Raw genomic sequence first — 230,686 nt, 5'->3', positions numbered from 1 at the left:
AGTCATTCACAATGGTCAAACCAGGGGTATGTTGCGGAACCAATGCTGCAAATACTTTGCCCTCGTCACTGACCGCAACCACAGGAATCCAATGTGCCAATAAAGCACCTGTGGCAAAGAATTTCTGACCACTAATCACAGCATAATCATCTTTAAATTCAATTTTAGTAGTCAAATCCGCGACTGTTTTCGAGTTTTTTTCTGAGAATGCATTGCCTAAACGCTTGCCTTGCAGCACTTGTTCGAAGAAGAACTGCTGCTGTTCCAATGACGCATCCAAACGGATATGTTCTAAAAAGGCCCAATGATTTTGTGCAATCTGACCTAAAGATGAATCTGCGCTGGAAATAATGGTCACCACCTCAGCAAGGGTTTTATAACTCACCCCTGCACCACCGAACTGTTTTGGAATATTGATCCCCCACAGACCCGAGGCGGAATATTGCTGGATTTCCTGCAGTGGCAACTTGCGCTCATGGTCACGCTTTGCCGCCTCTTTGGCAAAAGCAGTCGCTATGCGATGCGCCACAGCAATGGCTTCTTGATCCGAAGTAATCACATGTGCTGGCGTATTATTCAAGTAAAAATCTTGCGGAATACTTTGTGCATCTTCCAATTTTATTTCTATTTTTGAGGTCATTATAAATACTCATTTTTCCAGTTATAAAAATAAACTAGCACTATTTTTGTTGCATATTTATAAGTTAAATTTAGAACCTAATCTTTTTATTTAAAATAAACCCAGACCATTACTTATTTATTTAAAAAATAATTTAAAATCAACAACAAATAACCCAACAAGACAAACTAGCGCGTCAACATACTTTGCTCGATCAAAAACAAAATAACATTTTGAATTTAATAAAAAATAAATTTTAAAAATACAGATCAAAACTCTATTAAATAGATTCATGATAAACATTTATTTTTTATGATTAATCAATTCAATCTTTTTTAATTAATATCAATAAAAATCTTTAATTTAGTAAAGAGCAATGAGCAAGCAAATTAGATTTAATGCCTTTGAAATGAACTGTATTGCGCATCAATCGCCTGGATTGTGGCGTCACCCTCAGGATCGCTCGACTGAATATAAAGACCTCGAATATTGGACCGATTTGGCCAAGATCTTAGAGCGTGGCAAGTTTGATGGGGTTTTTATTGCCGATGTGTTAGGCATTTATGATGTTTATCATCAATCAGCACAACATGCGCTCACAGGTGCAGTACAAGTTCCCGTGAATGATCCCTTGCAAATCGTACCTGCTATGGCAGCAGTCACCAAACACTTAGGCTTCGGTCTGACCACCTCAATTTCGTTTGAACATCCTTATCCCTTTGCACGGCGTATGAGCACCTTGGATCATCTGACCAAAGGCCGCATTGGTTGGAACATCGTCACCTCATACTTGGAAAGTGGCTCAAAAAATTTAGGCCTTAAAACCCAAGTCAGTCATGATCAACGTTATGATATTGCTGACGAGTATTTAGAGGTTCTCTACAAGCTTTGGGAAGGTTCTTGGGAACAAGATGCTGTATTACGTGATAAAGAAAAAGGTATTTTTGCAGACCATCGCAAAGTTCACCCAATCAATCATCAAGGTCAATATTTTAGCGTTCCCGGCATTCATATTTGCGAACCTTCACCACAACGTACCCCTGTGCTCTATCAAGCAGGTGCATCTAGTCGTGGACAACTGTTTGCCAGCCAAAATGCTGAATGTGTGTTTATTTCTGCGCCAACTAAAGCCGCGGTGAAAAAACTGGTACAAGGCATTCGTTCTAACCTAGTTGAACAAGGCAAATATCCTCATTCAATTTTGATCTATACCATGCTGTCGATTGTGGTGGATGAAACCGATGCAAAAGCCCAAGCAAAATTCAAAGAATATCAAAACTATGCCAGTTATCATGGCGGCTTAACCTTGGCATCGGGTTGGTCAGGTGTCGACTTCTCACAATTCCATGCAGAAGACAAAGTTGAATATATTCATACCGATGCGATTCAATCAATGCTCGACTCTTATGTAAAAGCCGATCCGAATCGAATCTGGACTATTGAAGAGATTGCCAAATTTATTAGTATCGGTGGAAATGGCCCCATCTTGGTGGGCTCAGCTGCAACTGTGGCTGATCAACTACAGGCATGGACGGAAGAAACCGATATTGACGGCTTTAACTTGGCCTATATTTTGGCGCATCAAAGCTTTGAAGATGTGGTGGAATATCTGGTGCCAGAACTACAGCAACGTGGCGTGTATCCAACTGAATATACCGAAGGGACGTTGCGTGAGAAACTATTTGGACAAGGTCCATTGCTGACAGAACAGCATCGAGGGGCAAGCTATCGCTATCATGCAACAGCGAAAACCAACAACAATAGAGAACTCGCTTAGGTTAACACACCACCCAGCGAGTTCTGGCCGACCTTAGTCTTGATACATCGGCTTATTGTCATTTAAGGCAATCAGACCACGGATGGCACGATAAACAATCCAGATCCATGCACCAAAAATTACCGCAAAGGCAAAAGTGGTTGCAGAAACCGCAACGCCTGCAAAGGCCGTGCCGTTATCACCAGTAAAGAACAGGAATGAGAACGGAATAAAGGCAATAATATTCCAAGCCAAATACCACCAGAAGGTGCGGATTTGCCAAGTAAAGTGGCTTTCAAAAATCGAACCCTGTACATCACTGCGTTTTACATAGTTGATGATCAAGGCAATGATTGCCAATAGACCACCAGTAAAAATCGCAATGATATAAAGTACATACAGCACCAAAGTCAAAGTACGATTTGGATCTTGATCAACGGAATAATTCATTTTTATTTATCTCCAGAAACAAACTCCCTCAATCAATAGAACACATTGAGCGGAGAAATTAACCAACATATCAATAGTATATGGAAGACTATGGTACAGAAATAAATCTTACGAAACGGTTGTTTTTGTGTTTTATGTCTCAGTTTTTGCTGAGCAAGCCAACCACCGCACCATCCACCCAAAGAATCCACGATATGCAAAGTCTGCTCTGGAATACGTCGATTGCCCAACTGAGCGGCTTCTTTATCTTGTGCATACAACCAATAACTCAATACATTCATCAAGCTAACAAATAATAAAGTATACGGCGGCAGCAATTTACTAAAGCTTGCGATCAGCATAAAGACAATATAAATCACGATACCAATCTGCATCGCAGACCAGCGTTTCGACGGTTGAGGCTGACTCGGACGAGCACGATGTTCAATCACCTGCGATGCTTTCAAATACGTCGCCTGTTGAGCGCGATAACGGCCGCGCTCATCCAGAATCACAACATATTCCAAGGCACAACCGACCAAGGGTCGCGGCCCTGTGCGAGCAAAGTCTTTGATATGGATAAAGACACGATCTTTTGCTGTGTCATTGGGTTGGATAAAGCCATAGCCTTTATCATCAAACCACTCAACTAAACGACCTTGATCTCGCATGTCTGTTTCCTAAGCTGTGATTCGTTGTAAACGGTCTTGTAACATCATGCGCATTTCCAGCGGATCTTTTTGCAAAATATCATCACCTGTGCGCCCTTGCTCGGCATTTTTCTGCGCCACTTGTAAACGCATACTCCAGAAACGGCACGCCGCCATCGCCAAGAAAATATTTAAACAAGCTAACTCATCAACGGTCAGTTGACGAATGCTTTGATAAGCTGCAAGAAAGGCATCGGCCTTGGCTGAATCTAAATGCGCTTGTGGATAGGCAGTACAGAAATCATTGATACTAATCGCAATATCAAATAACCATTCATCTTGATTCAATTCATAAAAATCAAGAATACCCTGTAATTGATCGCCTTCAAACAAGGTGTTATCTCTGAATAAATCTGAATGAATAAAGCCCGTAGGACGGTCTGGATGCTGTTGGGTAATTGCCGCAAACTGCTGAAACACCTGAGCTAATAATTCCTGATCTTGCGCATTCATTTGTGGCTTAAGTTGCTCAGCGACATCTGACCAATATTGATGATTACGATTAAAATCACGTTCTAAAGGAAAGCCGTGTAAGGCCAAATGCAATTTTGCCTGTGCTTGTGCAATCGCCTGAATTTGGATAATGCTGGCATCTTCTGGATGCTCACCCATCAAGCGTGGCGCAATTTGTGCAGGTTTATCTGCAATAGTATGAATGGCCTGCCCACTATGCTTTAAAGGCACTGCCACAGGCACACCTGCCTCACCCAAACAATCCAGTACAGGTACCAACTCACCTGCACCTTCAGCATCTAATTCTTCAAAAACCGTTAAAACATAGTGTTTCTGTGATTGATCCACCAAAAAATAATTGGTGTTTTGAATACCGCCTTGGATTGGAATCAGGTCAATCACCGCTAAACCATAAGGCTCAGCAAAGGCTTGAACTTCTTCTAAACTCAACGGGGTATAAACCGACATGGAAAACCTGCAAAAAATAGCTGTGAAGTTTGATAGAATACCTGTTCCCTCCATGAAGGTGTAGCACCCCTTTCTTTATTGGCGATTTTTTGGAAAATTTTATGCTCGCAAAACGTATTATCCCTTGCTTAGATGTTGATAATGGTCGAGTCGTCAAAGGCGTTCAATTCCTTGATATTCGTGACGCAGGTGACCCTGTTGAAGTCGCCCGTCGTTATAACGAACAAGGTGCCGATGAAATTACCTTTTTAGATATTACTGCTACCCATCATGGACGCGACACCACTTACCGTACCGTAGAACGCATGGCAGAAAGCGTTTTTGTACCCTTAACTGTGGGTGGTGGTGTCCGTAAAGTTGAAGATATCCGTTTATTGTTAAATGCAGGTGCCGATAAAGTCAGTATCAACTCGGCTGCCGTGTTTACTCCTGAGTTTGTCCAAGAAGCTTCACAACGCTTTGGTGCGCAATGCATCGTGGTCGCGATTGATGCGAAAAAAACCGGCGAGAACAAGTGGGAAATTTTTACCCACGGCGGTCGTAAGCCAACAGGCATCGATGCGATTGAATGGGCGGTGAAAATGGCCGACTTCGGTGCAGGCGAACTGCTGATTACCAGTATGGATGCCGATGGCACCAAAGCAGGTTATGACATTGCCTTGATGCGTCAGATCAATGATCGCGTCAATATCCCGACCATCGCTTCAGGTGGTGTAGGCAACTTACAGCATTTGGCCGATGGCATCTTAAAAGGCGGTGCAGATGCTGTACTTGCTGCTTCTATTTTCCACTTTGGCCAACACACCATTCCAGAAGCAAAACAATATCTTGCCGCACAAGGCATTGAGATGCGTCTTTAATTAGATGAGCCATAAAAAACCTCTCGGGCGAAAGGTTTTTTTATTTAAAAATAGCTGTATACAGATAAAAAAATACCTTGCTGAGCAAGGTATGGAAACTGCGTTATACAACGCTAGAGGGTAAGCACAATATCATTATTTTGAACAAATTCTGAGCATTTAAAATGCTTGAGCTAAATTAGCGAGAAAAAGAGTAAAGATATTGACATTAAAAACCAATTTTATTGACAATTCACGACATACCTCTATTTTTATCGTCATGATTTGTCAATAAAAGCCTGCTCAGCCCACTAGATCAATCGAATTTAGGCCACCGATTCTTGCGATTGTTTTTGCGGTTGCTCAGCTACAGGTGCTTCCACCAATTTTGGTTTTTGCTCGACCCATTTTGCAGGAAAAACGGATTCAATCGCTTGCGTCAATGCTTTAGACAAAGCTGCTGGCAATGCAATACCTAATGGATTAGCCTCTTTTAAATCCGCAGAAGACACCACACGGGTACCCATCACATAATCAAACCATGGACGCGTCACACACCAGTTGGCATCTTGGTTTGAATTCATATGATGATCATAATGCCAAGGAATGGTTCGTTTTGCCCAATCTGGCTCTAAGTGTGCACGACGATGTACATAATAATAGTTGCCTGCACTATACAGTGCTGCCAAAGACATGCCTTTTGAAATTGGATAAAACGCCACACTGGCAACGCCTGCCACGACAGCCAATGACATGATTTCATTACGGGTACGCCAATGCTCCACGCCCTCAACATAGCAATCATCCGAAAACTGCTGTTTACGTACTTCACGATGATGCGCCCAGTGCGATTCCATGCTTTTCGGTACAGGGCTATAACGTGGCTGCCCCGGACGATGTACCCCATGCAAAATGTATTTATGTGCAAACCATTCAAAGGCATTTGCAACAGCCAAACCTGCGATAAAACCCTTAATCATGGTTTTCTCCAAATGTTTCCTTATTTTTATTAAAGATATAAATTTTTGTAGGCGAAGTATTGACGATACGATATATTTATATTGACAAAACACGACAAGATAAGGAGTGGACAGGATGTCTCAACTCAAGAACTATACAGGCTCTGTTTTTGGTGGTTTGGGGCATTTATTAAAAGCATATTGCGAAGCAGAGAACATCCATATTCCTGAACAATTACAACAGGTTCAAAACCTAGAGCGCTTTGATTATGTGATTTGGCGAGATTTGCTAGAAGATCTAAACCGACTGCATCCGAAGAGTGGTCTAGGCTTGGAAATCGCAGCATATGTACAACCCAAACACTTAGGTATCATTGCCTATCTGGCTTTATCCTGTGAAAACCTCGGTGAAGCTTTGGCACGCTATCATGATTTTCATCGCCTGATTTATGATGGCAGCCCCTTAGTGGTTGAATTTAATCCTCCCTATGCGTCAATTCGTTGGGAAGCTCCTGAACCACATCCGACCCAACTGACCGATGAAATTGCAATTGCCCTGATGGTACAGTTCCTTAAACTGTTTATGTCGGGTGACACGATTCATTTGCATGAAGTGCATTTCGTTAACGCCGCGCCAAAAAACATCAGCATTTATGAGCAGTATTTTCATTGTAAAGTCCGTTTTGAACAACCCAAAACCCAACTGTTATTACCAGTCAGCGAAGCTTTTAAGCCACTGCGAACAGGTGATCACACCCTACAGCAATTGCTGTTACAGCAAGCCCAAGCCTTGCTAGATAAACTGCCTAATTCGACTCAACTGGATCAACGGCTACAACATGCCATTTTGACAGGTCTACAAAAAAACCAATATCAAATCGATTTTATCGCCGAAAAACTTGGCCTTTCTGTGCGTCAATTACAGCGTCATTTACAACAACAGAACACCACCTTTCAGGAGCGGGTGCAGCAAGTACGTTTTATGCTGGCGACCGAATATTTAAAAGATCCTCATCTGAGTTTGCAAGAAATCGCACTGCTACTCTGTTATTCTGAACAAAGTGCTTTTCAGCGAGCTTTTAAGATTTGGACGGGGCAAACCCCGCAACAGTGGCGAAACAACAACATAACTTACAATTCGTAATAAAAATACTGACGAACTAACGGTTTCGCAACTGATCGATTTTTTTGCCCGTTTTATATAAGAGCCTATATACCTATGTGAATTAGTTCACAATTTTTTCACGCAGGTTAAACATATCCATAATAAATTTTGGATGCTTGCTTTTTTATTTTTTATAACTGATGTGGTGATAACAATGAACAAATATTTAGCAGAATTTTTGGGAACCTTTTGGCTTGTTTTTGGTGGTTGTGGTAGTGCTGTGCTTGCAGCTGCATTTCCAGAACTTGGCATTGGCTTCTTAGGTGTTGCATTAGCGTTTGGTTTAACTGTTTTGACAGGTGCTTACGCTTTCGGTCATATTTCTGGTGGTCACTTTAACCCAGCTGTCAGTGTTGGTTTATGGGTAGGTGGACGTTTTGACTCTAAAGATTTAGTCCCTTATATCGTGTCTCAAGTGATTGGTGGTGCGCTTGCAGCATTCGTGCTGTACATCATCGTACAAGGTCAAGCTGGTTTTGCTGGTACTGGCGGTTTCGCAAGCAATGGTTATGGTGAACTCTCTCCAAACCATTTCTCTGTTGCGTCAGCATTCTTGATTGAAGTTGTTTTAACTGCATTCTTCTTAATCGTGATTATGGGAGCAACGGATCGTCGTGCACCTGCTGGTTTTGCGCCAATTGCAATCGGTTTAGCTTTAACATTGATCCACTTGATCAGTATTCCAGTCACCAACACATCTGTTAACCCTGCACGTAGTACGGCAGTTGCGTTATTTGCTGAGACCGCAGCAATCAGCCAACTTTGGTTGTTCTGGGTTGCACCAATCATCGGTGCCATCATTGGTGCAGTGATCTACAAATTCGTGGGCAGCGAGAAAGACTAAGCACGATACATCCCATAAAAAACCAGCCGTTAGAGGCTGGTTTTTATTTATAAGAATGGATTCTCAATGTCCTGCTCAGGCTTTCTATCAATCTGTTCAGGAAGTTGTTCTTTCTCCAAAGCGGCAACCACATCATTAATAAAGCTTTGCAATGCCTTTGCCGTTTTCAGCCCTGCCTGATCTTTGGTAATCTGTAAATTGCCATATAAGCTCACGCAATCGACCTGATTTTCCAAAGTCAGATCATAAATTGCTGAAGATTCATCACCCTGTTCAAAAGGCTTAAACATCTTTTTTCTCTCATTGTTGTTGTCTATCCCACAACATGATCCATGCAGGATGACTTTGCAAGATGTTCTACATTATCTCAACATTTGTAAGAAATACTGCAGCAATGCATTTACCAATTGATTGATCAAGGCTTGTTTGGTCTCTTCATCAATTTGTGGGAATTTGCTTTCTGCGGCCTCGGTTTGCTGTGAAGTAAATTCACGTTGCTGCACTTGAATGGCATCCGTTTTAGCTTCTTCTGCACACTGACTCTGTCCATCCCAATGCGAATAACTGATGTCTTTATTCGGCTTTACTTGTACTGCAGAAAGTGGCAATTGATAAACATTACGCTTCTGTTGTTCCGTCAATTGAGGGAACAAGTTGATGCCAAGTTTCTCTTCCAAATAGCAAACACTGACCACTTTGACCTGCTGAGAATTATTATTTGGCGCATAGTAAGCACCAATAATCCCTTGCTTGGGTAAATACACCGCTTTATATACCGCAGTCGGCACAATCACGCCCTTACCAATGGTTTTCAGGCGTTTACCTTCAAATACTGGCCCTGTCAGTACATAGGCATCTTTATGTTGTTTGGTCACAACTGAACGTACCGCTTCTTCTAACTTACGCCAAACTTCCTGATTATTTTTAGGTGCTTGCGGAACCATATTGGCTAAAGAAAAGCTGTCATACTGTGCCGCAGTATTATTCATATCACCATTGGGTGCCATATGCCCACGGTCATAGCCCGAGCCACGATAGTCAGATAACAACGCACGATGTGCAAGTTTGACCCGTGTTTCTTCGTGGAAATTATCTTCACGTTTAATTTTGATGCTTAAGCGTTCAGGCGTCAGATATTCTGCTGTCCATAATGGGGTCTTGGAAATACCTGAATACATCACATTAAAATCATTAAAGCACAAGGCATAGCTGTCTTTTTTCAGACTGTCTTTGCTTAATAACGGTGGAACATCACGATAAAATTGCTTTAAACAAGCACCATTACTGGATTGAAATGGCATCAACTTCGAAATTTTTTCACTACCAAATGCGATCGCAAAACTTCCTGTCGCGACCAAAGCCAACACCATCTTTCCAATATTTTGGCTCAAAAAAGCAAATGGTGTTTTACTCTTTCGAGTTGGTCTCTTTGCCATAACTACATCAAAATCAATATGAACGCGCAGCTTAACAACTCAAAAGCCCTGTGTATATTGAGTTTCAGCCCAGAGCGACACTTTATGTCGCAAATCTGTACACTTGATCTACAGACAATAAAAAAGGCACGCTCAGGTGCCTTTTTTATACGTTTTTCTTAAATTTCGATCTGACTGCCTAACTCCACCACACGGTTGGTTGGAATCTGATAGAAGTCACTGACAGGACTGGTATTACGCTGCATCGAGATGAATAACTTTTCACGCCATGGTGACATGCCATCACCCACGGTATGCACGATACGATCACGTGAAATGAAGAAACTCATTTGCATCATATCGAATTCAAAACCAAGCTCCTTATAGGCTTGTTCTAATGCATTTGGTACATTCGGCTGATCTTTAAATCCGTAGTACATATAAATTCGATAAAAATGCTCATCCAGTTTTTCAACTTTTAAGCGATCTGCTTCAGCTACATACGGAATATCTTGAGTATAGACCGTGACCATCACATTACGTTCATGCAGCACTTTATTGTGCTTGATGTTGTGTAACATCGCATGCGGCACAATATTCGGTGTACCTGTTAAGAAAATCGCTTCGCCTGGTACGAAATGGGTTTCTTTGCTCATACCAATACTTTTGATAAACAATTCAATTGGCAAAGCATTGGTTTCCATACGATTATAGACAATTTCTCGACCACGCTTCCACGTCATCAAAATGGTATATACCACCACACCAATCAAGATCGGCACCCAACCGCCTGAGAGGATTTTCAATGAGGTTGAACCCACAAAAATTAAATCAATAATCAGGAATGGCACCGCAAATAACGCCACTTTCCACAATGGCCAACGCCACACCCCATAGGCCAAAGTCGAGATTAAAATCGTTCCGCAGAGCATGGTCATCGTTACCGCTACACCGTAAGCACTTGCCAATTCTGCACTGCTTTCAAACAGTAAAATCAAGATCACTACCGAGATAAACAGCACCCAGTTAATAAAAGGCAAATAAATCTGACCTTGTTCTACATCCGAGGTATGGTGCACGGTTAAGCGCGGTAAATAGCGTAATTGAATGGCTTGATTCGCCATCGAAAATACACCTGTGATTACTGCTTGCGAGGCAATCACTGCTGCTGCAGTTGCCAAGCCAATCATTGGGAATAAAGCCCAATCTGGTACTAATAAATAGAACGGGTTTTCAATGGCTTTGGCATCGCGTAATAGCAATGCACCTTGACCTGCATAATTCAGCAATAAACATGGTAACACCACCAAGAACCACGCCAGTTTAATTGGCACGCGCCCAAAATGTCCCATGTCTGCATACAACGCCTCACCACCGGTCATGGTCAGAATCACCGCACCCATCGTGATAAAAGCAACTGTCGGTTGATCAAAGACAAAATGGAACGCCCAATACGGATTGACCATCATCAAGACATAAGGCGTCTGGATAATGCTCCAGAGGCCAATCAGACCAATAGATGCAAACCATAACAGTGTAATCGGACCAAAGAATTTCCCCATAGTGGCGGTACCATGCCGCTGCACCATAAATAATGCCGTGAGGATACCTAAAGCAATCGGAACCAACCAACGATCTAAAGCAGGCGTCACCAGACTCAAACCTTCAATCGCAGACAGTACTGAAATTGCGGGGGTAATGATCCCATCACCAAAGAACAGTGATGCTCCGATAAAGCCCAATGCAATCAGAAAGATTTTATTTTTATTACTAAAAACCGAGGAACGCAGGTTGAGTGCGAGCAGTGACATGATCCCACCTTCGCCATTGTTGTCCGCACGCATGATCATTGAGACATACTTAAAACTAATCGTTAGGTTCATACACCAGAAGATCAGCGAGAGAATACCTAAAATCGAACCTTCACTGATATCAACATGTCCTGTGACAAAGCATTGCCGTATTGCATAGAGTGGGCTGGTTCCAATGTCTCCAAATACCACCCCTAATGCTGCCAGCGTCATCGCGGGCAATGCGGCTTTTTTTGCAGTACTTTGCATATGATGTTGTCTTCAAAATTGAACGTTATATGGCGCAATATTATCACTAGCCAAAAAGTTTTTCTGCAAATCTGTTCGACTACAACTTGGCAGCGTGCATTTTTTTGGGTACTATCGCACACCTTGGTGAGGTGTCCGAGTGGCTGAAGGAGCACGCCTGGAAAGTGTGTATACGTTTGCGCGTATCGAGGGTTCGAATCCCTCTCTCACCGCCAAGTTTACTTTCTATAATATCTCATATAGTCCTAAAAGCTTAAATCCAAAGGGTTTAGGCTTTTTTTATTGCCTTATGTTTTCCAACTGACCCTATTGAATCCTGAGATAGTTGGGGGTATAACTGGGGGTATAATAAATTATCCCCATTTTTATACCCCCAAATTTCTACGGGAAGCGTTGCAATGCTTACAGATGCTCAGGTCAGAAAGATCAAACCTGCTGAAAAGAAAACCAAATATTCTGATGAAAAAGGCATGTATCTGGAAGTCACACCGTCAGGTGGTATGCATTGGCGTATGAAATTTCGCTTTCAGGGCAAAGAAAATATTTTCAGTATTGGTACATACCCTGATACTACACTTGCCCAAGCGAGAAGAATCCGTGATGAAGCTCGTTTAAAATTAAAAGATGGCATTAATCCCAATGAAGCAAAAAAACAAAAAAAATTGCAGGTCGATGAAAGCACGCTTTTCAGAGCGCTTGCAATGGAATGGATGAGAGACCGTAAAGCAGTCATTAAAGAAACGACTTATTTACGTGATTTGTCGGTATTTGAAAAAGATCTCTTCCCTGCTCTAGGCGATATGCCTATTGACCAAATTAAAGGGAAAGACGTTCTTGCCTGTGCAAAAAAAATTGAAGAACGTGGTGCGCTGGAAATGGCAAAACGTTCTATCCCTTTAGCTGGTCGTATTTTCCGCTTTGCGATTCGTAAAGGTATTATTGAGAATGATCCTACCCCACACTTAGGAGAAGCGCTTAAACCACGTAAAGTCAAGAATATGGCTCGTTTGGATATTTCAGAGTTTCCTGCCTTTCTTGAACGTATGGATCGCTACCACGGCAACCTTATCATTCGATCTGCCTTACAGCTCATGACTCTGACTTTTGTTAGAACGGCAGAGCTGAGAATGATGGAGTGGAATGAGATTGATTATGAGAATCGTTTATGGCGTATTCCAGCACACAAAATGAAAATGGCTATGCCTCATATAGTGCCTTTATCAAAACAAGCTTTGGAGATGCTAGAAAGGGTTCAACCGATTACAGGTATAAAACAGTATGTTTTTTATAACTACAGTACCGCGAAGCCAATCAGTAGTAATGCCCTTTTATGCGCGATTCGCACAATGGGTTATAACGGCAAAATGACTGGTCATGGATTTCGTGGGCTAGCATCTACTACCTTACATGAGCAAGGCTATATGCATGATGCGATTGAAATTCAATTGGCACATCGGGTTGGGAATGCCGTTTCTCAGGCTTATAACCATGCTCAACACTTAGACTATCGCATCAAAATGATGCAAGAATGGTCTGATTTCATTGATGGGTTGAGGGATAAGAAATCGTAGTCTATGAACTATTCAAAAAATAAAAAACTTCTTCACTCGCCAGCAATATTAATGCAAAATAGGATGCAACATTGATTCTAAATATCTTTTAAATTTCATATTCTAGGATTAAACTATTTTCAAATTCATCTTTACTTATTACCATTTTTTATCTTTGATCAAAGATACTAAAACCTCATTATTAATAAATTTCATTGCTGCAACCACAGCTACTCCAACCCCAATAATTAATGAAGCCCATTGTGCAAACAGATATGTATTTGCATCAACCAATATTAAATTCCAGCTTAATTTATTAAACAACAGCACTAGTAAGCTATTAGAAATAATAATTGGTACTGAAGAAAAATACAAAATAAAGTACCAGAATGGTCTAAATTTTACTGTCTTCAAAGTTTTTTTAGCTACAAAGACCTCTTCACCATTCAATACTTCAATAGAAACTTTTTTTCTAATCTTTTGCAGATTGTTTATCATAACAAAGAGAGCATCAGGAAATTTTGATTTAATAATATCTATATCTCTAAATCCTAACTTATCTGTGCCAGCCAAAGCTTGTGCAAAGGCACTTTTTTCATGGTCTTTAATTCCTTTTCGACTACATTCTTCTTCATATCTTTTTACAGATACAGCCCTATCAGAATAAAATTTTGCATTATGAGTAAAACGTTTTCTACTATCCAACCAAGATAAAATCGGATAAATAAAGATAATCAGTGGCAAATATTTTAAGACCAAATCCAATTGAATCCCCCTAAACTAAATTGAAAAATAATAGTTTGAGAAACATCCTTGCTTCCCATATAGCTTAAGTTATCCATTTTTAATATTACTAGCTATTTCCAAACCTTTTGACTGAATCAAAGTTGATTGATTCATTAAATCAGGATCGTATTGCACTCTTTCAATCAAAGGATAAGATACAGCTGTACTTTTGTCTTCGATAAGCTCCTCTTCATTTTCAACTTTATACTCTACAACCCCATATTCCGTTGCAATTTTGACTAAATCTTTTACTCTTTGATTTAAAGATAAAAAGCCATTTTTACTAGCAACAAATGTCTGCATATATACATCAACGTTTTGCTCTTCCATTTCGGAAAGAATCTGTCTTTCTAAGTCTGTAAGATTCTCTACATATGGTTTTTCAATGCTCAGATGAATCTTCTTAAGCTGTTTACACTGAATTATTTTTTCAGCCGTAATTAGCTCTGGGATAGTACTTACTACAATTCGCCCAAATTTAGCCTGTAATTTTTCAGTGACTAATAGACTTCTTAAAAAATCTTCAAGAATTCCAACGCTAATTTCATTTTCTGGGTCTTTTACTTCACACACTAATTTTTGATGTAAAGGATAAAAAACAAATTTGAAAAACCGTGGATTAGCTTTTAGATTTGGTGGAATATAGCTTTCACCAACATTCTGATTTTTATGCCTTTCATCCTTTTCCTCATCATACCAGTCACTTGTTAGACCATTACTTCTAAAAATTTCACCAGTAAACCCATTCACTGAATTGTCTTCATTAATTGGTTTTATTGAACGAAGTTTTAGATAGTTATTCCGTGTTAAAGGAATCTCTCGATAGTTCTTCTTAAGCTCTTCAAAAAGAGCTACATAGGTTTCAGGTGTTACCCCTTCTTTCAGTAGTTTGATATCTACAACAGCATAGTTAACCGTTCGCTTACGGGCCATTTCAAGAACCTCTAAATAAAAAATTAATTGATTTAGTCAATGGCTTCGGAAAACCATTGACCACAAACGGACTGTTTACTTTTCCTTCCGAACACCTTTAAAAGGTGTTTTTTCAGATGTTTTAACATCCATAAAGCGTCCAGTATCGGTGTCTCGTTTAACCCAATGACCACTTGGAGTTTGTGTTTGAGAACGGTCACGAACCATTCCATTACGATGCCCATCACCTGATGGAGAATTTGTAGCCATAGTTTAATCCTATTTTCTGGTTAAATTAATCTGATTAATCAGGTTATTTCAAAAAGGGCTTATCGCCCTTTTGAGTAATATAACCCAATAAATCTGATTAAGTCAATCAGTTTAATCAGATTATTTAATCTTTTATTGCTCGATAAACGAACTCATGGCCTCCAGAGGAAGCTGTTTCTTTTTCACCTAAAATATAACCTTGATTAAAAAGCTTTTTTAGCTTCATGCTTGCATTAGGAATGGAAACGTCAAAATGATTTGCAATTAAAGAAGTAGTGACTCTAGGCTGTTCATAGATAAAGTCTAACAATTCTTGTGTTGATGAATTAACTTTTGGCCCTATCCAAAACTTCTTACTTTCATGGTGGATTAATAAAGGTTGCTCTTTAGCCTCTGCACCATATTGCCAATTATCTATCAAATCCTTATTCTTAAAATTTGTTAAATAAAAGGCTTTTTCCCCACGTAAATTTTTTGCTAAAGATACAATGCTTTCTCTTGGGAAAGAAGCATCCGTAGCATCAACACCAGCTAGAGATATTTCAAATATTGATATTTGAGGATTGTTATCAATATCATTCAACAGGGCTTGGTAAACTTCTCGACCTTCTTGATTACCTATAGCTATAGGCTCTTCAAGAAAATCTCTGAGTTTAATTAAATTGGATTTCTTCATCTGTTAAATTTAACCTAATTAATCAGAATCAGTCAATAAAAAAATCGAAGCATATATGTGTCCCTTGCACAAGGGTTAAGCCTTTAGAAATCGTATAATTTACGAGCAAACCATTTCTGTACATTAACTGAATATTAAATGTTTCTAAACGAATACTTAAATCTGCATCAAATTTTGCTGCTTGCTCTCTACTACTCTTAAACCCCAATCCTCTACCACTTTCCTTACCATGCCTTGTAATATTTCCTTTCGAAAACACTTCAAAGACTAAGCCAATATCGCTCTCTTCACCATCGTCTGGAAATTTTGCATACAGATCAGGGTAATTATTTTCCAGTGTTTGTCTTAATGTTTTTACAACACCGAGACCGCTATCTGAAATGACTGTTTGAATATGTTTTGGTTTATGGGTTGGCATATAAGTTTGAAGAGCTGCAAAACCATCTAAATTTGATTCACTGTGCTCACTAATATTACCAATAAACTCAGAAAAAATTGTTAGAGCAACTAAATCATATTCATTAGAAGTCTTACTAACGAAACTTGAATGAAGATTTAATATTAAAGGCTTATTTTTACTTACTGGAGAAATAGAGCCGAATTCTACTAGCGAAACAGTATTACCTTTAAATAAAGTAGCAGTTGAAGACTTTGGTTTTTTGGGTAAAACTTTTACTCCATCTAATAGTAGGTCAAAAAAACCTGCTCTATTCAAGTAACCAATTGAAGCTTTGCAATTCCCAAGATCAATAACTACCCTAACCCCATGATTATAAAGTTGATTAGATAATGCAAGAAATCTTGCTATTGATTCTAACAAGAATTTAGTTTCTGGCTCAAATACAAATTGAACTATGTTCTTTGCATTAAATAGATTGGAATACCCTTTGAGAATGAGCTCATATTTTTCAGCATTAATCCAACCTGATGGAAATATAATTACTGTATTTTGTTCTTTATTTTTCCATTTGTAATTTTCATCTTGCTGAAATTTATCTCTATTTCTATCAAGAAATGCATTTACTACTTGTCTATCCTTACTAATTTTTTTAGCAATTTCTCGACCTTTTAAATTCGGATATTTTGACAAAACATTAAAAATTAAATTTTGTAAATCATCCAAACCTTTCTCTCCCTATTCATGTGCTGAGTGCAAAAAATAATATTTACAGAATAAGTTATTAATAATAAAAGGACTCTATAAGATTTACAACCTATAGAGTCCTTTATATGAGACTAAATGGAATTAAATATTTCCACCTACACCTTTAAATTTTTCAACTAATATGGCAATTTTTTGAAAAACACTTTGTTTCTTTGTCAAATACTGCGGATTTAATGGACTCATCTTTGGCAGAACTGCATTAAGCTCAGTACCATTTTCACTAGCAAACTCCCTCTTCAATGAACTCATGATGTAACGTTTTGCTGCATCCTCATTCAAATTTTCATCAGTTATTAATTCCTGCACTTCACGCTGTTGTTCTAATTGCGCAAAAATGAAAAAGGCATCTATCACACTAGCTTTATCATCAATCGTGTCTAAATCAGTATGATTAATAAAATCGACTATTAAGCTTTCTTTAGCTCGATTGCCTAAGCTAGCACGAATCACTCTTCGCATATCTTCAACCAAGGTTGCCTTATCTTTCACTTTCTTATTATTCTCAAAGATTAGCTCTAAAATGTAATCTAGGTTAATTTCTTGCGACTTCAATAAGTCAACTTCAAAAACTACATCCCCCCAATCAATATTCGATTTTTCTTTTTGCTCAGCTGATTTTTCTCTACGTAACCAATCACGAATATCATTATAACTAGATCGATAATCTTGAATTTTTCGCTCAGCTGGCATATGAATCGTTTGCAGTTTGGCTAAGTCTTCATCACTTAAGTAATGCTTATTCTTGAATGTTTCTACTGCCTCAGAATCACTCAATTCCAAGTTTTGCAAATCTTTTAAACTCGCGAATTCATCATAGTTTTGCAGAACATTTTCTACACGTAAATATTCACCAAATAATTTAGCAAAAGCTTTTTTATCCGATTCTTTAAAAATTTCATCAGGATGTGGAAACCGTTGCTCTAGCTCCCTCACAACATCGACAAAACCACGCCGTGCCTCACCAGTCAATATATCAGTAAAGCCCTCCATATATTCTTTATAGCTTTTTTCTAAAACTACATTCTTAGTATTACTATTACCAAATAAAGTAATAGCATCGATCGTCACTCGCTCTAAATCACGGAAAGTAACGATATTACCAAATGTTTTGGTTCCATCATAAATACGATTAGTACGAGAATAAGCCTGTATCAAACCGTGATAGCGTAAGTTTTTATCTACAAATAAAGTGTTGAGTGTAGGTGCATCAAAACCAGTAAGAAACATACCCACCACGATTAGGAGATCAACTGTTTCATCCGCAGATAGTTTTTTCCCGTAGGAATCTTCACCTTTTACACGCATAGCTAAATCACGGTAATAGTTTTGAAATCCTTTACTATCAACACTAAAATTCGTTTTAAATAATACGTTATAATCTGCAACAGCCGAACTTAAAAATTCTTTAGCACTGCTATTCATTGCTGAAACATCAAAACTTTCGTCCTGAATATCACCAACTGCATCTTGTTCCTCATTGGCAGCAAATGAAAAAATAGTTGCTATCTTTAAAGACTTATCACTACTTTCCTGCAAATGTTTAAGTGCTTCATAATACAATTTTGCAGCATCGACACTACTCACAGCAAACATGGCATTGAAGCCCTTACTACTCGCTTGTAAACGATGCGTTTTTTGACGAAAATTATTTAAGATGTACTGACTAATCTCTCGAATACGATCTGGATGTAATAAAGCTTGTTTATTCTCATACGCACTCAGCTTTCTCTCATCTTGCTCGGTTTCTATGGGTTTAAATTGTGGACGTACATCATTATAGTCCACCTTAAACTTTAATACTTTCTCATCACGAATTGCATCTGTAATCACATACGAATGCAACTCCCGACCAAAAACGCTTGCTGTATCTTCCGCCCCCAAGGCATTCTTTCCAGCAAAAATAGGCGTACCTGTGAAGCCAAATTGATAAAACTTTTTGAATTTTTTCTTTAAGTTTTTCTGTGCCTCACCAAACTGACTACGATGACATTCATCAAAAATAAAGACTACTTGCTTGTAATAGATAGGCAAGTCACTTTCGGTTTTCATTAAGTTGTTTAGTTTTTGGATAGTGGTAACAATAATTTTATTATCATCTTTATCTAAATTTCGTTTTAAGCCTGCGGTGCTATCAGAACCATTAACACTATCAGGCGAAAAACGTTGATACTCCTTCATCGTCTGATAATCGAGATCTTTACGATCCACCACAAAGAATACTTTATCAATATAATCCAGCTCAGTCGCCAAACGTGCGGCTTTGAAGCTGGTCAATGTTTTACCTGAACCGGTGGTATGCCAAATAAAGCCACCACTTTCCGTTTTGCTCCAGTTTTTAGTTTCAAACGAACTTTTGACTTTCCACAAGATACGTTCAGTTGCTGCGATCTGATAAGGACGCATTACGAGTAAAGTATCGCTTACATCAAATACAGAATAATTGAGCAGCACATTGAGCAATGTGTTTTTTTGGAAAAAAGTTGCTGCAAAGTCCTTTAAATCTTTGATTAGGTTGTTATCTGACTTCGCCCAATTCATTGTAAAATCAAAGGTATTTTTATTACGTGCAGTTGTATTGGCAAAATATCGTGTATCTGTACCATTAGAAATGACAAACAACTGTAAGTACTTATAAAGAGAGTTTTCGCTATTGAAGCTTTCTTTGCTGTAACGATGTACTTGATTAAAGGCTTCTCTTATAGCAATACCACGTTTTTTTAGCTCAATCTGCACTAAGGGTAAGCCATTGACCAAAATAGTCACATCGTAACGATTAGCATGACTGCCCTTTTGCTCAAACTGTTTGATCACCTGTACTTTATTACGAGCAATATTCTTTTTATCTAATAAATAGATATTTTGAATACGACCATCGTCAAAGACGAAATCATGAATATAGTTATCGTGAATTTTTCTTGTTTTATCTACAATGCTGTCGCTTGGTTTATCTAAATAAGTTTCTACAAAACGTGACCATTCATCATCAGAAAACTTTACATTATTGAGAGCCTGTAACTGTACTCGCACATTTGCAAACATGGCTTTAGCACTGTTTAATGCGTGCAGAAATTCATAGCCTTGATTAACTAAATCCTGTATAAGTTCACGCTCTAGATCACTTTCGCTTTGATAACTATCTGTGACTTGCCAATCTTTGCTGTATTTATCTAAGACAATAAAATTGTTTGATTCAACGATGGGTTTAGTATTATCAACCATTTGTTTCCCCTTGTTGCCAATAGCCATATTCATTTAAATTTCGCAGCAGAAGACCTACCATTTCTTTCTCAGGTGGTGTTGGCTCCGCAATTTCTTCATTGGATAATGTATTGTGAGGATAAAAATTCATAATACGACTAGCATAAGCTTTCTTATCTCCAGGCAATAAATCAGACCATCCTTGATACCCTAAAAAATTGGCAGTTTTTTCATATAAATTACGGAGCAGTGCAAAGTGATAACGCTGTACATTATTGCTTTCTATCGCTTGCTCAATGATTTTTTTAATATGCAAATGATAGGAAAAGCTTTTATTTGAATCACCTTTTTTCTCTTCAATTTCAAATGTTCCATCGTCAAAACGGCTTAGAACATATCCACTCTTAGCGCTAACTTCATTATAAATAACATTATAAAATAATGGATTATGCGTAGAAATAATGAATTTAACATTAGAAGAACTCGACTTAATTAATTGTCCTAGATTTACAGCTAATTGTATAAGATGATTTTCATCCAAAGAGCTTACAGGATCATCAATGAAAATATATTCAAGTTGATCAAATTTATCAGTTTCTCTATCTGTAATTTCAACAACATTTAGAATTGTAATGACTTGATCTAAAAGTGTATAAAAAACACTCCAAATAAAATTACTTTCTTCCCCTTTAGATATTTTCAAATTGCCTAATTGTTCATCATCACCACGCTCAAGAGAAAAAGTAACTTCAGTAAAATCCGCACTGAAATTTGGTGTCAATTTATCGTTTGTATAATGCTGAAAATATCTAATAATATTCCCATCTTGTCCTAAATCTTTCAGCAGTGTAAGTAACCATCCTGTATACGTATTCGGCTGTATTTTGAGTTTAGGCTCCAAATCCTCTTCTAAATCATTATTCCAATAAAACAAATCTTCAGTAAAAGCGTTGTAGTACAAAACTTTTTGACGTGGAAGATTATTTTCATCACCGTCTTGATTTTTAGGAGCAATTAAATTTTTGAACTCTCTCGATAGACGTGTTTTACCCGTGCCATTAAAGGCATAAATCAATTGTACTTTCTTTTGAGAATCTTTAAGTTGTTGGGCTATTTCAGATAGTGTCTTACTCATTCTAAGCCTCTACATTTTCAGGCTTAGGAAAACTTAATAATAAATCACGGTAATACTCATACTGCTTTTGACGAAGTTCAATTTCGCAAGACAAATTGTCGCAAATAGCACCAGTAAAAGAATTAAATTTATCGAGGATCGAAACAATGTGCTTTTGTTTAGGAATAGATAACATTGGAACTTGAACACTTAATATTTGATCTTTGCGTAAATTTGTTTGATCAACACCATTATCACATTTTAGTAATTGAGGGTTACGATTTAAGAAGTAGTACAAAAACTCTGGGAGTAGTTCACTTTTGTTTTTAACACTAATTCCAGCAATTCGCTGATTCAATGTATATCTATCATCAGCATCAACAATGAAAGTTTTTGCCAGTGCTTTGCCATTTGGCAAATCACTCATTACCAATAAAATATCATTGATAAAAAGAGGACAAATCTGCTTGTTTGAATATTTCGCAACTCGTCCATTTGTAGATATAAATTTTGAGTTTACAACTATATATTCGCCATCTTCTGCAATATCTTTTTCATGTCCTTTGCCATTAGTAAAGTTAGCGACCTCCCCCAACACCTTCCACTCAATCATTTCATCTTCAAAACCCAACAACTGCTCACAATAATACTTGTGTTGATTTTTCCACATACTAACTTCGATGGTTAGATCAGCGATCAGATCAGCTGTCTTGGCGCTAAATGCATCTAAAATACGAACGATTTCAGCTTGAATCTCAAGTGATTTTGTGGGGTTTTCTGGGCATGGAAGCGGAAACTTATAGTTCGAAATCATCTGTAAATTAAGACCACCACGAGTACCGCTCCCTGATGATATTTGTCTCAAATTTTCATATTGAGTTTTAAGGAAATGATACAAATAATCATGATTTACAATATCATCTTTAACAATGATTGATGCAAGAGATTGATTAGTAGTCAAATCAATTCTGGTTCTTGCGACTTTTCCTCGAGTTTTCCCTTGCCCCGCCAAAGCAATTACGAGTGAGTTTTTTGGAACAAATTTTGCACTGGAATTTTGTAGCCCACTTTCAGTAATGAAATTCTCAGTTTCATATATAGTTTCAAGATTAACCTCACCCGAACTCATCCAAGGAATTGTCCCTCCTTCCCAATATTCTGCGACACCTGTTTGAGGAGTTCCACCAGACGTAATTTTTTTTGAAACATCCCTCAGAGTTTTCCATTCCACCTTTGCGCCGTTTAATAACTTTTCTAAAAAACTCATGCCTCGCCCCCAATCTCTGCCACAATCGCATCAATCTCTTTACGAAGCTGATCAATTTTGGCTACGGTAGTTTTAAGCTCGGCATTCAACTGCGTAATATCAACCTGTTCACGAGTATCCTTTGCTTCAACATAACTACTTACAGACAAATTGTAGTCATTTTCTTGAATCACTTCAGAAGCTACAGACTTGGCAAAATGATCTATATCAGCTTTACAGTCAAACACCTGCATGATCTGTTCAATATGTTTTTCGGTCAAAATGTTATTGTTGGTTTCTTTCTTAAATAAACCACTAGCATCAATAAATTGAGTTGTATTGTCAGTTTTACGTTTTGATAACACCAAAATATTCACAGCAATCGTTGTGCCGTAAAATAAGTTAGGTGCAAGTGAAATTACTGTTTCAACATAATTATTTTTCACTAAATATTGGCGAATTTTTTGCTCAGCGCCGCCACGGTAAAAAATCCCTGGGAAACAAACAATCGCAGCACGTCCCTTGCTAGAAAGGTAACTCAGTGCATGCAAGACAAAAGCAAAGTCAGCTTTTGACTTCGGTGCCAGCACACCTGCTGGCGCAAAACGATCATCATTGATTAAAGTTGGATCATCCGAACCTATCCATTTCACTGAATAAGGTGGATTAGAGACAATCGCATCAAAAGGCTTGTCCTCACCAAAGTGTGGAGAAGTTAAAGTATTACCCAGTTGTATATTGAATTTGTCGTAGTTAATGTTGTGCAAGAACATATTCATACGCGCCAAGTTATAGGTCGTATGGTTGATCTCCTGACCAAAAAACCCGTCTTCAATAATATGTTGGTCAAAATGCTTCTTGGCTTGGAGAAGTAAAGACCCTGAACCACATGCGGGGTCATAAATTTTGTTTACTTGAGTTTGTTTATGCATCGCAAGTTGTGCAATCAGTTTGGATACATGTTGTGGTGTAAAGAACTCACCACCTGATTTGCCTGCGTTTGCAGCATAGTTAGAGATTAAATATTCATAAGCATCACCGAACAAATCAATTTGGCTATCTTGAAAATCATTACCAAAATCTAATTCAGCCACACCTTTCAGCACGGCAGCTAAACGTATATTTTTATCTTTAACTGTATTACCTAAACGGTTACTGGTGGTATCAAAGTCAGCAAATAAACCTTTGATATCTTTCTCAGATGGATAGCCATTTGCTGAACTTTCAATAGCAGAAAAAATAGCTGCCAAATCCATATTTAGGTTATCATTGTTATTTGCATTTTTTTCAATATTAGCAAATAGTTGGCTGGGAGATATAAAGTAACCTTTTGTTTTTATTGCATCATCTTTAATTTCAGCTGTGATAACACTATCAGGTAACTCAGCATATTTAATACTATCGTCGCCACCTTCAATATAATTAGCAAAGTTTTCGCTAATAAAACGGTAGAACAATGTACCCAGTACATATTGTTTAAAATCCCAGCCATCAACTGCGCCACGAACATCGTTGGCGATCTGCCAGATCTGGCGCTGTAATAATGCACGTTGTTGGGTACTGGTCATTTTAAATCCAAAAAAATAAGCATCAAAGTTAAAACGAATATTAACCTATAGTGAGTGTACAAATACAAAAAGTATTTGAGATTAGCACTTATTATCCAAAAAATAAGGGAGCAAATGCTCCCATTACTCTCGCTCTTCCAACTTAGACTCAATCCACTGATGGATTTCCCAAGCGGACCAGCCTATACGCATCTCTGTTAAGCGTATAGGCTGAGGAAATGTCGGATCATAATACTTTGATTTCTTATTGATCATCTCATAGATTTTTGATCGACTAAGGGCAGTAAACTCAACTACATGCTTGATGTTAATAATTTGATTCATTTGAAAAGTTTGACCTGTGAACGCATTCATGATGTTTTCTCCTAATCTATGATGCGAGCGGTAATTCGCTCATACGATAGGCCAATCCAATAAAATTTTACGCAGTCCAAGGTTGTCCAAGCTCATCTAATTCAAAGCCTATACCTACTGCTGCAATCCCTTCTGGATATCCTGAATATTTGTTAGTCCATGAGTCTGCTATTGCTGCTCTTGTTATGATTCATCCGCATAAACTGTAAGAGCTGAATTTCAGGCATAAAAAAGCCACATATGGAAATGTGGCGAAAGGTATGACTACGCTGTTACGTCTATAGCGTATGCTTAGGCTAATAGAGCAGGCTTAACTAAAACTAAATTTAAGCAATCATTCTTGAAGCCTGTTCCAGCCCACGTTGTTTAATAGATGCTCCTGCTCCAAACCATGCAGAGTCCAGGCGATGATCCGTACTCATGGCTCGACGTTCATGATCACAGAATTCAGAGATTGAGCAAAGTAAACCATAAGCCGTATCTTTGGCTGAACTCAGCTCTGCCCCTCGTCCATGTCCGTTAAACATGGTCATCACCTTAGACATCGCACGTCCATTCGGCTCAGTCTTATTGTCTGATCGAGTTGAGTGAGTTTGGTTCGGCATCGCCACATTTCGGTAAAACTGAATGATACTCTCATCCTGTTCTGCAATACTCATGTTTGTATTGTTAAACACTGCATCAAAGTACGCCGCGGCTTCTTGTTGAGTGACCTTACGTTGGCTCAATTGCTTCATTTCATACATATGTTCATCCCATACCCGTACTGAAATTCCCAGTTGCTGCTTAACTTTTTCTGCATCGAATCGCGTGCTATGCGGTACTTTCACTACTCCGGCACTGCTTTGCTGTCCTTTTAGTGCAATCGCCAGAGTGTTATTGCATACCACACGGATACTGGTGAACTGCGCCGTAGTTGCCAGAGTTCCATCACAGGCCGTTGCCAAGAGAATGTAGCCATTACTGACATCCTTACCCTTGAGTACTGCACTTTGTCCGGTCTTCGCCAATGCCCAGAACTTCTTGCCACCTTTGAGCACGCCAGCAGTTTCCAGTTCAAAACCAGATTGCTCGGTCAGGTCACGATAGAACTCTAAAATCTCCATCGGCTGAACTTCCTGAAAGCGCTGACTGACCACTGATAAAGGTGCATGCGTATCTGAACGGTATAAAACGCGCTGTTCTTCATAAGGCATGATAATGTTCTGCCCTCGCTGGTTTTGAGCCATATAGCTGACATTGGAAGATTCGATCCGCCAATCCATACCTGCCTGCTGTGCCCAGACTTCAATGGGTTGATTATGGGTTAATTGATTGCCCAAGCCATGCCAAGGGGTTTGTCCGACATACGCCATTTGTTCAAGTTGATGTGACATGATGTTTTCCTTTTAGATATATAAATAAAGTGGGAATGTAATAAGGGTTATGTTCTATTCAGGTCGCTTGATTTCGAACTGTTCCAGACATTGTTCGCACTGGTAATGCCAGATCACGAGGTTGTCCTGTTGCTGGATGTAAAGTAGAAACATCCCACCTGCGGTCAGACCAATAAAGCCGCCAAGCAGTGGATTTATTCCCAGCCTTTTTGAGAGTTCCATGCCTGCACTTGCCAGTGTCATTGGTGAAAAAGAAGAGAATGAAATCTTGGTTCGGGCTTGGGTTTCCTGGGTACGCCGTAGTAATTGCACATGGGTTGAGTGGCAATAGGGACATTGCTGCATCATGTACTCCTGATTTAGATATTGAGAAGTTGAGGAATAGGCATAAAAAAACCACGAGCATCAGCTCGTGGTTTTTTAGGGTTTATGCGATTTGGGAAATTTGGGTGATGATTGTTTTGATTAACGGTTCGTTGTCTTTGTAGTCGTCGGGTTGGGTTTCTTACATGGACGGATACTCTGAATATAGGCACCATCGCCCGTATCTTTAAAGAAACCATACTTGGACTGAATTTCCAGACATTGTCCTTTTTTATACGTTTTGAGTTGCTTGGCAACCTGAATCGGTAGGGCAAAACTATTCAGGATCACTTCCCCTTTGGTAGTGGGGAAAACCACCGCTTCTTCGCCGTAATGAACATTGGCTTTTAAGGTAATCTGTTCGGTTTTGGCAAAGACCATTGAACTCGCTGCCATTGTTAAAAGGCCGCAGCCGAGGAGTTGAATCAGTTTCATAAGCTTATCTCGTATTTATTAATGAAAGTTATGGTGTATTGAAGAATCTGTTGTTGCTGGGCTTAGCGACCAAAGCAAGGCTTGTAGCCTTCGTTGATGACTTCATCTGTGCTTTTGTTCCACTGCACGACATACCAGGTACATTGATAACGATCTGAATCCCATGCCGTACGGTAAGTGATGGTATTGCCCTGTTCGCTCCACCCTTCTAAACGTTTGGCAACCTGATCTGGAGCAGAACGCCCCCAAACTTCCATGAGGTGGGAAGCCAGCATGAGATCTATATCAGCAACTGTAGTGCGCAAGTCGGCTGGTGCAGACTGGATTGGATTTAAGCCATAGCGGGAAAGTTTTGTACTTAGGGTTTTCCCTTCATGATATTCACCATCAACGTCATAACTTAAACGTTCAGTTGCTGCTGCTTTTTGGCTGGCTTTGGCACTATCGACTGCCGCAAGTGCCCCTGCAACATCATCCGCACTGACTTGAAGATGCGCTGTTTGCGTCTCTGGATCTTCGGTTAGACCTTCAATCCCTGACAACTTAGGTTCAGTCGGTTCAGATGCTGCCTTGACCTGATCAGTCGTTTGGTGTTGCACTTTACTTTGCTCTAGTGCAAGTTGTGCCAACTCAATATCAGTTTTACGTTGTTGCTGCTGGTTAAATAAAACAGCTGCTACAACAACTATCACCGCAATACATAGCCCAAGGATCATCAACTTGGATGTTTGAAGTTTTTGCATCATCTATCCCCCTTAATGCGGCCATAGGCCCTGTTCTTTGAGTGCCTTGATTTGAGGATCAATTGTTACCTCACCTGTTCGGCAGTTGGTCAGCTCACCCGTCTTTTGGTTAAAGCTTTCTGAGACGTTTGGGTTATCACATAAGCGTTTGTATTTACTGACTGGCGCTGGTGCTGCCTGTGAAGCTTTGGCTGGTGCACGGTAACCAACGCGTCGAACAAATAAACTATTACGTGTGCCGAGTACTCTTAAAATGCCCCCACCTGCCCAGGTTGCGGTATAGGCGAGTTGTTGTTCACAACCATCGAACATTGAGGCTTTAACTTCATGTACACCATAGTGAAGTGTTGCGGAGCGGTAGGTACAAATAGCTTGATAACCACTGCCTTTCTGTACATTGACTAAATGCGCCATGGTTTCTGCTGAACCTAATCCATAAGAAGATGCTGCATGGCTGAGGACACTAAAACCGCTGGCGAAGATTGCCACGGCAATTAATTTTTTCATCATTTTTACCTATTCATTTTTATCGTGTTGCTTGAGATGATTGCTTAGACTATCTACGAGAATAGCCATTCCAGAAAGGTAAAGGGCCAGACAAAGGCACGGCCTAAGAGATAGGATTTGGAATAACCAGCAGGAAGACTCCAAATCAATTTGATCCAGTAACCCACCATAATCAGTAAATAAGTAAGGAAAACATTCTTCATACTCAGCCCCCTATTTCAATTCAGCCATACAAGCAAAGCCTGCACGCTGTACTTGGTTTGCCCAATCATCGGGAAATTGCCAAGGCTCTTTAATCTGTTCTAACCGATCTTTGCCGTAGTGCTTCTCAACATTGTTATAACTACAGGAACAGAAACTGCGATTAGCTCCCCAATTTCTGCATCCATCCTTAAACTTAGATTCAAATGAACTGCTACAAGCTGTGAGTAAGGCACAGCCGAATAATAAAAATAATCGTGTTAATCCCATCTCTTCTTCCCATCAATACATATGCGTGCCAGTCCTATCTGGATATGGCTTCAATGAGGTAATGTGTAAGTGAAATTGCTTTAATTAAGATCAGAACGAAATCAATGAAGTTGTTTTTATAAAGCCCAGATGTGACTTATCCTGGGTAAATCCCAAGTTCATTATGAATATTGATCGTCATAAAGGTTTCAGTGAAATTAGCAGAAGCTATGTCCTGCAACAACGCCTAGACAAATAGTGAGAAGAAGATAGTTTAAGAGTTGAAATAGTACGCATGGCGGACTCCTTTGTTTATTAAGAAGCTCTACCAGATTACTGCTAAATAATGGTGGTAGAACGAAAGAGGGTTAGCAGACTGGTAAACAAAGAAACCAGCACACACAAAGGTGTCCCCCTTCCGCCCTACCATAGAGAAAAGGGGGGACGAACGGGTCCACGACATACAAAATTATCTTTTGTACATCGTCTTTGTTTAATGGGTCTGCTAAAACCCGCTGGCAATGTAGGCCAGCAGGCAAAGGATAAGCGCTGTGATTTAGAGTGTCAATCTCAACTCATGCGATGTCTCATCAGTTTGTTATTGTTTTCATCTAATTCTCTTAAACAAAAAACTTAGTGAATATTAAGCAATCATTCACTTTCTCTACAGCCTCTCAATAGGGCTTAGAACCATGATTTAAGTTTTGATCTGACTTATAATTTAGAGGGAGAAGTAGTTTAACAAAGTGTTCCGAACCTCTAAAAACTGGCCTGAATAAACCTTCTAATGGAAGAAGAGGCTTGCCTCAAACCATTATCACTTACCAATCAACAGAGCCGAATCGGCTCCAGATTTGTTCAGAAATTTGAAGTAACCTAATTGAAACCGACCAATTCAACTAACTCCAATCCCTTCTAATAAAATGGAAATAACTTAAAAACACTAATTAGAGTTGTAACCAAACCTTCTGGTTAATAACGTATCTTTCCACCAGCTTTCTCTACTTAATATCACCCTATCATCGGTAGTAGACTTAAAAATATCTAATATTGAGTATCTAAAATTATCTTCAATATGCTTCTTTGTGAGCTGCTTTAGCTGAACATTTCCACCATGCCTACTTTTGACATAACTCTGCCATCGATTGAGCAACATATTTTCAGCATAGGCAGAGCCAACATATTTTTTACCATTTGAAATATCAGTAATTAAGTACACAGCTTTTTGGTTTTGTAAGGCTGTTTTCCAAGAGTCTTTATCGATCACTCGTTGCAGTTCCTGCCAAGATATATTCACATTCTCATATCCTGGGAAAATATCATTATCAAAAACATCTGGAAGTATTTGATGAATTTCACAATCATGGATAATCGTATGAGCATTCCGAATCAGAGCCTGTGATGAATTTTTATACCTTACTATGACTCGACCAAAATATTTACGGTACTGCTCTAGAACCTTAAACTCATAACCAACATCATTGAACTTATTAAGATCCTTAGTAACTTTTCCTATATGAACTAATAGCCATAAATCTTCATTTGGTTTTATTCGTATCAATCCGATAGTTGTTTGCGCATCTTTATAAGATTTTTTAGAGGTATAGTTCCAGTAATGACCTCTAAGAATCTCGGTCATATTCCCATCTTTGAATACCTCAATTGGATTCCAGTTACCGGCAAACATAACATTTAAACGTATTTTTGTATTATTTAAATCTTTAATTTGCAAGATGTCATTCAACATAACTTTATGTTCAAGATTGTCGAACGTAGCTAAATGTTCTAATGCTTTCAACACCAAACCTGAACGTAGATTATAAGAAATAGTGCCTTCTGCAAACCTCTCCATACGAATAACCGAAGTAAGAAAGGCTAAGGTCGTATTCTCATCAAAACTAGCAATTATTTTTTCATCTATCTTTGTGTATCTAAACAAAACCTCTTGATAGTTGAAAACCATGCTATCTTTCATGGCTTCTATAAAACGTTCTTCAATTTCACCCAAAGAGGAAAATAGATCTTGCTCAGATTTGTCTAAATCAGTCCTGAGCTGTAATAAAGTTTCATATTTATTCATCAGTAGTTTCTAATACATTTAAACTTATAATTATTCTACAATAAAAGAGATTTATATCTGATCAAAAATAGGCCGAACCATAATCCCCCTATTTAATCATTGAAAAATTTACTCCTTTCTTACCTTAGATTCTATAAATGTCCCCTATCTTTCATTACACTTGTTATTTCGATCAATGAACATTTATATCTTTGCCCAGTTGCTATCCATTTCCTTATTCTATTTTAAAACCCTTAACCATCCATATACAGCTCGATCTTTTTTAAGCAAGTTTTCAATCATCTCAGAACGTTTACGTTGGTCAAGCTTAAATAAAATACTTTTCAACTCAGCATTTATCGAATTTTCCGGCGCACCACGCTCACGGGCCTTTTCATACCACTCATGTCCAAGTGTGTAGTTATGAGTTTCCATGTATATAGCGCCAAGTAATGTACAAGGCCTATAATCTTTAGGTTTAATTTCATGCGCTCTTATGCCATGCTCTATCGCTAGATCTGATTTTTTTAGATCTCTTTTGACACCTCCTAGTGTCGTAAAATAGGCAGATAGTACTTTTTTATCCTCATTCACAGATATCTTAGTATTTTCTAAAAAAGCTTCGGCTTCTTTACTCGCCTGACATTTTCTTAAATGACTAGATGCGTTGATTGCAGACCAATTACTTTTCTTTACTTTATATTCCTGAAGGTAGACCTCGGCTTCAAAGCGATGAAATTTATTCTTTAGCTTCCCTGTAAAAAACTCATAGCCTTCTGAAGTTAGCCATATACGATCGTTGTCTGATAAACGTTGCTCTCTTTCTAAGAGACTTAATATTCTTAACAATCTACTTCTTAATTCATTTGGAATATGAAATGGCTCTAACTCATATTTCTTAAACAGAGCCTTCTCTTTTTGCCTTGCGATAAACTTGGGATCAGACTCTCTGATTCTTTGCTTCTCACGTTCAACTTGATCCTTAAGCTTCCTTTCTCTAGATAGCTTTTCCTGTTTCTTCTTCTCTTCAATGAGTTCTAACTCCTTGAGATGATATAATCTTAATTTTTCTTCTTGCCCAACCTCTATTCGTTTTATCTTTTCAAGAGCCGCTTCTTTCCTATATTGATTAAATGAAATTTCACTATCAATAAACCTTTTTAGGGCTAACAAATCTTGACGATTTAAATATGACTTTTCAGGTAACGTAAAACCACCATTACGTGTTTTCAGTTTCTGAATAATGCGATGCAACATGCTGTATGGAACAGTAGCTCCATCTAGATCATCTAAATGATAAAATACCGCATCTTTTTTCATATCATCAATAAATGCTTGGTGTTTCAGAGCATCTTCGACTGATACTTTTCCCCGATAATTACGTTTTAAAAATATATTTTTCATAGTTTCTAGTATGTGTAAAATTTGGTGAAATAGTCTCAACTTTGAACTCTATCTTAGCAAGCTTTCAAATATTCAAAAACCCAAATAGGTAGATCACATAAATAATTTATGTGCTATTAGTTTAGAACGCAAGTTACTAGTAAACTTAGGAATATTTAAGTTAGATAACTGATCCCCTCCCCCATAGATTTTTATAAACTAGACACTTAAGCTATAAAACCACATACTCAGATAAGACCAGCATAATAAATTTGCCATTTGCAGAAAAAAAAATTATCCAATAATATATTTATACTTATCAATACTCCATCATCAATATGAGCTATATCATTGCCTTTGTAAGCTATACTGACTTTAATGACAAACAATACCCAGTTCAGTGCTTTCGTACAGATCTTAAAGAAAATGATTTAGTCGTGATTCGTAGAGCTGATGGTAAATTAAGAAATGCAAAGATTATAAGGTTAGAATATTTAAATTGGGATTGTAATAGCTCTATATTGTGCAAAAAATCGGAATGTACTATAGATATCAATGGAACTTTATCCCCTCCGACTAATTCTCCAATAATTGTAGGTCTTTCAACATCTGAAGTTTTTATACAGGAATTAAAAAAACTAGGTTGGATGCCCTTAATATCTCATAGTGCAACTTATAGAAGTGTTTTTGCTCAAACGAATAATGCCCAAATTGCTTATTTTTTTATAAGAAAAAATGGAATAGATCTTCAACTTCTACCTATCAAAGATGTTAGTCTACCGATAAAACCCAATAGCTTATATACAGCATCTCTTAGCCATGGAAAAGTCGTTAGACATACCCTCTCTCATACAACATTTAATCTCTTTGAGGGACTTATTAGATTTACTACTAGTTTTATGAATAATGAAAAAAATCTGGATCGCTACTTTGTGCCTCAAGGTGAAAAAGATAAAAGAACTGAACACCTAAAACAACAAAGAAAGCAAACTGAATCTAGCCTCTCAGACATTTACAGTGCTTGTAGTGATGGGAGTGGTGGACCTGTATATCTAAGTGACGGTGTTTGGATAACTTCTAATGGAGGTCTGCACGATTGGGGAAGATAGAATAAATTAAATTTTAAATGAAGCTTTTAAATCCAGTATTTCCTATATTTTTCAATACTCTGTGACTAAACCCGTACATAATTCACATTCAGTTTTTACAGCTCAACCATCTTTCTTTCAATGAAAAATCAATCTACTTCTGTCGACCGTCGCCAAAACAATAAACGCTTTTTTAAAGAGTATGTTTCATGTAAGAGCAAATTAACAGAATTTATTAGATCAATGCCTCTTTCAAAGGAAGAGAAAGTTAAGCTACATAAAGCATTGGTTAAGTAATTCGCATCTATAAAATAGATGCGAATTCTTTCATCATCTCAGATATATTTTCCTGTTGTTCCAATGGTGTGTTTAAAGCCTATAGGCCAGACTCGAACCACCATTGAATCCTTACCGCTATTCACAATATCCCGTTTGAGTAAGCCATCTAAGTCATCCCGATCATCAAATTCACAAAACATTTGGCTGACTAACTCGTGGCTATAGTTACTCTCATCCTGCACATCAATCACCATTCCCCTATACTCCGTTGCAAAGCTCCATAGTTGCTGCAATCTGCTTAGGTAAAAAGGGGTTTCTGCATAGATACGAGCATTCACTGTCAAAGATAAGACCATGACATATTGATTCTTTTCTGGGATACGAACAACACGTCTATACCAATATAAATAACTGACTGGGAAATATTCCAGCTGCTTAAGATATTTATTGAAGGTCTGAATATGCTTGTTCATTTGCAGAATAGAGATGTTCTCCGCAAACTCTGGTTGATAGGCACAAATCACATTTATCTTATTGAGATCAAAACAGTATTGAGAGACTTTGTCATAATCATCTTGATATCGTTGAATCTGTTTGACGTGTCTTTCATTTTGTTCTTTTAACTCTTCTAAAATATTAGCACTTAAGAAAGTACGTTCTAATTTAGCCAAGGTCAAAGCAACAAGTTTTTTAGCTTGTTCAGGGTTCCGAATATCTCGTATTCCCGATTCAACTTGGCTTGCTCGATAACACTGCATCATGGTCTCTAACCAAAAACCATAACGATAGTCATTGGTTGCAAAGAGTAAATGCCAGACATTGATATAGCTCAGCAGTCGTTCACACCAATCATGGGCTTGATATTTACCACTTTGTTTATTTCGGACATTCAAGAATAGTTCGTGAATATCCTGCTCTAAGCGTGGGGCAATTTGATGTTCGAGAGAGGTTAAAGTTATTGCTTGCATGGTGATCTTCCTATTTTGTTCATAGGAAGACCAACGCGATTATTTTTAATTTTTTGTAGAAAAAAATAATAGTTTCATCACACATAGACTTAAATCGAATATTCATCCCACCATTGTGAGATGAATATTTTAAACTAATGAACAACTACCCAATAAATTATTGCCCCGTACCAAAGCTACGGGAACATTGAGAAGGCTTAACACGTAGATGCTGACCAAGTTTTTCAGGTTGTGCCAAATAAGAAGCATATGCAATAACACTTTGGCAATGCTGAACATTGGCTCTGTTCTTACGTCCTAATGCCCACGTCCCTTCCATTTCGAAACGAGCTTTAGATGTAGGATTATTAGGCGTATAAAAGGCACCTAAGCCATGTGTAATTTCCTTCCAGCATTCACCTATTGCTAAAGCAAGCCCAAAATCATTCTGTCGTTTATGCCCATCATAGATCAGCATTAAATGGCAATGGAAACCACTAGATTCACCCCCTTGCTCTAAAGCCCAGACAAATCCCTCTAAATCAGAAAAATAGCGATCCCCATTAGAAACCCGATTGCGAAGTACTTTCATGTGCTGATTAAATAAATGAATATTGACCTGATCTTGTACATTTGGGTGATACTTCAAATCGACACGAACAATTAATGAACGGGATTTCTGATTGAGAACACGTGCAACATATTCCCTAAGCTTATTTTGATTGCTCAGTTCTTGTAATTGAAATGCATGACGTTCAATAAGGATATCCTGATAATAAGCATTAACTAATGCTCGTAGAGGTTCAATTTGATGATCTAAGAGCATATCTAAAGAACAATAATTTTGACCATGTAAATAGCTTTCAACAGTATCTATGATCCTCATAAAGATCTGAATGTGCTTGCTGTACCACACATTCTGACAGTGCTGAAGATAAAAAGCTGGAATTAACTCCTGCAATTCATACAACAATTTTCCATTATCAATTAGACCGCATTGAACTCTTTCAATGAAAGATTCTATTGCCAATAGCGTTTTTGATTGATTTGACATCATGCTTACCTATGTTGAGTTTAAATCATAGCTAAGTCATTTAAATTATTTTTTAAGGTATTCCATCACTCAATAACTATAATCCTTAAGCTAAGATACACTCACCAACAATTAGCAACCTATAAACATCATTACATCAACACCAGATTAGATTAGATTAGAATAATTAATATACCTGAAATAAAATAAAAAATACATCATAGCTTTTTTAACACACTATTAACACATAAGCCCAAAAACCTTTACACAACCCAAAATACTTAAAAGCTAAAGTTAACCAATAAAAATATCTCAAAAATAAGATTAATTAATTCACACCAAAAAAAATTAAAATTAAAATTAAAAATCAAACCCACACCAATTACTACAATACAATCTATATTAACTCTCACCCTCAATACGGAAGATGAATAGCATATAATTCCTCTCTATGGTAATCCTACACTAGAAAATTTATGTATATTTAGCATTATAGAACATGATTTTTTCACTTATGGTTTAAGCAAATAGACTTACTAACTATAAGTAACGTAATAAAGAGAGAACTATTTTTTCATCTATTGCTTATTTTATCATGCAAACTTATATTTTTTCACTATTTTGGATACAAACACTCCCTACTAATCACCACTATTAAATTCACACAAATCACAATAAACTATTGATTTAAAATATACCAAATCAAATAAACACCTCTAATCAAGTATGAAAATATTGATATAATTAATAAAAAACCCTACACTATATCTACAACAATACTACATGTAGACTTTTCAAATGAACGAAAAATCATCCAATATGTTTACTGATTTGATAGAAAATTTCAACACAAGAGAACTACTATTTACATGGTATATTTTTGGAGAACCTACAATATCTGGATTACAACCTCATGATATTGACTCTGTTAAAAAGTCATTAATTAACTTTTGCAAATCAAACTTTTTAGACATAAGTTTATTTAATAAACTTAAAAATGATATTGAAAATAATTTTATTGAAGAAAAAAACTTTAATTGGATCGACATAAAAGACACACGTTTACTTAGCTATTTATTAGAGTCAATTTACCATCTAAAATTGATGACTATTTCTATCTACAATAAGAACATCCGCACAGAATTAATAAACGATAAAATAAAAACCTCCTCATACACCCCATTAATTAACAATACAATAAATTTAGGTTACGGTCGCAACCAATTAAATATACTTGGTTTCTACAGCCCTCCTTATCAGAATATATCATTCTTTTCAAATGATTTATATTTAGCTTTTATATATCATATTGATGTATTAAGTTTAGCTCCAGCAGAAAAAATAAAACTTATAGATACTATAAGAAAAAACTGGGAACAAACAATAAATAATCTCAATCTAAAAAAATGGCTTCAAAAAGAAGATGAAATGCAAATAGAATGGTGTTGGCATTATCTCCATAAGCATAATAAAAATATGTCTATTTTTCTGCCATATTTTGAAAGCGATTTATATAATAAGGTTTTAATATTAATAGATAAATTAAATTTTTCTCACCCTAGCGAAAAGAAGATTTTCTTAGACACCATGCGTAAGACTTGGAGTCAGAAAAAATTTAGAGAGTCAAACAAAACCAAGAAACCCTACCACCTCCCCCTTACTAAAATGACTCATAGTAAGCTAGAGGATCTAGCAAAACTGAAAAATATAAGCAAGGAAGAAGTAATTGAGCAATTAGTAATGAAAGAATACTCAAACTTCACAGATCAGAATGGTAAATTTAAATATTAAATGACAAGACTTTATAACGTCTATTTCTAGCAATAAGAGTCTTCTTACTAACGGCACGTAGCCTTTGATTACGTGCCTTACACATACTCAAAAGAGAGCATCAGAATTAGTGCAAGCCAACTTAGGTTAACAGTTGACCCACATCAACAATGGGAATATATTCCCATTTATTCTATAGAATCCAGTAATATAGGCCAAGTTCAGGAACAGGCGAAAAGAGATCCATATAAACGCAACCATACGTTTGCAGTCTACTCATCGCTATTAATTAGTTCAAAAAACTTTACTTACTTAGTTCGACTTCGCCTACCCTCATGCAGTTGGGGGTAAAATTGGGGGTAAAATAAAAAATATTATTTTTAATAAATATTAATTTTCATAATGTTAAGTTAATAATTTTACTCCCTCTCTCGCCAAATTTATTTTCTATGATATCTCATAGATTCCTAAAAGCTTAAATCTAAAGGGTTTAGGCTTTTTTCTTTTAAGAAAATAGTGTTTCTTCGTACCCAAATCTTTCATTAAAATAATCAATTAAATAAATAACGATATTCACATCTCAGCAAACAGCATTTTCGATTAGCTAATTGTTGCACCACCCGTCATATTCACCACTGTTGCTGTCATTGCTCCAGCCTGATCAGATGCTAAAAATGCAGCCATTTCTGCAACTTGCTCAAGTGTTGGTAATCGCTTTAACATAGTACTTTGTGCAGCTCCCTCTAACCACTGTTCTACTGTGAGTCCCATTGCTTGGGCTTTTGCAGCAAATACCTCACGAGTATATGAACCAGCCTGAATTGCATCAGAAATTGCATGTGATCTTATACAAACAGCCCGAATATTCTTAGGTCCAAGTTCACTTGCCAACGCTTTGACAAAAGCCTCTATAGCAGCGCATCCTACAATGTGACCCAAATGTCCAGGCACAGCCATTGAAGCTGCAGGCGCAACAACACTAATGATGACTCCTGCACGATCATGCCCTCCCATAAAGGGAAGCACTGCTTTGCATAGATTAAATTGTGCGCTAAGAAAAGGGGTGACCCCCAACAAAAATTCATTCAGATTCAATTCTTCAATGACTTTACCTTGGTCATGTATAAAACCCATCGCATTGACCACAATATCAATGCCACCTGTTTTTTCTGCTAAATTAATGAGTTGTTGATTCACCTGCACGTCATCAAAGACATCAACAATAAACGTATCAACACGCCCCCCAGCATTACGTATCTTCTCTCTCACCAGATCTAATCTGTTTTGATTACGTGCACCTAGACAAACATGAGCGCCTTCTCGCGCTAAAACAGCTGCAATTGCGCCACCAATTGCACCACTTCCACCAAAGATCACCGCAACTTTATCTTTAACGAACATGTCGGTACTATCCTTTTTAGCCCATATCACTCAAGTTATTACACAAAATTTAAACACACACAATTTTAGGCGATCAGTTGCGTTTCGATTGGAAAATCTTGAGTTATCTCTGCTACTCTATTCGTTTTACTTTTCTACCTTTCACTATGTTCAATTTATTTGTTTACGGGACTCTAGGGCCCAACCGCCCCAATGCCCATATCATGGAAAATATTGGTGGTACATGGGCAGAAGCACATGTATTTGGCACACTCAAACAACAAGGTTGGGGAGCTGAATTGGGCTTTCCTGGTATTGTTTTAGATCAAACAGATCAAAAGGTATCTGGCTTTGTGTTTTTCTCAGACAATTTAGAACAACACTGGCAAGCACTAGATGAATTCGAAGGTGCAGGCTATCAACGTGTCCCTGTCAAAGCCCATTTAAACACAGGTGAAGTGATTGATTCCTTTGTCTATGCACTCAATAGCTAAGCTGAAATTGGCGAAAATTCGACAATCCAATTAAATTTATCTGATTGCTCATTTTTTCGCTTGTTTTTTTAATTAGATTCTGTAGAATTCTCGCCACGTTGCCGGCATAGCTCAGTTGGTAGAGCAACTGACTTGTAATCAGTAGGTCCACAGTTCGAATCCGTGTGCCGGCACCATTTCTCGCTTTACTCTCGTTTCTTCCCCATCATTTTCTCAAAATGCGAAATATTCGGATTTAATAAATCCCATTCATTTGCATGACTCACAAAACATTCTGCTTGCGGTTGATACAAATTTGGATCATCCAATGTTCCTGCACGTATCGAAATCATCTCAGGTACGAGTTCTGGTAGGCCAAACATTTGCGAACCACAGTTCGGACAAAAAGCGCGGCGGATCGGCTTCCCAGATAATCCCAAAGATTCAAAATATCTGAGTTCACCATTAATCTTCAGTTCTGATTGATGAAAGAAAGCAATCGGTGCATAAGCACTGCCTGTAGCTTTCTGACAATCACGACAATGACAATTAAAACGATAACGTGGCGCAACCTCCGCCTGATAGCTCACTGCCCCACACAGGCATGAACCTTTATATTCATTTGGCATCTTGTTCTCACTTTTTTACTGCACTGATTTGAATATAACGTACTAATCCATCTTGGTAGAGTTTTCGGCACAACTTGGCAGTCATGTTTATTTTGAGTTGGGCAAAATCAAATGCTGATTTTTCAATTTTCCGTGTTTCGATATATTCCGCAAAACCATTCAATACGGGTTCGGAAAAATCCTGAATTTGAATATCAGTAAAACCTTGCTGCGCTAAAGTCTGCGCAAGCTGCTGCCGATCCATCAAATGCTGCCAATTCACATCGGCACTTTTTAATAGATAACGATATTTTTGTTTTTGTAGAGCAGAACACTTTAGCCAATTTTCCGACCACATTAATGTGTGAAACGCGATTCGTCCTTTTGAATTCAAAACTGAAGATGCTGAATTGAGAAATGAATTCAAATCACTGTGATAAACCGCATCTATACATAGCACCACATCAAATGAATTCAAAAGTTGCAGTGCTTTTAAATTCAAAAAAGATCCACAATGAATTTGGACCTGCGGTAATTGTTTTTGAATTCGTTTGACACAATCAGGCTGCAACTCAACTGCACTGAGTTGTTGAATGTGATAATGCTGGAGCCAGTGCAATAGACTAGCACCTTGTCCACAGCCTAGATCTAAAACACGATCTGTGGATTTAAGTTGACTCGATTGCGCAATTTGATCGGCTAGACTTTGGCAGGCCTGTGGATAATGATTATGTTGGCCTTGCCAAAAACCTAAATTACTCCAAGCAAGCAATGCATCATCACCGAGTCGTTTGGCATCAATCGCATATTTATGCCCTATGACTTTTTCGATCAGCGCTTGCTTGAAGGTGGTCATGCTTAATAACCGAGTTCAGGCGCAACTTTGACTTTTGGTTTTAATCCAACAAATGGAACGGCTGCACCTAAGATTTCAGAAATATGCATCGCAGAGGTCACAGCAGATTCTAAGATCGGCAAACCATCGCAAGACCATGAACCGCAATAAAACACTTTACGGTTTAAATCCAAATGACGTTGCTGAATTTGTTTATTCAGGGCAACAGTTTCTGAATCGACCACCGCACGGGTGAGTTTGACTTTAGAAATGATTTTCTTCGGATCGATATCAATCACCGGACACCACGTTTGGAACACGGCATTTTTACCCACCAAGCTTGGTTCAATCGCATTGATCCACACGGTAAATTGCTGACGGGTAAATTTACGATCCATCATATAGCTCAATACCGCCCAATCTTTACGGCGTTGTGGCATTACAATTGGATCAGTATGAATCACCAAATCGCCCTGCTCAAAGCGGAATTTTTTCAGTAAGGCAATATCATCGGCAAATTGTGGCTGCTTGAGAAAATCTTCAATCACTGGGGTTGGTGTCGCAATCACCACGCGGTCAAATAATTGGCTTTCACCCTGTGCATTCTCCACCAAAACTTTTTCGCCCTGCTCTTCAACTTTTTGAACAGGCGAACCACTATGAATTTCAATGCCTTCAATCAAGCGATTGACCAATGCAGGCGTTCCGCCTTTCATCCGTAATAAGGCTTCACCTTCCGTCAACTGACGAATAAATTCCAATAAAGGTTTGGCTGGCCATTCCCCAATGGTTTTAGGATGGCAAGTACAAATGGTATACAGCACAGGCATCACCGTACCATGCCAGAACACTTCCTCAATATGATATTGATTCATGAATTCAGCTAAGGTGATATCTTGATTATCCGATTTAAAGAATTGGTGTACCGCTGTTTTCAGTTGCAACATACCTTTGACCAAGCGCCAACCATATTGCTGAATCCCTTTGCGGTTATTAATAATTGGAAAATTGCCAATTCGGCTGCGCGACGTCGTCAACCATGTATCAGTTTTATCTTCAAACAACCAACTGCAAGCCATAAAGGTACGGACAGGGAAAGTTTCTATGCCCAAGTAGCTTGCCAAACTGAGCGTATTTTGCCAAAGCTTTGGATTCATTACCCGTAGCGGGGCATCAATAATACCACCATCAAAATCAATACTATGACTATCCATGCCTCGCCCTGCGAGTGCTTCGAATATCGTGACCTTATGCCCTGCATCATGTAGGATTCTGGCTGAGGCAAGTCCTGCCATTCCACTGCCAATAATTGCAATATCCAAAATTATGTCCCATCAGTTGATGATTTTTCTTGATTATGACTGATAGTTAAGCGAAACGCGGTATTAAAAAATACCAGATTGAAGGCTTCTGCCAGACTTTTGTCGTAATATCGTTGTTGGATTCTTGTTACATTTTATCACAATTTGCATTTCGATCTTAACATGATGAAAAAATTAAATTTATTACACTTTAGGACACAAAAACATACAGAACATTCTATATTTTTTCATTTTCAATGCTTTATAGCCTTTGCAAAGCCCAATATTAGTGCTATTTTTATTAAACAATAACGAGAACAAAGTCACATAACAAGCTGAATAATTATAAGTGACATAATATTAAAAAAATCAATAGAGGACCCTTACAGCGAAAGCCTATCACTCTAAAGGAGTGATAGGCTTTCTTATATAAGCAACTGATTTAATTTACAATTAAGCTTCCATCGAACCAAATTTACCACTATTGAAATCACGAACTGCTTCAACGATTTCTGCTTTGCTATTCATGACAAAAGGTCCATAGCCTTCAATCGGTTCATTCAGTGGTTGGCCTGTCAAAATCAGGAATTTACTGTCTTGTTCGGCCTTGATGCTAAAGTCGATTTCTTCACGGCTCAGCACCACCAAACTTGGTGCCTCTATGCTTTGGCTTTCATTTAAGATCACCTGCCCTGAGAGCAATACTAATAATGCAGTATGACCTTCAGTTGCATAAAAGGTATGTTCTTGACCTTGTACAATCGTACCATCCCAAACATTGACTGGGCTAAACGTCGTCGCAGCACCTGTAGTATCTTGGTATTGACCCGCAATAATACGCATTTCACTACCTGCATCATCCAGTGCAATATGCTGAATTTGATCTGCTTCAATGGCTTGGTATTTTGCTGGCGTCATTTTTGAATGCGCTGGCAAATTGACCCACAACTGAACCATTTCAAACAAACCACCTTGATGGGCGAACTCAGGAGAATGGAACTCTTGATGTAAAATACCACCACCAGCAGTCATCCATTGCACATCGCCTGCTTTGATCGTTCCACCACCGCCACTTGAGTCTTTATGCGTCACTTCACCTTTATAGGCAATGGTGACGGTCTCAAAGCCACGATGAGGATGTGAACCTACACCATGCTGTGCTGTGGTTGGATCAAAACGATACGGTGCTGCATAGTCCAATAACAGGAATGGGCTGAGGCTTTGGCCTAAACGGTCATAGGAAAACAAGTTATAAACTGGGAAACCATCACCGACCCAGTGCATGTGTTTGTTCTGATACACACCCAGAATTCTTTTCATTTGGTTTCTCCTATAGAGTAGAAGTTCTGTTCTTGGTATCTATTTTACGCCTCAAGCCGGTGTGCTTATAGCCTCAGAATGGCAACACATTATTCTACATATAGGACAATTAAAAATTAAAAAGCGAATCAATCCCTAAACATTATCAATCATCCTATTTTTGATATTGTTTATCTCATTTTTTGCGCTTCATCTACATGAAAAATTTAACTAGCATAATTTCAAGCAGTACGGAAATTCACTTTCTTTTCCGTGTTCTTTTTACAAAAACATGAGGATACAACAATGGCTAAAGACTATATTCGCCTAGACAAAGACAACGCAGCCGTACTTTTGGTCGATCACCAAGCTGGCCTACTTTCATTGGTTCGGGATATTGATCCAGATAAATTCAAAAACAATGTCTTGGCATTGGCAGATGCCGCAAAATACTTCAACTTACCAACAATTCTCACCACTAGCTTTGAAAATGGTCCAAATGGTCCACTGGTCCCTGAACTGAAAGAACTGTTCCCAGATGCCCCTTATATTGCTCGTCCAGGCCAAATCAATGCTTGGGACAATGAAGACTTTGTCAAAGCGGTGAAAGCAACTGGAAAAAAACAATTGATTATTGCCGGTGTGGTCACCGAAGTCTGTGTCGCATTCCCAGCCTTATCTGCACTGGCAGAAGATTTTGAAGTATTTGTGATTACCGATGCTTCAGGAACCTTTAATGCGCTCACTCGCGATGCAGCATGGGATCGTATGTCACAAGCAGGCGCACAACTGATGACATGGTTTGGTATGGCCTGTGAACTACACCGTGATTGGCGCAATGATATCGAAGGCTTAGGCGCTTTATTCTCGAATCATATTCCTGATTATCGCAACTTGATGACCAGTTATTTCACCAATACTGCAGAAAAATAAACCGTCATATCAAGATTAGGATAGTTAATGCTATTCTAATCTTGTCATATTTATCGGATTCGCTTTGCCTTGATCAACTCATTTGATGACTTTCATTATTTCTATTTGGTGGTGAAACACGGCGGATTTAGCGCGGCCAGCGAAGCTGAGAATATCAGTAAATCCAAGCTCAGCCGTCGCATCATTGAACTTGAACATAAATTTAATGTCAGCTTGATTCAACGCACTACCCGTCATTTTAAAGTCACGGATTTAGGTCAAGAATTTTATGAAGAATGCTGCAAAGTGATTGCACAAGTCGAGTGTGCCGAGAATGTCCTGCTCAAGCAGAAAAATGAGCCACAAGGCATGGTCAAAATCAGTTGCCCACCCTTGATGATGCATTTTCAGATTCGTAAATTACTCAATCAATTTTTAAAAACCTATCCCAAAGTTGAAATCTCTTTAGAACTCACCAGCCGTCGCGTCGATGTACTTCACGATGACATTGATATTGCGATCCGAACCAGTTTTGAACCCAATCAAGATTCCAGTTTAATCGTCCGTGATGTGATTCGAACTGAGCATTGTCTGGTCGCTGCACCCGAATTACTGCAAGGCAAAAGCATTAATCATTACTCAGACTTACAGCACTATCCGAGCGTAGCCTTGGGCATTCAAAAGCATCAATATTATTGGCACTTATGTCACGTTGATAGTGATGAAAGCGTGGATGTACCTTATCAGCCACGAGTGAAAAGTAATGATTTGGCAGGGGTTTATTATGCGGTCAATGATGGTTTGGGCATCGCTGATCTGCCTTATCTCACCGTTCAAGCTGATATTCAGAAAGGTAAATTGATTCATTTGTTACCCGAATGGAAATCTAATCGAGGTACAGTTCAGTTGGTCTATGCTTCACGCAAGGGACAACGCTTGGTGGTGGAAAAGCTGATCGAAACCCTCATGGAAGGTCTGAGAGAATTGGCAAAAACTGACAGTGGCTATTCTTTATAGTGCATTTTTAGTATAAAACTGAGTTCTGCAATTTTTTCACCATCAATCCAAGTAATTAGCCTTTGTATAATCGAGCCTTGATCCATTGAGAAAACATCACGCCTTGGCTTAATCCTACTACCCAAAGCTAAACAAGGACAAAACTAAATTTATTCTGATACAGCTATTCAACGCTTTTTAATGATCAAATCTCTCTTTTGTTTGTCTCTACGTATGCTCACGGACTTCGTACAAGGTCTAATTAATCTGTGTAGTTTGAATTGGACTACTCCAGACTACATGACGATTTGTAGGAGACAAAAGATCAAAAAATTGATTTCGTCTATACGGATGGAGCTTATGATACAAAACACTGTCGATAGATGATCTCAGATGGACATGCAAATGCTGTCATTCCGCCGAGAAAGAATGTGAAGTCTTGGAAGAATACAAGGATTCATTTACCACAAAGAAATGAGCTGCTTAGGACGGTTAAATATTTGTGCAACAGAGCACATTATAATTATAAAAAATCATTGGAAAAATTACTCCTTAATATGATTACACCTAATCATTATAAGCACTAAAGAGCAGATAAACAGACATTAAAAGCTGACTAGACGAACATAATAAAGCACGGTAGGATAAACTGACACAGAGTAAATATTTATCATTTACAAATTAGTCGAATTTATTAAATCAAAGTGTGCCAACCTTGGGGATAAAATCAATTTTTCAATATTTCCCCATACACAATATTATGAGTGAAAAATGACTAGTAAACTTTGGAATAAGTTCTTTCAAATTATTATTCTAATAATTTTAAGTTCTGGATATTCAAACTTATATGCAGCGGATAAAAGAGGATTAATCGCATCCACTGCATTCAATAACCAACCGATGAAAGGAGTTTTTTTCTTTCCTGGTAACGGTAAGCAAGACAATTTAAAATACTACACTATAAACCCTTTAGATCAAAGGCACTTACTCTGGGATAGTGATGCGAATACCCGCAGTTGGATCTTAGATCAAATTGTTGCCACGAATGCAAACACACTCATCGTAAGCTATTGGGGGAAAATGGTCTATTGGTCTCCTATGAAAGTAAAGGAAGATAGCTTTAAGGATGTAGTAGAAGCAGCCAAAAGTAAGCCTTTACTATTGATGCCTGCAATAGAGAGTGGATATGACCCTAACTGGCTGGCAGAAAGAGCAAATCAATGGTCATTTTCACAAGACTTTAACCCAACAGCCACCAACCCTACCCTCATAGCTCCTAAGTTAGTAAATCATGTCGGAATATTAAAAAACTTTTTTGAAGCAGATATGAATAAGTGGCTTAAACTATATGATAAAGATGGAAACCCACGTTATATAATACAGCTTCTTCACGTAGCCTCAAACAATACCCGAGGCCTAAGTAGAAAAGAATATAGCAAAAAATTCATCCAATCTTTTGACTTAGTGGCCGAAGAAATATATATCAAACATGGAATTAAAGTTGGTTTTACTTTAGATGCTATTGGCAATCAACCATTTTCACTTGATCCTTTAAACTTAGATGATAGCAACAATTTAAAAGGTTCCTCATCCATCATTGCTATACAAGGGTTTGTTTCCGAGGTATACGGAAGCCCGTCCATAAAATGGAGCGCTCCAAATCAAGAAGCAATCAATAACAATATATTAATAACCTCGTCGTCTAATCGCATCAAATATGCTGTAGAGAATATTTTTGACTGGAAAAATAAATATATATCAGATTGGGCAAAAACTGAATTACCCATTTTTTTAGATATTTCCAATGGCTTTGATGGCCGTATAGTCTGGAAGGAAAAAGGAACTGCTTATTGGGGAGATAATCAAGACGGTATATATGATAATTGGCGTAATTGGATGAATCAATTAAGAAACAACAAAGTCAAAGGGATTGTCTACAATACTTGGAATGGCTATACCGAAGGCTTTGTAGCAGTTCCATCCATTCAACATGGTAATACACCTTATCAATGGTTAACTAACGCCTTTCAATTTCCCCCTGGAGAGTGTAACCATCAATTTTTTATCAATGGTCGTCCTACATACGATATATATGGTGCTATCTGTCAAAAATGGCTCTCCTTAGGCGCAGATAGAATGTTCGGCGCACCTTCTTCTAGAGAGTTAGCCTCGGCCTCAAAACGTGGTCGAGTACAATATTTTGGCCCTGACAAGGCTATTTTTTGGGGCCAGAATACAGGTGCATATCTTGTTAAGGGAATCATTTTCAGCCGCTATAAAGATATTGATACAGATTCAAGTTGTTTGGGTTTACCCATCTCTGATGAAATGATCATCAATAATAGTTATATTTCTAATTTCGAAAATGGACAGATAAAACTCATTTTTGGAGAAAAAATCCCCCAAATAACATGTAGATAACACCATTGCATAGACGTAGTGTGTTTATTTGATTCTTTCTAACCCCTGAACGGCTGCGGATCCCCTCGTTTTGCGGTCTGTTCTGCTACGTGGCTGGCGGCTGCCTGTACAGCGGCTGCCAATCTTAACTTCTCTGTTTTGGCTAGATGCTGTTATTGCGCCAGTTCGCGTTGTTGTCGCTTATACAGCTCAAATCGATTGGAGCTGGTAGAACGGATGCGGCTCTACAGCGCGATGCTGTGTGTTTCTATGGCTATTCCTGAAAGCCATCAACGCTTCTCTCTTTTCAGGGTCACGCAGCTCCCTAGGCAGCTGCTTCCGCTCCGCAGCAGAGTTGAAATAATATTTATGCAGTAAACATAGTTTAGAAAATGCCATATTGAGTAATAGCGACTCCCTCTAGGTATCAAATATGTTTATTTGAGCAGAAAAAAAGTTTACAGAATTACTTGTAATTGCTGTAAACTTATTTCCAATAACACATTGTTTATTAAAATTAATTTTATAAAATTTAACAAACCATGGTCTCTAGGGTGTACTAGAACGGTAAATCGTCATCTAAATCCGCAGGTGCTGCTGCAGCTGGTTGTGGTGCAGCTTTTGGTGTATTAAAACCATTACCTGCTTGAGGGCTACCCGCATAATTGCCTTGATTGCCACCGCCTTGACCATAACCACCTTGATTGTTGTTATTGTTATAGCCTGTATTTTGGTAACCGCCACCTTGGTTATTATTGTTATTAAAACGAGGTTGGTTAAAGTCACCACCGCTCTGCTCGCCTTGTTGACGGCTATCGAGCATTTGCATTTGATCGCCACGAATTTCAGTGCTGTAGCGCTCTTGACCATTTTGGTCTGTCCATTGACGGGTACGCAATGAACCTTCGATATACACTTTTGAGCCTTTACGCAGATATTGCTGCGCAATTTCACCTAAACGGTTATGTAACACGATACGGTGCCATTCTGTTTGCTCTTTACGCTCACCTGTACTTTTGTCCATCCACGATTCACTTGTCGCAATCGAGAATTGAGTTAATGATCCACCATTTGGAAAAGTTTTTGTTTCCGGATCTTTACCTAAAGTACCTACTAAAATAACTTTATTCACACCACGCATTAGCTGTCTTCATCCTATATATTTCTACGTTTTACTTTATAAGAGTTATGATTAAATGGCTACCTCTTTGCCAATCAAGTGCGTTAAATCTTGTCGCCCGGCATCATCAATGCTCTGTTTATCGACTTTAATATACGCAACTTGCTGTTCTGGCATCACCACGACTTCTTCAATACCACGAATCGCCAACAGTTTTGAAGTCCATTCATCTGTTTGTATCGCCTGAGGTAAAGGCAACACAATAGAAGACAAATATCTCGGCTGAGCCAGACCAAAACTAATCAGCAGCCATATTATAGCAATCCCCGTAAGCACACTCCACCCGAGCGCAGTATTCTGTAGCATCAAAAGCTGCCCACCCAAGGTCCCGCCAAAGAACGCACCCAAAAACTGGCTGCTAGCATTGACACCCATTGCTGTGGCTTTAGATTGGATCGGTGCTGCTTTCGATAACCAAGATGGCAATAAGGCTTCCATCACATTAAATGCGATAAAGAACAGGCCTAATCCAGCTAATAAAACATATTTTGATTCATAGCCAAAAATCAGGATCAGTAAGCCACCGATAATCCCTGCAATTGCTGTGAGAAAAATGCCGCGCATTTTGCGATATTTTTCCGCGATGATAATGCTTGGAAAAGCAAAAAACAGGCTGATTACCAATAATGGTAAATAGACTAAACCATGCTTTGCCAATGGAATGCCTGCATATTCAATGAGCTGTGAAGGCACATAAATAAACATCGCAGTCAGCAATAAATGCAGCGCAAAGACAGAGACATGCAGACGATTTAACTCGCCCATTTGGATGACTTGCTTGAGCTGATTCAGATAACCTTGCTGATAATTTCGATGGTGTCGCGTGACTTTAGGTACCAACAATAGCATTGCAATCGCAGCCAAGCCCATAATCGTTGTCACAAAAAATAAGCCCGAAATGCCGACTAAACTGGTTAGCCATGGTCCTAAACTGAATGCCACCACGAAAGATAAGCCAATACTCATGCCCATCGCTGCCATAGCTTTGGTACGCTGTTCTTCGCGGGTCACATCGGCCAGTAAAGCCATTACCACAGCCGATACCGCACCAGCACCAGCAATCGCACGACCAATAATCACGCCATAAATCGTGTCAGATAAACCTGCGATTGCACCACCAATTGCAAATAACAATAAGCCCAAAACCACCAAAGGCTTACGACTAAACCGATCAGCCAATAAGCTAAACGGAATCTGTAAAATTGCTTGGGTTAAGCCATATACCCCAACCGCAAGACCAATTAAGGCTGGCGTCGCGTATTGATAGGATTGCCCTGCGACTGAAAACACAGGAATAATCATGAACAAGCCCAACATGCGCAAGGCAAAAATGCTACTTAAAGCAAAGGTTGAACGGCGTTCTAAAGCATTCATTGTTGATAAGACACTATAACTGGCTCAGCGAATTATAAGCCATTCGCCTGCAAAGGTTGTAAGTTAGATCATGAAAAACACAATCTTTCTTCGGAGAAAAAATAAAGGAGCGATAATCGCTCCTTTATTTACACTAGCTGACCAAGCTGAAAACAAGCTTAAGAGCTGTGTTGTTCACGCTTGCTATATTGGATTGAGGCAATCACAGCCCAAACAATAAAGGCCACACCGATCAGACCCGTCACAATTTCTGGTACGTGTAAGCCTGTACCACTGGCAATCATGATGAATGCCAAGGCACCAATCGCATAATGCGCACCATGTTCTAAGAAGATATAGGCATCCAAAGTGCCTTTCTCAACCAAATAAATGGTCATCGAACGAACGAAGATCGCACCAATTGCCAGACCTAGCATGATGATCACGACATCACTAGTAATAGCAAAGGCACCGATCACACCATCAAAACTGAAGGATGCATCAAGTACTTCAAGGTAAAGGAAACCACCAAAACCTGCTTTCACCACGCCTGTAGCTGCACCATTGGAGTCATGGGTCACTGCATTGCCATTCTCATCAACCTCAGGTTCACCACCTAACAAATGACTCAGCACTTGTACACCGATATACACTACGATGCCCCAGATTCCTGCCATAGTTACGGCCAAACGAGCTGATTCCTCTACGTTTGCAGCCATAATAATCATCGCGATCAAGGCAAGGAAAACAGACATTGCAGGCACGCTAGCCAAATGCGCCAGTTTCGCTTCTAACCATTTAAACCAATGGGTTTCTTTACCATCATCAAAGAAGAAGTTCAGGAATACCAACAACAAGAAAGTTCCACCAAATGCTGCAATTTCAGCATGATGTGCCATTAACCGCTCTGAATAGGTTTTCGGATCATTCAGTGCCAATTTAGCCACTTCAATCATGCCCATATCCGCGGTCACAGCCACAATCACCACAGGGAAGATTAAACGCATGCCAAATACGGCTATCAAGATACCAACCGTTAAGAAGATCATCTTCCAGAAATGATCCCAACCACGTAGTACCGACGCATTTACAACCGCATTATCAAATGATAAAGAAACTTCCATCACTGCTAAAATTGCTGTAATCGTCAATGCTTTCAGCATGGTTGCTACGCCTGCTTCAGGACCATGTGTATAGCCCCAGTAGGCAGATAGTGCTAAGCACACTACCGTAAAAAATATTGAGAAACGGAAATGCTTCATGAGCAACCTTTTATTCAAATCGTAGGGTTATAAAAATGCGTCTATTGTAGGCGAGTTTTAGTTGAAATAGACAAAAGATTGTTGCACTTATTTTGAAGAAAAAATTATCACTGCAAGACTCTGTTATAGTGCTGACAGATTTCTTTTCGGCTTGCTTTAATAGGTTTAATCCATGACGTTTTCTCAAGATGTTTGGCAACGTAATCAAGATTTATATCAAAAAATATTAGCACTCCCATTTAATCAAGAACTTGCAGCGGGCACATTAGACCGTGAAGCCTTTTGTCATTATGTGATTCAAGATGCGCATTACTTATTGGCTTATGGTCGTGCCCTTGCTGTGGCTGCGGCAAAAGCTTATGAAGCTGATGATGTGATTCAATTTTCCGAAGCAGCAAAAATCGCCATTATTGTGGAACGCAGTTTGCACAGTGACTTTATGCAGGAATTTGAGATCAGCAAAACTGAGTTTGAAAGCACGCCACTCACCCTTGCCTGCCATCATTACACCTCTTTTCTGACAGCAACTGCTTGGTCAGAAAGCTACCCTGTCATTCTGGCAGCATTACTGCCATGTTTCTGGATTTATGCCGAAGTGGGTAAAGATATTGTCAGCCAATCCGTTGCTAACAATCCTTACCAAGCATGGATCGATACTTATGCAGGTGAGGAGTTTAATACAGCAGTGCGTAATGTGATTGCGACGGTTGATAAAGTGGCTGCGCGCTGTGATGAAGATACTTTAGCCAAAATGCATGCGGCTTATACCATGGGTGCAAAACTAGAATGGTTATTCTGGGACAGCGCTTATCAACAACGCCAATGGTTAGGCTTAGATTAAATTATCCTGATCCATTCGCTTGTAAAAAAGGAGGGAAAAGCCCTCCTTTTACATCACACATAAAAGCTGATGCAAATATTTAATTCCTACGCCATTTCCCCCAATTGAGAAAAATGGTTGCCGCGATAATCACTAAAAAAATAAGAAACTTAGCCTCGAAACGGGCAAAACTCAATTCATGACTACGACTTTTCTCTTGGAAAGAATTCTGCACTTGTTCAGCATCCATTTTTTGATGAATATTCAGTGCTATTATTTGTGGTGTTTTTTCCCCTTCCCCTATCACCAAATAAGCAGCCTTGATTTCAAAATCTTGCTGGTTTGCAATGCCAAAACTAATTTTAGCGGGCTTTTGTAAATTATATTCAGGAATCCAATCAATAATCTGACCATAAACACGAACATTACTCGCGTCACCCAATACTGGGTCTTGTATTTTCTTTCCCGTTTGATCTTCGATTTCTTCAACCAAATCATCAAACTCTTTAAAAGAATAGTTTTGTCGTGCTGGTAAATTATTGGCGACTAAACTTACAACCTCTGTTGGATTAGCAGGATGATCTTTATTAATAACGCCCTCACCACTAATTACAAAATCAGCTTTAGTATTCATTGCTGCAGATTTTGGAACACCAATTAAATAAAAAGCAGTCCACAATTGAGAGCTTGGATTTAGATTTTGCAGCTCTAATTCATAAAGCTCATCATGATTTAAATTAAAAACCTGATCAAATCCAAGAATTTTTGTCTCTTGTGCTGCCACCCCAAAACAAAAAAACAATCCACATCCGAATAACATGATTTTTCTTAACATTATTATTGCTCATTTTCTTTATCTTATTAATTTTAATCTTTTTATTTTAAATTCCAGAAGATGTTTTTTGATTTTATTCACACATGATGACCAAAAATGGCAACTTGTGGCAGTCCTTTATCCATAATTCCCAGTCTTGCTCTCTATCAAGATGTGGGCAGCACAAGAGATTTTCCTTGAGACATAAAAAAGCCCCATATAGGGGCTTAGTCGTATATCGTATCGTTCGATATACTGTATGAGGCTCATCTCAAACTGAGCGCATTAAAGCATAAATCAGATTAAATGCCTACTTTTATTGCTCGCTTAAAAAACATTCACCACGATTAAAGCAATCAATGCAGGCACAGCCTGAATATAGATAATCTTTTTACTCGCAGTGAGTCCACCGTAAATCCCTGCAATCAATACACAGCCCAAAAAGAAATTGGCAATCGCAATAGCATATGTTGCAGGTGCTAATAATGACCAGAATAGACCCGCTGCAAGAAAACCATTATACAGCCCCTGATTTTGTGCCAACACTTTGGTCAGTTGTGCTTTTTCCAGACTATTACCAAAGGCCTTTAAACCATAGGGCTTGTCCCATAAAAACATTTCCAGCACCAAAATATAAACATGCAATACTGCAATCAAACCGATCAGTACTTGTCCTAACATACGATTTTTTCCTTTTTATTGTGTTTGAATTTGATTGGATCAGTCGCAAAACTGACCCAGTATGCTTACAGTTATGGCTTTAACAACACTTTACCTTGACGCGCGCCTTGAGTTGCTTTCAATGCCGCGGCTTCGATCTGATCAAAACCAAAAACACCTTCAACAGGTAGAACCAGTTTTTTCTGCGTCGCAAGTGTTAGTAATTCCACAAACAAAGCCTTTTTACGTTCCGCTGGCATTTCCTTATTGACCACACTGGCCCAGAAACCTTTAACCGTGGCTTGTTTAAAAATCAGATCACCCGATGAGATCTGCATAGTCTCGCCAGTCATACTACCAAACGAAACCAATAGACTATTTTCACTGAGTAGATTCAACATTTCCCCGCTAGCACTGCCACCAATTGAATCTACCCCAGCAATTAATGGCTGATCGGCATGTATCGCTTTAACTTGTTGCTTCCAATCTGGCTGATCCGTCGCGACCACATGCTGAATCCCCAATGCCTGCATTTCCGTAATTGCATCACTACGGCGCACCAGATTAATCACTTGCAGTCCGCGCGCTTGGGCAATCATGGCAACCGTTTTTCCTACCGCGCCATTTGCCGTATTTTGAATCAGCCATTGACCTGCTTGTACGTTTACAAAATCGAGTAACATCAAAGCACTGATCGGCATCCCGATCAGCTGCGCTGCGGTCTGATCATCAATCGCATCATTTAAAGGAATGATACTTGCTGCTGGCGCGATAAAATATTCTGCCCAACTGCCATGTACCCCTGCGACCGCAACGCGCTGTCCTAATTTACTTGTATCAACACCGTCACCCACTGCATCGACGATACCCACCGCTTCGCTACCACCAATCGCAGGCAAGGTTGGTTTATAACCATAGCTACCACGTACGGTCCAAACATCATGATTATGGATTGGAGACATAATCATCTTGATACGAACTTCACCTGCTTTCGGCTCAGGCTGAGGCATATCACCCAACTGCAACACATCGACGGGTTCACCAAAACTATGATGGATAATACTTTGCATGTTTTATTCCTTAATCGGTTGGAGCAGTTGTTGAGTGGTTTCTAAAGCTAAATGTAGTGGTGCTTTGTCTTGAGCCAACTTGGTCATCAAGGCGGCACCCAACCACAATTGATACATCACCTGAGCTGTTTTGAGTGGGTCAAGATGGGTAGGAATCGAGCCTTGTCGTTGCCCTTCTTCCAGTAACAACGCCACGCGTTGAGTCAATCGATGCACACCTAAGTTGAGAATTTGGCGCATGTCTTCAGATAAATCCGAAACCTCAGCGGCCAATTTCACAATCAGACAACTCTCCGCCCAACTGCCATACACAGGATCATCAATCCATGCCTGCCATAACGCCATCAAACGCGCATAAGCATTTTGTTCGGTCTGCTGCCAAAGCCGCTCAACACGGATTTTATAATCCGCCATGTACTGTTCAAGTAAGGCACAACCAAATGCCTCTTTAGAAGCAAAATAATGGTAGAACGACCCTTTCGGGACATCACAAGCCTTAAGAATCTCTTGCAAGCCAACACCAACAAAACCTTTACGTAATACCAATTCAAAGCTGGTATCGAGAATGTGCTGTCGAGTGGCTTCACTTTTATTTGATCGTTTCATAGCCACACTATAAATCAATATTAGACCAGTCGTCTAGTAAAATATCTATTTTAATAAGTGATCAATTTTTACATGGTAATCTGAGGCATTGAATGCTAAAAATACTAGGCGCTTAGCGTGAGATAAATGTGAACCAGTTCATTAACCGTCACAATTTGTCGTTTTAATTATTTTTATACCACTTGAACGATTTTAAATCGCTATCATATACACGTTTTCATATTCAGCTTATTGAGATGTATTTATGAGTCAAAGTCATATCCGTATTCGAGGCGCACGTACCCATAATTTAAAAAATGTGTCACTCGATATTCCACGTGACAAGTTTGTGGTGATTACGGGACTTTCTGGCTCTGGTAAATCATCACTGGCTTTTGATACCTTGTATGCCGAAGGTCAACGTCGCTATGTCGAATCACTTTCGGCCTATGCTCGTCAATTCCTGTCACAAATGGAAAAACCAGAAGTCGATTCAATTGAAGGTCTCTCCCCTGCAATTGCGATTGAGCAAAAGTCGACCAGTCATAACCCTCGTTCAACCGTCGGTACCATTACTGAAATTTACGACTATTTACGTTTGCTCTATGCCCGTGTCGGTACACCTTACTGCCCTGAACATGATCTGCCGATGGTGGCACAAACCATTTCAGAAATGGTTGATGCAGTAAAAAGCCTTGAAGAAGGCACTGCACTGATGTTGCTCGCTCCTGTAGTCCGTGAGCGTAAAGGTGAATACACTCAACTGTTTGAACAGCTGCAAGGCCAAGGCTTTGTGCGTGCGCGTGTCGATGGTGAAATCATTGATATCGATACTCCACCTGAGCTAGACAAAAAGAAGAAACATACCATTGAAGTCGTCGTCGATCGTTTTAAAGTGCGTGATGATCTCGGTAACCGTATCGCAGAATCGTTTGAAACTGCATTACGTCTAGGCGGTGATATTGCAGTGCTATCGTGGATGAATGGCGAACATCCTGAACGTGTTTTTTCAGCAAAACATTCTTGCCCAGAATGTGATCGTGCCGTGGCTGAACTTGAACCACGTCTATTCTCATTCAATAACCCGTTTGGTGCCTGCCCAGTCTGTGATGGTTTAGGAACACGTAGCCATTTCAGTTCCGATAAACTGATTCCAAATCCTGAAATTTCAATCAGCCAAGGTGCAATTCGTGGTTGGGATCGACAACGTCCGTATTACTACACCATGCTGCAAAAAGTCGCGGATCATTTCAGTATTGATCTCGATCAACCTTGGAATAGTCTAGATAAAGACACTCAGAAAAAATTCTTGCAAGGCACAGGTAAAGAGAAAATTGATCTGAGCTATATCGATGAACGTGGTCGTAAACACAGTCGTGTGCAAGCCTTTGAAGGGATTTTGCCGCATTTAGAACGTCGCTACCGCGAAACAGAATCGAATTATGTGCGTGATGATTTAGCGCAATACTTATCCAATGCAGCATGTGATGCTTGCGGTGGCTCACGTCTCAATGAAATCTCACGCCATGTGCGGGTCAAAGACAAGACCATTGCACAAATCACTAAAATGTCGATTGGTGATGCTGAACACTATTATCAAGACCTAAATCTTGAAGGTGCCAAAGGTGAAATCGCCGATAAAATCTTTAAAGAGATTCGTGAGCGCTTACACTTTCTGGTCAGCGTTGGCCTGAACTATCTCAGCTTGGCACGTTCAGCCGAAACCCTTTCAGGCGGTGAAGCGCAACGTATTCGTCTGGCCTCACAAATTGGTGCAGGTTTAATGGGCGTAATGTATGTACTGGATGAACCTTCGATTGGTCTACATCAACGTGATAATGATCGCTTATTACAAACTCTGATTCGCCTACGTGATCTAGGTAATACCGTATTGGTCGTTGAGCATGATGAAGATGCAATTCGTGCCGCTGACCATATTATTGATATCGGGCCAGGTGCGGGTATTCATGGCGGTGCGGTGATTGCTGAAGGTACTTATGATGAGTTGGCCAATCATCCTGACTCCCTCACAGGTCAATATCTGTCAGGTAAATTGAAGATTGAAGTGCCGAAACAGCGTACTCAATCGCCACGTCCAGATGAAGTCATCAAGTTGTCTGGCGCAAGCGGGCATAACTTACAGAATGTGGATTTAACCATTCCATTGGGCATCATGACCTGTGTCACAGGGGTTTCAGGTTCAGGTAAATCAACCTTGATTAACCGCACTTTATTGCCTTTAGCTGCGACTCAACTGAATGGTGCAACCACGCTGACTGCGGAAAAATTTGATTCAATTGATGGCTTACAGCATTTGGATAAAGTGGTCGATATTGACCAAAGTCCAATTGGTCGTACTCCACGTTCAAACCCTGCAACCTATACAGGTTTATTCACCCCGATTCGTGAATTGTTTGCGCAAACACCTGAAGCCAAAGCGCGTGGTTATAGTGCAGGCCGTTTCTCGTTTAACGTGAAAGGTGGACGTTGTGAAGCCTGTGAAGGCGATGGCATGATCAAGGTGGCGATGCACTTCCTTCCAGATATGTATGTGCCATGCGATGCCTGCCATGGTAAGCGTTATAACCGTGAAACCTTAGAAGTCGGTTATAAAGGCAAAAATATTTCTGATGTACTGGAAATGACGGTGGAAGATGCCGCTGAGTTCTTTAGTGCAATACCTGTGATTCATCGTCGTTTAGATACTTTAACCCAAGTCGGGCTTGGTTATATTCGTTTAGGACAAGCAGCGACGACTCTTTCGGGTGGTGAAGCCCAACGTGTGAAACTGGCACGTGAGTTGGCAAAACGTGATACAGGTCGAACCTTATATATCTTGGATGAACCGACTACAGGTCTGCATTTCCATGATATTGCCAAATTACTCGACATTTTGTATGAGCTACGCAATAAGGGGAATACCATCGTAGTGATCGAGCATAATCTAGATGTGATCAAGACCGCGGATTGGGTGATTGATCTAGGCCCTGAAGGTGGTTCGGGTGGTGGTCAAATTATTGCCGAAGGAACACCTGAGCAAGTGGTGAAATCTAAAATTTCACATACAGCGAAGTTCTTAAAACCTTTATTGAAGTGATACTTCTTATAAAGGATTAGAGTTCTCTAACAGGATTAAGTACACAAACTTAATCCTGTTTTTGATTCAATATTTCAAGATACCTAAAGCAAAATAAGCATCACACCTTCCGCACAAGCGTTAAGTCTCTACAATATTCTTCCCTTTCGCCTTCGCTTTGAGCAATGACTGATCCGCTTTTTCTAACAACTCTAACCAGCTATTTGCCCCAATCGCAACACCAATACTGACAGACACCTGAATCGACTCAGCCACATTCGGAATAACGATTTTTTCTTTTAAAATTGCGGAACGAATACTCTCTGCCACTACTTTTGCAGCCGTCATCTGAATATTTTCAATCACCACCAAGAACTCATCACCGCCATAACGCACGATTAAATCAGATCCACGAACGTTATACTTGAGCTGATCCGCAATCATGGTAATCACCTGATCACCAACAATATGCCCATATTGATCATTTACAAACTTAAAATTATCAATATCAATCGCAATCACACACGTCTGAGACAACCCCTCGGGCTTGGATTCAAGAGCCTGAATATACTCATCCAAAGCCAAACGGTTTGCCACGCCTGTTAACGCATCTGAATTTGCAATCTGCTTGAGTTGCAATTCCATGGTATCGCGCTGCTTTAACATCCCATTTAGTTTATCAATCGCTTCAAATAGCGAGACAAATTCTTCCCTATTATTTTTACCTGAAGGAAGTTCATCCGAGGTTTCTGATAAACGCAAAATCATATCACGGGCATGGATCAGAGGACTGAACACCTTGCGCTTGGCATAAATCATGGTGAAAATTGCAATCAATAAAGACAGGCTAGAAATAACTAAAGTAAAAATGAACTGTCGCTTTGCGAATTTATTTTCATTCACTGCAACTCGAATGCTGTAATCCAGAATATAGCTTTGCAAATCCATCACTGGAGTAAATTTTCCCACCATACGTTCTGTCAATTGTGTCCCAGACAGAAAGTACGCCTTATTATTTTTACTTTCATCCAATAAGCGCGCAACAATAGGTAATCCTTTATCTAAAAATTCCGTTTTAACACGACGATATAAATCTACATATTCAGGTGTCTTCGATTGTTCAGGCTGGATCGTATCAATTAACTCCCAAAGATAGATCGCTTGATGCTGTGTCTGTAATGATCGTGCTCGATTTTCATCTGAAATTTTTTCACCAAATGTCACTGGTGCCATGACATTGGACGCAACTCGCCCTGCTTGATCACGCATATCAGTGAGCACCAAAATCGAAGTGAAGTAATTCGACATCTTGCTGTTCTTACTATTGGAACGAACCAATAACCAGGTTAAGAACTCACGGCTTTCATCCCAAACACTAAACATTGATAAAATCGCATGATCATATTGCTTCGACGTGCGCTCAGCATGCGGTGTACTGGCATAGGCATCAACAATGGCCCGTGCTGCAGCCAATTTAACTTTTAAATCTGTTTCCAATTCATAAGCAATCAGCCTAAAACCGTTTTGTTTTAAAACTTCAATGGTGTTATCAATTTCTGCATCAACAATCTTTCGATACTCGAATAATTCTTTTTGATTTTCCAATAACACATCTGGTTGACTCGACATCACTTTATTGGAAGGTGCCCGTTCTCTAGAAATTTTATTGGCTGTTTTGACTAATGTACGGAGGCAGGTAATTTCAGTGAGTGTTTGTTCTGATTTTATATATTCTTGATAACTATTAATAATTAAAGGAATGGAGAGATAAAAAATCGAAAAGATAATGACTATCATGCAGAAAAAGAGGCGACGGCTAATCTGCTCAGAACGTAATTTTGAGCTTTTTAATTCACGCTCCATTCAGGCACCTTGTACTTTTCAAAAACGATCTCTATTGATTTTTAAACAGAACTTAATTTTACCCGAATTCTAAATGACACGACCACGCATTAACTAAGTTTTTTGGTTACATTAATCTTTATTGTCATTATTAAGTAGAGAATTCATCATTTAATACATTTATTGAGAATGATTTTTATTTAAATAAATCTTTTTTATTTATTAAACTACTGAATAATATATCTTTTTACTACAGCAACATCCTTGCAAAAGATTGAAATTAAGATATTTTTTGAATAGATTTAGTTTTTAATTCTCTTAGAACTAATATTCATAATGATATTAACCTTATACGATTTATGAATAACAAATAACTTTCAGCTCTGTTACACAATATATATTCCCCTCATTCACATCAATAATTTTTAACATCCTAAGCAGCCATGGTTAGTTTATTTTTCTTTATATTTTTCAATCATATTATTTAGTTTCAAAACTCGACCTATCATTGATAAACAAACTACGAAAGATTCACCTTAAGCATTCATTACCCTGATTCCTCAGACATAGATCAAAATCGAGCTAATCACTCATACAAATATAAATCAGCATGAAAAAATAGTTAAAATGCACCTTTTTCTATTAAAATCAATATCATCTGCTTTTCAAACAAAGTTTCTTTTTTTGAATATTTCATCTAGCCATTAATCGAGTAACCCTATCCTAAGTATAAAAATTATCAATTTCACAAATTACGTTCCAGAGAACATAATTCAAGCATAGAAAGATTCCAGAATTTATACCAGTAACCCTCTAGGATGTTTTCTCCCCCAAGTTAAACATCCTTTCTCAGCCCAGCTTTCCCAAAAGCTGGGTCTTTTTTTGAGACTTTAGAAAGAATCTAATTCGCCAATAAATCTAGCTGCTGCAAAGCTTGATAAACAATCGCCTTCCGTGCCTCAGTATGCTCAGGTCGACTCATTTCCATATTTAATGAAAATGCGGTGATCTTGCCATTTGCTTGCTCTATCCAACCTGTCCACCATCCCACTTGTGGGCTAACGTCCATCCCCCAACCACTTTTAGCGTAGATCTTAGTGCCTTGAACCTCATCTACCAATAACATGCCTTTTACTTGTTGCTGAGTTGACTGATCAAATGGCAGCTTTTGCTTCGCCAATGCGTAGGCAAAACGTACTTCCTCCACAGGCGTAATTTTTAATGGACCAACCAACCAAAAGTTATCGACTTGTGTCCCAATATTCTTATTTCCATAGCCCACTCGCTTAACTTCACGAGTCATCAGCTCCAGACCAATACGTCGTGCCAGCTCTTGATACACAGGCACAGCCGATGCCTGCATTGCCTCAGCTAATGTGAGATCTTTTTCCCAACTACTGAATGCGCGTTTCTGTCCATCCCATTTAAAGACTTCTTTTGGCGTAGTTTTATGATGCTGTATACCAATTAACGCATTCAGCATTTTAAAGGTCGAGGCTGGGATATAGCGCTGATCTGCACGATGTACATCATTGCCAAATTTTTGAATTTTCTTTCCATCATAAATGACCAAAACACCACTAGTTTGAGCATTTTGGAATAAACTCGCAATCTGCTGTTGTTCACGTTCCTGTGTCATTATTTGCTGCTTTTGTTGACTAAAGCTCTGGCAAGCCATCAAGGGTAAGCCCAGCATCATTGAAATAGATAAAGTGAGCATTTTTAGTTTTTTCGACATAAGCATAAAAGGTGGAAAAGTAGAATAAACAGCCACTATAAGTCTTTTATTACATGTCTTCTGTAGTGTTATTTCATCTAAAACTGAGAAAAACGATAAAAAAAAGCTCGACCTTGGGGAAAGCCGAGCTAGTAAAACAGTGATGTAAAAACATCAAAATACTTCAAAGAAAATGTTACGAGACACTTAAATGCAAATTAGATATCTCTTGCTTTGTATTATGTGAATTAATTCTCATAAAGTAAAGTTGATTAAATAGATCGGGTTTATTGTTACAATCGATTTTGCTAATTGATCATTAAAGATGCGATTTTTACATGATTTTTAGTTTATATTAACTGAGAATGAATATCATAATTTTGCAAAGTCTATCGCAAAAAAATTACGGAATATTATTTTAACTCACACTTTTGAACTCAGATTTATTACAGAAATAAGAACTCAATAAACGAAAAAAACGATCAACACAATCGAACAAACCAATTAAAATATTTATTGATGTGAACGCTATAAGCCCCCTTATCTCGTTAAAAAATAAACATATCTATTTGTTAGATATATACTTTATAAAAGGTTGACAATATTTTTTTCAATCGCTCACTTTTCACACACAGTCTGTTCAGCATTTGTTCGTTTATCGGAAGCCCAAATTTATTACATTGACTTCATACTTTGTTACAATACAATGGCTCCAACTTTACTCTTTAATTGTTTTAAAGCTGGAAATCATTATGAAAAAACTCGGTTTAGCCACTGCTTTAGTTTTAGCCATGACCGGTGCTCACGCATACCAAGTAGAAGTTCAAGGTCAATCTGAATTCATCAATGCAACTGATGCAAATGACAAAGACTTTACTGGTGCTGCTCAAGGTACTTACTACTTCAAAAATGTAGATTCTTCTAAAGGTCCTTTAGCTGAAGCTGCATTCTTAAACCAAGCATCTAATGTTTCTGTAGCTTACAGCTTTGCAGAATTAAGCGGTGACGAAGTTCCAACAAAGAAGACAAACGCTTTTGGTGCAAAAGGTGAAGCTTACCTTCCAACACCTTACTTACCAGTATATACAAGCGCTTCTTATAGCCATACTCAAACTAAAACTGATGGCAAAAAAGATAATGGCGACCGTTTCGCATTAGAAGTCGGTACTATGCTTACTCCTAACTTCTTAGTAGCTGTTGGTTATACTAACATTGCTGATCAAGTTGCTTTAGACGCAAACAGCGTACTTTCAAATGGGATTTTTAAATCAGCTGCTCAAGCTAAAATTATTGGTCAAGACCAAGATGCGATCACTGCACGTACTAAATACGTAGGTAACATCGATGGTACAAACATGGCTGTAGGCTTCGAAGCTGGTCTTGTTTACGGTGACTTCCAAGCATACGAATTGAAAACTGACGTATATGTAACTCCTAAGTTAAGCGTTGGTGCTTCTTATGCTGAAGCAAATTACAGCTCAAACCCAGCAAATGTAGACAAGTTCTATGCTATCAACTCTGCTTGGGGTGCGAACGTAAACTACTTCATCACTCCAGCGATTGCTGTAGGCGCAACTTATGTTAACGCAGATGCGAAACATGCAAGCACTGATACGCAAACTATCGGCTTAAACGCGAAGTTCCGTTTCTAATATTGGATTTGGGTTCTACATAGAACACTAAATTCAAAACAAAAAACCAGTTCTTATGAACTGGTTTTTTGTTTTCTGATCTTCAATAAAATTAAAAATCGAATTTGTCATTTAATCTCTTACATCTTCTTATCTTCAATATTTAAAGCACTAATTGCCAATACCGCTTGGGTACGATTTTGTACGCCCAACTTACGGAAAATTGCGGTGACATGTGCTTTGATTGTGGCTTCGGAAACTTCTAATTCATAAGCAATTTGTTTATTCAATAAACCTTCTGCCACCATCATCAATACACGGAACTGCTGTGGAGTGAGTGATTGTAAACGTTCAGCTAAAGCGGTTTCATCTGCCGCACGAGGATCAAAGCCCGCATGTGTTGGTAAGTTTGGTGGTAACCAAATCTCACCTTCTAAAACATGTTTAATGGCTTCCCCAATATGACTTGGATGTGAAGATTTCGGAATATAGCCCATTGCACCATGCGCAATCGCACGCTGAATAATCGACACCTCTTCATGTGCTGAAACCACAATAATCGGAATCGCAGGATATTGGGCCCTGACATAGACTAAGGCAGAGAAACCAGAAGCACCAGGTAGATTTAGGTCCAAAAGGACCAAATCAGGCTCTGCACCATGTTCTAAACGTGCATAAAATTCATCTACATCTGCAGTCTCTTGGATCTGCGCCTGAGGCAAACTATAACGAACCGCTTGAATCAAAGCATGTCTAAATAAAGGATGGTCGTCTACAATTAAAATATTCATAAGCGCTTAAGCTATCTGCAAGTACGTCACTGTACGATGTTTATTTAAATTCAATCCGCTTAAGCCTATTTTCAATTCAAGGCTAGGTCAAGCACAAGACATGATTTATTTCCTTTTCCCGCAAAATAAATCAAATATTGATATAACTTGATTAAAATCATCTTTGCATAAAACAGATTCAAAAATATTGAATAGAAACAGAAAATTAACGACCTAAAATTTGATATTTATTGTGATTTATCGACATATCTTTAAAAAAGATAAGCTTGCAGCATTTCCTTATTTTACAGCTTGGCATGCGGTGTAGATAAATAAATAGCAATTCGAAATGATCTTTTAGGCCGTTATTATGTCCAATCACAATACCCTCTCAACTCCCCTTAATATCGTTGCAGTATCTGGTGGTTTAAATAGCCCATCAAAAACAGAAAGCTTAGTTCAGGCGATTCTGGATGAGTTGTCTGAAGCAATTAATATTAAAGTACATTTTGTCAAACTCAGTGAAATTGGACCTTTATTGGGTGGTGCAATTTATCGTAATCAACTGCCTCAACGCGTACAAGATGATTTGGCTGCAGTTGAAGCCGCAGATGCATTGATTGTGGGTACACCTGTTTATCGTGCTTCGTTTACAGGTTTATTTAAACATTTCTTCGACTTTGTTGAGCAAACAGCTTTGGTTGATGTACCTGTGTTACTTGCCGCTTCAGGTGGCAGTGACCGTCATGCACTGGTGTTAGAACATCAATTACGCCCTTTATTCAGTTTCTTCCAAGCACAAACCTTACCGATTGGGGTCTATGCCACTGATCGTGACTTTACGCCTGAATACACGGTAAAAAGCGAACAATTGTCTGATCGCGTCACCCTTGCTGTGGCACGTGCCTTACCAATTTTAGAATGGGCACCAGCCAAAGGCCAACGTGCAGCGGCTATCAAAGCCAAAACTGAACAAGCGAATCAAAACCTCGGCATCAACAAACAAATCGAACAAGCCGAAGTCTTACCATCTGCAGCAGTACCAAATCTGGATGCAGCTGAATCTCGCTTACACCCGAAGTCAACCAAGAATCTAACCCACGTCGCATAAACCATATTTGTTATGGAGGATACAACGATGACAACAACAGCATCCGCAATTAAATTTGCCTACTGGGTTCCCAATGTGAGTGGCGGTCTCGTTGTAAGCAACATTGAACAACGTACTGACTGGAGCTATGACTATAATGTACGCTTAGCACAAGCAGCGGAACGAAGCGGCTTTGAATATGCCCTCACCCAAATCCGTTTTACCGCTGGCTATGGCGCAGAAAACCAACATGAATCCGTAAGTTTTAGTCATGCTTTATTAGCAAAGACTGAAAAACTCAAAGTAATTGCAGCGATCCTGCCCGGCCCTTGGAAGCCTGTACTCGCGGCTAAACAGCTGGCCACTATTGACTACCTCACCCAAGGGCGTATTGCGATTAATGTCGTCAGCGGCTGGTTCCGTGGCGAATTTGATGCGATTGGCGAACCTTGGCCTGAGCATGATCAACGTTATGTTCGTTCGGAAGAATTTATTCGTACCCTCAAAGGCATCTGGACAACAGACAATTACAGCTTTGATGGCAAGTATTACCAATTCCAAAATTACACGCTTAAACCGAAACCTTTGCAAAAACCTTATATCGAAGTATTTCAAGGCGGCAGTTCCCGTGCCGCACGTGATATGGCCGCGCGTGTATCAGACTGGTATTTTACCAACGGCAATAGCGTTGAAGAAATCAAGAAGCAAGTTGATGATGTCCGTAGCAAAGCAAAGTTAGCCAACAGACAAGTCAAGATTGGGGTCAATGCTTTTATTATCGCACGTGATACTGAGGAAGAAGCCAAAGCAGTATTGAATGAAATCATTGCTCAAGCCAATGTCGAAGCGGTGAATGCCTTCGGTGATGCGACTCGTGAAGCAGGTGCAGCAGCCCCTGAGCGTGAGGGCAATTGGGCAAAATCGACCTTTGATGATTTAGTGCAATATAACGATGGCTTTAAAACCAATCTGATTGGCACACCACAGCAAATTGCGGAACGCATTGTGGCCCTAAAAAATGTGGGCGTTGATCTGGTTCTTTCTGGGTTTCTGCATTTCATTGAGGAAGTTGAATATTTTGGAGAAAAAGTTCTCCCCCTCGTCCGTCAACTTGAACAACAACAGGAGCAGCATCTCGCAGCAAAATCAGCGTAGTTTTCAACATTAAATAAGAAGAAAAACAAAAGAAATGGCAAATACTCCCCAAGGCTCGGCTTGGGGTTTTTTTATTTTAACGAGTCTCAATTTCTCGCATGACAGTTTCAACCGAATAACGGCACCATTTCGACAGCTGCTCAATAAATTCATTTAATTGTGGCGGATTAAAATGGCTGACAATCATATAGCAGGCGTTGCCGAGAATTTTAAAACACTCATCCACTTGCTCATATTGTTTGACCAAACGCTCAACCTCAATAAAAGCTTGCTGATCATTCATAAACAATTGGATGAATTGTTGATGTTCATATTTTATCGCGACAGTGTAATTTTTGATAATGCCTGCATCCATTAACTGTGCAATACGAGCGCCAACTGCCTGCCCAGTACGATGCACTCGCTGTCCAATTTCTTTATGGCTTAAACGCGAGTCTTGCTTCAGCAATTCAATAATTTTTAAGTCGATGGGATCAAGTTCAATATTCATTTTTCATTACGAAAGAAAACCAGCAACAATGCTTTCATTTGAATATAGCTGATTTCTCAGTTTCACCCTACTCTTGTTTTATCTTAATGTTGGACGTAAAAACAATGAAACAAGCCTTACTGATTATTGATGTTCAAAACGACTATTTTAAAAATGGCAAAATGGAATTGGTCAATCCAGACCTTGCTCTGGCGAAAACCAACCAATTAGAAGATCATTTTATTCAAAATAATTTACCGATTATTTATATTCAGCATATTAATCCTGCCTCAGCTAGTTTTTTTCAGGAAAATACCGTGGGTGTTGAATTACATCCTCAACTTAAAGTCACAGATCAATCAGTGATTGTCGAAAAGCATTTTCCCAATAGCTTTCTGGAAACCAATCTTCAAGCCATCCTTGAACAGCATCAAGTTGAACAGTTAGTAATTACTGGCATGATGACCCATGTCTGTGTTGACTCAGGGACACGTGCGGCCAAAGAGCTTGGCTACCAACCCATCGTCATCGCAGACGCCACTGCAACCCGTGATCTGGAACATGCGGGTAAAAGCGTCAAAGCGGCAGATGTACAAACGGCGTTCTTATCTGCACTGGGTTTCTTTGCCACGGTACAAAACACCGCAGATTTTTTAGGAAACCATTAAATAATGCAGATAAAAAAAAGAGCGTTCAATCGAACGCTCTTTTCACATTTGAATCGGGTTTATCGGTTTGGATAAACCGTCGCAATCAAATGATCAACCACAGCGGGTTCAGCAAGGGTCGAGGTATCACCTAAACTATCCAATTCATTGGCAGCAATCTTTCTCAAGATACGACGCATGATTTTACCTGAACGGGTTTTTGGCAAAGCTGGCGCCCAATGCAGTGCATCAGGGGTTGCTACAGGCCCAAGTACTTTACGTACCCAATTCACCAACTCTTTACGGAGTTCCTCAGATTCAGCCACATCGGCTTGTAAAGTGACAAAAGTACAAATCCCCTGTCCTTTAATATCATGCGGCATACCCACCACCGCAGCCTCTGCAACTGCTACATGCGAGACCAAGGCACTTTCAATCTCGGCTGTACCTAAACGATGCCCCGATACGTTAAGTACATCATCGACACGTCCCGTAATCCAGTAGTAGCCATCAGCATCACGACGTGCGCCATCACCTGTGAAATAGTAGTTTTTAAAGGTCGAGAAATAAGCCTCGATAAAACGTTGTGGATCACCCCAAATGGTTCGCATTTGACCAGGCCAAGAATCCTTAATCACTAGATTGCCTTCAGTTGCTCCTTCTAGCTCATTACCCTCTCCATCCACCAGTGCAGGTTGAACTCCAAAGAATGGACGTGTCGCAGATCCTGGTTTTAAGGCAGTTGCACCCGGCAAAGGTGAAATTAAAATGCCACCTGTTTCTGTTTGCCACCATGTATCGACGATTGGACAACGGCCTTCACCAACCACTTCATGATACCAATTCCACGCTTCTGGATTGATCGGCTCACCCACCGAACCGAGTAAACGTAAGCTACTGCGGTTACTTTCACGTACATAGGCATCACCTTCACGCATCATGGCGCGAATCGCAGTCGGTGCCGTATATAGAATGGTGACGTTATGCTTATCAATCACATGACCAATACGTGCCCAAGTTGGATATTGTGGAATCCCCTCAAACATCACCGTGGTGGTGGCATTACTCAGCGGACCGTAAAGCAAATAACTATGTCCTGTAATCCAGCCGACATCGGCAGTACACCAATACACATCATCTTCACGTAGATCGAAGACTTCTCTAAATGTGGTATTTACATAGACCAGATAACCGCCTGTGGTATGCAATACACCTTTCGGTTTCCCTGTTGAACCGGAGGTGTACAGAATAAATAGAGGATCTTCTGCTTTCATTGGTTCTGGTGGACAGTGTTCGTCTACCTCCATGATGGCTAGGTGATACCAAACATCACGTTCCGCATTAAACTGAATTGGATTGCCCGTGCGATGTACCACGATGACGTTTTCAACACTGCTGGTACCATCAATTTCTAATGCGGCATCCACATTTTCTTTTAGTGGTAGTAACTTGCCACCGCGCATACCAGCATCCGCAGTAATCACCAGTTTTGCTTGGCAGTCTTCAATTCGGCTTGCCAATGAATCTGGCGAGAAACCACCAAACACCACACAATGCACTGCACCAATACGCGCACAAGCGAGCATGGCAATTGCCGCCTCAGGCACCATTGGCATATACAGCACAACCCGATCACCTTTGCGAATACCTTGTTTCTTTAACACATTGGCAAAACGACAGACTTCATCATGCAATTCAGAAAATGAGATGATTTTATGACGCGAAGGGTGATCACCTTCCCAAATAATGGCAGGTTTTAATGGATTATCTTTAAGATGACGATCTAAGCAATTGACTGAGACATTCAACTCACCATCAGCAAACCATTCGATTTTAAAATTATCTTGATTAAAACTGGTATTTTTGACCTGTGTAAATGGTTTGATCCATTCAATCTTGCTGGCTTCCTCTGCCCAAAATGCTTCTGGTTGCTCAATCGAATGCTGGTAACGTTTGAAATAGTCTGCTTCAGAGATTCTTGCCGTTTCTTTGAATTTATCAGGCACTGGGTAGATTTCTTTCATAGCTCACTTCCTTGGTTTTTTATCTCATACCTTAGATGTTCTCATCTATTACACGGGTATGTTTTGTTCTCACTTGCAGTATTGACACCATTTACAAGTGCAAACAATGCGGCTTTGGTCGTAGAAATGTCTGGGCTTTTAATCTTTCGACCTTGACTAAGTTATAGGCTAAAATAGCAAAGCCGACGCTTTTACGATCAATTTATTTTCAAAAATTTACTCAAAATAATTTAAATTTGAACTGCTTGTCTATGCTTTTTGTTTTTAAAATAAGTGATTATTTTGATCATTGCCAAGACCACAAAAGATTTAATAAGCAGAAAAATAGGAACGCTCTATGTTTGATCCCGCAACAACTGCTCAAGTGCAGCCCATGAGTGACTATCCGCTCTCCCCCAATGGTCGCTTCAACCGCCTCAGCTATATCGCTTGGTATGGTTTACTCAGCTTCATATGTATGGCTGCTTTTTTCGGTATTTTTGCCTTCGCTGGCCTTTTTAGTCTCAGTCATATCGATGAAACCTTCTTCTCTACATTTTCAGGTATTACCATCTTTGCTTTAATCGCACTGTGGTTAGTCGCATTTTATTTCCAAATCGTATTTCTTATCCGTCGCCTGCATGACTTGAATAAAACAGGTTGGCTATGTTTACTGCTCTTGGTTCCTGTGCTGCAATTTTTATTTACTTTATATGCCTTATTGGCGCCTGGAACTCCGCATCGCAATGATTATGGTGATGTTCGCCCATCGAGTGCGTGGGAAAAAATTCTCGCTTGGATCATGATTCTGTTTAGTCTATTCATGATGTTTGGTGTCTTTATTTTTGCGTATTATTTTGCCAGCCCAGATGTATGGGATGCACCAACCCAGATTATTCAAAATACGACTGAATATTTTTAAGCGACTGCATTCAGCGAATTGATTTGATCATCATGGGAAACAAAGACTGAATTTTGCATGCGTGTTGGCAATAAATTCATTATGATTGCTTCCCTTATTTACTCCTTCCTTTGCGAAATAGAGATCTTGCTGTGGCAAACGAACAAACAACATTGACTGAAGTGGCGAAAGATACAGGTGCGCTGATTCATCAAGCCAGCACCAAGACCACTGAAACGGTTTTGGCCCATACTGAAAAGTACCACGATGCCTATACCACGATTGATAAAATCATGGACAGCTTTTGGGAGCGTATTCCCTATATCGGTATCGCAATTACAGTTTTCATTATCTTTTGGTTACTCACCAAGTTGTTTAAACTTTTTATTCGCAAGACTCTAGAAAATCGCAGCTATACCCGCCAAAACCTAGTATTGGTACTAAATCGGGTCGGTAGTACTTTTATTATCTTCTTTGGCTTCTTGATCGCGCTGGTGATTGCCATCCCGGGCTTCACACCAAGTCAGTTGATTGGTGCACTCGGTATTGGTTCGGTTGCGATCGGTTTTGCTTTCAAAGATATTTTTCAAAACTTATTGTCAGGGATTCTGATTCTGATCAGCGAACCGTTTCGTATCGGTGATGATATTGTCGTCAATGGCTTGGAAGGAAACGTCGAGGATATTCAAATCCGAGCAACCTTCTTACGCTCTCCAGATGGCCGCCGTATCGTAATTCCTAATGCCACGGTGTATACCAGTGCTGTTACGGTTAACAATGCCTATCAACGTCGTCGTTGTGAGTTTGTGGTCGGTATTGGCTATGAAGATGACATGCAAAAAGCCAAGAAGATTATTCTTGATATTTTGGACCGTAATTTGAATGTACTGAGCCAACCAGGTTTCTCGGTCAATGTTACCGCACTGGCAGATTTCTCGATTAATTTAACGGTACGATGGTGGGTCAATACCACTGAAACCAGCACATCAGCCTCTATCAGTGAAATTCAAGAATTGGTCGTCACTGCTTTTGATGAGAAAGGCATTTCAATTCCTTACCCAGTACAGGAAGTCAAAGTCTATCGTGGTGATCAATCTGAACAAAGCGATGCTTTAGACAAATAATCGCCCTAAAATATTCGATACTGCTGTTTCAGTTCGCAAAATTCGGTTGCCTAGGCTCATCGCTTGGCAGCCGTTTTTTATGAGTAGATCGACCTCATAGGGAATAAATCCGCCCTCTGGGCCAATGATCAAACTACAAGGCTGTTGAATTGCATACGGCATTTGCTGTTCTGCATAGGGATGCGCAACATAAGCTGGCTGTTCTGCGCTGATCAACGTCGGTAGAACATCTTCAACAAAAGGTTTAAAGCGTTTATAGAGTTGGATTTCGGGTGCAATGGTATCGCCCGCCTGTTCTAAACCCAAAGTTATATAATCATTGAGTTGCTGTAAAAACGGCGTTTGCCAATAGCTTTTATCCACTCGATAACTATGAATCAGGCTAATCCGTTCCACACCTAAGGTCACCGCATCCATAATGATGCGACGCAATACTTTTGGACGTGGCAAGGCAAGAATCAGATGCACGGGAAGCTTTGCAGGAACCGCTTCAGTTTGAACTGGCCGAACTGTAATGCATTTTTCGCTGATAGCGATCACCTCAGTTAAGTATCGCTGACCTGCACGAATCCCAACCTTTAAGGTATCACCAACATTGAGCTGTAAGTGCTGAGCTAAATGCTGCAATTGTCTGGGCTGGCTGATCTGCCATACATCCGCTGAAACACACTGATCTGGCTCGAGTAAAACAATATTCATGATAATGCTGTTTGCTGTAAATAGTGATCAAGACACTGAATATGCTGTTGTAGTGAGCCTTTATTTGCTTGTAGAACCCGCTGAGCCTGCATAACCAGTTGCTGAGTCTGTGCATCATCCTCTAAACAGGCTAATAATTGCTGCCCCACCTGTGCTGCGTCCTCTCCGATCAGAATCCCTTGCTGAGCCACAAACTCATCCACAATGGTTTGAAAATTGAAATAACGCGGACCAATCACTGTCGGTACATTCAGCACCATCGGCTCTAAAATATTGTGCCCGCCACCCGGTTCATTCAATGAACCACCGACAAAACAGACTTGACTTAAGGCATACCAGAGCCACATTTCACCCATACTATCGGCAAGGAAGACTTGAGTATCCGCTTGAATCGATTGTTGCAGACTACGGCGTTGGGTTTTTAAATTTAAACTTTGGCAAACTTGGTACACCTCATCAAAACGTTCTGGATGACGCGGCACTACAATACACAGCAAAGCTGGATTTGAATTTAAATGTGACTGCAATTGTTTGAGTAAACTTTGTTCTTCGGGCGCATGCGTACTGGCTAAAGTAATAATCTGACGATCCGCCAATTGCCAATCTTGTTTCAACTGCTGTGCTTGTTGCAGATACTGTTCTGGTGCTGAGATATCAAATTTAATATTTCCAACCACCTGACTTTTAGCCTGTTCTAAACCTAATTCAACATAACGCTGTTGCGTTGCCACATCTTGTGCCAGCATCCAAGTGAGCTGTTGCAACATCGGTTGGGTCAAACGACGAACCCTGCCATAACCTTTGGCTGATTTCTCTGACAGACGCGCATTCAATAAAATACAGGGAATCTGTTGCTGTTTTGCTTGGGCAATAAGATTTGGCCAGATCTCTGTTTCAACCAATGCCAATAGTCGCGGTTGATACAGATTAAAAAATTGTTTTAATAATGCTTTTTGATCGACAGGCAAATAGACCGCCTGAAATAAATCGAGATAAGGGGCTTTTAAAAACAGGGATTTGGCACGCGCTTGCCCTGTCTTGGTAGTATTGGTCACTAAAACCGGATGACCTAATTTTAAATAATGTTCTATTAAAGGTTGAGCCGCGTTGGTTTCACCGACTGATACCGCATGGAACCAAATTGCCCCCAAATTTTTAGGGGGTTGGAATGACCCAAAACGCTCAATACATTCCTGTTGAAACAGCGCATCACTTTCAGCCCGTTGTTTGATTTTCCAGCGGTACAACGGCTTGATACAAGCCAGTAAAAAGTTATACCAAAACGGTGTTTGCTGTGCTGCTGTATTCTGCGCCATCCGAGACCATAATTTACAATGTGATTCCTGCTCATTATGCGGAATTTAAAACAAAAACTCATGCAATTTTGGTAAATCACATGAGTCATTTTTTAAAGTTTTAAAGCAAATTAAGCTTCTAACTGTTCAAAGGCAGGATAATCGGTATAACCCTCAGCACCATCACCGTATAAGGTTTGTGGTTGAAGTGGGTTTAAAGGTAAATCATGTTGTAAACGTTCAAATAAATCAGGGTTCGCGATATATTGTTTACCAAATGAGACCGCATCCGCTTGGCCTGTCGCCAAAATGCGTTTCGCAGAATCCGCGGTTAAACCTTCATTGGCAATCCACACGCCTTTAAATTTCGGGCGTAATTTTGGTAACACACTATCCTCAGCTTCATATTCACGCGTGAAAATAAAACCAATATTGCGTTGATCTAATTGCTCAACCACATAACCAAACGTTGCCAATGGATTTTCATCACCCATATCATGCGAATCACCACGTGGAGCAAGATGTACACCCACTCGACCAGCACCCCATACTTCGATGAAGGTATCTACGACTTGGAGTAATAAACGCGCACGGTTTTCAATTACACCGCCATATTCATCATCACGATGATTAGTGCTGCTTTGCAGGAATTGATCAATCAGATAACCATTGGCAGCATGCAATTCGACACCATCAAAACCAGCGGCTTTGGCCTGTTCAGCTGCATTTTTATATTGTGCAACAACTTCCTGGATTTCTTCATGCGATAAGGCACGCGGTGTCACAAAAGGACGCTTTGGACGGAGTAAACTCACTTCGCCTGCAGGTTGAATTGCACTTGGCGCCACAGGTGTATCACCATCCAATAAGTCTGGATGTGAAATACGACCGACATGCCACAGCTGAACCACAATTTTTGAACCTTGTGCGTGCACGGCTTCAACAATTTTATGCCATGCCTGCGCTTGTTCTTGCGACCATAGGCCTGGTGTATTGGCATATCCCGCTGCTTTAGGGCTAATCACCGTTGCTTCGGTAATAATAAGGCCAGCATTGGCGCGTTGTTGGTAATATTCCACCATCAAATCATTTGGAATACGCTGTGCACCACTACGCGCTCTCGTTAAAGGAGCTAAAACCAAGCGGTTTTTAATCGTGAAATCACCTACTTGCAAAGTAGAATTTAGTTCAGCCATGATCGCCTCAACTTACACTTCTTCGATTTAAAGTGCTTGTTTTAAATGTTCGATATATTGCTGAATCAAAGCTTCATTGCGCGTGAAATAAGACCACTGCCCATATTTCTCAACCTTAATCAAACCCGCCTGTTGTAGTACAGACAAATGATTCGACATAGTCGATTGTGCAACTTTTCCTAAACGTTCGATGTGCCCTGCACATACACCACGTTCAAAACTACCACCACATTGCTCAACGGGTAGAAATTGCTCAGGCTCTTTTAGCCATTGCAAAATCTGTCGACGTAATGGATTGGCTAAGGCTTTGCTTATAACATCAATATCCATAGACTCACCACGTTTCTCAAGCGGCAACGCTTTGTTCAGCACCTAAATCCAGTATATCGAAATTTTAAAATATTAATATCCATTTTTTCGATATTAATATCATATTTTTTCGATTAACTAGCAGATGCTGAACGAGATTGCCGTTTTAATTGGATTAAAACTTATAAACCTTGTTTCAAACTTGCTTCGATGAACTTATCCAAGTCACCATCTAACACTGCTTTGGTATTGGAATTTTCCACACCAGTACGCAAGTCTTTAATACGTGAATCATCGAGGACATACGAGCGAATTTGACTTCCCCAACCAATATCTGACTTCGAGTCTTCCAAAGCTTGAGCAGCTTCATTACGTTTGCTCATCTCTAATTCATACAGTTTGGCACGTAATTGCTTCCACGCATGGTCACGGTTGGCATGTTGTGAACGTTGGTTCTGACACGCCACTACAATACCTGTCGGTGCGTGAGTTAAACGAACTGCAGAATCGGTTTTGTTAATATGCTGACCACCCGCACCCGAAGCACGGTAAGTATCGGTACGAACATCAGATGGATTGATATCAATTTCGATATTGTCATCAATCTCAGGTGAAATAAACACGGCTGAGAATGAAGTATGACGGTTGTTGTTACTGTCAAATGGTGACTTACGGACTAAACGGTGTACGCCACTTTCAGTACGTAACCAACCATAGGCAAATTCACCATCTACACGGATGGTTGCTGATTTAATTCCAGCCACATCACCATCTGACACTTCCATCAATTCAGCTTTAAAGCCATGACGTTCGATCCAGCGTAGATACATACGCAATAACATCGACGCCCAATCTTGTGCTTCTGTACCACCCGAACCTGATTGAATTTCAAGGAAGCATGGGTTTGGATCCATCGGATTACTGAACATACGGCGGAATTCAAGATTACCTAATGCCTGTTCAGCACTGTCTAATTCTGCCTGAACATCCAACAATAAACTTTCATCATCCGCTTCAACCGCAAGGTCAAGCATGGCTTTGGCATCATCTAACTGTTCAGCAAGACGATCAAATACACCTAATGTGTTTTCTAAACTGCCCTTTTCTTTTGCGATGGCCTGAGCACGGCTTTGATCATTCCAAATCGCAGGGTCTTCTAATTCTCTTAAAACTTCTTCTAAACGCTCAGCTTTTAGATCGTAGTCAAAGATACCCCCGTAGTGTTTGGCTACGATCAGATAAATCTTTCAATTGGACTAAATACGGATTAATTTCCACGCGTGTTTTCTCACAACTTTTTCACTTAATCCGCTATTTTAACATAACTGTTTTGGTCGACACAGCCATGTCATTTTGAATACCTTTATTTATTAAAATTGATTTTTTTAATTACTTAATCTTATGCCTGAAATGTTTAGTCAGATGTATTAGATTCAAGTTTTTGTATAAAAACTAGACCATTTACACTAAAACACACAATCTCTCCTAAGTTTTAATAAATCAAAACAATGATTTTTTATTAAATAATATCAATTAGATAAAATGTCAAAATTACAAGTCAATTACATTCGTACACTCTAATTACGTTCTTACGATTGACGCACCTATTATTTCAACTAGACTGGAAGTTGTAACAAAACATGTAATCAACATTCATTTGGTTCATTATCTCAAAAGGGGCATAACCATGAAAAAATTAGCAATCGCATCAGCACTATTATCTGCAATTGCAGTAACAGGCACTGCTCATGCTTATCAAGCTGAAGTCGGTGGTGCATACACTTATACTGATTGGGATGATTTTGATGGAACTCATAGTTTTGGTGTAGATGGTAAATATTATTTCAACCCAGTACAAACACGTAATGCACCTCTTGCTGAAGCAGCATTTTTAAATCGTGCAAGTAATGTTAACGCAAAAGTGAATTACGCTAATAATAATGGTGTAAAAGATTCACAATACGGCGTCGGTGTAGAATACTTCGTACCAAACAGTGATTTCTATTTAAGTGGTAATATTGGCCGTAATGAATTTGAAGTCGATAACACACCTGTAGATCAAAAAGTAACAACATATGGTGCGGAAATTGGTTATTTACCAGCACCAGGTTTATTACTTGCATTAGGTGTTAAAGGTTACGACGAGAAAAATGGTAAAGACGGTGCAGATCCAACCGTTCGTGCTAAATACGTCACTCAGGTTGGTGGCAATGACATTAACCTAGAAGCATATGGTGCCTTTGGTGATCTTGATGAATACCGCGTAAAAGGCGATTACTACCTTGATAAAACATTAAGTGTTGGTGCAGATTACTACAACAATGACTTAACTAACCGTGATGAATGGGGTATTTCTGCGAAGAAATTCCTTAATCAACAAGTGAGCTTAGAAGGTCGTGTAGGCTTCGGTGATGACTATAATACCTATGGTATCCGTGGTGCATACCGCTTCTAAGACTTGAACAGAAGTTTGTAATATTGAAAACGCTCTGAATGATTCAGGGCGTTTTTTATTGTTTTAAATAAGCAATTTGCAATTGTAGACTGGTGTTACCATTAAAGACATTTCGTTCCAAGGTGTAGACTAAATCGACATAACCCAACATTGGATTAAATTCAAAACGGTCCATTGCATTAAATGCAATCGCATCTACAGAATGTGACCCGACTGCCAATTTGAGTTTTAAATGTTGCTCTTTGAGCCAACGATAATCGATCACTTTGAATCGCCCCTCAAATTGAGGCAGGGGAAACTTCTGCCCCCAGGGCCCAAGCTGCTCAATCCAATCCAAAGTCCCTAAATGTAAATCTGCATCGCCCAGCTCTCCATCAGTCCATAAGGTCGCCGTAAACAAGTCATCGTCCATTTCGGCAATAGATTGGGTGAAAGCGACTTTGAATGCATCAAAATTTTCTTTTTTAAGGGTTAGGCCAGCTGCAGCGGCATGCCCACCGAAATGACTGACCAAATGAGGATATTGTTCTGCAACTTGCTCAATGGTATCGCGAATATGAATACCATCAATCGACCGTGCGGAACCTTTGATATGAATGCCATCCTCATCAGGAGCAAACACTAAACTTGGACGATGGAATTGCTCTTTTAAACGTCCAGCCACAATGCCAATCACACCTTGGTGCCATTGCTCATCAAACATTACCAGTGCAGCAGGTAAGTGCTCTGTTTCTACCTGAATATGTTGCAAAGCACTTAACGCTTGCTGCTTCATTTCAGTTTCAACTTGACGGCGTTCAATATTCAGCTGATTCAACTGCTGTGCAATCGGATAAGCAGTTGCCATATCAGCCGCAAGTAAACACTCAATTCCGATCCGCATGCTTTCCATACGGCCTGCCGCATTGATTCGCGGGCCGACCACAAAGCCTAAATCTTGTGCCCGCAAACTGGCTGCATCGCGTCCTGCAATATCCAGTAAGGCTAAAATACCCGCACGACATTGATGTTGCTGAATCCGCTTTAATCCAGCATCAATCAAGATACGGTTGTTATAATCCAAACTGGCAACATCGGCATAGGTCCCCAAAGCCACAAGATCAAGGTATTGGGTCACTTTACTGCTGCTTTTGCCTTGCTGGCTGCGTGAACTGGCCAATTTCGCCAAGACATAAAAAGCCACCCCAACCCCAGCCAAAGCCTTACTTGGAAACGCGCAACCGAGTTGGTTCGGATTAACTACAGCCTCAGCACAAGGTGTCGGCTTGGTGGTTAAATGGTGATCGGTAATGATCACCTGCATACCTAAAGCTTGAGCAGTGTCTACACCCGCATGGCTCGATATACCATTATCCACCGTAATCAAAAGATCTGGCTGATAGCTTTGTTTTGCCAATTCAGCAATTGCAGGCGTGAGTCCATAACCATACTTAAAACGATCAGGAACCAGATATTCAACTCTGGCACCCATATCTTGCAAGACAAGAACCATTAAAGCGGTACTGGTCGCGCCATCGGCATCATAGTCACCCACAATCACGATCTGCTTTTGCTGATCAATGGCTTGATCAATCAATGCAACTGCCTGCTCCAACCCCTTAAGCTCAGGAGATAGCAAGTGTTTAAGCTTCAGTTCCAGCTCTTGCTCAGACTGCACGCCTCGTCTTGCTAAAATTTCAGCAATAAAAGTAGGCACGCCCTGAAACTGTTCAGGGCGTGTAAGCAATGGTCTTTTTTGAATTTGAATCTGCGTCATTTATGGCATCAAACGTTGTATAATCCAAAGACCGTTTTGTTTTTCATAACTTAAACGATCATGTAAGCGATTTGGTCGCCCCTGCCAGAACTCATAATAATCTGCTTCTAAGCGATAACCGCCCCAAAATTCAGGCTTATCCAGTTCATCTTGAGCCTGAATTTGCAGCGCTTGAAAGCGTTGTTGCAATAGTTCACGGCTTTCAATCACCCCACTTTGTGGGGTACTGATATGCGCAGCAATCTGACTGTCACGTGGACGTTTATGGTAGTAATCCGTCGATTCTTGTTCAGAAATCTTCACGACTTTGCCACCAATGCGGATCTGACGTTCCAGACTAGGCCAGTAAAATAACAATTCAGCATAAGGGTTCTCTGCTAAGTCCAACCCTTTTTGACTGTCGTAATTGGTATAGAAATCATAGCCCGCTTCTGTCGCACCACGTAATAATACGGTACGTACGTGCGGACGTCCTTGAGCATTTGCTGTCGCTAATGACATTGCATAGGGTTCATGTAAATTGGCAGCTAATGCATGATTAAACCAATTCAGGAATTGTGTATGCGGCTGTATGCTGATCTGGGCTTCATGTAATTCGCCCTGCTCATAGCTCAAACGCAATTCACTCAGATCTTTAATGACATCACTCATGATTGCATTTCCTTAAGCAGCTTGGGCGTGAGCTCGTACCGCTTCTGCCAAATGATTCGCTAAAGCCTCGACTTCTTGCTGTTGATCACCTTCCACCATGACGCGAATCACAGGCTCGGTACCTGATTTACGAATCAACAAACGTCCACGACCTTTCAATTGTTGTTCAGCTTTTTCAAATTCAGCCACCAAAGCAGGAATTGAATACGGATCAATCATATCTTGTAAACGTACATTCACCAGCACTTGAGGGAATAACACAAAGCCTTCAATCAACTCATGCAATGCTTTGCCTTGTTCCACCATCACGGTGAGCACTTGTAATGCTGCAATAATTGCATCACCTGTGGTGCTCTTATCTAAAGTCAGAATATGACCTGAAGGCTCACCCCCTGTCATCCAAGCATTTTCTTCAAGTGCTTGTAATACATAGCGGTCACCAACACTCGCACGTACGAAATCAACATTCGCTTTTTGTAATGCCAGCTCGAGTGCCATATTACTCATCACAGTTCCCACGACACCTGCTGGCTTATTTTTTGCCTGTGTTGCAAGGATATAAAGGATATGGTCACCATCAATCAACTGACCATTTTTATCCACCATTACCACACGGTCTGCATCGCCATCAAAAGCAATACCAAGATCGGCTTTCTGCTCAATCACTGCTTTTTGTAATAGCTCAGGATGAGTCGAGCCGCAGTTTTCATTAATATTTAAACCATCTGGCTCATTAAACAATGGAATGACTTTGGCACCTAATTCACGGAATACCGACGGCCCTACGCTATAGGCTGCACCATTGGCACAATCCACCACGATTTTTAAATTACGCAAGTCAAAATGGTACGGAAAAGTCGATTTACAAAATTCGATATAACGGCCATTGGCATCTTTCACACGGACACTCTTGCCCAGATTTGCTGTGTCCTCAATCACTAGATCTTTCTCTAGCTCTTGATTGATTTGGTCTTGGATTGCATCTGGAAGTTTTTTGCCTTCGCTCGAGAAAAACTTAATCCCATTATCAAAATAAGGATTATGAGAAGCCGAAATAACGATTCCCGCATGCGCATGTAGTGCACGGGTTAAATGTGCAATGGCAGGGGTCGGTAATGGCCCCAATAAGTGGACATAAACACCTGCAGCATTCAAACCTGCTTGCAATGCTGCTTCTAGGATATAACCCGATAAGCGTGTGTCTTTCCCCAGTACCACAATCGGTTTATTTTTAGGACTATTTCTCTTTAATACTTTTCCTGCTGCGAAACCCAATTTTAATGCAAACTCTGGGGTAATTGGCATTTGTCCAAATTTGCCGCGAATTCCATCAGTACCAAAATAGCTCATCTTTTACTCACTTTCTTATCTTTATATGGTGTCTAACCATATCCTTCTTCATCTAATTCACTTTACACCAAAACAAAAAAAACCGTCAGTGTCCTGACGGTTTTTCAATCAGCAAAGTTACCAAAAATCAACCAACGCGATAGTTTGGTGCTTCCTTAGTAATCGTCACGTCATGAACATGTGATTCTGACATGCCTGCTGAAGTAATTTTCACAAATTTCGCATTTTGACGAAGGTCTTCAATCACAGATGAACCTGTATAACCCATTGATGAGCGTAAACCACCCATCATTTGGTGCACGATGTTACCCATTGGCCCTTTATATGGAACTCGACCTTCGATGCCTTCTGGTACTAACTTTTCAGCACCTGCTTTAGCATCTTGGAAATAACGGTCAGCAGAACCAGATACACCCGCCATTGCACCCAATGAACCCATGCCACGGTATGCTTTGTAGTAACGGCCTTGGAAGAATTCAACTTCGCCAGGTGCTTCCTCTGTCCCAGCAAGTAGAGAACCCACCATAATCGTGCTTGCACCAGCACCAATCGCTTTCGCCATATCACCAGAGAAACGAATACCACCATCTGCAATCAAAGGAATTTGATCTTTCAATGCGTTGGCAACACTATCAATTGCAGAAATCTGTGGCATACCAATACCAGCCACAATACGTGTCGTACAGATTGAACCAGGGCCGATACCGACTTTCACAGCATCTGCACCTGCATCAAGCAATGCCAATGCTGCATCGCCCGTTGCAATATTTCCACCAATGACTTGAACTTGCGGGTAGTTTGCTTTAACCCAGCGTACACGCTCAATTACACCCGCTGAGTGACCATGGGCAGTATCCACCACAATCGCATCTACACCAGCATCAACCAACGCTTCTACACGGCTTGGTGTTTCTGCACCAGTACCAACCGCAGCACCAACACGTAAACGACCCAAATCATCTTTACAACTGTTTGGGTAGCTTTCAGCTTTACGGAAGTCAGTTACGGTAATTAAGCCTTTAAGCTCATTGTTCTCGCCAACAACCAAAACTTTTTCAATGCGATGCTTTTGTAGCAATGCTTGGATATTTTCTTTCGACTCGCCTTCACGAACAGTCACGAGACGATCTTGACCTGTCATGATGTTGCTTACAGGCTGCTCAAGATTGGTTTCAAAGCGTGTATCACGACCTGTGACAATCCCCACGACTTTGCCATCTTTTACAACAGGCACACCGCTAATGTTATTCGCTTGGGTAATCGCAATCAGCTCACGCACTGTTGTTTCAGGGCCAACAGTGATTGGGTCTTTCACCATACCAGCTTCAAATTTTTTCACACGGCGAACTTCAGCGGCTTGCGCTGCGATATCCATGTTTTTGTGCAAAATACCAATACCGCCATTTTGCGCCATCGCAATTGCCATACGTGATTCAGTCACTGTATCCATTGCAGCAGAAACGAGAGGGATATTAAGTTGAATTCCGCGAGTTAAACGTGTCTTTAAGGAGACATCTTTTGGGAGAACAGTTGAGTAGGCAGGAAGTAATAAGACATCATCGAAGGTTAGCGCTTCTTGAACGATGGTCAGCATAACAATCTCACTGGTAATTTCCGTGAGCTATTATAAACAAATTTCGATGTGATTTTCATTTTCTATGATGAAAATAATTTCAAGCATTGCTTAAAAAGCTGTCTGATCGACGCTTATTGCTTCCAAACCCGATAAATCCAGTTAGCAAACCTGATCATAATTGTCATTATTTTCAGAGGACTGCTGCTCAATCGTGACCAACGGAATCAGTTTGTGCGCCAACCGTGCCTTGTTACAATGTGAATCGGCAATCTGCACTTCCTTGCAACTTGAACTCCGAAATGGGTAGATGGAACAGCTCACTTGCTGTCCCACCTCTCCTTGCAAAGCCACACATTTGACTTGTGCTTGATTGGTTCCCTTCATACAGGAATAGACGGCTGTAAGTGGTTCAACCATGTGCTCAGGGAGCTGTTCTGCCTCAGCCCAATAGAAAGAAACACGGTAATTTGCACAACAGGCACCACAACTAACACACGCATCTGGTGTCGCAATTTGAGACAACATTTTCTTAAAATTCTCGTTATCAAATTTAATCCTTTATCTGATGAATCCTAAGAAAATTTATTGGTGGCGACAAGAGTGCTCAATCAGCGATTTATGTATTTTCCAGTCATTTTCCTGACTCAGAAATTTAGCTCATTTCAGTCGGTAAACTAAAAACATATTCATTCATCAAATCAACACCACATTCCAGCGTTTCGATCCAGTCCAGAAATTGATTGATCATCTCTTTGCCAATAAATGCTGTGCCATGTTGCGGCACAATCATGTCGATATCCATTTGGCGAACCATATTGACCCACAAACGAATCACCTTATTGGAACACATATAACGCTGATGGAAACCTTTCATTTTTTTAATATGTGCCTCAAAATCGGTAATTGGTAAGCTAGCATCGTCAACAATCGAAGCACCCATATCCCCTGAAAATAAAATTTTTGCAGTAGGATCATAGAACTGAAAGTTGCCAACTGAATGCAGGAAATGTGCAGGCACGGCAACAATGGCAGATTCGCCCAAAGGAATAATTTGCCCCGTATCTGACAGTTCGATCAGGCGCTCTTCCCAATTCCCCTTCATACGCTCACTCATAAAAGCTGAATTCAAATGCGGTAAAAAGCGCGCCCATAGTTTTGATGCCACCACTTTGGCATCGGTATAGACCAACCAGCGTGGCATTGAGGTAATAATGTCAGGGTCTTGATGCGAAGCCATCACATAATCCAGATTTTTCAGTTTGGTATAGCGATTAAGCTCCATGGTTAAAGGCACATAAGTCAGATCTCCACCAGGATCTAAAACAGCCGCCCGATCATGATCAATAATTAAAAACTGATTGGCCTGAATACCTTCCCCTTTAACCAAACTGGTAAAACTAATGCATTTATGTGTGCCATTATCAAATAAGATTTGCGATGTTGTCCGCTCGAAACTCATAACTTCCCCAGAAAAATTCTTTAAATATGAAATATTTTTAATTCCATAATAAAATAATGGGATTTAGTTCATGTTTCAATCAGATCTTGGACTTTTATCATAATTTATAGCAAAAAGACCCATCACTATTGGATGGGTCTTTACTGATTTAATATTCGATTAGATTAGAAGAAATAATGCTGCACTAAAGTAGAGACACCAACAACCAAGAAAATTGCAGCGCCAATTTTATGAATCAGGGAAATCGGCAACTTATCTGCCAGCTTATCACCAATAAACACTGCAGGTGCATTAGCAAGCATCATCCCAAATGTGGTACCCAGCATCACCCAAAAAATACTGTCAAAACGTGCTGCCAAAGCCACGGTTGCGATTTGAGTTTTATCTCCTATTTCAGCTAGGAAGAATAAGATAAAGGTTGCGCCAAATACCCCAAATTTTTGCCATTTATTGATATTTTCAGTTTCATCTCCCAATTCATCAGGGATTAACATCCAGATCGCCATACCAATGAAACCAAGCGCAAGAATCCACAATAAAATATCCGGACTCAGTACCGTGGTGATCCATTGTCCCAAAACAGCAGAAATACCATGGTTAATGGTAGTGGCTAATAAAATAGCAATTAGAATCGGAATCGGTTTACGAAAACGTGCAGCAAGTAATAATGCGAGCAGTTGTGTTTTATCACCCATTTCAGCAAGGGCAACAATTGATGTGGAGATGAGAAATTCATACATAGTTGAATGCTCTGGCTAGCAAAATATACCGATGACCTACCCCTCCTGCTAGCCAAAATCAAATAGATTGATGCAGAGTGGTAAATCAAAGGTCTTGCCAACAAAAGCACAGCTGAAAAGCTGTTCTTGGTTCTTTGCTATGATGACCATGTTCTGTTGAACAATTATGTTGATCATCACCTCTTTACTTTGCGTAAAGAGCGGCTACTCCCCAATGAAGTAACGCCATTCTATCAAACAATAAAATGCTTTTGAATGGTTAAGCCCAAAATTTTTGGTAACTCCAGACCAATATACGGACAAGCCCCAAAAATAATGCCAGATAGGTACTGAGACCGAGAAAACCAAAACTGCCCCAGCCACTTGCACCACCGACATGCTGTGCCTGATACTCCATTGCCATCACCACTGTCGCCACCAGCACTTCGACGCCCATTACGGCGTACATGACCCAGTCCCAAGGAAAATGCAGGAAACTCACCCACAATCCCATTAATACAAAAACGATGAGTAATAAGGGTAGCATCACCCGATAAATCACTAACATCCTTGCTCCTTGATCCAAAAAATCGTTATCAATACGAATTTATTTTAGGCAAAAGTATTCTCAAATAAAGCCATATTTTTGTCATCCTAAAAATAGAAAACCCCGCCAAAGCGAGGTTTTCTAAATTCAAACAGTCATTAGAGCAATAAGCTACGAATGTCTTTGAGTAACTTGGTCAGCTTATTGGTAAAGCGTGCTGCATCCGCACCATTAATGACACGATGGTCATAAGACAATGACAATGGCAACATCAAACGTGGATCAAAGTCTTTACCATTCCATACAGGCTGCATGGTTGCTGGTGAAATACCTAAAATCGCAACTTGTGGCCAGTTCACCAATGGGGTAAATGCTGTTCCACCAATACTGCCTAGGCTGGTAATGGTAAAGTTAGCCCCTTGTAAATCTTTCGGTGACAATTTGCGATCACGTGCCTTTTGGCTGAGTTCGGCCAATTCTGTTGCAATCTGCTTAATTGATTTTTGATCAGGGTTACGTAATACCGGAACAGTTAAGCCATCTGGAGTCGCAACTGCAATACCCATATGAATTTCGCTACGTAACAACACTGACTTCTGATCATCGGCCAAATGCCCAGCAAAATACGGCTCTTCTTTCAGCAAGTGCGCAACCGCCTTAGCAATAAAGGCCAAGATGGTTAAGCTCAGACCCTGTTTTTTAAAGCCATCTTTCAGTTCGCCACGCCATGCTTCAAGCTCGGTGATATCCGCCAAGTCAAACTGTGTCACTTGCGGAATAAAGTTATTCAATGATAATTGCGGTACAGACACTTGCTGTAAACGCGTCATTGTTTTTACTTCACCGCCACCAAATGCACTAAAGTCTGGTAACTTCGGCAAGCCTGAAGCAACTGCTGCCGCTTGGGTTACTGCAGCTGGTTGTGGTGCAGTCAGACGTGTTTTCACATAAGCAAAGACATCGTCCTTCATCACACGACCGTGCTCACCTGATGCTTTCACCTGTCCAAGAACCACACCTAACTCACGTGCCAGTTTACGCACGGCTGGACCCGCATAGACTTTCGCATTGTCAGCTTCTTGCTGTTTAGTCAACTTCTCAGCTTGTGCAGGCGCACTTGGGGCTGCTGTCGCTGCCACCTGTGATTTTGCTGGCGCTGTCGTTGCTGCTGGTGCAGAAGGAGCTTGAGCTTTTGGTACAGATGCTGGTGCAGCGGCCTGACCACTGACCTCAATCGTTGCCAAAGCCACACCTTGACGCACTTCTTGATTCGCAGACACATGGATCGCTTTCACAATCCCTGCTACTGAACTTGGCACTTCAACAGAAGCCTTATCTGACTCAACCACGCATAGGCTTTGTTGAGCTTCAACGCGATCACCAACGTTGACTAGAATTTCTGAAACAAGAGCTTTTTCTACACCTAGATCAGGTACTTCAATTTCAACATTACCTGTTGAGGTATTTGTTGCAGCTGGTGCTTCAGTCGTTGCGACTGGCGCTTCTGTTTGAGCTGGGGCTGCTTGTGGTTCAGATGACGTTGCAGCACTCGCAGTCTTGACCTGAATCAATACAACGCCTTCTTTGATGCTGTCGCCTTCTTTAATCTGGATCGCTTCCACAATCCCCGCAACCGAGCTTGGTACTTCTACAGTCGCTTTGTCCGATTCAACCACCACAATGCTTTGTTCAGGTTCAATCTGATCACCCACTTTCACCAGTACTTCTGCAACCAACGCTTTTTCTACACCAATATCAGGGACTTTTACATCCACAATCTGGCTAGCTGTCGCTGCTGGAGCGGTAGCTGGTTGTGCTTTTGTTTCAGCTTCGACAGGTTTTGCTTCTGCTTTTGGCGCTTCTGACTTCGGTGCTTCTTTCGCAGGTGCTTCAGTAGCAGACTCAGACTCTAATTCGATCAATGCGACGCCTTCAGTGACTTCATCGCCTTGTTGAACCAGAATACTTTTCACGATACCTGCCGCCGTGCTTGGGACTTCTACCGTTGCCTTATCTGACTCTAACACCAGAAGGCTATCGTCAACTGCAACATGGTCGCCTACTTTGACCAAGATTTCTGCAACGAGCGCTTTATCTACGCCAATATCAGGTGCTTGGATTTGCATGATTATTTCCCCTCACCTGTTTGCGCTTCATTGTATTCAGCAACTGCCTGAACTTCTGGATGCGCTTGTGGCGCCCATGCAACTGGACGGTCCGTATCTAACTCAAAGTTAGAAATTGCATCTTTGACCAAACGATTTTCAACTTCGCCTTCATCCGCTAATTTTTTCAATGTCGCAACCACGATATGTGCAGCATCAACACCAAAGAAACTACGTAAGTTCGCACGAGTATCTGAACGACCGTAACCATCAGTACCTAATGCAACAAATGGACGACCATCTGGAAGATATGCGCGAATTTGTTCGCTATACGCACGCATATGGTCTGTCGCAGAAACGACAATACCTTCAGTTCCACGTAACTGTTTAGATACCCAAGATTCTTTCACGTCTTCAGTAAGCGGGTGTAAACGGTTGTATTCTTCACATGCCATACCATCACGCGACAATTCATTGAAGCTTGTTACGCTCCAAACGTTTGAGTGGATCTGGTATTCATCACGTAAGATTTTCGCAGCTTTAATCACTTCACGCAGAATGACGCCTGAACCAAGTAATTGAACCGTTGCTTTTTCATCTTTTTCGAACAAGTACATACCACGTTTAATGCCTTCCTCAGCGCCTTCTGGCATTGCAGGATGCTCGTAGTTTTCGTTCATTACAGTGAGGTAATAGAACACACGCTCTTGGTTCACATACATACGTTGTAAACCGTCGTGTACGATCACAGCCAATTCATAACCAAAACATGGATCATAAGATACACAGTTTGGAATTGTGTTCGCCAAGATATGTGAATGACCATCTTGGTGCTGTAAACCTTCACCGTTCAATGTAGTACGGCCAGCAGTCGCACCGAGTAAGAAACCTTGTGCCTGTGCATCACCAGCAGCCCATGCAATGTCGCCAATACGTTGGAAACCAAACATTGAGTAGTACATGTACATTGGAATCATTGGCAAGTTATTGGTTGAATAACTGGTTGCCAACGCAGCCCAAGCACTCATCGCACCCGCTTCGTTAATTCCTTCTTGCAACATGTGACCGTCACTTGCTTCACGGTAATGCATTAACTGTTCTTGGTCTTCTGGGGTATATTTTTGACCGTGAGCCGCATAAATACCAAGCTGACGGAACATCCCTTCTAAACCAAAAGTACGTGCTTCGTCTGGAACGATAGGAACTACGCGGTCTTTAATTGCTTTTTCTTTCAGTAAAGCAGCAATTAAACGCACCATCAGCATCGTGGTCGATTGCTCTTTACCACCCGAACCATTTAATACCGCATCAAATACTGATAATTCAGGAATCGCTAAAGTTTCACTCTCACGACGACGTGCAGGCAGGTAGCCACCTAATGCCTCACGACGCGCCTTCATATACTTCATTTCTGGAGAGTTTTCACTTGGGCGGTAGAATGGAAGTTCTTCTAATTTATCATCTGTAAATGGCAGGTTAAAACGGTCACGTACATATTTCAAAGAGTCGATCTGCATTTTTTTGATTTGGTGAGTTTTGTTCACCGCTTCAATTTCTTCAGATAAACCATAACCTTTAACTGTTTTCGCAAGAATAACGGTTGGTTGACCTTTGGCTTTCATTGCTTCTGCATAGGCAGCAAAAACTTTGTACGGGTCATGACCACCACGGTTAAGATTGTCGATGTCTTCATCGCTTAAATCTTTTACAAGTTCCGCAGCTTCTGGGTACTTGCCAAAGAATTTCTCACGTGTATATGCGCCGCCTTTCACTTGATAGCGTTGGTACTCACCATCAACTGTTTCTTCCATTACTGCTTTTAAAGCGCCCGAACTATCTTGCGCAAGTAGTGGGTCCCAATGACGACCCCACACCACTTTAATGACACGCCAGCCCGCACCACGGAATAAAGATTCTAATTCTTGAATAATTTTACCGTTACCACGTACAGGACCATCGAGGCGCTGTAAGTTACAGTTCACAACCCAAATCAGGTTATCAAGCTTTTCACGACCAGCAAGTGAAATTGCACCCGTACTTTCTGGCTCATCCATTTCACCATCGCCCAGATAAGCCCAGACTTTACGATCTTCTTCTTTGATCAAGCCACGATTCATCAAATATTTTTGAATGTGCGCTTGATAAATCGACATGATTGGACCAAGCCCCATCGATACGGTAGGGAACTGCCAATAGTCAGGCATTAAATAGGGATGTGGATAGCTTGGTAAACCATTACCGCCAACTTCGCGGCGGAAATTACTTAATTGCTCTTCATTTAAACGTCCTTCAAGGAAAGAACGCGCATAAATACCAGGCGCACAGTGGCCTTGGTAATAAATCATGTCACCGCCAAAGTTATTGCTGTTTGCGCGGAAGAAATGGTTAAAACCAACGTCGTACAATGTTGCAGACGATGCGAAACTTGCAAGGTGACCACCAAGATCGTCACCCGTTTTATTGGCACGTAATACCATCGCCAATGCATTCCAGCGGATCAAGGCACGGATACGGCGTTCCATATCCTGATCGCCAGGCATTGCTGGTTGTTCTTCAACTGAAATGGTGTTGAGGTAAGGTGTATTTAAGCGCTGGATTGGCACATGTTTCGCAATTGCCCGTTGATAGAGTTTTTCTAGTAAGAAGGCAGCACGTTCCGTGCCCATATGTTGTAATACTGAATCAAATGCTTCTTGCCATTCTTGGGTTTCTTGCGCGTCAGAGTCGCCATAAAACGCCATACAATTCACCTTTTCCCTTAAGTTATTTGTCGACCCTATTTTTATCATGTTTTGCTGTGATAGAACTATTGCCCCAGATGAATGCAAAACGCCTTATTATTTTCTGACAAAATAGTCATTGACCTAAATGAAACAAAACACATAAAAAATCGCCAATAAAGGCGATTTTTTGAATATTTATATACAACTGTTAACAAATTACATTAAGGCAACATTGCTAAATAAGTTGATGGATTTTTACGTTGACCATCTTTTACAACTTCAAAGTGTAAATGTGGTCCAGTACAACGACCTGTACAACCCACATTTGCAATATGTTCACCTGCACCAACACGGTCACCTGCACTCACGATTAAACGTGAAGCATGTGCATAACGGGTGATATAACCATTGCCATGATCAATTTCAACATATTGACCATAACCCGTACCCCAACCTGACTTTGTTACAACGCCAGGGCCTGTTGCATAAATTGGTGTACCTGATGGTGCAGCAAGATCAACACCTGAATGGTGGCGAGTAGAGCCAAGTAGCGTACGATTCCCCCAAGAAGAACTTACACGACCTTCTTGTAGCGGATGGCTAACGAGCCAAGAATAACCTGTGTTTGCAGAGAATGAAGGTGCGTTGTCTTGAGATGAAATCGCTGAACGACCATATTTCTTCTCGATCGTCGCATTATTCAATTCAATGGTTTTTTCGCGTAATTTAACTGACACATTCGATACAGCTGGCAAATCCATATCAGCTGAATGAGTATAAGAACCTTGAGCTAAGGTTTTTGATAATTGCTCTAAGCGGTCATCGCCTGTCGTCTGACCAATGTTCTGATAATCTGCGAAAGCAACCGAAGCAGCTGAAGCAGCTAATGAAAATGCGAGTAAAATACGACGCGTATGATGCATAAAAACCTCTTGAAACCGTCCTTCAAACGTTCCTTTATCATCTGTTCCTTGATAACAGCTGAACCAAACGCTTAAGATGGACACATTACCTCCGAGGAAGCCACATGTCTGAACCTAACAACGTTTTCCAACAGAAAGGACAACATATAAAAACTGGAAACTTAACGCTTCTGACGACGCAAGTGACACAATGGAAACAACTTACGAAAATTATTCAACCGTTATTGCCCCAACCAGAGCAATGGCAAGTTGTTTGTTATCAACAGGGTGTTTTGATCCTAACGGGTGAAAATCAAGCAATGATTAGTCAACTCAGTTACTTACAAAGCCACTATGTTGCGCAGTTAGCTCAGCTCGAAGGACTCAAGGAATTACGAAAAATCCAAGTTCGCTTAAGAAACAAAAATGTTGTCTCTCGTGAACCCTCTCCCCCAACAAAAACACTGACATCAGAGACCCAAGAGCTATTACGCAGCGCCGCTGAATATGTGAGCGACCCTAAGCTTAGCCAAGCTTTACTACGTTTGGCAAGCAATAAAAAGTAAACTGCATAGATTAAGTGTTGGAATACACACTATTTTTATGTGACAGAAATCTCAGATTCAATTGTTATAACATAACATAGGCAATAAAAGACAATGACTTATGTCACACTTACATAAGGAATTGGACAATCACTCTCGTTATTAAATGTTACAATTTCATAGCTGCTTGGATCATTTTGAACATTGCGTAATAACTGATTATTCAGCGCATGCCCTGATTTATAACCATCAAACTTGGCAATAACTTGATGTCCAAGCAAATACAAGTCACCCACAGCATCTAGAATTTTGTGGCGCACAAACTCATCAGCAAAGCGCAAACCTTCCTCATTCACCACACCTGTGTCATCGACACCAATCGCATTTTCCAGACTCGCACCTAGCGCCAAATTATTGGCTTTCAAATAGTCCAAATCTTTCATAAAGCCAAAGGTTCTTGCTTCACTGACTTCATAGACGAAGGTTTCTGTAGAAAAATCGATGGTTGCTGACTGGTATTCTTTGGCAAATGCAGGGTGGTCAAAGTCGATGGTAAAGTTGAGTTGGAAGCCAGAATGTGGAGAGAAAATTGCTTTTTTGTCGTCAATTAAAGCCTCTACAGGCTTTAAAATACGAATAAACTTCTTTGGCGCATCTTGCTCCGCCAGTTCACCTTGCATCAGTAAATAGATAAAAGGCCCTGCACTACCATCCATGATCGGCACTTCAGAGGCAGACACTTCAACAATCAGATTGTCGATGCCTAATCCCGCAATCGCACTCATCACGTGCTCAATGGTACCAACCTTGATATCTTCACGAACCAAGTTCGAGCACATAAAGGCTTCTTGGATCAACAAAGCATTGGCAAGGATGTCAACAGGCGGATTTAAATCGATACGGCGAAAGACAATACCTCCATCAATATGATGTGGAACAAAATTAATCAACACCTTCTGACCACTGTGCAGACCAATCCCGCTCGCTTTCACCACACGTTTGAGAGTACGTTGTTTCAACATGCCATACCAACTTCATTTGCAAAAACCGATATAACTTAGCATATTTTGCCATTTTAAAAAAATAAAAAAGGGGGCAATTCATTGCCCCCTTTCTCTAAATATATGATTTTATTATTTACGCTGTTGATTTTTCAGATAGTCTTGAATGCTCATTGGCGATGAACGTGGCGTAGAATTCGCTGCTGCACTCGCTGGAGCATCAACATTTGCACGTTTGCTGATCGCTGGAACATCATCTTCATCAACTGATTGTTGCGCAGATTGAGAAACTGGTGCATGCGAAGTCACGGCACGACGTTTTTGATCAACTTCACTCGCATTACGCGTTAAACCTGTAGCAATCACAGTGACACGAAGTTCATCACGTGCATCTGGATCGAATACCGTACCATAGAAGATTTCACCTTCATCCAAATCAACGATTTGGTTAACGACATCGGTAATAATTTCAGTTTCACGTAGGGTAATGTCATCACCACCCGTGATGTTGATCAACACACCTTTTGCATTGATAATATTTACATTATCAAGCAATGGGCTACGGATCGCCTGTTCAGCGGCTTGACGAGCACGATCTTCACCGCGACCCAAGCCAGCACCCATCATCGCATAACCACGCGTACTCATTGCAGTTTTCAAGTCAGCAAAGTCGAGGTTAATGTGACCACGATTGACCACAAGATCAAAAATACTGCGCACTGCGTTCAACAATACATCATCTGCCTTTTTATAGGCATCTTTCATTGAAATATCGCCATAAACACTAAGTAAGCGTTGGTTTGGAATGATGATTAATGAATCAACGTGTGCTTCTAAAGCATCAATCCCTTTTTCAGCAGACTTTTGACGACGACGGCCTTCAAAGTTGAATGGTGTAGTCACCACACCTACAGTCAAGATGCCCATTTCTTTGGCAACTTCAGCCACCACTGGTGCAGCACCGGTACCTGTACCACCGCCCATGCCGGCAGTAACGAATACCATATCAGTACCTTCAAGGTGCTGACGGATCACGTCACGGCTTTCTTCCGCTGCGATTTGGCCTACTTCTGGATTCGCACCTGCGCCTAAACCACGCGTACTTTGTTCACCCAATTGAATTTTGAATGGAGCATTCATGCTATCCAATGCTTGTTTGTCTGTATTTGCACAAACGAACTTTACGCCTTGAATATCAGATTGCGCCATATGCTGCACGGCATTACCGCCACCACCACCAACACCAAATACTGTGAAACGGGCTTGACCGTTGCCATTGTCTAGTTCATCTTCTATAAATTCAAATGAGGCCATGACCTTTAGATTTCCTAATATTAATGGCAGTTACTTCAGCCCGTTACTGCCCTGATTTTTAAACAACTGATGTGTAGGATGCTGTTCAATAATCGCTAGCTTGTCAAGTACAGTGGCGGATTTAGAACAACTTCCTAACAAATTTTCCCAAAAATAACTACAACTTAAAAAATGGCCTTTAATTTGCTATTTAATGCATTCCAACCATTGGCAACACGATCAACAAAACTACGATCACTTGCTTCTTCTGGTTCTTCAACGGTATCTTGCAAATCACTTTGGCTAAACATCAACAAGCCCGATACTGTGGCATACATCGAACGACGCAAAGCTGGTAAATGTTGATCATCCGCATACACCTGTAATGGTGGATTGCCCAAATGTGCAGACACACCCAACATACGACGCGCCAAATTCACCATACCTTCAATTTGACAAGAATCGCCAGTGAGTACCACCCCATGATAGAGACCATGAATCGCACCGCTATGTTCCAATTCTTCACGAATTAAAGTGAAGATTTCTTCATAACGCGCAATGATGATTTCTGCAAGTTCAATACGACTGATGGTTTGTGTTCCATCAATCGCTTGTACTTGAATCATGTGATCTGGCTTAACGACGCTTAAATCAACACAACCATGTAAAATCTTGATGCGTTCAGCTTCTTCTGTTGTAGTCTGCAAAACAGCAGCAATATCACGAGTGACATTTTCACCACCACGTGGCAAAGTTCGCGCCAAAGCCAAACGGCCATCTAAATACACCGCAATATTGGTAATGCCTGCGCCAATATCAACTAAACACACGCCATATTCTTTTTCATCTTTGAGTAGACTGGCTTCAGCAGTTGCCAAGCAAGACACCACCATTTTTTCTACCCCGATATTTGCCCCTTTCATGGCACGATCAAGGTTTTGCATGGTGCTGATCGGCATCATCATCAGCTGATAATGCCCTGTCATACTATGTGCTGACATATTGACTGGGTTTTGCACCCATTCAGCCGAATCACCTAACTCAAAGCCTAAAGGTACAGCACTGGCCAGATAATAGTCTGGCGATACATGACTGGCTTTGGCTAACTCTAAAGCACGTACCACTTCATTTGTCGTAATAATATGATCGTGGTTAGCGACAGGCGTACGACCTGATGCATAAAAGCTTTGTAACTCTGTACTTGGAATCGACACCCACGCACTATGAATACGACATTCCGCCATATCCTCAGCTTCGGATACCGCATTTTTAATCGCCGCAATCACCTTGTCTAAGCTAACAATCTTGCCTTTAACCATACCTCGGTTGCGAGCAGTTGCCATGCCAATGACTTGGATCTTATCTGGTGCATGGATCTTACCAATCAAAACTGAGACTTTATGGGTCCCAATATCAATCGCAACAACTGAGGGAACAGCTTCACTCATTACTTCAATACCATATCTTTAGTGTTGTTTAGGACAACTGTCCTTTATTTTCAAGCCACGTATTATGGCTTTGCCTGAATTGCCCCTGCAAGGCTTGTGTCATCAATCGTTACAACTAACTGACCGTTGACAATCTTTGGCGGAGCTGCATTTTTCCACTGAATAGCCAAGCCATTCCGATAACGCAAATCAATCGCCGTGATTTTTGACCATACAGGTTTTAAATCCGTTTGTGCCAAATGGCTTAAACGTTGCAACTTATTCATGGTTTGATCTTGGTCCACAATAATCCGTAGGCCTGAATCAAACTGCATGAACCAAGTCATACGCTCGGTTAAATACAATTCTTTTAATCTCAAATTCGCTGGATGAAATAATTGATTAATTTCATTATAGCGACGCATCATCATTTTGGATTGGCTGCCTGGCCCATGTAAAAGCGGCAAGTTTGGATGTGCTGTTGGCACTGCCTCACTAAATACATCGCCATTGTCACTGAGCAAGCGCCCTGTTCCCCAACGCGCAATTGCATGTCGCGGCATCACCCGCACCCGAATTGCATTTGGCCAAGCCCGTGACACCACCACTCGATCAACCCAAGACACTTTTAATGCTTGATCTCGAATCTGTTCTAAATCAGAAGTGAAATAATTATCTTTAACAATTGGATTGAGAAATTTGATCAACTGTTGATTTTCAACATCTGAATTGGTCCCAACCACCTGCAACTGCGCTACACGTGCATCCGTCATGACTTTATATAAGCCAAACAAACCCAGCGCCAATACAGCAAATGCAATCACCAGCAAGACCCAACCGCCCGCATTCACCATTTTTTGTTTAGGCGAAGGCGGTTTCTCGTGAATCGAGCTAATGGCTGGGCGCGTTTTACGGCGCATAGAGGCAGGAAGCTGAGCCATAAATCTTAAGCCGACGTTGCTAAGGTTTGCTCTAAAATCGCAACACAGAGCTGATCAAAGTTATAACCCACTGCTTGCGCCGCTTTTGGCACCAACGAGTGACTGGTCATTCCTGGAACGGTATTCACTTCCAATAACCAGAAGTTGCCCTGCTCATCCTGCATCGCATCAATACGCCCCCAACCTTCTGCACCAACGGCTTGGAATGCACGTAAACACAATGCTTGTAAGCTTTTCTCTTCTGATTCGCTTAGACCGCAAGGAATCCCATATTCCACATCATTACGCTGATACTTTGCTTCATAGTCGTAGAACGCCACATCTGCGGGTGGCTGTAAACGAATCACCGGTAATGGCTGACCATTCAAGAATGAAATGGTGAATTCACGACCTGTAATCCATTTTTCTGCCATGACTACCGCATCATGCTGAGTCGCTTTTTCAATTGCCGCAGCAAAATCTTCCGCTTTCTCAACCTTACTCATGCCGACACTTGAGCCTTCATGTACAGGTTTGATAATCACTGGCAAGCCCAATTCAGCAATTACTGCATCAAGATCGGTATCTTTAGTGACAATACGGTAAGGTGCGGTAGGTAAATCGCTGCCTTGCCAGATTTGCTTGGTTTTAACTTTATCCATACCAATCGCTGAGCCTTGTACGCCCGTACCAGTATAAGGAAGGTTTAACCACTCCAATACACCTTGGATCTGGCCATCTTCACCGCCACGACCATGCAATACGATAAAAGCACGATCATAACCAACCAATTCAGTCACACTACGATCTTGTGGGTCAAATGCTTCTGCCTGAACGCCCGAACGTAATAACGCCTCTAAAACAGCTTGACCGCTGTCCAATGACACAGCACGCTCAGCCGACTTCCCACCAAACAACACAGCAACTTTGCCGAATTTTGCAGCATTTGACACGTTTATATCCTTAAAACTTTTCTAAATTCTCTAAATCTCCCCTGCCCCCTCTTTCATAAAGAGGGGAACTCCTCCCTTTAACAAAGGGAGGCTGGGAGGGATTTTCTAAAACTATTTGGCATACAAGCGATGCTGAGCCAATTCTACCGAAATTGCGCCAACGTTACCCGCGCCTTGTGTTAATAACAGGTCATTTGCTTGTAACACTTTTTGTAAAACGTTCGGTAAATTGCCTTCCACTGGATCAACCAAAATTGGTTCAACATCACCACGTAGACGAATACTACGCGCTAAAGCACGACTATCAGCGCCCACAATCGGCTTTTCACCTGCTGGATAAACTTCCAGTAATAACAACTGATCCACTTGCGATAACACATCAACAAAGTCATCAAAACAATCACGGGTACGGCTAAAACGGTGCGGCTGGAACAACATTACCAAACGACGGTCTGGATGGCTGGCACGTGCTGCCTTAATGGTTGCTTCAACTTCTTTTGGATGGTGACCATAGTCATCCACCAATTTTACCAATCCTTCATCAACCTCAAATTCGCCCTGAACTTGGAAGCGACGACCAACACCACTAAAGCCTTCTAAGGCACGGCAAATCGCGCCATCAGACACGCCTTCATCAGTCGCTACACCAATCGCAGCCAATGCATTCAAGACATTATGCAAACCTGGTTGATTGATAGTGACACGCAATGGCTCACGGTCTTTACGCAATACAGTAAAATGCGACTGCATGCCTTCTTGCACCACATCCACCGCACGGATGTCATTGTCTTCAGCAAAACCATAGGTCAACACTGGACGACCCACGCGTGGAAGAATTTCACGGATGTTAGCATCATCGCCACAGACCACAGCCAAACCATAGAATGGCAGGTTATGTAAGAACTGAATAAAGGTATCTTTTAACTTATCAAAGCTACCTTCATAGGTATCCATGTGATCTGCATCGATATTGGTCACGATCGCAGCCATTGGTTGCAAATACAAGAAAGATGCATCTGACTCATCCGCTTCCGCCACGATAAAACGGCTTTCGCCTAATGCAGCATTTACACCTGTGCTATTCAGCAAACCGCCAATCACATAAGTCGGATCAAGGTTTTCTTCTGCCAACATGGTGGTTAATAAGCTTGTCGTTGTGGTTTTACCATGCGTCCCCGCAACCGCAATCCCGTGACGGTAACGCATCAACTCACCCAGCATTTCCGCACGACGCACGATTGGCGTACGTTGTTCGATAGCTGCTTTAATTTCTGGGTTTTCAGGATCAATCGCAGTCGATACCACCAGTACATTGGCATTTTTAATATTGTCAGCTGAATGACCAATAAATACTTTAATACCATTCGCTTCGAGTTGAGCCGTGGTTTTCGACGCTTTAATGTCTGAGCCTGAAATTTTATAACCTTGGTTACTCAATACTTCGGCAATACCGCACATCCCCGCACCACCAATACCAACAAAGTGGATATTTTTAATACGGCGCATTTCTGGCACTTTAATCAGCTTTTTGGCTTGGTTTGGATTTGTAGGAGACATAAATAAACTCGAATTACAATTTTTTAATCAGATCAACCACATGCTGAGTTGCATTCGGTTGCGCTTGTTGACGTGCTTTTACAGCCATTTCAGAGAGTAGCTGACGATTTAATAAGGTCGCTAATAACTCATCTAAAACAGCAGGTGTCATGTCTGCTTGCTGGCAAATCTTGGCTGCGCCAGCATTCGCCAAGAATTTCGCATTTGCCGTTTGGTGGTCATCTACCGCAATCGGTAAAGGCACAAAAATCGCCGCCAAACCTGCGGTTGCGACTTCCGTCACTGTTAAAGCGCCAGCACGGCAGATAATCAAATCTGCTTCACTATAGGCTTTTGCCATATCGTGAATAAAGGGTTCCACTTGAATATCCAAACTCGCAGGTGCACCTTGATACAATGCACGCGTGGCATCTTGCTTGTTTTGACCACACTGATGGAAGACCTTGAGCGGAACATTGACCTTTTTCAAAGCTTCAGGCAAACGCTCATTCAATGCTTGTGCACCCAGTGAACCGCCAACAATCAGAAGATTGATAGGCAATTGTTCCTGTTCACGGGTTTGATAGCGCCATGATGGATTTAAAATCGCAGTAATCTCCGCACGCACAGGATTACCTGTGGTCACGACTTTATCACTGTTTGCAAATGTATTTGGAAAAGCCTGACACACGGTCTTGGCAATACGTGCCAATTGGGTGTTGGTAAACCCTGCAATCGCATTTTGCTCATGAATCAGCACAGGAATACCGAGCAAACGTGCAGCCAAACCACCTGGGCCTGCCACATAACCACCAAAACCCGCCACAGCATCAATCTTGAGCTGTTTCATATAGCGCATGGCGCTGAGCGTGGCTTTTAAAATTTTAAACGGTGCACTGAGTTTACGAACTAAACCATTGCCGCGTACACCTTGAATATCAATTTGATAAATTGGAATATTTTGATCTTTGAGCAACCGATTTTCCATTCCCGTAGGCGTCGCTAACCAAGAGACTTGGCAGCCTTCCTGTTGCAGCTGTTTGGCAACAGCAAGCGCGGGAAACACATGCCCACCAGTACCTGCGGCCATCATCAAGACATGTTTGGGTTTGTTCTGCGGTGAATTGGTCACGGTCTAATTCTTCAACTCAAAAAAAGAAAGTTATCGTCTATTGTTTTCGAGCGTTATTTTAATCCTAAAGCTTCATTCACGAAAAGCGAATTTCACTTGTTTACAACAGAAAGCTATGCTTTTTTCGATTCTTTGTTAAAAACAAGGTACTGCCGATATGTAAATGCCCATTTGCATCCAAATTTTCATTCAATACAAACGGGCAATTCGGTCAAAAATGCAACTTTTTATTTTTTACGACCTGCTTCTAAAACATCGAAAAGATCGTCGGCAATCGAGGTGCCAAATTGTGCATCAATCTCACGGATACAGGTTGGACTGGTCACGTTAATTTCAGTCACATAGTTACCAATCACATCCAAACCAACAAATACCAGACCTTTTTCACGCAGGAATGGGCCGACTTTTGCCGCAATCAATTTATCATTTTCAGTCAGTGGACGGGCTTGACCTAAACCACCTGCCGCCAAGTTACCACGCACTTCGCCATTTTGCGGAATACGTGCCAAGCAATACGGAATCGGCTCGCCATTGACCATCAAGATGCGTTTATCACCTTCGACAATTTCAGGGATATAACGTTGCGCCATAATTGGACGTGTACCCATTTCCGTGAGCATTTCCAAAGTTGAACCAATGTTTACCCCATCTTGATACAGACGAAAAATCCCCATCCCACCCATACCATCTAATGGTTTTACAATCACATCGCCATGTTCTTTGATAAATTCACGAATCAGGCTTTGTTGTGAGGTTACCAAAGTGGGTACTTGTAATTCAGGGAATTGGGTCGCGAACAGCTTTTCATTACAGTCACGTAGCGATTGTGGTTTGTTAATAATCCATACGCCTTCACGCTCTGCCTGCTCCAAAATATAGGTGGTATAGACAAAATTCATATCAAATGGCGGGTCTTTACGCATCAACACCACATCGTAATCCGCCAAAGATTCTTTTCTTTTTTCACCCAACTCATAATAATGGTTATAGTCTTCAAATACTTTCAGTGGTGAGATCAGGCCAAAGGCTTTGCCTTGGTCGATATATAAATCGTGTTGTAATGCATAACCCAATTCATGTCCGCGACGGCTTGCCGCCCATAACATCGCCATAGTTGAATCTTTTTTAAGATTCACAGTTTCAATCGGGTCCATCACGACCAGTACACGCATAATCTGACGCTCGTATTTTTAATCTTGGCAAAAAGTATAGCGAAGTTTGCGGTCAATCGTGAAACAAGTTGTATAAATCTTAAAGATTAAAAAATCTATTTTGTTCAATTAATTACAACATATTAAAAATGTTCAGCTTTATGATTCAATTTGCTTCGGATGAGGAAATCACCAGTGGATGCACCGTAGACCAGTCATTTCCATCTTCCTCATTTTTAGCCTATTTATCCCAATAGCTTTTGAATATCTTTTGCAATTTTTTCAGGTTTGGTAATCGGGGCATAGCGTTTGACCACGTCACCGTTTTGATTGATCAGGAATTTAGTGAAGTTCCATTTAATGCTGCTACCTAACAGACCCTTGGCTTCAGAGGTGAGGTATTGATATAAAGGATGTGCGGTTGGGCCATTTACATCAACCTTGGCAAACATGGGGAACGATACGCCATAATTGCGCTGACAGAAGCTGCCGATTTCTTCATTGCTCGATGGATCTTGGTTGGCAAATTGATTACATGGAAAACCGAGAATCACCAACCCTTGTTGTTGATAGTCCTGATATAACTTCTCCAAACCCTCAAATTGTGGTGTTAGACCACACTGGCTTGCGGTATTCACCACCAATAACACTTTGCCTTGGTAATCCGCGAAGTTCTTTTGTTCGCCTTCTAACAATTCAGCCTGAAAATCATAAATCTTGCTCATAGGTGTTCTCTCTTCTATCCAATAATGGATGTACTCAAAATAGTTTGCTGAATCATTCAGCTTGCCTATTTAATATTTCACACAATTATATTGCGTGCAAGTTAATTATGCACAATGTACTTTTAAAGCAATCCAATTTATACTGAATGTTCAACAATCGAGTCGAGGAAAAACCATCATGGCTGAAGTTTCATTTTTGGATAACCAAGTGTGTTTTGCCATGTATTCCGCGACCAATGCGATGATTCGCCAATATCGCCCTTTGCTTCAGGAATATGATCTGACCTATCCGCAATTTATTGTATTGCTGGCTTTGTATGAGCAGGACAATGTGATGTTGTCTGAGATTGGACAAAAGACTTTTTTTGATTCTGGAACGCTGACACCGATTATTAAAAAACTCGAAGAAAAGCAGTTTTTAAAGCGTGTTGCGGTCAAAGAAGATGAGCGGATGAAGAAAGTAATCTTGCTGAAAAAAGCACTGGCTGCAAAAGATGAAATTACCCTCATTCCCTTTAAGCTTGCCTGTTCGTTGGGAATGGACCCGAATGATCTAGTGGCGATTCATAACTTATGTCACCGTTTTTTAAAGGGTTTGGAACAATCTAAACTCGAAAGTCTGGAAAATTAAATGCAGCAAGCGATTGTCGGTTTTCATCTCGATGAAGAAGGACATTATGTTGCTGATCTCGCCTGTGGGCATGGGCAGCACGTCCGTCATGATCCACCGTGGCAAAATCGTCCTTGGGTGTTAACCAAACAAGGGCGGAAAGAGAAATTAGGGGTAATGTTGGAATGTAAGAAGTGTGAGGAAAAATAAAACCTAATACTGCATCAAAATTTAAGAGAAACATCAACTAAAAAGCCCAATAGATGATTGGGCTTTTTAGTTGATACATATTATTTATATATCCATTTTCTTAAATAAAAAGAACGGTAAATTTCGAATAATCATCATAATGATTGCCCATTTACCTGGTGTATAAATGGTTAATTTACCTTTCTCTATTCCTTGCACAATATCACTCGCAACTTGCTCAGGTGAAGCAAGCTTGCCTTTACCAGACATTCCAGCCGTCATAGGGGTCGCTGTCGGACCAGGCTTGATTAAAGTCGCTGTAACTTGAGAACCTGTTAAGGCTAAGCGATGTTGTAATCCTTGTAGATATTTATCAAGCAACGCTTTTGATGCACCGTATACATAATTCGATTTACGACCACGATCACCCGCTACGGAACCAATCACTGCCAATTTCCCATGATTATGTTCAATCATATGCTTGGCAATAACTTCAGTAAATAACGCAGGTGACAACGCATTGACTTCAATTGCCTGTTGACATTGAACTAGATCATTTTGACATTGATCTTGATCAGGTAAATTGCCATGCGCAATCAGGGCAATATCAATTTTTCCCTGTTGATTGATGGTATCAATACAATCTTGAATTGCCGCAGCATTTAAAAAATCGACGGTCTGTAATTGGATATTGGCCTGCGGGGTACGGACTTTAAGATCATTCGCAACACGCTGTAATTTGTCTTGGTCTCGACCCAACAGAATAACTTCACAAGGCTGCTGCTTAAGCCAGAGTCTGGCGCAGTGTTCAGCAATAGCGGAGGTTCCACCTACAATTAAGATTTTTGGTTGATTTGACATTTAACCCCCTAATAGACGACGAGACATTTCCGAGCTGATGCCTGGGTCCCGATATTTTAAAAATTCATTCAAGTGCGGATAACCCGCTTCAAATAATGACCTTGGCATACGAGCATCTTTGGCTAAATAAAGGCGGCCTTGTGCTTGCTGCACAATATGATCCAATTCATTTAACAGTTTTAAGGTTTTTTCACCACGATTAGGGAAATCCAACGCCAAAGTAACACCAGATTTTGGAAAGCTCAGTAACCCCCCAGACTCACGATCACCAAATGTTTTTAATACCGCTAAAAATGAGCCTTCGCCTGATTTTTTAATGGCGTTTAACATATCTTGAGTGACTTCTTTGCCAATCTCGTTCGGCACCACACTTTGATATTGATAAAAACCTTTCGGTCCGTACATTTTGTTCCATTCATGCATGGCATCTAATGGATAAAAGAATGGCTCGTAATGTACTTTTTGCGGTTGGCTTTTGAGCGAGTTCCCGTGAAAGTAGGCAAAATTAAAGACCGGTAAACTGAGTTTATTCACCAAGGAAATCGGAGGAGTAATCGGAAATGTTTTATCGTTTATTTTAGGTTCCGCTTGCGTAGATGCACTCGCCAAATTTCCCCGTGAAAAAAGACCTTTGGCATTCGCACCATTCATACAATCAATCCAGGACACAGTATATTCCCAGTCTGCTTCAGATGAGTCAGAGAGTGCAAAGAACTCATCTAAATTGTGATAAGGAATGGTTTCTGAATCAATCCATGAACTTTGCACGGGACGTAATTGCATTTTTGCTTCTAAAATTATACCTGTTAGGCCAATCCCGCCTACAGTTGCATAGAACCAATCAGCCCTTTCAGTCTTTGAACATTCAATAATTTCACCATCAGTCCGCATCAGCTTAATCTGCAGAAGGTGGTCACCAAAAGACCCAAAAGCATGGTGGTTTTTGCCATGTACATCATTTGCAATGGCCCCGCCGACAGTAATCATCTGCGTGCCTGGGGTTACAGGTAACATCCAGCCTTGTGGGATGAGTGTTCGGTGAATATCTTGTAAGGTAGCACCTGCTTCGCAGTGCAAAATTCCAGTATTTAAATCAAAAGAAATCAAATGATTCATGGCTGTGGTCAGCCATAAAAGGCCATTGCCATTTAATGCCACATCACCATAACTACGTCCCATACCATGAGCGATACCTGGGAACGTGCCATGTTTTATTTGTTTGGATGCTTGTGAAGGTGTTATTAAAGGGATAACGTGATGTTCAGCGTCAGAAAGTCGACCCCAAGCCTGTATTGTTTTCATTTATGCCTCAACTTTACGAAACACAAAATGTTTATCTAAATAATATTTGCAAATATAGCCAATCAGTAGACCGATTATTCCACCCACGTAACGCATCTCTTTGGTTCCAAAAGCTGCATGAAAGCCAAACTCAAAACCCCAGAAAATAATCGTAGTAAAGATACCCATAATGGTATACAGCATAAAAACCTTTCCATCATGTTTAGTATTCTGTGTTTTATATTTAAAAATATACTTTTTATCTAAGATATACTTAACAATTAAACCGACACCTGTGCCGACAAAAATTGAAATAAAAATATAAAAATTTCCAACATAAATATAACTGGAAATATCTTGTGCTATAATATTGCAAAACGTAGCAACTATAGCAAATGCTGTATAAAGCAGCGCGAGCTTAATCGAGTCCATCATTTATATTTAATAGCGCTGAAAAAAAAATGTATGATATAGCAGAAAATCGGTCTTTTCTAGCGGAAATCCCAGGACTGATAAAACTAATAAGACCTAAACAATGGCTTAAGAATAGCTTTGTTTTCGCACCTCTGATCTTTGCAGGCGAATTCCTAAATTTAGACTCTATTTATTCCGTATTATTTGCGGCATTTTTATTTTGTCTAGCGGCCTCAGCGGTCTATATTGTTAATGACTTAAAAGATATAGAAAAAGATCGGGCACATCCTGAGAAGTCATTGAAACGACCTTTAGCTTCGGGGCAAGTGAGTCCCCAAAGTGCAATTATTTTATTAACCTTGATTTATATTGCTTTAGGGTTCGCTTGGTTAGTTGCGCCAAAGCTCATCTACGTGATCGTGGTATATTTACTGCTGAATTGGGCCTACACCTTTAAACTAAAACATGAACCCGTTATTGAAATTTTCATTGTAGCCTTTGGTTTTGTATTACGAGTGTATGCAGGCGCTGTAGCTCTTGCCGTGCCAGTTTCTCACTGGATGTTTATTACGACATTAAGTATTTCACTGTATCTCGCTTCAATTAAACGTCGTCAGGAACTAATACAAAGTGGCTCGCAAGGGCGTGGTGTACTTGAACACTATTCAGTCAGTCTGATTGACCGCTTTGCAGGCATCTCTGCCGTTACAGCCATTGTTTTTTATAGCTTGTACACGATGGAAGTACAACCACAACTGATTATCACTATTCCATTTGTGATGTTCGGCTTATTCCGTTACTGGTTTATTGTTGAAACATTAAAAGGTGGAGAATCTCCAACTGACGTGATCGCTCAGGACTGGCAAATATTATTAACCGTTGTTTTATGGGTCGCATGTTGTATCTGGACATTATTGCCAGCCTAATTTTATTTTGGATTGTTTTGTGACGTATTATATTTACCTTATTACCCCATTTTTAGCTTGGCTAGTTGCTGGCTGTCTAAAATTTCTTATTAATTCAATTAAAGCCAAGAAATTGGCTTTTGGATTAATTGGCTATGGTGGATTACCAAGTAATCATAGTGCCATTGTAAGCAGTATGGCTGCGCTTATTGCCATTAAGGAAGGGATTGATACACCTGCTTTTGGTGTTGCGCTTACCCTCTCATTTATTGTGCTTTTAGATGCGAATAGCTTAAGACGTGCTGTTGGCAAACATGCTGCAGCCATCAATCTTTTAGCTAAAAATATGCCTGAGTATCAGCATTTAAGAGAGCGTATGGGACATACAAAGATTGAGATCTTAGCTGGTATCGTTGTAGGTGTTTTCGTTGCTTATTTAGCAAGCATGTTATAAGTCAAATATTACCTTGGGACTAATAACTTATTAAACGTTAATTTAGTCACCAATCTAATCTTTGCCTACCCTCCCAGTATTAGCTAGCCAATAGTTATTTCATAATTAAGTTTTAGTAGCGCGTTTATGAACATGTTCATTAAAAGCAATAAAGAAAATATTAAATTTATTTTATATTCTTTATTAATCCTCATTGTTATTATTTTCATCCACAGCAACATATATTCTTTTAACTTTACAATAAGGTTGCATGACTATTTATACTCACAATGGGTATTTAGCTATGACTATGGTTTTGTTAGAAGAGCTTTGCCTGGTGAAATATTAAACATTTTCGGGGTGGATCCAACTTATAGACATGTTCGCCTAGTATCCATTATTTTATTACTTATACTATTCTATCTTTTTTCTAGAATTACATTTGTTTTCTTCAAAAAATTAAAACTTGAAAACAAAGATGTTATCATTTTTTCATTATGTATTTTTAGTTTATCTTTTCTAACCTCTCAATGGGTAAGAGAATTATCTCGTTTTGATCATGTCGGTCAAATTATTCTGCTCACCTCTATTTTACTCATATTAAAAAATTCAAAAAATTTCATTGTTCTAGCTTTTATATTATTATCATTACCCGTAATGGCATTGACGCATGAAGCGATGCTAATATTCTTTGTTCCAACTTTGGCATTTATATATTATCAGAAATATAGAAAAATAAGTCACATTTTCCTTATTGGGATAGAGTCTGCTTTACTATTAGTAGCAGTAGTGATCTATGGAAAGATGTCTCCATTCCAAGTTAACTCTATCATTAAAACCTTTATGTATTACGACCATTTTCAATCTTATGCTGTCAGCACGTCGCTACTGACTTTAAAAGAAAATTTCGTAACAAACTATCAAACATTTTTTGAAACCAAAGCATATTTAAAAATATTTTTTACATTCCTATTTTGCTCACCTGTACTTTTATTTATTAAAAAATGCACAGACAAAAAAACGTTTATTCTCATCTTGTTTTTTTCAGCATCTCCGTTGGCGCTAACCTTAATAGCATTTGATTATATTAGATGGATTGCACTATTCTTATTTAACTTGTCTGTAATATTCATGTCATTAGCAATAATGAATAAAATTGACAGAAATTTAATTACATCAAACTTCATGAGTTTTAAAAAGCTCATATACTCTTATGCTCTTGTTTGCTTATTACTTGGCCCTTTAGGGATAGGCAATACCTTTATCAACTTCTATGAAGTAAACTTCCCTTGGGAAAAAAGAGAACAATGGGACCAAGACTTACTTGTTAAATTGAATGATCCAATCCCCTTATCTAATATTAGGTTAAGTATTGATGATGTTAACTCAATTACACAACTTTACTTTTTAAACCAAGAAAAAGTTAAGCAAGAGAAGATAAACAAAGCTGTTATTCGTTACTATATCAAAGCTTCAAATGAAGGAAATAGTGACGCCCAAAATACTCTCGGTTTTTTCTATTTCTATGGGATACATACATCTATAAACTATTGCTCGGCTTTAGAAATGTTTAAAATGGCTGCCCAAAATCAAAACAAGCATGCCTTATATAACTTATCTACTTTATATAGAAATGGAATTTGTGTCGAAAAAAACATTAAAAAGGCGAATAATTTATTAGCACAGGCCTCTTTACATGGAAATGACTTAGCTAAATTCATGTTAGCTATTAATTATTTACATGGTAAAAATGGGTTTGTTAAGAATAAAAAAGAAGCCTTGAAAATATTAGCTGAATTAAAAGGTAAAGGAAATTTACCAGCAGAAATTTCGTTGGAAGTACTTAAACTAAAATAACATCCAATATCTAAGTTTAACAGCAAGCCGTTCTAGAGTTCAGTACACTGGAGCGGCTCGCTGGTAATTTTTATTTTTTAAACCATTATCAGCCAGAACCAATCAAATAAATTAAATAAGCAAGCCTCAGATATTTTTATAGCCCAAACTTAGCTCTTGACCTCAATCTAAGTTGAGTTTTTATAGTTGTCCCTTAATCTACAAAATACGGATAGATAAATGGATAACTTGAATAAAACATTTCTCATATACGGCGTCAGTAAGGGACTAGGGAAAGCCATTGTTCAAGCTGTGCCAAAGCCAACAGATACCATCTATGGTGTATCTCGCACCCAACCACAAGAAATGCCGAATTTAAACTGGATTCGTGCTGATCTTTCTAAATCTGAACAAGCTGTAAGTGATATAAAGACGACAATTAGGCAGCAAAAAATTGATGTGCTGATTTACAATGTCGGCATTTGGGAACAACAAGCTTTTAGCAATGATTATAATTTCGAAGATGTTTCTGCTGCTGAAATCAACCAAATCATCAATACCAATATCACCACCTGTATACTGTCGGTTCAATCATTGATCGAAAATCTCAAACTCTCCGACAATGCCAAAATTATTCTCATCGGTTCCACTTGGGCTGTTGATAATCATAACGGTAAAGAGCTTGTTTTCTCCGCAACTAAATTTGCGTTAAGAGGCATTGCGCAATCCCTTCGAGAAATCTTGCGTGAACACCTGATTGGGGTCAGTGTACTGAACTTAGGCTACCTTGCCAGCGGATATGAAATAGATAAACCCACTAAAGACGTTTTAGAACAAACCGAATATTCCCTTATCCCTTTAGCCGATGTGATTCAGGCAATTCATTTTATTATTTCAACCAGTAAAGCAAGCTGTGTTAAAGAAATTTTGATGCCTGCAATGTTGGACACAAATGTTTAGCTGTTTATGAATACCCTAAATAGCCGACATAAGATGAGCCAATGTCTTCAAAGCCCATTTGGTGATAGAGTTTTATTGCTGGGAAATTATCGATGTCGACAATCAAATGTGCGATGCGTCCACTCTCAACGATTTGGTTGATTGCAAACGCTAATACACGCTCAGCATAACCCTGCCGTCGATATTCAGAAAAGGTGTAAGTTCCGCCTATACTGACCAGACGATGAGTTTCAATCCCGAATCGGACGATAGAGACAATTTGACCATCAACTTCATGCACAACAACCTTAGCCTGCTGAATAAGCACATTCCAATCAGATCTTTCATCTACCGAACGTTCTTGATTGTATAAGTATTGATATTCAATTAGGCGAGGAATATCTGATGTCATGGCAAAACGGCCACTCGCCTGTGGGAGGCGATGCGAACAGACCATGACTGATTGATCATACTCTCGCAATATGCTCATTTGATGCCCCATCATAGAACGCAGTATATCTCGCCCAAAAGACGTAGTAATAATACGATGGGGTTGAAGTTTAACAATCGTTGAACAAAGTAATCCAGCGGAGGAGCTTGCCTCTGGCAACCAAAAACAAGCACCACCAGCCAAGACCACAGCAACACCCAACAAGACATTAGGCTGATTTGAATCATATAGTCTTAACAGTTGCCACTGTGCATCAATGCCTTGTGTACGATCAAGAAATACAGTGATCCCAAGAGAGTGATAAAATTGAGCATCCAGCCATTGAAAAATGAGTAGGCGCTCACTTTGAGATGTAAAAGATCCTCTTATAATTTTCACATCAGGATTTGCCTGCTCAATCTTGTTTTTCACTTTTCTTTTCTCTAACTCTGGTTATATCAATTTGAAACAAATGAAAATATCTGTGATATCCAAGCTAAGTTAATTTTCAACAATATGCTAAATATTTTAATTCTTTATTTTATTAAAAGATTATTGAGCTTTAGCTAACCTAGAAATGAAGAAAAATATGTCGTAACCATTAGTAATCAATCATTCTGTAATGGCTTCCCTTCTCCCTTGATATTCAGATAAATTTAGCTAAGTGTCACAAATATTAATCATGATGTTACATCATTCAGAGGTACATTAAGGTTTGGTTTTTAGCTGAAAATTTAGTAAATATTTAAGGAAATATAGGAATGCAGAAGAAAAATATTGGCATTATATTTGGGGGGAAATCTACCGAGCACGAGGTTTCGCTTCAGTCTGCAAGAAATATTGTTGATGCGATAGATCGAGAAAAATTTGATGTGACATTAATCGGTATCGATAAAAATGGAATATGGCATCTGAATGAAAGTACTCATTTTTTATTAAATTCAGACAATCCATCTCTCATTTCACTGCATCAATCAGGACGAAATATTGCGCTCATTCCAGGGAAAAATGAAAAACAAATCATAGAGTTTCAAAACAAAACGCTATCGCAATTGGATGTGATCTTTCCGATCGTTCACGGAACACTTGGAGAAGATGGCTCATTGCAAGGATTGCTAAGAATGGTGAACCTTCCATTTGTTGGTTCTCAAGTCCTCAGTTCTGCCATGTGTATGGATAAAGATATAACCAAAAGATTATTAAGAGATGCTGGCTTAAATATTACCCCCTTCATAAAGCTAACGAAGAAAAATAGAAAAGATATAAGCTTCGAAATTGCAAGTTCACAATTAGGCTGCCCATTATTCGTTAAACCCGCTAATCAGGGTTCATCAGTAGGTGTGAGTAAAGTCAGCACTCAAGATGAATTTGAAACAGCTCTAGATACTGCATTCATTTACGACAATAAAGTTTTGATTGAGCAAGGAATTGATGGCAGAGAAATAGAATGTGCCGTTATCGGCAACAGTGAACCTTTGGCGAGTGTTTGCGGAGAAATTGAACTGGAAGATAGCTTCTATTCTTACGACACAAAATATATTAATGATAAGGGTGCAACAGTAACGATACCTGCAAATATATCGGATGAAATCAGTCAAAAAATTAGAGAGATCTCCATCAAAGCCTATGAAGTTTTGGAATGCACTGGACTCGCAAGGGTTGATGTTTTTTTAACAAAAAATGGAGAAGTTTTTATTAATGAAATAAATACCTTACCGGGCTTTACCAATATAAGTATGTTTCCAAAGCTATGGGAAGCGAGTGGGTTAAATTACTCTGACCTCATTACCCGTTTAATAGAATTAGCGATTGAACATCATGAAAATAATGCTCAGCTACAAAATACAGTTTCTTTAAACAAGAAAGAGTAATCGTATTTTCCCGCTCAAAACCAAAGAATAAAAAAGGAAGCCTTCGCTTCCTTTTCGTTTACATCTAAAACTTAGATGCCATATTTTTCACGATAAGCCTGCATATTGGCTAAAGCGTCTTTTTCGCCTTTTGCATCCAAATAATCCATCAAATCTTTCATGGTGATCAATGCATGAACTGGAATTTCGAGTTCTTTTTGCACTTCCTGAATCGCAGAAAGCTGACCTTGACCACGTTCTTGACGATCTAACGCCACCAATACACCTGCAATTTCAGCACCTGCATTTTTTAAGATGGTCACAACTTCACGAATCGCAGTGCCCGCAGTGATCACATCGTCAATGATCCAGACTTTTTGACCTGCAACCGATGCACCTACCAACACACCGCCTTCACCGTGATCTTTGGCTTCTTTACGGTTAAAGCCCCAAGGTACACTTTTGCCATGCACTTGAGACAATGCCACAGCTGTTGCTGCGACAAAAGGAATCCCTTTATACGCTGGGCCAAAAATCACACCGACATTGTCACACTGTACCAGTTTGTCGGCATAGCCTTGCGCTAACAAAGACAGTGCTTCACCATCGTTTAACAAACCTGCGTTAAAGAAATAAGGACTGACACGGCCTGATTTTAAGGTAAACTCACCAAATTTAAGCACTCCACGTGATAATGCGAGTTCGATAAAAGCTTGCGGATGAAATGACACAGGCGTTGTCATATAAAGTGCTCCAAATTCTTCAATTGAGGTTAAACAGACGTATGATACCAAAGGATAGCTATCCAAGTGATGTAAAAATTCTTCGAGTCGTTTCAATTAACGTAAATGGCTTGCGCTCATCAGTTACCAAAGGTCTACTCGAATGGCTAGAACAGTCGGGTGCTGATGTGGTTTGTATGCAAGAAAGTCGCATTACCCATGAACAATGGACCGATAAATTTAAACCTGAAGGTTGGTATACCCACCTGTTCCCTGCTGAACGTGCGGGCTATGCAGGTACGGCGATTTATAGCCGTCTGCCATTCGTTTCAGTGAAAGATGGTTTAGGCTTTGAACTGGCTGATTCTCAAGGACGTTTTACGACTGCTGAATTTGATTTAGGGCTGTCACAAACTGTTCATATTGCCTCGCTATACTTGCCATCAGGATCAAGCGGTGACGAAGCGCAAGCACGCAAAGACGTGTTTTTACAAGAATACGCCAAAATACTCAAACAGTGGCGAGATGAAAATAAATCAATCATCGTCTGTGGGGATTACAATATCGTGCATAAACGCATCGATATTAAAAACTGGTCAGGTAACCAGAAATCTTCTGGGGTACTGCCACATGAACGTGCTTGGCTCGATCATATGTATGATGAGTTAGGTTATGTGGATACTTTCCGCGAAGTTCGCCCTGAAGCAGAATTGTATTCGTGGTGGTCAAATCGTGGTCAAGCACGTGCGAAAAATGTTGGGTGGCGTATTGACTACCATTCATGCTCTCCAGACTGGAAAGCACGTACAACAAATGCATGGGTCTATAAAGAACAATGGTTTAGTGACCATGCACCCGTGATTATCGACTATAAAATACACGAATAAGTGAACACATGTTCACTTTGATCGCTTCTTTAGCTTACATAACTTGTCGCTTTTGTGTATTTTTATTTCGCATCTAGAACGGCATTATAGCTTCACGGCACAGGGAAGCGGTCAGGATGACCAAAAAAGGATAGGAAGCCGTAGGAAGATAAAATAAACTTAGATTAAGTTTATTTGCAAGGATGAGACATTGGACGTTGAAATGAGACCCGCATAATCAGGAAGATTATATGCGGGTTTTCTCTTTTCTAGATATTAGATTTTCTTTCTTGGCTTTGTCTTTAGCCCTTATGCTCAAATCACATGATCATTTTTGTCATTAAATTTCTGCTTCACATATTCTACCGATCAACTTGATAAAAAATTTCAACTGGTACACCACCCTTCTTTTGCGTTAGGCTTTGGCCCATATCTTTTATTCTTTTTATGGTTTTCGGTATGTTTAAAATTTACGGCATTAAAAATTGTAATTCGATGAAAAAAGCTTTTGATGCTTTACAAGCCAAAGGCATCAATTACGAATTTCATGATTATAAAAAACAAGGTATTGATGCAGATACTTTAGCGATCTGGTTAAAAGAGATTGGCGCAGATAAAGTGCTCAATAAAAAAGGCACCACATGGCGCAAATTAAGCGCGGATGAGCAAACACACGCGACCAGTAATGAACAGAACCTGATTGAAGCCCTAATTGCTCAGCCAAGCCTGATTAAGCGTCCTGTACTGCAAACCCCACAAGGTTTTGTGATTGGCTTTGATGAAGCCACTTATCAAGCTTTATCTGCTTAAATTCTAAAAAATAAGCGGTAATAAAAAACCGAGTCTTAAGTTAAGACTCGGTTTTTTATTATTTAAATCTGGCTTAGTTGGTACGAATCCAAGTTTGGTTACGACCTAAAGCAGCGACACCGATATAACCACGTAATTTCAGCTTTTTACCACCTTCGATAATTTCAGCTTTCAATTTATAGGTTTTACCATTTTTAGGATCGATAATTGAACCACCATCGTAGTTCACACCACCGACATTTTTCAGGCCATTTACAATAGTCACGCCCTTCAGTGGTTTGTTATGGTACGTTCCTTCACATTTAGAACAAGCATTTTCCTGGCCTGCTACTAAATATTTTTGAATCGACGCCGTTAACGTTCCATCCTTTTGCTCCGTGAACTTCACGATCGCCTTTGGCTGTTTTGTTTCATCATCAATGGTCTGCCAAACACTGCCATTCAGCGCATCCGCTGCATTGGCAAAAGTTGTCAAACCGAGCAATCCAAATGCTAAAGCAATTTTCTTCATTTTTGTAATATCCTTAAGGGGTCTTTCAAACTGAAAGTATTGAGAACTTCAATCAATATTGCAATTCTTGATTATGACTATTTGGTATAACCTGAGTAAGAGTGTCGTAGTGCACATTTTTTCAGATTTTATCGTCGTGCTCAGACATAGCTTATTTTCAAGAACTTTCTTATTGCTATACTGATCTAACAATATGGAAAAATTATGAAATTTGCTACTGTTTGGAAATATTATTTTACTGAATCCTTACTTAAAGCGACGATTCGGACACCTAGTCAATTTAACTTGGCTCCAAATGCATTACGTCCGTTGCTCGATCAACTGTGCCGTCTATTTCCACAAGATTCAACAGTACAAGTCCGTCCAATACGTCTAGCTGGTGTGCGTGGTGAAGAAATCAAAGCGCAAGCAGCTGCTACACAACTGATTTTCCACATTCACGGTGGTGCTTTTTTCCTTGGCAGTTTAAATACTCATCGTGCATTGATGACAGATATTGCTGCACGTACTCAAATGCAAGTGATTCATGTCGATTATCCACTTGCGCCTGAGTATCCATATCCTGAAGCCATCGATGCAATTTTCGATGTTTACCAAGCACTATTGGTACAAGGGATTAAACCGAAAGATATTATTATCTCAGGTGATTCTTGTGGCGCAAACCTTGCCTTGGCGCTGTGTTTGCGTCTCAAACAACAGCCTGAACTGATGCCAAGTGGCTTGATTCTGATGTCGCCTTATCTTGATCTCACCTTAACCAGTGAATCACTACGCTTTAATCAAAAACATGATGCCTTATTGTCGATTGAGGCCTTACAGGCAGGTATCAATCATTATCTGACCGATAATATTCAAGCCGATGATCCACGTGTTTCACCATTGTTTGATGATTTAAAAGGGCTACCACCCACCTTGGTGCAAGTGGGTTCGAAAGAAATTTTACTGGATGACTCAAAACGCTTTAGAGAAAAAGCAGAACAGGCTGATGTTAAAGTTCAGTTCAAACTGTATACTGGTATGTGGCATAACTTCCAAATGTTTAATGCTTGGTTCCCTGAAGCCAAACAAGCATTAGCAGATATTGCTGAATTTGCACATGCGCTCGATCGTGACTAAGCAAAATAAGATCGTGTAAAAAATGGTCAGCTATGTCTGACCATTGTCACTCTTAATTCCCTTTGGTCATCATAAAATAAAATTGATTGGATATTTAGATAACAGCTGATTTTTCAAAGAATTTTTCCCGTCCTATTTTGCACTAAAAAGCCCAGAACTAGACTTTTTTCTCATTCTAAAGATGCTATTGTTATTTTAATTATCGTTCCTCAATATTTTGACGACAGATATACAGTTCCTAGGAATCTCATTGCATAAAAGGATGCATGCCAATGGTGAAGATTCGTTTTAATAGGTCAACTGACACAAAAGGATGGGGCTTTAGGCTTTCTTGGGAACATCACATTGTAGTCAATTGGACCATACTCAAAAAAAGTATTTTATTGCTGATCCTTGCAGCATTTATGAATCTGTTTTGGATCAGCTGGGATATTTTTGTCTTAATCAACCCACAGTACAATCAATGGGTGCATTTGAATCTGGTACGTTCACAATTATGGACCAGTTTGATCATGCTGGTCGTTTTATTATTGCTGATTATCCCTTGTCACCTATTTAGAGAACAGCTTTGGGCACAAAGTATTTTGCCCATTCTGAGCGTTCAGGTTTTTACTGCAATGCTGTGTCATAACAGCTATTTGGTTGGAAGTTTCAGTCCTGCCACTATGGTGGGTTATGTCAGCGTAGTCGGTGTAGGTTTGGTGCTGTTTGATCGTAGGATGGTCTACTGCGCACTCATTCCTGCAACATTTGCCTTATTGCTATGCAACTACCTCAGTATGGTTGGGGTACTGACTTATGCACCATTGTTTAATATGCAGCGGCTGAATGAAGTATCGATGCACCCATTTTGGGTCGGCAGTATGATGTTTTTCTTATTGCCGATCATGTTGGCCTGTTTATTTCTGTTTGAAATTCTGCTGACCCAATGGCGGACTCGGGAGATGACCATTCAAATCCTGAGTCGACTGGATCCACTGACCAATGTACTGAATCGACGCAGTATCGGCAGTTACTTAGAAAAGTTACATCAACAACCGGACCAGCTTTATTCGATTGTTCTGCTTGATCTCGATCATTTTAAAAGTATTAATGATCATTTTGGACATAGCATGGGCGACCAGGTGTTGGTCACTGTGGCAAAATGCTTGGCAAAAAATTTACGTGACCAAGATATTATTGGTCGTTTTGGTGGTGAAGAATTTATTTTATTACTTCCCAACACCACCACAGTACAAGCAAGGAATGTAGCTGAACGCTGCCGCCTTGCGGTATCACAACTACAGTTTATTAGCGAAGATAAGCAAGAGTTTGTAGTAAGTGCCAGTTTTGGAATCAGTAGCTCACTCAGTGCCGATGAACCGCATCTCATCATTAGCCAAGCAGATCAGGCACTGTATGCGGTCAAAGCTGCGGGACGTAATCAAGTTAAAATTTTTACCGAACTTACTGCGAGTTAGAACAATGAAGGTACAATCTGCCTTCATTGCAATATTGATTAATCTTTCAAAAACTCTTCGCGATGTTGACGATAAGGCTCATCAAAAGGTACGAACATCTGCTCTTGTCTAGCTTCGGTAATCCATTGCTGTACCGATGCCAAAGACAAGATCTTTTGTGCATAGGCTTGGCCTGATGCTGAAAGCGGTAGTTTAAAACATTCGAAGCGCATTACCACGGGTGCATAGAACGCATCCGCAATACTAAATTCACCACATAAAAAACTGTCTTCACTCGGACGTTCTGACCAGATCTGATCAATTCGAGCAACATCGGCACGCAATTGCGCATGCTCTGACCATAACTGCTTACCAATATGTGTCAGGTCAGCTTCGACATTCATGGGGCAAAGATTTCGTAAGCTTTGAAAGCCACTGTGCATTTCTGCACTAATACAACGCGCTCTGGCACGTAATGTCTTCTCTTCTGTCCACAATCTCAGTTCAGGATGCTGTTCGGCAATATATTCACAAATCGCCAAGCTATCCCAGACCACCAAATCACCATTCACAAGTGCAGGGACTTTACCCGTTGGATTCAGTTTTAGAATCTCTGTTTTAAATTCACTTTCAGGTTCAAAACTATCAAACTGAATCACATGCTCCTGAAAGGAAATCCCTACCTGTGTAAGTAAAATCCATGGACGCATCGACCACGTGGAGTAATTTTTATTGCCAATAAAGAGTTGATACATTGTTATTGTTTTCCTTTAAATAAAGCGAGTTGTTGTAATAGCTCAGCTTTTTGGAATGCACCAGTTAAACGCAGTGAGCGAATTTCTTGTTGTTGCTGATCTAGGAACAAATAAGTCGGTGGTCCTAAAATATCCCACTGTGCTAACAATGCTTGGTGTGACGCATCATAATGGCTTAAATCCATTTTAATTAAATAATAACCCGATAAAGCCTGCTGGACTTCGACATCTTTTAGAATGCGATGCTCAATCGGCTGACAAGCCACACACCAATCCGCATAGACATCAATCACAATGCCACGGTCTTTGGGTGCATTGGCTAAAATCTGCTGAAATTCATCTGCTGTTCTTGCCACATGCCATTCGGCCAATTTATCTGCCTGGACTGAACTGAGACTTTGAAAATGCTGATATTGATTAAAGGTCAATGCTGGAATCGCTAAAATCAGTAATATCGCATAGAGCCATTGCAGCTTGCTTTTCTGTGCAAACAGGCGATATGCCGCATAAATAATAAAGGCTAAACCAAGAGTTAAGCTGAGAATTTGAATCGCTAACTCTGGCAGCAAAGGGCGGATAAAGTAAATGCTCAATGCCAGCATTAAAAAGGCAAAAATCACCTTGATTTGGTTCATCCAGTCGCCTGCTTTGGGTAAAGCTTTTGCCCCCAAAACACTGGCCAACAGCAATGGTATGCCCATCCCAAAACCCAGTGTAAACAGTAACAACCCACCTTGCCATTGACTCTGTGTTTGCGAAATAAACAGTAATACCCCTGCCAGAGGTGCCGTCATACAAGGCCCAACCAACAGTGCAGAGATCATCCCCATGACGCTGGCACCAACCAGTGTGCCGCCTTTTTGATTGGACTGCATTTGATCCAGTCGATTGACCCAGTTCTGTGGCAGTTTTAACTCAAATAGACCAAATAGATTGAGGGCAAACACCACGAACAATAAGCTAAATGCAATCAGTGTCGCGGGCTGTTGTAACCAGCGTTGGAAATTCAGCCCTGCCGCTGAAGCAATCAGACCTAACACCGCATAGACCAAAGCCATACTCACGACAAACGTGAGTGCAATCGACCAAGCTTTAACACCTTTATTGTCACGCACAATCAATGAAGTCAGAATTGGTAACATCGGTAAGGAACACGGCGTAAATGCCAGTAATATCCCTAAACCCAAGAACAATAAAATGCTATAAGCCAAGGAATGCTGCTCAAGCGCACTTGACCATTTTTGGTCTTGTGCCATTACACCTGAATTATTTGAATTTGTCGTTTTTGCTGTAGGCTCAGTTTGTACTTCATCACTTGCTGCCATTTGAGCATTTAAGGTGTTAGATGAACGCGCCACATCCAAAAAGCTTTTTTGTGAATTTGCACTGACATTCTGAGCACTGACCAGACCATCGGCATCGGTCTGAAATTCAATATTTTGTGGAGGATAACAAATTCGGTCTTTGGCGCAGCCCTGCCAAGTGACACGATAATGCTGCGAGGCTTGAGTTGGAATACTAAATTCAGCTTGTTGATAATAAACTTGGCTGTGACCATAGTTCTCATCATACTGTTCTACCGCTTTCGGTAAAGTTAGTGCGACGGGCTGATTGCCCTGCTGCACTTCAAACTTATGCTGATAGAGATAATAATTTGGCTGGATCGACCAATGCAAACGTGCCTGATTCTGTGCAGTCGATTCAACCGTAAATGCAAAAGCCTGTTCAGGACTAAGCAATGGTGCGGATGAATTCTCTTGGGCGTAAGTCAAAGACCCACATAACAGCAATAAAGTCCCAAGAAAGTAACTCATCAGCGGGAAAGATTTCCCAGCCTGAACAGACATTTTCATGATTATCTCACTATCACTCTCCTGAGCCTCCCTCCCACTTATGCAGAAGTAAATTTAAGAGAATTCAGGAGCATTCATTATTGTTAGAATAAAACCGATACGCCAAAGCCACCGTTATAACTTTTTTGATCACCATTGAGATCAACGCCAATGCTTGCATCTAATTGCGTGCGATTATTCAAGGCATAAATCAGACCTGTACCGAGACCATACTCATAGTCTTGGCTCTCTGCTTTACGATAAACAAACTCTGAATAGCCTGATAATTTTCCTGCAATTTTATAATCAATCGTTGGAATGGCAGTCACTGCCCAATCACTATTCTGCGCTTCATAACGCATAGTGATCGACGTACCGATCAAATCGCTAAATTCGTAAGCAACTGCCGAAGTTAAGCTATAGATATCATCATGGTTGGTGAATTCATCATTTCCCGTTGCAATGATGGCTTCAGCCAACAATGCCATTGATAAACGATCATCTTTCAGATCAATGGCTTTTTTCAAACCAATGCTCATATCGCCTAGACCATTACTTTCTTTTTTAGTGCCTGCACGTTTGTATTGCTGCCATACTGGACCTTGCCAGCCCAATTGCAATTCCAGTCCATCGGCCAAACCAGTACGCAATAACATGTCACCATTCAGCGTCAAGGTCTTGTCTTTGACACCATCAACCTTGCCTTCTTGGTAGCTCACGCTCGGTAAACTTTGCTCCCATGCTAACTTTCCAACAGGGGTGATCCCTGTGCCCATACCCGCACCTGGGCGGTCAAAGGAAAAATCAGCCGCGAAAGCACTCGTGGTTATCATTGATGCAGCAATTAAGCTCAATGTTTGCAATGTTTTCATTCTATTCCTCGTTCTATTTCTAATGGCTTGGCTTATGCACCTAGCTCTTTTGACATTTTTGCGCCATGCTGACGTAACAATTCCAGTGTTGCACGTTCTTCTGGCAATGATTCTGACCAGTCAATTTCATCAAATTCACAGTCAAAGAAAAGCTGGCTAATAGATGATAAAACGGTTAAACCTTCTTCATCACGGGTATTTGTATCTACTTTTTCATCCAGTAAGCGTTGCACTACAGGCACGCAAGCAGAACTCGCCGCATCCCAAAGCGGACCATAGAACTCTTCTGAATCCCATAAATGTAAATTTGCTTTGGCTTGAATCAAAGCTTCTAAAATATCGATATAAACTTTGAGCTGTTGTTGCTTTTCTTCTTCAGTGAAAGGCTTGCCTGCTTCATAAGCTTCACAAATTTGTTCCCACCAAGCGAATAAACCATCGCAAACCACGGATACAGGCGGTCCTTGCTCAGGGTCAATAAAATTCGGGTCGAGTCCTTCAGCAAGTAAAGATTGCACTTGGTCCAAATCGAGTTGTTGTATGGCTTGCACCAAGGCCTGCTGTTGCTTATTTAACATGACCAGTTCTCACAATATTTTTTAATGGCTCTATTATGCCGAATATCCTGACAGGATTTTATAAAACCATCTAAAAAATCATGTAGAAATTTGATACAGGCATAAAAAAAGCCCAACAACTGGGCTTTTTCTTTAGGTTTGTGGCTATGCTTCATCATCCACTTTTACGTCATCATCGACATCAACATATTCGGGTAAACCACCACGATGGTGCTCTTTTTTCTCATAAAGATGCTCCAGACTACGTTTCAATTTATCAATCGCACCATGAATCGAGTTATCAATATTTGCTGCTTTATGTGTCACTGCGACAGGTTTCATTCCTGCTGGGCGAGCTTCAATCATACAACGTTTGTCATGATCGCCCGTTTTGTCCCCGTTTTCATCACTAATATGAACCGAAAAATGTGTAATACGCTCGCTATAACGTTGGAATTCTTGTGTAAGTTCTGCACGAACATAACTGTTTAAGCGTTCACTACCTTGAATGTTTTTATCTGTACGGATTTCAATATTCATAAATATCTTCCTCTCTTTTCTGTGAGACAGTGCTACAAAACTTTTTTCTTTGCACACTTTGAGCATGCAGTCATTCAGTGCAGTTGTATATTTTGATTATGTAAATGCTTGTTGTCTCCTCGCTTTGCATCTGTTGCTTTTCAGTATGTAAGAAGATCTTCTATAATTCCAATATCTGTCTTTCCTCGAAAATATGCAAGCTGATTTTTGACATTTTCATTAAAACTTAAAACAAAAATATTTTTAACTTTAGGGGCCATTTTATTTTGGCCTGCTATATACAATTCTTTTGTTCATTTGGTCAAATTTGGCTTTATTTTTGCTTAATACCTTGTATCCTTTACACGCCTTTTGGGGGGAGATTTTTTAAATGCAATTGAAGCAACTTGCAGCAACATGTTTATTGGTATCTACAGCAGCTTTCGCTCAGGCGAAGCCGATTTGGCAAGATTTCAGCTTGACGGGTTTGTATGGTGAAAACTACGAAGTTGTTGATGAAAAACAAACAACTATAACGGTTGAATATGCGGCAAAAGTCAAATATGCCGATGTATTTTTCTTTATGGACCGTATGCGTGGCAGCGATGACCATAAAAGCACCTATTTCGAACTTTCTCCACGTTTAAGCTTGGGTGAAATTTCAGGTCAAAAACTTGCGTTTGGTCCAATTAAAGATGTGTTGATCTCAACCACTTGGGAAAGCAACAATGATGACTTCGCTAGCTTTGACAACTTCTTGTATGGTGTAGGTTTTGATCTTGCCATTCCATATTTCCAATATGCGAATGTGAACTTCTACCGCGCCAACAATGAAAATACGGCTGATGACTATCAAATGACCATTGCTTATGCTTTGCCATTTAAAGTATCAAACGAAGATTTCTTGGTGGATGGTTTCCTTGACTGGTCAACTGGCGAAAAAGATCACGCAAGTGAACTCAACTGGACCACACAATACAAGTGGAACTTGGGTAAACACATTTCACCAGACACTCGCCTTTATTTAGGTGTTGAGCATTCTGTTTGGAATAACAAATTTGGTATGAAAAACCGTGACGAAAACAACGTCAGTGCTTTGATCAAATACCACTTCTAAGCCTTTTAGAATGTGAAAAACAGCAAGGATTTCCTTGCTGTTTTTGTTTGTATCACCGAATATAAATGTGAGCTGACCTTTGGCTCTATCCACATCATATCTGTTTATTTTGTCTAATTTGATGACCTTTGCTTATGGTTGAAAATATTGCACTTGCCCCATCTACTTTAGCTGCACATTTCCACATGCGTTTTGCCACAGCAGAAGACCTAGAACAAATCCTCGCGATCTATAATCACGAGATTTTAAATGGCACAGCCAACTGGAATGATCAGGCGGTTTCCTTAGCAGATTATCAGCAACGTTTTCAAAGCATGCAGCAACAGCACTTCCCCATGATCGTGGTTGAAGACTTGAATAGCCATCAAGTGGCTGGTTATGCCTATTACACTGCATTTCGAACCATCAGTGGTTATCGCCAAAGCATGGAACATTCTGTTTTTGTAGATCCCAGCTATGCTCGCCAAGGGCTGGGCAAAGCCCTGATGCAGCAACTGATTCATCTTGCCAAACAGCAAAACATGCACATCATGGTTGCCGCGATTGATAGTGAAAATAAAGGCTCGATTGTCCTACATGAACAATTGGGCTTTGTGCAAACAGGCTATATGCCACAAGTGGGGCAAAAGTTTGGGACATGGCGGGATTTGGTCTGGATGCAACTGCAACTCACAGAATCTCAATAAAAACCTCACTTTTACCCTACTGTCTTACGACTGAATTGTGGCTTAGAATGAAAGCAATACTTGATTTCAAAAATAGCCAAAATGATTAAAACATCTCAACTCGGTCTGTGCCTTTCCATCGCAATCGCTTCAAGCGCGAGCTTTGCAGAACTTTCTTTCGAGCAAGAATTGCAACAGGGCTGTGCCAAAGTAAAACAATATGCACAAGCAGGTAAAAAGTTTTACGATCAAAAGCAATATCTCAAAGCAGCTAAGCAATTTGAAGACCAAGCCGCATGGGCACATTTCTGTCAGCTTAATGCAGATGAAAGCGGCATTCAGATCAGTGACCGAGACATCGAAATCGCCAACAACAATGTCGGCTTGAGTTATGCCAAACTCGGCAAACCGCAATGGGCCAGAGTTTGGTTTCTCAGAGATAAAGAATCGAAAACCAGTCAATACAATTTAAAACAATTGCCCAAGCCAAAACTACCTTCTGATCTACAAGGGACTTATGTCCGAGCCAATGGTTTTGGGCAATGGGATTACATCAAGGTCAGTAAAAAGCAGAATAAATATGCGATTGCATTTGATGGCTATTACTTTGGCCTACGCGGTTTGATCTATGGCCCCAATATGGGGCAGTTTGAAACCAGCATGCCAATCAAGTCAAAACAAACCAGCTATCGCTATGAAGATTGCCAAATCAAACTTCAATTCGCCAATGATGCGAATCTTGGACAAAAAATTGAGGTTGAGCAAAGCAATGGTGAATCTTCATGCGGCTTTGGACATAATGTCTATGCAGGCGGAACATTTTATAAGGTTGAAGACAAATAAATCTAGGCTAACCATTTAATGTTCTAAATTGCATTTTCCCAACGTTCACTATCGTGATAGGCGACATGGATGTCGCCATGTTCGACTGCCTTGCGCTGCTTCCAAAGCCATGCTTTGGAATTGCTCAGGATGTAACGTCAGTCGAACAAAAGATTTTTGCTTACTTTTGATCTCTCAAAAGTAAGGTCCATCATAAAGATACATTCCTTAGAACAAGGATAAAGTAACTGTTAGCCAAGAAATACTAAATCGCCACCAACTCCCGAATCCCCTTCTCAGGCATATCCACACCCCGCCCTTGTGCAATCACCTGCCCACGCGCCATCACGGTATAAGCATCCGCCAACTCTTCAGCAAAATCATAAAACTGCTCCACCAAAATAATCGCCATCTCGCCTTGATCCGCCAATTTACGAATCACCCGACCAATATCTTTAATAATTGAAGGCTGAATCCCTTCAGTCGGTTCATCTAAAATCAAAACGCTCGGCTCTGAAGCCAACGCTCGGGCAATCGCAAGCTGTTGTTGCTGACCACCCGATAAATCTCCGCCACGGCGATGTTTCATTTCATCCAGTACAGGGAAAATTTCATATAAATGGCTTGGCACCTTACGCGTCTTAGCACCTGAAAATTTAGCCATGCCAATTAGAATATTTTCTTCTACCGTTAAAGTCGAAAAGATATCGCGACCTTGCGGCACATAAGCCAACCCCGCACGCACCCGTTGCTCAGGGGACATTTTGGCAATGTCTTTGCCATCTAACAGAATCTGCCCTGACTTAATTGGTAGAATCCCCATCAGACATTTCAACAAGGTGGTTTTGCCCACGCCATTACGCCCCAGCACCACACTACATTCACCCACAGGCGCATTAAAAGACACATCACGCAGGATATGACTGCCACCATAGAACTGATTAATTTGTTTCACTTCTAGCATGTGTCTCTCCTAACGCCCTAAATACTTTTCAATCACATCTTCATTGGCCTGAACCTCTGCCAATGTGCCTTCTGCTAAAATCGCCCCTTGCGCCAATACCGTGACTTTTTCACTGATGGTGTCAATAAAACTCATGTCATGTTCGACCACCACAAGGGTGTGATTTTTTTTCAGCTCCAGACACAGTTCAGCCGTGCGTTCGGTTTCAGCATCAGTCATGCCTGCAACAGGCTCATCCAATAAAATCAACTTCGGTCGTTGCATCAGCAACATACCGATTTCTAACCACTGCTTTTGCCCATGCGACAGTAAGCCCGCTGGCTTGTGTACAAACTCCTTTAAACGAATCTGTTCCAGACTTTCATCCAAAGCCAATTGCGCTTCTGGGTCTAAACGAGAAAAAAAGCTTTTCTTCACCCGTTTATCTCGAGGTGCTGCCAACAGTAGATTTTCCATGACAGTAAAGTTTTCAAATACCGTTGGTTTTTGGAATTTTCGACCGATGCCCGCTTCGGCAATTTGCTCGGTACTCATTTTGGCAAGATCATAGTTTTGCCCAAAAAATGCCGTGCCTGTGGTTGGACGCGTTTTACCTGTAATCACATCCATCAAGGTGGTTTTACCCGCCCCATTCGGCCCAATGATGCAGCGTAACTCGCCTTCGGCAATGTAAAGCGACAAATCATTCAGTGCCCGAAATGAGTCAAACCAGACACTGACTTTTTCCAGATACAAGGCAATACCATGGCTAAAATCCGCACCTTGCGGCTTGGCACGACCATAGCCCTCGCCAAGTTGACCGCCATGTTGAGCAGAGTCTATTAATACATCACTCATTTAATCACGCTCCTTTTTAAAACGGTCAAATACGCCAATCACACCCTTAGGCAAGAATAAGGTCACCACGATGAACAGCGCACCCAAGATCAATAACCATGCTTCTGGCGCAGCCACAGTGAAATAAGTTTTCACTGCATTGATTAAACCTGCCCCTAAAATCGGACCAATCAAAGTGCCACGGCCACCCGCAGCCACCCACACCGCCATTTCAATTGAGTTGACTGGGTTCATTTCACTTGGATTGATGATGCCTGCCTGTGGCACATACAACGCCCCTGCAATACCTGCAATCACCGCAGACAATACCCATGCCGACAGTTTGTACCACAGCGTGCGATAACCGAGATATTGCAGGCGGTTTTCACTGTCACGAATCGCGCCCAATACTCTCCCATAAGGACGATTCATCAGTTGACGCAAGCCAAGGAAGCACAACATCAACATCAACGCAGTGACAAAGCATAAGGTTGCACGCATTGGTGCAGAGGTAATATCAAAACCGAGAATGGTCTTAAAACCAGTAAAACCATTATTGCCCCCAAAGCCTGTTTCATTACGGAAAAACAGTAACGCTGCTGCAAAGGTCATGGCTTGGGTAATAATCGAGAAATACACGCCTTTGATTTTGGAACGAAAGGCGAAGAATCCAAAAATAAACGCGATCAAACCTGGTACCAGCACCACCAGTGCCAGCGCCCAAGCAATATGCTCGGTACCGATCCAATACCAAGGCAACTCAGTCCAACTCAGGAAACGCATAAAATCAGGCAGTCCGTCACCTGCGGATTGGCGCATGAGATACATGCCAAAGGCATAACCGCCCAAGGCAAAATACAAACCATGTCCCAAGCTTAGAATCCCGGCATAGCCCCAGACCAGATCCAGTGCAAGAGCCACCAAAGCCAAACACATGATCTTGCCAATCAAGGTGATCCAGTAAGCAGATAGGTAAAAGGCCGAGTCAGGAGACAACAAGTGTAGCCACGGCAACAGCAATAACACGCCAAAACACAGTGCAATCGCCACCGCGCTATAGGGCTTGTCGGCAAATAAAGAAGTGATTTTCATTGGCTTACTCCACAAAACGGCCTTTGATGGCAAACAAACCTTGTGGACGCTTTTGGATAAACAAAATCACAAGAACCAAGAGAATAATTTTTGCGAGCACTGCACCTAAACCAATTTCTAAAACCGTACCGCTAATCCCCAGTCCAAGCGCTGCCAATACCGCACCCCACACTTGCCCCACACCACCGACAACAACGACAAGGAAGGCATCAATAATGTAGTTTTGTCCAAGGTCAGGTCCAACATTACCGACCTGCGCCAAGGCACAACCTGCCAAACCCGCCAAGCCTGAACCCAGACCAAAAGCCATCATGTCAATCCGTGCAGAACGGATACCGACAGCACGTGCCATTTGACGGTTTTGTGTCACGGCTCGAACGAATAAGCCAAAACGGGTTTTATTGAGTAGGAACAGCAACAGTAATAACACTGCGACGGTAAAACCAATAATGGCGATCCGGTTATAAGGCAGCATTAAGCTTGGCGTCACCGCGATGCCACCACTCAACCATGCTACGTTGGAAACCTCGACATTTTGAGCACCGAACACCATACGCACCAATTGCATCAGAATCAGACTCACCCCAAAGGTGGCAAGCAAGGTTTCCAATTGACGGCCATACAGCGGGCGAATCACGGTGCGTTCAATCAACATGCCCATCAAGGCACTGACCAGAAATGCCGCAGGAATTGCTGCCAACAGATACCAATCGACTAATCCAGCAAAATGGGTTTTAAAAAAGCTTTGAATCACGTAGGTGGTATAAGCGCCAATCATGATGAGCTCACCATGTGCCATGTTAATTACCCCAAGCAGACCATAGGTAATGGCTAAGCCAAGTGCTGCGAGCAGTAAAATGCTGGCGGTACTTAGGCCTGAAAAGACATGGCCTGACCACTCACTGATTTGTAGTCGGGTTTTAATTTGATTGTGTGCGTCCAGCAACGCTGCCTTCAATGCAGGATTGTTTTGTGGTTGCTCTAAAGTTTGGTTGATTAAAGCGAATACGTCAGGGCGATTTGAATCGGCCAAGACTTTCACTGCTTCAAGCTTGGTAAACTCATCAGCACTGTTAAAATCCAGACGAGCTTTGAGCTGTGCTAAACGCGCTTTGACCTGATCATTTTTTTCATTCAGATAAAGCTGCTTCACCATCGCGACATCAAGTTCAGCCAAGTTATTTTCTAAAATATCAACTGCAGCTAAACGTTGAGAAGCATCTGTAGAATCGAGTTTGGCTTTGGCTTGACCAAAATTCAGCGCCTTGCGTAAGGTATTCACCAAAGTCACTTGGGATAAATCTGCTGGCCATTGTTCCAGCGCTTGCTGCTCAGGATAACTAAACAGCTTGTCATCATTTTTCAGCAAATAAGTATTGCCTGAACTATCGGTATACAGCTCATTTTGATCAATATATGCCACCAGTTGATCCAGTTGTTCAATACTGGCAGGCCATTGATTGAGCATGGCACGACGCGTCGCAAAATCGGACTTCACAAAGGTCTGAATGGCATCTTGAGAAGCTGTAGACGTCACGGTTGTTGCGGATGTGGCTTCTGCCCATGCTGGACTAAAAATCATCTGTGCCATGATGCAGAGCAGTGCCAAAACATAGTGTTTCGCCATAGAACTCCCCTTATTATTACGGTTTTAAATAGATCAAAAAAATCAGAATAGAAAAGCCTGCTGTGAATACAGCAGGCTAAAAGTCAATTATTTCGGGATATACGGGCTCCAAGGCTCTGCCTTGATGGTTTGTGCAGTTTTATAAACCACGTCGAATTGACCATCGCCGCGGATCTGTCCAATCATCACAGGTTTATGCAGATGGTGATTAGTTTCATCCATTTTTAAGGTATAGCCTGATGGGGCAGCAAAAGTCTGACCTGCCATCGCATCACGGACTTTATCCACCTCGGTAGAGCCAGCTTTCTCAACCGCTTGCTTCCACATATTGATACCGACATAGGTTGCTTCCATCGGATCATTAGTCACCACTTTGTCAGCATTTGGCAGTTTGTATTGCACCGCATATTGTTTGAATTTATTCACAAACTCAGTGTTTTTAGGATTTTTCACCGACATGAAGTAGTTCCACGCCGCTAAATGACCCACCAATGGTTTGGTGTCGATCCCACGTAATTCTTCTTCACCCACCGAGAAGGCCATGACAGGAATATCAGATGCTTTGATGCCTTGGTTACCTAGCTCACGATAGAACGGCACATTGGAGTCGCCATTGATGGTCGAGATCACCGCAGTCTTTTTACCTGCAGAGAACTTCTTAATATTGGAAACAATGGTTTGATAATTGCTGTGACCAAATGGCGTGTATTCTTCCATGATATCGGCATCAGCCACGCCTTTCGACTTCAAGAAAGCACGCAGAATTTTATTGGTAGTCCGTGGATAGACATAATCTGTACCGAGTAACACAAAACGTTCTGCTTTACCGCCCTCATCCCCCATCAGATATTCAACTGCAGGAATCGCTTGTTGATTTGGCGCTGCGCCTGTGTAGAAGATATTTTTAGACTGTTCCTGACCTTCATATTGCACTGGATAGAACAATAAGCCATTCAGCTCTTCCACCACAGGCAACACTGATTTACGAGAAACGGATGTCCAACAGCCAAAAATTACTGCGACCTTATCTTGGGTAATCAACTGACGGGCTTTTTCTGCAAATAATGGCCAATCCGATGCAGGGTCAACAATTACAGGTTCTAATTTTTTACCTAGTACCCCACCATTGGCATTGATCTCATTAATGGTCATCAAGGCGGTGTCTTTCAGTGAGGTTTCAGAAATCGCCATGGTGCCTGAAAGCGAATGTAGAATCCCCACTTTAATGGTATCGCCACTGGCTGCGGGTGCAGTTTTAGCTTCTGTTTTGGTCTGTTCTGTTTTTTCTGCTGGTTTTGAACAGCCAACCAGACCAATCCCCATCATGGCTGCCATGAGCACTGACATCGACATCAATTTGTTTTGCATCTTGTTTCTCCACCCATCAATAATTGTGATTTTTACTGGGTGGAGTTATTCAATTTCTGTGCCAACACAGCAAGCTATTGTTTTTAATTAATTTAAATAAAATTTAAGCTTTAATTCTCTCATCTTGTATACAACATTGCATACAAAAAATACGTGCTGACCTAAAATGATGCAAATTTGTTCAGCGTAGATATCCAAACTTCAAGCAAAGAAAAAGCCAAGCGAATGCTTGGCTTTAATCCAACAATGAGACAAAGGACTTAAACAGTAATATCCGCTAAATTACCCTTTTGTTCTAACCAGTGCTTACGGTCGGCTGAACGCTTTTTCGCCAGTAATTTATCCAATAAACCTGCGGTTAAATGTGCATCATCCAAGTCCAATTGCACCAAACGACGTGTATTCGGATCCATGGTGGTTTCACGCAATTGACTGGCATTCATCTCACCCAAACCTTTAAATCGAGTGATCTGAGGATTTTTATTGCCTTTGACCTTTTTCAGAATGCTTTCAAGCTCATCATCATCCAAGGCATAGTACACCTCTTTACCAATATCAATACGATAAAGTGGTGGCATAGCTACGAATAGATGACCTTCCTCAACCAAAGTCGGGAAATGTTTCACGAATAAAGCGCATAATAAGGTTGCGATATGCAGACCATCCGAATCCGCATCGGCAAGGATACAGATCTTGCCATAACGCAGTTCAGACAGATCATCACTGCCTGGATCGACCCCAATTGCGATGGCAATATCATGCACTTCTTGAGAAGCCAAAACTTCGTCCGAAGAGACTTCCCAAGTATTCAGGATTTTTCCACGAATCGGCATAATCGCTTGGAAATTCTTGTCACGCGCCTGTTTGGCACTACCGCCCGCAGAATCCCCTTCGACAATAAACAGCTCACTGTCCTCACGGGTTAAACCGACACAGTCTGCCAGTTTTCCAGGCAGTGCTGGACCTGCGACAATCTTTTTACGTTCTACTTTTTTTGCTGCTTTAAGACGACGTCCTGCTTTCGCAATCGCCATTTCAGCCAGTTGTGTCGCAATCTCCGCATGCTGATTCAGCCATAAAGCAAACGCATCTTTGGCGATGTTCAGCACAATATTAGAGGCTTCACGACTGGATAAACGTTCTTTGGTTTGCCCAGAAAATTGTGGCTCTTGGAATTTCAACGATAGAATAAAGTTTACGCCATCCCAAACATCTTCCGCAGAGAGCTTCATATTACGCGGCAATAAATTGCGTAATTCACAAAATTCGCGTAAAGCCTCAGTCACACCTGAACGCAGACCATTGACATGGGTACCGCCTTGCGCGGTTGGAATCAAGTTGACATAGCTTTCCTGAATTTGCTCGCCACCTTCAACATTCCAGCAAATCGCAAATTCACACGCTGCGCGGTCCGCTTGTCCGCTACTGACAAAAGCAGGATCTGGCAAGATTTCTCGATCTTGCAGTTCATCCATTAAATAGTCGACCAGACCATTTTCAAACTGCCATTCAATCTTTTCGTTATTGATTTTATCGTCATAAATAATTTTTAAGCCCGCCGCTAAAACAGCCTTGGCTTTTAAATTATGTTTTAGCGCCTTAAGTGCAAATTTAGGACTATCAAAATATTTAGTTTCAGGCCAGAAACGTACTGTGGTGCCTGTTGCGCGCTTAGCGACCTTACCTTCTAAAACCGACAAAGGTGCAACTGGCTCGCCTTGTTCAAAGGCCATTTGATACAGATTACCTTGACGCTGTACTGCCACTTCAACACGGGTCGATAAGGCATTGACCACCGAAATCCCAACGCCATGCAAACCACCAGAGAACTGATAGTTATCGGTACTGAATTTTCCCCCTGCGTGCAGCTTGGTCAAAATAATTTCAATACCACTTTGTCCATATTCTGGGTGAATATCGACTGGCATTCCGCGTCCATTATCTTCGACTGACAATGAACCATCTTCATACACCGTGACACAAATCTGGTTGGCGTGACCTGCAAGCGCTTCATCGACTGCATTATCAATCACCTCTTGCGCCAAATGGTTTGGACGTGAAGTGTCGGTATACATACCCGGTCGACGACGCACTGGATCTAAACCAGAAAGAACTTCAAGAGATTGTGCCGTGTATTGTGTCACTTGGTCTGACTTCCTTATTGGATGGCTGCCGATAAAAATTCGAGAACTAAAGGTAATTTTTCTTCAAAATCATCCATTGCATGATTACCATCTGCGTCGGTTAAAATCAATGAGGATGGATGAACTGCACTATAATAGCGTTGAGCTTCACGATAATCCAAAACTTCGTCGCCTTGTTGCAAAAGCACTAGAATTTTATCAGCATGAACGAGCTTCGTGTCAGCAATCGATTGTAATTGCTGCAGTTGATTGGCATCAAGTGTCCATGATGCAGTGACTTTGAGTGGAATTTGTTCAACCCCAAATAAATCTTCGAATAATTGCCATGGTCGCATAGCAGGGTTAATCAATACAGCAGCACAGCCATATTTTGCGACAAGATATGTCGCATAGAAACCACCAAGGCTGCTGCCAACCAAAACCACTTTCTCCTGTGATAAATTTTCGATAAGCTGAGAGAGTTGTTCGAGTACTTGATTGGGTGATTGGTTTAAATCGGGTAAATGCACCTGTATCGCATCATGCTGTGCACAATATTGTTGCAACTGCTGCCCTTTTATCGACATCTGACTGCTTCGAAAACCATGTAAGTAGATAATTTGCATACGCACCAAAATAGGCAATGACTTGACATAAAGTGAAATAAATCACATTATTTTGATTAATAGTTAAACAAATAACAATATAAATTACATTTAAGCTGGATATTGTCGGACACAAAAAACGATACTGTACTCCGTTCATCAGTATTCTAAAAAAATTACGTATGAAAGACATAAGATGTAAGCGTTTGTTGTAGTTTATCTAAACAATATTCAGAAAAAATACTTCAAACCTTCGGTATATATCAAGGATGGGGAAATCAAAATGCCAAGTTTAACACCTCTGCATGAAACCTATTGTAAGTGGGATCGCACGCCCCCGAGTCAGGCAGATGTTTTGGAAGGTTTGGCACAGCTGGTCAGTACCAGCCTTAGTGGCGTACATGAGCTGATCCAAGTGGTACAAACTGAGGTATTAAGGACAACGCTCGGTTTAAGTGCACAAAAAGCCAAACAATTACAAAAGCACCCACAACTGCAAAAGTTTTATCAGTTTTCTTATGTCGCCCTACAAAAATATGGCAGTCATTTTCTTGCGCCCAATTTACGTCGCATTATTGAAAAATTTCCAGTTTTGCATGACAAGCCTTTAACGCCAACCCTACATTTTGTGGTCGGTGCGTTGAATGGAATTTTCGGTGATTTCTTTTTAAAGCAACACAATCCAATGGCTTTGCCAATGGTTCTTTATGATCACTACGGTTCTTTACAGCAAGGCGAACTAACAGGCCGTGTGGTGATTCTTGCCCATGGTTTATGTATGAACCATTTGACCTGGTCTAATCATCGTTATGGTGGTATTGGTGAGCGTTTGCTCGCGCAACGTGATAACAACACCATGCTGTATTTGAACTACAACACTGGACGCCGAATTTCAGCGAATGGTCGTAGTTTTGCCAATACCTTAGAGGATTTGGTGCAACGTAATCCGCGTATCACCAGTATCGATCTGATCGGACACAGTATGGGTGGTTTGGTTTCGCGTAGTGCCCTGTTTTATGGCAAACAAAATCTGTATCAATGGGTGCATATGGTCGAGAATCTGGTTTGTATCGGTTCGCCACATCATGGTGCAGTACTTGAACGTTTTGGTTTTGTCTTACAGGACAAACTCGGTGGATTTCCATTTATCAACCTACTTGGTCAGTTGGTGAATGTTCGCAGTAACGGCATACTCGATCTACGTTATGGCAGTGTCCGTGATGATGACTGGGAACATAATGATGCGCGTATTGGTTTTGCCGACGACAATCGTAAACCTGCACCACTACCGTCCCATATCAATACCTTTTTGATCGCAGGAACCTTAGAGTTCGAGAAATTGCGTAATAAAGCCCTGTCTGTGATTGGGGATTATCTGGTCAGTGTGAAGAGTGCTTTAGGTGAACATCAAAATCCACGTTTTCAGCTGAAATTGCCAGACACCCATAAAGCAGTTTTCTATGGGCTGAATCATTTTGAAATTCAGTATCACTCCAGTGTCGCTGAGCAGATTACGCGCTGGTTATATCCAGATGCTAAAGAAAAAGTTGAAGCTGGTGTACAAACCCATATGATCAATGTACCCCATAACTATACCTTTGATGATTTAGAAGGCATTGTTGAGACCTAAACGATAAAAGCTCAGTTAGGTTCTAGCTGAGCTTTTTAGTCAAAGGCTGCAACAAGCTCAAAAATCTATAAATATCTTTATTTAACAAAGTCACCCTGTTCATTTAACTTCAGTTTTAAATCTTTCTCATTTTCTTTATATAAAATCTCATAGTATTGATTAATTTCAATATTTTTAGATGCATCTAAGGTAATGGCTTTAACCGAACCCAATTTATTCACAGAAGTCAGATTGATTTCTAGGTGCCCACTTTCACTTGAAAAAGGTGAGGCAATTAATAGAACACCATCGCTTGTTTTTGGAAAAATGACTGAATCAACATAGCTTGGGTTAATAAACTTATAAACTTTAATCAGACTCGTGCTATCGATTAAATTGATTGGACCACAATTCAGTTTTTGTGCCGACAAAATACAGTTGAGATGTGCATTTGAGTTATAAGGAAGCGAAGTGATCAAGAAACCATCATAATTTTTTAACTTTTCAGAATTTGATGAAGCTTTTTGTGTTTGGCTTTGATGAGAAATTTCATGTTTCTTTTCTGAAGTAGCGCTACAGGAAGACGTTAAGATGCTTAGGCAAACTAAGCTTAGAATATAAGTATATTTATAGGGTGAAATCATAATAAATCCCATTAAAATCAACCACAATGGCCATAATTTAATCTTTTTCTTGGTTAAGCAATTCACCGGCTTAGGTACGTAATCATCAGGTGTCTCAACTTGAGGATAAATTAAATAGTTATAATAATTTATTCATGATACACATTTAAAAAATTGACTTTAAAAAAACACGATAAACACATAGTTTCATCCTTACTATTTATATTAATTATCATTCTAGGGTTTAGGTATTAAATAAAACCCTAGAATCCAATTTTAGTTATTTAATTTCTTTTTCAGCTGCTAAAACACCTGTAGTTTCGCAACCTAAGATTGATGAAATACATTTTAGATTAACATTAAGAGTAATTTTGAATGGGGAGGTTTTTCCATCTTTATAAGTTTTAACATTTGCAAGATACGTATACTGCCCTTTCTTAGCATCATATGTTACCTGATCACCAATTAGTAGATCTGTTTTCTCATTACCATCGTCACTGTTAGAGAGTATTACTGGTATTTCGGTAAAATTATTATTTCTTATATTATATAAGTAAGTTGTGACCTGAAATTTTTTAAAAGGAACTCTAACGTAATCAACAGTACTAATTTCTTTCATTCTAAAAGCAACAATATCTTTATCATGATATAGCAAAGTAAAATCAACATTAGACTTCAAAGGGGCTGTTGTTTCAAATACATTATATACATCTTTTCCATTTAAAACTTGAACCCCATATTTCTTTAATGTGTAGTTAATATTTTTCTTTGTTTTATCAACATTACCAAAATCTGTTAGTTTTATTTTCAAACTAGGACTAATAACAGAATATTTATTATATGTGTCTATATATTCCACAGGTGATTTTACTTGGGTAGAATCTTGTAAATAATCACTCCAAGAAGAATTTTCTTTTGCATAACAAACATTAAAAGAAAAACCACAGGCGATTATCATTGCAAAAGTGTTCATAAATTTCATAAAAACCTCAAAATCAATACGGTAAATTCGCATTTATAAATGGTATAGGGTCAATCCTGCCATCCAATCCAACGCCTAATAAAGGAGCGCTCCTTGCTTCAAAATGAAGATGAGCACCATTGGAAATTGCCGTCATCTTATTCGCATTGCCAGTTGAACCTGTCTTTCCAATTTCCTCTCCAGTATCCACTGGATCATCTTTATCCACATTAATATCTGACAAATGAGCGTAAAAAAAGTAGACATATTGATTTTTTGTAAGTTTACTTTGAGCATATTTTTTTTGTTTTTCCGCTAAATCATTTATATCAACCCTTAAAACAATAACTTTACCATACGCACCACCAGAGTCCTTAGCAAAAACAATCACCCCTCCACAGACAGCATATATTTTTGTGCCGGGATTAGCCTGTAAGTCAACGCCTTGGTGATTTTTGGTTCCATTATTTCTTACTTTACCAAAGGTTGCGCCTTTTGCGTTAGCTAAGCCAGCTGTCCGCAACTTACAATCAAGTAAAGGATTATGCCAGCCTTCATCCCCTCCCACAGTTTTCTCATCACTTTGAACTTGAGGTTTATTGCTCTCACTCTTTGGTGCTGATTGTTGAGTATTAGTAGTTTGTGTCGCTACTGGTGAGGTTACTTTTTGCTCTTTAGAAATAGGGGATGGTACTGATTGTCCTTTTAATAGCTTAATTGTTTCCTCCATGCTTAGGTTTATTCCCGAAGTTTTACTCTTATCAACGACATACTGATAAATATTGATGTGCCCATCAATATAATTTCTTAGCCACGCTCCATAAGCTGCTTTCGCATCACCTTTATACCTTTTTAAGAATTCTTCAGCCTGTTTAGTGCCATTTTTACCAAATTGAATAAACAATAGTTTCTTAGCTCGTTCTGAGCTTAAAGTATTTAAGACAAAATTCTTTCCTCCTGAAGCCCCCTCATGGTGTAACAAATAAGCAAACTTTGCCATTGAACTTGGCTCACTTAAATTCTGATAAGGAAGACCAGAAGTTTTAAAATTACTAACAGCATACGCAGCGGCAGCATCAATTGCCATTTCTGCATTGAACCTCAAATCTAATTTTTGCTCTTTAGTTAATTTTGGATTATTTTTTACATATTGCCCAACTAATGAACTCCTATCATTACACATAGCGAGCCATGTTCCATCTAAGAATTGAGTCAACCCAGCAGCAGAACTAGAATTCGCTTTACTATTAACATTCCACTCCCCTGTTTTTTTTATTTTTGCTGCTTCGGCATCGATAACAGCTGCTAATGAATGTGCAGTAAAACCATGTCGCTTAGCAGCGCTCACAATATAAGCTCTATATTTATTATTAACTGGCTTTAATAAAAAATTATCTTCTGTAAATTGTGCAGCAATTATATGTGTACTATTACCAGCATCAGTTCGTTTCTGCTCTTGTCTTTCTTCAGGTAATTGATTTTTTTCTTTAGATGCTGCTCTTTGGGGCTGATGAGGTTTTTTTGTACTCGATAGACTTTCCAGTGCTGAAGAAACTCCATCGATTATCGGCTTTCCGGCCCTTTTTAAATTATTTTTAATTTCAGATACAGTCTCGTTAAGTAAGCCTTCTTTTACATAATGTGATCCTTCGACTTTAATTTTTCTTGAAGTTAGTTTTAATACTTTCCGGCCTAAGGGAAGCGTTTTATGGTCAGCAATTAAATCAAAGCTGCCATTTATATTTTTGAAGAATACTTTTATCCCCTTAGAATGGTCTTCTATTCCTATATCATCAAATATGCCATTAGTTGTATTCTTTATAATTTTCTTGCCATCAAAATCCAATTGAATTGTAGCTTTTAAGATTGGTTTAAAAGAAAGATCCATTAAAACTATTTTTAATTGGGTTTCATATTTATGGCCGCTACTAGATTCATCTTTTAAATGAATTTTCTGCCCTATTTTTAAGTTATGAATCATTCTGCCTGATAATGAGTTAATTCTCGCAAGCTCTTTTACTGTAATACGATGTTTTCTTGAGATTCCCCAAAGAGTATCACCAGATTTAACTATATAAACATTTGACATATAGACTTACCTATTGTTCCAAATCTTTTTTTTCAGCTTGCAAACCATGCTCACCAATTTCAAATTCATCGTCATTTTCTTCTTGGTATTTATCCTCATCATCAAAGATACTTGACCATTCATCAAAACCAATCAATGCTTCGTATCGTTTTGATTCTTCTTGCATTGATAAATTGCTTTTTCCTGTTGAATTCGTCACCCCTTCCCAAATAATTTCTTTTTTATCTGGCTCATACATCTGTATTTTTGCATTTTCTATCCCCGTACCGGCTAAACTTGAGAATAAGAAATCAACAGCATACGGTCCTATTTTGGGTAATTCAGGAACCTCATATGAAACTTTAGCCCCACTCACAAACAAATGCTGACCAGCCTTACTCTCAAACTTACCACCTGTGGTTGAAAACACCCCGTTGGCATTGATCTTCAACTGAGAACCACCCGCTGTTAGTACAATCTCTTTAGGACTGGTGATTTCAATCTTATCTTCAGTTGAAATCAGTTTAATCACCTTCTTGGCAATCGCTTCAATCGCATCATCCTGCGCCTGCAGCTCCAATTTCCCTTTTGCTGCATACGCCCTAAAGCCCTTTTGTGCAGCAAACAAACTGATCTTGCCCTGTGCATGCCCAATAATATTCTTCTGTGCACTCAAATTAATTGAACCACTGGCACTCTCGGCAATATCCTGAGAGGCCTGTAAGATAATATTTTCAGGCGTGGTTAATGCAATCCCATTCGGCGATGCCAACAACATCAGCGCCTGTCTGAAAATCTTGCCTTGCTCTTGCTGTTTGGCATTCGAACTGCTTTCCAAACCTTGGGTATAGCCCTCCATAAAGCCCTGTAACGAACTCAATGCTTTGGACGGGGTAATTTCTAACTTGCTGCCTTTACTATAGGTTCCGCAGGCACTCATCAGCTCAAAATCTTTAATATTGACATTGGCCAAAACGTTGCCGACTTCTTTAATACTTTCGAACGGGTTTTGCTGAATCTGATCTTTAATACTGGCAAGCTTGCCTTTGACAATATCAGCGCTATGCTGTTCTACGTTTTCAATGAACTCTTTCAGATTTTCAACCGCATCTTTGGCATCACTAAAGAACGCATTAAACTCATCTACCGCACCTTTGGCATTGCCGCCGAGGGCACCAATATCCTCAATAAAACCACCACAATCCTTTAAAGCATGAATCGGATCATTACTCATCCCTTCTTTAAATAGATTTAAAGTGCTATCCAGTGCTTGTCCCGTGGTTTTAAGCTCCAATGACTGAATAAACTTCGGTAAACGGTTAATCACATTCAGCGCATCTGTCTGTTGCTTTGCAGCCACTTCACTGAGCATTTTCATGCTGTCATAGCCCTGTGACAACAATGATTGCGCTTGCGCAGCTTCCAGATGATCAGCAATCGCCTGTTCTTGGGCATAGGTACTGATCAGCATACCTTTGCCTGCCCGCACAGCACCCCAAGCATCCGTTCTGAGCTCGAAGCCCTCACCACGACCGTTGCTGGTTTCCTGCACTTTAGGGTGACTTAAATTACCTAAATTCAGCTGTGTTGCAGCATGACTACTTTGCAACTGAGTACTGATTTGCCCTGTTGTATCATCGAAGCGTAACTGGTTAAAACCACTCCCATTGACCTCCTGACTGCGGATACCACTGAGTTTTTTAGTGTCGGGAAGCTGCCCTTTGACATCGAACTTGGCTGGAGAACGTTGTGCTTCATGGATTCGCCCTATCACAAAAGGACGGTCGATATTGCCATCAAAGAAGTCGATAACGACGACTTCGCCAATACGTGGTAAGAAACGTGCACCATAACCTTCCCCCGCCCAAGGCGTGAGGACATCCACCCATGCTGAATCGGTGTCATTGTCATTGCTGCCTGCACCGCCATCATGTGCATGATCATCACTACGGGTAAACAGAAAACGGACCTTGATCCGTCCCCACTCATCCACATAAATATTTTCCCCTTCGGGCCCCACTACTTTGGCGCGTTGCGGATAGGCAATCGGACGATGCAACTCTGGATCATATTCAGGGGTGATCTTGATCTGACGGCGAATCAAGGTCAGTTCATTACCCTGACGCTCTGCATCGTCATAGCCGTGTTGATCCCAGCGGCTCTGGCTGAGCAGTTGACTTACCTGTTGCTGTAAATCTTTCGGTAAATTATTTTGATTATAGAAATTCTTGGCAATAATCAGGAACTCTTGATCGGCCCCTGCATGCTGATCAATTTCAGGATGTTCCCTGAGATTAAACCAATAACCAACTTGGCTATCGCGCACGGTACTGTACGCCTTAAAATACTTGGCTTGACTGGCATACATGTCATTGAATTGCTGATTCAGTTTTTCTAACTGACTGCCGCCTGAAACCGTGGCTTGGTCTTCACCCTTTAAGTCTTGCATCCAAGCTGGACTGATATGCCATGCCTGCTCAAGGCTTAAACTGGCAGAGTCGAAACTGTCCGAATGGTTATGGCTGGTAACGACTGAACCTGCACCTTCTTCTTGTGCCAAGGCATCGGGCTGCCAACGTTGCAGATGCACCGCAGTCGGCTGCAAGCTACGCACCGCCACAAAACTGGTCATGCTGTCTTGGAATTCAGTGGCACTGCTACGATGATAACGAATACTCCGTCGAGCCAAAGCTTGATATTGACTATTATCATCAATCAATCTTAGCTTCTGTGCTTTGACAGGGGTACTTGAATGCGGCACAAAAAGCTCAGCTTCATCAATCAGCCAGCTAATGCCTTCACTCCGCCATAAACGTGTGAGAAAAGAATAGTCAGATTCATTATGCCCCATCACAAATGGGCGTATATCATAATGCTGACTTAAGCCATTCAGATCAAGACTCAAACTTGCTGCAAAAAGTGGACTTCTCTCTTGCCATTCTTTGAACAAAACTTCGGTGATTTCCACAATAGTTTTATTCATAAAAACACGGCTATTACGGCGCTTCTGCCATAAATAGGTCGCATCGTTTACAGTCAGCTTATATAGAGTTAATGCACCATCACTTTGTCCATAACTGGCCTCAGTCACAATCCCTGTGGTGCGAAACAGTTGCCCTGAATCGGTGATCTGATCAACTGCAACCTGAGTCCCAATAAATTGTTTTAAGGGAATTTGGGCATTGGTCGAAAGACAAATCAGCTCTGCTTCCAAACCCACATTGAGTTGATGCTGGCCTTGTATGCGTTGTAAAAAAACTTGATTATTCAGTAGATTATTAGAAAATTGTACGTGGATGGCACGTTTGTGTGCATTTAGCCCTATTTTTTCTAATACATTAAATATATTAAAAAGCATTTTTTATAATCAGATTGTACGGGGAATCGGCTGAACTTTACAAAAAACAGACCTATCTGTCCACAAAAAAAGCCTTTAAGCAACAAAATGGCACAACTTGTTTAGTTATTGAGAATAATAAAACCCGAAACATGCATTCACATTTCGGGTTTTAAAATATTATGAAAACTGTTCTATTATTTTGGAGAAATACTATAGTTTCTAAACAGCTGCCATAAGCAAATTAATAAAATCAAACTAAAATAAACAAGGGACCACACTGGCAATGATTGTCCGAGGAAAGTCCAATCAACCGCGGCACATTCACCTGAACCCGAAAGCACTTCTTGCAATACGGTTTTCATCGGTAAAGCATCAACCAAATAATCTAAACCGGGTCCACAACTCGGCACTTTATCAGGCGGTAGGCTTTGCAACCAAACATGGCGGGCAGCAACACCAACAGACCAGCCAATTGATAAAGTTGCCAAAAATGCATAAAAGCGTTTGAAACCACTTGAAACTGGATTATGGATAAATGCGACAAGTGCAATTAAACCCATTCCAATCAAGCCAAGGCGTTGGAAAATACAGAGTGGACAAGGATCCAAACCCTGCACATGTTCTAAATACAACGCAAATGAGATACCAATAATGCTGGTCAGTACAAGCAATGCACTAACTAAGCGGTAATTCCATCGCATGGGAAGTCCTCTAAAATTTTAACGATATTGTGCAAGATATTGTTCAAAACTCATGTCGTTATCTTGTTCAAGTTGCGCCTGTTTTTGCAACGAAGTTTGCGCCAATTGTTCAAAATAGTGTTTGCGTTCTTCACTCAATGGATGCTGGTTATAATGATCAATATGTTGCTGTGCCATGACACTACCAAAATTCCATGTACCACCATGTTGCAAAGTGTCTGCAATCACATGTGCTGAAGGCGTGTTTTCGACATGATCTAAGCGTTGTTGCATCACCTGAATCGCATCACGATACAGCTGAGTATCATCCATTTGATCGAGGATATTGGCACAGGCTTGAATTGCAGTTAAATGGTTTTGTGCCCAGTCTTTCAACGAAACCGAGCGATCTCCCTCTTCGATCTTGGCATCAGCTGCACGACCACGATTGACCACTTCAGTTTGGTTCCGATCAATCTGTTCTTGTTCTTCAGCAAAGAGATCTGGACTGTCTTTGAGTAGGCAGTACAAGGCTAAACTCTCAAGGAAACCTGCCGAAATTTCATCAATCCCGATTGCGCTATACGGATTCACATCCACTGCACGCAATTCGACATAACCAACGCCACGATTTTTTAAGGCTTGTGACGGTGTTTCACCCGCTTGTGGGACCTGTTTCGGACGCACCAGACTGTAATATTCATTTTCAATCTGTAGCACATGATCATTAATCTGAATTGGCTCGCCCTGTTCATCATTTAAACCGAGCTGAGTGAATTCTGGATATGGGGTATGCACAGCTTTTTGTAAGCCATCGAGATAATCATGCAGGTCGTTATAATGAATTCCTAACTCTTTTTGTGCTGAGTTTTGATAGCCCAAACGCCCCATCCGCAGTGCAGTCGCTTCAGGTAAATATAAAGTGCCTTTGACTAGTGGTTGTAAATGATGCTGACGACCTGTCAGGAAGCAACGACACACCGATGGACTCGCGCCCAACATATACATCACCAAAGGAATCAGACGAATAAAATTACGGATCAAGCCAAAATAACGGTGACTACGATAATCTTGCAGACTGAGCTGCTTTAACTCTGGATTGCTTTCATGCTGCTGCAAAACAGCAAACAGTTGTTCTGGAAAAGATAAATTATAATGAACGCCTGAAATAGTTTGCATACGGCGACCATAACGTACGCCTAAACCACGACGGTATAAGGTTTTAAAGCGACCAATATTGGAACTACCATATTGCGCCAGTTTAATATTTTCTTCGTTATCATCCAGCATACATGGCATCGACAAAGGCCAGAGTTTCTCACCCTCTTCAAGCTGCTGATGCACGACACTATGGATATCACTCAACTCATTTAAAGCGGCAGCAATAGTCGTTTGTGGCGTGGTAATAAACTCCATCAATGCTTCTGAATAATCGGTGGTGATATGCGGATGTGTGAGTGCTGAACCTAAAGCAATTGGGTGATTTTGTTGTGATAAGAATCCATTGCTTTGCATGCGTAGGCTTTCACGCTCAATACCGCGTAACATCCCCTTTAATAGCGAGGCATCTACCCAAGTTGGTATCACAGAGGAAGTAAGGCTGGGTTGATTCATATTCTATGCTCGCTTATTCAAGATCAGTCGACCAAATTCATGGTAGCGACTTCGTCGACTCTACAGACATAATGAAAATGCCAATCCCTTCGACTCAGCCAATTATAACGACAATTACGATCTAGTCATCTGATTTAGTTTGGCAATTTTTATCACAATCTTGTTACATAAGACACGCTGAAATTGTGATTTTATTGAAAAATAAATCTTCCAATGGATACTCGCCCATGCAAGCGCAGGACATTCTTAATTTTTGGTTTGACCCCGATCATCGTGCACTTTGGTTTGCCAAAAGTGATGATTTTGATGCGAAAATTCGCGCATCATTTGCAGATATTCATCATCAGGCAGCTCAGGCAGAGCTGTGGTCATGGCGTCAAACACCTGAAGGTCGTTTGGCTGAAATCATTGTCCTCGATCAGTTCTCACGAAATTTATATCGAGATCAGGCACAGGCCTTTGCCTATGACAGTTTAGCTTTGACCCTGTCGCAAGAGGCGATTAGCTTACAACTGGATGCACAACTCAGTCCAGAACAGCGTTCATTCTTATATATGCCTTTTATGCATAGTGAATCTAAGCTCATACATGAGTTTGCACTAAAACTGTTCCAACGTTTAGGCAATGAAATTAACCTAAACTTTGAGAAAAAGCATAAAGTGATCATTGATCGTTTTGGGCGTTATCCGCATCGCAATGCAATTTTAGGCCGTAGCTCAAGCGCAGAAGAACTGGAATTTTTAACTCAACCCAATAGCAGTTTCTAAGTCGATCTCCCTCGACACTGAATAAAGGAATGGCATATGAAAGCTTTATTAATATGCACCCCGCTCCTTGTCGCATTGACATTTGCAGGATGTGCAACGGTTCCTTCCAAACCCAGAACCTTTGACCAACTCGGTCAGTTCACCGCTTATCCGTTAAATAACAAAACTTACCGCGTTGGTTTCCAAGCAGATAACAATTTGAGTTATGGTACGGCTGAGGAAATCACTCTACTTAAAGCAGCGCAAACCACGGTCAAAAATGGGTTCCGTTATTTTAGTGTGGTGGACGATCCAAGCAATGCCCGTCATAAAGCACCTCGTCAGGCGGTAATTTATCCGACACCATCTTATTATCCTTATGGTTATTATCGTCGTCATCCTGCCTTTTGGCCGGATCCATTCTACGATACTCCACAAGTGGTCAATATTGATCCAATTCAAGTGTCGTATACTATCGAGTGCTTTAAGACGCAACAGCAATCACCAGATGCCTTTGATGCACAGCTGATTTTACAATCCTTAGGGCCTAAATATGGCTTGAGTCCAACAGGAGAAGTGTTGCAGCCACCTGCACCGCCTCAAAACAAAAAGTAAATTAAAAGGATGGCTCAATGAGTTCAGTCGAAGAAATCCACGTCCCAAGCTTACAGAGAAGTAAATACTTCGCCACCATGGCACTGATTATTGCAGTGGTGTCATGGGTCGCTTTAATGGTCGCGGCACATTTTCTCCCTGAATATAAATGGCTTATCCATATTTTTATGCTCGGTGCAGAAGCTGGTGTAGTCGGTGGCTTAGCCGATTGGTATGCGGTCACAGTCTTATTCCGCAATCCTTTCGGTAGAATGCCACTGCCCAAACTGTTGCGTGATCACACTGAAATTATTCCACGCAATAAGGCCCGCATTGCCGAATCAATGGGACGCTTTGTACAGGAAAATTTCTTATCACCACAAATTGTGGAACGTAGCTTACAAAATGCCGATATCAGTTTGGCGGTAGGTCAGTGGCTGGCTAATCCTAAGAACAATCAGCATGTGGTGCAGATGATCCAGCACACTGTGCCGAGAATTTTTGAATTTGTCAGCCAAGATCAGATTGCCCACTTTGTGCAAAATAATAGTGTGCAATGGGTCAGAAGTACCAAGGTCAATAAACTGGCCAGTGAAATGCTGCGTGCCGTGCTGGAAAATGATTTCCATCAAGATGTGTTGCAGCGTGGACTAGATCTCGCACATGAATGGATGGTGTCTCATCCTGAAGAAGCACGTGATTTGTCACGTAAATTATTCCAAGAATTAGGCGTTTGGAAACTGGCTAAAGGTGCAAGCTGGATCGGTATTGATGTACAACAAAGGACTATTGATTCCTTAATCGAAAAAGTTGAATCGATGCTAGCCAATCCTGACCATCCTTGGCGACAGGACATTGAAGCGACCACGCATTCACTGATGCTACAACTGGCAGAAACAGACAGTGAAGCCAGCCAACGTTTAAATCGTGGTAAAGATGCCTTGCTCGATAGCCCACAAGTGCTGAACTTTATCAGTGGTGCTGTGGCGATTTTATGTGATGCCATCAAAACTGATTTAATGCAGGAAGATTCAGGCATTGCCACCAATTTACAAGCAGCGATACAGCAGCTCGGTGAAAGCCTGATTCAGAATGAAAAAGTCCGTCAGGTACTGAATGAAAAAATGGTCGGTTTAGCCACCAACTTCAGTGAGCAATATAGCGACAAGATCATTCGTTATATCAGTGAGCGTATTCATGAATGGGATTCGCGTGAAATGATTGCCAAAATCGAAAGTGAAGTTGGCGGTGATTTGCATATGATCCGCGTCAACGGTGTGATTGTCGGTGCGTTTATTGGTTTAGCACTCGGTGTGATTCGTGCCATTGTTGAAAATGTTTTGTAAATAAATCAAATCGTAAAGTTCTCTAGCTCAATTTAAGTTGGAATCAACTATCGTGACGGCGGCATGGATGCCGCCCGTAGTGCTGCGGCCTCAAGGATGGGCCGTCAGCACTACAAAGGATTTTGTTACTTTTCATCCTTGAAAAGTAAAACATGCCTATGCAAATTACATATAATTTCTCACAGCATGCGAGGCTATGCAGAGTCATCGTAAAAAAGAAATTAGATATTAAAAAGGACATCCGATGTTGCAACTTCAGTCAAAACTCCCAAGCCAAGGTATCACCATTTTTAGTGTCATGACTGAACTCGCACAACGACTCAATGCCCTGAACCTGTCTCAAGGTTTCCCCGATTTTCCTGCGCCACCAGTATTGCTCGAAGCCCTCAGCCAAGCCACACTTTCAGGCTATAACCAATATCCTGCGGGTGATGGTGTACTAGCCTTAAGACAACAACTGGCGACGCAATTCTTAGCACGCGATCAACTGCAACTCGATCCAGTCACTGAAATCACCATTACCCCTGGTGCAACTATTGCAATTTTCTGCGCCATTCAAGCCTGTATCCATGCAGGCGATGAAGTGATTATTTTCGATCCAAGCTATGACAGCTATGCCCCTGCGGTTCAGTTAGCAGGTGGAAAATCAGTACATATCCATTTAGATGCACCAAGTTTTCAGGTGAATTGGCAAAAGGTCAAAGACAGTATCAATGCCAACACTCGCATGATTATTGTCAACACCCCACACAATCCAACAGGGGCAATTTGGTCAGAACAGGATTGGCGTCAGTTGATTGATTTGATTCAAGATAAAAATATCGTGGTACTCTCCGATGAAGTCTATGAACATCTGATTTTTGATGGGCACAAACACCATAGTGCACTGCAATTCCCAGAATTACGTGAACGCAGTTTCGTGATTGGTTCTTTCGGCAAAACCTATCATGTCACAGGCTGGAAAACCGGCTATTGTGTTGCTGCGCCACAACTTATGCGCCTGTTCCGCCAGATCTATCAATTTGCCAATTTCTGTGGCACCACCCCGTGCCAGATTGCACTTGCCAACTATATGCAACAACACCCTGAGCATATTCAAGAATTGCCAAGTTTTTATCAGGCGAAACGTGATCTGTTCAATGCCCAAATTCAAAATTCACGTTTCGACTTCATCCCATCTCAAGGCACTTATTTCCAAAATCTGGATTACAGTGCTATTCGTCCTGATCTTAATGATATCGAGATGTGCCAATTCCTTGCGGAGCAACATAAAATTGTGGCCATTCCAATTTCGGTGTTCTACCAACAAGCACCAGCATCATTACGCTTAATTCGTTTTTGCTTTGCCAAAACCGATCAAACACTGCAACGCGCAGGTGAAATCCTCGTACAATGTTGATCAACAAAAAGAAACTGAACCCTCATCTTCAACACAATTGATCATGTTATGTTGAAAAAAATACAATCGTTTCAGGATGAAGCGTGAAGGAAACTGAATGACACCACGCCAACCCTTGGTCATGCAACCGAACCTCTGGAAAACCTTTTTTGTGTTTCTAGTGCCGCTGATTGCCACCAATATTTTACAAAATCTGTCAGGAACCATTAATACCATCTTTGTCGGTCAAATGATGGGTGTGAATGCAATTGCCGCTGTATCGGTATTCTTCCCCATCCTGTTCTTTTTACTGGCTTTTGTGATCGGGATTTCCGCAGGCTCCACGGTGCTGATTGGGCAGGCATGGGGTGCGCAGAATCTGGAAAAAGTCCGTTCCGTGATTGGCTCCACCGTATTTATGACCTTGATCGGCGGCAGCATTATTGCGATCTTGGGTCTGATCTTCGCCAAACATATTTTGGAGTTGCTGGGTACTGATCCTAAAGTGATGCACCTGTCCTTGCCTTATGTGCAATGGATGTTGGTGGGCAGCCCCTTACTGTTCGTCTATATAATTTATACCTCGATCTTGCGTGGGGTCGGTGATAGTGTGACACCACTGATTGCACTGAGCCTCACTAGCTTGATTGGTTTGGGCGTAACCCCCGTTTTACTGAAAGGTTATTTTGGTTTTCCGGCTTTAGGTATTGTTGCCCCTGCGATTGCAACCATTATCGGTTATGCCGCGGTGCTGATTTTCTTAGCAATTTATCTAAACTATAAAAATCACCCACTGAAAATTGATGGGCTATTGCTGCAACATATTCGCCATGATGCTGAGCTGAGTAAATTAATTTTAAAACTCGGTATTCCAACAGGGATTCAAATGGTCACCACTTCCTTAGCGGGTTTGGTGATTATTGGCTTGATTAACCATTATGGTGCACATGCCACCGCAGCTTATGGCGCAGTCAATCAGGTACTGAATTATATTCAATTTCCAGCCTTGTCGATTTCGATTGCCGCTTCAATTTTTGCTGCACAAGCGATTGGTGCAGGTAAGCCTGATTTATTGGCCAAAGTCACCCGTACCGCTTTAGGTATGAATTTCTTATTTACCGGTAGTTTGATTGCCTTGGCTTATTTGTTCTCAAAATATCTGATGGCACTGTTTATTACCGATCACAGCGTAATTGAGCTGGGTCAGCAACTGTTATTTATCGTGTTATGGTCGATTCTATTCTTTGGTGCCAGTGCTATTTTTGCATCGATTATGCGTGCCAGTGGTGCGGTCAATATCCCAATGCTCATCAATATTTTCACAATTGTTCTGATCGAAGTGCCATGCGCGTATTGGTTTAGTTCATTGTGGGGTTTAACCGGCATCTGGATTGCCTATGCGCTATCCTTTGTTTGTCTATGTCTGTTCCAAGCCTTTTATTATCAATTCTTTTGGAAAAAGACCAAGATTAAAGTCCTTATTTAACCTGAGCGCGAGGCTAAATATGGTACTCGGAAACGTCATCTACAACCTGCGAGGTGTAAACAAAATAATGTTTTTGCGATATATTTTAATAAATCCAAGAATAGAACAGGTTTTGTAGATGACCATGGTTTTGCCTACTTTTGCCAAAACAAAAGTAGGGCGAGCCGCAGGCTGATCCTAAAATTGGGTGAGAACATGGCAAGATTCCACCAAGCTAATCATTTTCAATAGGTTAGAGAGGAATTCAACCGAACTCAGATTGTTTAAAATCTGCTTGTTCTGACAGATATAAAAAAGCCATTCACAGAGAATGGCTTTTTTTATGCTGATGACTTACATCATCTTGGTTGCAAGCGCTGCAATACGTTGATAACCCGTCGGGAATAAACGCTGGAACGAATCCACGATACGTGCATCAGTACCAATCAATAAACGGCGTTTATCTTTCAATACTGCATTTAAAATTTGACGAGCTGCTTCTTCTGGTGGGGTGCGCAGGAACTTGTCAAATTGCTTGATTGATTTGTTTGGGTCCATGCCCAAGCTCTTCAAACTGTCATTCATTTTCGCTGCTTTGGCGATATTGGTACGAATCCCGCCTGGATGTACGCAGAGTGAGCTGACACCGCCCTTCTCGATATCCAATTCCTGACGTAATGATTCAGTAAAACCGCGTACCGCAAATTTAGTTGCGTTATACGCCGATTGCGTTGGTTGCGAGGTTAAACCAAAAATACTGGAGATATTGATGATATGACCATCTTTGGTTTGTTTGATGAATGGCAGGAATTCTTTGGTGCCATAGACCACACCCCAGAAATTAATCCCAACGATCCACTCTAAATCTTCATAGCTTGCGCCTTCGACAGTTGAGCCAAGTGCTACGCCTGCGTTATTAAAGATCAAATTGACTGAACCATGATCCTGTACAGTCTCTTGCGCCCACTGTTTCACCGCATCACGGTTTGAAACATCGAGGACTTTGGTGGTCACTGTTACCGGATACTGTTTCACTAATTCAACAGTTTGCGTCAGGCCTTTTTCATTGATATCACTCAACGATAAATGACAGCCTTGTTTCGCCAATAAAACTGCCAATTGTTGTCCAATCCCAGAACCTGCACCGGTGATCGCTGCGACTTTATTTTTAAAATTTTTCATTGCCTATCCTTTGTACTGCGAATGATACGCACATATTCGCTCAGACCATGTGCTGTTTAACCTGTAACCAATATAATTTTGACAATACGTGTTGTCAATATAGTACACTCTAGCTTTAAGACAAATGGCAATAACCAACATCCTACATGTCATAATAGGCCTATTTACATTTCATGACTGATGATGTTTAAAAGAGACAAGGCATATTTTCAAAATTTGGTTATGCTAGTCAGCACAACATAGTTGAAATGCAAATATTAGACACACGATTTAAAGACTTTTTAGGGAACGGTTTTCTCAATGGCAACTCAAGATCAAGCGACAAGCAAGAAAAAGAATACAGAAGCGAAAGAACGACAATTTAAAGGTCTTTCTTTAACCGAGCGCAAAGAAGCACGTCGTGAAAAATTGATTGAAGCAGGTATTGCAACCTACGGCACACAAGGCTTTTTCTCGGTTACCGTCAAAGATGTCTGTAATGAAGCCAAGCTGACTGAACGCTATTTTTATGAATCTTTTAAGAAAAGCGAAGAACTGTTTCAAACCGTGTTCTTAAAAATGATTGAAAAAATGCAAACCGGCTTAACCCAAGCTGTTCTGATGGCTGCGCCAGAACCGAAGAATATGGTGAATGCTGGCCTCTCTGCATTACTGAATGCCATTAAAGATGATCCTCGTATGGCACGAATTATTTATATTGATGCGATGCTGGTGCAAGATCTGCATAATCAAGCCACCATTCAAGAGACTTTGACCCAGTTCGATCGTATCATTCAAGGCTTTGTGATGATCACCATGCCGAATGCGCCACAAAGTGCTGAAGAAGTCTCGCTCATGGCAACGGGCTTAAATGGTTATGTCACGCATATTATTATTCGTTGGGTCTCGGAAGGCTTCAAACAGCCTTTGGAAGATGTTTTGTCAGCCTGCTGTGCTGTCTTTTTGTCTTTTATCGAAACCACCTCGCAAAAAAATTAAAATCGTTTTACAGTTTTGTGACACGCAAAGCTGTTAAACTACACATTAGTTAAGCAAATGAATTTATTTGCTTTATTGCTAAGCAGATTGTCATAAATTCGTCACCATGCTGCCCTACGATTGTCACAATTTATTGCTAAATTCGACTTTATTAATTCTTTTGCAATGATATTGTCATAATTAATCTTTGTAATAAGCCTGTCATAACAACAAAACGGTTAAACCGTTACAGATTTTAAGGGTATTGCGCTGTGAAAGATGACTATATTTTAATTGTCGATGATGAGCTACCGATCCGCGAAATGATCCATACCTCTTTAGATATGGCAGGCTTCCAATGTTTACAAGCAGAGGATGCCAAACAAGCGCATCAGATTATCGTTGATCAGCGTCCTGCGCTTATTTTGCTGGATTGGATGCTACCGGGTGGTGTGAGTGGTGTAGATTTATGCCGCCGCCTCAAACGCGATGAAAACTTGGCCGAGATTCCTGTAATCATGCTGACTGCACGTGGCGAAGAAGACCATAAAGTACAAGGTCTTGATGCGGGTGCAGACGATTATATGACCAAGCCATTTTCAACCCGTGAACTGGTGTCGCGTATCAAAGCGGTATTACGTCGTGCCAATGCATTGAGCGGTGAGAAAGTGATTGATGCCAATGGCTTATTACTTGATCCTGTCAGCCAGCGCGTGAGTTTCGGCAACAGTATTTTAGAGATGGGTCCAACTGAATATCGTTTATTGGCCTTCTTTATGACCCATCCCGAGCGCGCCTATACGCGTGCTCAACTCCTAGATCAAGTCTGGGGTGGCAATGTCTATATCGAAGACCGTACCATTGATGTGCATATTCGTCGTTTACGCAAAGTGTTAGAGCCTTTTGGTGTCGACCGTTTTGTACAAACCGTTCGTGGCACAGGTTATCGCTTCTCGACACGAGCAGATTTAGCAGTAGGTTAAAAATCCTTTATGTATGAACCTTATCCCGTCCCTGAACTGGCACGTGAACACCAACGTTTTCGCTACAGCAGTTTGTGGACCTTTGCAAAGCAAGATTTAAGACTGTTACTTTTTTTCTTATTGATTGCGAGCTTAGTCGGATTCGGGGTGGGATACTTCTGGAGCTGTATTTTTGTCGCCTTTGTGCTGTTTTTCATGCTACAGCTCCGCTCGCTTTATCTGGTCAATGAATGGATTTCCAATCGCCCTTATGATGTCCCCCCAAATCTGAATGGGATCTGGGGTGCATTACTGTTCAATGTCTACCGTGCACAACGCCAAGAACGGATTGTTCAAGCCGAAATGGTGGGTTTAATTGATCGCGCGCAATCCTCTTTGGTGGCATTGGCCGAAGCCGTAGTCTTAATTGATGATCAACATCAAATCGAATGGTGGAACCCTGCTGCTGAAAAGCTGTTAGGGATCAGCCCCTTGGATCGTGGTCGCAATTTATTGTCGATTTTGCGCCAACCCAGTTTTATTGAATATTTTAACCACAGTGATCAATCTCCTGATGGTATCCGCCTGCAAGCACAGATGGATGAAGAACGTTATGTGCAAGTCAAACTGACCCGCTTCGGCGGCGAAAGTCGTCTATTGGTCGCTTATGACACCACGCGAGTACACAACCTCGAGCAAATGCGTAAAGACTTTGTTGATAATATTTCACATGAATTACGTACACCGCTTACCGTACTCAGTGGTTATATCGAAACCTTTATTGATCAAGATGACATTACCCCGCGCTGGAAACGTGCTTTCACGCAAATGCAGTCGCAAACCAAGCGTATGAATGCTTTGGTTAATGATTTATTGTTGCTATCTAATTTAGAAAATAATAAAAAAGTCGCGAAAAATCAGATTATTGATATGGCCAATCTGATGAATCAAATCTTTGATGATGCTCGCGCCTACAATCTCGATTATGGTCATACCTTGAATCTGGATATTGATAGCCATTGCGACCTGATCGGTTCCGATATCGAAATTGCCAGTGCATTCAGCAACTTAATCACCAATGCGATTAAATACACCCCTGCTGGCGGTATTATCACCATTGGCTGGCATGAAGATGGTGATCATGCGTACTTCACCGTACAGGATAATGGGATCGGGATTAACCCAAAACATTTGCCGCGTCTAACAGAACGTTTCTACCGTGTCGATAGCGCACGTAGCCGTCAAACAGGTGGAACTGGACTTGGATTGGCAATTGTGAAACACGTGTTAATGCAACACGGAGCGCATTTGGAAATTACCTCTAAAGAAAATGAAGGCTCGACCTTTACCGCAGTGTTCCCGAAAGAACGCTTATATCGCATGATTTAAACCTGAAGGGAACTGCCAAGTTCCCTTAAATATGATGTGATCATTCCACTAAAACAATATAATAAATTGTTGTTTCATTTCATTATTTCTATTTTTTGATGCCATGCTCATGCTAAATACTTCTTTTCTTCGCACTTGTGTTCTATTACTTGGGCTCAATACGCCTTTGGCGATTCACGCTGCTCCGACAGATCCACTGATTGGTACTTGGAAAGTCGTGGATGAGCGTACGGGGTCGTACCTGTCTGATATCGTGATTCGCAAACATTCTGCAATCGAGCAATACAGTGCGGTGATTGTCAAAATGTATCCTTCTGCCAAGGAGGCTGCGCCAACCTTATGTACAGCATGTACGGGTGCTTTAAAAAATCAGCAGATTATCGGCATGGAAGTCCTAACCGGTCTAAAGATGTTGAATCAAAATGAGGAATTTGGACAAGGCGTTTGGCTCAATCCTTATGATGGCCATAAATACAACCTGAGTGCACGTTTAAGCAAAACAGGCAAAATGCTGAGTATCAATGCCAAAAACCCAAGCAATAATAGTTTCCGTAATATGACCTGGATTCGACTTTAATGATTTAAATTCAGTCACAGTAATAATTTATATTTCACATAAAAAAGAGTGCAATTTATGCACTCTTTTTTATAAATTTAACCATAAAACTGTAGATTAAGAGCTGGTTTTGGCACTCAGCGCTGCTGGCTCAACCAAATGGCTGGGTAAACCAAAAATATGATCAAAAAAGTAATTATAAACAAAGGTATAACATGGAATCAGCACCATCAAACTAAAATCGAGCAAGAAGGCTTTGACTAAGCTGATCTGCATCCACCAGGCAATCAGGGGAATCAAAATCATCACCAAGACAATTTGAAAGCCAATGGCATGTGCCAAACGTCTGAGTACCGTACGTTTTTTTGATGTCTGCTTCTTTTCCCACATCTCAAATACATAGTTATAAAAGAAATTGACCGTCACTGCGATCACAGCAATCAAGATCGACAAAGGCCCTGTATGGCTGATGGTCGTGCCTGAAAGCACCGCCAATACCATCGCACAGATAAAAAAGCTCAAAACTTCATAGAAAAATACGTAAGTGACTCTTCTCTTGGTTCCTTGCATGACCACACCTTAAAATCAATAATGAGTGGATTTTACGCTTTAAATTTGATAAAAAAAGTCAATCGTCATCAGATTTACTGACAAGGGAATGACCATGAAACTCAATAGCGAACAGCTTGAACTGATTCTTGAAATTATTGATCGTGGTAATTTTTCCGCAGCGGCGCGCGCCCTAAATCGAGTCCCTTCCGCGGTCAGCATGGCGATTGCCAACCTAGAAGCAGAGTTAAATTTAAAATTATTTGAACGTAGTAAAAATCATCTCGCCCCGACAGAAGTCGCGCTTTCAATCGAACCACATGCCCGACTGATTGTGACCAAATTACGTCAGCTCGACCTGCATCTGACTGAACTTTCAACGGGACTCGAGACCAGTCTCTGTATTGGTATCGCCGCAGATGTGAATCAAAAGTTTTTATTGGCAGGGATTGAACAGTTGATTCAACGCTATCCTTTGTTAAATATTGAAATAGTCAGTGCACCACAACAAGAGCTCAAAACACGGCTACACCGTAACGAGATCGATCTGTATATCGCGTATAGCTCATCACAACTCGATAACAATGAACGCTTCCGCTTGCTTGGGATGGAACAATTCGTTGCTGCGGTTTCCCCTACAGATGCGAAACAGCTCAAAGCACATAATAAAAATGAACTCACCATGTTATCTGAACTCAGACAGATTATTGTTGCAAGCAAACATTACCCTCTACCTGATAGTCGAGTATTGGTCTCAGATTCTTATTGGTACAGCGATAATTTATCCATGGCAATTGATATGGTGGAACAAGGTCTCGGTTGGGGTAATTTTCCGCTTTCCGTAGTGCAAACACATTTTGCCAAACACAGTTTGGTGCGCTTAGCCTTTCTCGATACCACCAATGGGCTGGATATGCCGATTCATGCGATTTGGCCGGCTTATAAGCCGCTGAGTAAGTCGATGCAGCTTTTGATTGAACTGTGGGAAAAACAAATCCATCGCGCATAAAAAAAGCCCAACATCCAAGTCGGGCTTTTTCGTATTCCTTTCACTAGATATAACTCCTGTCATATCTCACGTCCTGATGCGCAAACTTATCATTCTTGTTTTATGTTTTGGAACTTCCTGTTCCTGATGAACTCATATTAGGCAATTCAGCCTTGGTAGAAAATGGGACATTGCCCCTAATCAATGTAAGAAAAAGCGTACACTGCTGAGCTTTCTCATCCTTTAAAAAGTCAGTTATTATATGGAACTGGGTACGGAAAACTTATCAATCTCCCAATAAATCAATAGTCTGCTCTGTCTTCATCACACCCATATACTGATCGTAGCTTTGCGCCAGTAAACAAATCACTACAGCAGCAATCAAGGTCAACATCTTGTTTTTCATTGTCATGTTCAGCTACCTAAATTAAGGATCTATAAAAAAGGTATAAGATTTCTTCCATCTAATCTAATATAGAAAAAACAAGCAATGATCTAATTTTGAGATATGTGGACATTCAAACAATTCAATTATCTAATCACGATTGTTGAAACTGGCGGCTTTATTGCTGCCTCGGAAAAGCTATTTATTGCTCAATCGGCCCTAAGCAGACAAATTAAAAATTTAGAAGAAGAAATCGGTTTTGAAATTTTTGATCGATCTGAGAAGAAAATTAGACTCACACCTGCAGGTGAAGCACTATATAAAAGTTTAAAAACCAATATCGATCATTTAAAAAGTTCCATTGTTAGTGCCCAAAGTATCAGCCGTGGTGAAGGTCGAATCATTAAAATTGCCCATTCCAGTAGTATTGTGTTGGATCAAAACAAGTTGGAAATCTTTGAGCAGCTCTGTGATATCCATAACATTGATATCGAAATGAACACCCTATCCTCTGAATTACAGCTCGAATATTTGTTGAATGGGACAATTGATCTGGGTTTTATTCGTCCCCCGATTTATCATAATTTAAATGATATCAATTCGATCAGTTTATACATGGCCCCCTTATATGTTGCTGCCCATATCGCAGACCCTTTATTAAGTGAAAAAGAAAGTATATCGATCCGTGAATTAGAGCCATTAAATTTTGTTTCTGTACCGCATAAAGCCCGTGGTGGCTTAAGCTATTTGGCAGCCAATTTATGTTTGGTTAATGGTTTTAGTCCCAAAAGAACCAGAATCTATTCGAGGAAAAGGTCTCAACTGGAACTGGTAGCCAATGGTTTTGGCGTGTGTATTGTACCCGAAGAATTTAAAGTGATTTTGCCTAGCAATGTCAGACTGATTCCAATTCAGGACGAGAATACCCTCAGTGAAGTGAAGCTCATCTGGAAAAAGGATGATGATCTAATCGTTGAGCGTTGTGCAGCATCGATTCATGCCTATTACAGTGCCAAACAAATAAACTAAAGAATTGACTGTGTTTCAGCTCAAATGAAAAAAAGCCCGACATCCTGTCGGGCTTTTTCGTATTCCTTTCACTAGATACAACTCCTGTCATATCTCACGTCCTGATGCACAAACTTATCATTCTTGTTTTATGTTTTGGAACTTCCTGTTCCTCATGAGTCAATATTAGGCAATTCAGCCTTGGCTGAAAATGGGACATTGCCCCTAATCGATGTAAGCAAAAACGTACATGGTTTTTAGTTTATTAATTAAATGAAAATTTCACCTTCTAGATATAAGCGACACTCGCCTGCGATTTCAATTCGATCATTTTCAAGTAACTTACAATGCAGCACACCACCTCGTTTTGAAGCCTGATAAGCGACAATATTTTCTTTTTTAAGTAATGGCTGCCACAGTGGTATCAGTGACGTATGTAATGAACCTGTGACAGGATCTTCATCAATTCCCATAGATGGCGTAAAGTAACGGGAAATGATATCAAACCGAGCAAGTCTTTCATTTATAGCATCATTTAGTGTGGTGATTGCAACACGACGCCCACCGAGTTTTTTAATCAAATCAAAATTAGGACATTCATTTAAAACAGCCTGCGTATTGGGATAGACCACAATATAGGCCTGTGGATTGATATACACTTCAGTAATTTCTTGAGACAGGCTGTCTTTTAATGTTTTGGGAATCGTCTCCAAGCGATCTGGCGTTTGTATCGGAAAGTTCATTTTGATCTGGTCCTTTTCACCACGAGTAATAAAAAACTCACCTAAATGCGCAACATGAAAGACCAATGACTCAATTTCAGGCTGATTTCTAAAAATAATAAAACTGGTCGCTAATGTGCCATAACCACAAAACTGTACTTCTTTTACGGGTGAAAACCATTTAATTTCATAATTTTGATCATCAATTTTTCTAGCAAAACTGGTTTCAGACAAATTATTTTCTAATGCAATATTCTGCATAATATGATCATCTAACCACTGCTCTAGTAAGACAACTGCAGCAGGATTTCCTTTAAATAATTGATTACTGAATGCATCTACTTGGTAAATTTTCATTATTTCTAACAGCTATAATTTTTAGATAAGATACTCAATTGATTAGCCAAATAATGTTTATTTTTTGATAAATAAAATGCATTACCTTTTAGCTTTAAACCTCCAAAAAATCAAAATCTGCTTTTGATAAAACCAGACTAATCTTATTTAAACCACGCTGTATCATCTGCTTTTAAGATTGATCTCAAAAGACCATAACAATGCAGTTTTCCATTCTTTTAAGTATGTTTATTTTCTCATTCACGATGTCCATCTCACCGGGACCCATCAATATTTCCATTCTCTCATCCAGCTTAATGCATGGATTTAAAAAAACACTGCCCTTTATTTCAGGTGCAAGCATTGGTTTTAGTTTACTGCTTATATTTTTAGGTTTTGGGATATCTAAAACCATCATGCATTACCCTACATTTTTCATGATCATTGAAATTTTAGGCAGCTTATTTATTTTTTATATCGGGCAAAAAATAATATGTTCAAAAGCAGAAGTTGAAATATCAAACAATATTGCAGCAGCCAATTTTATAGATGGGTTTCTCTTACAGTGGCTCAATCCCAAAGCATGGATTGCCTGCCTCTCTGGTATCTCATTATTTTCTTCCCACGTGAGTTATCATCCCTTGATTCTGTTTACTCTCATCTATTTCATTACCTGCTATATCTGTTTAATGCTTTGGGGAATTTCTGGGCATAAACTCGCTAAAATATTAACCAACTCACGCCAGCTCAAAATCCTGAATACCATAATGGGTGGGTCGTTAATCATTCTATCAAGCTACATGCTCATTAAACTATTTTGGAGTTAAATGATTGATAAATTCGCTCAATCAAAGCATGTGCAATACTATTGATTGGAATATTGGCAGGCCAAACCGCATACACACTCAATGGCTCAAGTGTCCAATTCGGTAGAACTTTCACAATATTTTGCTGTTCAAGATCAGCTTGGATTAATTCATCAGGAGGCGCTGCCAACCCTGCATTTAATTTTGCCAATCGATACGCGGCTTCAACATTATTCACATAAATATGAGGCTGATAGGAAATTTCGACTTCCTCACCTGTGTGTTGATGCCGCAATATTCTTTTATTTTTTCTCATACTCAAACCAATCCATTTCATATTGATCAGCTCTTTAGGATGAGTAATGGATTGCTGTTGGCTTAAAAATTCAGGTGTTGCAACAATACTTCGGGCTAAAGGAAATAAATAGCGAGCTTTAAATGAACTATCTGGAAGCTCACCAATTCGAACAGCAATATCCACATTCTCAGCGATCAAATCTGTCCGACTATCATCACAAGTAATATGCACAGTTAAGTCCTGATATGCCTCACAAAATGTCGTGATACAGCGCATCAACTCACTGTGAATAAAAACCGCAGGAATAGAAATATGCAGCTGTGTCTTTCTAAGAATAGAACGTTGCTTAAAATCTAAAATACCTGATTCATAGGTTTCCAACATGACTTGGGCGGTATCTAAAAGTTTTTGACCATCATGAGTTAAGGTCATTTTCCGTGTATTTCGATAAAATAAGGCACATTCCAAATTCTTTTCTAACTTGGCTAAATGCATACTCACTGTCGTGGTAGATAAGCCTAATGCTTTAGCACCTTTTGAAATTGAACCAAACTCTGCAATTTTTGCAAAAATAATTAAATATCTTATATCTTCAATCATATGTTTGATCTACCGAAGATGAGTCCATACACAGCAATCGTAATTAATCAGAAATAGCGGTATTTCTTTTATAACGGATATACAGATTTAAACTGGATAATATCCCTGCAAAAATACAATACAGTATAAAAATAGTCATATTGATCAATGGTCGATCCAAAAAATAATTACTGAATATCGTTGCAAAAGTAAGCATTCCTAAAAATTCAAAAAATGAGAGTTGTGGTATTAAAAATTTCATCATTATTTGCCTTTATTTTAAATTATCTAAGACTATTTCACGTCATACAAAATATATAAGAATTAAACTCTAAATAAAAAGCCCCAATTTTGGAGCTTTTTAAAATCACATCTAAATTAAACCGAATGACCTAAACGCTCACCCATCACCACCGTCGAATTGGCTTTAAACTGCTCTTCCCAAACCATTTTATCTTTTTCAAATAAAACCACAGCGGTTGAACCTAAATAGAAACGACCTAACTCTGCACCTTTATCCAATTTCATTTGGTGATGCTGCAATTCAACTTTGCCAGATGGTTTTACCTTGCCTGTGGCAACCGTTTCAATCCCAGCCACAATCATGGCACCAATTAGAACGACCGCCATACGCCCCAGTTCGGTATCAAACAAGCACACCATACGTTCATTACGTGCAAACAAGCCCGGTACATTTTCAGCCGTGGTTTGATTGACTGAGAACAACTCACCTGGAATATATAAGGTTTCGGTCAATGTCCCCGCCAATGGCATATGGACGCGGTGATAATCTTTCGGCGATAAATACACGGTAGCGAATTGACCATCAATAAATGGTTTCGCCAGCTGCGGATCACCAATCAATTTTTCAGCAGAAAAGCTTTGGCCTTTGGCTTGAAAAATATCACCCGCTTCGATTTTACCCAGTTGCGAAATCGCACCATCCGCAGGACAAACAATGCTATCCGCTTGCTCATCAATACCACGGACACCATCTTTCAATGCACGGGTAAAAAATTCGTTGAAAGATTTATAGTGTTGCGCATTGCTTTGTTCAGCAATGCTCATATCAATTCCGTATTTTGCTTTGAACGCTTGAATCACAGCAGTTTTTACCAAAAGATTTTCACTTGCGGCAACCTTACCCACAACACGGCTGAGTTGATGTTGCGGCACAAGATTCTGTGCTTTGATAAATAATTGTTTTTTTAAATCTGCTGCAAAACTCAAGACGGTGACTCCCCTGAAATAATAGGACTATCGAGGCGATTGCCCCATTCACTCCACGCACCATCGTAGGCCCTAACTTGCCAGTTGAGCAATCTTGCCAAAATATACGCCAAGCCAGAACGGTGATGAGACTGACAGTACACCACCACAGGTTGTTGTAAATTAAAGCCTAATTGTTCTAAACGTTGTTGTGTGCGTTCAAGCGGGTGTAATTTTAGATGATTTTCACGGTTTAGGGCAGTACTCCATTCAAAATGCAGTGCATTTGGGATGTGACCGCCGCGTCGCGCAGCAAGGCGTAAGCCTGTATATTCCTCGTTGGTACGGCAATCCCAGAGCTGAATATTGTCTTGTTCGACCTGTTGTAACAATTCGTGATATTCAATTCGATGCTGTTGTACCGTGTCTAAATCGATCTGGAATAGATCCGCAACAGGCTTTACGGGATCAACTTCAGCTGTGGTCGGCAAACCTGCCCCCAACCAGCCATGAATGCCACCATTAATCAAACTGGTGCGGTTAAAACCAAGGCAATGTAAATTCCAGATTAAACGCCCTGCCCAAGCCCCACCTTCATCATCATAAACCACGACATGATGCTGAGGTGAAATATTTAATTTTTCGATTAAGGCTTGTAAACCTGCTAAATCAGGTAGTACCCCATTGGCTTGTTCTTGTTGTGCAACCAAGTATTTAGGTTGTAAATGAATCGCATGAGGAATATGCAATTGTTCATATACCGAAGCTCGGCTTAAATCGACAATACGAATCAACTCGCTGCCTAAATAAGGCACCAGTTGTTCAGGTTCAATCAGTAAACCCAGTTTAAAATCTACGTCAGTCATGGTTATGCTGTTTTATCATCCGCATTGGGGATGATATTAACATAGCCGACTTTTTATCTTTGTCTGATTTTTTGCATTCATTTAGCAGAAAAGTAGATATACCGTCTGACGAATATGCATAATGCTTTTGAGATTTAATATAAGCTATCCCATGAAATTGGATACTCGAAAACGTCATCCACAACCTGCGAAATATCTACAAGATATTGTTTCTGCGAAATATAAAATAGAAGAAGGAAATGAACAGGTTTTGTGGATGACAATGGTTTTGCCTACTTTTCCCGAAAGAAAAGTAGGTCGAACCGAAGGTTGAACTTAATATTTAAAAAATGCCCAGTAAGATACCGCCATCACCATCCTCTAAACTTGTTTGCTTAGACGCTAACTTCGTTCTCTTCAATATCAAACACCTGACGCAAGTACGCTAAGAAGGTATCATTATCCGTCATGGTCTTACCCGGACTATCTGAAATCTTCGCCACCGACTGACGATTACACTCCACCAATTTCAACACAATATTCAACGGCTTCTGCCCCATATCATTGGTCAAATTGGTGCCAATCCCAAAACTTACTTGGAAACGATCTTTAAAATACTGATGCAATGACCATGCTTTTTCTAAATTCAAACCATCACTAAAAGTTAACATCTTGGTCTTGGTATCAATCTTGAGTTTGCGATAATGTGCGAAAGCCTTATCACCCCATTCATACGGGTCACCACTATCATGACGCAAACCATCAAATAACTTGGCAAAATACAAATCGAAATCACGCAAAAAGGCATCCATTCCCACCACATCGGTCAAAGCAATACCTAAATCACCACGATACTCTTGTACCCATGCTTCCAAAGCAGCTTTCTGAAAATTACGCAAACGCACATCAAGTGCTTGAAAAGCCTGTAAGAATTCATGTGCCATGGTACCAATCGGGCTAATCCCTAATTGCTTTGCCAACAGCACATTACTGGTGCCTCGGAATACTTTAGGTGCAGCGGCCTGAAAGGCTTGCACCACATGTTTTTGCCACTCAAAACTATAGCGACGACGAGTGCCAAAATCAGACACTAAAAATGGTGGGTCATTTTCTTGTTGTTCTTGCTCATATTGTTGCAACTGTACCAGCTTTTGCTGCAATCGTCGCTCACCTTCAACCCAAACCTCATCATTACGGATACGGCTGAAATACAACTCATTGACGATCGCCAAGACAAAAATCTCAAACATCATCGCCTGAACCATCGGGCCTTCAATGCGAATATCTAAACGCCCAGCCTCATCAATACTGGCTTGAATAAAACGACGTTTAAGTTGGAACAATTCCAGATAATCAACAAAATCACTTTTAATAAAACGCAATGAACGCAAATACTGCAATTCATCTTCTGCAAAACGCAGTTCACACAGCAAATCCAGCTGCTGATTCAAATCATCCAAAATTTCAACCAATGGATAAGCCGTATCTTCTAAATTACGACAGCGGAATAAATAAACACTATGCGTTTGCGGAAACTGATGTAACACCACCTGTAGCATGGTGAATTTATATAAGTCGGTATCCAGTAAAGATTGAATAATTGGTGTAGACATGACTGAATTAGGATCTATTCTATTTCAAGCATTAAAGCATACTTTTACGCAGAAATGAGTCTGTCTACGACGATGGATATTGTTCTCGAAATCATTTGATTCAGCGTCTTTTAGAATTCAATAGCTTAGAGTAATAGCAAAGCTTAGTTGGATAGCTCAGCCTGAATCTGTTTTAAACGTTGCTGTTGTCCAAATTGAATCGCGAACTGTTCAGCAGTGAGCTGTCCAGTTTTCTCTGCATTAATGTCACAGTCGACCTGACGTAATTGTTTAGCAATACTCCATTCAGCTTTGACAATCGCCCCCATTAAAGCGGTATGTCCACGTTTGTCTCGTAGACAACGATTGGCATTGTGTTGCAACAATGTTTTTACTGCATCTTTCTGCCCATAATAACTCGCCATCATCAATGCGCTATAACCAGAATGATCTTGAATATCAACGGGGAACCCGTGCTTTAAAAACTCTTGCAAGACCTCGATATTGCCGACTTTGGCTGCGGAGAAAAATAGCTCAACCACCTCCTCTGATCCTTTGTCTGTGACAGACGGTGTGTCTGTATTGGCAGAAACAGAGAAACTGCCACAAAGTAAGCTGATCGTAAATAATAAAGACCGAAAATGAAGCATTATTCACATCCAATTAAAAGCCTAAAAAGGAATGCCTGTAACACTCGCCCTAGGTGCAGGAAAGGCTATTGAGGTTACAGGACTTTCTGGGGGTAACATTCAGGCACCTGTTACCACATCATGAAAACGTTTATTCGTCTTTTAGTTGAGATGCTTTGGCCTGTACATTTTTTAGATTCACATTTAGCACTTTGGCAAGACGTGTCCCATAATCGGCATCGGCCTTATAAAAGTAAGACAGCATAATGGTCTTGGTTTCGATGTCTTTTACTGCTCCTAAATCTGCAGCAAGATTACGAATCAAGTCATTCTTTTCAACAGCTGAATAGCTACGGTATAACTCTCCCGCTTGCTTGAAGGGTTGTTGTTTCTGAATCGCATGCTGCATCACTGTTCCTTGTAAAGGCGTAGCAACTGCACGTGCAATCTCAGTGGATGGTTTAGGCTCAATCGTACTTGGCTCATAATTGACATGTGACTCAGTTTGTCCCATGTTCATAAAGCCTTCTTGGTTGTTGTTATTCACCGCGACATGTGGACGATTTACTGGAATCTGCTGATGGTTCGCACCTAGACGGTATAACTGTGTATCCGAATAGGAGAAGATACGACCTTGCAATAAACGGTCTTCCGATGGCTCAATCCCAGGAATTAAGTTACCTGGAGCAAATGCCGATTGTTCTGTTTCCTGAAAGAAGTTTTTCGGCATACGATTCAGGGTCAAGGTTCCGACTTTCACTTCAGGAACTAGATCATTTGGCCATATTTTGGTTGCATCTAATGGATTAAAATCAAATTTGTCCAGATCTTTTGGATCAAGTACCTGAATGTATAAGTCCCATTTCGGATAGTTTCCGGCATAGACATTTTTATACATATCATTGGTCAAGTGGCTCCAGTCACGGCCTTGTACTTCTCGTACCTGATCCAGATTCAGACCTTTCACGCCTTGTTTCGAACGCCAGTTAAATTTGACGTACTTATACTCACCTTTGTCGTTGTATAACTTGAATGCATGCACGCCAAAGCCATCCAGTGTACGGTAGCTTTCAGGTGTGCCTAAATTTGAATAGACATAGGTCAACATATTGATTGACCAAGGTTGAGTCTTCAAAAAGTCAAAAATACGGTTCGGATCTTGGACATTGGTGACTGGATCTGGCTTCATTGCGTGGACAAAATCAGGAAACTTGATCGCGTCTCGGATAAAGAATACGGGTAGGTTATTGCCGACCAAATCCCAATTCCCTTGCTGCGTATAGAATTTCACTGCAAAACCATGTGGATCACGTGCGGTTTCTGGTGAACCTTTAGGATGAATTACCGTTGAAAAGCGAACAAAAACAGGGGTTGTGGTACCTGCCTTAAACATAGAAGCGACTGTTAAATCAGACAAATCTTTTGTTGCGACGAAATCACCGTATACGCCTGTACCACGTGCATGTACTACACGCTCAGGAATACGTTCACGGCCAAAGCGTTGTAATTTTTGAATCAGTTGTACATCTTGCAGTAGCGTTGCGCCATTCGCACCGGCTGTCATGGAGTTTTGATTGTCACCTACAGGTGCACCGTTGTCTTTTGTTAAAGGTGCTGCATACGCGGTGCCAAGCGTTGCGGCCATTATCGTAAATAAAAAAGTTCGCTTAAACATGCTATTAAATCCAAAATCTAAATACCTTTCCTGCACGGGGACTATACAAAGATTTAAACAATAGATAAAAAAGATAATTTTAATGAAGTAAATCGAAAAATAAGATTAAGGCCAACCAATCATCTTGCTGGGGTCGGTGTAGAACAACCAAATCTGTTAGACTGTTGCGCTGATTCAATACCGATCTTCATTTTTATGCGCGCATTAATTCAACGTGTCCTCGAAGCCAAAGTTGTGGTTGAGGGCGAAACTACAGGTGAGATTCAACACGGTTTACTGGTATTTTTAGGTCTAGGCAAAGAAGATACATTAGAAAAAGGCCAAAAGCTGATTGATAAGATTTTGAAGTATCGTATTTTTGATGATGAGCAAGGCAAAATGGGCTGGAATGTTAGCCAAGCCAATGGTGGGGTTTTATTGGTTTCACAATTTACCTTGATGGCACAAACTCAAAAAGGCCTACGTCCTGACTTTGGACCCGCCATGCCTCCAGCAGAAGCCAAAGCCCTATATGAACAATTGGTTGAATATGCACAACAACAATTCGACCATGTGCAAACAGGTATTTTTGCAGCGGATATGAAAGTTCATTTAATCAATGATGGACCAGTCACTTTCAATTTAGAGATTGAATAATTCTAGGCAATAAAAAACTCCCGATTTGGGAGTTTTTTATGTCAGCTTATTTGCCAGTTTTTTCTTTAATAAAGGCACGTGCTTGACGAATTTTTTCTTTGACTGGTTTTGGTACTTTAGGTGGGATCAACTTCGCCGCTTGGTTAAACCAAACTAGCAGGCTAAAGTCACCTTCCATTTTGATGCTGCCATCTTGCATACCGGTCATAAATGCAGTTGGGTCGCCTTTTAGCAACGTTTTTACACCTTGCTCACTCGATGCAAATTGTAAAATAAAATCAGCTTTTTCTGGGCTACCAGCCACTGTCTCGATCTTGCCACGGTTCACAATGATCTGACGTGCCAAACCTAAATCTGTACCAATCTGAATACGAAATTCACGGTCATGAACCAATTCAATAAACTTTGGGCTCGTACGTGCCAATTGCTTCATACGTAACGCCAAACCTGCCACTAATAAATCAAGTGGATCAGTGCTTACATCAACGATAGGTAACTTAACCACAGGTAAAGAAGAAAGCTTCATGACATTTATGCCTACAGTATTATGATGAAAATTAAGACAACCGTATCCTAGCACAATTGTATATGGGTCTGTAAAAGCTTTGTTGCAGAAAATTAGTACAAAAAAGGCATGCTGAGCATGCCTTTGATGTTATTCAAATTATTATAATTTATCTGCTAGAACATTGCTGCTGGTCGTCCTTATATACAGGTGTATGTTCAATATACTGACGATTTGCCAGCTGTTTTTGTGCTTGTTTGTCTTCACGTAAAAGGATAAATGTAACCGTTATCATCGCAAGGCTTAACGCAGTCAAATAACTATAGGCGACTGACATCTCGAATATGGTTTGAGCGCCAAAGCGCACCACTTCTAACAGTCCCCAGCACAGCATACCCGCCAACATAAAACCTAACCAACGACGATAAGGAGAAAAGAAAACAGCAATAACTGCGACAGCGATTAAGCCAAATCCAACCCACATGGTGAAATTCGCTGCTTCCATAGAAACCTCCGTCTTAAAAGGGGTGGCCTGTATTTAATTCAGACCTCTATATTGTTCTGTAATCTCTAACAGTACTTCGTATTGCATTAACGTCTTTATGCATTATGGAGCGTTTTTTTTAGAAAAAAAGAGCCTGAAATTAACCTTACGACACAAGCTGTCGCAATATGCTTTTGTCATTACATTTTTAAAACATATAAAAGTCTTGAATGTCCATATAGCATCAATTACAGCGTGTCATTACAAAAAACTATGCCTCTTTTTTGCTGCAAAAAAACTTTTTTCGGAATTTTTTTATCGTTGTTTTTCTATACATTTAGACATAATTATGACGAATAAATGACGTACAAAAAATGAATAAGGCCGCAGTAAAAGCGACCTTATTAAAACGCGATAAATGTTACTCTAAGCGCGGTTTAAATCCTTATCATGCATACCTAATAGGTACAGCACGCCATCTAAACCCACACTTGAAATTGCCTGATTGGCATTTTGACGGACCAAAGGTTTAGCACGGAATGCAACGCCTAGACCTGCAATTGAAAGCATCGGTAAGTCATTGGCACCATCACCAACGGCCATCGCCTGCTCTAGCGAAATCCCCATTTTTTCGGCCAGCTGACGCAGTAACTCCGCTTTACGAGCACCATCAACAATCGCACCTTTCACTTCACCTGTCACAAAACCATCTTCTACATCAAGAATATTGGCATGTACTTCATCAATCCCAAGTTTTGCTTGTAAGTACTCAGCAAAGTACTGGAAACCACCTGATAAAATTGCAGTCTTATAACCCAAGGCTTTCAAGGTAGAGATCAAACGCTCTGCCCCTTCAGTCACCGTCAAACGTTCTGCAATTTTCGGCAATACCGAAGCATCTAAACCTTTTAATAAGGCAACACGGGCACGGAAACTTTGTTGAAAATCAAGTTCACCCAACATGGCACGCTCAGTAATTTCAGCAACTTGGGCGCCAACGCCTGCTTCTAATGCCAGTTCATCAATTACTTCTTGCTCAATCAAGGTGGAGTCCATATCAAAGCAAACTAAACGACGATTACGGCGATAGGCATTGTCTTCTTGCACAGCGACATCAATATTTAACTCACCAGATAGGCTTAAACATGCTGCACGCATCGCTTGTGCATCCAACATCTGTCCGCTGAGGCCAAACTGCACACAGGCACGACGTGGAAATTGGCTTTCTGCATCCAGATCTAAACGCCCCGATAAACGAGTGACCGTTTCAATATTAAAGCCTTGACTTGATACAATTTTAGTCACGGCTTGTAGATGTGCAGCGGTAAGTTCAGGTGCAAGCGCAGTCACGATATAGCGAGTTCGACCACCTTCACTTACCCATTGATCATATTCTGCGTTGGAGATTGGTTTAAATCGCACAGTTAAGCCAATATCATGTGCTAAAATCAAAATCTCTTTCATTGCTAATGCAGTTGCAGTCTCATTATCCGATGCAACAACGATCCCAAGGGTCAGTTGATTATGGATAACTGCCTGCCCCACATCGAGTATTTGCAAAGAATGTACGGATAGTACCTGCATTAATCGAGTAAACTGATTCGGTTGATCTGGTCCTAGAAAGGATATAAGAATGATTTCTCGCATGAATTGACTCGTGGTTGAGCGACAACTATTGTAAGAATCATAACATAACCCATGAATCTATTTGCCTTGGAAATTTAACTTGAATGCGCCTCGCCAAGGGCTATTTGCTAGCCTACTGATCGTAAGTTTTGCATTGCATACCTTTTTATTGGTGATTGCAACGACACATCAACTCAATGAAAATCGCGCTAGCCAAGGACAACTGATGACCAGTCAGTTAGTGGCAGATAGTCTTGCTGAGTTGGAACCAGCCAATACCGTTTCGCTGGCATTGGTGGCGAATCGTTATGCAACCAACCCAAGTGTTGCATCCATTCGTATTTTAGACGCCAATAAACAAGTGCTTGCAACCAGTGGTATGGCTAAAACCCGCCAAGGTGAAGTGTTTGTTCGCGATGCGCTACAAAATGAAAAGAAAGTCGGTACCGTTGAAATTACCTTAATCCAACCGAGTATCGGTGAGATTTTGCGGACTCAATGGTTAGCGATTTTAGTTTCACTGTTCATTCATGGCTTGATTTGGTTGGCATATCGCGCCATCGCACGCCCAACACGTAGCGAATACTTAGCACGTATCAATCAAGAGAATCATCTCAAGCATGAGATTCAACGTTTAACCCAAGCTCTTGCCCTTGAAAAACAAAATGCCGTGACTTTGGTTGCTCAGGCACAACAGCAGGCAAAAGCTCAAACCAAACCGCGTGTTGAAAAAAATCCAGTGGAATCTGTATCACTGGATCATCAAGCTTTAGCGCTCAATATTCAATTTTATGATCCTAAACAATTATTGAGTAGTGTGAACCAATCTGTTTCGGTCCCGTATTTCAAACTATGCCAATTATTTTTAGATAAAAGTATTGCGCTTTGTGCCAAGCATTACCAGATTGATGCGGCTCAAATTCAGGTGGTTCAAGAATTCAATGCAGATGGTGCAAGCTTAGCCACGACGTCTGAAAACAGTCATGCCCTTGAATGTCTGATGATGGTCGGAGCTGTTTTCCAATTATTGGCCGATGTACTGTATAAACGTTATCGTGAAGATAAACGTTTTGCCTTACAAACTCGCGGTGCAGTTGCAAGTGCAGTCGATGCAATGCAGCTAGATGCAGTTGAAGCAGCGAAACGATTGGCACAACATTTACATGCCAAAGAAGCAGCTTTGCATTTAAATCATGAGCAGCTCAAAACCATTCAAAACAGTTATGAATTGGTGGCAATGCCAAACCCAAGTAATATCATGACCCGCCATGCCTTTATGATTAATGGTATGAATGAACAATGTGCGACCGTTGCTCAAACGTTACGTACAGAAATTTTAATGGGTAAAAAAGCCAAAGCATCGACAGAGCTTGAATAAATAGCACAAAGGCTCCGCGAATAGAGTCATTCTAAACACAAGGCTTTGTCTAGATACAAAGCCTTGTGTTTTTTTGTTTAGTCCATACATATAAAGCTTACAATCGCATCACACCGCTTTGTAAAGTGGCAAAATTGGGCAGGATAAAGTGTTGCAAGATAATTTGTTTAGTCTGACTTTTTATTGATAAAGAAGCACAGGCGAAATTTTTTAAAATGCGGTAAACTATGCCAGATTTATCGAATACTAGTGCCTAAAAAGGCAAGATAAAAGGTGAAAGCGAATGCCGCTGAGTCATGTTGAAGAGCTTGTTGCAGATATTCGTGCAGGCAAAATGGTCATCCTAATGGATGATGAAGATCGTGAAAATGAAGGTGACTTAGTCATCGCCGCAACGCATGTTCGCCCTGAAGATATTAACTTCATGATTACCCATGCACGTGGTTTGGTTTGCTTAACACTCAGTCGCGACCGCTGTAAACAACTCAACCTTCCATTGATGGTTGATCAGAACGGCGCGCAACACGCAACCAACTTCACGCTTTCGATTGAAGCTGCAGAAGGCATCAGTACAGGTATTTCAGCTGCAGAACGTGCCCATACTATTCGTACTGCAGTTGCGGCACATGCTAAACCAAGTGATATTGTTCAACCAGGTCATATTTTCCCGTTAATGGCACAACCAGGTGGTGTTTTACACCGCGCAGGTCATACCGAAGCAGGTTGTGACCTCACCCGCTTAGCAGGTCTAGAGCCAGCTTCTGTGATCTGTGAAATTATCAATGATGACGGTACAATGGCGCGTCGTCCTGATTTAGAAGTGTTTGCAGAAAAACACGGCTTAAAAATTGGAACCATCGCGGACCTGATCCATTACCGCATGACCAATGAACAAACCGTTGAACGTTTGTCTCAAGAAACCATTGATACCGAATACGGAACGTTTGAGCTGTATAAGTATCGTGAAATCGGCAATCCTGATATTCATGTTGCCTTAGTTAAAGGTGAACCAAAACAAGGCGTCACTACGGTACGTGTCCATGGTTTCAGCCCGATTCGTGATTTATTAAAACTTAATAAAGCCGATGGTTCTCCTGCGTGGAACTTAGATCTTGCAATGAAAACCATTGCTGCAAGTGATCGCGGTGTACTGGTATGGATTGGTCAGGGTCAATTAGAAGACCTAGGTCCTGCATTGCAGAATTTAAATCAGCCAAAACCACTCAAATCCAATGCAGCACTTTCTCATCAATATCAAACCATTGGTGTGGGTGCACAGATTTTACGTGATTTAGGTGTTGAGAAAATGAAGTTGTTGAGTTCTCCACTTCGTTTCAATGCTTTATCCGGATTTAATTTAGAGGTAGTGGAATACATCACTGCCGATCAAATCACAGCAAAATAATCGAGGTTGCTATGGCAATTCGCCGAATTGAAGGTTTATTACATCTCGCAAGCGAAGGTCGTTATGCGATCTTAGTCGGTCGTTTCAACAGCTTCGTTGTTGAACATTTACTTGAAGGCGCAATCGACACTCTAAAACGTCATGGCGTTGCAGAAGAAGCGATTACTGTTATTCATGCACCAGGTGCATGGGAACTGCCGATTGTTGCGAAAAAATTAGCAGCTTCAAATAAATTTGATGCCATCATTGCATTAGGTGCAGTGATTCGTGGCAGCACACCTCACTTTGACTTTGTTGCAGGTGAATGTGCAAAAGGCTTAGGCGTGATTGCTCTTGAAAGCACAATGCCTGTAATCAATGGTGTATTGACTACAGACAGCATTGAGCAAGCAATCGAGCGTTCTGGTACGAAAGCAGGAAACAAAGGTAGCGAAGCTGCATTGACTGCAATCGAAATGGTTAACTTATTAAAGGCAATTTAAAGCATGTCGCAAACACTTCAGGCCGCTTATGCAGCGAAACGCAAAGCACGTCGTTTTGCTGTACAAGGGATTTATGAATGGCAAATGAGTCAGAACCCAGTACATGAAATTGAAGCACGCACGCGTGTAGAAAATGCCATGCACAAAGTTGACCTTAACTATTACCATGAATTACTCACTCAAGTGATTGCTCAACATGAAGCTTTAGATGAGTTGCTCATTCCAGTGCTTGATCGTGAATTAAGCGCATTGGATGGTGTCGAGCTTGCAACCCTACGACTCGGTGCGTATGAATTACGAGATCATCTCGAAGTTCCATACCGTGTTGTACTTGATGAAGCAATTGAGCTAGCTAAACACTTTGGTGGCGCAGATAGTCATAAATACATCAACGGTGTATTAGACCGTCTTTCCTCAAAGCTTCGTGAAGCTGAAAAACAACAAGCAAAATAATAGGCTTGATGTTGTATGGCTGAGTTTTCCATTATTGAACGTTACTTTAAACGTGCATCCAAATCTGATGTCAGTTTAGGTATCGGAGATGACTCAGCCATCGTTACCCCCCCTCCTTCACAACAATTGGTGATCTGTGCAGATACACTGGTTGCTGGTCGTCATTTCCCCTTAGATACTGCTGCTCACGCCATCGGCTGGAAAAGTGTCGCTGTCAATTTATCGGACTTGGCGGCAATGGGAGCAAAACCCCATAGTATTTTACTCGCACTGAGTCTCCCGACTGTTGATCATGACTGGCTGGCTGGCTTTAGTCAGGGCTTGTTTGATTGCTGCGATCAGTTTGGTGTCAGTCTGATTGGTGGTGATACCACTCAAAGTGCTCAACTGACCATTAGTGTGACCGCCTTAGGCTGGATTGAACAGGGTCAGGCCATTACTCGCGCAGGCGCTCAAATCGGCGACTATATTTGTGTCAGTGGGCAAATTGGCGATGCCGCGTTTGGATTACAGCATCTAGGCCATACACTACAACAACGCTTAGATTATCCAACCCCACGTTGTCATTTGGGTCAACAACTCAAAGGGTTGGCATCGAGTATGATTGATATCTCAGATGGATTGGCTCAAGACTTAGGTCATATTTTAAAAGCATCCGATGTCGGTGCAAAATTACAGCTAGATCAGCTTCCGATAGATGCATCACTCAAACAGCTTGATTTGCAACAGGCTTGGCATTATGCACTTGCAGGTGGTGATGATTACGAATTATGCTTTACAATATCACCGCAAAACTTCAAAGAACTGTCGCGACAACAATTAGATGTTCCGCTTACAATAATCGGCGAAATTACCCAACAAACTGGATTGTTATTTGAGTATATGGGCAAAGCACACCCATTACATGTTCATGGATACCAACACTTTGCATAAGCCTCCCATTCACTTTAACCAAATGACTTGGTTTGACCGCTTCATCGTATTCTGCGGTGTCGGTTTTGGCTCTGGTTTAGCACCTAAAGCACCTGGAACTTTTGGTTCTGCCTTTGCGCTGTTATTTGTCCCACTGTGGTTATATTTGGGTTTATCAGCAAGCCTGATTGCAATCATATTCATGTCCTTAATTGGCATTTATATCTGTGGACATACCGCAAAAGTCATCAATGTTCATGATGACGGACGTATTGTTTGGGATGAATTTGCAGGTCAATCAATCACCCTGTTACCTTTGCTGTATTTACAGCAAATGAATTGGCTGTGGGTCATTGTTGGATTCGTATTATTCCGTATATTTGATGTCTGGAAACCTTTTCCAATTAGTTGGGCAGATCAAAAAGTGTCTGGCGGCTTCGGAATTATGCTGGATGACATTATTGCGGGAATTTGGGCAGCGCTCTGTATTTTTATTCTTCATTTTTATATTTTGACTTAAGCCATTGAATTAGAGTTAGTTATGTCAACGACTGTTATTATTCTTGCAGCAGGGAAAGGAACGCGAATGCGTTCACAACTACCAAAAGTATTACAACCACTTGCAGGTCGTCCACTGCTTGGACACGTGATTCAAACGGCAAAAAAACTCCATGCCCAAAATATTATTACCATTTATGGACATGGCGGTGAACTGGTTAAACAAAACTTTGCTGCCGAACAAATCGAATGGGTTGAACAAGCAGAACAACTGGGAACAGGTCATGCCGTGCAAATGACTTTGCCTGTGCTACCGCAAGAAGGTGTCTCACTGATTTTATCAGGCGATGTGCCCTGTATTCAGGCAGATACCCTACAAAAATTATTGGATGCATCAACCCAAACAGGCATTGGCTTAGTCACACTCATTGTCGATGATGCAACAGGTTATGGTCGTATTGTTCGCAAAGATGGTAAAATTCAAGCCATTGTTGAACATAAAGATGCCAACGAAGAACAACGCCAAATTAAAGAATTTAATACAGGCATTTATTGTGTCAGTAATGCAAAACTGCATGAGTGGTTGCCTCAACTTTCCAATGAAAATGCACAAGGCGAATATTACCTCACCGATATTGTCGCAATGGCAATTGCAGATGGCTTAGAAGTTGCCTCAGTTGAACCAGAGCTTGCGTTTGAGGTTGAAGGTGTGAATAACCGCTTACAACTTGCTACCTTGGAGCGTCAGTTCCAGCAGCAGCAAGCCAAAGAATTGATGCTGCAAGGCGTTCACCTGATTGACCCAAATCGTTTTGATTTACGCGGCAGTTTAAAATGTGGACAAGACGTACAAATTGATGTCAATGTCATCATCGAAGGCGACTGTGAACTGGGCGATAACGTACAACTCGGTGCAGGATGTATTTTAAAAAATACCCGTATTGCTGCGGGCACCAAAGTTCAAGCCTATAGCATTTTTGAAAATGCAGTGGTTGGTGAAAGTGCTCAAATTGGTCCTTTCGCGCGTTTACGTCCAGGTGCAAACCTTGCCAATGACGTACATATCGGTAACTTCGTAGAAGTGAAAAATTCAAATATCGGACTTGGCTCCAAAGCCAACCATTTCACCTATTTAGGTGATGCTGATATTGGTGCGGGTTGTAATATTGGTGCAGGCACCATTACCTGTAATTATGATGGTGCGAACAAACATCGTACTATTATCGAAGACAATGTATTTATTGGTACCAATAACTCATTGGTTGCACCAATCAAAATTGGTCAAGGCGCAACAACAGGTGCAGGATCAACCCTCACCCGAGATGTGGCTGAGCATAGTTTAGCTGTCGAACGATCAAAACAGTTTGAAAAAGCAAATTATCAACGTCCCCAAAAGCTGAAAAAATAAGAGGATAAAATTATGTGTGGTATTGTTGGTGGCGTTGCTGAACGTTGTGTAACCGATATTCTTATTGAAGGCCTTAAACGTCTTGAATACCGTGGCTATGACTCTGCAGGCTTAGCTTTATTAAATAATCAAAAAATCTTACGTGAACGTCGCGTTGGTAAAGTTGCCAACTTGGCTGAAGCCGTGTCAGAACAGCACTTAACTGGAAATGTCGGGATTGCACACACACGTTGGGCAACTCATGGTAAACCGACTGAAAATAATGCACATCCGCACGTTTCAGGCAACGTGGCTGTGGTTCATAACGGTATCATTGAAAACTATCAAGAGCTGAAAGATGAATTACAAGCGCTAGGCTATGTATTTACTTCACAAACCGATACCGAAGTTGTTGCGCATCTCGTTAACGATGCATTGAAGCAAACAGACAGTCTGTTAGAAGCTGTACAAAAGATTACACCGCGCCTGAAGGGAGCTTATGCACTTGGGATTGTGCATACGGCACATCCAAACGAGCTAATCACTGTTCGTGAAGGCTCACCTTTAGTGATTGGTGTTGGTATTGGTGAAAACTTTATCAGCTCAGACCAATTGGCTTTATTGCCTGTGACCAATCGTTTCGTGTATTTAGAGGAAGGTGATATTGCTCGCCTTACACGTACTAGCATCGAAGTTTTTGCAAAGGGTCAACGTGTTGAACGCCCAGTCAAAGAGTTGGATGCAACGGTTAGCAATGTATCTAAGGGTGAATATAAGCACTTCATGCTCAAAGAAATTTATGAGCAACCAGAAGCAATTCAACAAACCATTTCTCAAGCATTAAATGGCAACAGCTTACGTGAAGATTTCCTCAGCCATGCCAATGCTGATTTTGACAAGATTCAGCAAGTGCAAATCATTGCCTGTGGTACCAGTTACCATGCAGGGATGATTGCTAAATATTGGTTTGAACAGCTGATTGGCGTACCTTGCCAAGTTGAGATTGCAAGTGAGTTCCGTTACCGTACACCAGTGATTGTGGCAAATACACTATATATCTGTATTTCACAATCTGGTGAAACAGCCGATACTTTAGCAGCGTTACGTGAAACACAAAAACGTGCCAAAGCAAGCAACATTGACATCAGCACCATGACGATTTGTAACGTCGCAACCTCATCTATGGTACGCGAAACAGATCATCATTTACTGACGCTTGCTGGTCCTGAAATTGGGGTGGCATCAACCAAAGCCTTTACTACTCAGCTTGCAGCGTTGATGCTGTTAATCTTGAAAGTTGGTCAAGTCAAAAATCGCCTGTCTGATGCCCAACTGAATGAAATCACCACTGCCTTATGGCATTGCCCGAAAGTAATTTTAGATACCTTACAAGGTGATACTGAGATTCTACGTTTATCGGCATTGTTCGTTGAGAAAAATCACTGCTTATTCTTGGGTCGTGGAACACACTTCCCAATCGCACTTGAAGGCGCATTGAAGTTGAAAGAAATTTCATATATTCATGCGGAAGGTTATGCTGCAGGCGAGCTTAAACATGGTCCACTAGCTTTGGTGGATAATGAAATGCCTGTCGTGATTTTAGCGCCTCAAGATGACATGCTTGATAAACTCAAATCAAATATGGAAGAAGTACAAGCACGTGGTGGTGAACTGTTTGTCTTTGCAGATGAAAACAGCGGTATTCATGGTAAAGACCGTCAACATGTTGTACACATCCCTGCGGTAAATGAATGGTTAGCACCGATTGTTTATAGCGTACCTGTGCAGTTGTTGTCTTACCATGTCGCAGTGTTACGCGGTACAGATGTCGATCAGCCACGTAACCTCGCGAAGAGTGTCACTGTAGAATAATATTTTACCTCGAAGGAGGGTTTACCCTCCTTCGAGTTTTCTTTATATTTTTTAGTTAATTAGAATAAAAATCTTAAGTTTAAGCCACGTATCTTGTGGTTTTATGATTCAGTAAAACAATCGAATTAAGAATAATCACGCCTAAAATTGAAATTAGAATTAATTTCCAATCCACAAAGAACAATGAAGCCAACAAGATAATCAGATCAATGCCCAACTGTACTTTTCCTGCGGCAATATTAAAGCGCTCCTGTAAATACAGCGCCAGTAAATTGATACCACCTAGGCTAGAACGATGTCTAAAGAGAATCAAAAAACTCACCCCCATTAAGACATTGGCAAAAATCGTTGCGTAAATCGGATTAACATCCGAAAGGTGAAAAAATTGTGGGATCATTTCAGTAAACCCCGCTAATAATGCAACGGCAATAAAGGTTTTCACTACCAACGCGATACCCATTTTTTTATAGGCAAAATAATAAAATGGGATATTGATCAGGAAAAACAAAACACCAAATTTGATGTCGGTAATGTAGTGGAGCAATAAAGATAAACCTGCTGTACCACCTGTCATGATCCCTGCTTGCTGTAATAACGTCATGGCAAACGAAAGAATGAATGTTCCGATCAACATCGCCAATGCATCTTCAATTTTAGAGTGCTGGTCAATCACAGGCATGACTGGACTTACCAGAGATACATTTTGCTCGGTATTCATAATGGTACAACTCAATAGGAGAACAGCTAAAGGGAGAGACGTCTTTCACGGAAAGACATGACATATTTGATCATTTTTATTAAAATTTCGCAATTTATTCTTATCTTTTTGCCATAAATGCAATTTATATTCAAAATCATCCATTTTGAATATTGTATAGTTGTCAATCTCTCAGCCTGTTATTTTGTATCGAATGAAGCGACAACCAGCTTAGCCTTTATTTAATCGCGATCCCATTTTCTTTTAATTTTTCAAGCACAATAGAGGTATTCAGATTACTGACGCCAAAGTTTTGTGAAGATAGAATACCGATCAACTTGACCATTTCATCCAAGTTCTTAACCGCAACTTTCAGTGCAAAATCATAACTGCCTGTCAGTTTATGAATATCTTTAACCGCAGGCTCATGCATCAGAAATTCAACAAAACGATCATGGGTAGCATCATGATAATTCTGCAGTTTCACTTCAATAATGCCCATGATCGGCGCAGGATCAGCACTCAACGCAATTTGTGCATAATAGCCTGTGATGATTTTTTTCTGCTCCAGTTGAACACGACGGCGTGAACATTGCGAGGTCGACAAACCCACCAATTCAGCGAGCTCCTGATTGGCCAAACGTCCATTCATTTGTAAATGATGAATAATTTTCTGATCAAAATCATCGAGTTCGACTGTCATAAAACGCTCAATTCTGCCTTAAGTCATGATTTAACTGATATTGATTCATCAGTTTTAGAAGTTTAACGCCTTTAGATCAATCAGCTCAAGCTTGTGGCAAAATTGTAGCTGACTGAATACGTTGAACGCCTTGTTCTAACATGTTGTGCCATGCGTTTTGCAATGAACCATTTAAATCAATGGCTTTACAGGCATCTTCAATCACAAAAGTTTTAAAACCCATTTGTGCAGCATCCAATGCCGTCCACGCCACACAAAAATCGGTGGCAATCCCCACAATATAGACCGTATCTATTTGGTGTTCTTTTAAATAGCCCTTGAGACCTGTCGGGGTTTTTCGATCCGCCTCCATAAAGGCAGAATAGCTATCAATATTGACGTGAAAGCCTTTGCGAATAATCAGTTGCGCGGTTGGAATATCAAGATCGGGGTGGAATTCAGCATCGTGTGTGCCTTGTACACAATGTCTTGGCCATAACACTTGAGTTCCATAGGACAATTCAATGGTTTCAAATGGCGCTTTATTTTCGTGATTGTCAGCAAAAGAAATATGCTGATCAGGATGCCAGTCTTGTGTCAGCACCACCGTTTCAAACTGACGCGCCAGTTGATTAATCACAGGGATAATCTGATCAGCATCAGTGACTGCCAAGTTTCCACCCGGGGTAAATCCATTTTGCACATCAACAACAATTAAGGCACTGTGTTTAGAGTCTGTACGCATCTCATTATTCAATCTAGATCACTTCTTGCTATACCATACGCTGCCAGCCTTCGCCTGACTAGCCATGCATCAACATTTCATAAGATGAAAATCATTCAGGACAAAGATGAATGAAAGTTTTCAGCTGTTTGACTAAAGCATATTGTTCTTATGCCGCTGATCAGTCATAATTTGCATAATTGTCATTCAATCGAATTCATTATTGAACGGCGAATCAAAATACTGCAACCATCCAATATTTCGTTTCAACTAATTCAATCTCGGATGGGAAAATAGGATAGTTTTTTAAAATGACTCAGCTAGCACAGAATATTCAAGGTTCAATTGTCGCACTCGTCACCCCTATGTTTGAAGATGGTCGCGTAGATTGGAAGAGCCTTGAGAAGCTCGTTGAGTGGCATGTCCAACAAGGTACACATAGTATTGTTGCTGTTGGCACAACGGGCGAAGCGTCTACATTAAGCATGGAAGAACACACACAAGTCATCAAAGAAGTGATTCGTGTAGCCAATAAACGCATCCCAATTATCGCGGGCACAGGTGCAAACTCAACTCACGAAGCAATCGAACTCACTAAAGCAGCGAAAGAGCTCGGTGCCGATGCGGCATTGCTCGTTACGCCATATTATAATAAACCAACACAAGAAGGCTTATATCAACACTATAAAGCAATTGCTGAAGCAGTTGATATTCCACAAATTCTTTATAATGTTCCAGGTCGTACTGGCGTTGATATGCAAAATGAAACTGTCATTCGTTTAGCCGATGTTAAAAACATTGTTGGGATTAAAGATGCAACAGGCGATGTACCACGTGGTCAAGCCCTCATCGAAGGTTTAAATGGTAAAATCGCAGTTTACTCAGGCGATGACGAAACTGCTTGGGAACTGATTTTATTAGGTGCTAAAGGTAATATTTCTGTAACAGCCAATGTTGCACCAAAACAAATGAGCGAAGTTTGTGAAGCTGCCTTGGCGGGTGATAAAGCAAAAGCGCAAAATCTGAATCAACAAATTGCAAATCTACACAATATTTTGTTTTGCGAATCAAACCCAATTCCTGTGAAATGGGCGTTGCATGAGATGGGATACATTAGTACAGGTTTACGCCTGCCACTAACCGCTCTAGCAGAACAATATCGTGAACCGCTCCGCACAGATTTAAAAACTGCGGGCATTATTTAATACGAGCAATTTATGATGCAATTACGTCTTGGTGTTGTCCTAGTCATTTCAGCTTTAAGTTTGGCTGGTTGTGGTCGTTTTGCCCTCAATAATCATTCTTTAGATTATAAAAAAGCGCAAGCGCTTGAACCACTCAAGTTCCCTGAGAATGCAACGGTAAGACCATTCACGCCATTGTATCCAGCACCGACGGTTGATCCACTAGCGATTCAACATGCGCCAACATTTGAAAGCAAGACTGGCAACCGTTATGCATTACCTCGCCCAGAGTCAATGCAAACTACAAGCAATACCACTGAAGCGACAGCAACCAGCTTGGGTCGTCCACAACTGGTGATGGATGGTAATAAAAACCCATTACTGAAAGTGGAAGGTCCAACAGCAAGTGCTTGGCAATATGCCTTTGCAACGGTCAGCAGCCTCAACTACAAAGTCATCTCTCAAGCAGATCATGGTTATGAAGCAACCATTCAGGTTGACAATCAAAACTACGTATTGAAGCTTTCTGCTGTTGGTTCAAGCAATACCATTGCCCTCTTCAAACCTGACACCACCTTTGCCGACCCTAAAGTTGCAACTGAAGTGTTAGCCCAGATTTACCAAAATTGGCCAGCCTAGTCGTTTACTAGGCATATTTTTCAAAAGGTTCCTCCATGTTAAAACAAACCTTGCTCTATACTGGTAAAGCAAAATCTGTATACGAGACAGATAACGCTGATCACCTGATTTTGGTCTTTCGTGATGATGCCTCGGCATTTAATGGCGAAAAAATTGAGCAACTCGATCGTAAGGGCAAGGTCAACAACCGTTTTAACGCCTTCATCATGGAAAAACTGGCTGAAGCAGGTATCGAAACGCATTTTGAAAAATTGCTTTCTCCAACTGAAGTACTGGTTAAAAAACTTCAGATGATTCCAGTTGAATGTGTCATTCGTAACTATGCTGCTGGTTCACTTTGCCGTCGTTTAGGCGTTGAAGAAGGCAAAGAATTAACACCGCCAACATTTGAATTATTCTTTAAAGATGATGCACTTGGCGATCCAATGGTGAACGAATCTCAAGCGATTGCTTTAGGTTGGGCAACGGCGGAACAACTTGAAAAAATGAAAGAACTCACTTACCAAGTGAATGATGTACTGAAAGCATTATTCGATGCAGGTAATATGATTCTGGTTGATTTCAAACTTGAATTCGGTGTATTCCATGACCGTATCGTTTTGGGTGATGAATTCTCTCCAGACGGTTGTCGTTTATGGGACAAAGACACCAAGAAAAAACTGGATAAAGACCGTTTCCGCCAAGGTTTAGGTGGTGTGGTTGAAGCGTATGAAGAAGTTGCTGCACGTTTAGGCATTAACTTAGACAATATCTAAGTCTGGCTAAACCTCTAGCACACATAAAAACCAGCTCAATGGGGCTGGTTTTTTATTGCCTATTCAAAAATGAGCAACTTCATTTTAAATATCAATACTATATAAATCATCAACTTAAATTTCATAGATATAGCTTTGCGAGTTTTGTTCTAACCTTATGTTTTTATATTGTTTTTGAATTTTTTTTGATGCTCCTACCATGTTCACAAATGTTTACAGAACTTGAGTTAGAAGATCAAAATGAATACTCCTATTTTAAGAAATTTTCCTTTAAGTCTGAGTGCTAGCCTGATTTTGCTTGCTCTATACAGCAATGTGCACGCAGCTGAAAACAATTCAAACGAACCAGAACAAGTCAAAACACTCGCGACCATTGTCGTCACAGGAACCCGTGCCAACAATCGTTCACAAACAGAGTCCTTACAGCCAATTGATGTGATTAGTGCCAAAGAGCTGACCGAACGAACGGGCTCCAATGAACTCGGCACGGCGCTATCTCGAATTATTCCTTCAATTAATTTTCCACGTCCAACTGTGGTGGATGGAACTGAACTGGTTCGACCTGCTCAACTGAAAGGACTTGCACCTGATCAAGTACTGGTTCTGGTTAATGGTAAGCGTCGCCACACAGGTGCCTTTATTAACCTTGGCGGAACCATTGGCCGTGGCTCTGCCCCAACCGATTTAAATGCGATCCCGATCTCAGCGATTAGCCGTGTCGAAGTACTGCGTGAAGGCGCATCGGCTCGCTATGGTTCCGATGCAATTGCAGGCGTGATTAATATTATTTTGAAATCCAACCCTACACATGGCGAAGCAGGTATTAAATACGGGGTTTATAACAAAGGAGATGGTGAACAGAAGCAATCCTTTGTTTCAGGTGGCACCAAACTGAATAATTATGGTTACGCGATCTTTTCAGGGGAATGGCAGGATAGCCAAGCCACCAATCGTGCTGGCCCTGACCTGCGTGATCCCAAATCAAGTACCTATGGACAGCGTACGTTCCGTTTTGGTGATCCAGATTCCGATGAGGTAAAAGCAGCCTTGAATTTAGGTTATGACCTCAGTGATCATGCCGAGCTGTATTCTTTTGCGACCTATAGCCATCGTAATGCAGAAACTGCTGGATTCTATCGTTTAAGCAACGCCTCCAATAATATTCCTGCCTTGTTTCCCAATGGCTATCTACCCATCATTCAAGGCCAACTCGATGATTTTGGTGCAGTTGCAGGGATCAAAGGCGATTGGTCAGATTGGCATTATGATGCCTCGGTGAATTATGGTTTAAATCGTTATGATGTCGATACCAAGACCATTAATGTCGATCTCTATAAAGACACCGCTACCACGCCTTTTGGATTCCAAAATGGCACACTGAAAAATGCACAAACGGTAGTGAATTTTGATCTTTCTCGAGAGTTTAATCTTACAGCACTCGCCAGCCCACTGAATGTTGCCTTTGGTACGCAATATTTAAATCAGAAGTATCAAATCCAAGCGGGTGATCCAGCATCTTATTATAAAAGTGGTTCTTCTGGATTAGCAGGCTTTCGCTCTGCCGATGCTGGTGAATGGTCACGCGACAGTTATGCGGCTTATCTGGATTTAGAGGCCAATTTAACTGAAAAACTCTCAGCATCTACAGCCTATCGCCATGAATATTACAATGATTTTGGTCACACCGATAATGCATCATTATCTTTACGTTATGCCATTCACCCAGCGATTGCGGTACGTGGTAGTGCCTCTACTGGTTTCCGCGCCCCAAGTCTTGCCCAACAATATTTCACCCAAACCTCTTCACAGCTGATCAATGGTCAATTTGCTGAAGCAGGTACCTTTCCCACCACGTCATACGTTGCTCAACTGCTTGGTGCCGAACAACTTAAACCAGAGAAATCTAAAAACTATAGTGTGGGTTTAGTCTTGACACCTACAGATCAACTATATGTGACTTTGGATGCTTATCAAATCGACATTGATAATCGGATTAGCCTGTCCTCAAATATCAATGCCAGCAGTGCGACCGTTCGCCAATACCTGAATTCAAAAGGGATCACCGACACCAACTTCAACACGATTCGTTATTTCAACAATGCCAGCGATACCCGCACGCGCGGTGTTGACTTAGTTGCGACCTATAAATGGACTAATTTGCCTTATGGCGAACTGAATACCTCACTGGCCTACAACTACAATAAAAATAAAGTGACCCATGTGGATGGCAATCCAGCCATCTTAGATGCGCTGGGCATTAACCTCACGCGTCTGGATCGTCGAGAGCAATACGGTTTATTGGCTGGCAGTACTCCTGAACATAAATTCAGTTTAGCGAATGACTATAAGCTTGGAAACTTCACTGTGAATACCAATCTCACACGTTATGGCAGCTTTAAAACCTTTAGTAATTCTGGCGAAGCCAAAGACCAAAAATTCTCAGCCAAATGGTTACTCGATTTAGCGTTGTCTTATCAATATCAAAACTGGAACTTCACGGTTGGTGGCGACAATATTACCGATGTATATCCTGATAAAGATGTCTACGATATCAACCAACCCACAGGCGGCAGCTTGCCTTATAGCCAGTTCTCGCCTTTTGGCTTTAATGGTGCGTTCTATTACGGCAAGATCAATTATCGTTGGTAGTAATCAAAAACCGAGCCTTCTTGCTCGGTTTTCAGTTTAATTCTGCGCGTTCTGATAAATCAGTTTGCCTTCTTTATAGGTTGCCAGCACTTTAATGTTTTTAATCTCACGACTCGGTACAGTCAGCGGGTTCTGATTCAGAATCACCAAATCAGCCAATTTACCTTGGCTTAAAGTACCCTTGTTTTGATCTTCAAAGTACTGATACGCAGCCCAATCTGTCATCGACTTTAATGCCAGATATGGGCTAATACGCTCCTCTGCCCCCAAAACATAATTGCTCCGCGTTACTCGGTTCACGGTCGCATCCAGCATCATCATGCTACTCGGTGGGACCACAGGAGCATCATGATGCTCCGTAAAGATCAGATGCTTTTTTAAAGCCGTTGCAGTTGGAGAAATATGTGCAGCTCGAGTTTCGCCTAAGGTTTGTTGACGATGCCAATCCCCCCAATAGAAGGTATGCAACGAGAAGAACGAAGGAATAATATCTAAGGCCTTAAGCTGATCCAGCTGATCATCGCGAATCGTTTGTGAATGGATCAATACGCTACGACGATCTGCTAGTCCTTGTTTTGCTGTGGCATCTTTCACTGCCCCAATAAACTGATCAATCGCTGCATCCCCATTGGCATGGGCAAGCACCTGCCAACCATGCTTAAAGGCTAAATTGATATAGTCCTTGACCTGCTGATCATTACTCATGGCAGGATAGCCCTTATACGTCTTATCTTTACCCTCAGGCGGTACCAGATAAGGCTGGGTCAGCCAAGCTGTTTTCCCTTGAGGTGAACCATCCAGACTGATTTTCACTCCACCAATACGAAAATGATGATCATACTCTCGCTGGCTGCCTTGCTTAAGCATATAGTCTTGGCTGGTGGTGATATCTGGATAAGAAACGACATCAATTGGCAGTCGATTTTGCTTGGCTAAAGCGTGCCACATTTCCGTGGTCCCTTGATCCGCCCGTCCTTCTTGTACTGTGGTAAAGCCATTTTTTACGTAAGCATCAATGCCTTTTTCTGCAATTTGGAACATCACCGCAGGGGGTACATCTTTAAAAATTGAGCCAATTGCGGTAAATAAAGCGGACTCTTCTAACACGCCATTTGGAACATTTGAATTGGCTTCACGGCGAATCACGCCACCTGCTGGGTTTGGGGTATTTTGATTGATCTTCAGCAGTTCCAGTGCTTTATGATTCACAGAGGCCAAATGCCCCGATTGATGCAAAATCATCACCGGTTGGTCTTGGGACACCCGATCTAGATCGGTTGCCGTCGGATGACGCTGCTCATTGAGTTGTGCGTCATCATAGCCATTTCCCAAAATCCAGCCTCCCATAGTTTTAATCACGGATGGATTTTGGACTTTCCAGCTATTCAGCACATTCACCAAAGAGTTGATATCTGAGACCTGACCATCAGGCATTGGGTAGAGATTGGCCACCATTTGATGGAAACCGACCATATTCACATGACTATGCGCGTCAATAAAACTTGGCAATAAGGTTTTATTTTTTAGATCAATAGATTGAACTTTTTTATCTGCCAAGCGTTCAGCCTGCTGCTTTGAGCCCACAAAAACAATTTTTCCATCCTTTACCAACAGGGCTTCTGCATATTCAGGACTGTTGCCTGACATGGTCAGAATGGGGCCCCATAAAACAGTTGTTCTGTTGCAATGACAGGCACTGCCGTGGTTGCACAGCCCGCAACAGCCAGTGATATAGAAGTGAATAAGGCGCAACGTTTGAGATAAGTACGGTTCATGAATTAAAATCCATATTTTTATTATGTCTTTTTTGATTAAAGCGGATTCCGCTTGTAATAGAAAGCGTTCACTGATTATTTTTGTAATGTTTGGTCAAGTTCCGAGCAGCCCTACATAGGCTCTGCACACGACTTAGTGTGCGGTTCAAAACATTTTTGCCAGTTTATTCGAGACTTTAATCGCAAGATCATCGACATAATGACTATACGGCTGTGCCAACACAATGCTCAATAACACACTTAATAGGCTTGCCAATAATCCTGCATTTAAATAGGAGAAACCCCATTGCACATGCAATAGATTAAACAATGGAATCCCCAAAGCATAAAGTACAGCAAGATGAATTAAATAAATCGAAAATGAGATTTTGCCTAGAAATACCAAAACAGACCGATCAAAAAACTGTGCTAACCACTTACCTTTCAGCACCGCATAAACAATACAAAAGCCGCCAATAAAGTTGAGGTAGTCATATGTTTGTTCACCGAGGAACTGGCTAAAAATCTGATAGCTTGAGCTACTGTTATGGGCGCCACAAAAATACAATCCCAACAAAAATAGCAGTACTGAAACTGCTGTACTCAGTTCTGCGGCATAGAGAAACAGTGCCATCCCCAAAACAAAACTGAGAAGACCCAGCAACACGGTTTGCGAGATCATATACGCGGTCACAATGCTGATGATGAGAAATAGACCGCATAGAATTGGCAGCTTGCCATAGAGATAGCAAGCCAGATAAATCACCAGTGACCCAAGCAACTCAATTTGCATAGTCCACAGCACCCAGTTATAACTGGAATCGCCAAATAAGAATGCGCCAATACTGCCTTCATATAAGGCGGTACCCAGTTGCGGATGTGGGTTGGCGAGTGCTGCTCCCCATTCAGAAACATGCGACACATCCACAGGCACAAAACACACCAGATAAGCAATAATACAAGAGACGAAGGCTGGAATTGCCAAGCGTGGGTAACGTTTGACCAAGGAATTTTTCAATTGTGCTGCGGTATTGTGCTTTTTAAAACTGGATAATGTCAGTACAAAGCCACTTAAAACAAAGAACACAAAAACCGCGCCTGTACCTGAATAAAAGAAGGCCAAGGGCGAGTGATGTAACTGCGCAAAAAAATCATATTGCGGTACAGCACTGACATCAAAATTATGCAGTTGCGGAAAAAAGGTCAGTGATAGATGTGACAACACAACGGCGAGACATGCCAAGCCTCGGATACTTTCCGCAGCATTAATTTTGTTTGTGGTCATGGTGGAGCTTGATCATCCGTGATAAGCGGGATGATGCGACCTTTTATCTGTAGTGTCTAGAGGTCGCTTACAAAAATACAGTGACTGTTCAGCGCAGCAGCAACACCCAGCTAAACCAGAGAATATTTTAGCGTTTTTTCTGTGTTGCTAGCCAGCATAGAATCGAGCCTAAACATACCATAAATGCGCCATACCAGAAAGAAAGACCTAATGGCGTACTGAGTAAAATTGCCGAGAAAAAGGCGGATAAAACTGGAATAAAATAGGATGCACCAGCCAATAACGTCACATTGCCATGCAAAATCCCAACATTCCAAGCGGCATAGCCAAAGCCCATCGCCGCTGCCGCAAAAAATAAGGAAATTGAAGAAGACCCATCAAAATCAAAGCTGCCGCCCCCCATCAATGCATATTTAATCCACAGCACCGCCGAGACGAGGATAAAAAATAGGGTGATGCCATTGGTTCCTTGCGCAATTCTCGCTGTGAGCGTGCAATAGGCAGCCCAGAGTAATGTTCCAATAAAGGCAAGCCCATAACTAAATGGATTGTGCTGAATATTTTGCAACATACTAGCCAAATCAAAACCCTGCTCTCCTCCAAGCACCCAACAGATCCCCAATATTGAAAGAATAAAACCAGGAATAATCAAAAAATTGGCTTTTTGCTGATTAAAAACAATGGCAGCGACCATGGTAAAGGTTGGCCATAAATAATTGACCATCCCCACCTCGATCGCCTGTCGATTATTACTGCTATAGCCAATCGAAAGAGACAAACAAATTTCATAGGCAACAAATAGAATACTGCCCCAGATCAAATAGGTTTTGGGAAAGCGTTTGAGGCTGGTCCAACCAACCGAGAAAAACAGGAAAATTGAGGCTAGCGTATAAATCAGTGCTGCACCGCCCACTGCGCCAAAATGACTACTCACATCCTTAATCAAGGCAACGATCAAACTCCAGAGCAAGATCGCGACCAATCCAATCAATGTTGCTTTTTTTGCGTTCATTTTTATACAAATAGAATATTGAGGCCAAAGCAAAATCTATCGATGCGATTCGGAATCTTGCTTTGGACAATTTTAAAATGATCGGTGAATTTCACCGAGTTTTGATTACTGCTGCTGTTGTTCCTGCTGCCAACGACGTTGCTGCAAACGTTCGCCTTCGACTTCACGTTTATTTAAGGCTCGTTCGTACAGTTTGGTACCACGTAATTCTGGAGGCAAATAGTCCTGTAACACAAAGTGTTCAGGATAGTTATGCGGATACAGATAATCCACGCCATAGCCTTGCTGCTTCATCAGCTTGGTTGGCGCATTGCGTAAGTGCAAAGGCACTGGCAGGTTTGCGGTTTTTTCTGCCAGTTCCAAGGCTTTGTTAATCGCGAGATAGGTGCTATTACTTTTCGGACTAGTGGCCAGATACACGGCACATTGTCCAAGAATAATGCGCGCCTCAGGCATCCCCACCGCTTGGACTGAACGGAAACACTCTCCCGCCAGCAACAAAGCATTTGGATTGGAATTGCCAATGTCTTCTGATGCCGCAATCAGCATACGACGCGCAATAAAGACTGGATCTTCACCACCTTTCAGCATGCGTGCCATCCAGTACAGGGTTGCATCTGGATCACTACCGCGAATCGATTTAATAAAAGCCGAAACCAGATCGTAATGCTGCTCACCCGATTTGTCATAACGCGCAATATTTTGCTGCGCGACTTTAACGACGATGGCATTGGTTACGATATTCTCAATGTCAGGTTCAAAGGTACTGGCAATCAAATCAATCAGGTTGAGTGCCTTACGTGCATCACCTGCCGCAAACTGAATCAGCGCATCATATTCTTCAATCTGGATAAAGCGTTCTTTTAAGAACTTGTCCGTTTGAATCGCTTTATTCAGTAAGGTTTGAATCGCCTCAGCACTCAGATTATTCAGGGTATACACCTGACAGCGAGACAGCAAGGCACTATTCACTTCAAAAGAAGGATTCTCTGTGGTTGCCCCGATCAAGGTAATTTTGCCTTTCTCGACCGCATTGAGTAAGGCATCTTGCTGCGATTTATTGAAGCGATGAATCTCGTCAATAAACACCACAGGGGTCAACAAGTCCCCACTTTCCGCTATCACCTCACGGAGTTCTTTCACGCCTGTATTGAGTGCAGATAGGCTGATAAAAGGACGATCCACAGCCTGAGCCAATAACAATGCAATCGTGGTTTTCCCAACCCCTGGAGGCCCCCAGAAGATAATCGAAGGCAGATGCCCTTGATCAATCATCTGACGTAAAGGGGCATTTTCACCCAGCAAATGATCTTGTCCGATAATTTCGGACAAGTCACGAGGGCGTAAACGTTCAGGTAAAGGAATATGCGTATCTGACATCATCACTGGCTTTATGATCTTTTACCCTAGTCTATTGTGTCTGGCTCAAATCTACAATTTGAATCTGCACTCACGCGACATTCTATTGCGCGCTGTTGCTCTGCACCAACTGTTGCATCACGCGATAGCTAGCTTTGATCCGCTCTTCATTGGGAAAATTGGTATTGGCTAACATGACAATTCCAATTTTTTGCTGCGGAATAAAGGCGGCATAAGCACCAAAACCATTACTTGAGCCTGTTTTATTAAAATAGGTCGCGGGTGTGGCGAGCTTCGGTTGTTTAATCGCTGTGATTGCATGACTTTCTAAAGCCATTTTGCTCGAGTTACCCTGTAAAAGTGTTTCAAGTGATACTGGATAAGCATACTGTTCCCAGCCCAAACCTTGGGTCATTGCACCCACTTTAAAATAGCCCACATGAGTATTTTCAATCGCCTTGCGAAGCGGTTGTTTAAACTGCTGCGGATTGATTTGTGCATCGAGGAATTTCAGCATATCCGCACTGCTACTTTTCAGACCATAAGCTTCTGCATCAAACATACCTGGTGAAACACGTATGGCTTGATCGGCTTTGTATCCCCATGCATATTGCGGCATGTGCTGCTCAGGTACTCGAATAAAACTTTGTGTCATTCCCAATTGCGGCAGCAAGGTTTTTTCAATCAGTTCGTTATATGGTTTTTTCATTGCCAAGGCGGTGACATAGCCCATCAAACCGATACTTGGATTGGAATATTGACGGGCAGCGCCGATTTTGGTTTTTGCCTGCCAAGTCTGAAAATATTTTACCATATCCTGTTGCTGCACTACCTCATCAGGGAATTGCAACGGAAAGCCACCTGCACTATAAGTTCCGAGATTTAATAATGTCGCACGATTGACCGCAGTATTTTTCAGTTCAGGGAAATATTTGGCAGGATGATCCGACAAAGACAGTTGCCCTTGTGTCTGTGCATAACCTGCTAAAGTCGCATTAAAGGTCTTACTGACCGAACCAAGTTCAAATAAAGTACTGTTGCTCACTGCTTGCTGGTTTTGCTTAGAAGCAAGCCCATAATTCACGAAGTAATGTTGACCATTCAAGGTCACAGCAACAGCCATACCTGGAATTTTATATTGTGCCAATAAAGGCTTAAATTGCTGATCAACAATGGTTTGAACTTGTTGCTCGGTCAAATTTCCAGCCCAAAGCGCTGAACTGCAGGACAACAGTCCTGTAAGTACAAATAGTTTTTTTAAAGTCATAGAAAAGGCTTTCGGCTGATTCATTATGTGTATCACTTGAAGTTAAAATTTAATTGGCATGAAGTTTAAGTAGCTTGGCTTTCGGTCCATCTTCGATCACCCAGATTGAACCATCTTGCGCCTGATGTAGACCACGAATTCGTTGTTTCATTTCTAGCCTTTGCACTTCTTGGACAGGTTTTGCAGCTAAATCCACCACGATAATTGCTTTGGATGATAAGCCACCAATCAACGCTTTGTGTTGCCACAAAGGAAACTGCTGACCTGAATAAATAATCAAGCTAGATGGTGAAATCACAGGTGTCCAATCGATTTCAGGGGCTTTAAACTCTGGACGGGTATGATGATCAGGAATAGGCAAGCCTGAATAATGGTCGCCATTCGAAACTGTTGGATAGCCATAGTTTTCCCCTTTCACAATACGGTTTAATTCATCACCGCCTTTGGGGCCCATTTCAACCACCCACAGTTGCCCTTGCTGATCGAAAGCCATTCCCAATGGATTACGATGACCCAGCGACCAAATCTCTGCCGTTACACCACCCTGCTGATAAAATGGATTATCTTCCGCAGCAGTTCCATCTGCATTTAAACGTAAAACCTTACCTAAATTACTGTTTGAATCTTGAGCAGGATCAAACTTTTGGCGCTCACCCGAACTGACCCAAAGTTTGCCATCGGGACCAAACTGCATACGATGACCATAATGACCTTGCCCTGACACTTTCGGTACTTGTTGCCAGATGGTTTTTAAATCTGTGAGCTTGGGTTGCTTGGGATCAGATAAATCCAGTTTTGCATGTGCAATCTCTGCACCATAGCCACCTTGACCTTTGCTGGCATAGCTTAAATATAATTCATGATTCTGATGAAAATCAGGATGCAAAATGACATCACCTAAACCACCTTGCCCGCCATAACTGACGGTTGGAACGCCAGCAACATTGATACTGCTCTTGGTTTGGGGATCAAATAATTTTAATTGGCCTTTGCGCTCAGTGATCAATAAAAGTTGGTCTGGCAAACTTGCAATCGCCCATGGCTCATCAAATTCAGTAACGCTCTCAATCCGATACTTTTGTGCAATGCGCTGGCTTGATGCTTGTTGCGCTGTATTCTGTTCTGGCGTTTTAGAGTTGCTTTCGTTGGCACCACACGCAGCCAAAAATAAAATGCCACTGTAGAGCAAAGGTGTCATCAACAGTTTGTTCATGGCTTATCTCCCTCGTTTATTCTTCATCTTAGGGAACATCGCCAATAAAAATACTGCAAAAGTGTTGTTTTTATGATCATCATGTCTTATTGATTTGCTAAACGCGATTAACGAATCCAACGCACAATATAATCTTCAATTTGTTCTTCATCGATTTCAGTTTCTGAAATACAACGCCCTGCAGCAGACTTTTTCGCCTTGATCACACTTTGACGTGAACCTGTATTGAGGTAATGCCAAGAAGGTAAATTCTTGCCTTCACTTAGCGACGGTACGCACAGCTCGGTGGCAACCAAGAAATGGTGCTGAGCCGCTCAGGCGTCAGCTGGATACAATCAGGCACTTGCTGCTGACGGTTAGGGTAATCGGAACAACGCGCGGTTTTACAGTCCAGTAATTTACATGCCACTTTGGTATACGCAACCTCGGCTGTCTCTTCATCTTCTAACTTGATCAAACAACATAAACCACAGCCGTCACACAATGCCTCCCACTCCGCATTGCTGAGCTGATCAAGCGGATAGTGTTTCCAAAAGTTGGGGCGCAGTTCGACGGACATACAGAGCTTTCAATATTAAAAAATGAGCTTCTTATTATAGCATTCATCTTTGCTTTGCTGACTTCAATCTCTTTTATTTAATTGATTTAACACTTCTTTAAGTATTAAACATTTAAACCACATAAACACCACATTTCGTTCAAAAAACACACGCTATAGTGAACGCATAACGAAAAATTAGGAGGACACGACATGTTCCGTTGGGCCATTATTTTTGCAGTCATCGCACTCATTGCCAGTTTATTAGGTTTTGGTGGCGTGGCAGGTTTATCCAAAGATTTCGCGGTAATCTTATTGGTTGTTGCCGTCATCTTAGCAATCGTCGGCTTCTTATCCAGAGGCAAAGTCTAGTAATTTCGACCTACGCAAAACATAAAAAGAAGAATCTTGGTATTCTTCTTTTTTCATTTTTGATCATCGTTAAAACAAGCGTATTTATTATGTTTTTACGATGCCATCCATTTTCCTTTTTATGTTTTAATCAATGCATTCTAAAAATACAGATCAGGATTATAGAATGAGCTTCCCGATTAACACACGTGAAATTGAATATACCGCTCCCGATGGTCAACGCCTAATTGGTTATTTCGCTGCACCTGCAATTGATATGCCCGTTGCAGGTGTGATTGTGGCCCCTGAATGGTGGGGTCGTAATGCTTATACCGAGCAACGTGCTCGTGAACTTGCAGAACATGGCTTTGCCGCTTTAGCCATTGATATGTATGGTGATAAGAAAGTTACAACCAATGTGCCACAAGCCTCTGAATGGATGAATCAAACTTTTGAGCATGCTGATACTATTGTTGACCGCGCTCAAGCTGGCTTAAATGCTTTAGCGGCTCAAGCAGAAGTGAATGCCGAAAAATTAGCAGCGATTGGTTTCTGCTATGGCGGTAAAGTCGTGCTAGATTTGGCGCGTTCAGGTGCAGATATCAAAGCCGTTGCCACGTTCCATGCGATATTAAGTCCGAAAGCCCCTGCTGAGAAAGGCAAAGTTAAAGCCGAGATTTTAGTCCTACATGGTGAACTCGATAGCATGGTGACCTTGGATAATGTGGCAAGCTTCCGTCAGGAAATGCATGATGCTGCTGTGGATCACGATGTAATTATTTTTGAAGATGCCAAGCATGGTTTTAGTAACCCGCTTGCAGATGAGCGTGCCAAGGCCAACAATGTTGACTTAGGCTATAACGCCGAAGCAGAACGTCAAAGTCTTGAAGCAATGTATGAGCTGTTAGATAAACATTTAAAGTGATTTGAAAAGACGATCTCTAAAGATCCCATCAACACGGAATTGAGCGAATATATCATTTGTTTAAATCCTAGATTTTTCTACTCGTGCAAGGCGACATGGATGTCGCCTTTGCAAAAGCCAATCTTAATCAGCATTTAATAACGAATTTGTTTGTATACAACAACTCCTCTCCCTATTTCCGCTATACTACGCCTCTGCTTTTTACTGTTCTGATTCATGTCTGACTTATCATTTTCTGATGCACTACTTACATGGTTCGACCAACACGGTCGTCACGATCTACCATGGCAAGTGGCCGATGATCCCTACAAAGTTTGGGTCTCAGAAATCATGCTGCAACAGACGCAAGTCAAAACTGTACTGCAATATTTCGACCGTTTTATTGAACGCTTCCCGACCGTAGAAACCCTAGGAACAGCCAGTTGGGATGATGTCGCTCCTTATTGGGCAGGCCTCGGCTACTATGCCCGCGCACGCAATCTGCATAAAGCGGCAGGCATCGTCAGTCAACAAGGGAAATTTCCAGAAACACTCGAACAATGGATTGAGCTGCCAGGCATTGGCCGCTCCACCGCTGGTGCGCTCATGTCACTCGGCTTACGTCAGTATGGCGTGATTATGGATGGTAACGTAAAACGTGTACTGGCACGTTTCCTCGCCATCGAAGATGATCTGTCCAAGCCGCAACATGAACGGGCACTCTGGCAAATTGCGGAACAGCTCTGCCCAGAAGAACGCAATCATGATTATACCCAAGCGATCATGGATTTAGGTGCAACCGTTTGTACTCCGAAAAAACCGCTGTGTTTATACTGCCCAATGCAGCAACACTGTCAGGCCTATCAACAAGGCTTAGAACAGGAATTGCCCTTTAAAAAGGCCAAGAAACCTGTTCCCGTCAGAACAGCCAATGTGTTATTGATCCAATCTGGAGATGAATGGCTGTGGCAACAACGTGAAGCGCATGGCCTCTGGGGTGGATTGTATTGTCTTCCAATCATTGAACAAGCAACCGAATTACAACAGATTGAGCAATACTTCAAACTACAAGCTCAAGTATCATCATTGCAGATTAGCCATAGCTTTACTCACTTTACTTGGTTACTGCATGAAAAACTGTTCCACGTGGAACACGATCAAAAAGAACAGTTGAGTATCGAATTAAATGGCATATGGCTAAGTCCAGAAAATGCGATTGCCAAAGGCATTCCAACAGCCATGAAAAAACTGATTACAGCCAAACAAAAGGCTTAATGCCTAAAATGCTGTAGATCAAACGCAAGGAGTTTATGTGCGTCATTCGATTTCCTATACCGTTGTTGGCGTGTTGATGATTCTACTTTCAGCATGTACAACTGCCCCAAAAAACCAACGCCCTTGCCCAATGCACAGGTCAATAAACTTAAAATGATGCGTTTAGACAGTCGCCTGCCAGTCCCAGTTAAAGGTGTAAGTCGAAACGAATTACGGGATACTTGGGGTGCGGCACGTAGTCAAGGTCGTAGCCATGAAGGCATCGATATCATGGCAGAGCGTGGTACGAAAGTGTATAGTGCGACCGAAGGCTTAGTTGCTGATTTACGTAATAATAATTTAGGCGGCAAAGTGATCTGGATTATTGGGCCAGCAGGCTCTTGGCACTATTATGCGCATCTGGATGGTCATAAGCGTGGCCTCAATGTTGGCGACTATGTGCGTAAGGGTGACCTGATCGGTTATGTAGGAAATACCGGCAATGCTCGTTATACCTCTCCGCATTTACACTACGGAATTTATTTAAATGGCAAAGGGCGTGGTGCAGTCAATCCATACCCGTATTTACGTTAGGAATCTACAATGTCAGAAGCATTGATTGAACGTCTGGTTGAATTTGCAGAGTCTGGAAATCAACAGAAAATCATCATGGGTGGTACCAGCTATCAAGGTTGGATCATGGAAATTACCGAAGATGCTTTGTTGATTAGTACAGGCTTTGCCGATAAATCAGGTAAAGACTTTTGGCTTAAGTTTACTGATTTAAATAGCGCAGAACTGTATTATTGGGATACTCGCCCAAATGAATGGGTGGCATTCAAACTTTAAATTATACTGTTCAAATAACAACAAGGAGCATCAAATATGTCAACTCAACGCTGTGGCTGGTGCTCCGATGATCCCCTCTATATTGACTACCATGATCAGGAATGGGGCAAGCCGCAACATGATGAACCCCACCTATTTGAAATGCTCTGTCTGGAAGGACAGCAAGCAGGACTTTCTTGGATCACGGTACTGAAAAAACGCGAACACTACCGCTCACATTTCTTTCAACATTCCATCACAGACGTTGCAGCACTCACCGATGATCAACTCGAACTCAAACTCAGTGATGCAGGTTTAATTCGTCATATCGGCAAACTGAAAGCCATCCGCGACAATGCTATTGCTTGGCTCAAGCTTAAGGATGAAGTCGAAGATGTCTCTGCTTGGTTATGGAGTTTTGTCGATCATCAAACCGAAAATAATGATGTGGCGAATTACCGCGAAGCACCCGCACAAACTGAACTTAGCCAAAAACTATCCAAAACCCTAAAAAAGCGTGGCTTTAAATTTGTGGGCCCGACCACCTGTTATGCTTTTATGCAAGCGGTTGGTATGGTCAATGACCACGAAAATCATTGCCAATTTAAATAACAAATCATCATCGATTTTCCTTGAATGGGAGTTCCAATGAGCAATAATCAAATTCGCGCTTATGCTGCAATGCAAGCAGGCGAGCAAGTGGTGCCGTACCAATTTGATGCGGGAGAATTACAAGCCCATCAAGTTGAAGTCAAAGTTGAATATTGTGGTCTGTGCCACTCCGATCTATCCGTGATTAATAATGAGTGGCAATCATCGGTTTACCCTGCGGTGGCTGGACATGAAATCATTGGTACTATCATTGCATTGGGATCAGAAGCCAAAGGACTACGCGTCGGTCAACGTGTTGGCATTGGCTGGACAGCTGAAACCTGTCAAGCCTGTGATCCATGTATTGGGGGTAATCAGGTCCTATGTACTGGTGAAAAAAAAGCAACCATCATTGGCCATGCAGGCGGTTTTGCCGATAAAGTCCGTGCAGGTTGGCAATGGGTCATTCCCCTTCCAGACGATTTAGATCCTGAAAGTGCTGGCCCGCTACTGTGTGGTGGCATCACGGTATTTGATCCCTTACTGAAACACAAAATCCAAGCGACCCATCATGTGGGTGTGATTGGTATTGGTGGTTTAGGTCATATCGCGATTAAGTTACTCAAAGCATGGGGCTGTGAAATTACGGCTTTCAGTTCTAACCCAGAAAAAACTGAAGAACTCAAAGCCATGGGTGCCGATCACGTGGTCAATAGCCGTGATGCCCAGGCCATCAAAGCACAACGTGGTAAGTTTGATTTATTGCTCAGTACGGTCAATGTCACCCTAAACTGGCAAGCCTATCTCAATACATTGGCGCCAAAAGGTAGTCTACATTTCCTAGGCGTGACTTTGGAACCAATCCCTGTTTCTGTCGGTGCCATCATGGGAGGTGCCAAATCTGTCACCTCATCACCAACGGGCTCACCGTTAGCCCTGCGCCAACTTTTACAATTCGCTGCACGCAAAAATATCGCACCACAGGTTGAGTTATTTCCAATGTCACAGCTGAATGAAGCGATTGAACGACTGCATTCAGGTCAAGCACGTTATCGCATCGTACTCAAAGCAGACTTCGACTAATTCATACTCTGTCGTACCCAATCCGCCAACTGTTGAATCGCTTGGCGGATTTCTGCTGTTAAAGCATGACCTGCATTTAAACGCAAAAAGTGCTGATAACGGCGGTCTTCACCAAAGACCTCACCGGGTACGATATTGATCCCTTTACCTTGTGCCAAATAATACAATTCCAAACCGGTAATACTATTGGGCAGTTGCATCCATAAAGCATAGCCACCTTGTGACTGGCTTAATCCAATCGGAACCCCCTGAAACACGTCAAGAATATAAGCCCGATACTGTTCAACTTGCTGCATCAGTTTAGGTCTTAATTGATCCAAATGTTCTCGATAACCACGACTGTAAATAAAATCGGCTAAACCAAGTTGCAAAGGCGTATTTACCCCCACATTGTTGGCCAATAATTGTGGTCTTAAATATTGCAGCTGTTGACCTAAGCAAAACCAACCGACGCGATAGGCGGTTGATAATGACTTGGAGACCGAGCCACACCAAATCACATAGCCTTCCTGATCCCAATAGCGAATGGGTAAAGGTCGTTCCTTTTGAAAGCTACATTCGCCATAAATATCATCTTCCAAAATAAAACATTGATATTTTTGTGCCAGTTGAGCAATGTGCTGTTTCTGTTCATTGCTGAGACAATAGCCCAAAGGATTCTGAAAATTGGCAGTGAGCAAACACAGTTTGGCATCATCCTGTTGCATAAAAAATTCTAAACGCTCTAGATCAATGCCACGATGATCCGCTGGGATCTCAATAATTTTGCGTTTCAGGCTAGCCAACATTTGCAGCTGACCATTAAAAGTGGGCGTCGGTACTAAAATACTATCCCCCTCTTTACTGATCTGTTGAATCAGTAGCGATAAGGCAGGCATACAACCGTTGGTAATAAAAATATCATCGGTCGCAACATAGATACCATCCTCACGCCAATGATCAGATAAGGCTTTACGAAGTTGCTGATGTCCCTGTTTATTACAATATAAAAAATCTTCAGGCTGGCAATGTTTCAAAGCACGTTGTAAAGAACGACGCAATCCATCGACAGGAATCAAATGAGGAGACAGTTGGATTGCTCCCAACGGCGTTAAATGATGCTGAATTGAGGCCGTCTGAATCTGGTTTTGCAGGTCTAAATTTGAAACCTGCCGGGCTTTGGACTCAAAGTTCGGACTGTCTGGTACGGCACTTTGATATTGTCTTGAATTGACAAAATAGCCCGATTTGGCTTTTACATAGATCAGCCCTTTTGCTTCCAGCAATTCATAACATTGCTGTGCCGTACTTAAACTAATACTTTGCTGACGTGCAAATTCCCTTAAAGAACTCAACTTTTGTTGGGGCTGTAACTCATGCTGATAAATCTTGTGAGCCAATTGTTCTGCCAAGCGCTGATAGTGAAAAGTCATATCTGTACTGCTTTTTTATAAATTTCTGTATCTGTATTGGTTTATACAACACCTTTAAGCTATAAAAATCAACAGCCAAAGGATAAGACCATGAAAAATAATATCTTATTTATATTAAGCGCCGTTTTATTTACAGGCTGCAATCTGACTGATCAAGCCACCTACCAGCAACAACAAGTGTGTAAATCGCTTTCTCAGGGCTACCTGCAAATTCAAAACCAACCAACCTATGAGTTATGGAAAATGGAGAAAAGTGAGGCGCCAGAGCAGACTCGTATCATCAAAATGACCTATAAGAAGCCCAATGAAAATGGTCTGATGCTCTCAAGCAACTTTCTGCCAACGGTCGAACTTGAATGCAAGTTACAACAGCAACATATTGTTGTTTCAGTGATACAAAAAACTGGACCATCAATTCCAGTGCTGAATGTACAACTGCAAAATGATGCTATTGGCAAACCGAGAAGCCCTGACTTAGTTGCTCAGTCAAAAACTCAATAAATAAACGGACACGTTTCGGCAAGTGCTCTTGTTGATAATAAACAGCATGGATGCTTTGATAAGAATGTTCGATTTGATCTTCAAATAGGGCTTCAAGACGCCCTTCTCGAATGTCCTGCCAGATTTCAAATTCAGAGAGCCGAGCAATACCCTGCCCACGTAAACACAGTTGTCGGACGGTTTCACCACTGGATGCTCTTACTTTAGGTTGTGCTTGAAAATACTCACCCTCAATTTTAATCGGCCAAGTGTTGATATAGGTTGGACGGGTAAAACCAATGACATCATGTTCAGGCAATGCTTGAGGTTGTAAAGGCGTGCCCTTGCGTTTTAAATATTCGGGACTGGCAACAATATAGATACGACTTTTACACACCAATTTTGCGTGTAAGCTGGAATCATGTAATTCACCAAAGCGAAACGCCAAATCGGTTTTATGTTCGAGTAGGTCAATCACCAAATCATTACTATTCAACTCGACTTCAATATTGGGATAACACTGCCGAAACTTATGTACCAATGGCGTAATCACATGCAGAATAAAAGGTGTGGCTGAGTCAATCCGAATCACTCCCGAAGTATCTTGATCTGATTTTTGTAGTGCTTCTTCGGCGGCATTCAAATCACTCAGGATTTTACGGGCCTGTTGTAAAAACTGCTGGCCTTCTTGGGTGAGTTTTAATTTTCGCGTGGTTCGTTCTAGTAAAGTGACTTCGAGCTTGGACTCTAAACGGCTGAGCGAGCGACTGAGCCCAGATGCCGTCTGTCCCAGTCGTTCAGCAGCGGCAATAAATGAACCTGTATCGACGATGGTCATAAAAGCAAGCAGTTCTTCTACCGTAGATTTCATTACCACCCTCTCAATTATTGATATTTAGTCAACTGTATTTTGCAAATTCATCTATGTTTTAGCAACAATAATCATCGCAAAATAACAGCCATCCACAAAACAGCTCTTTTGAGCATGAAAAAAGATTAGGTGAAAAATATGCGTATCCCTCAATTCGGTTTAGGTACTTTCCGTCTTAAAGATCAAGCAGTCATTGACTCAGTTAAAACCGCCCTGGAAGTGGGTTATCGTGCCATTGATACCGCACAGGTTTATGAAAATGAAGCAGCAGTGGGTCAAGCCATTGCTGAAAGTGGTGTAGCTCGTCAAGACCTGTTCCTCACTACAAAAATCTGGGTCGACAATTTTGCTGAAGATAAATTCATTCCCAGCTTAAAAGACAGTCTGCAAAAACTACGTACTGATGCCGTTGATCTCACCTTGATCCACTGGCCAGCTCCAGCACTGGGTGTCTCCATCCCAAGCGTGATGCAATTGTTATTAGAGGCGAAACAACAGGGTTTGACTAAACAAATCGGGATTTCAAACTTTAATATCGCCTTGACCCAACAAGCGATTGATAGCATTGGTGTCGAACACATTGCCACCAACCAGATTGAACTCAGTCCTTATTTGCAGAACCGCACCTTGGTCAATTTTTTACGTGAGCAAAATATTGATGTGACTTCATACATGACTTTGGCTTATGGCAAAGTATTGCAGGACCCAACCTTAGTTGAGATCGCTGCACAGCATCAAGCAACCACCGCACAAGTCGCTTTGGCTTGGGCCTTACAAAATGGTTTTGCGGTGATTCCATCATCAACCAAACGTGAAAATCTGATCAGCAACTTAAAAGCGCAAGACCTAACTTTAAGTGCAGAGGAAATGCAGTTGATCGCTCAGCTTGAACGTAATGGTCGAGAAGTGAGTCCCGAACCATTCGCGCCTGAATGGGACAAATAACATGAGCAGCCGCATCAACCTTCCTTTGCTAGCACTGGCAATTGGTGCATTTGCAATTGGAACAACAGAGTTCTCCCCAATGGGTCTGTTGCCCAATATTGCCAATGATCTTGGGGTATCAATCCCAAGTGCGGGCATGCTGATTACCGGTTATGCACTGGGCGTGATGCTCGGTGCGCCAATCATGACCTTATGGTTTGGTGGCTTTGCCCGTCGTAATGCCCTGATTCTACTCATGGCAATCTTCACCATTGGTAACCTGATCGCAGCCTTTGCACCTAATTACATGAGCTTAATGGGTGCTCGATTAATTACCAGCTTAAACCACGGTGCCTTCTTCGGGATTGGTTCTGTGGTGGCAGCCAGTGTGGTGCCAGCAAATAAACAGGCCAGTGCGGTGGCAACCATGTTTATGGGCTTAACCATCGCTAATATTGGCGGTGTACCACTCGCAACATGGGTGGGACAAAACATTGGTTGGAGAATGTCTTTCCTCGCAATTTCAGCCCTTGGTGTCATCACTATGCTGTCACTTTGGAAGGCCCTTCCGGTCGGATCGGTTGGACAAAAGCCAAATGTAAAAATGGAGTTAAGCGTTCTTACACGCCTACCCGTGGTATTGGCATTGCTTACAACCGTGTTTGGTGCCTCCGCGATGTTCACCTTGTACACCTATATCGCACCAAGTCTGGTTGAGTTCACCCATGCCTCTCCGACCTTTATCACTATGATGTTGGTCTTGATCGGAATTGGTTTTTCAATCGGAAACCATTTCGGTGGGAAGTTTGCAGACTTATCGATTGATAAAACCTTGATTGGTTTCTTGGTGTTACTGATCGCGTTGATGGTCATCTTCCCAATCCTTGCTCAAAGCCAATTGGGTGCAGCAATCGGTTTGGTGATCTGGGGTGCAGCAGCCTTTGCGATCGTTCCGCCATTACAAATGCGCGTGATGTCGGTGGCACATGAAGCCTCGGGTCTTGCTTCTTCAGTGAATATTGGTGCATTTAACTTAGGTAATGCCATTGGAGCTGCAGCAGGCGGTGCCGTCTTAAGCCTCGGCTTAAACTATGCAGCAGTCTCCATGATTGGTGCAGTACTGGCAGCTATTGGTTTAGTCTTGGTTTTCATTCAAATGAAATTAGCAAGCAAACCAGAGACGCCATTACAACAATGTCCTCAAGCTTAAGCTCAAATAAAAAAGCCTGATTTAAATCAGGCTTTTTTATTATTTCAATAAATCTGGTAACTTCGGTTGCGCATATAAAGGATTATTCACTTCTTTTTTCATTTTCATCAGCATTTGATAAGGCTGCTGCTGCACAAACATATTCACAAAGCTCAATGGAATTGCCCCTGCAGGATCGGCATAGCCACTGGTCGTCACTTTTACTTTGTTATTTGGCAGTCGCTGGAACGTCCAATCACCCGCGTATTTGCTTAACCGTACCACATCAGGCTGCTCAGGGTAATTATTCTGAATGGCATTGTTTTTAATATTAATGCTGCCATCCGCATTCTTACTCATTTTGCCTTTAATCACCACATCACGATCTTTTAAAGGAAATGGAAAGTCCAGAACCATATACAAGGTGAATTCACCTTTCTTATCATCACGTGACAGCATTTGTGCCTTGCCCACATACGGCACCCATTGCGGTGTTCGTTCTACATCCAGTACTACCGCCACAGCACGCTCTAAAGGCACATCAAATGTGGTCTCAGCTTTATATTGGATAATCGGATTGTTTTCTGTTTGGTACGTCCAAACCTTAATATTGTTCCGATGCAAACTGAGTTTGGCTGTATCTGTTGCTGCAGTCACTGCAAAGCTGCTGAGACTGAGCAATGTGGCAAGAACGATATGTTTTTTATTCATGTCATGCTCAATTGTTGTAATAAGGGCGAGAGCTTGTTTCACTCCTCTCGGAAAGAAAGCTCAACAAGCTCTTTTATAGTACAAAAAAGGAACGTTTTAAACTTCAATCTCGTTAAAGCCTAAAACATCTTTCATATCATATTTACGCGCTTCACGGCCAACCACCCACGCTGCTGCACGGACCGCACCTGAAGCAAAATTCATACGGTTGGTGGCTTTGTGTGTCACTTCCACACGCTCACCTTCACCAATAAACATCACTGTATGTTCACCAACGATATCGCCACCACGAATGGTTTCAAAACCAATGGTCTGGCGGTCACGAGGACCGGTATAACCTTCACGTCCATAAACCGCCACTTCTTTCAAGTTACGGCCCAAGGTATCGGCAATCGCCTCACCCATCATAAAGGCAGTACCTGATGGTGCATCAACTTTATGGCGGTGATGCGCTTCAATAATTTCGATATCAACTGTATCGCCAAACACCTTTGCCGCCAGTTCCAACAGTTTGATCGAAACGTTCACCCCAACTGAATAATTGGCAGCGTACACCACAGGTGTCTGTGTTGCTGTTTCATCAAGGAATGCCTTTTGCTCATCTGACATTCCCGTGGTGCCAATTACCATTGCCACACCCGCTTCACGGCATAACTTTAAGTGCTGTTCAGTCGCAACAGGTGCAGTAAAATCAATCACCACATCACAGTCTTTCAGCACTTCACTCAAACTTCCCACGATCTTGACACCGATGTTGCCAATGCCTGCAAGTTCCCCTGCATCTGCACCCACCAAACTGCTTTCAGGGCGCTCAACAGCTGCTGCCAGTTGGTAGCCTGCTTGTTGTACCGCTTGAATCAGAATACGCCCCATGCGTCCGCCTGCACCCAAGATTCCAATGCGTGGAGAAGATGACATAATTTTTCCCAGTCTTTTATTTAAACAATTCAGCTACTATAGCAAAACTCTGTGGCTGCGCTAAAAATTTCCAATAAAAAAACCTGCCGCAGCAGGTTTTTTATTGATGTCTAATTAATCAAATAGACGATCAAAGAACGATTTTTTCTTTGGAGAGGCAGCATGCCCATCACCATCAAAAGATGCTTGTAATTCTTTCAATAATTCACGCTGACGACTGTTTAAATTCACAGGCGTTTCAACCACAATACGGCAGAGTAAATCACCGACCATACTGCTACGTACAGGACGAACGCCCTTACCACGCAAGCGGAACAATTTACCTGTTTGTGTACCTTCTGGAATTTTTAAGCTGACACGACCATCAAGGGTCGGGATTTCAATTTCTTTACCTAAAGCGGCATCTGCAATGCTGACAGGTACGTCCATATAAAGATCTGCGCCATCACGTTGGAAAATTTCGTGTTCACGAACCACGACTTCAACGTATAAATCGCCAGCTTGACCATCACGGATAGCCTCACCTTTACCAGTTAAGCGTACACGATCGCCATTGTCCACACCCGCTGGAATAGTAACTTCAAGGGTTTGCTGACGATCTGCAACACCTGAACCATGACAGCTATTACATGGATTCTTGATGATTTTACCTTGACCACGGCACGTGCTACAGGTTTGCTGAACTGAGAAGAAACCTTGTTGCATGCGCACTTGACCTGCACCATGACAGGTACGACAAGTTTCTACATCGTTTGGATTTTTTGATCCTTTTCCATCACAGGTTTCACATGGCGCTGGCGCAGTGAAGGTAATGGTTTTTTTCACGCCTTTTACAGCTTCTTCTAGTGTGAGTTCCATGACATAACGAAGGTCTGAACCACGGCGTTGACGTTGTTGACGGCCACCGCCACCAAACGCACCACCAAAGATATCGCCAAACTGACTAAAAATATCTTCTGCACTAAAGCCGCCGAAACCGCCACCTGCTCCACCGAAGCCACCTTCAAAAGCACTATGTCCAGCACGATCATACATGCTGCGCTTTTCTTCATCAGAAAGGACTTCATAGGCTTCCGCAGCTTCTTTGAACTTTTCTTCTGCTTCAGCGTTGTCAGGGTTACGGTCTGGATGATACTTCATCGCCAACTTACGATAGGCTTTTTTGATCTCATCATCACTTGCGGTTTTCGAAACGCCTAAAACCTCATAATAATCACGTTTAGCCATGGTTGGCGGTGCTCCTCACGGAATTTACTTAAATCTAAAAAACAAATAGGCTCTGTCGACTTCGGAAATAAAAAGTCAACAGAGCCTTAATAGGGGCTGTACAATAAATTTACAAGGTCTATTGCAATAAAAAAGCAATAAATTTAGAAAACAGCTTTATTCTTAAAGTACTTCGCAATACCTTTCAGCCAAGCATTCAATAAAAATAACCATGCAATTGAACTAAACACCACACCAGCAACCGTCATTGCAGTCACCCAAAGTGCGCTGTTCCAAGCAAAAAAGAACAGTGGAATAAACCATAACGCTGCAAAGAAAGCCATCAGCAAAAACAACATCACATTACGCATAATCCAAAGTGCATGCGCATGTATCCATACTTCGGCATTATCCACAATCGCAACTTTTCGTGCTAATAGGTACGCAAATACAGCAAACACTATCGTAAATAATGCAAGAAACATGAACACATAAGAAATCGCCACATAGCGGCGATGCTGCTCAATACCGTCTTGCCCCATGCTCTCTATCACCTCATTCACAGCATTATGCAAAATTTGTCATGCTATGAAATTCAATTATTTTTTGGTCTTAAAATATAGGTGCTACTATATTGAAATTTTCAATCTTTCGCACCTTTATTCACAAAATAATTACGATAGTTGTGTTGTTTTCTTCACCTTAAACCATGCTGCATACAGTGCAGGCAGGAAAAATAGGGTTAATAAGGTTGCAACAATCAAACCACCCATAATCGCAACCGCCATCGGACCAAAGAAAATACTGCGTGATAAAGGGATCATCGCCAGCACCGCTGCCAGTGCCGTCAACACAATTGGACGGAAACGACGCATGGTTGCACCAATCACCGCATCCCAAGGTGTATGTCCCGCATCAATGTCCTGCTCAATCTGATCGATCAATATGAGTGAGTTACGCATAATCATCCCAGACAGGGCAATGGTGCCAAGCATCGCCACAAAACCAAAGGGTTTATTGAATAACAGTAGGAATGCAACGACACCAATCAAACCCAATGGTGCTGTCAGTAACACAATGGTTGCCCGTGACATGCTACGCAGCTGGATCATCAATAAAGTCATGACCACAGCCAAGAACAATGGCATACCTGCATTCACCGAATTTTGCCCCTTAGCCGACTCTTCAACCGTACCCCCTACTTCCAGTAGATAACCACTTGGTAGATCTGCGCGTAAGCTCTGCATCTGATCAGCCAACTGTTGCACCACAGTTGCAGGTTGTAAGTGCGTGCGAATATCGGCACGCACAGTAATGGTCGGCAGGCGATTACGATGCCAAATTAAACCTTCTTCAAAACGGGATTCAATATTGGCAATTTGCGCCAACGGAACTGTTGTCCCTTTACTGGTTGGCACCGCCAAACTTGCTAAAGATGCGACTTCAACACGTTCAGATTTATCACCACGTAACCGAATTTCAATCAATTCACGTTTTTCGCGATATTGATTCATTACCGCACCCGTCACCGAAGCATTGAGGAAATTGGCTAAATCCACACTGGAAACACCCATCTGACGTGCGCGATCTTGGTCAATTTCGATTGCAATGATTTTACTCGGTTCGCCCCAATCCAGATGTACATTGGTGGTATTTGGATCTTCGCTCAGGACTTTGGCAACTTTTTGCGCCCATTGACGTACGGTGCCGAGGTCTTCACCCGATACACGATACTGCAATGGATAACCCACAGGTGGACCATTTTCCAATAACGATACCCTTGTCCGCACTTGAGGCAATAACTGCTTAATCTGCTTGTCTAAAGAGCGACGGATTTCATCACGATCATCAAGGGAGGAAGCCAACACAACGAATTGAGCGAAACTGGCTTGCGGTAATTGCTGGTCTAGCGGTAAATAGAACCGCGGTGAACCTGTTCCCACATAGGCCACATAGTTATCAATGCCCTTTTGCTTGGACAGGAACTGTTCCACCTTGTGTACCGCCTGTTCAGTTGCGGTCAGTGATGCCCCCTCTTCAAGTTTTAAATCCACCAAAATTTCTGCACGATTCGATGGCGGGAAGAATTGTTGCGGCACTAACTTAAACATCGCGACAGACAATACAAAGATGCCTACTGTCACTGCAATCACGGTTTTACGATAGGTAATACAGATTTCAACCACACGACCAAAAGCTTGATAAAACTTGGATTGATACGGATCATGATGCTGACCATGTGCTTCTACCACGGGTGCAGGTTGCTTACGCAGTCGCGCCCATAAACGTAGATACCATGCCGCCTGCTGATTCTGTTTGCTAAAATCGGGTAATAGCTTTTCACCTAAATAAGGCACAAATAAAACTGCGGCAATCCATGACACAATCAGCGCAATAGTCACCACTTGGAAAATAGAACGGGTGTATTCACCTGTCCCCGATTGAGCTGTCGCGATCGGCAAAAAGCCTGCTGCGGTAATCAAGGTTCCTGTCAACATTGGAAAAGCAGTGGTTTGCCACGCAAAACCTGCCGCTTTCAATCTGCTATAGCCCTGCTCCATTTTAATCGCCATCATTTCAACAGCGATAATGGCATCATCGACCAGCAACCCTAAGGCCAGAATCAATGCCCCCAAGGAAATCTTATGCAGCCCTACATCAAATAGATTCATGCCTGCAAAAGTCATCGCCAATACCAATGGAATAGAAAGTGCCACCACCAAACCAGTACGGAAACCCAGCGAGAAGAAGCTCACCAATAACACGATGATCACGGCTTCAGCCAAGACTTTTAAGAACTCTTGAATACTGCGTTGTACCGCTACAGGCTGATCAGAAACTTTTTGCAGTTTCATACCCAAAGGTAAGGTTTTTTGTAGACGATTGAACTCAGTTTCCAGATTTTTACCCAGCGCAATGATGTCGCCACCTTTACGCATCGAAACCGAAATACCAATCCCATTTTCGCCCATAAAACGCATACGTGGCTGGGCAGGTTCACTAAAGCCTCGATAAACCTCAGCCACATCACCCAGTTGAATGGTTTTATCCCCCACCAACAACGGCATTTTTTTCAGGTCTTCGACACTATGCAAATGTCCACTAACTCGGATTTGAATACGGTCTGTACCAGTTTCAAAGAATCCCGCACCGGCCATGTCATTTTGTTTTTGAATGGCTTCCTGAATGGCTGTAACTGGTACACCCAGTTGTACCGCTTTGGTATTTGATAATTCAATCCAGATTTTTTGATCTTGCAGACCCACCAGATTGACCTTGCTGACATCTTTGACCCGTTGCAATTGCAGTTGCAAACGGTCGGCATATTCTTTCATCACCGCATAGTCAAAGTCTTTGCCTGTCAGTACATAGATATTGCCGAAGGTGTCTCCAAACTCATCATTAAAAAAAGGCCCTTGTACACCGCTCGGTAACTGCGACCGAATGTCGTTGACCTTCTTGCGCACGTTATACCAAACATCAGGAATAGCACTGGACGGCAAACTGTCTTTCGCGACAAAGGTCACCAAAGACTCACCCGGCCGTGAATAGGCCATAATGCGGTCATACTGCCCCGTGGTCATCAATTCCTTTTCGATTCGGTCCGTCACCAATGTCGAGACTTCTTTTGCGGTTGCCCCCGGCCAATAAGTCTGTATCACCATCACCTTAAAGGTAAATGGCGGATCTTCACTTTGCGACAGTTTGGAATAAGACATGATGCCGACGATGCCGAGCAACAGCATAAAATAAAGGATAATCCCCTTATTTTTGAGTGCCCATTCTGAAAGGTTAAATTTCATGTTTAACCTCCCGCTTTTACAGTGACTTCACGATTATCACGATCGACCGGATGAATTTTTTGCTGGTCACGCAGTAAATGTACACCACCGACCACAACCCAATCCGTTGCTTTTAAACCTGAAACAACTGGCACACTATCTCGACCATAAGTACCTAAAGTCACAGGGACTTTGCGTATGCTTTGATTGGCATTCACCACCCAAACATAGGCTTGTTGATCATTGGCGGTCACACTGGATAACGGTACGCTCAACACGTTATTTTCATTTGCGACAAAGAATACCCGTGCACTTTGCCCGAGTTGAATCGTCGACTGCCCTTCGAGTAAAGAAACTTTTACAGTAAAGGTTCGAGATTGGTCAGCCGCAGGTGAAACCTCGCGTACTTTGGCTGCAAAACGCGCATCTGGTTGCGACCATAAAGTGACCCATACCGGTTGCCCAACCTTGATGGTACTGACTGCCTGTTCAGGCACACCAAACACCACTTCACGTTCACCATCAATCGCCAACTGATAAACAGCTTGCCCTGCTGCAATCACCTGTCCAATCTCAATTTGACGTTGGGTAATCACGCCATTTTTATTGGAAACTAACTGGTTATAGCCGGTTTGATTAGATGACACTTCATAGTTTGAACGTGCTTGTTGCAGGCTTGCTTGTGCAGATTCATATTGATTCTTCACTGCATCAAATTGCGAACGGCTGACCGCATTGACTGGTAAAAGTTGCTGATAACGCTGATATTCTTCAGCCGCAATCTTTGCTGCTGCCTGTGCGCTGTCTAATTGGGCCTTGGCTGCATTCATCTGCAACTGCGCATCTTTAACATCCAATTTCGCCAGCACCTGTCCCACTTTGACCCGATCACCCACATCGACATAACGTTCGGTAATCTGCCCCCCGACACGGAAGGCCAAAGCAGTTTGCTGTCTCGCCTGCACATCCCCTGCATAGCTTTTTTGATCGACATGATTACTGCTCGGTTGCGTCACCATGACATAGGGAATTTCCTCAGTCTTTGGCACCTCTTTTTGACATGCGCTGAGGAGTACACTACTGACAATGAGTAACCCCAATATGATACGATTGATCTGATTCATCTCTTTGCGCTCTTATTCAAATTGATTTTTAAGGCGTGATATGAGCATTATCATAGATTGTTTATTTTTTAATTAATATACCCATGAGTACACTAATTAAAAATTAAAGCTAGAATTTTGATTTTTAAATTAATTAAAAGAGAACGGTAACGTGCAAATCAACAGTGGTCGCCCTAAAGATTTAGAAAAAAGAGCCAAGATTTTACAGGCTGCAAAATCTATATTTTTAAAAATGGGCTATCACGCCACCAATATGAATCAGATTGCCAAAGAAGCGGGTGTGACCAAACTCACGGTGTATAACCACTTCCAAGATAAGGGTAATCTGTTTATCTGTGCCATTGAAGAAAGCTGTGAAGAATCGATTCGAACCAAACAGATTGAACTGACCGCAGACGCTAATTTTAAACAGGCGCTGGTGCTGATGTGTCAGCGTGCATTAAGTATTATTTATCTGCCTGAAGCACTGAAGCTGGATTGCCTGCTGTTTGAACTGGCAGCAGAACAAAGCCCCTTAACCCAACAGTTTTTTGATGCCTCACATACCCGCATGTGTCATGTCTGGTGTGATTTTTTTGAACAGGCCATCGCCTTTAAATTTATTCGCGCAGATGAACCGCTTAAGCAAACGGAGCTGATCATCTCGCTGATGTTGGGTATCCGTCATCAGCAAGTGTTACTGGGTTTAGCCCCTGTGCCCAGCGCAACTGAAATCAATCAGATGATTGAACAGGCCATCGAAATTTTTATGCTTAAATATCAACCAATAATTTAGAGAATATTCACATTTTTTTACGTTCTGCTCTTGGAATGTCTCTCAATCGCGCTATAGTCGAGTGAGAACAACAGGAGAATTAGAATGATTCAGCAAATCACTGCTCCACTACGTGAAGATGTCCGCTTACTCGGCAATTTACTTGGAGAGACCTTAAAGCAACATGCTGGGCAAGATTTGTTTAATCAGATTGAGCAAATTCGCGCATTAGCCAAAGGTGCACGTGACGGCCAGATCGAAGCAGAAAAACAGCTCGAACAATTGTTTCTCGGTTTAAAAGATGAAGAGATTTTGCCGCTGACCCGCGCATTCTCACATTTTCTCAATTTCGCCAATATTGCTGAACAATATCATGTGGTGCGTAGCCGCCGTCAGGCCGAGTTCGATGAGCACGCGCCTAGCCCAAACCCACTGCCACATTTATTTGAAAAATTTAAAACCCAACAGATCAATGCACAACAACTGTTTCAACAGATCTGTGATTTAAAAATTGAATTGGTGCTGACTGCACATCCAACCGAGGTCAGCCGCCGTACCCTGATTCAAAAATATGATGATATTACTGACTGTCTTTCACAATTAGATCAACAAAAACTGACACCAAGAGAACGCCAACAGACCATCGCGACACTGAAGCAATTGGTCAGCTCAGCATGGCAAACCGATGAGATTCGTCAGCATCGCCCAACCCCTGTCGATGAAGCCAAGTGGGGCTTTGCCACTATTGAGCAGTCGCTCTGGAATGCAGTACCAAAATTCGTACGTGAACTAAATGAACTAACTCAACAACACTGCGAACACGCTTTACCATTGAGCATTGCACCGATCCGTTTTGCTTCATGGATGGGCGGTGACCGCGATGGCAATCCGAATGTCACCCATCAAGTGACACAAGAGGTGTTGTGGTTATCACGTTGGCAAGCCGCTGATTTGTATTTGCGTGATATTGAAAATCTGCGTTGGGAACTGTCGATTCAAAGTTGTTCTGAGGAACTGACTCAAGCATTGGGCTATGAACACCCTGAACCCTATCGTGAATATCTGCGCGACACCCGTGAACGTTTAAAAGCCACCCGCTATTGGTTGGGACAACGCTTACAAGGTGCTGAAGCCGATGACAGCAATATCATCAAAGATAAAGATGAACTATTAGCTCCGTTACTGCTTTGCTATCGCTCGTTGATTGACAATAACTTAGCCGAAATCGCCAATGGACAATTGCTGGATTTCATTTATCGAGTCAACTGTTTCGGCATTGAACTGCTCAAACTGGACATTCGTCAAGAATCAGGCCGTCATCGCCAAGCCATTTCAGCCATTACCGAATATCTGGGTCTAGGCAATTTTGAATCGTGGACTGAACAAGCACGTCAAAACTTCCTCATCCAAGAACTACAAAGCAAACGTCCATTATTACCGAAATTTTTCAATGAGCCAGAAGGTAGCCTGATTCAGCATCCTGACGTACTGGAAGTATTTGCCACCATGCGTACCTTGGCAGAACAGCCAACCGAGAGCTTGGGTGCCTATATTATTTCGATGGCAGAATATCCAAGTGATGTGCTCGCAGTTTTATTGTTGCAAAAGGAAGCTGGGATTCAACATCCGCTACGCGTCGTGCCTTTATTTGAAACCTTAAAGGATCTGGATGGTGCAGCCAAAACCATGACGACCTTGTTCAATATGCATTGGTATAAACAGCATATTCAAGGCAAACATGAGGTGATGATTGGCTATTCAGATTCAGCCAAAGATGCAGGCTTTATGTCCGCCAACTGGGCGCAATACCGCGCTCAAGAGGAATTGACTGCCATTGCCAAACAGCATGGCGTGCAATTGACCTTGTTCCATGGTCGTGGTGGTTCAATCAGCCGTGGTGGTGCACCAACCCAGCAAGCCCTGTTCTCACAACCCCCAGGTTCAATTTCAGGCGCGATTCGAGTCACTGAACAAGGTGAGATGATTCGCTTCAAATTCGGTCTAGAAGGTATTGCGCTGCAAAATCTGGAAATCTATACCGCTGCAACTTTAGAAGCGACTTTGCTCCCACCACCTGAACCGAAAAAACAATGGCGTGACTTGATGAATCAAATGACTGATTTATCGGTCAAAGTCTATCGTCAAACTGTGCGTGAAAATCCAAACTTTGTCAGCTATCTGCGGACGGTTACACCAGAGCTGGAATTACAAATGCTGCCATTGGGTTCACGCCCAGCCAAACGTAAAGTCAGTGGTGGTATTGAATCACTGCGTGCCATTCCATGGGTGTTTGCATGGACACAGATCCGGTTGATGCTACCTGCTTGGTTGGGTACAGGTACGGCGATTAATCAGGTGCATGAGCAGCATAAAAACACCTTGAATGAGATGCTGGAACAATGGCCTTATTTCCAAACCTTAATTGATATGCTGGAAATGGTATTGTCTAAATCTGATGCCGATATTGCCCTGTACTATGAGTCGCATCTCACGCAAGATCAGGACTTAAAGGTTCTCGGAGTTGAGTTACGCCAGCGTCTGCAAAATGCGGTGGATACTCTACTGCGCTTAAAAGGTGAATCTAAATTACTCAGCAACAATGAAGTACTGGATCAATCTATGCAGGTGCGTAAACCGTATTTATTGCCACTGCATTTATTACAAGCGGAGTTGATGAAACGTCGTCGTTTATATCTGGCTGAACACCAAACCGAACACAGCCCTGTCGATCATGCCTTAATGGTCAGTATTGCAGGGATTGCTGCGGGTCTACGTAACACAGGTTAAGTCGAAAGTCAGCCTCGCCATCGATAGAAATCACAGCTATTGATGGCGAGATTAGCAAAATATGCCATCTGAATTTAAAAAAAGAGAAAAAAATCAAAAAATATTTTGAAAATAAGAGAGTTAACTTTTCAAAGCATCAGCACAAAAATAAATAATAAAACCGCTAGCTTATTTTGAAATAAATTTTACCAAAAGGTAAAAATACAAGCCCGTAATGCCTGTTCTGGCAATATTCTCAATGGCTTATAGGTGAAAGCTCGTTTTAAGACAGGGTATCATACGCGCTGATATCACATAATGAGTCTAATTTATGTCAAGTTGGTTTCCAAAATGGCAGCCGTATCAGGGGAAGATCGATCATCGCCCTGTTGCGACAAATGAATATTTACCGCCCTTACAAAGTGCGGTGCTCGGGGTTCAACACGCATTTGCAATGTTTGGTGCAACGGTTCTTGCACCCTTATTAATGGGTTTTAGCCCAAACCTTGCCATCTTAATGTCAGGGATTTGTACCATCATTTTCTTCCTGATCACAGGTGGACGCGTACCAAGCTATTTAGGCTCAAGTTTTGCCTTTATCGGTGTGGTTGCTGCAGCGACTGGTCATATCACCGGCTCAGGCGCCAACCCTAATCTTTCTGTTGCATTAGGCGGTATCGTTGCCTGTGGTATTTTTTATGCCTTGATCGGTTTTGCGGTGATGCTGACAGGCACACGTTGGATCGAAAAACTGATGCCCCCGGTGGTGACTGGGGCGATCGTCATGATCATTGGGCTTAACCTTGCACCTGTGACAATTAAAGGTGTTGCTGGTCAACCGTTTGAGATGTGGATGGCGCTCATCACTGTACTCAGTATGGGCATCATTGCAGTCTTTACCAAAGGCTTATTACAACGCTTATTACTGCTCGTTGGCCTACTGATTGCCTATGCGCTTTATGCCATTGCAACCAATGTTTTAGGCTATGGCAAACCGATTGATTTCTCCCAAATCGCAGCGGCACCATGGTTCGGTATTCCAAGCTTTTCACATCCAACTTTTGATTTAAATGCGATTCTGATCATTGCACCAGTTGCACTGATTTTAGTGGCAGAGAACTTAGGTCATATCAAAGCTGTGGGAGCAATGACAGGTGAAAACCTGACTCCGCAATTGGGCAAAGCTTTTGTTGCCGATGGTTTAGCCACGACCTTATCAGGTGGTGTTGGTGCGCCTGGCATGACCACATATGGTGAAAACATTGGTGTGATGGCAGTCACCCGCGTTTATTCTACGATTGTGTTTGTGATTGCTGGTGTATTTGCTATTTTCTTGGGCCTTTCTCCAAAGTTTGGCGCAGTGATCAGTACCATTCCAACTGCAGTTCTGACGGGTGCTTCAATTGTGGTGTTTGGCTTGATTACCATTGCAGGTGCGAAAATCTGGATCGAAAACAAAGTTGATTTCTCAAATAATAAAAACCTGATCATTGCCTCTGTCACCATTATTTTAGGTGCAGGTAACTTTGAATTATTATTTGGTAGCTTTAATTTAGGTGGCATTGGAACCGCAACTTTTGCTGCGATTTTCCTGAACCTATTATTCAGTTTAAAAGATAAAAACTAAAACCTTGAAGGCAGCGCAAGCTGCCTTTTTTTAACACAACAACGATGCCCTATCTTTATTCAGCATTTTTAGTATGATGGTTTTTTATATTTCAATACGTTGCCATCATGCGTTTTGATTTTTTTGATTTACAACTATTCCTGCATATTGTCAGCACAGGCAGCCTCACCAAAGGGGCAGAGTGTTCTGCAATTTCTCTGCAAGCAGCCAGCGAACGGATTAAAAAACTCGAACAATATTTCGATACCCCTCTCTTTCTTCGCCATACTACAGGTGTTGAGCTCACCAGTGCTGGTCATGCATTGACCGAGCATGCTCGATCCTTGATCAGGCAAAAAGACCAACTTGAACAAGAGATGCAACGCTTTCGACAACGACAGCCTGAATCCTTAACCTTATGGTGCAACTCTTCTGCACAAAGTGAATATCTGCCTCCGCTGTTACCACAATATCTGATGCGTCATCCGGACATCAATATCGATCTGCATGAAGCTGAGAGTTCAGAGATTATTGCCGCACTCGGCAAAGGCATCGCCAAGCTTGGACTAGTTTCCAGTTTCTTTGATATTCGGCCTTTACAGACACAGGAATTTGCCAGTGATCCCTTGGTGCTGATTTGCCCAGCCTCACATGCTCTCGCACAACATTCACAGTTGAATTTGGTCGATGCCTTACACTTTGGCTTTATTGGGCTGATGCCGCATCATTCTTTGCAGCAATCGATTGAAACCCAAGCCAAGTTGCTGGGCTTTAATATCCAATACCGTTTGCGCTTACCCAATTTTGCCGCGATTGCCGAGGTGGTTGCCAAAGGCGTTGGTATCGCCATTATGCCTGCCCGTGCAGCACAGCGTTTAGAGCCAGACTATGATTTTCATACGGTACAGCTATTGGGTGCATGGGCTAATCGGAAGCTGTTGTTAGCAACGCAGGATTTCAGTCAACTGCCTGAGACTTATCAGCAATTTGCAGATTTTTTATTACAGCATCGTCCGTAGTTCACAGCAAAATTAATGCGATAGCATATAGCCACCTAAGGCGACCAGCCCCATAAAAAACAGACGGCGGAAACGTTGTTCATTCAGTTGATAGCGAATTTTTTTACCCAACCACATCCCGACCAAAGCTGCGACCAATGCCACAGCCGATAAACGATAGTCCAGTGTGATTCCCTGCATTGGGTTATGGTGTAGAAATACTGCCAAGCAAATGGTGGAGACGGTAAAAGTTAATCCTAAAGCCTGAACCAACTCATCACGGTTCAGATGTAAAGACTGCAAATAAGGTACCACAGGAATAATCACCACACCTGTCGCCACCGTGACCGCACCACCGATATAACCGACAATAGGCGACAACCAGCGTTCATATTTAGCCAAATGAGGCAGTTTTTTGACACATAGACCATAGAGGCCATAGAGCACCAACATACTGCCTAATAAAATTTCGCTGGTCTTGCCATGACTTTGACTTAAAGTCGGTAAAAAACTCCAAACTGAGCCAATCACAATCCCAAACAGCAAAGACCAGAAACGGCGCACAAAGGTCCAAACCCGACCTTCAGCAAATAGCTGCCAGATATTGGTAATCATTGAGGGAACAATCAGTAAAGATGCAGCTTGAAAAGGACTCATGGCAATCGTGAGCAGTCCCATGGAGACCGCAGGTAAACCCAAACCGATCATGCCTTTAATCATGCCCGCAAAGATAAATACCATTACAATAATTGCTAAAAAAGTCACGTCCGAATCTCCGATCTTGCATCGGAGTTATGCTACGAAAAAAATGGACGCTTGCCCTATCCTTATTTTTAGAAGCAGGCCTCAGGCAGAGCTTGAGGCTGTTTTATATTTATCTTCCAGAACATTGCTGATAATGCTTTCAATCATCCAAACCCGATACAGGCTATTAAAAACGTAGCTCTGTCCGTCTATGCGTAATTCCAGTACAGGAAAATCAGGCTGATGCTTTTGCTGACACAGTTCATCATTCTGTTTCAGTAATGTCTCCACATCTTGCTCAGTGATTTGTCCAATCTCTAAACGCTTTTGCATCCGTTGAAAATGAGCCTTAAACGACAAGTCTTTACCACGCGTCCATACCCCTTCAAAAATCTGATGGATACAATCCACCTGCTGTTCCTCAGGCACGCTATAAAACAGTCGTGCCATTTCATAAGTCGCTTCTTTGGTTGGACGGCAGAATGGGGTAAATGCCACTTGGGTACGCTTGGAAACACGCGTCGCCAGACTCCAGTCAAACCAGTCTCGCCCGTGATAACTCAAGGGGTAGACCTTCAACTGGATATTATAATAATTGGCCAGCTCTTCTTTGATATAGGCCAATAACAACCAACTCATAGGATCTTCAAGCGCAATATACAAATCTAACTCAGGATGCAAAGCTTGGACTTCTGCTAATGCCTCACCATCATTAATCAGATGCTCACGCCATTCGATATGATTGATCAAGAAAATTGGATTTCCTGTTAGTAATTTTTGTTGTTTCAGACGGCGGGTCAAACGGAGTAAGTCATCAACGGCCTGATATTTACGTTCACCAAACTCGAAATAACTGGCCGCAACAGGCACATCTTTAAAAATACGTTCAGGATAATCTTGAGGGCTTTGATGCTGACTCGCCATTGCATACAAGGTACGCAATTTTCCATATTGTTGCTGCCATAGCATATGGAACACATCTTCAAGCAAATGTAAGAAGTTCTGTTCTCTTAACGGAGTATTTCTAAGAATGGTTTCAGCTTGTTGTAATGCTTCTGCGCTTGGAATTTCAGGGGTGTCATCAAAGCCAAAACGATGTTGCTTGGCGAGAATTTTGGCGTCATTTAGACAATAGCTTTGCCAATCCTGCGTGGACATCTCGTTCGGAGGTTCTGCGTCTTGCCTCGAAATAATCACTTTTAAAGGTTTCAGCTCATCACTCAAAATTTCATTGAGCTGATCCAATTGTTGTACCGCAAGATAGCTATAAACATCGTCCAGACGCAGGTAAATACTTAAACCCTGTTCCGTGGGTAACACCGCCTGCCGCGAAGGTTTCTGATAGAACCAACTCGATCGGATCGGGTCAAACCAACGACGTAACAAAGACATGTCGATAGCCTCTAATGGTCATAAATTTATAAATGGAAAAGTTTTCTCAAGCTTGGATTGGAACAAGTGAGTCAATAAGTGTATTCAGTATCTTATAAAATAACAAAAAAGTCCCTCTTAATTGAAAGAGGGACTCAAAGGGATTACAAAACTCGTACTGCGCCTTTGGCTGCACTGGTCGAATGCATTGCGTAAATCTTCAATGATTTAGACACTTTACGTTTACGCTCTTCTGCTGGATGCCAACCTTTTGCTTCCTGAACAGTGCGACGATGTGCCATAGTCGCATCATCAACATTCAAATGAATGGTACGGTTTGGAATATCAATTTCAATGGTATCGCCATCTTCAACCAAACCAATCGCACCACCTTCTGCTGCTTCTGGAGAAACGTGACCAATCGACAAACCTGACGAACCGCCCGAGAAACGACCATCGGTAATCAAGGCACAGTCTTTACCTAGACCTTTCGACTTCAAGTAACTGGTTGGATACAACATTTCTTGCATCCCTGGTCCACCACGTGGTCCTTCGTAACGAATCACCACGATATCGCCCGCAACGATTTTATGATCCAAAATCGCTTCAACCGCTGCATCTTGGCTTTCAAAAACGCGTGCTGTACCTGTAAATTTAAGAATCGACTCATCTACACCTGCTGTTTTTACGATACAGCCATCTAGAGCGATGTTGCCGTAAAGAACTGCTAAACCACCGTCTTTAGAGAAAGCATGTTCAGCATTACGAATCACGCCTTTCTCACGGTCACCATCCAAAGTTGAATAATAACGGTTTTGCGAGAATGCCACTTGCGTTGGAATACCCCCCGGAGACGAGCGATAGAATTCATAAACGTCCGAATCTTCTGTACGGATAATATCCCACTTGTCTAATGCATCTTTTAGGGTTGGTTCATGCACGGTTGGACATGAGGTATTGAGCAAGTTGGCACGATCAAGTTCACCCAAGATTGCCATGATGCCACCTGCACGGTGTACATCTTCCATATGCACGTCTTGTTTTGCTGGAGCAACTTTTGACAATACTGGAACTTGACGAGACAAACGGTCGATATCATCCATGGTGAAATCAACTTCAGCTTCATGTGCAGCCGCAAGTAAGTGCAATACGGTATTGGTTGAACCACCCATCGCGATATCAAGCGTCATGGCATTTTCAAATGCGGCTTTGGTTGCGATTGAACGTGGCAAGATGCTGTCATCATTTTGTTCGTAGTAGCGTTTCGCTAGTTCAACCACTAAACGACCTGCTCTTAAGAATAATTTTTCACGGTTGGCATGCGTCGCAACGATTGAACCATTGCCCGGTAAAGATAAACCTAAAGCTTCGGTTAAGCAGTTCATTGAGTTAGCCGTGAACATCCCTGAACATGAACCACAAGTAGGACATGCTGAACGTTCAAACGCAGCAACTTCTTCATCGGTATAGCTTTCGTCTGCTGCAACCACCATGGCATCAACAAGGTCAATCGCCTTTTCATCACCACGGAATTTGACTTTACCCGCTTCCATTGGACCACCAGATACGAATACCACTGGGATATTCAAGCGCATCGCAGCCATTAGCATTCCTGGTGTGATCTTGTCACAGTTCGAGATACACACCATTGCATCCGCGCAATGAGCATTGACCATGTATTCCACAGAATCGGCAATCAAATCACGTGATGGCAGTGAATACAGCATCCCGTCATGGCCCATGGCAATGCCGTCATCGACAGCAATGGTATTAAATTCTTTTGCCACACCACCAGAAGCTTCAATTTCTCTCGCAACAAGTTGACCTAAATCTTTAAGATGCACGTGACCTGGAACAAATTGGGTAAATGAGTTGACCACCGCAATAATTGGTTTGCCAAAATCTTCATCTTTCATACCGGTCGCACGCCATAAACCACGCGCGCCAGCCATATTTCTTCCATGTGTTGATGTTTTCGAACGATAATCAGGCATTTTGTATTCCCAACAAGTGTGTGCTCGAGAAGAATAGGACATTCTCTCTGGCGAAATGATACTGAGCTCTCTGCATCATACTACAAGTTATCGTTTAACAGATGACCAACAGGCCTATCTTTTTTTGCACAAAAGCAATTCAGGCGGTGAATTAGGGACTCGTCGCTTTTTCGCTTATAATTTGAGATAAGTTTTATTTGGATTCCATTTGTGAAAATCATTTTTGCTGGTACGCCTGAATTTGCGGCAACCGCATTGGCGGCATTATTAAAAACATCCCACCAGATTATTGCTGTTTATACTCAACCTGACCGTAAATCAGGACGCGGGCAAAAATTAACACCTTCTCCTGTTAAACAATTAGCACTTGAGCACGGTTTAGCTGTTTATCAACCTTTGAACTTTAAAGCATCTACGGAAGAAGGCTTGGCCGCTCGACAAGAGCTTGCAGCACTTGGCGCAGATGTGATGGTGGTTGCAGCCTATGGCTTGATTTTACCGCAAGCCGTTTTGGATACACCGAAATACGGTTGTTTAAATATCCATGGTTCATTGCTACCACGCTGGCGTGGTGCTGCCCCGATTCAACGTGCCATTGCCACAGGGGATGCTGAAACTGGCATTACCATCATGCAAATGGCTGCAGGTTTAGATACTGGCGATATGATGTATAAAACCTATTGCCCAATTACTGCGGAAGATACCACTGCCAGCTTACATGACAAATTGGCTGTTCAAGGTGCAGAAGCGATTTGTACGGTACTTGAATCCGAACAAAGCTTACAGGATTTTATTGAAAAACGTGAAGTACAAGATGAAGCACTGACCGTTTATGCGCACAAATTAGTGAAAGCAGAAGCGCGTATCGATTGGACTGTAAATGCAGTTCAAATCGATCGTAATATTCGTGCCTTTAACCCTTGGCCAGTCGCTTTTATTCAGCTCGATGAAAACAATGCCTTACGTGTTTGGGGCTCAATGCTTTCTCAACATCAAAAAGCTGATGCACAAGTCGGTGAGATCCTTGCCATAGATAAACAAGGCGTACACGTTGCTTGTGGCGACAATAGCGCGGTGTGCTTAACCAGTTTGCAATGGCCAGGTGCTAAAGCCCTCAATCCAGTTCAAATTGCCCAAACCCAAAAATTACATCTTGGACAAATTCTCCCATGAGCCAATCGAATCAATCATCTGCAAAAAATTTGAATCTGCGTGCGCAGGTGGTCAAAACACTTTTGGCGGTTCAAAATGGGCAATCTTTGTCTTCCGTTTTGAATCAACATATCAATATCGTTTCTGAACGTGACCGTGGTTTATATCACGAGCTTACTTTAGGTTGTTTACGCCAATGGTATTCGTTAAAAGCCATTACCTTACCCTTGCTCACAAAACCATTAGACAATGAAGCCCTAGAAAGTTGTTTATACCTGGGTTTATATCAAATTTTATGTACGCGTATTCCAGTACATGCTGCGATTTCAGAAACTGTAAATGCGGCTAAGCAACTCGGTTTCGAGCCAATGAGTGGTTTGGTCAATGCGATTCTGCGCCGTGTTTCACGTGAAACAGATGAATTTCAAACCGCGTTGAATAATACCCATGGTTTACCAAGTTGGTTATTCAAGCGACTCAAAAAAGATTGGCCTGAGCAAGCAGAGTCTCTATGCCAAGCCTTAAAACAAGTCGCACCACTGACGTTGCGCATCAATGAACGCCAAGTCAGTCGTAACGAATATTTAGAGATTTTGGACGAAGAGCAGATTGATGCTCGTCCTTGCACGCTTTCAGATGTTGGTATTGTTCTAGAGCAAACGGGCAATATTACCCATTTACCGGGTTTTGAAGAAGGTGGTTTTTCTGTTCAAGATGAACATGCACAATTGTGCGCGACGCTTTTACCAAACTTGGATAACAAAGTTGTTGTCGATGCCTGTGCTGCACCGGGGGGTAAAACTGCGCATATTCTTGAGCGTTTTAACCCTAAAAAATTGATTGCGCTTGATCATGATGCCAAACGTTTACTGCGTGTTTCTGAAAATTTAGAACGTCTTGCCCTAGATCAGGACAAGGTTGAGATTATTACGGCTGATGCCACCACGTGGCAGGCACCAGAACCTGTCGATTGTATCGTGCTGGATGCACCTTGTTCTGCAACAGGCGTGATTCGTCGCCATCCCGATATTCGTCTGCTCAGACAGTCGACCGATATCGCACAAACGGCTGCGCTACAACAACAGATTTTGCAGCAGATGTGGCAACAGCTTAAAGTCGGCGGCACTTTGCTGTATATCACCTGCTCGATTCTAAAAGCTGAAAATGAGCAGCAAATGGCGGCATTCTTTGCAGCACATGCTGATGCAGAAGAAATCAAAATCGAAGCTGATTTGGGCATTGAACAGACCCATGGTCGTCAGTTGCTTCCATCTTCACACTCTGGTGATGGTTTCTATTATTGCCAAATTAAAAAATTGGCATAATAAAAAAAGCAGGCTTAAAGCCTGCTTTTTTTAAATCTATTTTTAAAGCGTATGCTGATCTTTGACTTCTTCCAGAACGTCATCGAGTTCTTCTGGGTTTTTGGATAAGTGCAGAATAGACAATGCTAAACCGCCCCATAAAAACACCATTGAAATCACCATCATTACGATTGCTGAAGTATTCATATTTGTTCTCCTAGCGATCTTTGATTCGGCTGAGTACAATTGCAACGACAGCACAGAAAATCACGCTACCCCATCCAAAAATGCCTTGTAAGCTCATGCTATAACTATCGTAACCGTTTTTCACCAAGTTAAATACGGTCATGCTTAAGGTCGTTAACAAGATCAACGATGTGATCACCGTTAAAGTGAAATCCCAACCTTTGCCCAATTGAATCGTCGAAATACGATTCACATGATCACGCAGTTCACGCAAGGCAGAACGTTTAAACCAAGCAATACTAATAATCGAGATCAATGCACCACCAATAATACCGATGTTATTGATGAAGTGATCGACGATATCTACTAGTTTAATCGCATTCACACTAGAGAATAAGATCACTGAAACAAGTGCACTACCACCACCAATAATCGTTACAGCTTTGGTACGGCCCCATTTCAACTTGTCCTGCATTGCAGCAATCGGCACTTCCAAAATACTTACCATGGAAGAGATACCTGCAACAAACAGCGAAGAGAAGAATAAGAAACCAAATAAATCTGCACCCGCACCTAAACTTGAAATAATTTTAGGGAATGCGATGAATGCTAGACCAATACCACCACTCACAACATCGTGTACTTCTTTACCTGCCGCATGTGCCATAAAGCCCAACGCAGCAAAAATACCAATACCCGCCAAAATCTCTGTTGATGCATTAGCAAAACCAACGATCAAGCCTGAACCGGTTAAGTTGGTTTTAGGTTTTAAGTAAGAGGCATACGTCACCATGATCCCGAAGCCAACAGACAACGAGAAGAAAGTATGACCATAGGCAGCTAACCAAACTTTATAGTTCATCATCGCTGACCAGTTCGGAGTAAAGAATGCATTTAAGCCTTCTACCGCACCAGGTAAACGTAATGACTGAATCACAAGAACCGTAAACAAAACAAATAACAACGGCATGAAAATCTTATTGGATAATTCAACGCCCTTCTTAACACCGCCATACAAAATGATTAAGGTCAGTGCCCAAATCCCAACGATAGGCCAGAACAAATGACTCACGAATTGTAGATCGAAGCCAGTTGCTTTCGAAGTCTGCAAATAAGTATTGAAGAAGAAGCTTTCTGGGTCACTGCCCCACGCCTGACCAATTGAGAAGTAGACATAACTACCTGCCCAAGTTAGTACGCTGGCATAGTACAAACCAATGATGATACAGACACAGACTTGCCACCAACCGAGTGTCTCACCGCCTTTAAATAGCGCACGATATGCTTTTGGTGGTGAATTACGCGCACGATGACCTGTTGCATAATCCAAGAATAAAAGAGGTAAACCAGCGGTAATCAACGCCAGTAAATAAGGGATAAGAAACGCCCCACCGCCATTTTCATAAGCAACGTAAGGGAAACGCCAAATGTTACCTAAACCTACAGCTGAACCAACAGCTGCAATAATAAAACCAGATCGTGATGTCCAGTTTTCACGAGAATCTGCCATAAAACACCTAAATTGTCCTGCTGGCCGTTCCATGCTGCCCTAGGTTTTTATTATCCAACAGACATGAAAAGTGCCATAAAAAATCTTGTTTTGCTTGCATGAAATTTCAACCTTGTGGGTCTCCGTTTACATGGACAAACAAAGCAAAAACCAAACCATCTTCCTTAAAGATTGGGCTTTGTTTTTCTGCTTTTAATAGCCGAACAATACCTGTTTTTATTTCTTTTTACTGTAAATTCTGAAAAAAAAGTCATCTTTTTTGAACAACTGATTATTTTTCAACAGACTGTAATTTTGACCTTGCAGTCAACTTATAAAAATCAAGTACATAAAACAATCAAGCGAAGCTTGAACTTCGCTTGGGCCACAATCTTTTTTATTGTTTAATGGCTAATAATCTTTCCTCTTGCATATCCCGAATCGCAGAATGAATCCCTTCTCGACCTAGGCCAGAATCCTTCACACCGCCATAAGGCATATTATCGACACGGAAAGTCGGGACATCGTTAATAATCACACCTCCAACATGTAAATGGTCCCATGCATACAGCATTTTATTGAGATTTTGCGTATATACACCTGCCTGCAAACCAAAACGGCTTTGGTTAATCGTGGCAATGCCCTGCTCAAAATCTTTGAATTTTTCTAAGATCGCGACAGGGCCAAAGGCTTCATCCTTATAAATTTCTAGCTTGGCATCTACATTTTCCAACAAAGTGGGTTCAAATAGCATGCCTTGTAAACTTCCTCCTATCAGTATTTTTGCTCCTTTCTTCTCTGCTTTATCCAACCATTTTTTCAAGCGAACAGCTTCAGCTTCCTTAATCATCGGACCAACCACAGTACTACTTAAACTTGGGTCATCTGCCTTGATTTTCTTCAATTTTGCGATGAGTTTCTTTTTCAGGTCAGCATAGATATCTGCATGTACTAAAATCCGCTGCACACTAATACATACTTGTCCTGCATGCCCATAAGCCGCAGCAATTAAGCGGTCAATTAAAGCATCATCAATCACGGTATCCACATCGATCAGAACCGCAGCATTGCCACCAAGCTCCAAAGTCACTTTCTTGCGACCTGCACGTGCTTTCATATCCCAGCCGACCTGATCTGACCCAGTAAAGCTGAGTAATTTAAAGCGGTCATCGGTCACTAGAATATCTGCTGCTTGGCGGTCACATGGCAATACCGACCATGAACCTTTTGGAAGGTCTGTTTCCGCCAAAACCTTGGCAATCATTAAAGCACTGATTGGGGTCAAGCTTGCAGGTTTCAGCACGAATGGGCAACCTGCTGCAATTGCAGGTGCAATCTTATGAGCGACCAGATTTAAAGGGAAATTAAATGGACTAATTAAGGAAATCGCACCGATTGGCACCTTTTTGACCATGCCACGAAAACGTGCGGCAGCAGGCGTGACCGCCAATGGCAGCATACGACCATCATCAAGTTGCGTGACTGCATCTGCTGCCAATTGGAAGGTATTAATCAGACGTTCCACTTCTGCACTGGCTGCACCACGAGGTTTACCGCCTTCAGCAATCAGAATCTCAGTGAGTTGCTCACGTAATTCATTAAAGCGTTTTACACAATGCAGCAAGATTTGCTGTTTTTGAAAAGGCTTGAGTGCTGCCATTTCCGCTTCTGCTTTTACCGAAGCCGAAATGGCTTTTTCTAGGACCTTAGCGTCAGCCAATGCCACACGCGCATAGACCGTATTTCGATACTTATCATGCACTTCTAACCATTGCCCTGTGGTAACAGCCTTTCCTGCTACATACAACGGGTAATCCAGCACGCTTAATGTATCTGTCATTATTATCGATTCCTTTATAAAAATTTAAAATTAGACTACTGCATATTTCCCAAGATCACTATATGATTCGCCCATTCGCTGATGAATTCACAACAATTCATTACGGTTTTTGATACTTATTAGGACAATCCAATGAAAATATTAAAAATATCAATGCTGGCTTTAGGGACAAGCTTTTGTGGTGTAGCGCAAGCAGATTTAATTGGTGTAAAAGCTGATGCGAGTTATTGGTTTTATGATGGGAAAACAAAAGTTCAACCAAAATCAAATACTTCATCATTATCAAATCAAACAGGTGTGAACGACCTTTTATTAAATCCTTACGCAGGTCTTTCAGCACCTGAAGAAAATTTAGATCGTAAAGGTTCTGCACAAATTTCGCTTGCATTTGAACACCCGATTCCACTGATTCCAAATGCAAAAATTCGCTATGTGAATTTAAAATCGCAAACGGAAAATGAAGTTGCGGGTCAGCCAGTTTATGATTTGAATATCGATCATACCGACTTCATTTTGTATTATGAAATCCTAGACACCATCGTAAATGCAGATGTTGGTTTGGGTGCAACCAACCTGAATGGTGATGTAAAAACACTAGGCTTAAGCAAAACAGATATCGATAAAACAGTTCCTGTCATTTATGGTTCTGCAGGCGTAAAACTACCTTTCACAGGTTTAAGTGCCAAAGCTGAATTGTTATATAGCAACTTTAACGACGCTAAAATCACTGATGCACAAGCTGAATTACAATACAACTTTATTGATAACTTGTTGGTCGATGTTGGTTTAAAAGCAGGTTACCGCATCCTCGATATCAAGCTAGATGATTACGAAAAAAATGACCTTAAATTTAACTTTAAGGGTCCTTATATTGGTTTAGATATTCATTTCTAAGACTTGAATGAAACAAAAACGGAATCCAGAGATTCCGTTTTTTATAGCGCATCATTTCATCAATCTCTATTCATGTACGCCAAAACCTACAACAATCGCAGAGATTGACGAATATCCCAATACAAACTTTTCGCCTATCATACAAATCATAGAGAGACAGGAAGTCTCATTGAGAATAATAAAACACACAGGACGTGGTCGTTAATAGGATATCAACGACATAAACTGAATATGAAGAAGCCCCGTCAGGATGATGGGGCTTCTTTTTATCTATCATTTTTCAAAGCAATTTAAAGACTTTTAAGATACGCAATCACTTCGCTATGCTCTGCCATTTCAGCAAGCTGTAGGGCCGTGTATTCGCCTTTATACGTCACATTTGCACCCTTACACACCAACAGCTTCACTACGGCCAAATGATCATTCTCAGCAGCAGCCTGTAATGCACTATAACCATCATCATCGGTCTGGTTTGGATTTGCCCCCTCTGCCAATAATTGCTCTACTTGTTCCACATCACCAAGAGATGCCCAATACACCAGCTCAGGAAGATGTAGTTCTTCATCATCTTCAGGCAGTGGTGAAAAAGAGTTAAGTTTCATTTAGTTCCTCTCATTTAAAAGTTAGCGGTCTCTCCATAACAATTACGGGAGCAACATATTCACTGAGTTCTTTACGATAAAGTTCTACAAAACCTTCCTTTGACCAAAATGCAAATGCAGGTTCATTTGATTCAACCACTGCAATTCTCAACCGATCACATTCCCAAGCATTAGTAAGACCCGAAATAAAATTGACTGCTTGCGAGCCATAGCCTAAACCTTGATGAGACTCTATAAATAATAGCAGTCCAATAAATACTATTGATGACTCGGGATAACCTTGCAGAATATCAATACAACCAATCATCTGTTCTTTATGATAAATCGCGTAAAAAAACTTTGCAGTAAATGGATGTCCACTAGGTACAGCTTTTAGATCGTTTCGAGCAGCATTTTTCTCTGCGCTATATCCTTGAATGAGTTTAAAATAATTTGGAGTAGCCTCAAATACAGCTTGAATACTGGCTATATCAGTTTCATTATCAGAGCAGAGAAGACGATAACTCAGCATATACTTAATATCCTGATTCTTTAAACACGAATAGCTTTTCCTTATACCGCATTAAAGCTGTACCCCATTCACAATCGACCAATGATAGGGCATCAGTTCTCTTAAGGGTTTAAATAATAATTTGTTCTCAGCTGTACTTACTGCGACTAGAACATCGCCACCCCAATAGGAAAGACGCTCTTGGCAGATCCCACAAGGCGTTAAAATTAGAATGTTTGAATGTTCCGACTCTCTACATATACAGAGGGAATGTGTAATTTTTTCATTGATTTTATGTGCCTCCAAGCACGCCCCAACTTCCATACAAAGTGATAAAGCATCATTTCCTGTTTCAGGAGCAACACTAATCAAAATTTTGCCACTCTCTGTGGCTAGTGCAGCAACACCACCCCAGCCTGTAGGATAACGGCTCTCCATAAAGACTTTCGCAGCTTGAAATAACTTTTGTTCCATCTTATCTCCAAACAAAGTCATAACTTCGTAATTCTTATTGTTGATATCTCATAATTGTTACTTCTACCGTATGATGATTGGCTTGATGCAGCACTTTAAAACCATGTCTTTGATATAGTGAAATATTATGGCTTTCACATTGTAAATAAAGCATGGTTACACCTAATTCTTTAGCTTTTTCTTTTGCCATACTAATCATTCTGCTTGCAACACCTTGTCCTCGCCATAAAGGATCAACAAAAATCCCACCGATCCAATGCTCATATTCTGGATAGTTTTTATTCTCTCGTAGCTTAAGTTCTAAGGCACCAATCAATTCATTTTCATGATGAGCTACGATTGCTAAAGGAATAACATCACGATTAGCTGCTTTTTCCAACACCTTTTGGCGCATCATTTCTTCGGTAATCTGTAAAGAGAAATAAGCCCATTCGTTATAGTACCACTTTGCAATTTTTCCAATTGCTTCTGGGTGATCTACGAGCAAAGAAATTTTCATCGTGTTGTTAATTTTGAGAATGATTTAACCGATTTTAGCCAATTTCTTCTACCTATTTTCTTTCATGCCATAAAAAACACCCCAACCTCTCACGAGATTGGGGTGTTTCTAATTTAAAAGCTGGCGATGACTTACTCTCACATGGCAAGTGCCACACTACCATCAGCGCTAAGAGGTTTCACTTCTGAGTTCGGGAAGGGATCAGGTGGTTCACTCTTGCTATTGTCGCCAGCAAACTGTTGTGGTGCTTTCGGGTCTTATTCACGATGTATTCATCGTATGCCTTACTTACGGTCCAAAGAGTTATTAACGGATTAGATTATTGAGTCGAAGTTTATTGCTTAGCAATCACTAAATCAAGTTCTTTGTTCAAGATCAGGTTTAACTGATCTTTTATGAATCGATTATCAGCTTTACATACAACTGCTTGGGTGTTGTATAGTCAAGCCTCACGAGCAATTAGTATTGGTCAGCTTCACACGTCACCGTGCTTCCACACCCAACCTATCAACGTCCTAGTCTCGAACGGCTCTTTAGAGGAATAAATTCCTAGGGAAATCTTATCTTGAGGTAGGCTTCCCGCTTAGATGCTTTCAGCGGTTATCCCTTCCGAACATAGCTACCCGGCGATGCGACTGGCGTCACAACCGGTACACCAGAGGTTCGTCCACTCTG

The 230,686-nt window shown here is 41.2% G+C and carries 212 protein-coding genes, 2 tRNA genes, 2 rRNA genes, 5 pseudogenes and 1 riboswitch (2 of these 222 cut by a window edge); of the genes and pseudogenes, 82 read left to right on the top strand and 139 right to left on the bottom strand.

What is annotated here, in order from left to right:
- A protein-coding gene (locus tag FPL17_RS15385; RefSeq protein ID WP_159886008.1) for an SfnB family sulfur acquisition oxidoreductase crosses the window boundary here: on the bottom strand, positions 1 to 640 show its 5' portion. The gene continues 611 nt to the left of window position 1, outside the view; only the first 640 of its 1,251 coding nucleotides appear in the window; it begins with the start codon at positions 638 to 640; the stop codon falls past the left edge of the window.
- 355 nt (positions 641 to 995) lie between these two features.
- Here FPL17_RS15385 and FPL17_RS15380 point away from each other — a divergent pair, with 355 nt between their 5' ends.
- Positions 996 to 2,396, top strand: coding sequence for an LLM class flavin-dependent oxidoreductase (locus tag FPL17_RS15380; RefSeq protein WP_159886006.1), 1,401 nt, complete (start codon positions 996 to 998; stop codon positions 2,394 to 2,396).
- Between the two features lie 33 nt (positions 2,397 to 2,429).
- On the opposite strand, the gene FPL17_RS15375 is transcribed toward FPL17_RS15380, so the two are convergent.
- From FPL17_RS15375 to FPL17_RS15365, 3 genes are read right to left on the bottom strand one after another with little or no spacing between them, the layout of a single operon-like run.
- Positions 2,430 to 2,825 carry a DUF4870 family protein gene (locus FPL17_RS15375; RefSeq protein ID WP_005185677.1) on the bottom strand — a complete coding sequence of 132 codons (396 nt, stop codon included), beginning with the start codon at positions 2,823 to 2,825 and terminating at the stop codon, positions 2,430 to 2,432.
- Positions 2,826 to 2,857: 32 nt separating this feature from the next.
- Entirely contained in the window at positions 2,858 to 3,475 is a 618-nt protein-coding gene (locus FPL17_RS15370; RefSeq protein WP_004803792.1) for a DUF1294 domain-containing protein, read from the bottom strand.
- 9 nt (positions 3,476 to 3,484) lie between these two features.
- Positions 3,485 to 4,435 (bottom strand): homoserine kinase, encoded by a 951-nt coding sequence (locus tag FPL17_RS15365; protein ID WP_159886004.1) that lies wholly within the window; start codon positions 4,433 to 4,435, stop codon positions 3,485 to 3,487.
- Positions 4,436 to 4,536: 101 nt separating this feature from the next.
- On the opposite strand from FPL17_RS15365, the gene hisF reads away from it, so the two are divergent.
- Positions 4,537 to 5,295: an imidazole glycerol phosphate synthase subunit HisF gene (gene hisF / locus FPL17_RS15360; protein WP_004657307.1), complete on the top strand. Its 759-nt coding sequence runs from the start codon at positions 4,537 to 4,539 to the stop codon at positions 5,293 to 5,295.
- Positions 5,296 to 5,600: 305 nt separating this feature from the next.
- Here the strand turns inward: hisF and FPL17_RS15355 are convergent, their stop codons facing one another.
- Positions 5,601 to 6,254: a sterol desaturase family protein gene (locus FPL17_RS15355; protein WP_005185684.1), complete on the bottom strand. Its 654-nt coding sequence runs from the start codon at positions 6,252 to 6,254 to the stop codon at positions 5,601 to 5,603.
- A gap of 115 nt (positions 6,255 to 6,369) precedes the next feature.
- On the opposite strand from FPL17_RS15355, the gene FPL17_RS15350 reads away from it, so the two are divergent.
- A complete protein-coding gene (locus tag FPL17_RS15350; RefSeq protein WP_159886002.1) occupies positions 6,370 to 7,377 on the top strand; it encodes an AraC family transcriptional regulator in 1,008 nt (335 codons plus the stop codon).
- A gap of 175 nt (positions 7,378 to 7,552) precedes the next feature.
- A complete protein-coding gene (gene aqpZ, locus FPL17_RS15345; protein ID WP_159886000.1) occupies positions 7,553 to 8,242 on the top strand; it encodes an aquaporin Z in 690 nt (229 codons plus the stop codon).
- A gap of 47 nt (positions 8,243 to 8,289) precedes the next feature.
- Here aqpZ and FPL17_RS15340 read toward each other — a convergent pair whose 3' ends face one another.
- From FPL17_RS15340 to FPL17_RS15330, 3 genes are all read right to left on the bottom strand, one after another.
- On the bottom strand, positions 8,290 to 8,532 hold the full coding sequence (locus FPL17_RS15340; protein WP_005185690.1) for a hypothetical protein: 243 nt from the start codon (positions 8,530 to 8,532) through the stop codon (positions 8,290 to 8,292).
- A 72-nt stretch (positions 8,533 to 8,604) separates the two neighbouring features.
- Complete coding sequence (locus FPL17_RS15335; RefSeq protein ID WP_159885998.1) at positions 8,605 to 9,678, bottom strand: DNA/RNA non-specific endonuclease; 1,074 nt, start codon at positions 9,676 to 9,678, stop codon at positions 8,605 to 8,607.
- Positions 9,679 to 9,836: 158 nt separating this feature from the next.
- The gene (locus FPL17_RS15330; protein WP_004657295.1) at positions 9,837 to 11,717 is read right to left on the bottom strand and encodes a potassium transporter Kup; all 1,881 of its coding nucleotides are present in this window, start codon (positions 11,715 to 11,717) and stop codon (positions 9,837 to 9,839) included.
- 125 nt (positions 11,718 to 11,842) lie between these two features.
- Between FPL17_RS15330 and FPL17_RS15325 the strand changes: the two genes are divergently transcribed.
- Positions 11,843 to 11,932, top strand: a tRNA-Ser gene (locus tag FPL17_RS15325).
- A gap of 183 nt (positions 11,933 to 12,115) precedes the next feature.
- Entirely contained in the window at positions 12,116 to 13,288 is a 1,173-nt protein-coding gene (locus FPL17_RS15320; RefSeq protein WP_159885996.1) for a tyrosine-type recombinase/integrase, read from the top strand.
- A gap of 138 nt (positions 13,289 to 13,426) precedes the next feature.
- Here FPL17_RS15320 and FPL17_RS15315 read toward each other — a convergent pair whose 3' ends face one another.
- The 20 genes and pseudogenes from FPL17_RS15315 to FPL17_RS15235 form a co-directional block, all read right to left on the bottom strand.
- Positions 13,427 to 14,032, bottom strand: a complete 606-nt coding sequence (locus FPL17_RS15315) for a hypothetical protein (protein WP_228277575.1) — start codon at positions 14,030 to 14,032, stop codon at positions 13,427 to 13,429.
- A gap of 69 nt (positions 14,033 to 14,101) precedes the next feature.
- The gene (locus tag FPL17_RS15310; protein ID WP_159885994.1) at positions 14,102 to 14,986 is read right to left on the bottom strand and encodes a DUF4747 family protein; all 885 of its coding nucleotides are present in this window, start codon (positions 14,984 to 14,986) and stop codon (positions 14,102 to 14,104) included.
- Positions 14,987 to 15,061: 75 nt separating this feature from the next.
- Entirely contained in the window at positions 15,062 to 15,235 is a 174-nt protein-coding gene (locus FPL17_RS18815) for a hypothetical protein (protein WP_167515375.1), read from the bottom strand.
- 124 nt (positions 15,236 to 15,359) lie between these two features.
- Positions 15,360 to 15,911, bottom strand: coding sequence for a helix-turn-helix domain-containing protein (locus FPL17_RS15305; protein ID WP_159885992.1), 552 nt, complete (start codon positions 15,909 to 15,911; stop codon positions 15,360 to 15,362).
- A 28-nt stretch (positions 15,912 to 15,939) separates the two neighbouring features.
- The gene (locus FPL17_RS15300) at positions 15,940 to 17,034 is read right to left on the bottom strand and encodes an ATP-binding protein (protein ID WP_159885990.1); all 1,095 of its coding nucleotides are present in this window, start codon (positions 17,032 to 17,034) and stop codon (positions 15,940 to 15,942) included.
- A gap of 123 nt (positions 17,035 to 17,157) precedes the next feature.
- Positions 17,158 to 20,295, bottom strand: coding sequence for a type I restriction endonuclease subunit R (locus FPL17_RS15295; protein ID WP_159886884.1), 3,138 nt, complete (start codon positions 20,293 to 20,295; stop codon positions 17,158 to 17,160).
- The gene (locus FPL17_RS15290; protein ID WP_159885988.1) at positions 20,288 to 21,409 is read right to left on the bottom strand and encodes an ATP-binding protein; all 1,122 of its coding nucleotides are present in this window, start codon (positions 21,407 to 21,409) and stop codon (positions 20,288 to 20,290) included. The genes FPL17_RS15295 and FPL17_RS15290 overlap by 8 nt, the downstream gene beginning before the upstream one ends.
- Before the next feature lies 1 nt (position 21,410).
- On the bottom strand, positions 21,411 to 22,655 hold the full coding sequence (locus FPL17_RS15285) for a restriction endonuclease subunit S (protein WP_159885986.1): 1,245 nt from the start codon (positions 22,653 to 22,655) through the stop codon (positions 21,411 to 21,413).
- Positions 22,652 to 24,202, bottom strand: a complete 1,551-nt coding sequence (locus FPL17_RS15280) for a type I restriction-modification system subunit M (protein WP_159885984.1) — start codon at positions 24,200 to 24,202, stop codon at positions 22,652 to 22,654. Before FPL17_RS15280 ends, FPL17_RS15285 begins: the two co-directional genes overlap by 4 nt.
- A 123-nt stretch (positions 24,203 to 24,325) precedes the next feature.
- A complete protein-coding gene (locus FPL17_RS15275) occupies positions 24,326 to 24,556 on the bottom strand; it encodes a helix-turn-helix transcriptional regulator (protein WP_159885982.1) in 231 nt (76 codons plus the stop codon).
- A gap of 326 nt (positions 24,557 to 24,882) precedes the next feature.
- On the bottom strand, positions 24,883 to 25,932 hold the full coding sequence (locus tag FPL17_RS15270) for a DUF932 domain-containing protein (protein ID WP_159885980.1): 1,050 nt from the start codon (positions 25,930 to 25,932) through the stop codon (positions 24,883 to 24,885).
- A 54-nt stretch (positions 25,933 to 25,986) separates the two neighbouring features.
- Positions 25,987 to 26,277: a hypothetical protein gene (locus FPL17_RS15265; RefSeq protein ID WP_159885978.1), complete on the bottom strand. Its 291-nt coding sequence runs from the start codon at positions 26,275 to 26,277 to the stop codon at positions 25,987 to 25,989.
- Between the two features lie 120 nt (positions 26,278 to 26,397).
- The gene (locus FPL17_RS15260; protein WP_159885976.1) at positions 26,398 to 26,730 is read right to left on the bottom strand and encodes a hypothetical protein; all 333 of its coding nucleotides are present in this window, start codon (positions 26,728 to 26,730) and stop codon (positions 26,398 to 26,400) included.
- A 62-nt stretch (positions 26,731 to 26,792) separates the two neighbouring features.
- Positions 26,793 to 27,473 carry a hypothetical protein gene (locus FPL17_RS15255; protein ID WP_159886882.1) on the bottom strand — a complete coding sequence of 227 codons (681 nt, stop codon included), beginning with the start codon at positions 27,471 to 27,473 and terminating at the stop codon, positions 26,793 to 26,795.
- Positions 27,474 to 27,485: 12 nt separating this feature from the next.
- On the bottom strand, positions 27,486 to 27,983 hold the full coding sequence (locus FPL17_RS15250) for a hypothetical protein (RefSeq protein WP_159885974.1): 498 nt from the start codon (positions 27,981 to 27,983) through the stop codon (positions 27,486 to 27,488).
- Positions 27,984 to 28,033: 50 nt separating this feature from the next.
- Positions 28,034 to 28,183: a hypothetical protein gene (locus FPL17_RS18810; RefSeq protein WP_167515374.1), complete on the bottom strand. Its 150-nt coding sequence runs from the start codon at positions 28,181 to 28,183 to the stop codon at positions 28,034 to 28,036.
- 10 nt (positions 28,184 to 28,193) lie between these two features.
- Positions 28,194 to 28,451 (bottom strand): hypothetical protein, encoded by a 258-nt coding sequence (locus tag FPL17_RS15245; RefSeq protein WP_159885972.1) that lies wholly within the window; start codon positions 28,449 to 28,451, stop codon positions 28,194 to 28,196.
- Between the two features lie 922 nt (positions 28,452 to 29,373).
- Positions 29,374 to 30,177, bottom strand: a complete 804-nt coding sequence (locus tag FPL17_RS15240) for a GIY-YIG nuclease family protein (RefSeq protein ID WP_159886880.1) — start codon at positions 30,175 to 30,177, stop codon at positions 29,374 to 29,376.
- An 84-nt stretch (positions 30,178 to 30,261) separates the two neighbouring features.
- A pseudogene (locus FPL17_RS19110) lies at positions 30,262 to 30,393 on the bottom strand (GIY-YIG nuclease family protein); the annotation flags it as partial.
- A gap of 336 nt (positions 30,394 to 30,729) precedes the next feature.
- Positions 30,730 to 31,893, bottom strand: a complete 1,164-nt coding sequence (locus tag FPL17_RS15235; RefSeq protein WP_159885970.1) for a hypothetical protein — start codon at positions 31,891 to 31,893, stop codon at positions 30,730 to 30,732.
- A 317-nt stretch (positions 31,894 to 32,210) separates the two neighbouring features.
- On the opposite strand from FPL17_RS15235, the gene FPL17_RS15230 reads away from it, so the two are divergent.
- On the top strand, positions 32,211 to 32,981 hold the full coding sequence (locus tag FPL17_RS15230; protein ID WP_004770432.1) for a hypothetical protein: 771 nt from the start codon (positions 32,211 to 32,213) through the stop codon (positions 32,979 to 32,981).
- Positions 32,982 to 33,295: 314 nt separating this feature from the next.
- Here the strand turns inward: FPL17_RS15230 and FPL17_RS15225 are convergent, their stop codons facing one another.
- Both FPL17_RS15225 and FPL17_RS15220 read right to left on the bottom strand, forming a co-directional pair.
- Positions 33,296 to 34,207: a hypothetical protein gene (locus FPL17_RS15225; protein ID WP_159885968.1), complete on the bottom strand. Its 912-nt coding sequence runs from the start codon at positions 34,205 to 34,207 to the stop codon at positions 33,296 to 33,298.
- Positions 34,208 to 34,364: 157 nt separating this feature from the next.
- Positions 34,365 to 35,072: a YagK/YfjJ domain-containing protein gene (locus FPL17_RS15220; protein ID WP_159885966.1), complete on the bottom strand. Its 708-nt coding sequence runs from the start codon at positions 35,070 to 35,072 to the stop codon at positions 34,365 to 34,367.
- A gap of 945 nt (positions 35,073 to 36,017) precedes the next feature.
- Here FPL17_RS15220 and FPL17_RS15215 point away from each other — a divergent pair.
- A complete protein-coding gene (locus FPL17_RS15215) occupies positions 36,018 to 37,010 on the top strand; it encodes a hypothetical protein (protein WP_159885964.1) in 993 nt (330 codons plus the stop codon).
- 579 nt (positions 37,011 to 37,589) lie between these two features.
- On the opposite strand, the gene FPL17_RS15210 is transcribed toward FPL17_RS15215, so the two are convergent.
- Positions 37,590 to 38,390, bottom strand: a complete 801-nt coding sequence (locus FPL17_RS15210; RefSeq protein WP_159885962.1) for an SDR family NAD(P)-dependent oxidoreductase — start codon at positions 38,388 to 38,390, stop codon at positions 37,590 to 37,592.
- A 146-nt stretch (positions 38,391 to 38,536) separates the two neighbouring features.
- Here FPL17_RS15210 and FPL17_RS15205 point away from each other — a divergent pair, with 146 nt between their 5' ends.
- Entirely contained in the window at positions 38,537 to 38,863 is a 327-nt protein-coding gene (locus FPL17_RS15205) for a gamma-glutamylcyclotransferase family protein (protein ID WP_159886878.1), read from the top strand.
- Between the two features lie 100 nt (positions 38,864 to 38,963).
- Positions 38,964 to 39,039, top strand: a tRNA-Thr gene (locus tag FPL17_RS15200).
- Positions 39,040 to 39,048: 9 nt separating this feature from the next.
- On the opposite strand, the gene FPL17_RS15195 is transcribed toward FPL17_RS15200, so the two are convergent.
- From FPL17_RS15195 to FPL17_RS15180, 4 genes are all read right to left on the bottom strand, one after another.
- Positions 39,049 to 39,471 carry a GFA family protein gene (locus FPL17_RS15195; RefSeq protein ID WP_159885960.1) on the bottom strand — a complete coding sequence of 141 codons (423 nt, stop codon included), beginning with the start codon at positions 39,469 to 39,471 and terminating at the stop codon, positions 39,049 to 39,051.
- Positions 39,472 to 39,478: 7 nt separating this feature from the next.
- Positions 39,479 to 40,306 (bottom strand): SAM-dependent methyltransferase, encoded by an 828-nt coding sequence (locus FPL17_RS15190; RefSeq protein ID WP_159885958.1) that lies wholly within the window; start codon positions 40,304 to 40,306, stop codon positions 39,479 to 39,481.
- Between the two features lie 2 nt (positions 40,307 to 40,308).
- Positions 40,309 to 41,607, bottom strand: a complete 1,299-nt coding sequence (locus tag FPL17_RS15185; RefSeq protein WP_004803715.1) for an FAD-dependent oxidoreductase — start codon at positions 41,605 to 41,607, stop codon at positions 40,309 to 40,311.
- A 432-nt stretch (positions 41,608 to 42,039) separates the two neighbouring features.
- Entirely contained in the window at positions 42,040 to 42,906 is an 867-nt protein-coding gene (locus FPL17_RS15180; protein WP_159885956.1) for a pirin family protein, read from the bottom strand.
- A 285-nt stretch (positions 42,907 to 43,191) separates the two neighbouring features.
- Between FPL17_RS15180 and ycaC the strand changes: the two genes are divergently transcribed.
- From ycaC to FPL17_RS15155, 5 genes and pseudogenes are all read left to right on the top strand, one after another.
- A complete protein-coding gene (gene ycaC, locus FPL17_RS15175; protein WP_004657244.1) occupies positions 43,192 to 43,818 on the top strand; it encodes an isochorismate family cysteine hydrolase YcaC in 627 nt (208 codons plus the stop codon).
- A 69-nt stretch (positions 43,819 to 43,887) separates the two neighbouring features.
- Positions 43,888 to 44,814 (top strand): LysR substrate-binding domain-containing protein, encoded by a 927-nt coding sequence (locus tag FPL17_RS15170; RefSeq protein ID WP_159885954.1) that lies wholly within the window; start codon positions 43,888 to 43,890, stop codon positions 44,812 to 44,814.
- Positions 44,815 to 44,934: 120 nt separating this feature from the next.
- Positions 44,935 to 45,380 (top strand): annotated as a pseudogene (locus FPL17_RS19025) (transposase); the annotation flags it as partial.
- Between the two features lie 184 nt (positions 45,381 to 45,564).
- Positions 45,565 to 47,214, top strand: coding sequence for an LGFP repeat-containing protein (locus FPL17_RS15160; RefSeq protein ID WP_159885950.1), 1,650 nt, complete (start codon positions 45,565 to 45,567; stop codon positions 47,212 to 47,214).
- A 70-nt stretch (positions 47,215 to 47,284) separates the two neighbouring features.
- Positions 47,285 to 47,425 carry a hypothetical protein gene (locus tag FPL17_RS15155; protein ID WP_159885948.1) on the top strand — a complete coding sequence of 47 codons (141 nt, stop codon included), beginning with the start codon at positions 47,285 to 47,287 and terminating at the stop codon, positions 47,423 to 47,425.
- Positions 47,426 to 47,752: 327 nt separating this feature from the next.
- Here the strand turns inward: FPL17_RS15155 and ssb are convergent, their stop codons facing one another.
- The 3 genes from ssb to FPL17_RS15140 all read right to left on the bottom strand — a co-directional run bounded on the left by ssb (position 47,753) and on the right by FPL17_RS15140 (position 50,988).
- The gene (ssb, locus tag FPL17_RS15150) at positions 47,753 to 48,334 is read right to left on the bottom strand and encodes a single-stranded DNA-binding protein (RefSeq protein WP_005297510.1); all 582 of its coding nucleotides are present in this window, start codon (positions 48,332 to 48,334) and stop codon (positions 47,753 to 47,755) included.
- Between the two features lie 51 nt (positions 48,335 to 48,385).
- Entirely contained in the window at positions 48,386 to 49,747 is a 1,362-nt protein-coding gene (locus tag FPL17_RS15145; protein WP_159885946.1) for an MFS transporter, read from the bottom strand.
- 158 nt (positions 49,748 to 49,905) lie between these two features.
- Positions 49,906 to 50,988 (bottom strand): DUF475 domain-containing protein, encoded by a 1,083-nt coding sequence (locus FPL17_RS15140; RefSeq protein WP_159885944.1) that lies wholly within the window; start codon positions 50,986 to 50,988, stop codon positions 49,906 to 49,908.
- Positions 50,989 to 51,160: 172 nt separating this feature from the next.
- On the opposite strand from FPL17_RS15140, the gene tenA reads away from it, so the two are divergent.
- Entirely contained in the window at positions 51,161 to 51,829 is a 669-nt protein-coding gene (gene tenA / locus FPL17_RS15135; RefSeq protein ID WP_159885942.1) for a thiaminase II, read from the top strand.
- Between the two features lie 79 nt (positions 51,830 to 51,908).
- On the opposite strand, the gene FPL17_RS15130 is transcribed toward tenA, so the two are convergent.
- The 4 genes from FPL17_RS15130 to FPL17_RS15115 form a co-directional block, all read right to left on the bottom strand.
- Complete coding sequence (locus FPL17_RS15130; protein ID WP_159885940.1) at positions 51,909 to 52,643, bottom strand: hypothetical protein; 735 nt, start codon at positions 52,641 to 52,643, stop codon at positions 51,909 to 51,911.
- Between the two features lie 306 nt (positions 52,644 to 52,949).
- Complete coding sequence (locus FPL17_RS15125; RefSeq protein WP_004803688.1) at positions 52,950 to 53,303, bottom strand: DUF1304 domain-containing protein; 354 nt, start codon at positions 53,301 to 53,303, stop codon at positions 52,950 to 52,952.
- Between the two features lie 71 nt (positions 53,304 to 53,374).
- On the bottom strand, positions 53,375 to 54,352 hold the full coding sequence (locus FPL17_RS15120) for a zinc-binding dehydrogenase (protein WP_159885938.1): 978 nt from the start codon (positions 54,350 to 54,352) through the stop codon (positions 53,375 to 53,377).
- A 3-nt stretch (positions 54,353 to 54,355) separates the two neighbouring features.
- Complete coding sequence (locus FPL17_RS15115; RefSeq protein WP_159885936.1) at positions 54,356 to 54,958, bottom strand: TetR/AcrR family transcriptional regulator; 603 nt, start codon at positions 54,956 to 54,958, stop codon at positions 54,356 to 54,358.
- Positions 54,959 to 55,202: 244 nt separating this feature from the next.
- Between FPL17_RS15115 and uvrA the strand changes: the two genes are divergently transcribed.
- A complete protein-coding gene (gene uvrA / locus FPL17_RS15110; protein WP_159885934.1) occupies positions 55,203 to 58,034 on the top strand; it encodes an excinuclease ABC subunit UvrA in 2,832 nt (943 codons plus the stop codon).
- A gap of 120 nt (positions 58,035 to 58,154) precedes the next feature.
- Here uvrA and FPL17_RS15105 read toward each other — a convergent pair whose 3' ends face one another.
- Positions 58,155 to 59,876, bottom strand: a complete 1,722-nt coding sequence (locus FPL17_RS15105) for a GGDEF domain-containing protein (RefSeq protein ID WP_159885932.1) — start codon at positions 59,874 to 59,876, stop codon at positions 58,155 to 58,157.
- A gap of 880 nt (positions 59,877 to 60,756) precedes the next feature.
- Positions 60,757 to 61,593: an OXA-286 family carbapenem-hydrolyzing class D beta-lactamase gene (gene blaOXA / locus FPL17_RS15100; RefSeq protein WP_167515373.1), complete on the bottom strand. Its 837-nt coding sequence runs from the start codon at positions 61,591 to 61,593 to the stop codon at positions 60,757 to 60,759.
- A gap of 731 nt (positions 61,594 to 62,324) precedes the next feature.
- Here blaOXA and omp33-36 point away from each other — a divergent pair.
- Entirely contained in the window at positions 62,325 to 63,224 is a 900-nt protein-coding gene (gene omp33-36, locus FPL17_RS15095; protein ID WP_159885930.1) for a porin Omp33-36, read from the top strand.
- 119 nt (positions 63,225 to 63,343) lie between these two features.
- Here the strand turns inward: omp33-36 and FPL17_RS15090 are convergent, their stop codons facing one another.
- Positions 63,344 to 63,994: a response regulator gene (locus FPL17_RS15090; protein ID WP_004657203.1), complete on the bottom strand. Its 651-nt coding sequence runs from the start codon at positions 63,992 to 63,994 to the stop codon at positions 63,344 to 63,346.
- Positions 63,995 to 64,343: 349 nt separating this feature from the next.
- On the opposite strand from FPL17_RS15090, the gene msuE reads away from it, so the two are divergent.
- Positions 64,344 to 65,084 carry an FMN reductase gene (gene msuE / locus FPL17_RS15085; RefSeq protein WP_005185815.1) on the top strand — a complete coding sequence of 247 codons (741 nt, stop codon included), beginning with the start codon at positions 64,344 to 64,346 and terminating at the stop codon, positions 65,082 to 65,084.
- Between the two features lie 27 nt (positions 65,085 to 65,111).
- Positions 65,112 to 66,218, top strand: coding sequence for a dimethylsulfone monooxygenase SfnG (gene sfnG / locus FPL17_RS15080; protein WP_005185817.1), 1,107 nt, complete (start codon positions 65,112 to 65,114; stop codon positions 66,216 to 66,218).
- A gap of 76 nt (positions 66,219 to 66,294) precedes the next feature.
- Here sfnG and FPL17_RS15075 read toward each other — a convergent pair whose 3' ends face one another.
- Positions 66,295 to 66,708: an Lrp/AsnC family transcriptional regulator gene (locus FPL17_RS15075; RefSeq protein ID WP_159885928.1), complete on the bottom strand. Its 414-nt coding sequence runs from the start codon at positions 66,706 to 66,708 to the stop codon at positions 66,295 to 66,297.
- Between the two features lie 104 nt (positions 66,709 to 66,812).
- On the opposite strand from FPL17_RS15075, the gene FPL17_RS15070 reads away from it, so the two are divergent.
- Positions 66,813 to 67,355: a cysteine hydrolase family protein gene (locus FPL17_RS15070; protein ID WP_159885926.1), complete on the top strand. Its 543-nt coding sequence runs from the start codon at positions 66,813 to 66,815 to the stop codon at positions 67,353 to 67,355.
- 59 nt (positions 67,356 to 67,414) lie between these two features.
- Here FPL17_RS15070 and acs read toward each other — a convergent pair whose 3' ends face one another.
- Positions 67,415 to 69,358, bottom strand: coding sequence for an acetate--CoA ligase (gene acs, locus FPL17_RS15065; protein ID WP_159885924.1), 1,944 nt, complete (start codon positions 69,356 to 69,358; stop codon positions 67,415 to 67,417).
- Between the two features lie 337 nt (positions 69,359 to 69,695).
- Between acs and FPL17_RS15060 the strand changes: the two genes are divergently transcribed.
- Complete coding sequence (locus FPL17_RS15060; RefSeq protein WP_159885922.1) at positions 69,696 to 70,259, top strand: DUF805 domain-containing protein; 564 nt, start codon at positions 69,696 to 69,698, stop codon at positions 70,257 to 70,259.
- Positions 70,260 to 70,390: 131 nt separating this feature from the next.
- Positions 70,391 to 71,362 carry a mechanosensitive ion channel family protein gene (locus tag FPL17_RS15055; RefSeq protein ID WP_005185842.1) on the top strand — a complete coding sequence of 324 codons (972 nt, stop codon included), beginning with the start codon at positions 70,391 to 70,393 and terminating at the stop codon, positions 71,360 to 71,362.
- Here the strand turns inward: FPL17_RS15055 and FPL17_RS15050 are convergent.
- The 5 genes from FPL17_RS15050 to prfB form a co-directional block, all read right to left on the bottom strand.
- On the bottom strand, positions 71,351 to 72,061 hold the full coding sequence (locus FPL17_RS15050; protein ID WP_159885920.1) for a 16S rRNA (uracil(1498)-N(3))-methyltransferase: 711 nt from the start codon (positions 72,059 to 72,061) through the stop codon (positions 71,351 to 71,353). The genes FPL17_RS15055 and FPL17_RS15050 overlap by 12 nt on opposite strands.
- A complete protein-coding gene (locus FPL17_RS15045; protein WP_159885918.1) occupies positions 72,058 to 73,377 on the bottom strand; it encodes a 3-deoxy-D-manno-octulosonic acid transferase in 1,320 nt (439 codons plus the stop codon). Before FPL17_RS15045 ends, FPL17_RS15050 begins: the two co-directional genes overlap by 4 nt.
- Before the next feature lie 110 nt (positions 73,378 to 73,487).
- Positions 73,488 to 74,552 carry an alkene reductase gene (locus tag FPL17_RS15040; RefSeq protein WP_159885916.1) on the bottom strand — a complete coding sequence of 355 codons (1,065 nt, stop codon included), beginning with the start codon at positions 74,550 to 74,552 and terminating at the stop codon, positions 73,488 to 73,490.
- A gap of 27 nt (positions 74,553 to 74,579) precedes the next feature.
- Positions 74,580 to 74,882 (bottom strand): ArsR/SmtB family transcription factor, encoded by a 303-nt coding sequence (locus tag FPL17_RS15035; protein ID WP_010590065.1) that lies wholly within the window; start codon positions 74,880 to 74,882, stop codon positions 74,580 to 74,582.
- A gap of 161 nt (positions 74,883 to 75,043) precedes the next feature.
- Positions 75,044 to 76,139, bottom strand: a protein-coding gene (prfB, locus tag FPL17_RS15030) for a peptide chain release factor 2 (RefSeq protein ID WP_151715423.1) whose coding sequence is annotated in 2 segments (ribosomal slippage) — positions 75,044 to 76,066 and positions 76,068 to 76,139 — 1,095 coding nt in all. Because the reading frame shifts where the segments join, the coding sequence is not laid out codon by codon here.
- A 409-nt stretch (positions 76,140 to 76,548) separates the two neighbouring features.
- Here prfB and FPL17_RS15025 point away from each other — a divergent pair.
- Complete coding sequence (locus FPL17_RS15025) at positions 76,549 to 77,316, top strand: putative porin (RefSeq protein ID WP_159885914.1); 768 nt, start codon at positions 76,549 to 76,551, stop codon at positions 77,314 to 77,316.
- Between the two features lie 55 nt (positions 77,317 to 77,371).
- On the opposite strand, the gene recJ is transcribed toward FPL17_RS15025, so the two are convergent.
- The 11 genes from recJ to FPL17_RS14970 all read right to left on the bottom strand — a co-directional run bounded on the left by recJ (position 77,372) and on the right by FPL17_RS14970 (position 91,125).
- Positions 77,372 to 79,072, bottom strand: a complete 1,701-nt coding sequence (gene recJ / locus FPL17_RS15020) for a single-stranded-DNA-specific exonuclease RecJ (protein ID WP_159885912.1) — start codon at positions 79,070 to 79,072, stop codon at positions 77,372 to 77,374.
- Positions 79,073 to 79,723, bottom strand: a complete 651-nt coding sequence (gene pdxH / locus FPL17_RS15015) for a pyridoxamine 5'-phosphate oxidase (protein WP_159885894.1) — start codon at positions 79,721 to 79,723, stop codon at positions 79,073 to 79,075.
- 12 nt (positions 79,724 to 79,735) lie between these two features.
- The gene (gene glmM / locus FPL17_RS15010) at positions 79,736 to 81,073 is read right to left on the bottom strand and encodes a phosphoglucosamine mutase (RefSeq protein WP_159885892.1); all 1,338 of its coding nucleotides are present in this window, start codon (positions 81,071 to 81,073) and stop codon (positions 79,736 to 79,738) included.
- 127 nt (positions 81,074 to 81,200) lie between these two features.
- Positions 81,201 to 82,667 (bottom strand): IMP dehydrogenase, encoded by a 1,467-nt coding sequence (gene guaB / locus FPL17_RS15005; RefSeq protein ID WP_005147644.1) that lies wholly within the window; start codon positions 82,665 to 82,667, stop codon positions 81,201 to 81,203.
- A gap of 141 nt (positions 82,668 to 82,808) precedes the next feature.
- Positions 82,809 to 83,174, bottom strand: a complete 366-nt coding sequence (locus FPL17_RS15000) for a YkgJ family cysteine cluster protein (protein WP_005185856.1) — start codon at positions 83,172 to 83,174, stop codon at positions 82,809 to 82,811.
- 127 nt (positions 83,175 to 83,301) lie between these two features.
- Complete coding sequence (locus tag FPL17_RS14995) at positions 83,302 to 84,108, bottom strand: oxygen-binding di-iron domain-containing protein (protein ID WP_159885890.1); 807 nt, start codon at positions 84,106 to 84,108, stop codon at positions 83,302 to 83,304.
- Positions 84,109 to 84,272: 164 nt separating this feature from the next.
- Positions 84,273 to 84,848 carry a TMEM165/GDT1 family protein gene (locus FPL17_RS14990; protein ID WP_159885888.1) on the bottom strand — a complete coding sequence of 192 codons (576 nt, stop codon included), beginning with the start codon at positions 84,846 to 84,848 and terminating at the stop codon, positions 84,273 to 84,275.
- An 83-nt stretch (positions 84,849 to 84,931) separates the two neighbouring features.
- Positions 84,932 to 85,073, bottom strand: a riboswitch (yybP-ykoY riboswitch).
- Between the two features lie 34 nt (positions 85,074 to 85,107).
- Complete coding sequence (locus FPL17_RS14985) at positions 85,108 to 85,395, bottom strand: hypothetical protein (protein WP_005185861.1); 288 nt, start codon at positions 85,393 to 85,395, stop codon at positions 85,108 to 85,110.
- A 137-nt stretch (positions 85,396 to 85,532) separates the two neighbouring features.
- The gene (locus FPL17_RS14980) at positions 85,533 to 87,500 is read right to left on the bottom strand and encodes a 2-oxo acid dehydrogenase subunit E2 (RefSeq protein WP_159885886.1); all 1,968 of its coding nucleotides are present in this window, start codon (positions 87,498 to 87,500) and stop codon (positions 85,533 to 85,535) included.
- A gap of 2 nt (positions 87,501 to 87,502) precedes the next feature.
- Positions 87,503 to 90,220: a pyruvate dehydrogenase (acetyl-transferring), homodimeric type gene (aceE, locus tag FPL17_RS14975; protein WP_005185866.1), complete on the bottom strand. Its 2,718-nt coding sequence runs from the start codon at positions 90,218 to 90,220 to the stop codon at positions 87,503 to 87,505.
- A 203-nt stretch (positions 90,221 to 90,423) separates the two neighbouring features.
- Positions 90,424 to 91,125, bottom strand: a complete 702-nt coding sequence (locus FPL17_RS14970; protein WP_005185870.1) for a M23 family metallopeptidase — start codon at positions 91,123 to 91,125, stop codon at positions 90,424 to 90,426.
- A 104-nt stretch (positions 91,126 to 91,229) separates the two neighbouring features.
- On the opposite strand from FPL17_RS14970, the gene FPL17_RS14965 reads away from it, so the two are divergent.
- Positions 91,230 to 91,670 carry a DciA family protein gene (locus tag FPL17_RS14965; protein ID WP_159885884.1) on the top strand — a complete coding sequence of 147 codons (441 nt, stop codon included), beginning with the start codon at positions 91,230 to 91,232 and terminating at the stop codon, positions 91,668 to 91,670.
- A 98-nt stretch (positions 91,671 to 91,768) separates the two neighbouring features.
- On the opposite strand, the gene lpxC is transcribed toward FPL17_RS14965, so the two are convergent.
- The 9 genes from lpxC to FPL17_RS14920 form a co-directional block, all read right to left on the bottom strand.
- Positions 91,769 to 92,671 carry a UDP-3-O-acyl-N-acetylglucosamine deacetylase gene (gene lpxC, locus FPL17_RS14960; RefSeq protein ID WP_005209471.1) on the bottom strand — a complete coding sequence of 301 codons (903 nt, stop codon included), beginning with the start codon at positions 92,669 to 92,671 and terminating at the stop codon, positions 91,769 to 91,771.
- A gap of 111 nt (positions 92,672 to 92,782) precedes the next feature.
- Positions 92,783 to 93,964: a cell division protein FtsZ gene (gene ftsZ / locus FPL17_RS14955; protein ID WP_005185882.1), complete on the bottom strand. Its 1,182-nt coding sequence runs from the start codon at positions 93,962 to 93,964 to the stop codon at positions 92,783 to 92,785.
- 164 nt (positions 93,965 to 94,128) lie between these two features.
- Positions 94,129 to 95,391: a cell division protein FtsA gene (gene ftsA, locus FPL17_RS14950; RefSeq protein WP_005185883.1), complete on the bottom strand. Its 1,263-nt coding sequence runs from the start codon at positions 95,389 to 95,391 to the stop codon at positions 94,129 to 94,131.
- Positions 95,392 to 95,453: 62 nt separating this feature from the next.
- On the bottom strand, positions 95,454 to 96,311 hold the full coding sequence (locus FPL17_RS14945) for a cell division protein FtsQ/DivIB (RefSeq protein WP_159885882.1): 858 nt from the start codon (positions 96,309 to 96,311) through the stop codon (positions 95,454 to 95,456).
- Positions 96,312 to 96,316: 5 nt separating this feature from the next.
- On the bottom strand, positions 96,317 to 97,243 hold the full coding sequence (locus FPL17_RS14940) for a D-alanine--D-alanine ligase (protein ID WP_005201595.1): 927 nt from the start codon (positions 97,241 to 97,243) through the stop codon (positions 96,317 to 96,319).
- Positions 97,244 to 97,354: 111 nt separating this feature from the next.
- A complete protein-coding gene (murC, locus tag FPL17_RS14935) occupies positions 97,355 to 98,800 on the bottom strand; it encodes a UDP-N-acetylmuramate--L-alanine ligase (protein ID WP_159885880.1) in 1,446 nt (481 codons plus the stop codon).
- Between the two features lie 13 nt (positions 98,801 to 98,813).
- Complete coding sequence (murG, locus tag FPL17_RS14930; RefSeq protein WP_032864351.1) at positions 98,814 to 99,911, bottom strand: undecaprenyldiphospho-muramoylpentapeptide beta-N-acetylglucosaminyltransferase; 1,098 nt, start codon at positions 99,909 to 99,911, stop codon at positions 98,814 to 98,816.
- A 227-nt stretch (positions 99,912 to 100,138) separates the two neighbouring features.
- On the bottom strand, positions 100,139 to 101,083 hold the full coding sequence (gene gshB / locus FPL17_RS14925) for a glutathione synthase (RefSeq protein WP_159885878.1): 945 nt from the start codon (positions 101,081 to 101,083) through the stop codon (positions 100,139 to 100,141).
- 224 nt (positions 101,084 to 101,307) lie between these two features.
- Positions 101,308 to 101,787, bottom strand: a complete 480-nt coding sequence (locus FPL17_RS14920) for a glutathione peroxidase (protein WP_151715411.1) — start codon at positions 101,785 to 101,787, stop codon at positions 101,308 to 101,310.
- A 178-nt stretch (positions 101,788 to 101,965) separates the two neighbouring features.
- On the opposite strand from FPL17_RS14920, the gene FPL17_RS14915 reads away from it, so the two are divergent.
- Together FPL17_RS14915 and FPL17_RS14910 are read left to right on the top strand one after the other, a co-directional pair.
- Entirely contained in the window at positions 101,966 to 102,418 is a 453-nt protein-coding gene (locus FPL17_RS14915) for a MarR family winged helix-turn-helix transcriptional regulator (protein ID WP_159885876.1), read from the top strand.
- The gene (locus tag FPL17_RS14910) at positions 102,419 to 102,607 is read left to right on the top strand and encodes a DUF3565 domain-containing protein (protein ID WP_159885874.1); all 189 of its coding nucleotides are present in this window, start codon (positions 102,419 to 102,421) and stop codon (positions 102,605 to 102,607) included. It begins immediately after the preceding gene.
- Between the two features lie 84 nt (positions 102,608 to 102,691).
- Here FPL17_RS14910 and FPL17_RS14905 read toward each other — a convergent pair whose 3' ends face one another.
- The 3 genes from FPL17_RS14905 to FPL17_RS14895 are packed head-to-tail and all read right to left on the bottom strand — an operon-like array spanning position 102,692 to position 105,163.
- Positions 102,692 to 103,447: an SDR family NAD(P)-dependent oxidoreductase gene (locus tag FPL17_RS14905; protein WP_159885872.1), complete on the bottom strand. Its 756-nt coding sequence runs from the start codon at positions 103,445 to 103,447 to the stop codon at positions 102,692 to 102,694.
- Entirely contained in the window at positions 103,448 to 104,749 is a 1,302-nt protein-coding gene (locus tag FPL17_RS14900; protein ID WP_159885870.1) for an FAD-binding oxidoreductase, read from the bottom strand. It abuts the gene before it with no gap.
- The gene (locus tag FPL17_RS14895) at positions 104,750 to 105,163 is read right to left on the bottom strand and encodes a GtrA family protein (protein ID WP_159885868.1); all 414 of its coding nucleotides are present in this window, start codon (positions 105,161 to 105,163) and stop codon (positions 104,750 to 104,752) included. It lies immediately after the preceding gene.
- A gap of 26 nt (positions 105,164 to 105,189) precedes the next feature.
- On the opposite strand from FPL17_RS14895, the gene FPL17_RS14890 reads away from it, so the two are divergent.
- From FPL17_RS14890 to FPL17_RS14875, 4 genes are all read left to right on the top strand, one after another.
- On the top strand, positions 105,190 to 106,068 hold the full coding sequence (locus FPL17_RS14890; protein WP_159885866.1) for a decaprenyl-phosphate phosphoribosyltransferase: 879 nt from the start codon (positions 105,190 to 105,192) through the stop codon (positions 106,066 to 106,068).
- Positions 106,069 to 106,087: 19 nt separating this feature from the next.
- Positions 106,088 to 106,501 carry a divergent PAP2 family protein gene (locus FPL17_RS14885; protein WP_159885864.1) on the top strand — a complete coding sequence of 138 codons (414 nt, stop codon included), beginning with the start codon at positions 106,088 to 106,090 and terminating at the stop codon, positions 106,499 to 106,501.
- 126 nt (positions 106,502 to 106,627) lie between these two features.
- A complete protein-coding gene (locus FPL17_RS14880; RefSeq protein WP_151715404.1) occupies positions 106,628 to 108,337 on the top strand; it encodes a tetratricopeptide repeat protein in 1,710 nt (569 codons plus the stop codon).
- A 219-nt stretch (positions 108,338 to 108,556) separates the two neighbouring features.
- Positions 108,557 to 109,276, top strand: a complete 720-nt coding sequence (locus FPL17_RS14875; RefSeq protein WP_159885862.1) for an SDR family NAD(P)-dependent oxidoreductase — start codon at positions 108,557 to 108,559, stop codon at positions 109,274 to 109,276.
- Positions 109,277 to 109,280: 4 nt separating this feature from the next.
- Here the strand turns inward: FPL17_RS14875 and FPL17_RS14870 are convergent, their stop codons facing one another.
- On the bottom strand, positions 109,281 to 110,117 hold the full coding sequence (locus FPL17_RS14870) for a GNAT family N-acetyltransferase (protein ID WP_159885860.1): 837 nt from the start codon (positions 110,115 to 110,117) through the stop codon (positions 109,281 to 109,283).
- Between the two features lie 329 nt (positions 110,118 to 110,446).
- Between FPL17_RS14870 and ddlA the strand changes: the two genes are divergently transcribed.
- Entirely contained in the window at positions 110,447 to 111,556 is a 1,110-nt protein-coding gene (ddlA, locus tag FPL17_RS14865) for a D-alanine--D-alanine ligase (RefSeq protein WP_159885858.1), read from the top strand.
- A 71-nt stretch (positions 111,557 to 111,627) separates the two neighbouring features.
- On the opposite strand, the gene pyrE is transcribed toward ddlA, so the two are convergent.
- Complete coding sequence (gene pyrE, locus FPL17_RS14860; RefSeq protein ID WP_004657130.1) at positions 111,628 to 112,278, bottom strand: orotate phosphoribosyltransferase; 651 nt, start codon at positions 112,276 to 112,278, stop codon at positions 111,628 to 111,630.
- A 41-nt stretch (positions 112,279 to 112,319) separates the two neighbouring features.
- Between pyrE and FPL17_RS14855 the strand changes: the two genes are divergently transcribed.
- Positions 112,320 to 113,144 carry an exodeoxyribonuclease III gene (locus FPL17_RS14855; protein WP_005201607.1) on the top strand — a complete coding sequence of 275 codons (825 nt, stop codon included), beginning with the start codon at positions 112,320 to 112,322 and terminating at the stop codon, positions 113,142 to 113,144.
- Positions 113,145 to 113,582: 438 nt separating this feature from the next.
- Positions 113,583 to 113,933: an arsenate reductase gene (locus FPL17_RS14850; protein ID WP_032857878.1), complete on the top strand. Its 351-nt coding sequence runs from the start codon at positions 113,583 to 113,585 to the stop codon at positions 113,931 to 113,933.
- Between the two features lie 73 nt (positions 113,934 to 114,006).
- On the opposite strand, the gene FPL17_RS14845 is transcribed toward FPL17_RS14850, so the two are convergent.
- Positions 114,007 to 114,444 (bottom strand): DUF2147 domain-containing protein, encoded by a 438-nt coding sequence (locus tag FPL17_RS14845; RefSeq protein WP_005147721.1) that lies wholly within the window; start codon positions 114,442 to 114,444, stop codon positions 114,007 to 114,009.
- A 204-nt stretch (positions 114,445 to 114,648) separates the two neighbouring features.
- On the opposite strand from FPL17_RS14845, the gene FPL17_RS14840 reads away from it, so the two are divergent.
- Positions 114,649 to 115,560 (top strand): alpha/beta hydrolase, encoded by a 912-nt coding sequence (locus FPL17_RS14840; protein WP_159885856.1) that lies wholly within the window; start codon positions 114,649 to 114,651, stop codon positions 115,558 to 115,560.
- A 272-nt stretch (positions 115,561 to 115,832) separates the two neighbouring features.
- Positions 115,833 to 117,020: a GGDEF domain-containing protein gene (locus tag FPL17_RS14835; RefSeq protein ID WP_159885854.1), complete on the top strand. Its 1,188-nt coding sequence runs from the start codon at positions 115,833 to 115,835 to the stop codon at positions 117,018 to 117,020.
- Between the two features lie 38 nt (positions 117,021 to 117,058).
- Here the strand turns inward: FPL17_RS14835 and FPL17_RS14830 are convergent, their stop codons facing one another.
- The 5 genes from FPL17_RS14830 to FPL17_RS14810 form a co-directional block, all read right to left on the bottom strand.
- Positions 117,059 to 117,754 carry a glutathione S-transferase family protein gene (locus FPL17_RS14830; RefSeq protein ID WP_159885841.1) on the bottom strand — a complete coding sequence of 232 codons (696 nt, stop codon included), beginning with the start codon at positions 117,752 to 117,754 and terminating at the stop codon, positions 117,059 to 117,061.
- A gap of 2 nt (positions 117,755 to 117,756) precedes the next feature.
- Positions 117,757 to 119,607 (bottom strand): protein-disulfide reductase DsbD, encoded by a 1,851-nt coding sequence (dsbD, locus tag FPL17_RS14825; protein ID WP_159885839.1) that lies wholly within the window; start codon positions 119,605 to 119,607, stop codon positions 117,757 to 117,759.
- Positions 119,608 to 119,690: 83 nt separating this feature from the next.
- On the bottom strand, positions 119,691 to 120,458 hold the full coding sequence (locus FPL17_RS14820) for a transporter (RefSeq protein WP_159885837.1): 768 nt from the start codon (positions 120,456 to 120,458) through the stop codon (positions 119,691 to 119,693).
- Positions 120,459 to 120,490: 32 nt separating this feature from the next.
- Positions 120,491 to 121,036 carry an ankyrin repeat domain-containing protein gene (locus tag FPL17_RS14815; protein ID WP_159885835.1) on the bottom strand — a complete coding sequence of 182 codons (546 nt, stop codon included), beginning with the start codon at positions 121,034 to 121,036 and terminating at the stop codon, positions 120,491 to 120,493.
- Between the two features lie 144 nt (positions 121,037 to 121,180).
- The gene (locus tag FPL17_RS14810; RefSeq protein ID WP_004803557.1) at positions 121,181 to 121,555 is read right to left on the bottom strand and encodes an HPF/RaiA family ribosome-associated protein; all 375 of its coding nucleotides are present in this window, start codon (positions 121,553 to 121,555) and stop codon (positions 121,181 to 121,183) included.
- Between the two features lie 370 nt (positions 121,556 to 121,925).
- Here FPL17_RS14810 and FPL17_RS14805 point away from each other — a divergent pair, with 370 nt between their 5' ends.
- The 3 genes from FPL17_RS14805 to FPL17_RS14795 all read left to right on the top strand — a co-directional run bounded on the left by FPL17_RS14805 (position 121,926) and on the right by FPL17_RS14795 (position 124,159).
- The gene (locus tag FPL17_RS14805; RefSeq protein WP_159885833.1) at positions 121,926 to 122,651 is read left to right on the top strand and encodes an outer membrane protein OmpK; all 726 of its coding nucleotides are present in this window, start codon (positions 121,926 to 121,928) and stop codon (positions 122,649 to 122,651) included.
- A 134-nt stretch (positions 122,652 to 122,785) separates the two neighbouring features.
- Positions 122,786 to 123,337 (top strand): GNAT family N-acetyltransferase, encoded by a 552-nt coding sequence (locus tag FPL17_RS14800; protein WP_159885831.1) that lies wholly within the window; start codon positions 122,786 to 122,788, stop codon positions 123,335 to 123,337.
- Positions 123,338 to 123,418: 81 nt separating this feature from the next.
- On the top strand, positions 123,419 to 124,159 hold the full coding sequence (locus FPL17_RS14795) for a hypothetical protein (protein WP_159885829.1): 741 nt from the start codon (positions 123,419 to 123,421) through the stop codon (positions 124,157 to 124,159).
- Between the two features lie 244 nt (positions 124,160 to 124,403).
- Here FPL17_RS14795 and urtE read toward each other — a convergent pair whose 3' ends face one another.
- The 7 genes from urtE to FPL17_RS14760 all read right to left on the bottom strand — a co-directional run bounded on the left by urtE (position 124,404) and on the right by FPL17_RS14760 (position 132,754).
- Positions 124,404 to 125,102, bottom strand: coding sequence for an urea ABC transporter ATP-binding subunit UrtE (gene urtE / locus FPL17_RS14790; RefSeq protein ID WP_159885827.1), 699 nt, complete (start codon positions 125,100 to 125,102; stop codon positions 124,404 to 124,406).
- Positions 125,103 to 125,111: 9 nt separating this feature from the next.
- Positions 125,112 to 125,939 (bottom strand): urea ABC transporter ATP-binding protein UrtD, encoded by an 828-nt coding sequence (gene urtD, locus FPL17_RS14785; protein ID WP_004657105.1) that lies wholly within the window; start codon positions 125,937 to 125,939, stop codon positions 125,112 to 125,114.
- A complete protein-coding gene (gene urtC, locus FPL17_RS14780; protein WP_005201621.1) occupies positions 125,940 to 127,010 on the bottom strand; it encodes an urea ABC transporter permease subunit UrtC in 1,071 nt (356 codons plus the stop codon).
- Positions 127,011 to 127,014: 4 nt separating this feature from the next.
- Complete coding sequence (gene urtB / locus FPL17_RS14775) at positions 127,015 to 128,637, bottom strand: urea ABC transporter permease subunit UrtB (RefSeq protein ID WP_159885825.1); 1,623 nt, start codon at positions 128,635 to 128,637, stop codon at positions 127,015 to 127,017.
- Between the two features lie 87 nt (positions 128,638 to 128,724).
- Positions 128,725 to 130,005, bottom strand: coding sequence for an urea ABC transporter substrate-binding protein (gene urtA, locus FPL17_RS14770; RefSeq protein ID WP_005317301.1), 1,281 nt, complete (start codon positions 130,003 to 130,005; stop codon positions 128,725 to 128,727).
- Positions 130,006 to 130,265: 260 nt separating this feature from the next.
- On the bottom strand, positions 130,266 to 132,149 hold the full coding sequence (parE, locus tag FPL17_RS14765) for a DNA topoisomerase IV subunit B (protein WP_005185954.1): 1,884 nt from the start codon (positions 132,147 to 132,149) through the stop codon (positions 130,266 to 130,268).
- 14 nt (positions 132,150 to 132,163) lie between these two features.
- Positions 132,164 to 132,754 carry a YqiA/YcfP family alpha/beta fold hydrolase gene (locus FPL17_RS14760; protein WP_159885823.1) on the bottom strand — a complete coding sequence of 197 codons (591 nt, stop codon included), beginning with the start codon at positions 132,752 to 132,754 and terminating at the stop codon, positions 132,164 to 132,166.
- A 262-nt stretch (positions 132,755 to 133,016) separates the two neighbouring features.
- Here FPL17_RS14760 and FPL17_RS14755 point away from each other — a divergent pair, with 262 nt between their 5' ends.
- A complete protein-coding gene (locus FPL17_RS14755) occupies positions 133,017 to 134,363 on the top strand; it encodes a PGAP1-like alpha/beta domain-containing protein (RefSeq protein ID WP_005185964.1) in 1,347 nt (448 codons plus the stop codon).
- Between the two features lie 77 nt (positions 134,364 to 134,440).
- Here the strand turns inward: FPL17_RS14755 and FPL17_RS14750 are convergent, their stop codons facing one another.
- From FPL17_RS14750 to gshA, 6 genes are all read right to left on the bottom strand, one after another.
- A complete protein-coding gene (locus FPL17_RS14750; protein WP_159885821.1) occupies positions 134,441 to 134,986 on the bottom strand; it encodes a hypothetical protein in 546 nt (181 codons plus the stop codon).
- A 259-nt stretch (positions 134,987 to 135,245) separates the two neighbouring features.
- Positions 135,246 to 135,947 (bottom strand): hypothetical protein, encoded by a 702-nt coding sequence (locus FPL17_RS14745; RefSeq protein WP_159885819.1) that lies wholly within the window; start codon positions 135,945 to 135,947, stop codon positions 135,246 to 135,248.
- Positions 135,948 to 135,960: 13 nt separating this feature from the next.
- Positions 135,961 to 138,015 carry a peptidoglycan DD-metalloendopeptidase family protein gene (locus FPL17_RS14740; RefSeq protein ID WP_159885817.1) on the bottom strand — a complete coding sequence of 685 codons (2,055 nt, stop codon included), beginning with the start codon at positions 138,013 to 138,015 and terminating at the stop codon, positions 135,961 to 135,963.
- Positions 138,016 to 138,025: 10 nt separating this feature from the next.
- Positions 138,026 to 141,352 carry a type VI secretion system Vgr family protein gene (locus FPL17_RS14735; RefSeq protein ID WP_159885815.1) on the bottom strand — a complete coding sequence of 1,109 codons (3,327 nt, stop codon included), beginning with the start codon at positions 141,350 to 141,352 and terminating at the stop codon, positions 138,026 to 138,028.
- Positions 141,353 to 141,528: 176 nt separating this feature from the next.
- Entirely contained in the window at positions 141,529 to 142,035 is a 507-nt protein-coding gene (locus tag FPL17_RS14730; protein ID WP_159885813.1) for a disulfide bond formation protein B, read from the bottom strand.
- 18 nt (positions 142,036 to 142,053) lie between these two features.
- Positions 142,054 to 143,628, bottom strand: coding sequence for a glutamate--cysteine ligase (gene gshA / locus FPL17_RS14725; RefSeq protein WP_159885811.1), 1,575 nt, complete (start codon positions 143,626 to 143,628; stop codon positions 142,054 to 142,056).
- A gap of 227 nt (positions 143,629 to 143,855) precedes the next feature.
- Between gshA and FPL17_RS14720 the strand changes: the two genes are divergently transcribed.
- From FPL17_RS14720 to FPL17_RS14700, 5 genes are all read left to right on the top strand, one after another.
- A complete protein-coding gene (locus tag FPL17_RS14720; RefSeq protein WP_159885809.1) occupies positions 143,856 to 144,395 on the top strand; it encodes a DUF924 family protein in 540 nt (179 codons plus the stop codon).
- Between the two features lie 36 nt (positions 144,396 to 144,431).
- Positions 144,432 to 144,989 carry a CC0125/CC1285 family lipoprotein gene (locus FPL17_RS14715; protein ID WP_005185999.1) on the top strand — a complete coding sequence of 186 codons (558 nt, stop codon included), beginning with the start codon at positions 144,432 to 144,434 and terminating at the stop codon, positions 144,987 to 144,989.
- Between the two features lie 17 nt (positions 144,990 to 145,006).
- Positions 145,007 to 146,314: a DUF445 domain-containing protein gene (locus FPL17_RS14710; RefSeq protein ID WP_033132724.1), complete on the top strand. Its 1,308-nt coding sequence runs from the start codon at positions 145,007 to 145,009 to the stop codon at positions 146,312 to 146,314.
- A 244-nt stretch (positions 146,315 to 146,558) separates the two neighbouring features.
- Positions 146,559 to 147,713: a pyridoxal phosphate-dependent aminotransferase gene (locus FPL17_RS14705; RefSeq protein WP_159885807.1), complete on the top strand. Its 1,155-nt coding sequence runs from the start codon at positions 146,559 to 146,561 to the stop codon at positions 147,711 to 147,713.
- A gap of 97 nt (positions 147,714 to 147,810) precedes the next feature.
- On the top strand, positions 147,811 to 149,178 hold the full coding sequence (locus tag FPL17_RS14700; RefSeq protein ID WP_159885805.1) for an MATE family efflux transporter: 1,368 nt from the start codon (positions 147,811 to 147,813) through the stop codon (positions 149,176 to 149,178).
- 333 nt (positions 149,179 to 149,511) lie between these two features.
- On the opposite strand, the gene FPL17_RS14695 is transcribed toward FPL17_RS14700, so the two are convergent.
- Positions 149,512 to 150,339, bottom strand: coding sequence for an SDR family NAD(P)-dependent oxidoreductase (locus FPL17_RS14695; protein ID WP_004657060.1), 828 nt, complete (start codon positions 150,337 to 150,339; stop codon positions 149,512 to 149,514).
- Between the two features lie 300 nt (positions 150,340 to 150,639).
- Here FPL17_RS14695 and FPL17_RS14690 point away from each other — a divergent pair, with 300 nt between their 5' ends.
- From FPL17_RS14690 to FPL17_RS14675, 4 genes are all read left to right on the top strand, one after another.
- Positions 150,640 to 151,317 (top strand): TetR/AcrR family transcriptional regulator, encoded by a 678-nt coding sequence (locus FPL17_RS14690; protein WP_159885803.1) that lies wholly within the window; start codon positions 150,640 to 150,642, stop codon positions 151,315 to 151,317.
- Positions 151,318 to 151,568: 251 nt separating this feature from the next.
- The gene (phoB, locus tag FPL17_RS14685) at positions 151,569 to 152,279 is read left to right on the top strand and encodes a phosphate regulon transcriptional regulator PhoB (protein ID WP_004803505.1); all 711 of its coding nucleotides are present in this window, start codon (positions 151,569 to 151,571) and stop codon (positions 152,277 to 152,279) included.
- Positions 152,280 to 152,288: 9 nt separating this feature from the next.
- Entirely contained in the window at positions 152,289 to 153,647 is a 1,359-nt protein-coding gene (gene phoR / locus FPL17_RS14680; protein WP_151715387.1) for a phosphate regulon sensor histidine kinase PhoR, read from the top strand.
- A gap of 109 nt (positions 153,648 to 153,756) precedes the next feature.
- A complete protein-coding gene (locus FPL17_RS14675) occupies positions 153,757 to 154,224 on the top strand; it encodes a DUF2147 domain-containing protein (protein WP_159885801.1) in 468 nt (155 codons plus the stop codon).
- Between the two features lie 96 nt (positions 154,225 to 154,320).
- Here the strand turns inward: FPL17_RS14675 and FPL17_RS14670 are convergent, their stop codons facing one another.
- Complete coding sequence (locus tag FPL17_RS14670; protein ID WP_159885799.1) at positions 154,321 to 154,773, bottom strand: PACE efflux transporter; 453 nt, start codon at positions 154,771 to 154,773, stop codon at positions 154,321 to 154,323.
- A 94-nt stretch (positions 154,774 to 154,867) separates the two neighbouring features.
- Between FPL17_RS14670 and FPL17_RS14665 the strand changes: the two genes are divergently transcribed.
- Positions 154,868 to 155,761, top strand: a complete 894-nt coding sequence (locus FPL17_RS14665) for a LysR family transcriptional regulator (protein ID WP_159885797.1) — start codon at positions 154,868 to 154,870, stop codon at positions 155,759 to 155,761.
- A 265-nt stretch (positions 155,762 to 156,026) separates the two neighbouring features.
- On the opposite strand, the gene FPL17_RS19075 is transcribed toward FPL17_RS14665, so the two are convergent.
- Positions 156,027 to 156,152 (bottom strand): hypothetical protein, encoded by a 126-nt coding sequence (locus FPL17_RS19075; protein ID WP_004803494.1) that lies wholly within the window; start codon positions 156,150 to 156,152, stop codon positions 156,027 to 156,029.
- 96 nt (positions 156,153 to 156,248) lie between these two features.
- Here FPL17_RS19075 and FPL17_RS14660 point away from each other — a divergent pair, with 96 nt between their 5' ends.
- Complete coding sequence (locus tag FPL17_RS14660) at positions 156,249 to 157,154, top strand: LysR family transcriptional regulator (RefSeq protein WP_159885795.1); 906 nt, start codon at positions 156,249 to 156,251, stop codon at positions 157,152 to 157,154.
- A gap of 248 nt (positions 157,155 to 157,402) precedes the next feature.
- On the opposite strand, the gene FPL17_RS14655 is transcribed toward FPL17_RS14660, so the two are convergent.
- Positions 157,403 to 158,212 carry a PhzF family phenazine biosynthesis protein gene (locus FPL17_RS14655; protein WP_159885793.1) on the bottom strand — a complete coding sequence of 270 codons (810 nt, stop codon included), beginning with the start codon at positions 158,210 to 158,212 and terminating at the stop codon, positions 157,403 to 157,405.
- Between the two features lie 200 nt (positions 158,213 to 158,412).
- On the opposite strand from FPL17_RS14655, the gene FPL17_RS14650 reads away from it, so the two are divergent.
- On the top strand, positions 158,413 to 159,018 hold the full coding sequence (locus FPL17_RS14650; protein ID WP_159885791.1) for a LysE family translocator: 606 nt from the start codon (positions 158,413 to 158,415) through the stop codon (positions 159,016 to 159,018).
- On the opposite strand, the gene FPL17_RS14645 is transcribed toward FPL17_RS14650, so the two are convergent.
- The 6 genes from FPL17_RS14645 to FPL17_RS14620 all read right to left on the bottom strand — a co-directional run bounded on the left by FPL17_RS14645 (position 158,999) and on the right by FPL17_RS14620 (position 165,824).
- A complete protein-coding gene (locus tag FPL17_RS14645) occupies positions 158,999 to 159,895 on the bottom strand; it encodes a LysR family transcriptional regulator (RefSeq protein ID WP_005317252.1) in 897 nt (298 codons plus the stop codon). The genes FPL17_RS14650 and FPL17_RS14645 overlap by 20 nt on opposite strands.
- Before the next feature lie 357 nt (positions 159,896 to 160,252).
- On the bottom strand, positions 160,253 to 161,104 hold the full coding sequence (gene asd, locus FPL17_RS14640; RefSeq protein ID WP_159885789.1) for an archaetidylserine decarboxylase: 852 nt from the start codon (positions 161,102 to 161,104) through the stop codon (positions 160,253 to 160,255).
- Complete coding sequence (locus FPL17_RS14635) at positions 161,101 to 161,949, bottom strand: sulfurtransferase (RefSeq protein ID WP_159885787.1); 849 nt, start codon at positions 161,947 to 161,949, stop codon at positions 161,101 to 161,103. The genes asd and FPL17_RS14635 overlap by 4 nt, the downstream gene beginning before the upstream one ends.
- Positions 161,950 to 162,323: 374 nt before the next feature.
- A complete protein-coding gene (pncB, locus tag FPL17_RS14630) occupies positions 162,324 to 163,541 on the bottom strand; it encodes a nicotinate phosphoribosyltransferase (RefSeq protein ID WP_159885785.1) in 1,218 nt (405 codons plus the stop codon).
- A gap of 143 nt (positions 163,542 to 163,684) precedes the next feature.
- On the bottom strand, positions 163,685 to 164,170 hold the full coding sequence (locus tag FPL17_RS14625) for an ankyrin repeat domain-containing protein (protein WP_159885783.1): 486 nt from the start codon (positions 164,168 to 164,170) through the stop codon (positions 163,685 to 163,687).
- 130 nt (positions 164,171 to 164,300) lie between these two features.
- Positions 164,301 to 165,824, bottom strand: a complete 1,524-nt coding sequence (locus FPL17_RS14620) for a catalase (RefSeq protein WP_159885781.1) — start codon at positions 165,822 to 165,824, stop codon at positions 164,301 to 164,303.
- 195 nt (positions 165,825 to 166,019) lie between these two features.
- Between FPL17_RS14620 and dtd the strand changes: the two genes are divergently transcribed.
- Positions 166,020 to 166,460, top strand: coding sequence for a D-aminoacyl-tRNA deacylase (gene dtd / locus FPL17_RS14615; RefSeq protein ID WP_005186058.1), 441 nt, complete (start codon positions 166,020 to 166,022; stop codon positions 166,458 to 166,460).
- A gap of 46 nt (positions 166,461 to 166,506) precedes the next feature.
- On the opposite strand, the gene FPL17_RS14610 is transcribed toward dtd, so the two are convergent.
- From FPL17_RS14610 to serB, 3 genes are all read right to left on the bottom strand, one after another.
- Entirely contained in the window at positions 166,507 to 166,986 is a 480-nt protein-coding gene (locus tag FPL17_RS14610; protein ID WP_005186060.1) for a hypothetical protein, read from the bottom strand.
- Between the two features lie 148 nt (positions 166,987 to 167,134).
- Complete coding sequence (gene aciT, locus FPL17_RS14605; RefSeq protein ID WP_004803470.1) at positions 167,135 to 167,470, bottom strand: ciprofloxacin tolerance protein AciT; 336 nt, start codon at positions 167,468 to 167,470, stop codon at positions 167,135 to 167,137.
- A gap of 405 nt (positions 167,471 to 167,875) precedes the next feature.
- Positions 167,876 to 169,096: a phosphoserine phosphatase SerB gene (gene serB / locus FPL17_RS14600; RefSeq protein WP_004803468.1), complete on the bottom strand. Its 1,221-nt coding sequence runs from the start codon at positions 169,094 to 169,096 to the stop codon at positions 167,876 to 167,878.
- Positions 169,097 to 169,157: 61 nt separating this feature from the next.
- Between serB and FPL17_RS14595 the strand changes: the two genes are divergently transcribed.
- The 8 genes from FPL17_RS14595 (at position 169,158) to glmS (ending at position 177,462) form a co-directional block, all read left to right on the top strand.
- Positions 169,158 to 170,453 carry a DUF4175 domain-containing protein gene (locus tag FPL17_RS14595; RefSeq protein WP_167515372.1) on the top strand — a complete coding sequence of 432 codons (1,296 nt, stop codon included), beginning with the start codon at positions 169,158 to 169,160 and terminating at the stop codon, positions 170,451 to 170,453.
- 283 nt (positions 170,454 to 170,736) lie between these two features.
- Positions 170,737 to 171,858 (top strand): bifunctional 3,4-dihydroxy-2-butanone-4-phosphate synthase/GTP cyclohydrolase II, encoded by a 1,122-nt coding sequence (gene ribBA, locus FPL17_RS14590; RefSeq protein WP_151715376.1) that lies wholly within the window; start codon positions 170,737 to 170,739, stop codon positions 171,856 to 171,858.
- 11 nt (positions 171,859 to 171,869) lie between these two features.
- The gene (ribH, locus tag FPL17_RS14585) at positions 171,870 to 172,340 is read left to right on the top strand and encodes a 6,7-dimethyl-8-ribityllumazine synthase (RefSeq protein ID WP_159885777.1); all 471 of its coding nucleotides are present in this window, start codon (positions 171,870 to 171,872) and stop codon (positions 172,338 to 172,340) included.
- Positions 172,341 to 172,343: 3 nt separating this feature from the next.
- A complete protein-coding gene (gene nusB / locus FPL17_RS14580; RefSeq protein WP_004803459.1) occupies positions 172,344 to 172,793 on the top strand; it encodes a transcription antitermination factor NusB in 450 nt (149 codons plus the stop codon).
- A gap of 15 nt (positions 172,794 to 172,808) precedes the next feature.
- Positions 172,809 to 173,726: a thiamine-phosphate kinase gene (gene thiL / locus FPL17_RS14575; protein ID WP_159885775.1), complete on the top strand. Its 918-nt coding sequence runs from the start codon at positions 172,809 to 172,811 to the stop codon at positions 173,724 to 173,726.
- Positions 173,704 to 174,225 (top strand): phosphatidylglycerophosphatase A family protein, encoded by a 522-nt coding sequence (locus FPL17_RS14570; RefSeq protein WP_005186069.1) that lies wholly within the window; start codon positions 173,704 to 173,706, stop codon positions 174,223 to 174,225. Before thiL ends, FPL17_RS14570 begins: the two co-directional genes overlap by 23 nt.
- Before the next feature lie 21 nt (positions 174,226 to 174,246).
- Positions 174,247 to 175,611 (top strand): bifunctional UDP-N-acetylglucosamine diphosphorylase/glucosamine-1-phosphate N-acetyltransferase GlmU, encoded by a 1,365-nt coding sequence (gene glmU / locus FPL17_RS14565; protein ID WP_159885773.1) that lies wholly within the window; start codon positions 174,247 to 174,249, stop codon positions 175,609 to 175,611.
- 12 nt (positions 175,612 to 175,623) lie between these two features.
- Positions 175,624 to 177,462 carry a glutamine--fructose-6-phosphate transaminase (isomerizing) gene (gene glmS, locus FPL17_RS14560; RefSeq protein WP_005186076.1) on the top strand — a complete coding sequence of 613 codons (1,839 nt, stop codon included), beginning with the start codon at positions 175,624 to 175,626 and terminating at the stop codon, positions 177,460 to 177,462.
- Between the two features lie 79 nt (positions 177,463 to 177,541).
- Here glmS and FPL17_RS14555 read toward each other — a convergent pair whose 3' ends face one another.
- The 3 genes from FPL17_RS14555 to pncA form a co-directional block, all read right to left on the bottom strand.
- Complete coding sequence (locus FPL17_RS14555) at positions 177,542 to 178,180, bottom strand: YitT family protein (RefSeq protein ID WP_005186078.1); 639 nt, start codon at positions 178,178 to 178,180, stop codon at positions 177,542 to 177,544.
- A gap of 217 nt (positions 178,181 to 178,397) precedes the next feature.
- Positions 178,398 to 178,862 (bottom strand): Lrp/AsnC family transcriptional regulator, encoded by a 465-nt coding sequence (locus tag FPL17_RS14550; protein ID WP_005186081.1) that lies wholly within the window; start codon positions 178,860 to 178,862, stop codon positions 178,398 to 178,400.
- A gap of 85 nt (positions 178,863 to 178,947) precedes the next feature.
- Positions 178,948 to 179,586 carry a bifunctional nicotinamidase/pyrazinamidase gene (gene pncA / locus FPL17_RS14545; protein ID WP_159885771.1) on the bottom strand — a complete coding sequence of 213 codons (639 nt, stop codon included), beginning with the start codon at positions 179,584 to 179,586 and terminating at the stop codon, positions 178,948 to 178,950.
- Positions 179,587 to 179,876: 290 nt separating this feature from the next.
- Between pncA and dapA the strand changes: the two genes are divergently transcribed.
- From dapA to FPL17_RS14525, 4 genes are all read left to right on the top strand, one after another.
- Complete coding sequence (dapA, locus tag FPL17_RS14540; protein ID WP_005186086.1) at positions 179,877 to 180,770, top strand: 4-hydroxy-tetrahydrodipicolinate synthase; 894 nt, start codon at positions 179,877 to 179,879, stop codon at positions 180,768 to 180,770.
- Between the two features lie 15 nt (positions 180,771 to 180,785).
- Positions 180,786 to 181,388, top strand: coding sequence for a lipoprotein-34 precursor (NlpB) (locus FPL17_RS14535; protein ID WP_151715477.1), 603 nt, complete (start codon positions 180,786 to 180,788; stop codon positions 181,386 to 181,388).
- Between the two features lie 35 nt (positions 181,389 to 181,423).
- Complete coding sequence (gene purC / locus FPL17_RS14530; protein WP_005186090.1) at positions 181,424 to 182,143, top strand: phosphoribosylaminoimidazolesuccinocarboxamide synthase; 720 nt, start codon at positions 181,424 to 181,426, stop codon at positions 182,141 to 182,143.
- Positions 182,144 to 182,383: 240 nt separating this feature from the next.
- Entirely contained in the window at positions 182,384 to 184,792 is a 2,409-nt protein-coding gene (locus FPL17_RS14525; RefSeq protein WP_159885770.1) for a TonB-dependent receptor plug domain-containing protein, read from the top strand.
- A 36-nt stretch (positions 184,793 to 184,828) separates the two neighbouring features.
- Here FPL17_RS14525 and FPL17_RS14520 read toward each other — a convergent pair.
- The 7 genes and pseudogenes from FPL17_RS14520 to FPL17_RS14490 all read right to left on the bottom strand — a co-directional run bounded on the left by FPL17_RS14520 (position 184,829) and on the right by FPL17_RS14490 (position 193,241).
- A pseudogene (locus FPL17_RS14520) lies at positions 184,829 to 186,567 on the bottom strand (amidohydrolase).
- Positions 186,568 to 186,712: 145 nt separating this feature from the next.
- Entirely contained in the window at positions 186,713 to 187,831 is a 1,119-nt protein-coding gene (locus FPL17_RS14515) for an acyltransferase family protein (protein ID WP_159885768.1), read from the bottom strand.
- A 127-nt stretch (positions 187,832 to 187,958) separates the two neighbouring features.
- The gene (yddG, locus tag FPL17_RS14510) at positions 187,959 to 188,843 is read right to left on the bottom strand and encodes an aromatic amino acid DMT transporter YddG (protein ID WP_159885766.1); all 885 of its coding nucleotides are present in this window, start codon (positions 188,841 to 188,843) and stop codon (positions 187,959 to 187,961) included.
- 105 nt (positions 188,844 to 188,948) lie between these two features.
- Entirely contained in the window at positions 188,949 to 190,223 is a 1,275-nt protein-coding gene (locus FPL17_RS14505; protein ID WP_032857357.1) for a replication-associated recombination protein A, read from the bottom strand.
- Positions 190,224 to 190,305: 82 nt separating this feature from the next.
- Complete coding sequence (ampC, locus tag FPL17_RS14500) at positions 190,306 to 191,493, bottom strand: class C beta-lactamase (RefSeq protein ID WP_159885756.1); 1,188 nt, start codon at positions 191,491 to 191,493, stop codon at positions 190,306 to 190,308.
- Positions 191,494 to 191,518: 25 nt separating this feature from the next.
- A complete protein-coding gene (locus FPL17_RS14495) occupies positions 191,519 to 192,682 on the bottom strand; it encodes a PQQ-dependent sugar dehydrogenase (RefSeq protein ID WP_159885754.1) in 1,164 nt (387 codons plus the stop codon).
- 107 nt (positions 192,683 to 192,789) lie between these two features.
- Positions 192,790 to 193,241, bottom strand: a pseudogene (locus FPL17_RS14490) (YcgN family cysteine cluster protein).
- A gap of 192 nt (positions 193,242 to 193,433) precedes the next feature.
- Between FPL17_RS14490 and FPL17_RS14485 the strand changes: the two are divergent.
- The 7 genes and pseudogenes from FPL17_RS14485 (at position 193,434) to ahr (ending at position 198,231) form a co-directional block, all read left to right on the top strand.
- On the top strand, positions 193,434 to 193,592 hold the full coding sequence (locus FPL17_RS14485) for a DUF1328 domain-containing protein (protein WP_004656956.1): 159 nt from the start codon (positions 193,434 to 193,436) through the stop codon (positions 193,590 to 193,592).
- A gap of 166 nt (positions 193,593 to 193,758) precedes the next feature.
- Positions 193,759 to 194,496 carry a dienelactone hydrolase family protein gene (locus tag FPL17_RS14480; protein WP_159885752.1) on the top strand — a complete coding sequence of 246 codons (738 nt, stop codon included), beginning with the start codon at positions 193,759 to 193,761 and terminating at the stop codon, positions 194,494 to 194,496.
- Between the two features lie 216 nt (positions 194,497 to 194,712).
- On the top strand, positions 194,713 to 195,750 hold the full coding sequence (gene mutY / locus FPL17_RS14475; RefSeq protein WP_159885750.1) for an A/G-specific adenine glycosylase: 1,038 nt from the start codon (positions 194,713 to 194,715) through the stop codon (positions 195,748 to 195,750).
- Positions 195,751 to 195,826: 76 nt separating this feature from the next.
- Positions 195,827 to 196,323, top strand: a pseudogene (locus FPL17_RS14470) (M23 family metallopeptidase).
- A gap of 9 nt (positions 196,324 to 196,332) precedes the next feature.
- A complete protein-coding gene (locus FPL17_RS14465; protein WP_005186132.1) occupies positions 196,333 to 196,578 on the top strand; it encodes a hypothetical protein in 246 nt (81 codons plus the stop codon).
- A 36-nt stretch (positions 196,579 to 196,614) separates the two neighbouring features.
- Positions 196,615 to 197,169, top strand: coding sequence for a DNA-3-methyladenine glycosylase I (locus FPL17_RS14460; protein ID WP_159885748.1), 555 nt, complete (start codon positions 196,615 to 196,617; stop codon positions 197,167 to 197,169).
- A gap of 36 nt (positions 197,170 to 197,205) precedes the next feature.
- Positions 197,206 to 198,231, top strand: a complete 1,026-nt coding sequence (ahr, locus tag FPL17_RS14455) for an NADPH-dependent aldehyde reductase Ahr (protein ID WP_159885746.1) — start codon at positions 197,206 to 197,208, stop codon at positions 198,229 to 198,231.
- Here ahr and FPL17_RS14450 read toward each other — a convergent pair.
- Entirely contained in the window at positions 198,228 to 199,643 is a 1,416-nt protein-coding gene (locus FPL17_RS14450; RefSeq protein WP_159885744.1) for an aminotransferase-like domain-containing protein, read from the bottom strand. The genes ahr and FPL17_RS14450 overlap by 4 nt on opposite strands.
- Positions 199,644 to 199,733: 90 nt before the next feature.
- Here FPL17_RS14450 and FPL17_RS14445 point away from each other — a divergent pair, with 90 nt between their 5' ends.
- On the top strand, positions 199,734 to 200,144 hold the full coding sequence (locus tag FPL17_RS14445; RefSeq protein ID WP_005209633.1) for a hypothetical protein: 411 nt from the start codon (positions 199,734 to 199,736) through the stop codon (positions 200,142 to 200,144).
- Here the strand turns inward: FPL17_RS14445 and FPL17_RS14440 are convergent.
- Entirely contained in the window at positions 200,092 to 200,994 is a 903-nt protein-coding gene (locus FPL17_RS14440) for a LysR family transcriptional regulator (protein ID WP_159885742.1), read from the bottom strand. The genes FPL17_RS14445 and FPL17_RS14440 overlap by 53 nt on opposite strands.
- A 138-nt stretch (positions 200,995 to 201,132) precedes the next feature.
- On the opposite strand from FPL17_RS14440, the gene dkgB reads away from it, so the two are divergent.
- Entirely contained in the window at positions 201,133 to 201,939 is an 807-nt protein-coding gene (gene dkgB / locus FPL17_RS14435; protein WP_005209635.1) for a 2,5-didehydrogluconate reductase DkgB, read from the top strand.
- Position 201,940: 1 nt separating this feature from the next.
- Entirely contained in the window at positions 201,941 to 203,128 is a 1,188-nt protein-coding gene (locus FPL17_RS14430; RefSeq protein ID WP_159885740.1) for an MFS transporter, read from the top strand.
- 39 nt (positions 203,129 to 203,167) lie between these two features.
- On the opposite strand, the gene FPL17_RS14425 is transcribed toward FPL17_RS14430, so the two are convergent.
- From FPL17_RS14425 to FPL17_RS14400, 6 genes are all read right to left on the bottom strand, one after another.
- Positions 203,168 to 203,818: an START domain-containing protein gene (locus tag FPL17_RS14425; RefSeq protein ID WP_159885738.1), complete on the bottom strand. Its 651-nt coding sequence runs from the start codon at positions 203,816 to 203,818 to the stop codon at positions 203,168 to 203,170.
- Between the two features lie 96 nt (positions 203,819 to 203,914).
- Positions 203,915 to 204,736: a 4-hydroxy-tetrahydrodipicolinate reductase gene (dapB, locus tag FPL17_RS14420; protein ID WP_005209638.1), complete on the bottom strand. Its 822-nt coding sequence runs from the start codon at positions 204,734 to 204,736 to the stop codon at positions 203,915 to 203,917.
- A 114-nt stretch (positions 204,737 to 204,850) separates the two neighbouring features.
- On the bottom strand, positions 204,851 to 205,963 hold the full coding sequence (dnaJ, locus tag FPL17_RS14415; protein ID WP_005186161.1) for a molecular chaperone DnaJ: 1,113 nt from the start codon (positions 205,961 to 205,963) through the stop codon (positions 204,851 to 204,853).
- A 143-nt stretch (positions 205,964 to 206,106) separates the two neighbouring features.
- The gene (locus FPL17_RS14410; protein ID WP_005297734.1) at positions 206,107 to 206,484 is read right to left on the bottom strand and encodes a hypothetical protein; all 378 of its coding nucleotides are present in this window, start codon (positions 206,482 to 206,484) and stop codon (positions 206,107 to 206,109) included.
- 132 nt (positions 206,485 to 206,616) lie between these two features.
- Positions 206,617 to 209,745, bottom strand: coding sequence for an efflux RND transporter permease subunit (locus tag FPL17_RS14405; protein WP_159885736.1), 3,129 nt, complete (start codon positions 209,743 to 209,745; stop codon positions 206,617 to 206,619).
- A gap of 2 nt (positions 209,746 to 209,747) precedes the next feature.
- Positions 209,748 to 210,848 (bottom strand): efflux RND transporter periplasmic adaptor subunit, encoded by a 1,101-nt coding sequence (locus tag FPL17_RS14400; RefSeq protein ID WP_016162514.1) that lies wholly within the window; start codon positions 210,846 to 210,848, stop codon positions 209,748 to 209,750.
- 151 nt (positions 210,849 to 210,999) lie between these two features.
- Here FPL17_RS14400 and FPL17_RS14395 point away from each other — a divergent pair, with 151 nt between their 5' ends.
- The 4 genes from FPL17_RS14395 to FPL17_RS14380 all read left to right on the top strand — a co-directional run bounded on the left by FPL17_RS14395 (position 211,000) and on the right by FPL17_RS14380 (position 216,993).
- The gene (locus FPL17_RS14395) at positions 211,000 to 211,623 is read left to right on the top strand and encodes a TetR/AcrR family transcriptional regulator (RefSeq protein ID WP_159885734.1); all 624 of its coding nucleotides are present in this window, start codon (positions 211,000 to 211,002) and stop codon (positions 211,621 to 211,623) included.
- An 84-nt stretch (positions 211,624 to 211,707) separates the two neighbouring features.
- Positions 211,708 to 214,389: a phosphoenolpyruvate carboxylase gene (ppc, locus tag FPL17_RS14390; RefSeq protein WP_159885732.1), complete on the top strand. Its 2,682-nt coding sequence runs from the start codon at positions 211,708 to 211,710 to the stop codon at positions 214,387 to 214,389.
- Between the two features lie 310 nt (positions 214,390 to 214,699).
- The gene (locus tag FPL17_RS14385) at positions 214,700 to 215,995 is read left to right on the top strand and encodes a solute carrier family 23 protein (RefSeq protein WP_159885730.1); all 1,296 of its coding nucleotides are present in this window, start codon (positions 214,700 to 214,702) and stop codon (positions 215,993 to 215,995) included.
- A 107-nt stretch (positions 215,996 to 216,102) separates the two neighbouring features.
- Positions 216,103 to 216,993, top strand: a complete 891-nt coding sequence (locus tag FPL17_RS14380; RefSeq protein ID WP_159885728.1) for a LysR family transcriptional regulator — start codon at positions 216,103 to 216,105, stop codon at positions 216,991 to 216,993.
- 12 nt (positions 216,994 to 217,005) lie between these two features.
- Here the strand turns inward: FPL17_RS14380 and FPL17_RS14375 are convergent, their stop codons facing one another.
- From FPL17_RS14375 to ilvD, 3 genes are all read right to left on the bottom strand, one after another.
- Positions 217,006 to 217,737, bottom strand: coding sequence for a sulfite exporter TauE/SafE family protein (locus FPL17_RS14375; RefSeq protein WP_159885726.1), 732 nt, complete (start codon positions 217,735 to 217,737; stop codon positions 217,006 to 217,008).
- An 81-nt stretch (positions 217,738 to 217,818) separates the two neighbouring features.
- Complete coding sequence (locus FPL17_RS14370) at positions 217,819 to 219,108, bottom strand: hypothetical protein (protein WP_159885724.1); 1,290 nt, start codon at positions 219,106 to 219,108, stop codon at positions 217,819 to 217,821.
- 143 nt (positions 219,109 to 219,251) lie between these two features.
- Positions 219,252 to 221,081, bottom strand: a complete 1,830-nt coding sequence (gene ilvD / locus FPL17_RS14365; protein ID WP_159885722.1) for a dihydroxy-acid dehydratase — start codon at positions 221,079 to 221,081, stop codon at positions 219,252 to 219,254.
- A 210-nt stretch (positions 221,082 to 221,291) separates the two neighbouring features.
- Here ilvD and fmt point away from each other — a divergent pair, with 210 nt between their 5' ends.
- Both fmt and rsmB read left to right on the top strand, forming a co-directional pair.
- A complete protein-coding gene (fmt, locus tag FPL17_RS14360) occupies positions 221,292 to 222,254 on the top strand; it encodes a methionyl-tRNA formyltransferase (protein WP_159885720.1) in 963 nt (320 codons plus the stop codon).
- The gene (rsmB, locus tag FPL17_RS14355; protein ID WP_159885718.1) at positions 222,251 to 223,558 is read left to right on the top strand and encodes a 16S rRNA (cytosine(967)-C(5))-methyltransferase RsmB; all 1,308 of its coding nucleotides are present in this window, start codon (positions 222,251 to 222,253) and stop codon (positions 223,556 to 223,558) included. The genes fmt and rsmB overlap by 4 nt, the downstream gene beginning before the upstream one ends.
- A gap of 42 nt (positions 223,559 to 223,600) precedes the next feature.
- Here the strand turns inward: rsmB and FPL17_RS14350 are convergent, their stop codons facing one another.
- From FPL17_RS14350 to FPL17_RS14340, 3 genes are all read right to left on the bottom strand, one after another.
- A complete protein-coding gene (locus FPL17_RS14350; RefSeq protein WP_159885716.1) occupies positions 223,601 to 223,744 on the bottom strand; it encodes a methionine/alanine import family NSS transporter small subunit in 144 nt (47 codons plus the stop codon).
- A gap of 10 nt (positions 223,745 to 223,754) precedes the next feature.
- The gene (locus FPL17_RS14345) at positions 223,755 to 225,233 is read right to left on the bottom strand and encodes a sodium-dependent transporter (RefSeq protein WP_005201740.1); all 1,479 of its coding nucleotides are present in this window, start codon (positions 225,231 to 225,233) and stop codon (positions 223,755 to 223,757) included.
- Positions 225,234 to 225,609: 376 nt separating this feature from the next.
- Entirely contained in the window at positions 225,610 to 227,052 is a 1,443-nt protein-coding gene (locus FPL17_RS14340) for an aldehyde dehydrogenase family protein (RefSeq protein ID WP_159885714.1), read from the bottom strand.
- Between the two features lie 132 nt (positions 227,053 to 227,184).
- Here FPL17_RS14340 and FPL17_RS14335 point away from each other — a divergent pair, with 132 nt between their 5' ends.
- Positions 227,185 to 227,946: a TIGR04219 family outer membrane beta-barrel protein gene (locus tag FPL17_RS14335; protein ID WP_159885712.1), complete on the top strand. Its 762-nt coding sequence runs from the start codon at positions 227,185 to 227,187 to the stop codon at positions 227,944 to 227,946.
- 290 nt (positions 227,947 to 228,236) lie between these two features.
- Here the strand turns inward: FPL17_RS14335 and FPL17_RS14330 are convergent, their stop codons facing one another.
- The 6 genes from FPL17_RS14330 to FPL17_RS14305 all read right to left on the bottom strand — a co-directional run.
- Positions 228,237 to 228,548, bottom strand: coding sequence for an ankyrin repeat domain-containing protein (locus tag FPL17_RS14330; RefSeq protein WP_159885710.1), 312 nt, complete (start codon positions 228,546 to 228,548; stop codon positions 228,237 to 228,239).
- 10 nt (positions 228,549 to 228,558) lie between these two features.
- Positions 228,559 to 229,059: a GNAT family N-acetyltransferase gene (locus tag FPL17_RS14325; protein ID WP_159885708.1), complete on the bottom strand. Its 501-nt coding sequence runs from the start codon at positions 229,057 to 229,059 to the stop codon at positions 228,559 to 228,561.
- 51 nt (positions 229,060 to 229,110) lie between these two features.
- Entirely contained in the window at positions 229,111 to 229,512 is a 402-nt protein-coding gene (locus FPL17_RS14320) for a cytidine deaminase (RefSeq protein ID WP_005186224.1), read from the bottom strand.
- Between the two features lie 34 nt (positions 229,513 to 229,546).
- Positions 229,547 to 230,011: a GNAT family N-acetyltransferase gene (locus tag FPL17_RS14315; protein ID WP_159885706.1), complete on the bottom strand. Its 465-nt coding sequence runs from the start codon at positions 230,009 to 230,011 to the stop codon at positions 229,547 to 229,549.
- 118 nt (positions 230,012 to 230,129) lie between these two features.
- Positions 230,130 to 230,244 (bottom strand): 5S ribosomal RNA (gene rrf, locus FPL17_RS14310).
- A 205-nt stretch (positions 230,245 to 230,449) separates the two neighbouring features.
- Positions 230,450 to 230,686 (bottom strand): 23S ribosomal RNA (locus FPL17_RS14305); it runs 2,656 nt beyond the window's last position.

The organism is Acinetobacter dispersus, assembly GCF_009884975.1.
In the GTDB taxonomy this organism is placed as follows: domain Bacteria; phylum Pseudomonadota; class Gammaproteobacteria; order Pseudomonadales; family Moraxellaceae; genus Acinetobacter; species Acinetobacter dispersus.
Note: the sequence above shows the minus strand (reverse complement) of the source record. Positions and strands in the feature narration are given on the sequence as shown.

Bases quoted from the DNA above. Each gene is read 5' to 3' on its own strand.
- FPL17_RS15380 (WP_159886006.1), top strand. From the start codon at position 996: ATGAGCAAGCAAATTAGATTTAATGCCTTTGAAATGAACTGTATTGCG.
- FPL17_RS15375 (WP_005185677.1), bottom strand. From the start codon at position 2,825: ATGAATTATTCCGTTGATCAAGATCCAAATCGTACTTTGACTTTGGTG.
- FPL17_RS15370 (WP_004803792.1), bottom strand. From the start codon at position 3,475: ATGCGAGATCAAGGTCGTTTAGTTGAGTGGTTTGATGATAAAGGCTAT.
- FPL17_RS15365 (WP_159886004.1), bottom strand. From the start codon at position 4,435: ATGTCGGTTTATACCCCGTTGAGTTTAGAAGAAGTTCAAGCCTTTGCT.
- hisF (WP_004657307.1), top strand. From the start codon at position 4,537: ATGCTCGCAAAACGTATTATCCCTTGCTTAGATGTTGATAATGGTCGA.
- FPL17_RS15355 (WP_005185684.1), bottom strand. From the start codon at position 6,254: ATGATTAAGGGTTTTATCGCAGGTTTGGCTGTTGCAAATGCCTTTGAA.
- FPL17_RS15350 (WP_159886002.1), top strand. From the start codon at position 6,370: ATGTCTCAACTCAAGAACTATACAGGCTCTGTTTTTGGTGGTTTGGGG.
- aqpZ (WP_159886000.1), top strand. From the start codon at position 7,553: ATGAACAAATATTTAGCAGAATTTTTGGGAACCTTTTGGCTTGTTTTT.
- FPL17_RS15340 (WP_005185690.1), bottom strand. From the start codon at position 8,532: ATGTTTAAGCCTTTTGAACAGGGTGATGAATCTTCAGCAATTTATGAT.
- FPL17_RS15335 (WP_159885998.1), bottom strand. From the start codon at position 9,678: ATGGCAAAGAGACCAACTCGAAAGAGTAAAACACCATTTGCTTTTTTG.
- FPL17_RS15330 (WP_004657295.1), bottom strand. From the start codon at position 11,717: ATGCAAAGTACTGCAAAAAAAGCCGCATTGCCCGCGATGACGCTGGCA.
- FPL17_RS15320 (WP_159885996.1), top strand. From the start codon at position 12,116: ATGCTTACAGATGCTCAGGTCAGAAAGATCAAACCTGCTGAAAAGAAA.
- FPL17_RS15310 (WP_159885994.1), bottom strand. From the start codon at position 14,986: ATGGCCCGTAAGCGAACGGTTAACTATGCTGTTGTAGATATCAAACTA.
- FPL17_RS18815 (WP_167515375.1), bottom strand. From the start codon at position 15,235: ATGGCTACAAATTCTCCATCAGGTGATGGGCATCGTAATGGAATGGTT.
- FPL17_RS15305 (WP_159885992.1), bottom strand. From the start codon at position 15,911: ATGAAGAAATCCAATTTAATTAAACTCAGAGATTTTCTTGAAGAGCCT.
- FPL17_RS15295 (WP_159886884.1), bottom strand. From the start codon at position 20,295: ATGGTTGATAATACTAAACCCATCGTTGAATCAAACAATTTTATTGTC.
- FPL17_RS15290 (WP_159885988.1), bottom strand. From the start codon at position 21,409: ATGAGTAAGACACTATCTGAAATAGCCCAACAACTTAAAGATTCTCAA.
- FPL17_RS15285 (WP_159885986.1), bottom strand. From the start codon at position 22,655: ATGAGTTTTTTAGAAAAGTTATTAAACGGCGCAAAGGTGGAATGGAAA.
- FPL17_RS15280 (WP_159885984.1), bottom strand. From the start codon at position 24,202: ATGACCAGTACCCAACAACGTGCATTATTACAGCGCCAGATCTGGCAG.
- FPL17_RS15275 (WP_159885982.1), bottom strand. From the start codon at position 24,556: ATGAATGCGTTCACAGGTCAAACTTTTCAAATGAATCAAATTATTAAC.
- FPL17_RS15270 (WP_159885980.1), bottom strand. From the start codon at position 25,932: ATGTCACATCAACTTGAACAAATGGCGTATGTCGGACAAACCCCTTGG.
- FPL17_RS15265 (WP_159885978.1), bottom strand. From the start codon at position 26,277: ATGCAGCAATGTCCCTATTGCCACTCAACCCATGTGCAATTACTACGG.
- FPL17_RS15260 (WP_159885976.1), bottom strand. From the start codon at position 26,730: ATGAAACTGATTCAACTCCTCGGCTGCGGCCTTTTAACAATGGCAGCG.
- FPL17_RS15255 (WP_159886882.1), bottom strand. From the start codon at position 27,473: ATGCAAAAACTTCAAACATCCAAGTTGATGATCCTTGGGCTATGTATT.
- FPL17_RS15250 (WP_159885974.1), bottom strand. From the start codon at position 27,983: ATGATGAAAAAATTAATTGCCGTGGCAATCTTCGCCAGCGGTTTTAGT.
- FPL17_RS18810 (WP_167515374.1), bottom strand. From the start codon at position 28,183: ATGAAGAATGTTTTCCTTACTTATTTACTGATTATGGTGGGTTACTGG.
- FPL17_RS15245 (WP_159885972.1), bottom strand. From the start codon at position 28,451: ATGGGATTAACACGATTATTTTTATTATTCGGCTGTGCCTTACTCACA.
- FPL17_RS15240 (WP_159886880.1), bottom strand. From the start codon at position 30,177: ATGTTGAATGACATCTTGCAAATTAAAGATTTAAATAATACAAAAATA.
- FPL17_RS15235 (WP_159885970.1), bottom strand. From the start codon at position 31,893: ATGAAAAATATATTTTTAAAACGTAATTATCGGGGAAAAGTATCAGTC.
- FPL17_RS15230 (WP_004770432.1), top strand. From the start codon at position 32,211: ATGAGCTATATCATTGCCTTTGTAAGCTATACTGACTTTAATGACAAA.
- FPL17_RS15225 (WP_159885968.1), bottom strand. From the start codon at position 34,207: ATGCAAGCAATAACTTTAACCTCTCTCGAACATCAAATTGCCCCACGC.
- FPL17_RS15220 (WP_159885966.1), bottom strand. From the start codon at position 35,072: ATGAGGATCATAGATACTGTTGAAAGCTATTTACATGGTCAAAATTAT.
- FPL17_RS15215 (WP_159885964.1), top strand. From the start codon at position 36,018: ATGAACGAAAAATCATCCAATATGTTTACTGATTTGATAGAAAATTTC.
- FPL17_RS15210 (WP_159885962.1), bottom strand. From the start codon at position 38,390: ATGTTCGTTAAAGATAAAGTTGCGGTGATCTTTGGTGGAAGTGGTGCA.
- FPL17_RS15205 (WP_159886878.1), top strand. From the start codon at position 38,537: ATGTTCAATTTATTTGTTTACGGGACTCTAGGGCCCAACCGCCCCAAT.
- FPL17_RS15195 (WP_159885960.1), bottom strand. From the start codon at position 39,471: ATGCCAAATGAATATAAAGGTTCATGCCTGTGTGGGGCAGTGAGCTAT.
- FPL17_RS15190 (WP_159885958.1), bottom strand. From the start codon at position 40,306: ATGACCACCTTCAAGCAAGCGCTGATCGAAAAAGTCATAGGGCATAAA.
- FPL17_RS15180 (WP_159885956.1), bottom strand. From the start codon at position 42,906: ATGAAAAGAATTCTGGGTGTGTATCAGAACAAACACATGCACTGGGTC.
- ycaC (WP_004657244.1), top strand. From the start codon at position 43,192: ATGGCTAAAGACTATATTCGCCTAGACAAAGACAACGCAGCCGTACTT.
- FPL17_RS15160 (WP_159885950.1), top strand. From the start codon at position 45,565: ATGACTAGTAAACTTTGGAATAAGTTCTTTCAAATTATTATTCTAATA.
- ssb (WP_005297510.1), bottom strand. From the start codon at position 48,334: ATGCGTGGTGTGAATAAAGTTATTTTAGTAGGTACTTTAGGTAAAGAT.
- FPL17_RS15145 (WP_159885946.1), bottom strand. From the start codon at position 49,747: ATGAATGCTTTAGAACGCCGTTCAACCTTTGCTTTAAGTAGCATTTTT.
- FPL17_RS15140 (WP_159885944.1), bottom strand. From the start codon at position 50,988: ATGAAGCATTTCCGTTTCTCAATATTTTTTACGGTAGTGTGCTTAGCA.
- tenA (WP_159885942.1), top strand. From the start codon at position 51,161: ATGACGTTTTCTCAAGATGTTTGGCAACGTAATCAAGATTTATATCAA.
- FPL17_RS15130 (WP_159885940.1), bottom strand. From the start codon at position 52,643: ATGTTAAGAAAAATCATGTTATTCGGATGTGGATTGTTTTTTTGTTTT.
- FPL17_RS15125 (WP_004803688.1), bottom strand. From the start codon at position 53,303: ATGTTAGGACAAGTACTGATCGGTTTGATTGCAGTATTGCATGTTTAT.
- FPL17_RS15120 (WP_159885938.1), bottom strand. From the start codon at position 54,352: ATGCAAAGTATTATCCATCATAGTTTTGGTGAACCCGTCGATGTGTTG.
- FPL17_RS15115 (WP_159885936.1), bottom strand. From the start codon at position 54,958: ATGAAACGATCAAATAAAAGTGAAGCCACTCGACAGCACATTCTCGAT.
- uvrA (WP_159885934.1), top strand. From the start codon at position 55,203: ATGAGTCAAAGTCATATCCGTATTCGAGGCGCACGTACCCATAATTTA.
- FPL17_RS15105 (WP_159885932.1), bottom strand. From the start codon at position 59,876: ATGGAGCGTGAATTAAAAAGCTCAAAATTACGTTCTGAGCAGATTAGC.
- blaOXA (WP_167515373.1), bottom strand. From the start codon at position 61,593: ATGTCGAAAAAACTAAAAATGCTCACTTTATCTATTTCAATGATGCTG.
- omp33-36 (WP_159885930.1), top strand. From the start codon at position 62,325: ATGAAAAAACTCGGTTTAGCCACTGCTTTAGTTTTAGCCATGACCGGT.
- FPL17_RS15090 (WP_004657203.1), bottom strand. From the start codon at position 63,994: ATGAATATTTTAATTGTAGACGACCATCCTTTATTTAGACATGCTTTG.
- msuE (WP_005185815.1), top strand. From the start codon at position 64,344: ATGTCCAATCACAATACCCTCTCAACTCCCCTTAATATCGTTGCAGTA.
- sfnG (WP_005185817.1), top strand. From the start codon at position 65,112: ATGACAACAACAGCATCCGCAATTAAATTTGCCTACTGGGTTCCCAAT.
- FPL17_RS15075 (WP_159885928.1), bottom strand. From the start codon at position 66,708: ATGAATATTGAACTTGATCCCATCGACTTAAAAATTATTGAATTGCTG.
- FPL17_RS15070 (WP_159885926.1), top strand. From the start codon at position 66,813: ATGAAACAAGCCTTACTGATTATTGATGTTCAAAACGACTATTTTAAA.
- acs (WP_159885924.1), bottom strand. From the start codon at position 69,358: ATGAAAGAAATCTACCCAGTGCCTGATAAATTCAAAGAAACGGCAAGA.
- FPL17_RS15060 (WP_159885922.1), top strand. From the start codon at position 69,696: ATGTTTGATCCCGCAACAACTGCTCAAGTGCAGCCCATGAGTGACTAT.
- FPL17_RS15050 (WP_159885920.1), bottom strand. From the start codon at position 72,061: ATGAATATTGTTTTACTCGAGCCAGATCAGTGTGTTTCAGCGGATGTA.
- FPL17_RS15045 (WP_159885918.1), bottom strand. From the start codon at position 73,377: ATGGCGCAGAATACAGCAGCACAGCAAACACCGTTTTGGTATAACTTT.
- FPL17_RS15040 (WP_159885916.1), bottom strand. From the start codon at position 74,552: ATGGCTGAACTAAATTCTACTTTGCAAGTAGGTGATTTCACGATTAAA.
- FPL17_RS15035 (WP_010590065.1), bottom strand. From the start codon at position 74,882: ATGGATATTGATGTTATAAGCAAAGCCTTAGCCAATCCATTACGTCGA.
- FPL17_RS15025 (WP_159885914.1), top strand. From the start codon at position 76,549: ATGAAAAAATTAGCAATCGCATCAGCACTATTATCTGCAATTGCAGTA.
- recJ (WP_159885912.1), bottom strand. From the start codon at position 79,072: ATGACGCAGATTCAAATTCAAAAAAGACCATTGCTTACACGCCCTGAA.
- pdxH (WP_159885894.1), bottom strand. From the start codon at position 79,723: ATGAGTGATGTCATTAAAGATCTGAGTGAATTGCGTTTGAGCTATGAG.
- glmM (WP_159885892.1), bottom strand. From the start codon at position 81,073: ATGAGCTATTTTGGTACTGATGGAATTCGCGGCAAATTTGGACAAATG.
- guaB (WP_005147644.1), bottom strand. From the start codon at position 82,667: ATGCTGACCATCGTTCAAGAAGCGCTAACCTTCGATGATGTCTTATTA.
- FPL17_RS15000 (WP_005185856.1), bottom strand. From the start codon at position 83,174: ATGTTGTCTCAAATTGCGACACCAGATGCGTGTGTTAGTTGTGGTGCC.
- FPL17_RS14995 (WP_159885890.1), bottom strand. From the start codon at position 84,108: ATGAGTTTCGAGCGGACAACATCGCAAATCTTATTTGATAATGGCACA.
- FPL17_RS14990 (WP_159885888.1), bottom strand. From the start codon at position 84,848: ATGTATGAATTTCTCATCTCCACATCAATTGTTGCCCTTGCTGAAATG.
- FPL17_RS14985 (WP_005185861.1), bottom strand. From the start codon at position 85,395: ATGTTAGTGATTTATCGGGTGATGCTACCCTTATTACTCATCGTTTTT.
- FPL17_RS14980 (WP_159885886.1), bottom strand. From the start codon at position 87,500: ATGCAAATCCAAGCACCTGATATTGGCGTAGATAAAGCGCTCGTTGCA.
- aceE (WP_005185866.1), bottom strand. From the start codon at position 90,220: ATGGCGTTTTATGGCGACTCTGACGCGCAAGAAACCCAAGAATGGCAA.
- FPL17_RS14970 (WP_005185870.1), bottom strand. From the start codon at position 91,125: ATGCATCATACGCGTCGTATTTTACTCGCATTTTCATTAGCTGCTTCA.
- FPL17_RS14965 (WP_159885884.1), top strand. From the start codon at position 91,230: ATGTCTGAACCTAACAACGTTTTCCAACAGAAAGGACAACATATAAAA.
- lpxC (WP_005209471.1), bottom strand. From the start codon at position 92,671: ATGTTGAAACAACGTACTCTCAAACGTGTGGTGAAAGCGAGCGGGATT.
- ftsZ (WP_005185882.1), bottom strand. From the start codon at position 93,964: ATGGCCTCATTTGAATTTATAGAAGATGAACTAGACAATGGCAACGGT.
- ftsA (WP_005185883.1), bottom strand. From the start codon at position 95,391: ATGAGTGAAGCTGTTCCCTCAGTTGTTGCGATTGATATTGGGACCCAT.
- FPL17_RS14945 (WP_159885882.1), bottom strand. From the start codon at position 96,311: ATGGCTCAGCTTCCTGCCTCTATGCGCCGTAAAACGCGCCCAGCCATT.
- murC (WP_159885880.1), bottom strand. From the start codon at position 98,800: ATGTCTCCTACAAATCCAAACCAAGCCAAAAAGCTGATTAAAGTGCCA.
- gshB (WP_159885878.1), bottom strand. From the start codon at position 101,083: ATGCGTGTACTGGTCGTGATGGACCCGATTGAAACTGTGAATCTTAAA.
- FPL17_RS14920 (WP_151715411.1), bottom strand. From the start codon at position 101,787: ATGAGCAAGATTTATGATTTTCAGGCTGAATTGTTAGAAGGCGAACAA.
- FPL17_RS14915 (WP_159885876.1), top strand. From the start codon at position 101,966: ATGGCTGAAGTTTCATTTTTGGATAACCAAGTGTGTTTTGCCATGTAT.
- FPL17_RS14910 (WP_159885874.1), top strand. From the start codon at position 102,419: ATGCAGCAAGCGATTGTCGGTTTTCATCTCGATGAAGAAGGACATTAT.
- FPL17_RS14905 (WP_159885872.1), bottom strand. From the start codon at position 103,447: ATGTCAAATCAACCAAAAATCTTAATTGTAGGTGGAACCTCCGCTATT.
- FPL17_RS14900 (WP_159885870.1), bottom strand. From the start codon at position 104,749: ATGAAAACAATACAGGCTTGGGGTCGACTTTCTGACGCTGAACATCAC.
- FPL17_RS14895 (WP_159885868.1), bottom strand. From the start codon at position 105,163: ATGATGGACTCGATTAAGCTCGCGCTGCTTTATACAGCATTTGCTATA.
- FPL17_RS14890 (WP_159885866.1), top strand. From the start codon at position 105,190: ATGTATGATATAGCAGAAAATCGGTCTTTTCTAGCGGAAATCCCAGGA.
- FPL17_RS14880 (WP_151715404.1), top strand. From the start codon at position 106,628: ATGAACATGTTCATTAAAAGCAATAAAGAAAATATTAAATTTATTTTA.
- FPL17_RS14875 (WP_159885862.1), top strand. From the start codon at position 108,557: ATGGATAACTTGAATAAAACATTTCTCATATACGGCGTCAGTAAGGGA.
- ddlA (WP_159885858.1), top strand. From the start codon at position 110,447: ATGCAGAAGAAAAATATTGGCATTATATTTGGGGGGAAATCTACCGAG.
- pyrE (WP_004657130.1), bottom strand. From the start codon at position 112,278: ATGACAACGCCTGTGTCATTTCATCCGCAAGCTTTTATCGAACTCGCA.
- FPL17_RS14855 (WP_005201607.1), top strand. From the start codon at position 112,320: ATGATACCAAAGGATAGCTATCCAAGTGATGTAAAAATTCTTCGAGTC.
- FPL17_RS14850 (WP_032857878.1), top strand. From the start codon at position 113,583: ATGTTTAAAATTTACGGCATTAAAAATTGTAATTCGATGAAAAAAGCT.
- FPL17_RS14845 (WP_005147721.1), bottom strand. From the start codon at position 114,444: ATGAAGAAAATTGCTTTAGCATTTGGATTGCTCGGTTTGACAACTTTT.
- FPL17_RS14840 (WP_159885856.1), top strand. From the start codon at position 114,649: ATGAAATTTGCTACTGTTTGGAAATATTATTTTACTGAATCCTTACTT.
- FPL17_RS14835 (WP_159885854.1), top strand. From the start codon at position 115,833: ATGGTGAAGATTCGTTTTAATAGGTCAACTGACACAAAAGGATGGGGC.
- FPL17_RS14830 (WP_159885841.1), bottom strand. From the start codon at position 117,754: ATGTATCAACTCTTTATTGGCAATAAAAATTACTCCACGTGGTCGATG.
- dsbD (WP_159885839.1), bottom strand. From the start codon at position 119,607: ATGAAAATGTCTGTTCAGGCTGGGAAATCTTTCCCGCTGATGAGTTAC.
- FPL17_RS14820 (WP_159885837.1), bottom strand. From the start codon at position 120,458: ATGAAAACATTGCAAACATTGAGCTTAATTGCTGCATCAATGATAACC.
- FPL17_RS14815 (WP_159885835.1), bottom strand. From the start codon at position 121,036: ATGTTAAATAAGCAACAGCAGGCCTTGGTGCAAGCCATACAACAACTC.
- FPL17_RS14810 (WP_004803557.1), bottom strand. From the start codon at position 121,555: ATGAATATTGAAATCCGTACAGATAAAAACATTCAAGGTAGTGAACGC.
- FPL17_RS14805 (WP_159885833.1), top strand. From the start codon at position 121,926: ATGCAATTGAAGCAACTTGCAGCAACATGTTTATTGGTATCTACAGCA.
- FPL17_RS14800 (WP_159885831.1), top strand. From the start codon at position 122,786: ATGGTTGAAAATATTGCACTTGCCCCATCTACTTTAGCTGCACATTTC.
- FPL17_RS14795 (WP_159885829.1), top strand. From the start codon at position 123,419: ATGATTAAAACATCTCAACTCGGTCTGTGCCTTTCCATCGCAATCGCT.
- urtE (WP_159885827.1), bottom strand. From the start codon at position 125,102: ATGCTAGAAGTGAAACAAATTAATCAGTTCTATGGTGGCAGTCATATC.
- urtD (WP_004657105.1), bottom strand. From the start codon at position 125,939: ATGAGTGATGTATTAATAGACTCTGCTCAACATGGCGGTCAACTTGGC.
- urtC (WP_005201621.1), bottom strand. From the start codon at position 127,010: ATGAAAATCACTTCTTTATTTGCCGACAAGCCCTATAGCGCGGTGGCG.
- urtB (WP_159885825.1), bottom strand. From the start codon at position 128,637: ATGGCGAAACACTATGTTTTGGCACTGCTCTGCATCATGGCACAGATG.
- urtA (WP_005317301.1), bottom strand. From the start codon at position 130,005: ATGCAAAACAAATTGATGTCGATGTCAGTGCTCATGGCAGCCATGATG.
- FPL17_RS14760 (WP_159885823.1), bottom strand. From the start codon at position 132,754: ATGCAAATTATCTACTTACATGGTTTTCGAAGCAGTCAGATGTCGATA.
- FPL17_RS14755 (WP_005185964.1), top strand. From the start codon at position 133,017: ATGCCAAGTTTAACACCTCTGCATGAAACCTATTGTAAGTGGGATCGC.
- FPL17_RS14750 (WP_159885821.1), bottom strand. From the start codon at position 134,986: ATGATTTCACCCTATAAATATACTTATATTCTAAGCTTAGTTTGCCTA.
- FPL17_RS14745 (WP_159885819.1), bottom strand. From the start codon at position 135,947: ATGAAATTTATGAACACTTTTGCAATGATAATCGCCTGTGGTTTTTCT.
- FPL17_RS14740 (WP_159885817.1), bottom strand. From the start codon at position 138,015: ATGTCAAATGTTTATATAGTTAAATCTGGTGATACTCTTTGGGGAATC.
- FPL17_RS14735 (WP_159885815.1), bottom strand. From the start codon at position 141,352: ATGCTTTTTAATATATTTAATGTATTAGAAAAAATAGGGCTAAATGCA.
- FPL17_RS14730 (WP_159885813.1), bottom strand. From the start codon at position 142,035: ATGCGATGGAATTACCGCTTAGTTAGTGCATTGCTTGTACTGACCAGC.
- gshA (WP_159885811.1), bottom strand. From the start codon at position 143,628: ATGAATCAACCCAGCCTTACTTCCTCTGTGATACCAACTTGGGTAGAT.
- FPL17_RS14720 (WP_159885809.1), top strand. From the start codon at position 143,856: ATGCAAGCGCAGGACATTCTTAATTTTTGGTTTGACCCCGATCATCGT.
- FPL17_RS14715 (WP_005185999.1), top strand. From the start codon at position 144,432: ATGAAAGCTTTATTAATATGCACCCCGCTCCTTGTCGCATTGACATTT.
- FPL17_RS14710 (WP_033132724.1), top strand. From the start codon at position 145,007: ATGAGTTCAGTCGAAGAAATCCACGTCCCAAGCTTACAGAGAAGTAAA.
- FPL17_RS14705 (WP_159885807.1), top strand. From the start codon at position 146,559: ATGTTGCAACTTCAGTCAAAACTCCCAAGCCAAGGTATCACCATTTTT.
- FPL17_RS14700 (WP_159885805.1), top strand. From the start codon at position 147,811: ATGACACCACGCCAACCCTTGGTCATGCAACCGAACCTCTGGAAAACC.
- FPL17_RS14695 (WP_004657060.1), bottom strand. From the start codon at position 150,339: ATGAAAAATTTTAAAAATAAAGTCGCAGCGATCACCGGTGCAGGTTCT.
- FPL17_RS14690 (WP_159885803.1), top strand. From the start codon at position 150,640: ATGGCAACTCAAGATCAAGCGACAAGCAAGAAAAAGAATACAGAAGCG.
- phoR (WP_151715387.1), top strand. From the start codon at position 152,289: ATGTATGAACCTTATCCCGTCCCTGAACTGGCACGTGAACACCAACGT.
- FPL17_RS14675 (WP_159885801.1), top strand. From the start codon at position 153,757: ATGCTAAATACTTCTTTTCTTCGCACTTGTGTTCTATTACTTGGGCTC.
- FPL17_RS14670 (WP_159885799.1), bottom strand. From the start codon at position 154,773: ATGCAAGGAACCAAGAGAAGAGTCACTTACGTATTTTTCTATGAAGTT.
- FPL17_RS14665 (WP_159885797.1), top strand. From the start codon at position 154,868: ATGAAACTCAATAGCGAACAGCTTGAACTGATTCTTGAAATTATTGAT.
- FPL17_RS19075 (WP_004803494.1), bottom strand. From the start codon at position 156,152: ATGACAATGAAAAACAAGATGTTGACCTTGATTGCTGCTGTAGTGATT.
- FPL17_RS14660 (WP_159885795.1), top strand. From the start codon at position 156,249: ATGTGGACATTCAAACAATTCAATTATCTAATCACGATTGTTGAAACT.
- FPL17_RS14655 (WP_159885793.1), bottom strand. From the start codon at position 158,212: ATGAAAATTTACCAAGTAGATGCATTCAGTAATCAATTATTTAAAGGA.
- FPL17_RS14650 (WP_159885791.1), top strand. From the start codon at position 158,413: ATGCAGTTTTCCATTCTTTTAAGTATGTTTATTTTCTCATTCACGATG.
- FPL17_RS14645 (WP_005317252.1), bottom strand. From the start codon at position 159,895: ATGATTGAAGATATAAGATATTTAATTATTTTTGCAAAAATTGCAGAG.
- FPL17_RS14635 (WP_159885787.1), bottom strand. From the start codon at position 161,949: ATGACTGACGTAGATTTTAAACTGGGTTTACTGATTGAACCTGAACAA.
- pncB (WP_159885785.1), bottom strand. From the start codon at position 163,541: ATGTCTACACCAATTATTCAATCTTTACTGGATACCGACTTATATAAA.
- FPL17_RS14625 (WP_159885783.1), bottom strand. From the start codon at position 164,170: ATGCTTCATTTTCGGTCTTTATTATTTACGATCAGCTTACTTTGTGGC.
- FPL17_RS14620 (WP_159885781.1), bottom strand. From the start codon at position 165,824: ATGTTTAAGCGAACTTTTTTATTTACGATAATGGCCGCAACGCTTGGC.
- dtd (WP_005186058.1), top strand. From the start codon at position 166,020: ATGCGCGCATTAATTCAACGTGTCCTCGAAGCCAAAGTTGTGGTTGAG.
- FPL17_RS14610 (WP_005186060.1), bottom strand. From the start codon at position 166,986: ATGAAGCTTTCTTCTTTACCTGTGGTTAAGTTACCTATCGTTGATGTA.
- aciT (WP_004803470.1), bottom strand. From the start codon at position 167,470: ATGGAAGCAGCGAATTTCACCATGTGGGTTGGATTTGGCTTAATCGCT.
- serB (WP_004803468.1), bottom strand. From the start codon at position 169,096: ATGCGAGAAATCATTCTTATATCCTTTCTAGGACCAGATCAACCGAAT.
- ribBA (WP_151715376.1), top strand. From the start codon at position 170,737: ATGCCGCTGAGTCATGTTGAAGAGCTTGTTGCAGATATTCGTGCAGGC.
- ribH (WP_159885777.1), top strand. From the start codon at position 171,870: ATGGCAATTCGCCGAATTGAAGGTTTATTACATCTCGCAAGCGAAGGT.
- nusB (WP_004803459.1), top strand. From the start codon at position 172,344: ATGTCGCAAACACTTCAGGCCGCTTATGCAGCGAAACGCAAAGCACGT.
- thiL (WP_159885775.1), top strand. From the start codon at position 172,809: ATGGCTGAGTTTTCCATTATTGAACGTTACTTTAAACGTGCATCCAAA.
- FPL17_RS14570 (WP_005186069.1), top strand. From the start codon at position 173,704: ATGGATACCAACACTTTGCATAAGCCTCCCATTCACTTTAACCAAATG.
- glmU (WP_159885773.1), top strand. From the start codon at position 174,247: ATGTCAACGACTGTTATTATTCTTGCAGCAGGGAAAGGAACGCGAATG.
- glmS (WP_005186076.1), top strand. From the start codon at position 175,624: ATGTGTGGTATTGTTGGTGGCGTTGCTGAACGTTGTGTAACCGATATT.
- FPL17_RS14555 (WP_005186078.1), bottom strand. From the start codon at position 178,180: ATGAATACCGAGCAAAATGTATCTCTGGTAAGTCCAGTCATGCCTGTG.
- FPL17_RS14550 (WP_005186081.1), bottom strand. From the start codon at position 178,862: ATGACAGTCGAACTCGATGATTTTGATCAGAAAATTATTCATCATTTA.
- pncA (WP_159885771.1), bottom strand. From the start codon at position 179,586: ATGCGTACAGACTCTAAACACAGTGCCTTAATTGTTGTTGATGTGCAA.
- dapA (WP_005186086.1), top strand. From the start codon at position 179,877: ATGACTCAGCTAGCACAGAATATTCAAGGTTCAATTGTCGCACTCGTC.
- FPL17_RS14535 (WP_151715477.1), top strand. From the start codon at position 180,786: ATGCAATTACGTCTTGGTGTTGTCCTAGTCATTTCAGCTTTAAGTTTG.
- purC (WP_005186090.1), top strand. From the start codon at position 181,424: ATGTTAAAACAAACCTTGCTCTATACTGGTAAAGCAAAATCTGTATAC.
- FPL17_RS14525 (WP_159885770.1), top strand. From the start codon at position 182,384: ATGAATACTCCTATTTTAAGAAATTTTCCTTTAAGTCTGAGTGCTAGC.
- FPL17_RS14515 (WP_159885768.1), bottom strand. From the start codon at position 187,831: ATGACCACAAACAAAATTAATGCTGCGGAAAGTATCCGAGGCTTGGCA.
- yddG (WP_159885766.1), bottom strand. From the start codon at position 188,843: ATGAACGCAAAAAAAGCAACATTGATTGGATTGGTCGCGATCTTGCTC.
- FPL17_RS14505 (WP_032857357.1), bottom strand. From the start codon at position 190,223: ATGTCAGATACGCATATTCCTTTACCTGAACGTTTACGCCCTCGTGAC.
- ampC (WP_159885756.1), bottom strand. From the start codon at position 191,493: ATGAATCAGCCGAAAGCCTTTTCTATGACTTTAAAAAAACTATTTGTA.
- FPL17_RS14495 (WP_159885754.1), bottom strand. From the start codon at position 192,682: ATGAACAAACTGTTGATGACACCTTTGCTCTACAGTGGCATTTTATTT.
- FPL17_RS14485 (WP_004656956.1), top strand. From the start codon at position 193,434: ATGTTCCGTTGGGCCATTATTTTTGCAGTCATCGCACTCATTGCCAGT.
- FPL17_RS14480 (WP_159885752.1), top strand. From the start codon at position 193,759: ATGAGCTTCCCGATTAACACACGTGAAATTGAATATACCGCTCCCGAT.
- mutY (WP_159885750.1), top strand. From the start codon at position 194,713: ATGTCTGACTTATCATTTTCTGATGCACTACTTACATGGTTCGACCAA.
- FPL17_RS14465 (WP_005186132.1), top strand. From the start codon at position 196,333: ATGTCAGAAGCATTGATTGAACGTCTGGTTGAATTTGCAGAGTCTGGA.
- FPL17_RS14460 (WP_159885748.1), top strand. From the start codon at position 196,615: ATGTCAACTCAACGCTGTGGCTGGTGCTCCGATGATCCCCTCTATATT.
- ahr (WP_159885746.1), top strand. From the start codon at position 197,206: ATGAGCAATAATCAAATTCGCGCTTATGCTGCAATGCAAGCAGGCGAG.
- FPL17_RS14450 (WP_159885744.1), bottom strand. From the start codon at position 199,643: ATGACTTTTCACTATCAGCGCTTGGCAGAACAATTGGCTCACAAGATT.
- FPL17_RS14445 (WP_005209633.1), top strand. From the start codon at position 199,734: ATGAAAAATAATATCTTATTTATATTAAGCGCCGTTTTATTTACAGGC.
- FPL17_RS14440 (WP_159885742.1), bottom strand. From the start codon at position 200,994: ATGAAATCTACGGTAGAAGAACTGCTTGCTTTTATGACCATCGTCGAT.
- dkgB (WP_005209635.1), top strand. From the start codon at position 201,133: ATGCGTATCCCTCAATTCGGTTTAGGTACTTTCCGTCTTAAAGATCAA.
- FPL17_RS14430 (WP_159885740.1), top strand. From the start codon at position 201,941: ATGAGCAGCCGCATCAACCTTCCTTTGCTAGCACTGGCAATTGGTGCA.
- FPL17_RS14425 (WP_159885738.1), bottom strand. From the start codon at position 203,818: ATGAATAAAAAACATATCGTTCTTGCCACATTGCTCAGTCTCAGCAGC.
- dapB (WP_005209638.1), bottom strand. From the start codon at position 204,736: ATGTCATCTTCTCCACGCATTGGAATCTTGGGTGCAGGCGGACGCATG.
- dnaJ (WP_005186161.1), bottom strand. From the start codon at position 205,963: ATGGCTAAACGTGATTATTATGAGGTTTTAGGCGTTTCGAAAACCGCA.
- FPL17_RS14410 (WP_005297734.1), bottom strand. From the start codon at position 206,484: ATGGGGCAAGACGGTATTGAGCAGCATCGCCGCTATGTGGCGATTTCT.
- FPL17_RS14405 (WP_159885736.1), bottom strand. From the start codon at position 209,745: ATGAAATTTAACCTTTCAGAATGGGCACTCAAAAATAAGGGGATTATC.
- FPL17_RS14400 (WP_016162514.1), bottom strand. From the start codon at position 210,848: ATGAATCAGATCAATCGTATCATATTGGGGTTACTCATTGTCAGTAGT.
- ppc (WP_159885732.1), top strand. From the start codon at position 211,708: ATGATTCAGCAAATCACTGCTCCACTACGTGAAGATGTCCGCTTACTC.
- FPL17_RS14385 (WP_159885730.1), top strand. From the start codon at position 214,700: ATGTCAAGTTGGTTTCCAAAATGGCAGCCGTATCAGGGGAAGATCGAT.
- FPL17_RS14380 (WP_159885728.1), top strand. From the start codon at position 216,103: ATGCGTTTTGATTTTTTTGATTTACAACTATTCCTGCATATTGTCAGC.
- FPL17_RS14370 (WP_159885724.1), bottom strand. From the start codon at position 219,108: ATGTCTTTGTTACGTCGTTGGTTTGACCCGATCCGATCGAGTTGGTTC.
- ilvD (WP_159885722.1), bottom strand. From the start codon at position 221,081: ATGCCTGATTATCGTTCGAAAACATCAACACATGGAAGAAATATGGCT.
- rsmB (WP_159885718.1), top strand. From the start codon at position 222,251: ATGAGCCAATCGAATCAATCATCTGCAAAAAATTTGAATCTGCGTGCG.
- FPL17_RS14350 (WP_159885716.1), bottom strand. From the start codon at position 223,744: ATGAATACTTCAGCAATCGTAATGATGGTGATTTCAATGGTGTTTTTA.
- FPL17_RS14345 (WP_005201740.1), bottom strand. From the start codon at position 225,233: ATGGCAGATTCTCGTGAAAACTGGACATCACGATCTGGTTTTATTATT.
- FPL17_RS14340 (WP_159885714.1), bottom strand. From the start codon at position 227,052: ATGACAGATACATTAAGCGTGCTGGATTACCCGTTGTATGTAGCAGGA.
- FPL17_RS14335 (WP_159885712.1), top strand. From the start codon at position 227,185: ATGAAAATATTAAAAATATCAATGCTGGCTTTAGGGACAAGCTTTTGT.
- FPL17_RS14330 (WP_159885710.1), bottom strand. From the start codon at position 228,548: ATGAAACTTAACTCTTTTTCACCACTGCCTGAAGATGATGAAGAACTA.
- FPL17_RS14325 (WP_159885708.1), bottom strand. From the start codon at position 229,059: ATGCTGAGTTATCGTCTTCTCTGCTCTGATAATGAAACTGATATAGCC.
- FPL17_RS14320 (WP_005186224.1), bottom strand. From the start codon at position 229,512: ATGGAACAAAAGTTATTTCAAGCTGCGAAAGTCTTTATGGAGAGCCGT.
- FPL17_RS14315 (WP_159885706.1), bottom strand. From the start codon at position 230,011: ATGAAAATTTCTTTGCTCGTAGATCACCCAGAAGCAATTGGAAAAATT.